The 230,686-nt window shown below is 55.0% G+C and carries 199 protein-coding genes, 7 tRNA genes and 1 pseudogene (1 of these 207 running past the window's edge); 79 read left to right on the forward strand and 128 right to left on the reverse strand.

The features are described from left to right. The 3 genes from L1F30_RS09280 to L1F30_RS09290 form a co-directional block, all read left to right on the forward strand. Positions 1-666, forward strand: the end of a protein-coding gene (locus tag L1F30_RS09280) for a nitrite/sulfite reductase (RefSeq protein ID WP_253355548.1). Its footprint begins 987 nt before the window's first position; only the last 666 of its 1,653 coding nucleotides appear in the window; its start codon lies beyond the left edge, outside the window; its stop codon occupies positions 664-666. Then, complete coding sequence (locus L1F30_RS09285; RefSeq protein WP_253355550.1) at positions 650-1,144, forward strand: DUF934 domain-containing protein; 495 nt, start codon at positions 650-652, stop codon at positions 1,142-1,144. The genes L1F30_RS09280 and L1F30_RS09285 overlap by 17 nt, the downstream gene beginning before the upstream one ends. Before the next feature lie 139 nt (positions 1,145-1,283). After that, on the forward strand, positions 1,284-2,453 hold the full coding sequence (locus tag L1F30_RS09290) for a cation:proton antiporter (RefSeq protein WP_253355551.1): 1,170 nt from the start codon (positions 1,284-1,286) through the stop codon (positions 2,451-2,453). Positions 2,454-2,574: 121 nt separating this feature from the next. Here L1F30_RS09290 and sohB read toward each other — a convergent pair whose 3' ends face one another. The 4 genes from sohB to L1F30_RS09310 all read right to left on the reverse strand — a co-directional run bounded on the left by sohB (position 2,575) and on the right by L1F30_RS09310 (position 6,989). Next, positions 2,575-3,633, reverse strand: a complete 1,059-nt coding sequence (gene sohB, locus L1F30_RS09295) for a protease SohB (protein ID WP_253355553.1) — start codon at positions 3,631-3,633, stop codon at positions 2,575-2,577. A gap of 30 nt (positions 3,634-3,663) precedes the next feature. Next, positions 3,664-4,314 (reverse strand): hypothetical protein, encoded by a 651-nt coding sequence (locus L1F30_RS09300; RefSeq protein WP_253355555.1) that lies wholly within the window; start codon positions 4,312-4,314, stop codon positions 3,664-3,666. Between the two features lie 96 nt (positions 4,315-4,410). Next, complete coding sequence (gene nudC / locus L1F30_RS09305) at positions 4,411-5,208, reverse strand: NAD(+) diphosphatase (RefSeq protein ID WP_253355556.1); 798 nt, start codon at positions 5,206-5,208, stop codon at positions 4,411-4,413. Positions 5,209-5,282: 74 nt separating this feature from the next. Beyond that, on the reverse strand, positions 5,283-6,989 hold the full coding sequence (locus L1F30_RS09310; protein WP_253355558.1) for a pilus assembly protein: 1,707 nt from the start codon (positions 6,987-6,989) through the stop codon (positions 5,283-5,285). A gap of 340 nt (positions 6,990-7,329) precedes the next feature. Between L1F30_RS09310 and nhaB the strand changes: the two genes are divergently transcribed. Both nhaB and L1F30_RS17560 read left to right on the forward strand, forming a co-directional pair. Further along, positions 7,330-8,829 (forward strand): sodium/proton antiporter NhaB, encoded by a 1,500-nt coding sequence (gene nhaB / locus L1F30_RS09315; protein WP_253355560.1) that lies wholly within the window; start codon positions 7,330-7,332, stop codon positions 8,827-8,829. A 9-nt stretch (positions 8,830-8,838) separates the two neighbouring features. Then, on the forward strand, positions 8,839-9,534 hold the full coding sequence (locus L1F30_RS17560; RefSeq protein WP_305879901.1) for a DapH/DapD/GlmU-related protein: 696 nt from the start codon (positions 8,839-8,841) through the stop codon (positions 9,532-9,534). 12 nt (positions 9,535-9,546) lie between these two features. On the opposite strand, the gene L1F30_RS09325 is transcribed toward L1F30_RS17560, so the two are convergent. Both L1F30_RS09325 and L1F30_RS09330 read right to left on the reverse strand, forming a co-directional pair. After that, entirely contained in the window at positions 9,547-9,879 is a 333-nt protein-coding gene (locus L1F30_RS09325) for a hypothetical protein (RefSeq protein WP_253355562.1), read from the reverse strand. Continuing rightward, a complete protein-coding gene (locus L1F30_RS09330; protein WP_253355564.1) occupies positions 9,879-10,865 on the reverse strand; it encodes a nucleoid-associated protein in 987 nt (328 codons plus the stop codon). The genes L1F30_RS09325 and L1F30_RS09330 overlap by 1 nt, the downstream gene beginning before the upstream one ends. A gap of 107 nt (positions 10,866-10,972) precedes the next feature. On the opposite strand from L1F30_RS09330, the gene L1F30_RS09335 reads away from it, so the two are divergent. Next, the gene (locus tag L1F30_RS09335; RefSeq protein WP_253355565.1) at positions 10,973-11,497 is read left to right on the forward strand and encodes a DUF3806 domain-containing protein; all 525 of its coding nucleotides are present in this window, start codon (positions 10,973-10,975) and stop codon (positions 11,495-11,497) included. Between the two features lie 153 nt (positions 11,498-11,650). Here L1F30_RS09335 and L1F30_RS09340 read toward each other — a convergent pair whose 3' ends face one another. After that, on the reverse strand, positions 11,651-12,259 hold the full coding sequence (locus tag L1F30_RS09340) for a hypothetical protein (RefSeq protein ID WP_253355567.1): 609 nt from the start codon (positions 12,257-12,259) through the stop codon (positions 11,651-11,653). A 315-nt stretch (positions 12,260-12,574) separates the two neighbouring features. Next, complete coding sequence (locus tag L1F30_RS09345; protein WP_253355569.1) at positions 12,575-13,387, reverse strand: 4-alpha-glucanotransferase; 813 nt, start codon at positions 13,385-13,387, stop codon at positions 12,575-12,577. A 157-nt stretch (positions 13,388-13,544) separates the two neighbouring features. On the opposite strand from L1F30_RS09345, the gene L1F30_RS09350 reads away from it, so the two are divergent. After that, complete coding sequence (locus L1F30_RS09350) at positions 13,545-15,368, forward strand: DEAD/DEAH box helicase (RefSeq protein WP_253355570.1); 1,824 nt, start codon at positions 13,545-13,547, stop codon at positions 15,366-15,368. 116 nt (positions 15,369-15,484) lie between these two features. Here L1F30_RS09350 and L1F30_RS09355 read toward each other — a convergent pair whose 3' ends face one another. From L1F30_RS09355 to L1F30_RS09375, 5 genes are all read right to left on the reverse strand, one after another. Next, positions 15,485-16,432, reverse strand: a complete 948-nt coding sequence (locus L1F30_RS09355) for a lysophospholipid acyltransferase family protein (RefSeq protein ID WP_253355572.1) — start codon at positions 16,430-16,432, stop codon at positions 15,485-15,487. A 3-nt stretch (positions 16,433-16,435) separates the two neighbouring features. Beyond that, positions 16,436-16,720: a hypothetical protein gene (locus L1F30_RS09360; RefSeq protein WP_253355574.1), complete on the reverse strand. Its 285-nt coding sequence runs from the start codon at positions 16,718-16,720 to the stop codon at positions 16,436-16,438. 7 nt (positions 16,721-16,727) lie between these two features. Continuing rightward, the gene (gene rapA, locus L1F30_RS09365) at positions 16,728-19,613 is read right to left on the reverse strand and encodes an RNA polymerase-associated protein RapA (protein ID WP_371922628.1); all 2,886 of its coding nucleotides are present in this window, start codon (positions 19,611-19,613) and stop codon (positions 16,728-16,730) included. A gap of 138 nt (positions 19,614-19,751) precedes the next feature. Next, positions 19,752-20,681, reverse strand: coding sequence for an FAD-binding protein (locus tag L1F30_RS09370; RefSeq protein WP_253355576.1), 930 nt, complete (start codon positions 20,679-20,681; stop codon positions 19,752-19,754). Then, entirely contained in the window at positions 20,682-21,431 is a 750-nt protein-coding gene (locus L1F30_RS09375; protein ID WP_253355578.1) for an electron transfer flavoprotein subunit beta/FixA family protein, read from the reverse strand. Positions 21,432-21,817: 386 nt separating this feature from the next. On the opposite strand from L1F30_RS09375, the gene L1F30_RS09380 reads away from it, so the two are divergent. Further along, the gene (locus tag L1F30_RS09380; RefSeq protein WP_253361804.1) at positions 21,818-23,443 is read left to right on the forward strand and encodes an electron transfer flavoprotein-ubiquinone oxidoreductase; all 1,626 of its coding nucleotides are present in this window, start codon (positions 21,818-21,820) and stop codon (positions 23,441-23,443) included. A 223-nt stretch (positions 23,444-23,666) separates the two neighbouring features. Here L1F30_RS09380 and L1F30_RS09385 read toward each other — a convergent pair whose 3' ends face one another. The 3 genes from L1F30_RS09385 to L1F30_RS09395 form a co-directional block, all read right to left on the reverse strand. Then, the gene (locus L1F30_RS09385) at positions 23,667-24,248 is read right to left on the reverse strand and encodes a DUF1285 domain-containing protein (protein WP_253355580.1); all 582 of its coding nucleotides are present in this window, start codon (positions 24,246-24,248) and stop codon (positions 23,667-23,669) included. A 46-nt stretch (positions 24,249-24,294) separates the two neighbouring features. Beyond that, a complete protein-coding gene (locus L1F30_RS09390) occupies positions 24,295-24,903 on the reverse strand; it encodes a DUF4823 domain-containing protein (protein WP_253355582.1) in 609 nt (202 codons plus the stop codon). Between the two features lie 170 nt (positions 24,904-25,073). Then, entirely contained in the window at positions 25,074-25,736 is a 663-nt protein-coding gene (locus L1F30_RS09395) for a TetR/AcrR family transcriptional regulator (RefSeq protein WP_253355584.1), read from the reverse strand. 115 nt (positions 25,737-25,851) lie between these two features. On the opposite strand from L1F30_RS09395, the gene L1F30_RS09400 reads away from it, so the two are divergent. Further along, positions 25,852-26,694 carry an acyl-CoA thioesterase II gene (locus L1F30_RS09400; RefSeq protein WP_253355586.1) on the forward strand — a complete coding sequence of 281 codons (843 nt, stop codon included), beginning with the start codon at positions 25,852-25,854 and terminating at the stop codon, positions 26,692-26,694. 62 nt (positions 26,695-26,756) lie between these two features. After that, positions 26,757-27,083 (forward strand): hypothetical protein, encoded by a 327-nt coding sequence (locus L1F30_RS09405; RefSeq protein WP_253355588.1) that lies wholly within the window; start codon positions 26,757-26,759, stop codon positions 27,081-27,083. Between the two features lie 310 nt (positions 27,084-27,393). On the opposite strand, the gene L1F30_RS09410 is transcribed toward L1F30_RS09405, so the two are convergent. Further along, entirely contained in the window at positions 27,394-28,311 is a 918-nt protein-coding gene (locus tag L1F30_RS09410) for a LysR family transcriptional regulator (RefSeq protein WP_253355590.1), read from the reverse strand. Positions 28,312-28,404: 93 nt separating this feature from the next. On the opposite strand from L1F30_RS09410, the gene L1F30_RS09415 reads away from it, so the two are divergent. From L1F30_RS09415 to L1F30_RS09440, 6 genes are all read left to right on the forward strand, one after another. Next, positions 28,405-29,715, forward strand: coding sequence for an aspartate aminotransferase family protein (locus tag L1F30_RS09415; protein ID WP_253355592.1), 1,311 nt, complete (start codon positions 28,405-28,407; stop codon positions 29,713-29,715). Between the two features lie 43 nt (positions 29,716-29,758). Then, complete coding sequence (locus L1F30_RS09420; protein WP_253355594.1) at positions 29,759-31,249, forward strand: CoA-acylating methylmalonate-semialdehyde dehydrogenase; 1,491 nt, start codon at positions 29,759-29,761, stop codon at positions 31,247-31,249. A gap of 141 nt (positions 31,250-31,390) precedes the next feature. After that, complete coding sequence (locus L1F30_RS09425) at positions 31,391-31,987, forward strand: DUF4202 domain-containing protein (protein WP_253355596.1); 597 nt, start codon at positions 31,391-31,393, stop codon at positions 31,985-31,987. Then, positions 31,977-32,348 (forward strand): SirB2 family protein, encoded by a 372-nt coding sequence (locus L1F30_RS09430; protein ID WP_253355597.1) that lies wholly within the window; start codon positions 31,977-31,979, stop codon positions 32,346-32,348. The genes L1F30_RS09425 and L1F30_RS09430 overlap by 11 nt, the downstream gene beginning before the upstream one ends. A 25-nt stretch (positions 32,349-32,373) precedes the next feature. Then, on the forward strand, positions 32,374-33,285 hold the full coding sequence (gene rdgC, locus L1F30_RS09435; RefSeq protein ID WP_253355599.1) for a recombination-associated protein RdgC: 912 nt from the start codon (positions 32,374-32,376) through the stop codon (positions 33,283-33,285). A gap of 368 nt (positions 33,286-33,653) precedes the next feature. Continuing rightward, a complete protein-coding gene (locus tag L1F30_RS09440) occupies positions 33,654-34,022 on the forward strand; it encodes a hypothetical protein (protein WP_253355601.1) in 369 nt (122 codons plus the stop codon). A 31-nt stretch (positions 34,023-34,053) separates the two neighbouring features. On the opposite strand, the gene L1F30_RS09445 is transcribed toward L1F30_RS09440, so the two are convergent. The 4 genes from L1F30_RS09445 to L1F30_RS09460 form a co-directional block, all read right to left on the reverse strand. Then, positions 34,054-34,350: a hypothetical protein gene (locus L1F30_RS09445; protein ID WP_253355603.1), complete on the reverse strand. Its 297-nt coding sequence runs from the start codon at positions 34,348-34,350 to the stop codon at positions 34,054-34,056. Positions 34,351-34,535: 185 nt separating this feature from the next. Beyond that, positions 34,536-35,903, reverse strand: coding sequence for a hypothetical protein (locus L1F30_RS09450; RefSeq protein WP_253355605.1), 1,368 nt, complete (start codon positions 35,901-35,903; stop codon positions 34,536-34,538). A gap of 25 nt (positions 35,904-35,928) precedes the next feature. Next, the gene (locus tag L1F30_RS09455) at positions 35,929-36,885 is read right to left on the reverse strand and encodes a rhodanese-related sulfurtransferase (RefSeq protein ID WP_253355607.1); all 957 of its coding nucleotides are present in this window, start codon (positions 36,883-36,885) and stop codon (positions 35,929-35,931) included. 76 nt (positions 36,886-36,961) lie between these two features. After that, the gene (locus L1F30_RS09460) at positions 36,962-37,306 is read right to left on the reverse strand and encodes a BolA family transcriptional regulator (RefSeq protein WP_253355609.1); all 345 of its coding nucleotides are present in this window, start codon (positions 37,304-37,306) and stop codon (positions 36,962-36,964) included. Between the two features lie 286 nt (positions 37,307-37,592). On the opposite strand from L1F30_RS09460, the gene L1F30_RS09465 reads away from it, so the two are divergent. After that, a complete protein-coding gene (locus tag L1F30_RS09465; RefSeq protein WP_253355611.1) occupies positions 37,593-37,799 on the forward strand; it encodes a hypothetical protein in 207 nt (68 codons plus the stop codon). Here the strand turns inward: L1F30_RS09465 and L1F30_RS09470 are convergent. The 5 genes from L1F30_RS09470 to L1F30_RS09490 all read right to left on the reverse strand — a co-directional run bounded on the left by L1F30_RS09470 (position 37,796) and on the right by L1F30_RS09490 (position 41,510). Next, positions 37,796-38,263: a hypothetical protein gene (locus L1F30_RS09470; protein ID WP_253355613.1), complete on the reverse strand. Its 468-nt coding sequence runs from the start codon at positions 38,261-38,263 to the stop codon at positions 37,796-37,798. The genes L1F30_RS09465 and L1F30_RS09470 overlap by 4 nt on opposite strands. Further along, positions 38,260-38,988, reverse strand: a complete 729-nt coding sequence (locus L1F30_RS09475; protein WP_253355615.1) for an OmpA family protein — start codon at positions 38,986-38,988, stop codon at positions 38,260-38,262. The genes L1F30_RS09470 and L1F30_RS09475 overlap by 4 nt, the downstream gene beginning before the upstream one ends. Beyond that, positions 38,948-40,204 (reverse strand): hypothetical protein, encoded by a 1,257-nt coding sequence (locus tag L1F30_RS09480; RefSeq protein WP_253355617.1) that lies wholly within the window; start codon positions 40,202-40,204, stop codon positions 38,948-38,950. The genes L1F30_RS09475 and L1F30_RS09480 overlap by 41 nt, the downstream gene beginning before the upstream one ends. A gap of 149 nt (positions 40,205-40,353) precedes the next feature. Beyond that, positions 40,354-40,809 (reverse strand): hypothetical protein, encoded by a 456-nt coding sequence (locus L1F30_RS09485; RefSeq protein ID WP_253355619.1) that lies wholly within the window; start codon positions 40,807-40,809, stop codon positions 40,354-40,356. Between the two features lie 92 nt (positions 40,810-40,901). Beyond that, positions 40,902-41,510, reverse strand: a complete 609-nt coding sequence (locus L1F30_RS09490; protein ID WP_253355621.1) for a TetR/AcrR family transcriptional regulator — start codon at positions 41,508-41,510, stop codon at positions 40,902-40,904. Between the two features lie 94 nt (positions 41,511-41,604). Here L1F30_RS09490 and L1F30_RS09495 point away from each other — a divergent pair, with 94 nt between their 5' ends. From L1F30_RS09495 to L1F30_RS09530, 8 genes are all read left to right on the forward strand, one after another. Next, positions 41,605-42,462 (forward strand): 3-keto-5-aminohexanoate cleavage protein, encoded by an 858-nt coding sequence (locus L1F30_RS09495; protein ID WP_253355623.1) that lies wholly within the window; start codon positions 41,605-41,607, stop codon positions 42,460-42,462. Positions 42,463-42,484: 22 nt separating this feature from the next. Beyond that, positions 42,485-43,372: an SDR family oxidoreductase gene (locus L1F30_RS09500; RefSeq protein ID WP_253355625.1), complete on the forward strand. Its 888-nt coding sequence runs from the start codon at positions 42,485-42,487 to the stop codon at positions 43,370-43,372. After that, entirely contained in the window at positions 43,373-44,980 is a 1,608-nt protein-coding gene (locus tag L1F30_RS09505) for an acyl-CoA carboxylase subunit beta (protein WP_253355627.1), read from the forward strand. It abuts the gene before it with no gap. 59 nt (positions 44,981-45,039) lie between these two features. Then, positions 45,040-46,200: an acyl-CoA dehydrogenase family protein gene (locus tag L1F30_RS09510; protein ID WP_253355629.1), complete on the forward strand. Its 1,161-nt coding sequence runs from the start codon at positions 45,040-45,042 to the stop codon at positions 46,198-46,200. A 2-nt stretch (positions 46,201-46,202) separates the two neighbouring features. After that, positions 46,203-47,051 carry an enoyl-CoA hydratase/isomerase family protein gene (locus L1F30_RS09515; RefSeq protein ID WP_253355631.1) on the forward strand — a complete coding sequence of 283 codons (849 nt, stop codon included), beginning with the start codon at positions 46,203-46,205 and terminating at the stop codon, positions 47,049-47,051. Then, on the forward strand, positions 47,048-49,120 hold the full coding sequence (locus L1F30_RS09520) for a biotin carboxylase N-terminal domain-containing protein (RefSeq protein ID WP_253355632.1): 2,073 nt from the start codon (positions 47,048-47,050) through the stop codon (positions 49,118-49,120). The genes L1F30_RS09515 and L1F30_RS09520 overlap by 4 nt, the downstream gene beginning before the upstream one ends. Further along, the gene (locus L1F30_RS09525; protein ID WP_253355634.1) at positions 49,104-50,285 is read left to right on the forward strand and encodes an acyl-CoA dehydrogenase family protein; all 1,182 of its coding nucleotides are present in this window, start codon (positions 49,104-49,106) and stop codon (positions 50,283-50,285) included. The genes L1F30_RS09520 and L1F30_RS09525 overlap by 17 nt, the downstream gene beginning before the upstream one ends. 96 nt (positions 50,286-50,381) lie before the next feature. Continuing rightward, positions 50,382-51,323 carry an ABC transporter substrate-binding protein gene (locus L1F30_RS09530; protein ID WP_253355636.1) on the forward strand — a complete coding sequence of 314 codons (942 nt, stop codon included), beginning with the start codon at positions 50,382-50,384 and terminating at the stop codon, positions 51,321-51,323. Between the two features lie 10 nt (positions 51,324-51,333). Here L1F30_RS09530 and ggt read toward each other — a convergent pair whose 3' ends face one another. Next, a complete protein-coding gene (ggt, locus tag L1F30_RS09535) occupies positions 51,334-53,037 on the reverse strand; it encodes a gamma-glutamyltransferase (RefSeq protein WP_253355638.1) in 1,704 nt (567 codons plus the stop codon). 147 nt (positions 53,038-53,184) lie between these two features. Between ggt and L1F30_RS09540 the strand changes: the two genes are divergently transcribed. Genes L1F30_RS09540 through L1F30_RS09550 form a run of 3 tightly spaced genes read left to right on the forward strand, consistent with a single transcriptional unit; the run spans position 53,185 to position 56,868 of the window. Then, the gene (locus L1F30_RS09540) at positions 53,185-53,691 is read left to right on the forward strand and encodes a 6-carboxytetrahydropterin synthase (protein WP_253355640.1); all 507 of its coding nucleotides are present in this window, start codon (positions 53,185-53,187) and stop codon (positions 53,689-53,691) included. Between the two features lie 6 nt (positions 53,692-53,697). Further along, complete coding sequence (locus L1F30_RS09545; RefSeq protein WP_253355649.1) at positions 53,698-54,465, forward strand: queuosine precursor transporter; 768 nt, start codon at positions 53,698-53,700, stop codon at positions 54,463-54,465. A 33-nt stretch (positions 54,466-54,498) separates the two neighbouring features. Further along, positions 54,499-56,868 (forward strand): tetratricopeptide repeat protein, encoded by a 2,370-nt coding sequence (locus tag L1F30_RS09550; protein WP_253355651.1) that lies wholly within the window; start codon positions 54,499-54,501, stop codon positions 56,866-56,868. A gap of 40 nt (positions 56,869-56,908) precedes the next feature. Here the strand turns inward: L1F30_RS09550 and L1F30_RS09555 are convergent, their stop codons facing one another. The 11 genes from L1F30_RS09555 to L1F30_RS09605 all read right to left on the reverse strand — a co-directional run bounded on the left by L1F30_RS09555 (position 56,909) and on the right by L1F30_RS09605 (position 72,395). After that, positions 56,909-57,631 (reverse strand): SDR family NAD(P)-dependent oxidoreductase, encoded by a 723-nt coding sequence (locus L1F30_RS09555; RefSeq protein WP_253355652.1) that lies wholly within the window; start codon positions 57,629-57,631, stop codon positions 56,909-56,911. Positions 57,632-57,892: 261 nt separating this feature from the next. Continuing rightward, positions 57,893-58,156, reverse strand: coding sequence for a hypothetical protein (locus L1F30_RS09560; protein WP_253355654.1), 264 nt, complete (start codon positions 58,154-58,156; stop codon positions 57,893-57,895). A gap of 242 nt (positions 58,157-58,398) precedes the next feature. After that, a complete protein-coding gene (locus L1F30_RS09565; protein WP_253355656.1) occupies positions 58,399-59,925 on the reverse strand; it encodes a hypothetical protein in 1,527 nt (508 codons plus the stop codon). A gap of 136 nt (positions 59,926-60,061) precedes the next feature. Further along, positions 60,062-60,748 (reverse strand): hypothetical protein, encoded by a 687-nt coding sequence (locus tag L1F30_RS09570; RefSeq protein WP_253355657.1) that lies wholly within the window; start codon positions 60,746-60,748, stop codon positions 60,062-60,064. Positions 60,749-61,234: 486 nt separating this feature from the next. Beyond that, positions 61,235-61,591: a DUF4156 domain-containing protein gene (locus L1F30_RS09575; protein ID WP_253355659.1), complete on the reverse strand. Its 357-nt coding sequence runs from the start codon at positions 61,589-61,591 to the stop codon at positions 61,235-61,237. Positions 61,592-61,729: 138 nt separating this feature from the next. Beyond that, the gene (locus L1F30_RS09580; protein WP_253355661.1) at positions 61,730-62,032 is read right to left on the reverse strand and encodes a hypothetical protein; all 303 of its coding nucleotides are present in this window, start codon (positions 62,030-62,032) and stop codon (positions 61,730-61,732) included. A 505-nt stretch (positions 62,033-62,537) separates the two neighbouring features. Next, positions 62,538-62,993 carry a hypothetical protein gene (locus L1F30_RS09585; protein WP_253355669.1) on the reverse strand — a complete coding sequence of 152 codons (456 nt, stop codon included), beginning with the start codon at positions 62,991-62,993 and terminating at the stop codon, positions 62,538-62,540. 3,431 nt (positions 62,994-66,424) lie between these two features. After that, positions 66,425-66,814, reverse strand: coding sequence for a hypothetical protein (locus L1F30_RS09590; RefSeq protein WP_253355676.1), 390 nt, complete (start codon positions 66,812-66,814; stop codon positions 66,425-66,427). Positions 66,815-66,877: 63 nt separating this feature from the next. Then, entirely contained in the window at positions 66,878-70,012 is a 3,135-nt protein-coding gene (locus tag L1F30_RS09595; RefSeq protein WP_253355678.1) for an error-prone DNA polymerase, read from the reverse strand. Then, on the reverse strand, positions 70,002-71,630 hold the full coding sequence (locus L1F30_RS09600) for a DNA polymerase Y family protein (protein WP_253355680.1): 1,629 nt from the start codon (positions 71,628-71,630) through the stop codon (positions 70,002-70,004). Before L1F30_RS09600 ends, L1F30_RS09595 begins: the two co-directional genes overlap by 11 nt. Before the next feature lie 3 nt (positions 71,631-71,633). After that, positions 71,634-72,395, reverse strand: coding sequence for an SOS cell division inhibitor SulA (locus L1F30_RS09605; RefSeq protein WP_253355682.1), 762 nt, complete (start codon positions 72,393-72,395; stop codon positions 71,634-71,636). Positions 72,396-72,685: 290 nt separating this feature from the next. Between L1F30_RS09605 and L1F30_RS09610 the strand changes: the two genes are divergently transcribed. Beyond that, a complete protein-coding gene (locus tag L1F30_RS09610) occupies positions 72,686-73,615 on the forward strand; it encodes a GGDEF domain-containing protein (protein WP_253355684.1) in 930 nt (309 codons plus the stop codon). Between the two features lie 232 nt (positions 73,616-73,847). Here L1F30_RS09610 and L1F30_RS09615 read toward each other — a convergent pair whose 3' ends face one another. The 6 genes from L1F30_RS09615 to L1F30_RS09640 form a co-directional block, all read right to left on the reverse strand. After that, positions 73,848-74,897, reverse strand: a complete 1,050-nt coding sequence (locus L1F30_RS09615) for a hypothetical protein (protein WP_253355686.1) — start codon at positions 74,895-74,897, stop codon at positions 73,848-73,850. A 72-nt stretch (positions 74,898-74,969) separates the two neighbouring features. After that, entirely contained in the window at positions 74,970-76,577 is a 1,608-nt protein-coding gene (locus L1F30_RS09620; RefSeq protein ID WP_253355688.1) for an alpha/beta fold hydrolase, read from the reverse strand. Further along, positions 76,574-77,269, reverse strand: a complete 696-nt coding sequence (locus L1F30_RS09625; protein WP_253355690.1) for a pseudouridine synthase — start codon at positions 77,267-77,269, stop codon at positions 76,574-76,576. The genes L1F30_RS09620 and L1F30_RS09625 overlap by 4 nt, the downstream gene beginning before the upstream one ends. 13 nt (positions 77,270-77,282) lie before the next feature. Then, entirely contained in the window at positions 77,283-77,996 is a 714-nt protein-coding gene (gene dnaQ / locus L1F30_RS09630) for a DNA polymerase III subunit epsilon (RefSeq protein ID WP_253355691.1), read from the reverse strand. A gap of 41 nt (positions 77,997-78,037) precedes the next feature. After that, positions 78,038-78,475 carry a ribonuclease HI gene (rnhA, locus tag L1F30_RS09635; protein WP_253355693.1) on the reverse strand — a complete coding sequence of 146 codons (438 nt, stop codon included), beginning with the start codon at positions 78,473-78,475 and terminating at the stop codon, positions 78,038-78,040. A gap of 65 nt (positions 78,476-78,540) precedes the next feature. Continuing rightward, entirely contained in the window at positions 78,541-79,443 is a 903-nt protein-coding gene (locus L1F30_RS09640; protein ID WP_253355695.1) for a class I SAM-dependent methyltransferase, read from the reverse strand. Between the two features lie 114 nt (positions 79,444-79,557). Here L1F30_RS09640 and gloB point away from each other — a divergent pair, with 114 nt between their 5' ends. Beyond that, a complete protein-coding gene (gene gloB / locus L1F30_RS09645) occupies positions 79,558-80,337 on the forward strand; it encodes a hydroxyacylglutathione hydrolase (protein ID WP_253355697.1) in 780 nt (259 codons plus the stop codon). Positions 80,338-80,441: 104 nt separating this feature from the next. After that, positions 80,442-82,016 (forward strand): LysM peptidoglycan-binding domain-containing protein, encoded by a 1,575-nt coding sequence (locus L1F30_RS09650; protein ID WP_253355699.1) that lies wholly within the window; start codon positions 80,442-80,444, stop codon positions 82,014-82,016. Positions 82,017-82,408: 392 nt separating this feature from the next. Here the strand turns inward: L1F30_RS09650 and L1F30_RS09655 are convergent, their stop codons facing one another. The 16 genes from L1F30_RS09655 to prmB form a co-directional block, all read right to left on the reverse strand. Then, the gene (locus L1F30_RS09655) at positions 82,409-84,286 is read right to left on the reverse strand and encodes a SurA N-terminal domain-containing protein (RefSeq protein ID WP_253355701.1); all 1,878 of its coding nucleotides are present in this window, start codon (positions 84,284-84,286) and stop codon (positions 82,409-82,411) included. A gap of 162 nt (positions 84,287-84,448) precedes the next feature. Beyond that, entirely contained in the window at positions 84,449-84,724 is a 276-nt protein-coding gene (gene hupB, locus L1F30_RS09660) for a nucleoid-associated protein HU-beta (protein WP_183910085.1), read from the reverse strand. 245 nt (positions 84,725-84,969) lie between these two features. Then, positions 84,970-87,378: an endopeptidase La gene (lon, locus tag L1F30_RS09665; protein WP_253355703.1), complete on the reverse strand. Its 2,409-nt coding sequence runs from the start codon at positions 87,376-87,378 to the stop codon at positions 84,970-84,972. Between the two features lie 203 nt (positions 87,379-87,581). Next, a complete protein-coding gene (gene clpX / locus L1F30_RS09670) occupies positions 87,582-88,880 on the reverse strand; it encodes an ATP-dependent Clp protease ATP-binding subunit ClpX (RefSeq protein WP_253355710.1) in 1,299 nt (432 codons plus the stop codon). A gap of 125 nt (positions 88,881-89,005) precedes the next feature. Continuing rightward, the gene (gene clpP / locus L1F30_RS09675) at positions 89,006-89,647 is read right to left on the reverse strand and encodes an ATP-dependent Clp endopeptidase proteolytic subunit ClpP (protein ID WP_253355712.1); all 642 of its coding nucleotides are present in this window, start codon (positions 89,645-89,647) and stop codon (positions 89,006-89,008) included. Between the two features lie 215 nt (positions 89,648-89,862). Further along, the gene (gene tig, locus L1F30_RS09680) at positions 89,863-91,185 is read right to left on the reverse strand and encodes a trigger factor (RefSeq protein WP_253355714.1); all 1,323 of its coding nucleotides are present in this window, start codon (positions 91,183-91,185) and stop codon (positions 89,863-89,865) included. A 52-nt stretch (positions 91,186-91,237) separates the two neighbouring features. Then, positions 91,238-91,322 (reverse strand) — tRNA-Leu (locus L1F30_RS09685). A 155-nt stretch (positions 91,323-91,477) separates the two neighbouring features. Further along, positions 91,478-92,431, reverse strand: coding sequence for a TraB/GumN family protein (locus L1F30_RS09690; RefSeq protein WP_253355716.1), 954 nt, complete (start codon positions 92,429-92,431; stop codon positions 91,478-91,480). A 50-nt stretch (positions 92,432-92,481) separates the two neighbouring features. Continuing rightward, a complete protein-coding gene (locus tag L1F30_RS09695; protein ID WP_253355718.1) occupies positions 92,482-93,888 on the reverse strand; it encodes a hypothetical protein in 1,407 nt (468 codons plus the stop codon). 120 nt (positions 93,889-94,008) lie between these two features. Then, on the reverse strand, positions 94,009-95,187 hold the full coding sequence (gene fadA / locus L1F30_RS09700; protein ID WP_253355720.1) for an acetyl-CoA C-acyltransferase FadA: 1,179 nt from the start codon (positions 95,185-95,187) through the stop codon (positions 94,009-94,011). A gap of 15 nt (positions 95,188-95,202) precedes the next feature. Beyond that, on the reverse strand, positions 95,203-97,347 hold the full coding sequence (gene fadB / locus L1F30_RS09705) for a fatty acid oxidation complex subunit alpha FadB (protein WP_253355722.1): 2,145 nt from the start codon (positions 97,345-97,347) through the stop codon (positions 95,203-95,205). 146 nt (positions 97,348-97,493) lie between these two features. Next, on the reverse strand, positions 97,494-98,273 hold the full coding sequence (locus L1F30_RS09710; protein WP_253355724.1) for an amidohydrolase: 780 nt from the start codon (positions 98,271-98,273) through the stop codon (positions 97,494-97,496). Positions 98,274-98,303: 30 nt separating this feature from the next. After that, positions 98,304-99,236, reverse strand: coding sequence for a hypothetical protein (locus tag L1F30_RS09715; RefSeq protein ID WP_253355726.1), 933 nt, complete (start codon positions 99,234-99,236; stop codon positions 98,304-98,306). Between the two features lie 108 nt (positions 99,237-99,344). Continuing rightward, a complete protein-coding gene (locus L1F30_RS09720) occupies positions 99,345-100,514 on the reverse strand; it encodes an MFS transporter (RefSeq protein WP_253355728.1) in 1,170 nt (389 codons plus the stop codon). Further along, the gene (aroC, locus tag L1F30_RS09725) at positions 100,514-101,608 is read right to left on the reverse strand and encodes a chorismate synthase (protein ID WP_253355730.1); all 1,095 of its coding nucleotides are present in this window, start codon (positions 101,606-101,608) and stop codon (positions 100,514-100,516) included. The genes L1F30_RS09720 and aroC overlap by 1 nt, the downstream gene beginning before the upstream one ends. A 119-nt stretch (positions 101,609-101,727) precedes the next feature. Continuing rightward, a complete protein-coding gene (prmB, locus tag L1F30_RS09730) occupies positions 101,728-102,645 on the reverse strand; it encodes a 50S ribosomal protein L3 N(5)-glutamine methyltransferase (RefSeq protein ID WP_253355732.1) in 918 nt (305 codons plus the stop codon). 158 nt (positions 102,646-102,803) lie between these two features. On the opposite strand from prmB, the gene folE reads away from it, so the two are divergent. Continuing rightward, positions 102,804-103,343: a GTP cyclohydrolase I FolE gene (gene folE / locus L1F30_RS09735; RefSeq protein ID WP_253355733.1), complete on the forward strand. Its 540-nt coding sequence runs from the start codon at positions 102,804-102,806 to the stop codon at positions 103,341-103,343. Between the two features lie 62 nt (positions 103,344-103,405). Here folE and L1F30_RS09740 read toward each other — a convergent pair whose 3' ends face one another. From L1F30_RS09740 to L1F30_RS09775, 8 genes are all read right to left on the reverse strand, one after another. Beyond that, positions 103,406-104,170, reverse strand: a complete 765-nt coding sequence (locus L1F30_RS09740; RefSeq protein ID WP_253355735.1) for a DUF4892 domain-containing protein — start codon at positions 104,168-104,170, stop codon at positions 103,406-103,408. A 112-nt stretch (positions 104,171-104,282) separates the two neighbouring features. Continuing rightward, complete coding sequence (locus L1F30_RS09745) at positions 104,283-105,203, reverse strand: alpha/beta hydrolase (RefSeq protein WP_253355737.1); 921 nt, start codon at positions 105,201-105,203, stop codon at positions 104,283-104,285. Then, a complete protein-coding gene (gene sixA / locus L1F30_RS09750; RefSeq protein WP_253355739.1) occupies positions 105,200-105,679 on the reverse strand; it encodes a phosphohistidine phosphatase SixA in 480 nt (159 codons plus the stop codon). Before sixA ends, L1F30_RS09745 begins: the two co-directional genes overlap by 4 nt. Position 105,680: 1 nt before the next feature. Next, a complete protein-coding gene (locus L1F30_RS09755; RefSeq protein WP_253355740.1) occupies positions 105,681-106,055 on the reverse strand; it encodes a DUF4389 domain-containing protein in 375 nt (124 codons plus the stop codon). After that, positions 106,048-107,112, reverse strand: coding sequence for an NAD(P)H-dependent glycerol-3-phosphate dehydrogenase (locus L1F30_RS09760; RefSeq protein ID WP_253355742.1), 1,065 nt, complete (start codon positions 107,110-107,112; stop codon positions 106,048-106,050). Before L1F30_RS09760 ends, L1F30_RS09755 begins: the two co-directional genes overlap by 8 nt. Positions 107,113-107,318: 206 nt before the next feature. Further along, the gene (gene htpG / locus L1F30_RS09765) at positions 107,319-109,241 is read right to left on the reverse strand and encodes a molecular chaperone HtpG (protein ID WP_253355743.1); all 1,923 of its coding nucleotides are present in this window, start codon (positions 109,239-109,241) and stop codon (positions 107,319-107,321) included. Positions 109,242-109,429: 188 nt separating this feature from the next. Next, the gene (locus L1F30_RS09770) at positions 109,430-109,876 is read right to left on the reverse strand and encodes a PaaI family thioesterase (RefSeq protein WP_253355745.1); all 447 of its coding nucleotides are present in this window, start codon (positions 109,874-109,876) and stop codon (positions 109,430-109,432) included. Beyond that, positions 109,873-110,415 (reverse strand): PaaI family thioesterase, encoded by a 543-nt coding sequence (locus L1F30_RS09775; protein ID WP_253355747.1) that lies wholly within the window; start codon positions 110,413-110,415, stop codon positions 109,873-109,875. The genes L1F30_RS09770 and L1F30_RS09775 overlap by 4 nt, the downstream gene beginning before the upstream one ends. Positions 110,416-110,622: 207 nt before the next feature. On the opposite strand from L1F30_RS09775, the gene L1F30_RS09780 reads away from it, so the two are divergent. Next, positions 110,623-114,156: a PAS-domain containing protein gene (locus L1F30_RS09780; protein WP_253355749.1), complete on the forward strand. Its 3,534-nt coding sequence runs from the start codon at positions 110,623-110,625 to the stop codon at positions 114,154-114,156. Positions 114,157-114,202: 46 nt separating this feature from the next. Here L1F30_RS09780 and L1F30_RS09785 read toward each other — a convergent pair whose 3' ends face one another. Further along, on the reverse strand, positions 114,203-114,850 hold the full coding sequence (locus L1F30_RS09785) for a response regulator transcription factor (protein WP_253355751.1): 648 nt from the start codon (positions 114,848-114,850) through the stop codon (positions 114,203-114,205). Between the two features lie 187 nt (positions 114,851-115,037). Between L1F30_RS09785 and L1F30_RS09790 the strand changes: the two genes are divergently transcribed. Further along, the gene (locus L1F30_RS09790) at positions 115,038-115,304 is read left to right on the forward strand and encodes a DUF4212 domain-containing protein (RefSeq protein ID WP_253355753.1); all 267 of its coding nucleotides are present in this window, start codon (positions 115,038-115,040) and stop codon (positions 115,302-115,304) included. Positions 115,305-115,309: 5 nt separating this feature from the next. Then, the gene (locus L1F30_RS09795; protein WP_253355755.1) at positions 115,310-117,016 is read left to right on the forward strand and encodes a sodium:solute symporter family protein; all 1,707 of its coding nucleotides are present in this window, start codon (positions 115,310-115,312) and stop codon (positions 117,014-117,016) included. 70 nt (positions 117,017-117,086) lie between these two features. Here the strand turns inward: L1F30_RS09795 and L1F30_RS09800 are convergent, their stop codons facing one another. From L1F30_RS09800 to L1F30_RS09810, 3 genes are all read right to left on the reverse strand, one after another. Continuing rightward, positions 117,087-117,614 (reverse strand): hypothetical protein, encoded by a 528-nt coding sequence (locus L1F30_RS09800; RefSeq protein ID WP_253355757.1) that lies wholly within the window; start codon positions 117,612-117,614, stop codon positions 117,087-117,089. A gap of 24 nt (positions 117,615-117,638) precedes the next feature. Beyond that, positions 117,639-118,397: a TSUP family transporter gene (locus L1F30_RS09805; RefSeq protein WP_253355766.1), complete on the reverse strand. Its 759-nt coding sequence runs from the start codon at positions 118,395-118,397 to the stop codon at positions 117,639-117,641. 137 nt (positions 118,398-118,534) lie between these two features. Beyond that, complete coding sequence (locus L1F30_RS09810; protein ID WP_253355768.1) at positions 118,535-120,268, reverse strand: M28 family metallopeptidase; 1,734 nt, start codon at positions 120,266-120,268, stop codon at positions 118,535-118,537. A gap of 366 nt (positions 120,269-120,634) precedes the next feature. On the opposite strand from L1F30_RS09810, the gene L1F30_RS09815 reads away from it, so the two are divergent. Next, entirely contained in the window at positions 120,635-121,462 is an 828-nt protein-coding gene (locus L1F30_RS09815; protein WP_253355770.1) for a spermidine synthase, read from the forward strand. On the opposite strand, the gene L1F30_RS09820 is transcribed toward L1F30_RS09815, so the two are convergent. Both L1F30_RS09820 and L1F30_RS09825 read right to left on the reverse strand, forming a co-directional pair. Beyond that, complete coding sequence (locus L1F30_RS09820) at positions 121,419-123,062, reverse strand: glycerol-3-phosphate dehydrogenase/oxidase (RefSeq protein WP_253355772.1); 1,644 nt, start codon at positions 123,060-123,062, stop codon at positions 121,419-121,421. The genes L1F30_RS09815 and L1F30_RS09820 overlap by 44 nt on opposite strands. 195 nt (positions 123,063-123,257) lie before the next feature. Next, the gene (locus L1F30_RS09825; protein ID WP_253355774.1) at positions 123,258-123,812 is read right to left on the reverse strand and encodes an ATP-dependent zinc protease; all 555 of its coding nucleotides are present in this window, start codon (positions 123,810-123,812) and stop codon (positions 123,258-123,260) included. A 266-nt stretch (positions 123,813-124,078) separates the two neighbouring features. Here L1F30_RS09825 and L1F30_RS09830 point away from each other — a divergent pair, with 266 nt between their 5' ends. Next, positions 124,079-126,952 carry a DUF748 domain-containing protein gene (locus L1F30_RS09830; RefSeq protein WP_253355776.1) on the forward strand — a complete coding sequence of 958 codons (2,874 nt, stop codon included), beginning with the start codon at positions 124,079-124,081 and terminating at the stop codon, positions 126,950-126,952. A 128-nt stretch (positions 126,953-127,080) separates the two neighbouring features. Here L1F30_RS09830 and L1F30_RS09835 read toward each other — a convergent pair whose 3' ends face one another. Further along, positions 127,081-127,263 (reverse strand): hypothetical protein, encoded by a 183-nt coding sequence (locus tag L1F30_RS09835; RefSeq protein WP_253355778.1) that lies wholly within the window; start codon positions 127,261-127,263, stop codon positions 127,081-127,083. Between the two features lie 13 nt (positions 127,264-127,276). On the opposite strand from L1F30_RS09835, the gene L1F30_RS09840 reads away from it, so the two are divergent. Continuing rightward, a complete protein-coding gene (locus L1F30_RS09840; RefSeq protein ID WP_253355780.1) occupies positions 127,277-128,281 on the forward strand; it encodes a cyanophycinase in 1,005 nt (334 codons plus the stop codon). Positions 128,282-128,508: 227 nt separating this feature from the next. Here the strand turns inward: L1F30_RS09840 and L1F30_RS09845 are convergent, their stop codons facing one another. The 5 genes from L1F30_RS09845 to hutC form a co-directional block, all read right to left on the reverse strand. Then, positions 128,509-128,979 carry a Dps family protein gene (locus L1F30_RS09845; RefSeq protein ID WP_253355781.1) on the reverse strand — a complete coding sequence of 157 codons (471 nt, stop codon included), beginning with the start codon at positions 128,977-128,979 and terminating at the stop codon, positions 128,509-128,511. A gap of 149 nt (positions 128,980-129,128) precedes the next feature. Continuing rightward, the gene (locus L1F30_RS09850; RefSeq protein WP_253355783.1) at positions 129,129-130,478 is read right to left on the reverse strand and encodes a serine hydrolase; all 1,350 of its coding nucleotides are present in this window, start codon (positions 130,476-130,478) and stop codon (positions 129,129-129,131) included. Positions 130,479-130,962: 484 nt separating this feature from the next. Further along, on the reverse strand, positions 130,963-132,498 hold the full coding sequence (gene hutH / locus L1F30_RS09855; RefSeq protein ID WP_253355785.1) for a histidine ammonia-lyase: 1,536 nt from the start codon (positions 132,496-132,498) through the stop codon (positions 130,963-130,965). A gap of 144 nt (positions 132,499-132,642) precedes the next feature. Further along, entirely contained in the window at positions 132,643-134,322 is a 1,680-nt protein-coding gene (hutU, locus tag L1F30_RS09860; RefSeq protein ID WP_253355787.1) for a urocanate hydratase, read from the reverse strand. Positions 134,323-134,473: 151 nt separating this feature from the next. After that, a complete protein-coding gene (gene hutC / locus L1F30_RS09865; protein ID WP_253355789.1) occupies positions 134,474-135,178 on the reverse strand; it encodes a histidine utilization repressor in 705 nt (234 codons plus the stop codon). Between the two features lie 96 nt (positions 135,179-135,274). Here hutC and hutI point away from each other — a divergent pair, with 96 nt between their 5' ends. From hutI to L1F30_RS09885, 4 genes are all read left to right on the forward strand, one after another. After that, the gene (gene hutI / locus L1F30_RS09870; protein ID WP_253355791.1) at positions 135,275-136,474 is read left to right on the forward strand and encodes an imidazolonepropionase; all 1,200 of its coding nucleotides are present in this window, start codon (positions 135,275-135,277) and stop codon (positions 136,472-136,474) included. Beyond that, positions 136,471-137,463, forward strand: coding sequence for a formimidoylglutamase (hutG, locus tag L1F30_RS09875; RefSeq protein ID WP_253355792.1), 993 nt, complete (start codon positions 136,471-136,473; stop codon positions 137,461-137,463). Before hutI ends, hutG begins: the two co-directional genes overlap by 4 nt. 226 nt (positions 137,464-137,689) lie before the next feature. Beyond that, positions 137,690-139,117, forward strand: coding sequence for a sodium:alanine symporter family protein (locus L1F30_RS09880; RefSeq protein ID WP_253355794.1), 1,428 nt, complete (start codon positions 137,690-137,692; stop codon positions 139,115-139,117). Next, positions 139,114-140,613, forward strand: a complete 1,500-nt coding sequence (locus tag L1F30_RS09885; protein WP_253355796.1) for a Ppx/GppA phosphatase family protein — start codon at positions 139,114-139,116, stop codon at positions 140,611-140,613. The genes L1F30_RS09880 and L1F30_RS09885 overlap by 4 nt, the downstream gene beginning before the upstream one ends. On the opposite strand, the gene L1F30_RS09890 is transcribed toward L1F30_RS09885, so the two are convergent. Next, complete coding sequence (locus tag L1F30_RS09890; protein WP_253355798.1) at positions 140,610-141,008, reverse strand: helix-turn-helix domain-containing protein; 399 nt, start codon at positions 141,006-141,008, stop codon at positions 140,610-140,612. The genes L1F30_RS09885 and L1F30_RS09890 overlap by 4 nt on opposite strands. A gap of 63 nt (positions 141,009-141,071) precedes the next feature. On the opposite strand from L1F30_RS09890, the gene L1F30_RS09895 reads away from it, so the two are divergent. Continuing rightward, complete coding sequence (locus L1F30_RS09895; RefSeq protein WP_253355800.1) at positions 141,072-141,776, forward strand: hypothetical protein; 705 nt, start codon at positions 141,072-141,074, stop codon at positions 141,774-141,776. Here L1F30_RS09895 and L1F30_RS09900 read toward each other — a convergent pair. The 8 genes from L1F30_RS09900 to L1F30_RS09935 all read right to left on the reverse strand — a co-directional run bounded on the left by L1F30_RS09900 (position 141,773) and on the right by L1F30_RS09935 (position 147,309). Then, positions 141,773-142,453 carry an HAD family phosphatase gene (locus L1F30_RS09900; RefSeq protein ID WP_253355802.1) on the reverse strand — a complete coding sequence of 227 codons (681 nt, stop codon included), beginning with the start codon at positions 142,451-142,453 and terminating at the stop codon, positions 141,773-141,775. The genes L1F30_RS09895 and L1F30_RS09900 overlap by 4 nt on opposite strands. A 124-nt stretch (positions 142,454-142,577) precedes the next feature. After that, positions 142,578-143,963, reverse strand: a complete 1,386-nt coding sequence (locus tag L1F30_RS09905) for an ATP-binding protein (protein WP_253355804.1) — start codon at positions 143,961-143,963, stop codon at positions 142,578-142,580. Then, complete coding sequence (locus L1F30_RS09910) at positions 143,960-144,658, reverse strand: response regulator transcription factor (protein WP_253355805.1); 699 nt, start codon at positions 144,656-144,658, stop codon at positions 143,960-143,962. Before L1F30_RS09910 ends, L1F30_RS09905 begins: the two co-directional genes overlap by 4 nt. Next, complete coding sequence (locus L1F30_RS09915) at positions 144,659-144,922, reverse strand: PepSY domain-containing protein (RefSeq protein ID WP_253355807.1); 264 nt, start codon at positions 144,920-144,922, stop codon at positions 144,659-144,661. It abuts the gene before it with no gap. Positions 144,923-144,955: 33 nt separating this feature from the next. Next, a complete protein-coding gene (locus tag L1F30_RS09920; RefSeq protein ID WP_253355809.1) occupies positions 144,956-145,438 on the reverse strand; it encodes a hypothetical protein in 483 nt (160 codons plus the stop codon). Positions 145,439-145,447: 9 nt separating this feature from the next. Continuing rightward, complete coding sequence (locus L1F30_RS09925; RefSeq protein WP_253355818.1) at positions 145,448-145,975, reverse strand: glycine zipper 2TM domain-containing protein; 528 nt, start codon at positions 145,973-145,975, stop codon at positions 145,448-145,450. Between the two features lie 103 nt (positions 145,976-146,078). Then, complete coding sequence (locus L1F30_RS09930) at positions 146,079-146,900, reverse strand: methyltransferase domain-containing protein (RefSeq protein ID WP_253355820.1); 822 nt, start codon at positions 146,898-146,900, stop codon at positions 146,079-146,081. Positions 146,901-146,985: 85 nt separating this feature from the next. After that, a complete protein-coding gene (locus tag L1F30_RS09935; RefSeq protein WP_253355822.1) occupies positions 146,986-147,309 on the reverse strand; it encodes a nucleotide pyrophosphohydrolase in 324 nt (107 codons plus the stop codon). Positions 147,310-147,422: 113 nt separating this feature from the next. Between L1F30_RS09935 and L1F30_RS09940 the strand changes: the two genes are divergently transcribed. Beyond that, a complete protein-coding gene (locus L1F30_RS09940) occupies positions 147,423-147,734 on the forward strand; it encodes a GIY-YIG nuclease family protein (RefSeq protein WP_253355828.1) in 312 nt (103 codons plus the stop codon). On the opposite strand, the gene L1F30_RS09945 is transcribed toward L1F30_RS09940, so the two are convergent. Then, the gene (locus L1F30_RS09945; RefSeq protein WP_253355830.1) at positions 147,691-148,431 is read right to left on the reverse strand and encodes a DUF599 domain-containing protein; all 741 of its coding nucleotides are present in this window, start codon (positions 148,429-148,431) and stop codon (positions 147,691-147,693) included. The two genes, L1F30_RS09940 and L1F30_RS09945, sit on opposite strands and share 44 nt — an antisense overlap. 226 nt (positions 148,432-148,657) lie before the next feature. On the opposite strand from L1F30_RS09945, the gene L1F30_RS09950 reads away from it, so the two are divergent. Continuing rightward, complete coding sequence (locus tag L1F30_RS09950; RefSeq protein ID WP_253355832.1) at positions 148,658-151,573, forward strand: insulinase family protein; 2,916 nt, start codon at positions 148,658-148,660, stop codon at positions 151,571-151,573. A 12-nt stretch (positions 151,574-151,585) separates the two neighbouring features. Further along, on the forward strand, positions 151,586-151,993 hold the full coding sequence (locus L1F30_RS09955) for a thioesterase family protein (protein WP_253355833.1): 408 nt from the start codon (positions 151,586-151,588) through the stop codon (positions 151,991-151,993). A 102-nt stretch (positions 151,994-152,095) separates the two neighbouring features. Here L1F30_RS09955 and L1F30_RS09960 read toward each other — a convergent pair whose 3' ends face one another. After that, complete coding sequence (locus L1F30_RS09960; protein ID WP_253355835.1) at positions 152,096-153,106, reverse strand: fibronectin type III domain-containing protein; 1,011 nt, start codon at positions 153,104-153,106, stop codon at positions 152,096-152,098. A gap of 220 nt (positions 153,107-153,326) precedes the next feature. Between L1F30_RS09960 and L1F30_RS09965 the strand changes: the two genes are divergently transcribed. The 4 genes from L1F30_RS09965 to L1F30_RS09980 all read left to right on the forward strand — a co-directional run bounded on the left by L1F30_RS09965 (position 153,327) and on the right by L1F30_RS09980 (position 156,267). Next, positions 153,327-154,169 carry a 23S rRNA (adenine(2030)-N(6))-methyltransferase RlmJ gene (locus L1F30_RS09965; RefSeq protein ID WP_253355837.1) on the forward strand — a complete coding sequence of 281 codons (843 nt, stop codon included), beginning with the start codon at positions 153,327-153,329 and terminating at the stop codon, positions 154,167-154,169. Further along, on the forward strand, positions 154,166-154,813 hold the full coding sequence (locus L1F30_RS09970) for an RluA family pseudouridine synthase (protein WP_253355839.1): 648 nt from the start codon (positions 154,166-154,168) through the stop codon (positions 154,811-154,813). Before L1F30_RS09965 ends, L1F30_RS09970 begins: the two co-directional genes overlap by 4 nt. 76 nt (positions 154,814-154,889) lie before the next feature. Continuing rightward, positions 154,890-155,183, forward strand: a complete 294-nt coding sequence (locus L1F30_RS09975; RefSeq protein WP_253355841.1) for a YebG family protein — start codon at positions 154,890-154,892, stop codon at positions 155,181-155,183. A 589-nt stretch (positions 155,184-155,772) separates the two neighbouring features. Then, positions 155,773-156,267 carry a porin family protein gene (locus tag L1F30_RS09980; protein ID WP_253355843.1) on the forward strand — a complete coding sequence of 165 codons (495 nt, stop codon included), beginning with the start codon at positions 155,773-155,775 and terminating at the stop codon, positions 156,265-156,267. Between the two features lie 64 nt (positions 156,268-156,331). Here the strand turns inward: L1F30_RS09980 and L1F30_RS09985 are convergent, their stop codons facing one another. The 3 genes from L1F30_RS09985 to L1F30_RS09995 form a co-directional block, all read right to left on the reverse strand. Continuing rightward, entirely contained in the window at positions 156,332-156,817 is a 486-nt protein-coding gene (locus L1F30_RS09985; RefSeq protein ID WP_253355845.1) for a DUF6265 family protein, read from the reverse strand. A gap of 138 nt (positions 156,818-156,955) precedes the next feature. Continuing rightward, positions 156,956-157,405, reverse strand: coding sequence for an N-acetyltransferase (locus L1F30_RS09990; RefSeq protein WP_253355847.1), 450 nt, complete (start codon positions 157,403-157,405; stop codon positions 156,956-156,958). A 174-nt stretch (positions 157,406-157,579) separates the two neighbouring features. After that, entirely contained in the window at positions 157,580-159,751 is a 2,172-nt protein-coding gene (locus tag L1F30_RS09995; protein WP_253355849.1) for a TonB-dependent receptor, read from the reverse strand. Positions 159,752-159,959: 208 nt separating this feature from the next. Here L1F30_RS09995 and L1F30_RS10000 point away from each other — a divergent pair, with 208 nt between their 5' ends. The 3 genes from L1F30_RS10000 to L1F30_RS10010 are packed head-to-tail and all read left to right on the forward strand — an operon-like array spanning position 159,960 to position 166,805. Beyond that, positions 159,960-161,261: a GntP family permease gene (locus L1F30_RS10000; protein WP_253355851.1), complete on the forward strand. Its 1,302-nt coding sequence runs from the start codon at positions 159,960-159,962 to the stop codon at positions 161,259-161,261. Positions 161,262-161,270: 9 nt separating this feature from the next. Continuing rightward, on the forward strand, positions 161,271-163,316 hold the full coding sequence (locus L1F30_RS10005) for a D-(-)-3-hydroxybutyrate oligomer hydrolase (RefSeq protein ID WP_253355853.1): 2,046 nt from the start codon (positions 161,271-161,273) through the stop codon (positions 163,314-163,316). Between the two features lie 42 nt (positions 163,317-163,358). Then, positions 163,359-166,805, forward strand: coding sequence for a PAS-domain containing protein (locus tag L1F30_RS10010; protein ID WP_253355855.1), 3,447 nt, complete (start codon positions 163,359-163,361; stop codon positions 166,803-166,805). Positions 166,806-166,887: 82 nt separating this feature from the next. On the opposite strand, the gene L1F30_RS10015 is transcribed toward L1F30_RS10010, so the two are convergent. The 4 genes from L1F30_RS10015 to L1F30_RS10030 all read right to left on the reverse strand — a co-directional run bounded on the left by L1F30_RS10015 (position 166,888) and on the right by L1F30_RS10030 (position 170,788). Beyond that, positions 166,888-167,565, reverse strand: coding sequence for a response regulator transcription factor (locus L1F30_RS10015; protein ID WP_253355857.1), 678 nt, complete (start codon positions 167,563-167,565; stop codon positions 166,888-166,890). Next, the gene (locus L1F30_RS10020; RefSeq protein WP_253355858.1) at positions 167,562-168,368 is read right to left on the reverse strand and encodes a 3-hydroxybutyrate dehydrogenase; all 807 of its coding nucleotides are present in this window, start codon (positions 168,366-168,368) and stop codon (positions 167,562-167,564) included. Before L1F30_RS10020 ends, L1F30_RS10015 begins: the two co-directional genes overlap by 4 nt. An 85-nt stretch (positions 168,369-168,453) precedes the next feature. Then, positions 168,454-169,155: a sensor histidine kinase KdpD gene (locus L1F30_RS10025; protein WP_253355860.1), complete on the reverse strand. Its 702-nt coding sequence runs from the start codon at positions 169,153-169,155 to the stop codon at positions 168,454-168,456. A gap of 13 nt (positions 169,156-169,168) precedes the next feature. Further along, a complete protein-coding gene (locus L1F30_RS10030) occupies positions 169,169-170,788 on the reverse strand; it encodes a tetratricopeptide repeat-containing response regulator (protein ID WP_253355862.1) in 1,620 nt (539 codons plus the stop codon). 136 nt (positions 170,789-170,924) lie between these two features. Between L1F30_RS10030 and cmoA the strand changes: the two genes are divergently transcribed. Further along, on the forward strand, positions 170,925-171,659 hold the full coding sequence (cmoA, locus tag L1F30_RS10035) for a carboxy-S-adenosyl-L-methionine synthase CmoA (protein ID WP_253355864.1): 735 nt from the start codon (positions 170,925-170,927) through the stop codon (positions 171,657-171,659). Continuing rightward, entirely contained in the window at positions 171,656-172,636 is a 981-nt protein-coding gene (cmoB, locus tag L1F30_RS10040; RefSeq protein WP_253355866.1) for a tRNA 5-methoxyuridine(34)/uridine 5-oxyacetic acid(34) synthase CmoB, read from the forward strand. Before cmoA ends, cmoB begins: the two co-directional genes overlap by 4 nt. A gap of 184 nt (positions 172,637-172,820) precedes the next feature. On the opposite strand, the gene L1F30_RS17565 is transcribed toward cmoB, so the two are convergent. From L1F30_RS17565 to L1F30_RS10055, 3 genes are all read right to left on the reverse strand, one after another. Then, positions 172,821-173,345 (reverse strand): methylated-DNA--[protein]-cysteine S-methyltransferase, encoded by a 525-nt coding sequence (locus L1F30_RS17565; protein WP_305879902.1) that lies wholly within the window; start codon positions 173,343-173,345, stop codon positions 172,821-172,823. Next, positions 173,338-174,753 carry a DNA-3-methyladenine glycosylase 2 family protein gene (locus tag L1F30_RS10050; protein ID WP_253355868.1) on the reverse strand — a complete coding sequence of 472 codons (1,416 nt, stop codon included), beginning with the start codon at positions 174,751-174,753 and terminating at the stop codon, positions 173,338-173,340. The genes L1F30_RS17565 and L1F30_RS10050 overlap by 8 nt, the downstream gene beginning before the upstream one ends. Positions 174,754-174,876: 123 nt before the next feature. Further along, a complete protein-coding gene (locus L1F30_RS10055; protein WP_253355870.1) occupies positions 174,877-175,419 on the reverse strand; it encodes a flavodoxin in 543 nt (180 codons plus the stop codon). A gap of 509 nt (positions 175,420-175,928) precedes the next feature. Here L1F30_RS10055 and recQ point away from each other — a divergent pair. Both recQ and L1F30_RS10065 read left to right on the forward strand, forming a co-directional pair. Then, positions 175,929-177,701: pseudogene (gene recQ / locus L1F30_RS10060) on the forward strand (DNA helicase RecQ); the annotation flags it as partial. A gap of 90 nt (positions 177,702-177,791) precedes the next feature. Continuing rightward, positions 177,792-178,094, forward strand: a complete 303-nt coding sequence (locus tag L1F30_RS10065; RefSeq protein ID WP_253361806.1) for a helix-turn-helix domain-containing protein — start codon at positions 177,792-177,794, stop codon at positions 178,092-178,094. Here L1F30_RS10065 and fghA read toward each other — a convergent pair. The 10 genes from fghA to ccmA all read right to left on the reverse strand — a co-directional run bounded on the left by fghA (position 178,048) and on the right by ccmA (position 188,320). Beyond that, on the reverse strand, positions 178,048-178,905 hold the full coding sequence (gene fghA, locus L1F30_RS10070) for an S-formylglutathione hydrolase (protein WP_253355872.1): 858 nt from the start codon (positions 178,903-178,905) through the stop codon (positions 178,048-178,050). The genes L1F30_RS10065 and fghA overlap by 47 nt on opposite strands. A gap of 46 nt (positions 178,906-178,951) precedes the next feature. Continuing rightward, on the reverse strand, positions 178,952-180,058 hold the full coding sequence (locus tag L1F30_RS10075; RefSeq protein WP_253355874.1) for an S-(hydroxymethyl)glutathione dehydrogenase/class III alcohol dehydrogenase: 1,107 nt from the start codon (positions 180,056-180,058) through the stop codon (positions 178,952-178,954). Between the two features lie 305 nt (positions 180,059-180,363). After that, positions 180,364-182,712 (reverse strand): response regulator, encoded by a 2,349-nt coding sequence (locus L1F30_RS10080; protein ID WP_253355876.1) that lies wholly within the window; start codon positions 182,710-182,712, stop codon positions 180,364-180,366. Between the two features lie 284 nt (positions 182,713-182,996). Beyond that, positions 182,997-183,533 carry a DsbE family thiol:disulfide interchange protein gene (locus L1F30_RS10085; RefSeq protein ID WP_253355878.1) on the reverse strand — a complete coding sequence of 179 codons (537 nt, stop codon included), beginning with the start codon at positions 183,531-183,533 and terminating at the stop codon, positions 182,997-182,999. After that, entirely contained in the window at positions 183,520-185,526 is a 2,007-nt protein-coding gene (locus L1F30_RS10090) for a heme lyase CcmF/NrfE family subunit (RefSeq protein WP_253355880.1), read from the reverse strand. Before L1F30_RS10090 ends, L1F30_RS10085 begins: the two co-directional genes overlap by 14 nt. Beyond that, complete coding sequence (ccmE, locus tag L1F30_RS10095) at positions 185,516-185,986, reverse strand: cytochrome c maturation protein CcmE (RefSeq protein WP_253355881.1); 471 nt, start codon at positions 185,984-185,986, stop codon at positions 185,516-185,518. The genes L1F30_RS10090 and ccmE overlap by 11 nt, the downstream gene beginning before the upstream one ends. Positions 185,987-186,018: 32 nt before the next feature. Continuing rightward, on the reverse strand, positions 186,019-186,228 hold the full coding sequence (ccmD, locus tag L1F30_RS10100) for a heme exporter protein CcmD (RefSeq protein ID WP_253355883.1): 210 nt from the start codon (positions 186,226-186,228) through the stop codon (positions 186,019-186,021). Continuing rightward, positions 186,225-186,986, reverse strand: coding sequence for a heme ABC transporter permease CcmC (ccmC, locus tag L1F30_RS10105; RefSeq protein WP_253355885.1), 762 nt, complete (start codon positions 186,984-186,986; stop codon positions 186,225-186,227). The genes ccmD and ccmC overlap by 4 nt, the downstream gene beginning before the upstream one ends. A 36-nt stretch (positions 186,987-187,022) precedes the next feature. Further along, positions 187,023-187,652, reverse strand: a complete 630-nt coding sequence (gene ccmB / locus L1F30_RS10110) for a heme exporter protein CcmB (protein ID WP_253361808.1) — start codon at positions 187,650-187,652, stop codon at positions 187,023-187,025. A gap of 50 nt (positions 187,653-187,702) precedes the next feature. Further along, entirely contained in the window at positions 187,703-188,320 is a 618-nt protein-coding gene (ccmA, locus tag L1F30_RS10115) for a cytochrome c biogenesis heme-transporting ATPase CcmA (protein ID WP_253355887.1), read from the reverse strand. Positions 188,321-188,535: 215 nt separating this feature from the next. On the opposite strand from ccmA, the gene L1F30_RS10120 reads away from it, so the two are divergent. The 3 genes from L1F30_RS10120 to L1F30_RS10130 are packed head-to-tail and all read left to right on the forward strand — an operon-like array spanning position 188,536 to position 191,271. Continuing rightward, positions 188,536-190,104 carry a flagellar hook-length control protein FliK gene (locus L1F30_RS10120; RefSeq protein WP_253355895.1) on the forward strand — a complete coding sequence of 523 codons (1,569 nt, stop codon included), beginning with the start codon at positions 188,536-188,538 and terminating at the stop codon, positions 190,102-190,104. Next, a complete protein-coding gene (locus tag L1F30_RS10125) occupies positions 190,097-190,381 on the forward strand; it encodes an EscU/YscU/HrcU family type III secretion system export apparatus switch protein (protein ID WP_253355897.1) in 285 nt (94 codons plus the stop codon). Before L1F30_RS10120 ends, L1F30_RS10125 begins: the two co-directional genes overlap by 8 nt. A 20-nt stretch (positions 190,382-190,401) precedes the next feature. After that, positions 190,402-191,271, forward strand: a complete 870-nt coding sequence (locus L1F30_RS10130) for a sulfurtransferase (protein WP_253355899.1) — start codon at positions 190,402-190,404, stop codon at positions 191,269-191,271. A 31-nt stretch (positions 191,272-191,302) separates the two neighbouring features. Here L1F30_RS10130 and msrA read toward each other — a convergent pair whose 3' ends face one another. Both msrA and gltA read right to left on the reverse strand, forming a co-directional pair. Further along, a complete protein-coding gene (msrA, locus tag L1F30_RS10135; protein WP_253355901.1) occupies positions 191,303-191,929 on the reverse strand; it encodes a peptide-methionine (S)-S-oxide reductase MsrA in 627 nt (208 codons plus the stop codon). 157 nt (positions 191,930-192,086) lie between these two features. Continuing rightward, entirely contained in the window at positions 192,087-193,373 is a 1,287-nt protein-coding gene (gene gltA, locus L1F30_RS10140) for a citrate synthase (protein ID WP_253355903.1), read from the reverse strand. Between the two features lie 477 nt (positions 193,374-193,850). Between gltA and sdhC the strand changes: the two genes are divergently transcribed. From sdhC to L1F30_RS10190, 10 genes are all read left to right on the forward strand, one after another. Beyond that, positions 193,851-194,225 carry a succinate dehydrogenase, cytochrome b556 subunit gene (gene sdhC, locus L1F30_RS10145; RefSeq protein WP_253355904.1) on the forward strand — a complete coding sequence of 125 codons (375 nt, stop codon included), beginning with the start codon at positions 193,851-193,853 and terminating at the stop codon, positions 194,223-194,225. Then, positions 194,219-194,587 carry a succinate dehydrogenase, hydrophobic membrane anchor protein gene (sdhD, locus tag L1F30_RS10150; protein ID WP_253355906.1) on the forward strand — a complete coding sequence of 123 codons (369 nt, stop codon included), beginning with the start codon at positions 194,219-194,221 and terminating at the stop codon, positions 194,585-194,587. Before sdhC ends, sdhD begins: the two co-directional genes overlap by 7 nt. Before the next feature lie 3 nt (positions 194,588-194,590). Further along, positions 194,591-196,360, forward strand: coding sequence for a succinate dehydrogenase flavoprotein subunit (gene sdhA, locus L1F30_RS10155; protein ID WP_253355908.1), 1,770 nt, complete (start codon positions 194,591-194,593; stop codon positions 196,358-196,360). Between the two features lie 18 nt (positions 196,361-196,378). After that, positions 196,379-197,083 carry a succinate dehydrogenase iron-sulfur subunit gene (locus L1F30_RS10160; protein ID WP_253355910.1) on the forward strand — a complete coding sequence of 235 codons (705 nt, stop codon included), beginning with the start codon at positions 196,379-196,381 and terminating at the stop codon, positions 197,081-197,083. Positions 197,084-197,525: 442 nt separating this feature from the next. Continuing rightward, positions 197,526-200,360 (forward strand): 2-oxoglutarate dehydrogenase E1 component, encoded by a 2,835-nt coding sequence (locus tag L1F30_RS10165; protein ID WP_253355912.1) that lies wholly within the window; start codon positions 197,526-197,528, stop codon positions 200,358-200,360. A gap of 41 nt (positions 200,361-200,401) precedes the next feature. After that, positions 200,402-201,616 (forward strand): 2-oxoglutarate dehydrogenase complex dihydrolipoyllysine-residue succinyltransferase, encoded by a 1,215-nt coding sequence (gene odhB / locus L1F30_RS10170; RefSeq protein WP_253355914.1) that lies wholly within the window; start codon positions 200,402-200,404, stop codon positions 201,614-201,616. A 64-nt stretch (positions 201,617-201,680) separates the two neighbouring features. Further along, entirely contained in the window at positions 201,681-203,135 is a 1,455-nt protein-coding gene (gene lpdA, locus L1F30_RS10175) for a dihydrolipoyl dehydrogenase (RefSeq protein WP_253355915.1), read from the forward strand. Positions 203,136-203,274: 139 nt separating this feature from the next. Then, positions 203,275-204,441: an ADP-forming succinate--CoA ligase subunit beta gene (sucC, locus tag L1F30_RS10180; RefSeq protein ID WP_183910169.1), complete on the forward strand. Its 1,167-nt coding sequence runs from the start codon at positions 203,275-203,277 to the stop codon at positions 204,439-204,441. Continuing rightward, positions 204,441-205,313: a succinate--CoA ligase subunit alpha gene (gene sucD, locus L1F30_RS10185; protein WP_253355917.1), complete on the forward strand. Its 873-nt coding sequence runs from the start codon at positions 204,441-204,443 to the stop codon at positions 205,311-205,313. The genes sucC and sucD overlap by 1 nt, the downstream gene beginning before the upstream one ends. Positions 205,314-205,593: 280 nt before the next feature. Further along, a complete protein-coding gene (locus tag L1F30_RS10190) occupies positions 205,594-207,198 on the forward strand; it encodes a methyl-accepting chemotaxis protein (protein WP_253355919.1) in 1,605 nt (534 codons plus the stop codon). A 219-nt stretch (positions 207,199-207,417) separates the two neighbouring features. On the opposite strand, the gene L1F30_RS10195 is transcribed toward L1F30_RS10190, so the two are convergent. Next, complete coding sequence (locus tag L1F30_RS10195) at positions 207,418-208,092, reverse strand: transglutaminase-like cysteine peptidase (RefSeq protein ID WP_253355921.1); 675 nt, start codon at positions 208,090-208,092, stop codon at positions 207,418-207,420. A gap of 131 nt (positions 208,093-208,223) precedes the next feature. Between L1F30_RS10195 and ylqF the strand changes: the two genes are divergently transcribed. Beyond that, a complete protein-coding gene (ylqF, locus tag L1F30_RS10200; RefSeq protein WP_253355936.1) occupies positions 208,224-209,162 on the forward strand; it encodes a ribosome biogenesis GTPase YlqF in 939 nt (312 codons plus the stop codon). Positions 209,163-209,199: 37 nt separating this feature from the next. Continuing rightward, entirely contained in the window at positions 209,200-209,970 is a 771-nt protein-coding gene (locus L1F30_RS10205) for a sulfite exporter TauE/SafE family protein (RefSeq protein ID WP_253355937.1), read from the forward strand. A gap of 20 nt (positions 209,971-209,990) precedes the next feature. Here the strand turns inward: L1F30_RS10205 and L1F30_RS10210 are convergent, their stop codons facing one another. Beyond that, a complete protein-coding gene (locus tag L1F30_RS10210; RefSeq protein WP_253355939.1) occupies positions 209,991-210,947 on the reverse strand; it encodes a peptidylprolyl isomerase in 957 nt (318 codons plus the stop codon). 176 nt (positions 210,948-211,123) lie between these two features. Between L1F30_RS10210 and L1F30_RS10215 the strand changes: the two genes are divergently transcribed. The 3 genes from L1F30_RS10215 to L1F30_RS10225 all read left to right on the forward strand — a co-directional run bounded on the left by L1F30_RS10215 (position 211,124) and on the right by L1F30_RS10225 (position 214,831). Then, complete coding sequence (locus L1F30_RS10215) at positions 211,124-211,738, forward strand: TetR/AcrR family transcriptional regulator (protein ID WP_253355941.1); 615 nt, start codon at positions 211,124-211,126, stop codon at positions 211,736-211,738. A gap of 33 nt (positions 211,739-211,771) precedes the next feature. Beyond that, positions 211,772-213,439, forward strand: a complete 1,668-nt coding sequence (locus L1F30_RS10220; RefSeq protein ID WP_253355943.1) for an acyl-CoA dehydrogenase family protein — start codon at positions 211,772-211,774, stop codon at positions 213,437-213,439. A 198-nt stretch (positions 213,440-213,637) separates the two neighbouring features. Next, positions 213,638-214,831 carry a PilT/PilU family type 4a pilus ATPase gene (locus L1F30_RS10225; protein ID WP_253355945.1) on the forward strand — a complete coding sequence of 398 codons (1,194 nt, stop codon included), beginning with the start codon at positions 213,638-213,640 and terminating at the stop codon, positions 214,829-214,831. A gap of 97 nt (positions 214,832-214,928) precedes the next feature. Here the strand turns inward: L1F30_RS10225 and L1F30_RS10230 are convergent, their stop codons facing one another. The 6 genes from L1F30_RS10230 to L1F30_RS10255 all read right to left on the reverse strand — a co-directional run bounded on the left by L1F30_RS10230 (position 214,929) and on the right by L1F30_RS10255 (position 222,422). Then, positions 214,929-215,156 (reverse strand): hypothetical protein, encoded by a 228-nt coding sequence (locus L1F30_RS10230; RefSeq protein WP_253355947.1) that lies wholly within the window; start codon positions 215,154-215,156, stop codon positions 214,929-214,931. A gap of 137 nt (positions 215,157-215,293) precedes the next feature. Further along, positions 215,294-216,817: a tryptophan halogenase family protein gene (locus L1F30_RS10235; RefSeq protein WP_253355948.1), complete on the reverse strand. Its 1,524-nt coding sequence runs from the start codon at positions 216,815-216,817 to the stop codon at positions 215,294-215,296. Between the two features lie 859 nt (positions 216,818-217,676). Beyond that, positions 217,677-217,753, reverse strand: a tRNA-Arg gene (locus tag L1F30_RS10240). A gap of 171 nt (positions 217,754-217,924) precedes the next feature. Then, positions 217,925-220,309: a Lon protease family protein gene (locus L1F30_RS10245; protein ID WP_253355950.1), complete on the reverse strand. Its 2,385-nt coding sequence runs from the start codon at positions 220,307-220,309 to the stop codon at positions 217,925-217,927. 928 nt (positions 220,310-221,237) lie between these two features. After that, positions 221,238-221,325 (reverse strand) — tRNA-Ser (locus L1F30_RS10250). A 539-nt stretch (positions 221,326-221,864) separates the two neighbouring features. After that, a complete protein-coding gene (locus tag L1F30_RS10255) occupies positions 221,865-222,422 on the reverse strand; it encodes a nitroreductase family protein (protein ID WP_253355952.1) in 558 nt (185 codons plus the stop codon). A gap of 137 nt (positions 222,423-222,559) precedes the next feature. Between L1F30_RS10255 and L1F30_RS10260 the strand changes: the two genes are divergently transcribed. Both L1F30_RS10260 and L1F30_RS10265 read left to right on the forward strand, forming a co-directional pair. Next, positions 222,560-223,729: a hypothetical protein gene (locus L1F30_RS10260; RefSeq protein WP_253355954.1), complete on the forward strand. Its 1,170-nt coding sequence runs from the start codon at positions 222,560-222,562 to the stop codon at positions 223,727-223,729. A 167-nt stretch (positions 223,730-223,896) separates the two neighbouring features. Continuing rightward, complete coding sequence (locus tag L1F30_RS10265) at positions 223,897-225,258, forward strand: adenylate/guanylate cyclase domain-containing protein (RefSeq protein WP_253355956.1); 1,362 nt, start codon at positions 223,897-223,899, stop codon at positions 225,256-225,258. A gap of 121 nt (positions 225,259-225,379) precedes the next feature. Here the strand turns inward: L1F30_RS10265 and queF are convergent, their stop codons facing one another. From queF to L1F30_RS10280, 3 genes are all read right to left on the reverse strand, one after another. Continuing rightward, positions 225,380-226,219, reverse strand: a complete 840-nt coding sequence (gene queF / locus L1F30_RS10270; RefSeq protein ID WP_253355971.1) for an NADPH-dependent 7-cyano-7-deazaguanine reductase QueF — start codon at positions 226,217-226,219, stop codon at positions 225,380-225,382. Between the two features lie 114 nt (positions 226,220-226,333). Beyond that, positions 226,334-227,107 (reverse strand): ABC transporter permease, encoded by a 774-nt coding sequence (locus L1F30_RS10275; RefSeq protein WP_253355973.1) that lies wholly within the window; start codon positions 227,105-227,107, stop codon positions 226,334-226,336. Position 227,108: 1 nt separating this feature from the next. Then, entirely contained in the window at positions 227,109-228,026 is a 918-nt protein-coding gene (locus L1F30_RS10280) for an ABC transporter ATP-binding protein (protein ID WP_253355975.1), read from the reverse strand. Positions 228,027-228,103: 77 nt separating this feature from the next. Between L1F30_RS10280 and L1F30_RS10285 the strand changes: the two genes are divergently transcribed. Beyond that, entirely contained in the window at positions 228,104-228,499 is a 396-nt protein-coding gene (locus L1F30_RS10285; protein ID WP_253355977.1) for a PA2817 family protein, read from the forward strand. Between the two features lie 94 nt (positions 228,500-228,593). On the opposite strand, the gene L1F30_RS10290 is transcribed toward L1F30_RS10285, so the two are convergent. From L1F30_RS10290 to L1F30_RS10305, 4 genes are all read right to left on the reverse strand, one after another. Further along, positions 228,594-228,669, reverse strand: a tRNA-Gly gene (locus tag L1F30_RS10290). A gap of 5 nt (positions 228,670-228,674) precedes the next feature. Next, positions 228,675-228,750 (reverse strand) — tRNA-Glu (locus L1F30_RS10295). Between the two features lie 108 nt (positions 228,751-228,858). Beyond that, positions 228,859-228,934 (reverse strand) — tRNA-Gly (locus tag L1F30_RS10300). 3 nt (positions 228,935-228,937) lie between these two features. Next, a tRNA-Glu gene (locus L1F30_RS10305) sits at positions 228,938-229,013 on the reverse strand. A gap of 681 nt (positions 229,014-229,694) precedes the next feature. Between L1F30_RS10305 and L1F30_RS10310 the strand changes: the two genes are divergently transcribed. Further along, a complete protein-coding gene (locus L1F30_RS10310; RefSeq protein WP_253355979.1) occupies positions 229,695-230,459 on the forward strand; it encodes a hypothetical protein in 765 nt (254 codons plus the stop codon). Positions 230,460-230,686: the final 227 nt, after the last annotated feature.

Here is a 230,686-nt window from a genome sequence, read left to right on the forward strand (position 1 = left end):
CCCGGCTACAAAGCCGTTAACTTGTCGCTCAAACCCACGGGCGTGGCCCCTGGCGATGTGACCGACCAACAGCTGGAGGCCATTGCCGAGCTTGCCGATACCTACAGCTTCGGTGAAGTGCGCGCCACCCACGAGCAAAACGTGGTACTGGCAGATGTGCGCGAGAAAGATTTGTTCGACGTTTGGCAAAAGGCCAAGGCCAACGGCTTTGCCACGCCGAACATCGGCACCTTAACCGATATGATTTGTTGCCCTGGCGGCGACTTCTGTTCGCTGGCCAATGCCAAATCCATCCCCATTGCCGAGGCCATCCAGCGCCGCTTTGACGACATGGATTACCTCTACGATCTGGGTGACCTCACGCTTAACATCTCTGGCTGCATGAACGCCTGTGGCCACCACCACGTAGGCCACATCGGCATTTTAGGTGTTGATAAAAAAGGCGAGGAGTTCTATCAGGTCCAGCTGGGCGGCTCGGCCAGCAACGATGCCTCTTTAGGCACTGTGCTTGGCCCGTCCTTCGGACGTGATGATGTACCCGATGTTGTACAAAAAATCCTGGATGTCTATGTAGAGAAACGCCAGCCCGAAGAGCTGTTTCTAGACACCTACCGCCGCATTGGTGTGCAACCTTTCAAGGAGCGTATTTATGCCAAAGCTAGTTAAAGATGGCGCCATTGCAGAATGCAGCCGCCAGTTTCTTGCCAAAGACGCCACCCTTGATGCCATCACCGGCAGCACCGATGTAGTGCCGCTGGCACTCTGGCTGGCTCAAAAAGAGGCGCTCACCAGCCGTGGTATTGATGCAGTTTGGGTAGACACAGACGAAACTGTGGATGAGCTGCGCGACAGCCTCAACCAACTCACGCTGGTTGCCGTGCATTTTCCCGCCTTTGCTGATGGTCGTGGCTTTTCGCTGGGCCGGCTCGTGCGCGAGCGCTTTGCCTTTAACGGCGAGATTCGCGCCTTTGGCAATGTGATTCAGGATCAAGCGCATTTCCTGAAGCGCTGCGGCTTTAACGCCATGGACTTCCGTGCAGGCACCAATCTTGAAAGCGCTATTCAATCGCTGATGGACTTCAGCGAGCACTATCAGGCAGCCGTAGATCAGCCCAAGCCGTTGTTTCGGCGCAGAGCCAGCTAATCAACCTACCCAATGCCCGCCATAGCGGGCATTTTTATGCCTGCTAAACAGCAACGCACGCGTGCGGCACCTTAAAACCACCGCCTTATTCGTCAGTGGTACAGTTCTTGATTACACTGTTAGCCAAGAGGAGTGATTTATGGCTGACCCCACCCTGTTTCAATCGTTTTTCATGATTTTCACTGGCGCAGCACTGGTGGCGACCATTGCCCTTTATGGTCGCCAGCCATTGCTCGTTGCCTATATTTTACTGGGCATGGCGCTGGGGCCCTTTGGTTTTCAACTTATTACCAATGTTGAATTAATCAGTGAAATATCGCGGGTGGGCATTGTATTTCTATTATTTTTGCTCGGCTTGGATATGCAGCCCAAGGCGCTATTTTCCGTATTAAAGCAAGCAACGCACATAGGCATTATCAGCTCGGCACTCTTTGCCATTGCAGGCTACGCCATTGGCTGGCTATTTGGCTTCAGCCACCTTGAGAATCTGATTATTGGTATGGCGATGATGTTTTCATCCACCATCATTGGCATTAAATTGCTGCCCACCACAGTACTGCATCACAAACACACTGGCGACTTAATGGTAGGCCTGCTGCTGCTACAGGATTTTCTGGCCATTGTTTGCCTGATGGTGCTGCTCAGTGGTGACCTTGGCAAGGTAGACCTGCCCACCCTTGGCAAAACCTTTTTGGCGCTGCCCCTGGTTGCCGTCGCAGCCTGGCTGTTTGTGAAATGGGTATTGTTAAAGCTCATCCAAACCTTCGACCGCTTTCACGAATATATATTTCTGTTAGCCATCGGCTGGTGCATGGGCATGGCGGAGCTCTCCGAATATTTGGGGCTATCGGCAGAAATTGGTGCCTTTATTGCCGGAATTACCCTGGCCACCAGCCCAATCTCACAATACATTGCCATTAGTTTGAAGCCCTTAAGGGATTTCTTTTTGATTATCTTTTTCTTTTCTATTGGTGCGCGCTTTAATCTAGACCTGCTACCGGATGTGGCTCTGAGCGCTACCGTCATGGCGGCAACTGTACTGATACTAAAACCTGTAACCTACCGTTTTTTATTGCACCGCCAAAGCGAACAAGACCATCTGGCCTGGGATATCGGCTTTCGCTTGGGCCAGATCAGTGAATTCAGCTTATTAATTGCATTCGTCGCAGTCAACGCATCGCTCATTGGCGAAAAAGCCTCAACGCTGATCCAGGCAACGGCCATCATTACCTTTTTGGTATCGAGCTACATTGTGGTATTTAACTACCCCAACCCCATTGCGGTGTCAGACAAACTTCGACGCGATTAAGCAACAAGAATAAAATTAATGGCAGGTAACGCAGCCGGACAATGCGCGCTCAATGAGCGCCCGAAAAATAGCGACAGACTTGCTTTCGAAAGGAAGCGCGCCGGCTGGCGGCGCGCAAGAATTAAGCGGAAAAACGCTGGGTAAGTGTTTGCCAGGCTTTGGTAAACACGCGGTCGAAGGCTGTTTCTGCGGCCAGCCCCAACTTTTGCGGTAAACTTTTGGGCTGCTCGTAACGCAACTCAAACACCTGGGCATCGGCATATTGGGCAGTAATGTATTCATCGCTGGTTTTTATGTCATCCACCAGCAGGTTATCGATTGCCTGCTGGCCAAACCACACTTCACCGGTGGCCACTTTTTCCACATCCACCTTTTCACGGTGCACGCTGATAAAGCGTTTAAACAAGCCGTGTACATCTTCCAGCTCATCCAGAAACTTCTGGCGGCCCTTATCGGTGTTCTCACCGAACATGGTCAGCGTGCGCTTGTACTCACCGGCGGTAAGCAGCTCGAAGTCTATGTCGTTCTTTTTGAGCAGCCGGTGGAAATTTGGCATTTGTGCCACCACCCCGATTGAGCCCACAATGGCAAAGGGTGCCGCCAGTATTTTATTGGCCACACAGGCCATCATGTAGCCGCCGCTGGCAGCCACTTTATCCACACATACCGTAAGGCTAATGCCTGCATCAGTAATGCGCTTGAGCTGGCTGGCCGCCAGGCCGTAGCTATGCACCATTCCCCCACCGCTTTCAAGGCGTACCACCACCTCGTCGCCAGCTTTGGCAACCGACAACAACGCCGTAATTTCCTCGCGCAGCGCCTCTGTAGCCGAGGCGCGGATATCGCCTTCAAAATCCACCACAAACACGCGTTTGGGCGCAGCCTGCTCGGCTTGCTGCTCATCTTTGCGGGCACCCTTCTTGCGTTTGGCTTCAAGCTTTTGTTTCTTCTTTTCTGCCTTTTGCAGCGCCTTGTATTCGGCCTCGTCTAACAGTGCCGATTGCATCATGTCTTTAACGTCGTCGTAGTGATCGTTCAAGCGCCGAACTTCTACCTCGCCGTCCGGGTCTTTTTTACCGCGGGCTCCGGCAGATACCAGCAAGCCGATTACAATACCAAGGGCCACGACTAAGGTGACGGTTTTGGCCAAGAACAGGCCGTATTCCATTAAAAATTCCAAAAAACTTCCTCTAGATTCCAGGTAAAAATTTTACTGCCAGCGCTGCACAGCTTGTTTGGCCGGATCGTTGATTGGCTTGCCCACCAAACCCGAGCTGGTGAGTGCTATTGAATAAATCGCACCATCAGCCATGGGTAAAAACGTGGCGCTGCCATACTGTGCCTGCATGGGCAACCAATCATTGGCGCTTAACATGAGCGGCCACAAATCCACCCAGCCGTTGTCTTTGGCAAGGTTGTAAATAGTGCGATTATTCTGGCGCTCTTTCTCCAGCGAGTAGTAACGGCCGCCGAGCCTGTCTAGCCGGTAAGCGGGCTTGGCACCCAGGCTTGCCAGCATCATAGGCCAGCGCACAATGCGCGCATCAAGCTGCCATTGATCGCCGGCGATATCAAAGCGGCTTTCCCGGCCATCGTTTTCCAACAACACCGCGCGGAATGATTGCTCGCCCAGGCGCTCAAAGCTTAAGGTTGCAATGGGCTTTTCAGACATCACCTGTTTGTAACCCAGCAGATCTACCGCCAGCAATATCAGCAGCACGCCAATGCCAGCCACCATCAAGCCGGATAAACCTTTTATAAAACCCACCAACCAGGATTTCTCACCCAGCAGCCGCGCAGCCACATACAGCAGGCACAGTCCGCCCACAACAATCAAAGCTGCAATGAGGTAGTAAAACATAGCGTTTCCTTTGCTGTTTTCTAAAAAGGCCCACAAGAAAGGCCGGGCAGACGCCCGGCGCCATCAGGCGCACAATACCCGAACTAGCATACCGAGTCATCCATAGCGGTGCCGGCAATCTTCTACAAATTTGGCGATAAGTTGGCCTGAAAGCGACTGCACAGGCGGTGTGATAGCAGGCAACTGGTTATATTTGAACCACCCCGCTTCGGTTATTTCGTCGTCCTGGAGTTGCAACGCCTGAGGGCCGGCTGCCACACTGGCGCAAAACCCCATCATCAGCTGGCCGGGAAACGGCCAGGGTTGGCTGCCCACATACTCAGGGCGCTCAACTGCCAAACCGACTTCTTCAAGCGCCTCACGCGCCACGGCAGTTTCCAGGCTTTCGCCCGGCTCAACAAAACCTGCGAGCGCGGTAAACATTTGCACACTTGAGCGGCGGTGAACCGCCAGCAGGCATTCATCCCCGCGGGTTATCAATACGATGACACAAGGCGATAAACGGGGGTAGTAACGCAGATTGCAGCCTGAACACAGCATTGCGCGATCATCACTTTGCAACTGGTTTACCGCGCCGCACCGCCCACAATAGCGGTGGGTATCCAGCCAGTTGACAAGCTGTACCGCAGCGCCCGCCATCAAAAATAGCGCCTCTTCGTGCGCCATCAGGATTGACCTGAGCCCCACCCACTCGCAACCGGCAGGTGTGCCAGCGTTGTTACCCACAGGCACTGGCTGGCAAAAACAATCCGTAAACTCACCCGCATCCGATAGCTGCCCCACCTTGAGCGAAGCCAGCAACCCATCGGTGGAGGCTTCGGGCTTATCAACCACCGATGACAAAGCAGAAAACGGGCGATCGAACAACACATTGCCATCGGCGCTTTGCAACACCTGATGACCTTTGACTACAAGCCATCGGGTTGCTGTTGCAGCCTGCGGATGGCTAAGCCCCGGGGTGAACGCCCTCATTGCACCGGGTAGCCCAGGGCCTCCAGGCTTTCTTCGGCAATTTGCAGCACGCTATCATCGGTGTGCTTGTCGGCTTTTGCGGCATCCAGGTAGTACTCAAGGCCAATTACCGCATCGGCAAAGGTTTCCAGCATTTGCTGAAGCATCTCGGGGTGATCGTTATTTAACAGCGCCTCTGCCACAAAGGCCTGGCAGGCAGAGGTAACCCTTGATGCACGGGATAATCCAATCACTCCCATACCACCGCGGATGGTGGCCAAGGTGGTTGATACATTTTTAATATGGCCACGATCAAAGCCGGATTCCGAATAGGAACTCAGCGCGCGCTTGATCATGGCAAGCCCGGCCTCAGCCTCCTGGAATACCAAGGCCTCGGCCTCGTGGAGCTGGTTGCCGGCAATAATATCGCTGCGCGAGCCGCTGTTGATACGCGCCAGCTGATCATCCGACAAATTTTGCGTGCCAAGGCCCGATACGGTGCTTTCCACATACAGCAAGGAATCGGCCACCTCCAGCAGCTCTTTGCTATCGGGTGCATCGCCGGTACTTTTCCAGGCGCTGATTTTGGCGATTTCCGTGCGCAGCGTGTTACTGGCGGTCACCAGACCGACCACGGCCAGAATTTCAGCGATTTTGTTGAGATTGGCAACCAGCTCGTCGTTTTCTTCCGGCGCCCATGAGCCTGCCTGTGAGGCGCGCTCCAAAACGTCTTTTACTGCACTCAGCTCATCTTTTATGACGGCCGCCATGGAGCTGATGGTATTGGCGCTTGGCCCCTTAAGGGCGTCGCGCTCGCGGCGCAGCTCGGCATCGGTATAACCGAGCGCTGTTACCTGGCAATCGGTCAGCAACTTCTGCACCTGGGGATCTTCCGAGTCAGACAGGGCCACCACGTAGAGCAAATCTTTAAGCAGTGCCTCAGCTGGCTCGGAATCCAGGTGGCTTGGGCCCTTTTTCTGCAACTGCTTGAGCTCTCTATCAATGGAGCCCAGCAACAGCTTGCGCACTTTGGTGATTTCCATGCCGTTTTTGGCCATCACACCAATGGTCATGGCACCCAACCACCAAAGTTTACCCAGCGGCCGGCCCCGGCTGATGATATCCAGCCGCTCCAGGGCGCGCTGCATCATGCCGAGCGACGGCTTAACCTGCTTGCCCTGCAATACAGACAACAACCCAACCTGGTACATATGACGTAATCGGCGCGCCAAGGCCGCCAGATCCTCGGCCATTACCGAGGTGGCCTGGCCTGCATTGCCGCGATCGATGGCCACTTTGGCATCAAAAAAATGGCTGTCTTTTAACAAGGGAGCCTTGCGGACCTGGCGCATTTCATTAATGGCGGGAATCAGCAATACCGGCATATTACGCTTGGTTTGCAGTACGTATTCAAGATAGCGAGGCAGAATGAAGAAACTGGAAGTGAGCGTTGAAATGAATTCATCGGCCTCTTCATTGTGGCCGGTGGTGATTTCTTGCGCCAACGCCAGTATTTCCTGCGCCAACAAGTCTGCACCTTTGAGCTGTACAACGCTTAAGGTGCCACTGATCTGCTTGATACCGTCTATGCAACCCTGTAACAAGTCACCGTTCTCGCGGTCTGCCACAAACTGTTCTAGCTTGGCCGCACTGGCCTCAATGGTGGCAAGCAGTTCATCGCGCACCAACTTAAGTGAGGACAAATTGATCGATTGAGTAGTCACGCAAAACCTTCCATTTACAGGGGCATCGGCGGCGCCAGACGCCAAATCATTGAAAACCATCGCACACAGCCAGGGCAGTTAATGGAGGTGTAGCGAACCCCTAGTGCCAATAAATATCACTAACTATAGTATGCCGATTCGATAGGTTGACTATAATCAAGCAATTGCTTCCATTTCGCCAGCGATCTTGTTGAAAATATTGATATTTTTAACAATTTCAGTAGGCTCTTGGGGCCGGAATAACGTGGGTGGAAACGCCAGTCGGGCAACTCTTGGCCAACTACCCCATATAACAACCAACATCAGGAGAATTCAGGCTTAGGCTTGATTGGGAACCCCTATGGCACAATCCATTTCTGCAGCGTTGCTTAAGAATTTCCTTGGGCAAGCGCCCCAGTGGTACAAGATCACGATCATCTGTTTTCTGATCATTAATCCGTTTGTGCTTTATTTCATCACCCCCTTTGTTGCCGGCTGGCTGCTGATTGGCGAGTTCATTTTCACCCTGGCCATGGCACTTAAATGCTACCCCCTGCAACCGGGCGGCTTGCTGGCACTGGAAGCGGCCATATTGGGCCTGGCCGGGCCAGATGCCATCTACCAAGAGGTGCTGGCCAACTTTCAGGTAATTTTGCTGCTGATGTTCATGGTGGCGGGCATCTACTTTATGAAGAGCCTGCTGCTCTTTGTGTTTACCAAGATCCTGGTTTCCATTCGATCAAAAATCCTCCTCTCGCTGCTATTTTCATTTGTAGCGGCAATACTTTCGGCCTTCCTGGATGCACTAACGGTGACCGCTGTACTCATCAGCGTGGCGGTAGGCTTTTATGCGGTCTACCACAAGGTGGCCTCCAACAATAATACCGGCAGCCACAACCATGGCGACGACACAGGCGTAGTGGAGTACCACCGCGAAGACCTGGATCAATTCCGCTCCTTCTTGCGCAGCCTGGTGATGCACGGCGCCGTGGGCACGGCCTTGGGTGGCGTGTGTACTTTGGTGGGCGAGCCTCAGAACCTGCTGATTGCCGAAAAAGCCAACTGGGATTTCGTCACCTTCTTTTTGAAAATGGCACCCATCACCATGCCCACCCTAATAGGCGGTTTGATTTGCTGTGCAGTGCTTGAGAAGCTGGGCTGGTTTGGCTATGGCGCAGAAATTCCCGAAAATGTGCGCAAGGTGCTAAAAGAATATTCCGATGAAATGGATAAAAACCGCACTAAAACAGAAAAAGCCGAGCTGATTATTCAAGCCATCGGTGCACTGGTGCTGGTATTCGCCCTGGCCTTCCACATTGCCGAAGTAGGCCTGGTGGGCCTGATGATTATTGTATTGCTCACCTCCTTTAACGGCATTATCGACGAGCATCAAATTGGCCACGCCTTTGAAGAGGCACTGCCTTTCACCTCGCTGCTGGTAGTGTTTTTTGCGGTGGTTGCCGTTATTCACGAGCAACATCTGTTTTCGCCTATTACCAATTGGGTGCTGGCGCTGGAAACCAGCCAACAACCCCCCATGCTGTTTATTGCCAACGGCGTGTTATCGATGATCAGCGATAACGTGTTTGTGGCCACGGTGTACATCAATGAAGTGAAAAGCGCCCTGGACGCCGGCGCCATAGACAGGGCCCACTTTGAAACCCTGGCCATTGCCATTAACACCGGCACCAACCTGCCAAGTGTTGCCACACCAAACGGCCAGGCAGCATTCCTGTTCCTGCTGACCTCAGCCCTGGCTCCGTTAATTCGCCTCTCTTACGGACGCATGGTACTTATGGCGCTGCCCTACACCCTCGTACTGGGCGGCCTTGGATTGTATTTTGTAACCTACGGGCTTTAAGAGCCACCTTTGACTGCAGCCCGCAGGCGGGCTGCAGATCTCATTGCACCCACACGCCCTATGACCGAAACACCCATTCCTAAAACAGCGAAGCCTTGCGCTGAAGATTATCGCCGCCAACACAAACTGCGCCTTGAACACATGCCCTGGCTTTACTTTTCCCTGAAAGCCAAACACCAGCAATGGGCGCACCCCTGGCAAGCAGACCTGCAATGCAAGCTGGCCGCTCTTGAAACCGTACAATTTAGCGAGCATTGCTTCCTGGCACCTTCGGCCACACTTTTTGCGGAACCCGGGCGCGACATTATCGTTGGTGACCGCAGTTCGCTGGCCGCAAACTGCTATTTGCACGGCCCCATCCGCTTGGGCAAAGAAGTCTCGATCAACCCCAACTGCCGGCTTGAAGGCGGGCGTGCCGGTATTGTAATTGGCGACAAAACGCGTATCGCTGCTGGCTGTAATATGTACGCCTTTAATCACGGCTTGCAGGCAGACACCCCAATCAAAGATCAACCGGTAAGCTCAAAGGGCATTCGTATTGGGCAGGATGTTTGGGTGGGCGCCAACACCGCAATTACCGATGGCGTTACCGTGGGGGATCACGCGGTTATTGGCATTAACTCAACGGTTACCCGCGATGTACCGGCATACGCCATAGTGGCCGGCTCGCCGGCGCGCGTGATTGGCGACAGGCGCACTAGCTAAGGTAAACGCGCACTAGGTGCGCTCAAGCTCTGGCGGCTCAGGGGTTTTTTCTGGGTCGGCGGGCAACAGGCCTTTTTCCTCCAGCTTTTTCTTGGATTCCTTCACCCCTTGCTCGAAACTTTTTAGCAGCTGCTGCCAACCCTCTAATATTTCTGAATTGGCCCGCTTAACTTGCGCTTCAAGGGTTTGAGACTCAAGGGTTTCCACTTGCGCCTGCAAGGCCACAACCTGCTGAGTTAAGTGCGCAATGTCTTTTTGTTGCGCCTGGAGCTGATAATACAAACCGCCGGCCAACACCACCAAAACACCTACCGCCAGCTGGTAGAGCAACACACTGCGCGACATTACTCTTCTCCCGCCTGATGCACATATTTTATAAGCCTGGCTTTCAACGCAGGTGGAATTTCTTTTAGCACCAAGGTATCCGAGCCCGGGTCGTAAACCACTGTTTGCCCTAAACACTCTGAAGAAAAGCTTAAGCTGAGCTGGTCTGTACGCCCGCTAATGCGTACAAATTGGCGCATTTGTTTTCGATCTGCATAGAACTGCGCAGGCGCTTCGGGGGCTGCCTCAATCACAAAACGCTCAAAGGCGGCCGGCTCTTCATCACTGATTTGTTGTGAAATTTCTGCAATCTCAATGGCTTTGCCGCTTTTATCTTGCTCTATACAAAAATCCGCGACCTTTTTCTTACAGGCGGCCGCCTGCTCTTCTTGCAAATTCGCGGAATAGCGCTCCACCAGCTGCAAAAACGCTGAGGTTTGTGCGGCTGTATCTACCGGGTCTGTAAAACCTGTTGCCGCCTCAAACGCCTCTGCCAATGGCTTTTCACCGCGCGCGCGCAGCATCGCCAAATAGGGCTCAGGTTCACTCGCTTGCCATTGGGTAAGCGAAATTTTTAGCCCCCCGCGAAGCCCGCGAACGTCAATATTTTTTGCCTCGGCAAGCTGCATGGCCGGATCGATAAAGATGCCGCCCTCATGCTGTACCAGGTAAATATAAATGCAATCTTCATCGGCCAGGGTTTCATGCACCAACAACAAAAAACCGTCATACAGTGCATCTGCTTGCGCCATATGAATTTGCAGGTGCTCGGCAAAACGCTCCGAGAATGCATGAAAGCTTTGCTTGCTTTCCAGATAATCTGCAATCCAGGCGGGCACCGGGCAGGCGCCCGCATCGCGATCAAACTGGCCGAACTGCTTACCCGCCTTGCCGATAAACGCAAGCTTCAGCTCCTGGCTCAAATCCTGCGCCAAGCTATTAATGCTATGAGCGGCAGGCGATTTGGTTAGCTGGGAGTTATCATCATTTACGTAAAAACGATGCATTGAAAGTGCATTTATGGCCATAAATTGATCACTGCAACAAACGGTATAGATTCACAGGTGCGCCCACACAGGTTAAGCTTGCACCCAACACAAAAACGGGAGGTATTATGCCGCAATTAAGACTCATAGGCGCCCTGTTATTTTGCCTGGCAGCCGCTTTGCCGCAGGCCCAGGCCGAGAGCGTCAGCATTACCGAGCTCAGCTGGACAGACAAGCAGTTTATGGCCGCCCAATTAGCGCGGGTAGATGAATTGGTACGCTCGGAGATGGGCGCACAAATTCATGGCAAGCCCCGTGATATCGATGTGCTTCAACGGGTTGTAAACCGAAACCTTGTGGATCGCAATGATGCGCAAACCCAGCAGGCATTGGGCTTGGTGCTAGGTAACGTAATTGCCAATAAAACAGGTATGCAATGGGTGGCCTACAAAGACAGCAATGGCCGCAGCCGGGCCCTGTGTGTAAAAGACACATCAGACTGCCTGTTCCCCATGACCATGCTGGCGCGCCGCATGGCAGTAGGCTTGTACCCGGATGTAAACAAGATTTACCAAGAGGCCATGGAAATGGTTCAGCCGCTAGTCAATAAAAGCCCCTATGACGTGGCCACAGAATCCGAGCCAATTAACTAGCCCCTCAGCACACCAAGCCGCAGCAGCCAACGCAAAGGCCTCTGCCGTTTTCGCAGTGGCCACCTGGCAGCTAGCCTGCAATTACCACAGCCAAACACAAATCAGGCCCACATTAGCGGGCCTGTGACGTTCAAAAAATGAATTGCGTGCGAATTAGCGATCTTGACGGTTGCCGCTGTAGTGACCCAAATCTTTGGACAGTCGCTCGCGGGCAATCGCGCGATAGGAGCGGAAAGATGCCGCCATTACGCCGCTTTGCTTGGCCACCTTCATCTGTTTGATGCGCTCGTCATCCACGTAGCGTGCCAGGCGATGCGCCCGGGCCTTGGCGCTGCCATAGAGAATGGGCACCCATTCATCGATACAGGCAACCGCGTCGTCCGGTGAAAGGCTTAAAAACGGGAAAAATGCGTTATATAAACCCACAAGGTTCTTCTCGCCCGGGGCATGCAGTGCCTGGGGCGTGAACCAGCTAGCCAAGTACTTAAAGGGAAATAGCAGCAAGTTCTGCAGGGTTACCAGCAATTGGTAGAGGAAATTAAACGGCAGGTAAACAACCAAGACCAAGCACTGCACTAAAAAGCGCATACCGTCGTCAGACCAAGACAAACGTTTGAGATTGCGCGGCCACAACATCGCCTTGACGTCGACAAGATCTGCCACCAGCCTGCGCCGGTGATAACGCCGTGCCACGTCAAAGCAGGCAGATTCCGCTTCAGAAAGCAGCCCTACGTGCTTGTTATGTGGGATCAAGAGGGTCATTTCCTTATGCCTTAGCACCTATGTTAGTACTGTTTTGCAGAGCCGGCCCTGCACGGTTGTAACAACCAGTTTACCTACTTACGAGCGAAACACACCTAGCAGATGCCCCTGCTCACCTCTATCACGCAATTCTGGCCCAATATAGACTATCGTACAAGAAAGAAAAAGCCCCGTAACTGCGCTTAAACGGGCTTATGTAGGCAATTTCAGAGCATAAATACAAGTGCGCCACTGACTAAGACACGCAAACCTGCCAGCAGTTCAAAAAACAACCAACAGCAGGCCATAATTGAACCCGCACCCTTGCACCGGGTGTTAATACACCGCCACACCCACATCCAGCAGTAGCGGGGGTAACAATGCATCCAACAGCCCGATATCGCTTAGCTGTGCGGCATCAAGCTCTAGCGCCCGGGCAGATTTTAGCCACTGCTGCTGCTCCAGCTTTAATTTGATGGCCTCGGCGCTATCTGAGGGCGACCACACGGCAATGGCTAGCTGGACCCTTGGCACATAGCAACTCACAGGTACCGGGGAGCCGAGGTCCGCTCGATTGAAGCCATAGGTGAAGCCCTGCAGATACAGCCAATTACCCAGGCGCCCCAAGGCTGCATCCGGCTGTGGCCGCCCGTCCAGCGCGCCGCCATGGCGCAAGCATTCTGCGCGTTCGGTCAGCCGCGCGAGTGAAGTCAGGGTTTCGGGCCAGGTAACATAGGGAACGCCCGAATCTTCTGCCCGCTGCTGCTGCCCGCCCAACCGGCGGCCGCTCTCGGTAAGCACCCACCCCTTGGGCCCCGGCGCTTGCCAGCCCAGGTCTGCCAGCAACAGATTTAACAAGCGCGCCGGCAACCCCAGCTTTTGCCCCAGTTGGCTTGCGGTTAAGGGAGCCTCGGGCAGGTCATCCCAAATACCGTGTTGGAGCACAGCCTCGGGCCAGCCCACATATTCACCATACTTGGGGTGCGTAAGGTAGATACCGCCCTCAAACTTGCCCTTTTCGGTAAGCTGCCAACGATCGTCCACCTTCACCATCCAGTGGGCGCGCGCCAAGAGCACAAACACTTCTTTAGGCTCTTTACCCAACTGCTTTGCCAAAGCCGTTGTTGATACATACTTAGTGTCGGACATATACCAGATTCGCCTAAAAAAAGATCACATTAAAACAGTCTGTAGAATGGGTAAAGAATAACTCGCTATGAGCGGCGGTTTTTTATACAATACGCGCCCTTTAAATTTGGCGACCGCGCGGGAATCAGCGGTAGGCCATACTCTACCGAGATAATTCATGTCTTTACCTGCTAGCTTTGCCGATCTGGCACTAGCTCCTGCTGTATTAAAAGCAGTTGCTGAACTAGGTTACGAACAACCCTCCCCTATTCAAGCCCAAGCCATCCCTCACCTCCTCGCCGGACGTGACATTTTAGGGGTTGCCCAAACCGGTACCGGTAAAACCGCAGCCTTCGCGCTGCCACTGCTTACCCAAATCGATGTAAACAACAACCAGACCCAGGTTCTGGTACTCACCCCAACCCGCGAGCTGGCCATTCAGGTAGCAGAAGCCTTCCAGCGCTATGCCACCCATACGAAAGGCTTCCACGTGCTGCCCATCTATGGCGGCCAAGATATGCGCGCACAATTGCGTCAGCTCCAACGCGGTGCCCAAGTGGTTGTAGGCACACCGGGGCGGGTTATGGATCACCTGCGCCGCGGTAGCTTGCAGCTGGATAAGCTGCAGGCCATCGTACTAGACGAAGCCGACGAAATGCTGCGCATGGGTTTCATCGACGATGTTGAATGGATTCTGGAGCATACACCCGAGCAGCGCCAAACGGCACTCTTCTCTGCCACCATGCCGCCGCCCATCAAGAAAGTGGCCGACCGCTACCTGGTAGAACCTGCAGAAGTGAAAATTTCACCGGAAAGCAGCACCGGCAGCAACATCGAACAGCACTACTGGATGGTGAGCGGTACCAATAAAATGGACGCCCTTACCCGCATTCTGGAAGTGGAAGATTTTGATGCCATGATTATTTTCGTGCGCACCAAAACTGCCACCGTGGAGCTTGCTGAAAAACTTGAAGCGCGGGGTTTTTCTGCCTCTGCCATCAACGGCGACATGAACCAGGCCCTGCGCGAGCGCACCATTGATCGCCTGAAACAAAACAAACTGGATATTCTGGTAGCCACCGATGTGGCAGCGCGCGGTATTGACGTTGAGCGCGTAAGCCACGTCATGAACTACGACATCCCCTACGATAGCGAAGCCTACGTGCACCGCATTGGCCGCACCGGTCGCGCCGGGCGCAGCGGCAAGGCCATCCTGTTTGTGGCACCACGCGAGCGTCGCCTGCTTTACGCCATTGAAAAGGCCACCAACCAGCGCATTGAGCGCATGGAGCTGCCCACCGGTGATGCCGTAACCAAGCAGCGCATTGATCAATTCAATCAACTGCTCACCACCACCCTCACCGAGCAGCGCAATAAGCTCGACTTCTTCTACGAATTACTCGCGGAGTTTAGCCAAACCCACGACGTATCCGCAGAAGAAATTGCCTCGGCACTGGCCTACCTTTGCCAAAAAGAGCGCCCGCTGCAGGTGCAACTGGCAGACGTACATGCCGCCCAAGATCGCCCCCGTCGCGATCGCCCGGAGCGCGGCGAACGCGACCGGAGCGAACGCAGCGAGCGAGGGGATCGCGACCGCGGCGAGAAGCGTGAGCGCCGTGAGCGTGGCCCGAAGCGCGACGACGTACCCATGGATTTGTACCGCCTGGAAGTTGGCCGCGATCACGGCGTCAAGCCAGGTGACATTGTAGGCGCCATTGCCAACGAGGCCGGCATAGACAGCCGCCACATTGGCAACATCCGCCTGCAAGGTGAATTCAGCACCGTTGAATTGCCCACCGGCATGCCAAAAGAAACGCTTTCGCACCTGCGCAAAGTATTTATTCGCAGCCAGCCCATCAACATCAGCCTGGATACCGGCGGCAGTGGCGCGAATCATGAGCGCCCTAAAAAGCGCCACCCCAAAGGCGACCGCGCCGAGCGGCCCGCCCGCCTTGGCGATAAGCCTGCGAAAAAGCCGCGCAAGCCTAAAAAGTACGACTAAATAAAAATCCCCGCACTCGCGGGGATTTTTTTGACGCAACTTATCGCATTACAGCTTATAAAACCCCGCAACGCAGAACAACGCCCAGGCAAGTCAAACACATACAACAAGGTTTGCTACTGGTAAAAACACGCCTCACCTTTTGGGCGGGTTTTAAAACGCTTGTGCATCCACAGATATTGCTCGGGATGCCGGCGAACCGACTCTTCTATACAAAGGTTCATTGTGCGGGTATCGGCAAGCGGATCATTGGAGGGGAAGTTCTGGAGCAGCTTAAGCCTCACCACATAGCGCCCATTGCCGGCACGAAAGGCTTCAGCAAATACCACCTGCGCACAGGCTGCACGGGCGAACTCATGCACACTGGGCACGGTGGCCGCCTCCACGCCAAAAAAAGGCACAAACAGGCTTCGCTTGCGCCCCAGATCTTGGTCTGCAGCAATGAGGCCCGCCTCACCGGCTGACAAACGCGCTATAAATTCAGGCACCTGCTTGCGGGGAATCAAGCGCACTTGATAACGCGAGCGCGAGCGGGTGGCCATGTATTCCCACAGTGGATTGTTATTAACGCGAAACAACACATTGAGCGGGCGTTGCAGGCTCAAGTAAGCGTAAGCCATTTCAACACAGGTATTATGCAACCCGAAAAACAACACGGGCTTACCGGTTAGGGCTTCAAGAATTTCAGCCCCTTGGATGTCAAAAAACGCCTCAAAGCGCTTGCGACTGCCCCACCATACCCAACCACTTTCAAACAGGGTAAAGCCGGCACTGGCAAAGTGCTCACGGGCAAGGTGCCAACGCTCGGTCTCAGAAAGCTCCGGAAAACACAACGCCAGATTGCGAAGTGCAACCCGCCTACGCGCAGGCACCACACGAAACAACACCAAGCCGGCTGCGCGACCAATGGCGCGCACACAACAATAAGGCAGCTGCGAAACCAGCCATAAAACGGCAAACCACAACCACAGTAACCAATAGCGCGGCGTTAAAAATTGCCAGCGGAATCTTTGCGCCGCCAAATGTTCATCGCTGGAACGGCGCTGTAGCTTTGATCCACCCAAGCACTAGGCCTCATCGAACATCTGAATATGGTAGCCGGCTTCAACGGCATCTTTCAGTGCCTTATCGGCCATTAACACGCGTTTATCGCTAATGGCAGACTGGGGTAGGCGCTTGCGGTTTTCAATCACTGCTTCACTGAAACCCGCGCGCATCAGGTAGATTTTGCACAAATTTTCGGCACCAAACAGGTCTTCGAAATTAATGTATACAATAAAGGGCACCTGCTGCCCAACCGCCACACCTTCGCGTGCTTTTACGGCCTTTGCCGTTACAGAAAATACGTACATAACATCCTCACGTTGCCAGAATAACGCGCAGTGCATCCAGCTTTAATGCCGCCGCAGACAAGTACTCAGAGAGCGCCTGTTGATCCTGCTTTAGCTGTTCAATTTCAGCGGGCCTGATGGCCGGATTTACCTTGGCCAGCGCCGTTAAGCGCGCCACTTCATCACCAAGTTTGGCCTCAAGGTTAGCTTGCGCCTGGGCCAAGAGTGCATCCTGGCGCGGCGCCACTGCAAGTTTGGCTTTTTTTACGAGCTCTGCAATGGGGTCGCGCGCTTGTTTGGCAATTTGCTGCGCGGTATTGCGCGGCAGTTTTTGCAACAAGGGCTGCAGCTTTTCTGTGGTGAGCACGTCGGTTAAATCCCGCCCGCTCATATCCACCAATACCCTGAGTGGCGTGAGCGGCAAGTAACGAAACAGCTGCAATGAATTGGGCGCTGCCACGTTAAGCAGAAACACTGCCTCCAGCATCAAGGTGCCGGGCTTGATGGGGCCAAGCTTGATAGTGGCAACCGAGGTATTACCAAAACCACCGCTGAGCACCATATCCATGGCACCGGTGACCATCGGGTGCTCCCAGGTGAGGTACTCTATGTCTTCGCGCGAGAGCGCCATTTCACGCTGGTAGGTTACCGTCACACCATCACCGGGCAGCGCCGGAAAGTGCGCGCACTGCATGTGATCGCCCGGGCGCAACACGGTGCTTACAGAAGAATGCGGCTCCTGCTCAACACCGTAGGCGTCGAATACGCGGCTCATGTAGTCTTCCAACTGGCCACGTTCTTCCTGCTCAAATAGCGACTCAATAACATCGTCGGCCACATCGGCCCGGCAAGAGCTGAGTTCAAGCAGCCGATTGCGGCCTGCTTCAAGCTTGGATTTTAGGTCAGAGGCTTGCTGCTTGGTTGCGGCCAACAACGCCTCCCATTGTTTGCCGTCTGCCGTAGCTTCACCGTGAATGATGGCCTCTATGTCAGCACGCTGTTGATCGTAAACTGCAGCGCCCACATGACACACAGACTCAAAGGCATCCAGCCCCTGGTGATACCAGTCAAACAGCATTTCCTGCGGGCTATCTTCATAGTAAGGCACCCAAATTTGCACATCCTTGCGCTGGCCGATTCGATCGAGCCGGCCGATGCGCTGCTCAAGCAAATCCGGGTGGGCGGGCAAATCGAACATGATCAAGTGGCTGGCAAACTGGAAGTTGCGCCCTTCACTGCCAATTTCAGAACAGATGAGTGCCTGGGCGCCCTCTTCCATATCCGCAAAATACGCCGCAGCGCGATCGCGCGCCACAAGCGACAAGCCCTCGTGAAAGGCGCTCACTGCAAAACCTTCAGATAAACGCAGGTGAGATTCCAAATCCAAGGCTGTTTCGGCGGCGGCGCAAATCACCAACACTTTTTGGCCGCGATGCTCGCGCAACCATTGTGCGAGCCAGGTTACGCGCTCATCCATTTCCGGCCATACATCGCCCATTTCTTCGCGCAGCTGCTGCTCGGGAAACAGCTCTGGTGCAATCAGCATATCGGGCGCGGGCAAGGGAATTGGGTGCACACAGCGGCTTGGGAAGCCCTCTACCCCTTGGCGGGTATTTCGAAACAGCACCCGGCCGGTGCCGTGGCGATCCAATAACTGGTTTACCGCCCGTTGCAGTAAAACCTCACGGGCCTCGGCATCTTCTGCCGCGGCAATGGCCTCTACCAATTGCTCGTCTACAAAATCACGCAGCTGGGCCACAACATTTTTCGGCAAATCCGCTCGGGCGACTTCGGTAACGGGCACCAGCTGCTGCACCAAATCATTCACGGCACTGTATTCGTTTTCTTGCTGCTTGAACGCGTTCAGGTCGTAGTAGCGATCCGGGTCTAACAATCGCAGGCGTGCAAAGTGGCTTTCAACGCCCAGCTGTTCGGGCGTGGCCGTGAGCAGTAACAAACCCAGTGCTTTTTCTGCCAAGGCTTCAACTGCACGGTATTCAGCACTTACAGATTCAGCAGACCACTTCAGGTGATGGGCCTCATCTACCAACAGTAGATCCCAGTGTACGGCCAGTGCCTCTGCCAATCGCGTTTCATTGTTTACAAACACCGACAGCGGGCAGATGACCAATTGCGAAGTTTCAAAAGGATTTTGCGGCTCGCCAATGCCTGCGAATTCGTCGTCTTCCACATGGGTCAGATCGCGCAGGCGCTCTTCGGTAAACAGGCTGAACTGCAGATTAAACCGGCGCAACATTTCCACCAGCCACTGGTGTACCAGTGAGTCTGGCACCAGCACCAACACCCGATTGGCGCGGCCATTAATGAGCTGCTGATGCACCACCAGGCCCGCTTCAATGGTTTTACCCAAGCCCACTTCATCGGCCAGCAATACCCGTGGTGCGTAGCGGTTGCCCACTTCATTGGCAATATAAAGCTGATGCGGCAATAGCTGAACGCGCGCACCCAACAAACCGTAGGAGGCAGACGACTGCTGCTGCTTCAGGTATTCAAGGGTTTCCAGGCGCAGGTTAAAGCGCTTAAGCGAATCAACCTGGCCTGAAAACAAACGATCCATGGGGGCAGAAAACTGTACGAATGAATCGAGATCAATCTCGTCCATTAGCACTTCCTGGCCCTGGGCATCCAAGCCCCGGTAGCTGAGCAGGTTACCGTCTTCAACGACTTCAGAGACCTTGATGCGCAGGCCTTCCGCCGAGCGCACGCTGTCGCCGCGCTGGTAGCGTACGCGGCTGATAGGTGCGTTATTCATAGAGTATGTGCGGCGCTCGCCGGCAGCGGGAAAACTGAGCGTTACCAGCCTGTCTTCCACTTCCAATACCAAGCCTAAACCCAGCTCGGCCTCGGTGTCGCTAATCCAGCGCTGGCCCATCTCGAATGTCTGTTGAGACACGTAATACCTCGTTTGGTTGGATCATCCGGTTGCCCGGAAAAAAGCGCACATTATAACGCGCAAGCGCCCGGCCGGGCACTAAATTGGCAGGCATAAAAAAACCGGCATAACGCCGGTTTTTTAACCAATCAGCAAGGCTTACAGCTTGCTTTCAAGCTCTGGCACAGCATCGAACAAATCCGCCACCAGGCCATAGTCGGCCACTTGGAAAATGGGGGCCTCTTCGTCTTTGTTAATAGCCACAATCACTTTACTGTCTTTCATGCCTGCCAGGTGCTGAATCGCACCGGAGATACCCACAGCCACGTAAAGATCTGGCGCAACGATTTTACCGGTTTGGCCAACCTGCATGTCGTTGGGTACAAAGCCTGCATCCACAGCAGCACGGGAAGCACCCACCGCGGCGCCCAGTTTATCGGCCACTTTGTACAGCAGCTCGAAGTTGTCGCCGTTTTGCATGCCACGGCCACCGGAAATCACCACTTTGGCGCTGGTGAGTTCCGGGCGGTCGCTCTTGGCAAGCTCTTCACCTACAAACGCTGAGATGCCCGCATCGTGTGCTGCATCTACTGCCTCAATAGCGGCGCTGCCACCTTCTGCAGCCACGGCGTCAAAGGCGGTACCGCGCACGGTAATCACCTTGATGGCATCGGTGCTTTGTACTGTGGCGATCACGTTACCGGCATAGATTGGGCGCTGGAAAGTATCGGCACTTTCAACACCGGTGATATCTGAAATGGCCTGCACATCCAGCAAAGCTGCGGCGCGTGGCAATACGTTTTTGCCGCCAGTGGTGGCCGGCGCCAGAATGTGGCTGTAGTTTTTGCCAAGCTCGGCAATCAATTGACCCAGGTTTTCAGCCAAACCGTGGGCGTAGGCTGCGTTATCGGCAACCAGTACTTTGGCAACACCAGCCACCTTGGCAGCCGCTTCAGCCGCCGCGCCGCAACCGTTGCCCGCCACCAGCAGGTCAATATCGCCACCAATGGCCGCAGCCGCGGCTACTGTGTTCAGGGTGGCGCCCTTCAGGCTTGCGTTGTCGTGTTCTGCAATTACTAAAATAGCCATTTAGATCACCTTCGCCTCGTTTTTCAGTTTCTCTACCAGCTCGCTTACATCGGCAACCTTGATGCCCGCCTGACGCTCGGCAGGTGGCGATACTTTAAGCAGCTTCACGCGCGCGGCTGTATCTACGCCCAAATCGGCAGGTGATACGGTATCGAGGGGCTTTTTCTTGGCCTTCATGATATTTGGCAGCGAAGCATAGCGCGGCTCGTTCAAGCGCAAATCGGTGGTCACAATGGCCGGTAAATTCAAGGCTAGGGTTTGCAAGCCGCCATCGATTTCGCGGGTAACGTTAACCTTACCTTCAGCAACGTTAACCTCAGAGGCAAAGGTGCCCTGTGGCATGCCTGCCAAGGCGCCCAACATCTGGCCGGTTTGGTTGTTGTCGCCATCGATGGACTGTTTGCCCAGAATCACAAGGTCGGGTGACTCTTTCTCAACAAGGGCCTTCAGGCACTTGGCAATGGCCAATGGCTCAAGCTCGGCATCGGTTTCAACCAGAATGCCGCGGTCGGCACCCAATGCCAGGGCGGTACGAATTTGCTCCTGGGATTGCTTGGCGCCAATGGAAACCGCCACAATCTCGGTGGCTACGCCCTTCTCTTTCAGGCGCACCGCTTCTTCTACGGCGATTTCACAAAATGGGTTAATAGACATCTTGGCGTTGGCGATATCCGCCCCCGTGCCATCGGCCTTTGCGCGTACTTTCACGTTGTAATCAACAACGCGTTTAACAGCTACAAGAATCTTCATGGATATTCCGTTCGCTCTTCAGATGAGGACAAGAGCATGGGTGATTACATGCCCACCTGGTTTACTGTCTCACGTTTATCCGGTATAAATTCGAACAAGCGTTTGAGAACCCCGCTATACTGACGTTTTTACCCCTCAAAAGCAAGGAGCCCGGAGCGATCTATAGCCTAGACCAGCCCAGCCAACAGCACCAAGAGGAAGTAAAAAGTTACTGAAAACCAAAGGTTTAGCACCAATTTGCCATCAAAACTGCACTGTTGGGACATTGGTGTGAGTTTGGGGCCTGACTTATACTCTGGCCGCCACCACAATTAGCCAGCCGCTGCCCGGCAGCGCCAGCACAACCCTATAAAAGGTAAGAGGAGAGGACTGTGGAAAGAGAATATATGGAGTATGACGTCGTCATTGTCGGCGCAGGCCCTGCCGGGCTGTCGGCCGCCTGCCGCTTGCGTCAACTCAATGAAGAACTCACCGTCTGCGTTGTAGAGAAAGGCTCCGAGGTAGGCGCCCACATCCTTTCCGGTGCGGTGTTTGAACCCACCGCACTCAATGAGCTGTTCCCGGATTGGAAAGAAAAAGGCGCGCCACTGCACACCGAGGTGAGTCGCGACGACATCTACCTGCTTAAAAGCGGCGAAAGTGCCCAGAAAATTCCCGGCCTGTTTGTGCCAAAAACCATGCACAACGAAGGCAACTACATTATTAGCCTTGGCAACCTGTGCCGCTGGCTTGCCGAGCAAGCTGAGGCGCTGGGTGTTGAAATTTTCCCGGGCTTTGCGGCATCCGAAGTGCTCTACCACGAAGATGGCAGCGTAAAAGGCATTGCCACCGGCGACATGGGCATTGGCATGAACGGCGAGCAAAAAGACAGCTACATGCCGGGCATGGAGCTGCACGCGAAATACACATTGTTTACCGAGGGTTGCCGCGGCCATCTGGGCAAGCAGCTGATTGCCAAATACGAGCTGGATAAAGGCAAAGAGCCCCAGCATTACGGTATTGGCATCAAAGAAATCTGGACTATCCCGCCCGAGCAACATCAACAAGGCCTGGTGGTACACACCGCAGGCTGGCCTCTTTCTGAAAGCGGCTCGGCGGGCGGCAGCTTTTTGTATCACATTGAAGACAACCAGGTGGTTGTGGGCCTGATTACCGATCTATCCTACAGCAACCCGCATGTAAGCCCCTTTGATGAATTCCAGCGCTACAAGCACCACCCCGTAATTGCCCAACACCTGAAAGGCGGCACACGCACCGCCTATGGCGCACGCGCCATTGTTAAAGGTGGTTTGCAATCGCAGCCAAAAATGTCTTTCCCCGGTGGTTTATTGCTGGGCGATAACGCAGGCACCTTGAACTTCGCCAAGATCAAAGGTTCTCACACGGCCATGAAGTCCGGCATGATTGGTGCCGAAGTGATTGCCAAAGCACTGGGCGCGGGTCGCGCGAGCGATGATGCGGTGGAATTTGCCGAGGCCTATAAAAAATCCTGGGCCTGGAAAGAGCTGCACCAGCAGCGTAACTTCGGCCCTGCCCAGCACAAGTGGGGCAACCTCTTGGGCTCTGCTTACGCGTTTATTGATATCAATATTTTCAACGGCAAACTACCCTGGACCCTGTCTGACCCAACGCCGGATTATGCCCAGTTAAAGCCTGCCGACCAGTGCGCCAAAATTGCCTACCCCAAGCCCGATGGCAAGCTGAGCTTTGACAAGCTGTCTTCTGTGTTTTTATCCAACACCAACCACGAAGAAGATCAGCCCTGCCACTTGAAGTTAAAAGATGAAAGTGTGCCCATTCAGGTTAACCTGCCAAAGTACGACGAGCCCGCGCAGCGCTACTGCCCGGCCGGCGTTTACGAGGTTGTGGAAAACGCCGAGGGTGAGCAACGCTTCCAGATTAACGCGCAAAACTGTGTGCACTGCAAAACCTGCGACATTAAAGATCCGGCGCAAAACATTACCTGGGTTGCGCCCGAGGGGACCGGCGGCCCTAACTACCCGAACATGTAGATTTGCCACAAAAAAGGGGTTCAAATGAACCCCTTTTTTGTATGCAGTGTTCTGGCGCCCAGCAAAGTTAATGTCATCTAGGCGCTTTTCACAAACACCAATACGGGCTTTAGCACCCGGGCTTGGTTTTCAAGCACGACTTTCAAGTGCACCATTAGCGCGTCTATCGTTAGAACCCCAAGCAAAAGTACCCCAAGCAAAACCCTCAGCGCAAGCGTGACATTCAGGCGCTGCACTCACCCTCTGCAAGCGGAAAAAACTCTCCATTACTCCAAATGCCCATATCACCGCTGGCCGCAGGCTCTGCCCATTCGGCCAGCTGGTAAAACACATTGCGATTAATCAAGGCATTCAGGCTATAGCGCACATTCACCAAGGGCACCGGATTACCTTGCGCATCGGCATGTACTTGCAAGCGGTGATCATCGCCCAGCGCAATTACATCACCGGTGGAGGTGGTGAGCTCAATGCGCGCACTGGCACCTTGCCCTTCACGCTCGGCCGCCACCACCAACAGGGGGGCCACATCCACGCGAATACGCCACTTTTCAACAGGCGTTACCAAATAGTGTTCGCCCTGCTCTTCCCACAACACCGAGGCAAAAAGTTTCACAAGCCGCTCACGCTTGATTTCATCGCCCTCGTGAAACCAACGGCCCTCGCGGTCTATACGAATGTCGATATCGCCAGACACCGGCGGCTTCCATAAATGCACAGGCGGTTGTGTTGCAGATTTTTTTGCACCTTCGGGTGCATCGTCACCCTGAAGTTTTGCCAACTGCGATTGCAGCTCTTTAACAGACATACCGTCACTCCCGCTTGGTACGCAACATCAATTACACCAAACGGAGTTAACGGGGCTGCTCTGTAGGCTGATAACTGAATTGCTGCGCAAAGGATTCAAATGCCGAGGCATAGAGTTGATCTACCCGGGTATTGTAACCGGGCAGCCAACTTTCTTTAACGGTGAGCGTCACAGCATCCAGCAATTGGCCGGTAAACGCATCAAAAACCAAAAGCTGCACCCCTGTTTGATCGCGCCCGAAGGCTTGCTCAGGCTCACCGTTTAACCACTCTTGCACGCTATAGGCGCCATCGCCCTCAAATAGCAGTTGGGGGTAAATCACAAAATTTACACCATTGTAGCGCGCCTGACGCACGGCTTTATCCGGTGCTGTGGCCTTATCACCTACCACCACGGTGGCAAAGTGTTGCCGCATGGCGGCGGCCAAATGCTGGGTTAATGCCTGATCTACTGCCTGCGACGGCCCGCGATTAGGTAGCGCCACAAACCAGGCACTGTTGCGCGGTGCCACCCAATCGCGCCCACTGTGCAGGTGGCGCTGCTCTAGCAGCTGCACATCAGTGAGCACAGCACGGGTGGTGTTCATGGTGTGGTTAAAGGTGCAGCCCATCAATAAAGCAAGGCTGCAAAGAAGTATTAAGCGCGCCAACGCCATAGTGCACTCCGCCATTTCGTGTGAGTTGCACTCATTACTGCATATTGTGTGCCCAAGTGTGTTTTACAGGGCCTGGATGGGCTCCACGCAGCGGGCCCGGCGCCCACAATCGCCAGACAGCCAAAGGCCCGCAAAGATCGACTGAAAGCAGGCCTTAATTGCCAGGGGAACTACTGGGGCTTGCCGCCGGAGCCTGGCTGGTTGGCACGCACCGGGTCCAGGTTACCCATGTGCACACCAATATCTTTTATAAAGTTCATCAGCCCCTCCATGTCTTCCACCAATGGGCGGAAAGAGCGCGAGTGATAGAGCTCAACAGCCCCTTGGGTAAGCGCCCAATAAGCGGCGTAATAAAAATACGGCGGCACGCGCTTTAAACGGCCTTCCTCAATGCGCCGCTCGAACATGTTGTTGAGTGTATCTTTGGTGGAGTTTCGAATTTGGTGCAACTGCTCAATGGCTTCAGGTGCAAGATTAAGGGAGATGATTTTTTCTTCCAGGCGCTGAAACAACCTGTCGCGCTGCGGGTCGGCAATGCGGGATTCGAAATAAACCCGCGCAGTGGCGGCAAAATCGCCACTTTCAGCCAGTTTGAAGCTATCTTTCAATCGATCGGCCAGGGCCTGCTCATAATCGAACAGCAGGCGCATGTAAATTTCCACTTTAGAGGTGAAGTGTTTGTAGATAGTCCCCTTGCCGATATCCACGGCCTCGGCGATTTGCTCCACGGTAACCTTATCTTCACCGTGCTCCAGTAACAGCGCCAGAGCGGCGTCTAAAATCCGCTGTTCACGCTGGCGGAACTTCTGGACTTTCTCGCGGGCTTTATCCATGCTTCACACTCTCGTTAATAGTTGTGACCAATATTAAAGCATAAGTCTCAAACTTTCTAAGCTTGGCTGCAATTCTTACTATTCGCAAAAAACATATCCCAAAGTTGTCAAAAAAATGTCGAATCCGCTGCTAAACATCCTAGATATCGAACAACTGGACTTAAACCTGTTTCGATCCCGTCAGCATCAGGAAAACCATCGGCATCATTTGTTTGGCGGCCAGGTACTGGGCCAATCGTTAATGGCCGCAGCCCGCACTGTAGAGGGGCGCATGCCCCACTCCATGCACGCCTATTTTATGCGCGCAGGCGTGAGCGATATTCCCGTAATTTACGATGTAGACCCAATACGCGATGGCGGCAGCTTTACCACCCGGCGCGTGGTTGCCCGCCAGCGAGGCCGCGCCATTTTTAATATGTCTTGCTCTTTTCATATAGAAGAGCCGGGTTTCGAGCACCAGATGTCGTTGGCAACCATGCCGCCGGGGCCCGATGACCTGCCCAAAACCAGCTTCGTAAAGGCCGATGCCCAAGCCGGCAGCAGCGATGTACACGCCATGTACTTTGACTTGCGCTCCGCCCAACCCGACATGTACACCAGCACTGAAGCCTTTGCCCCAACCAGCGAGTTTTGGATGCGCTCAGTGGCCAAGCTGCCAGACGACCCGCTCCTGCATTGCGCGGCACTTGCCTATGCAAGCGACATAGGGCTGATGGCCACCTCCACCCTGCCGCACGCCACCTCGATCATGTCGCCAGAACTTATGCCCGCCAGTATTGATCACGCCATGTGGTTTCACCGGGATTTCCGCATAGACAACTGGCTGCTCTACAGTACAGATAGCCCCTGGGCGGGCGGCGCCCGGGGCCTGAACAGAGGCCTGGTTTACGACCAGCAAGGCAGGCTTGTGGCCTCTACCATGCAAGAGGGGCTGATTCGGCCTATCAAGCCCCGTTAGAGCGCCAAATTTCGGCAGGGCTTCTATACTGGGTGGGCAAACTCATTTTTGTGGAGCCCACTATGACCCAGACCTGCATTTCAGACGCAATAGAAATACTTGAGGAGTTGAGCGCCTGTCTGGACGATGCCTACTGGGAGGCGGCCACCATCGGGGATAAAGACCGTTTCTACAACCTGATTTACGCCATCAACCGCGAGCTCTCGGAATTGAGCAAGCTAAGCGTACAAGACCACAACCTGGCCTATGAGCGCATTAGCCAGGAATTTACCCAAGCCAAAGAGCGCCTGAGCGACCTTAAAAAATCACCCGAAACCTATGTACGCCGCTCGCGCACAGCGCAAAATCTTTCAGACTGCCTGCACAGGCTTGATCAACTGCTGCGCTAAGGCACACCGGCTGCAATTATGAGGCGTAAATCCGCGCCTCAGTCCTCAGCATTAAAGTTATAGCCAGACCACAAGAAGCCCTTCGCTATCTAGTCCAAAATTGTTTAACGAAAGCCCATTCGGCACTGGCGAAGCGGCAAGTTTGAACAATACTTAATCATACCGGTGCCGCCCACCCCCCAACTCGATTTGCGGTGCCGGTGCTATGTAAATAGCTGGTTTCTAGGATTTTATCCTTTATGTTTCACTCCTAAAATGGTCTTGGCCCGGCATTCCCCCCCAGAAATGCCGGGATTTTTTTGCCCGCGATTTATGCACCCGCGTGCACTTGCGCCAGGCACTCTAAAAATAAATTAAGCAGCCGTGCAGGCCTTGGCGAAAGCCGCCAAATGGCCTCGAACTGGCACTGGTAATTGAAATCTTCATGCTCTATGCGCCGCAGGCGGCCTGCTGCAACCAGCGGTGCCGCGTAGTGATCAGGCAAGTACCCTATGTACATGCCACTTAACAGCAAATGCAAAATACCCTCTTGGTCGTACACGGTGGCTGCGCGTTTTAGCCCCAATTTATGGGCTTCTTCCATGTTGGGCGAGTGATAACCGAGGCCCGCGTAACGGCACGCCAACAGCGCAGAGGCCTTGGGGGCCTTTACCGCAAACAGCGGGTGGCTGGCACCGCAGTAAAGGTGCATAGCCTCCGAAAACAGCGGCGCATAAGACAAACTCGCCGAGGCCCGGTGCCTGGGAATTACCCCACACTGAAAGCGCCCCTCAATAACCCCACGCTCTATTTCATTGAGTGGCTCTACATATATTTCAACGTCTACATCCGGCGCCTGCTCGGTAAAGGCGGCAATGGCCTCCGGCAGATGACAATTGGGGTTGGTGGCGGTTTTATCAAACAGGGCCAGCGTCAGCGTGCCCGAAAGGCGCTGCTTGAGATCGTTTACATCCGCCCGGAATTCATCCAGCGCGCCAAGGGTACGCAGCGCAGATTGATACACCTTGCGGCCCTCCGGCGTTAGCCCGAAGCCACTGCGCCCGCGCCGGCACAGGGTAAGGCCCAGGCGGCTCTCCAAATCTTTGAGGTGGCGGGAAATGGTAGAGCGCCCGATATTGAGCTCAAGCTCGGCGGCCGACACACCACCACTCTCTGCCACCACCCGAAATACCCGCAGCAGGCGGATGTCGGTATCGGCCAACTGCCCCAACAGGGCCTTTTGTTTCATAAGCTTCACACTTTAATTGGATATGTTGCGATTTATACAACTTAACAGGCCCGCTACATTAGCGCCATATTTCTATTGCATTGCGAGCACACCATGACCCAACTAAACCTCGATGCACACTGGATGCCCTTCTCCGGCAACCGCGAGTTCAAGCGCAACCCCCGCATGATCCGAAGTGCCGAAGGCGCCTATTTCACCAGCACCGATGGCCGTAAGATTTTTGATGGCCTGTCTGGCCTATGGACCTGTGGCCTGGGCCACTGCCGCACTGAAATCAGCGATGCCATCGCCAAGCAGGCACGTACCCTCGACTACAGCCCAGCCTTCCAGTTTGGCCACGAGCAGTCTTTTGAGCTGGCCAATAAAGTGGTCTCGCTCATGCCTGAAGGCTTAAACCACGTGTTTTTCACGGGCTCAGGCTCAGAAAGCGCCGACACCGCGCTTAAAATGGCGCGCGCCTACTGGCGCAAAAAGGGCCAGGCAAGCAAAACCCGACTCATTGGCCGCGCCAAGGGCTATCACGGGGTCAACTTTGGCGGCATCAGCGTGGGGGGCATTGGCCCGAACCGGGCGCTCTACGGCGACCTATTGGCCACCGATCACCTGCCCCACACCCAACTTGCCAATCAACCCTTCGTGAAAGGCATGCCTGAACAAGGCGCCGAACTGGCCAACGAGCTGCTAGACATCATCGCCCTGCACGATGCCTCTAACATTGCCGCAGTAATTGTTGAGCCCTTCGCGGGCTCGGCCGGGGTGATCATTCCGCCCAAAGGCTACTTGCAGCGGCTGCGCGAGATTTGCGATCAACACAATATTTTGCTGATTTTTGATGAAGTCATCACCGCCTTCGGGCGCTGCGGCGGCATGACCGGTGCCGAAGTATTCGGGGTGACGCCCGACTTGCTGAACGTGGCCAAGCAGCTCACCAACGGCGCGGTTCCCATGGGCGCGGTGATTGCCAAAAGCGAAATTTATAACGCCTTTATGGAAGCCGGCGGCCCAGACTACATGGTGGAATTCCCCCACGGTTATACCTACTCGGCCCACCCCCTGGCCTGCGCTGCGGGCATTGCCGCGCTCGATGTTTTGCAAAAGGACAAGCTGCCCCAGCGTGTGGCGGAGCTTGCGCCATATTTTGAAAACCAATTGCACCAACTGAGAGATCGCCCGCACGTAGCCGGCATTCGCAACTTCGGTTTCGCCGGCGCGCTGAGCCTCGCCCACTACCCGGGCGAGCCCGCCCGACGCCCCTATGAAATTGCCATGGCCATGTGGGCCAAGGGTTTCTACGTGCGCTACGGCGGCGACACCATCCAGCTTGGCCTGCCATTCATTACCGAAAAAGCAGAGATCGATGCCCTGCTAAACGCCCTGGCAGACACGCTCACTGAAAACACATAATCAGCCCATTTAATTCACACATTTCACGTAACAGGATCACACAATGAGCGTCATCGGACACATCATTAACGGCGAACACATTCAAGGCGAAGGCCGCACCCAGGCGGTGTACAACCCCGCCACCGGCACCGCCGAAGGCACCGTTCAACTGGCAGATACCGCCACTGTAAAGCACGCCATCAGCGTGGCCGAGGCGGCCTTTCCCGCCTGGCGCAACACCCCGCCATTGAAGCGCGCCCGGGTGATGTTCAAGTTCAAGGATCTGCTGGAACAACACGCCGATAAAATCTGTGAACTCATAACCGATGAGCACGGCAAGGTGCTCAACGATGCCATGGGCGAGCTGCAGCGCGGCATTGAAAACGTTGAATACGCCACCGCCGCACCAGAGCTGCTAAAGGGTGAGCACAGCAAAAATGCAGGCCCGGCCATTGATGCCTGGAGTGAATTCCAACCGCTCGGCGTGGTGGCGGCCATCACGCCGTTTAACTTCCCCGCCATGGTGCCCCTGTGGATGTGGCCCATGGCCGTGGTGTGTGGCAACTGCGTGGTGCTAAAGCCCTCCGAGCGCGCCCCGAGCGCGGTTAAATACATCGTAGAGCTCGCCCACGAAGCCGGCCTACCCAAGGGCGTGCTGAACCTGGTTAATGGCGACAAAGAAGCGGTAGACACGCTCCTGCAAGATCGCCGCGTGCAAGCGGTCAGCTTTGTGGGTTCAACCCCCATTGCCGAGTATGTGTACACCGAAGGCAACAAGCACGGCAAGCGCGTGCAGGCCTTGGGCGGCGCTAAAAACCACGCAATTGTGATGCCCGATGCCGACATGGAAAACACCATCAGCGCACTCATTGGCGCAGCCTTTGGCTCTTGCGGCGAGCGCTGCATGGCAATCTCTGTGGCCGTGGCCGTAGGCGATGAAGCTGCCAACAAGCTCGTAAGCGGCCTGCAAGCGGCCATGGCGAGCATCAAAACCGGCACCGGGCGCGACAACAGCAACGACATGGGGCCACTCATTACCGGCGAGCATCGCAACAAGGTGCGCCAATATGTGGACGACGGCGTAGCCGAAGGCGCGACTCTGGTAGTAGACGGGCGCGATCTCTCGGTTAGCGAGCACCCCAACGGCTTCTTTATGGGCCCTTGTCTGTTCGACAATGTGCGCCCGAACATGCGTATTTACCGCGAAGAAATTTTCGGCCCGGTACTGTGCGTAGTAAGGGTGGATACCATGGAGCAGGCCATGCAGCTCATCAACGATCACGAGTTCGGCAATGGCACCTGTATTTTCACCCGCGACGGCGAGGCCGCGCGCTACTTCAGCGACCACATTCAAGTGGGCATGGTAGGCATTAACGTACCGCTACCTGTGCCGATGGCTTTCCACAGCTTTGGCGGTTGGAAGCGCTCGCTGTTTGGCGACCTCAGCGCCTACGGCCCCGATGCCGTGCGCTTTTACACGCGCCGCAAAACCATCACCCAGCGCTGGCCCTCATCGGGCGTGCGTGAAGGCGCCCAGTTTACCTTCCCAAGCTGATTGGCCACCTGCTCACCCCTTAGCCACACCGTGCACACTTTGTGCGCGGTGTGGATTAACGGTTTTACCCGCACTGCCGCCCCGCTATAATCCCCGCCTCTGTTTTTGCGCCCACCGCGCCCCTGCCCGAAGGACAACACCGTGTTTAGCAAGGCCCGCGCCTTTGAAGCCATCGATGCCATTAACGCCCAAGACCCAAAGCAGGAAACCGTTAACGGTGAAAGCCTGCCGGCGGCGCTGCTATACGGCCAGCGCATGTCGGCACGATTGGCCAGCTTTCAGCCCGAGGCAAGCCTGGCGCTGGCCATTGCCTGCCGCGCCCAGCACATAGAGCGCTGGATAATCCCGCGCACCGATTACCCAATGGATCGCGGTGGCTACCACCGCTGGCGCACAGCCCTTGGCCGCCACCACGCCGAGCGCACCCAGGCACTGGTTGCAGAATTAGGCGCAGACACCGCGCTCATAGACACCCTGGGCCAGCTGCTGCGCAAAGAGGCTCTCAAACAAAACCCGCAAACCCAGGCGCTGGAAGATGTTGCCTGCCTCGTTTTTATTGAACATTACCTGCAGCCCTTCAGCGAGCAGCACGACGAAGCCAAGCTCGTCAGCATCATCCAGAAAACCTGGCGCAAAATGTCTGCCGCAGGCCAAGCAGCGGCACTGGCGCTGCCATTACACCCAACCGTTGCGCCAATTATTAAAAAGGCGCTGAACGGAGCTGACGGTGCTGCTTAAACACCTGCACCTAAGTCTGGCGTTGCTTTCGGTTAGCGGCTTTTTTATACGCGGCATCTGGCACTTGCAAGCTGCGCGCTACCTGCACCTCCGGGCCACCCGCATTGCGCCCCACGTGATTGATTTCGCGCTGTTGCTCACAGCCCTGGGCCTGCTTTACCAATACCAGTGGCAGCCCTGGGGCAGCCCGTGGCTTACGGCAAAACTGCTGGCGCTGCTGGCCTATATCGGGCTGGGTGTGCTGGCGTTTCGCTTTGCCAAAACCCGTTCCCTGCAGTTTTCTGCGTGGCTGGGGGCGCTGGCCTGTGCCGCCTACATTGTGGCAGTAGCCATTACCAAGAGCCCGACGCCCTTCCTTTAATTATTCACACTTTGTTGGACACACCATGTGGTTTAAAAACTTACAAATCTATCGCATCAGCGAGGGTTACGACCTCAATCTTGCAACACTCAGTGATGCACTGGCTGAACAAGCCTTTACGCCCTGCTCGCAGCAAGAAATGACCAAATCCGGCTGGGTTTCGCCACTGGGCAAACACGCTACGGAACTTGCCCACGTGGCGCAAAATGCGGCATTGATTACCCTGCGCAAGGAAGAGAAAGTCATTCCCGCAGCCGTGCTGCGCGACATGGTAGAAGACAAAGCCCAGCAAATTGAAGCCGCCGAAGAGCGCCGGGTTTACCGCAAAGAAAAAGAGCAGATGAAAGAAGAGATTCTGTTCGAATGCCTGCCCCGCGCCTTGCGCAAAAGCCGCCGCACCCATGCGCTGATCGACCTGGAGCTTGGGCTGATCATTGTGGATGCCTCAAGCCCCGCGCGCGCCGAAGAGCTGATTACCCTGCTGCGCCAAACCTTGGGTTCGCTACCGCTATCACTTATGCAATACGAATACTCGCCCGCCGTGCAAATGACCGAGTGGGTAGCGGGCAACAACCTGCCAGATGTCTGGGCACTGGAACACGAGTGCGAACTGCGCGAGAGCGGCGAAGACGGCGCCATTATCAAATGCAAACGCCACGATTTGGCCTGTGAAGAGATCCAGCAACACCTGCAGGCGGGCAAGCAGGTGGTTCAGCTGGCGCTTAACTGGCAACAACAGCTCACCTTCCTACTTACCCACGAAGGCCATATCAAGCGGTTGGGCTTTGGCGATGAGCTAAAGCAGGAAGCCCAAGACAGCGGCGGCGACCAACTGGCACTGCTTGACAGCGAATTTGCGCTCATGACCTTAACCCTGCGGCGTTTTCTGCCAGACCTTGCCCAAGCACTCGGCGGCCACAAAGCCGAAGCCGTGTAAGTTTTTGTAAAACCTGGCAATGGCGGCAGTTAGTACCCCATTGCCAGCTAATGCTAAGGTATTAACCGGGTTTTGGATTCGATCACAAGACTAATGGCACAGAGCTCACAAAACAGACTATTGACTTAGTTAAAAACTTGACGTATACCATGCAAGGTGATTCTAAAAATAACGCAAAAGCATAAAAACTACGGCGGCTAATCATGAAAAAGATCATTCTTGCTCTCGGACTCTTGGGGCTTTTTGCAGCTCCTGCGACCCTGGCTTGCGACGAAGCTTGCCAAAGGGAAAAGGCTGCAAAAAACACCGGACAAGACTTCCCCAGTTACTTAACCTGGAAATACTGTGAAGGTATTGCCGGCGAATTCATGACATCTACCATGAAAAGCCTGCAAAGCTACACAGAGGAACACCTTGACGTAACCCGTCGCCGGGGCATGCGCAACACCAAAAGCTACCTCGAACAGCGCAAAGACTGGCTAAACGAGTGCGACAGCTACATGGCTGCCACGGGCAAAGGCCGCATTTTCCGCGATGACAAAACCACTAAGAACATCATGGCCGCCATCGACAGTGTCAATGCCGAGCTGGATTCACTTCTTAAAGGGGTGACCTACGCCAACGAAGGCGGTGACGACACCCAGGTTGCGCAAACCAAGTTTGATGAACTCTTTACCCTGGTAGACAACCACAAGAATCTACTGCTGATGAAGGGTTACATGATTACCTCGCGCTAAGGCAGGTAATCACCCAACGAAAAACGCCAGCTTATGCTGGCGTTTTTGTTTCTGACTTGCGCTTGATCGACAATACCGGCCGATCCACATTGGATTTTGGCATGGCGGGCTTGGGCCTTGGGGCGGCTTTCTGCTTGGCCGCACGGGCAATAGCTTCAACGCCCAATCGCAATAATCGCGCCTGATCGATCACGCTTAAGCCCTGGGGGAACTTTCCGGGGTTCACGCCCTGTGGATCGCGGGGATTACCGTCCACTGTAATCGTGAAGCCGCTGCTGTGCTTGGCCGACTGGCCATCTGGGCCTACTACCCAATCTTCAAAATCCATGAGTACCACTACCTTCCTAAATATCCCTTACTGCCCGACCCTGAACGCTCGCGAGCGCGGCAATCAGTTTGCTCGAACCACCCTACCGGCTTCAATAAAGAGGCGCATTACACCATAAAATTGCCGCAATAGGATACTAAACCTTCGTTCAGGCTGCTGTGCGCGATATCCCATTGCGCGCGGCCTCAGGGCTTGGGCCTTATCAGCTCATCCAGCAGTGTTGGGTCGTCAAAGTGACGCCGGCCGGTAAAGGCCACGGCGTGATGGCCCGGCGCGCGATGACTGCCGGTTGCCGGCACACCCATGGGCCAGAAAAACAGCGCTTCACTACGGCCGGATTCAGGCACAACGCCACGGGCATCAAACACCGCCCAATACTGCCGCACGGCCTCGGAAAAGCGGCTGTAAATGCCGACGCCAGCCCACTGCACAGGCGCAACGCCCAACTGCACGAAGGTACCATTTACAGGCCCATTTCCAACACCCAGCAGCGCATGGTCATTTTCGCTGAGATACACCACCGGCCCCTCGCCCAAGGCAAGCTCGCCACCCACGAAATGCGGCTCCTGCCAGAAATCCTCATTGGGCACGCTCTGGTAACCCTTAGCCGGGTAAAGCTGATACCAGCAACCACAGGTATGCATGGCGTCATAGGCAATGGGGCGCCCATCGGCGGCCAGATGCACACGCCAATGAATGCCATCCAGGGTGCCTGCCAATACATCCAACGGCCCCTTTGCCGGGCGCTCGGCAAACCAGATTTGGTAATTAAGCTGCAGCACGGGCGCGCCCTCAAACCGCCCAAGGCTCGGGTAGACATACATCAATGGCTGCCCGGTATTAAACTCAAGCAGGCCGTTATCAGTGCGCCCAAGGCGGCCCGGCATATTGGCACCGGCCACCGCGGCGGGGCTATCGGCCACAGCAAACACCGGCGCCCAGCGTGAAAACAAGCTGCTCCAAGCGGCCACATCGGCAGGTAAACCCTCGCCTACCAGCGCCCTGGCCGAAAAGAGAGCCGAGAAGTGCGCGGAAGCCGTGAAACTCTCGCGGACGAAATTTGCCTTGAAATAGCGCCACTCAGCAGCTGCAGGGGAAAAGTCCGCTTGCTGCCTGGCCATGTGGTTAAGCTCGCCTTCAACGCCTGCCAGAAACGCCAAGCGCGTGAGTGGGTAGAGCCCAATGGCGCGCAGGCCGGTGCGGTATTCATCGGGTATGGTGGTGGCAGTTTTCAGGGCTGCCCAGCTAGGGGTATCCCCCGCAATTGAAGCGAGCACGGGCGCCATGCATGCCGGCACCTCAAGTTGCAATGCCTCGCTCGCCAAGAGGTTGGCCCACTGCAACCAATGCAGCCGCTCGGCTTGGGTTGCCGCCGAATCAAAACGCGCGGCAAGGTCGCGGTTCACGCGCAAAAAAGGTGCGCCTTTAACCTCAAAATACGGCGTGTATTGGCGCTGTTTTAGCGCCTCTGTAAAGGGGGCAATACAGGTTTGATGATTGGTGGCCACCAGGCGCACAGGCTGTGGCGCACAGGCGCTGAGGAGGCCGGCCAACAGACCGACCAGTGCGAGAATACGGCTACTTTGCCGCCTGTTGGCGCGCTTTGGCACGTTGCTGGCGCTCCGTTGGTGCGCGGCCTATGTGGGCTTCATTGCGTTGCTTGGCCAATTCAATCTGGCGCTGACGCTCCTCAAAACGGCGGCGCTGCTCATCGGTGAGCAGGTGGTGGCAGCGCGGGCAACAAACGCCCTGCTCGAAGGTGCTGGCCTGCTTATCAGCCTCGGTTATGGGGTGGCGGCAACCGTGGCAAAGGTCGTAACTGCCGCGCTCTAGTGCATGATTCACCGCCACGCGGTTGTCGAACACATAACACTCGCCCTGCCACAGCGATTCAGACTCGGGCACCTTTTCAAGGTAATTGAGAATGCCGCCTTTGAGGTGGTACACCTCGTCAAACCCCTGCGATTTCAAAAGCGCCGTGGATTTCTCACAGCGGATACCGCCAGTGCAGAACATGGCCACTTTCTTGTGCTTGGCAGGGTCCAGGGTTTGTTTGATGTACTCGGGAAAGTCGCGAAAGCTCTCGGTTTTCGGATCTATGGCGCCCTTGAAGCTGCCCACTTCATACTCGTAGTAGTTGCGGGTATCTATAACCGTAACCTCCGGATCGCTGATCAGCGCGTTCCAGTCTTCGGGCTCCACGTAGGTGCCCACCACTTCCAGCGGGTCTATGCCGGGCACGCCCATGGTCACAATCTCTTTTTTGAGTTTGACCTTGGTGCGATAAAAAGGCATTTCCTCCTCAAAGGACTCCTTGGAATCGAGTTCCGCGAAGGCGGGCTTAGCCTTGAGGTACAACAGCAAATCATCAATGGCCGCGCGAGTACCGGCAACAGTGCCGTTAATGCCCTCAGAGGCCAGCAACAAGGTGCCTTTTACCCCCAAGCGCGTCATCTCTTCCAGCAAGGGCTCACGCAAATCGCGGTAATTGGGCAGGGTTACGAACTTGTAAAGCGCGCACACAACGTAAGACATGAAATACAACCATCAATAACTATCAAAAAGCAGCCGCGCATTGTAGTGACTGCTCAAATACTGCACAACCGGCAATTCAGCCCGCCTTGCTGCCACCCAGGCACTTGGGTGAATCAGGCGCAGCCGCGCCCTGCCACTGGCCGGGCGACCAGGTATGCAAGGCCAGCGCGTGAATCTCGCCCATTATCTCGCCCAGGGCGCCATACACCAGCTGGTGTTGCTGCACCAGTCGTTTACCCTCGAACGCCGCTGCCACCAACTGCACCTTAAAGTGCGATTCAGAGCCAGGCGGCACATTGTGCATGTGGCTTTCGTTTTCTATACGCAACATTTGCGGGCTAAAGGCCCGGGTAAGCGCTTGTTCAATTCGGGCCTGCATTGGCCCTTGGGGCAATGTTGGCTGGCTTGGGTGATCTGGCATAGGGGTTCTACAACTCTGCTGTTTGCGTGTTTGCCGGGTGCTAGTTGGCGCGTGCAAAAACCTGCGCATGGGGCACCCGCGCGGGCAGTATTATACCCCCTCCCCTTATTAACGCGCAGCGCCCACACAAGACCCGCCCAAGTGTGAACTGGTCGAGGTTTTTTGAGCGCCGTCAAGATTTAAGATAAAAGTACCAATATGGCGCAATAAACACGCTATGATTTCGGGTGCCACGAGCACAAACGCTAAAAATGACCCTAATGGGGCCAGCAGGGGAATACGCAACATGAGCGATCAAAAGCCGGCATTGTTTATTGAGCGCCGCCACGGGCGCGACAGACGCAAAGAGCCAGACAGCTGCAAATCATTGCCCATAGACCTCTACCACCGCAAGCGCCGCAAGAACCCCGATCGCCGCACGCCCGGCCGCACCCTGGCCGAGCACATCAACGCCTTTTACGAAAACCAAAGCCATACCTGCGACACCCACTAGCCCGAAGCTACCGGGTAGTGGGGAAAGCGGGCAAAAAAATCCTTCACATCAAATTGCCGGCGCACCTGGGCATAATAATCCTGGTGACGATGGCGGTGAGAGTTATGACCCTCGTATTGCAAATGATCAAGGCAGGCACTGCACACCGCCCGCTCCGCCAAATTACCGGCCCCAATATGCACCCACTCATCCGGCGGGAATTTATCGCACCAACACAGGTGATAGTCGCTAAAGCCTTCCACCCACACAATCACCCGTGCATTTTTAAAAGCCACTGTGTGATCTAGCAATTTATTCAGTGCAACCCTGGGCACCCTGAGGCCCGCACCTGCCAATTCAACACGCTCTATGCCCGTTAAATGCAGCCGCGGGTCAAAAAACTCAAACTGCCCCAGCCGGCTTGCGCCCATTTTTTCACGCAATAAAGTAAGCGGCGGAAAATCAGCAAAATCCGGCAGTTTCACGGGCTTACATCCTGCAATATGGTGGCAATGCGTCCGTCGGCATCGGTGCGCACGCGAAATTCAACCCGGCGCGAACGGGCATCGTCTTCCACGCCATTGGCATTTAATACGGGCTTTGAAGACGACAAGCCATTGGCCGTAAGGTGCGCCGTCAGCCAGGCCTTTTCAGGCGCCACACTGTTGAGCGCCAACACATAACCCAATGCCGAGCGGGTGCGCGCCTGAGACAGCGCCATATTGCGGATGTAGGCCTCATCGGGCGAGGTATCTAGGCCCCAGTCGCTGGAGGTGTGGCCTTCTATGCGCACCTCCAGAATATCCTGCCGGTATTTGGGCTGGGTAAGAATGGCCACATAACGCGGAAAAAAGTCTGCCAGAATATCTGAAAACGCGGGGTTGAGATCAGCCTCACCACGGTCGAACAACAACTCGGTATTGTAAAAGCGTAAACTCAAATCGCGATTTAATTCCGCGCCCCACTTTGGTAAATCGTCGGCAAACTCGCGGTGTAAATCTTCATAAAGCTGGGTGCGCAGGCGATCGTATAAAATCGCCACGTCTTTAATTTTGCGCGACTCTATTTCAAGTTGCACCATGTAAATAACCGAGATTAACAGGAACACCATCATCAGGCCGCCCATCAAATCACTGACAGACACCCAGTGTTCTTCTTGCTCTAACGTATCACTCGGCGAGGGCTCGAGCCCGCTGTTGAGGTTTGCCATCGCGTTGATTCACCTGATCGGCCATATGAATAAGCTGACGCAGCTTTTCCGTCAGCGGTGCATAATCGTTTACAAACTTTTCAGATAACGAGGTCATCTGATAACCAAAGGTTTTCAACGCCTGCACAAGCTCCTGCTCAAGGCCCTGCTCAATGGCGGCCAGATGGTTTTCCACGCGCGCATCGCTTGCTTGGGCCAGGCCCGCAAGCTGGTTGTGCACGCGCTCGGAGGTTTGGGTGAGTTGCGCAAGCGACTCGGCCAGTGCGGCATCTACTGCGCGCTGGTTTTCACTTACCGCCCGGGTGAGCTGGTCTGTGAGGCCATCAATGCGCTCACCCAGTTGCGGCAAGCCTTGCGCTGCCCGTTCAGACACATCGGCCAGCACTTCAAGCTGCGCAGATAAATTTTGCGATTGTGATTGGGTGCCGGCCAACAAATCCCCCAAAGACGCAGACACCTGCTTGAACACTTCCGCGTGTTGCACCATATCGCGGTAGGCTTCGGCGGCTTTATCAAGCAGCTTGCCGTTGGCATCCTGGCTGGATAACAGCGCCTCCAGTTCGCGCTTGTAGTTTTCCTGCCAGGTAAGCATCTTGCCCACAGCGGCGTTCAGTTCGCGGAAGTTATCGCCATATTGCGCGTTAATTTCCGCATTGAAATCGCGCATCACTTTTTCAATGGCCACCACCAGCGCCCGCGCATTGGCTTCGGCCATTTCCGTTTGGTAGGCCTTCAATTGCGACACTATGGCCTCGGCTGCATGCAGTTGCTCTTGGTGCTGACGCGCAAGCGCGCTGTGCAAACCGCCGGCGCCGGCATCACTTAAGCTTTGCTGGATATCCGTAAGCAGGTTGGCAAGGTCGGTTACCGTGGCGGTGTGGTAGGTTTCCTGTTTCTTTCGCACACCCATCACCGCAAACAAGTGGCGCATTTTTACTGCCAAAGCGCCCAACAGGCCGGCGATAGATGTCCAGAAAGCGGTTTTTAAGCCATCGATCAGTTGGGGAACAGAGGCGCTGATGTTTTCGGTATCAAATTCCAGAAGCCCCAGTGCCACACCCAAAAAGGTGCCAAAAATACCGGTACTGGTAAGAATTGCAGGGGATTGGCCGGCGGAGTGGCTGTTATAGCCCGGGCCCACAAAATACACAGAAAGCACAAAAATCAGTGCCATCAACCCCAGAGTAAGCGGTGGAAACTCAGCCAAAAATGCCATGGCACTCCCTTTGCGCTGTATGGTCTCACCTACGGGCCGCTCGGGCCTACGCAGCTTGATTATTATTTGTGGAGCTTATGCCCACAATATAGACCAATGGGGCTTTGGAACAAGCCCCGTGTGTCACAAAGCGCGCCAGAACTGCCCTGCTAGCTGCGGGCCTTACGCTGTTTGCGCTCGCCGCGCCGATCGGTGCGATGATTGGCCCGCGCGCCCTTGCGATCCAGCCGCTGGTTTATGCGATCGCCTTTGTTGTCTAACCGGCCATTAATGCGATCGCCCTTGTTGTCTAAACGCGTTTCAATGCGGTTGCCCTTGGCATCAAGCCTGGCTGCACGCTGGTCATTGCCTGCGTCTAGGGCCCTGTCGGCCTTGCGATCAAGGCGCTCATCAATGCGCTCGCCTTTGGTGTCCAGGCGCGCGTCAATGCGGTCGCCCTTGTTGTCCAACCGCGCATCCACCCGGTCGCCGCGGGTATCCAGGCGCGCCTCTTTGCGGTCGCCCCGCAGATCGTGGCGCTCGGCAATGGTCTCTTGCGCCGCCGCCATGCCACACCACAAAACCGTGGCCATACCCAGTGCCAAAACAGGAAGTTGAACTTTCATAATGAACCCTTTCATTGGTTGTAAGTGTTGTTTATTCAACCACTACAACGGGGCCCGTTTGATTTGGTTGACACTGGCAGTAAAAAACAGGCTTACGGGTGCACCACCAGCGCCACCAACTGATCCGCCAGCGCATCCACACTCAAAGGCCCACCAGGCTTATACCAATGCCAGGTTTCCATCGCCGCACCGCGAATAAAATGCCGCGCAAGCTGGGGCTCGGCCGCCAGCGCGCCCTGGGCTTTAAGTGTGGCCAGGCAATCCAGCCAGCGCTGCTCATAGTGCTCGCGCAGTGCCAATATTTGCCGCTGGCTTGCAGCACCCAGTGAGCGCCACTCGGTAACCAAAATGCTAAAGCCTGTGCCAATTTCACCGTGAATGGCCTTGAGTTCACAGGCCACCAGCACTTTTAGACGGGCCTTTGGCGTTGTTGCTGTGCAAAGCTGCGCCTCCATGGCATCACCCACCAGCAAAATGAGCTCTTCCATCAGCTGTGCCAAAATGGCCTCTTTATTGGCAAAGTGGTGAAACAAGCTGCCCGACAAAATACCCACTTGCGCGGCGATATCGCGCACGGTGGTGCGCGCAAAGCCACGCTCGCGAAACAGCCCCGCCGCAACCCGTAGCACCCGCCCCTTGGCGGATGCCTGATCTTCCAAAACCCGAGCACTGGCCAACGGGCACTCCTCCTGCTTATGCATTGTCATCAACGGCAATAAATCGGAATTGTGGCCTATTGTCAACCAAGCGCTTGCTTGGTATTGTCGGCAAACAATCACAGTAACGGGAACCACTATGTCTGCGTCACCCGCTGTTATCACCTGCGCCTTAACAGGTGTATTGACTAACCCCGCCCAACATCCGGTACCGGTGACTGCCGCAGAAATGGCCGCTGCCGCCCGCCAAGCCTTTGATGCCGGTGCCACGGTAATGCACGTGCATTTTCGCCGGCAGGAACCAAACCTGGGCCACTTGCCCAGCTGGGAACCGGAAGTGGCCTTTGAAATTGCCGAGGCCATACGCAGTGCCTGCCCGGGCGTGCTGCTGAACTTCTCAACTGGCACCATCGGGCGCGATCAACACGGCCCCATTGCTTGCCTTGAACGTTGCAAGCCTGAAATAGGCGCCTGCAACGCCGGCAGCCTGAATTATTTAAAAGTTAAGCGCGATGGCACCTGGGCCTGGCCGCCCATGCTGTTTGAAAACACCGTTGAAAAGGTTGAGGAGCTGCTGGCCACCATGCAGCGCACGGGCACCCGGCCGGAATTTGAATGTTTCGACCTAGGCATAGTGCGCTCGGTGGGCATGTACCAACAGGTGGGCCTCATTGAGCGTGCAAGCTTTAACTTTGTGATGGGTGTTGCCAGTGGCATGCCCGCAGACCCTGAACTGCTGCCGCTGCTACTGAAATACCTGCCCGGCGACAACCCTTGGCAAACCACTCTAATCGGGCGCGAAGAAATCTGGCCACTACACAGGCTGGCGGCAGAACTTGGGGGCCATTTACGCACAGGCCTAGAAGACACCTTCTACCTCCCCGGCGGCGAGCGCGCTAAACACAACGGCGAGCTGATTGAGGCTCTGGTAACCATTGCCGAGCAATCCGGGCGCAGCATTGCCAACACCCGCGAGGCGCGCGCACTGTTTTTATAAGTTTTTTAAAAGGGCTTACACCATGAGCTACACATCGGTTTTTCAACCCGGGCTGTTTAATGGCCACACCGTTATTGTGACAGGCGGTGGCAGTGGCATTGGCCGCTGCACCGCCCACGAGCTGGCGGCACTGGGTGCACACGTGATTATCACCGGCCGCAAGCAAGAAAAGCTCGATCAGGTTACTGAAGAAATTCAAACAGACGGCGGCCAGGTATCGAGCCTGGCCTTCGATATAAGAGACGAACCCGCAGTTGAACAAGCAGTTGCAGAGCTTGCAAATAAACACGGCCAGATTCACGGCCTAGTGAATAATGCAGGCGGCCAGTTCCCGGCCCCTTTAGAGATGATTTCTGCCAAAGGGTTTGATGCCGTTGTGCGCAGCAATTTATTGGGCGGCTTTTTAATGGCGCGCGAAGTCTACAAACACAGCATGCAAAAGCACGGCGGCGCCATTGTGAATATCACCGCCGACAACCTCAACGGCATGCCCGCCATGGGCCATTCCGGTGCCGCGCGCGCCGGCATGGAAAACCTCACCAAAACCTGTGCCTGGGAATGGGGTTATTTTGGCGTGCGCGTTAATGCCGTGGCACCTGGCTGGGTGGCATCCAGTGGCTTCGACACCTACGACCCACACTTTCAATCACTCATCAAAGGTGTGAAAGACCACGTACCCTTAAAACGCCTTGCCTTTGAGGCCGAAATCAGCGCGGCAATTTGTTTTTTATTAAGCCCCGGCGCCAGCTTTATAAACGGCCACACACTGCGCATAGACGGCGGCTCATCACAGGGCTCGGCACCCGCCATTTGGCCACTGCCCAAAGGCGCTGCGGTAAACACCCACGCATTTAACGGCTTTCATCGCGCCAAGCTGCCCGAGATGTTAAAAGACGACGAGGCAAAATAAATGACCCGCCAGCCCGACGCCCCCAATGAAACAGCCCGCAGCGCTGACAAAAGCAACCGCGATCACCTGCTGGCCCAACTCGCCCACATTCGCGCCATTGAAAAAACCCTGGCAGACGCAGCCCAGGCCAAGCGCGAAAAATACGCGGCCCGCGGCATGCTGTTGCCCCGCGAGCGACTGGCGTGCCTGCTGGATGCCGGCAGCCCGTTTATTGAGGTGGGCGCACTGGCTGGTTACAAAATGTACGACGACAAAGACGGCACAGGCGCCGGCGGCGGCTGTATTGGTGGCATAGGTTTTATTCACCAAACACCCTGTGTTATTCGCGTTGATAACTACGCCATTAAAGGCGGCACAATTTCACCAGTGGGTATGGAAAAAGCCCTCAGGCTGCAGCAAATAGCCATGGAAAACAAACTGCCCTTTGTTACCTTGGCACAAAGCGGTGGCGCGAATTTAATGTACGCCAACGAAATTTTTGCCCCCGGCGGGCGGGGCTTTGCCAATCAGGCGCGGATGTCTGCCATGGGTATTCCACAGGTAACCGTAGTGCACGGCAGCGCCACCGCCGGCGGCGCCTACCAACCGGCGCTCAGTGATTACGTGGTGCTGGTACGCAATCAGGCCACCATGTATTTGGCAGGCCCGCCCCTCTTGAAGGCCGCCACCGGCGAGATAGCAACCGATGAAGCACTCGGCGGCACTGCTGTGCACGGCGAGCAGGCCGGTACCGGCGATTACATTGCCGAGAACGACGAACACGCCATCGCGCTTGCCCGCGAACTGGTGCAAAACCTGAACTGGTTTAAAATCAGCGCCAACACTAAAAACCAACAGCCTGCACTCAAACCCACCCAGCCCAATTGCATACTCGATATTATTCCCAGCAACACCAAAGCGCCCTTTGATGCGCGAGATGTCATCGCCCACCTGACAGACAACAGCCACTGGCTTGAATTTAAAGCCGCCTTCGATCAGCAAACACTGTGCGGCCAGGCACGCATACACGGCCAGCCCATCGGTATTATTACCAATAACGGGCCCATCACCTCACAAGGTGCCAACAAAGCCGCGCAATTTATTCAGCTGTGCGAACAAAACCACACGCCCTTGCTGTTTTTACACAACACCACAGGATTTATGGTGGGCACCCAGGCCGAGCAGTCGGGCATCATCAAGCACGGCGCAAAAATGATTCAGGCGGTAGCCAACGCACAGGTGCCGAAATTCAGCATTGTGATGGGGGGCTCTTACGGCGCCGGCAACTACGCCATGTGCGGGCGCGGTTTCGACCCGCGCTTTATTTTTGCCTGGCCCAATAGCCGCACAGCGGTGATGGGTGGCGCACAGGCAGGCAAGGTGCTGCGCATTGTCACCGAAGCCAAAATGGGCAGCACTGATACCGCCATGCTGGATAAACTCGAACAAGATACCGCGCAATTTGTAGACGCCCAGGCCACAGCCCTGGCCTGCACCGCACGCCTGTGGGATGACGGTATTATAGACCCGCGCCACACCCGCGACCTGCTTGGCCTGCTGCTCGCCATTTGCAGCATGGGCGAAAACTTCACCACACAGCGCAACAGTTTTGGCGTCGCGCGCTTTTAACTTTACGCATGCCCACAGGCCAGTTGTACGCCTTGGCGGCAAAATAAAACGGAGCCCACATGCAATTTAGCGAACAACACCAAGCACTGCGCCAAAACGTTGCCCGCTTTGTAAGCGAGCAATTAAACCCACACATTGAACAATGGGAGCGCGAGGGGCAATTCCCCATGCACGCGCTGCTTAAGTCACTGGCAAACCTTGGCCTGCTGGGCATCAGCAAGCCTGAAACAGCCGGCGGGCTTGGGCTTGATTTCAGCTATGAGCTCATACTTGCAGAAGAATTGGGCGCAGCCCACTGCGGCGGGGTGCCGTTGGCCATTGGCGTTCAAACCTCTATGGCCACACCCGCTTTGGCGCAATACGGTTCTGATGCACTCAAACAACACTTTCTACAACCGGCCATTGCCGGCGACATGGTGGCGGCTATTGCGGTGTCTGAACCGGGGGCTGGCTCAGATGTTGCCAACGTAAAAACCCACGCACGCAAAGACGGTGGCGACTACATAATCAATGGCAGCAAAATGTGGATCACCAACGCTCACCAGGCAGATTTCTTCTGTGTGCTGGCCAACACAGGCGATGGCAAACCTCACGAAAATAAAAGCCTGATCATCGTGCCTGCAACCTTGTCCGGCGTCACCCTGGGCCCGAAGCTTGAAAAAATGGGCATGCGATCCTCCGACACATCGGCCGTTTTTTTCGACGATGTGCGCGTACCCATCCACTACCGTATAGGTGAGGAAGGTGCAGGCTTTCTCTACCAGATGCTGCAATTTCAGGAAGAGCGCCTGTTTGGTGCAGCCCTCACCTTGAAGGGCTTTGAGTTGTGTATTCAAAGTACCATTGAGTACACCCGCGAGCGCGAGGCCTTCGGGCACCCGCTTATCAACAACCAAACCATTCACTTTGCGTTGGCTGAGCTACAAACAGAAGTGGAAGCCCTGCGTTCACTCATTTACCGCGCCACAGAAAATTACGTTACCGGCCAAGATGCCACCCAGCTGGCCTCTATGGCCAAGCTTAAGGCCGGGCGTTTATCGCGCACACTGCCAGATCAATGCCTGCAATTCTGGGGCGGCATGGGCTTTATGGAAGCGTCGCTCATCAACCGGCTGTACCGCGATTTCAGGCTTACCTCCATTGGCGGCGGCGCCGATGAAATTATGCTCGGCATTATCTGCAAACTCATGGGCATTCTGCCCAAGCGTAAAAAGGCATAAGCATGCAGTTACCCACATTCGAACACGTAAAAATTGAAAAAAACCTGTGCGGCATTACGGTAACCTTGAATCGCCCCCACCTACGTAACGCCATCAACCACGCCATGTTGCGCGAGCTAACAGATATCTGTACCTGGCTTGGGGCGCAACCCGATCTGCGCGTGCTGGTAATCAAGGGCGCAGACGGCCACTTTTGTGCAGGCGGCGACATCGCCGACATGCTAAGTGCTGCAGAGGCATTTGAGGCGGGCAACAAAGATGCGTTTTACACGCTAAATCTGAATTACGGCCAACTTTTGCTAAACCTTGCCCGCCTGCCCTGCACGGTAATTTCCGTATTACAAGGTACGGTTATGGGCGGCGGATTGGGTTTGTGTGCAGTGGCCGATATTTGCCTGGCAGACGCCAGCGCTAAACTTGCCATGCCAGAGATAACATTGGGTTTGCCGCCTGCGCAAATTGCCGCCTTTGTGGGCGAAAAAATCGGCCTCGCCCAAGCACGCAGGTTGGCCGTCAGCGCCGGCAGGCTTACCGCCCAACAAGCCAAAGCCATTGGCTTAGTGGATGAAGCCTATGCCGATAGCACTGCACTCACCGAGGCACTCAACGCACACCTTGCGGCCATGAATTTATGCTCGCCCAAAGCGCTGCGTACCACCAAATCGCTACTGCTGGCGCAAGGGCCCTTTAGCCACGCCAACGAAGAACACTGCCAGGCATTGTTAGCGCGCGCAGCCAATGCCTTTAGCGATGCCGTAACCCACGGCGATGGGCCAGAGGGCACCAAAGCCTTTATGGAGAAACGCCGCCCCCACTGGGTGCAAACTATAGAGCCCGAGGTGCGCTCATGAACCCAGAAAATGCAAACGCCACAAATATTCAACGCAAGCCCATCAAGCGCTTGCTGGTTGCCAACCGCGGTGAAATTGCCTGCCGTATTTTTCGCACAGCTGGCAGCCTTGGCATTACCACTATTGCCGTCTACAGCGAGGCAGATGCCAACGCACTGCACACAAAACTTGCCGATGAATGCCACCCCATTGGCCCGGCCGAGGTGCAAGCCTCGTACCTCAATATTGAAGCAATAGTAAGCGCGGCTATTGCCACCGGCGCAGACGCCGTACACCCCGGCTACGGCTTTTTGTCTGAAAATGCAGCCTTCGCCCAGGCATTAGCCGACGCTGGCATTACTTTTGTTGGGCCCTCAGCCAATGCCATAGAAGCCATGGGTGACAAGCGTCAGGCCAAGCGCGTAGCAGAAAACGCAGGCCTGCCCACCCTGCCCGGCATCCACACCAACAACGCAACTGACGATGAACTCATACAGGCAGCCACTGCCATTGGCTTCCCGGTTATGGTTAAAGCCGCACACGGCGGCGGCGGCCGTGGCATGCGGCTTGCGCATGATATAGAAGGCCTCAAAGGCGCACTCACCAGCGCCAGAGCAGAGGCACAAAACGCCTTTGGCCGCGGCGAGCTGTTACTGGAAAAAGCGCTCACCCGCCCTCGCCATATAGAAGTGCAAATATTTGCAGATAAACACGGCAATTGCGTGTACATGGGCGATCGCGATTGCTCTGTGCAAAGGCGCCACCAAAAAGTGGTAGAGGAAGCTCCCGCCGCCAACCTGCCGGATGGGTTGCGCGCCCGCATGGGCGAGGCATCCATAGCATTGGCGAAAAGCTGCCAGTACCTGGGGGCTGGCACCGTTGAGTTTTTGGTAGAAGGCCAAGACTTCTACTTTCTGGAAATGAATACCCGCCTGCAGGTGGAGCACCCGGTAACCGAAGCCGTTTTTCAGGAAGACTTAGTGGCCTGGCAGCTTGCCATAGCCGAGGGCTTGCCCCTGCCCAAACAACAAGCGCAACTTATTCCCTCAGGCCACGCCATTGAAGTGCGCCTGTACGCGGAAGACCCGGCCCAACAGTTTTTTCCCCAAACCGGGAAAATACTGCACTGGCAACCCTGCAACGCTCAGGCAGGTATGCGCACAGATCACATGCTGTATGACGGCGCACAAATCGGCAATTGGTACGACCCGATGCTTGCCAAAATAATTGCCCAAGGCTTCAGCCGGCGTGACGCCATTAACAAATTGCGGGCGCAAATCCGCGGCACCCTGGCACTTGGCATCAACCACAACCTGGGTTTTTTAACGCGCATCCTTGAGCACGACGCATTTCAAGCAGCGCCACCGGGTACAGATTTTCTGGAATGCCACAACCTCACCCAGCCGCGCGCAACAACCCTTGTACACGCACATATTGCCGCCGCCCTTGTGCAATTTTTAGAAGCGCAACCTACAGCAGCCGCGCTAAGCACTGCCTATGGAAACCTGAGCACATTAAGCATTCCCAACACCCGCCAATGGCAACTGGGCAACAACACACAAGATGTACTGTTAGATGCCCGCACCTATTGCGAAGGGCTAATCACCCTGACAATGGAGGGCACAAATTACCCAATCACCCACATAGACCACAGCCCCCCGGCGCTTACCTTTAAGTGCAACGGCGAACGCATCAGCTGCTTCGTGGTGCGCACTGCCACCCATTACTACCTGCAGCTAGGCGGCGAACACTTTACCTTGCAAGAAGTAAGTTCCCACGCAAGCAGTACACACGCGCAAAGCTCTGGTGATATTAAAGCCCCTATGGCCGGCCAGGTACTGGAGGTTTTAATTACATCAGGCGAGCAGGTAAACGCGGGCGACACACTGCTCATTATTGAAGCCATGAAAATGGAAATGCCCCTTAAAGCCACAAGCCCCGGCCGCTACACCATTACCGTTCAAAAAGGCGAGCAGGTAAGCGCAGGCCAAACACTTGCCGAACCGCTAGAGCCCCACGTTGAATCGCCCAGCCCCGGCGATAAAAATAGCGAACACACACAGGAGCACACACATGCTCACGCGCGATGACATACGCCTGCCCTGCCCCCACCAAACAGAAAACCACCAACAATGGCGGGCAAGCCTTAGAAAATTTGTGAGCACCCATGTCACACCGTTTGTAGAGCAATGGGAAGAAGCCTGTGAACTACCGCCCGATCTTTGGGCCAAGGCCTGTGATGTGGGCCTGTTGCAATTGGGCTACCCAGAGCAATACGGCGGCATTTTGCAAGACACCGACCTCTACCACATGACCATTGCCGCCGAAGAGCTGAGCGCTTGTGGTGCCGGCGGGGTTTACGCCACGCTGTTGGTACATGGCATCGCACTGCCGCCCATTGTTCACTATGGCTGTGATCAATTGAAAAATGAGGTGATCGCCCCGGTGCTGGCTGGCCGTCGCCACATCAGCCTTGCCATTACCGAGCCCGGCGGCGGCTCAGACGTCGCTCGCCTTAGCACCACTGCGCAAAGCCGGGGCGATCACTATGTGGTTAACGGCAGTAAAACCTTTATCACCGGCGGCATGCGCGCCGATTGGTTTACCACTGCCGTGCGCACCGGCGGCGAGGGTGTAGGCGGTTTATCTTTACTGTTAATTAATGCAGACGCCGAAGGTGTAAGCCGCACCGCGCTTGATAAAAAGCAAGGCTGGTGGTGTTCAGATACTGCCACCCTGTATTTTGATAACGTAAAAGTACCCAAGCACCAGCTCATTGGTGAAGAAAACGGGGGCTTTTTGCCCATAGTGCACAACTTTAACAATGAGCGCTTGGCGCTCTCGGCCAGCGCCCTGGAGGCTGCGCGCGTGTGCTTTGAAGATGCCTGGGCATGGGCGAATGATCGCAATACCTTCGGCAAGCCGCTAATCAAGCACCAGGTGATTGGCCATAAATTCGCCGAAATGTTGCGCCAAATAAACGCCACCCAGGGCTACCTGGACAGCTGCCTTTGGGCGATCACCCAAGGCCAGTGCCAACCCAGTGACATGGCACTACTCAAGGTGCAAGCCACACAAACCATGGAATTCTGCGCACGCGAAGCCTTGCAAATACTGGGTGGCGCCGGCTTTTTGCGGGGTTGCCGGGCCGAGCGCATCTACCGTGAAGTGCGGGTTAACGCCATTGGTGGCGGCTCTGAGGAAATCATGCGGGATCTGGCCTGGCGACAACTGATGGCACGCAGCGGCAATTAGCCGTAACGGCCCTAAAACTTGCGCTAAGCTTAATCAGATAAACCAAAACCGGATTGGGTCACACACCTACCGCTAGATTTGAGGTTGCCACACGCCATGCATCTTCCGCTTCCGCTGCTCTCCCGCGCCAGCCTGCTGGCGGCACTGCTTGGCTGGGCGCAAAGTGTGGCCACACAAGCGCAACCCCCAAGGGCTGCATCAGACAGCACAACCGGGGCCGCGATACACGCCTCTGAAATTGTGATTCGCATGCCCAAAGAGGAGTTCAGCAACTCCGGGCACACCAATTACATCCGTACCCTGCTGCAACTTGCCCTTATTCGCAGCAAAAGTGCCCACGAGACCATAACACTTGCGCCCATTGAAGAAGATCTAACCCAGGCCCGTTTAATTGCGGAACTGCAGCGCGGGCACATTCTCGACATTATCTGGACCATGACCTCACGCGAACGTGAAGCCACCATGCTGCCTGTGCGCATTCCGTTGCTAAAAGGCCTGTTAGGCCAGCGGGTATTTTTAATTCGCGCAGATCGCCAAGCAGATTTCGAAAAAGTCTCAACCCTCAGTGAGCTCACGGAATTTACTGCAGGCCAAGGGGCACACTGGCCAGACACAGAAATTTTGCGTGCCAACGGCCTGCCGGTACTTACTTCAACGCGCTATGAGTTATTGTTTTCGATGTTGCGTGGCGGGCGCTTTGATTACTTTCCGCGCGGCGTTAATGAAGCCTGGGCCGAACTGGATGCACACCCGAATGAAGGGCTTACAGTAGAGAGCACGCTTTTGCTCTCTTACCCGGCACCCATGTATTTTTTTGTGCGCAAAGGCAACGAGGCATTGGCAAAGCGGTTAGAACAGGGGCTTGAATTAATGATTGCCGATGGCAGCCTGGATGCCCTCATAGAGAGCCACCCAAGCTTGATGCAATTTGTTAAAAAGGCCGACGTAAAATCCAGAAAGGTGTTTAAGCTTAATAACCCGGATCTGCCCGCCGAAACACCTTTGCACCAGCCCAAATACTGGGCCATAGAGCACTAAGCTAAACGCGCTACTCTTTGTTGCGCGCCTCTAAACGCGGCTCTGCTACCGCCACCAGCTTGCCATCAACAAAGCTTATGGCTTGGGTAGAGCCGTAGGGGCCAAGCTCTCTTAACTTATGCCCTTTGTTCACCAATATTTGTCGCGTACCGGCGGGCATATTCGCTTCCACAAATAGCATGTCGGGCCGCCACTGTTGGTGAATACGGCTTTTGGCCAAGGCCTCCTCAAGGGGCAGGTTTAAATCCAGATGATTGATAATTGCCTGCACAACCTGGGTAATGATGGTGGGGCCACCGGCGGCGCCCACTGTCATCACGGGCTTGCCGTCTTTCAACACAATGGTGGGTGCCATAGACGACAGCGGCCGTTTGCCTGGCTGCACGCTGTTGGCCTCTGTACCCACCAGCCCGTAAATATTGGGCACACCCGGCTGCACGGAAAAATCATCCATTTGGTTATTCAACACCACGCCAGTGCCAGGCACCACCACCTTCGCGCCGAAATCCGTATTAACCGTGGTGGTAATCGCCACCCAGTTACCCCATTTATCAGCGGCTGCAATGTGGGTGGTGTGCTTGGCAAAAAGATCTACCTCAACATCCGCCGGCGTACCCGGGCCCGTAACATCCAGCGCGCGCTCCAACTCAATGCGCGCCGCCTGGCGGGCAATATACTCTTTGCCAATTAATCCCTTGGGTACCTTGGTAAAAGCCGGATCACCCAGCCAATAGGCGCGATCGGCAAAGGCCAGCTTCATGGCCTCGCCAATCACATGGTAGCGATTGGCATCATTGAGTGAAGCCAGATCAAAACCTTCCAACATGCCCAAAATTTGCGCCGTATGCACACCGCCAGAGCTTGGCGGAGGAAAACCCACAATCGTAAAATCGCGATAATTTGTACTGACTGGCGCGCGCTCTACCACTTTGTAGTTGGCAAAATCTTGTTCGGTAATCAAGCCACCGTTTTCACGCATCCATTTGCCAACGGCTTTGGCAAATTCACCCTGATAAAAATAGCTGCTGCCTTCTTTTGCGATGGCGCGCAGGGTTTTGGCAAGATCTGGCTGTGTGAGCAGGTGCCCCTTGGGCCAGGCATTGCCTTGGGCGTCTAGCAGCGCAGCCCGGCTGCCCGGAAATTGCGCCAGGCGCTCGGCTGAGCGGGCCAGACGTTTGGCAAAAATGCCATCAATTGCAAACCCGCGCTCGGCAAGCTCAGCGGCCGGCAACAACACCTTGGCGTAATCAAGCGCACCGGCCTTCTGAATGGCCAGCTCGTAAGCTGCCACCGAGCCGGGAACACCCACCGCCAGTGGGCCCATCTGGCTGAGCGCGGTATTGGCCACGCCCTCTTGCACATACATGTCGCGGTGGGCGGCCATGGGTGCGGTTTCACGCCCATCAATGGCCAATAATTCTCCGCTGGCTGTGCGTATCAACACAAAGGCACCGCCGCCTATGCCTGAGTTATGGCTATCAACCACGCCCAGGGTAATTGCAGCGGCGATGGCGGCATCCACCGCGTTACCGCCCTCGGCCAGTGCATTCAGGCCGGCCTTGGTGGCCAATGGGTGCACGGTGGCCACTGCCCCCTGCTCTGCCGCATGCGCATAGGGAGCGGTATCTACCTCTACCTGCGCCTGCACACCGCCAACCCATGCAGCTACCGCAAGGCCTGTGCAAGCAAGCAAACGGCTCATTAGGTGCTTCATCTGATTCACTCCTGTTTACGTACTGCCAGAGAATACTCTGTCAGCCAGCCAGTTCAAAGGAACGGGGTACAAATTTATACGGCCCAACCCTATACTGGGCCGGCCAGCCCCATCAACACTGATCAAATTATAACCAACGGAATGCGGATGAGCAGCCTCACCACGATTGAAGTCAATAAAGAGGACATGAAGTTCTCTGCCGCCCACTTTACGATTTTTTCTGCCACTGAACGCGAACGCGTGCACGGGCACAATTTTCGCGTGTCTATGAGCATCAGCTCACCGGCCAATGGCAACGGCCTGGCCTTTAGCTACAAGCTGCTAAAAGATAAAATGCGTGCGCTGTGTGATGAGCTGGATGAATACACCCTGCTGCCCGCGCAATCGCCTTATCTCACCATTGCCGAACAGGGCCTTTACTACCATGCAGCCTTCAACGGCGAAACGCTGATCTTTTTGCAAAGCGACTGCAAGCTGCTACCCATTCCCAACACCACCGTAGAAGCCTTTGCAGACTACCTGCTGGGCCGCTTTTTACACGACGATGACTTCGTCGCCCGCTACGACATTTTTCAGGTTGAAATGAAAGTTTCTTCCGGCCCAGGCCAATGGGGCTCTTGCCAGTGGCGCGCAAAAGATGAACAAAATCCATAGCCCTATATGAATAACACACCCAGCACCGAAGCACTCAACTGGCGCCGCGAAAAAGTATTTTTATTGCTGGCCGGATTTTTTCTCTGCGCCATGACACTGCTTAACGTGATTGGCATTACCCGGTTTATTCAGCTCGGCCCCATGGCGCTGGCGGTAGGTGTACTGCCCTACCCGTTAACGTTTTTGTGCACAGATTTAGTCAGCGAGCTTTACGGGAAAAAACGCGCCAATTTTATGGTAACCGTTGGGCTCATCATGAACCTGTTTGTAATTGCCATTTTGTGGCTAGGCAGCCTTGCGCCATCGGTTGGTGCAGAGAGCATGCCCCCCTGGCAACAACTCAACCTTTCAAGTGATGTAATTCTGCCAGACGGCACCGTAGTTGCTGGCACCATTGAGCTATACCAATTGATATTCGCCTGCACCTCAGGTGCGGTGGTGGCCTCTATGCTGGCTTACATGGCCGCACAATATTGCGATGTGTACCTGTTCCATTTTTGGAAACGGCTCACCCGCGGTAAACACCTTTGGCTACGCAACAACCTCTCCACACTGGTAAGCCAAGGGGTAGACTCCTTTACCGTAATCACAGTTACCTTTGGTGCAGCATATCTGGCCGGGGGCATATCCTTGAACCAGCTGCTGGTACTCATGGGCAGCAACTACCTGTTTAAAATGGTAGTGGCCCTGGCAGACACCCTGCCTCTGTATGCGGCAGTGCATTACCTGCGGCGCTACCTGCACATTAAAGATGATACGCACATAGCCCTGTAGTATGTGCAGCCCCATCCCCCACAAAGAATTGCTATGCCTTTTCAAGCAGCTATAAATTTTATTAAACATCGCCTTGGTATGGCACTTGGCCTATTGCTTATAATTGCAGGCTGCTCGAACGATACACAACCGATAAACACCCAAGCACCAAAGCCGGCTAATAGCGCGCAAAATGTTCAACGCTCAACTGCAGAAGCCGCCTATGAAGCCGCCTACAAAGACACCAACCAAGCCAGCTTTGTAGGTAACCAACAATGTGCCAGCTGCCACGAAAAGCAGCACCATCAATGGCAGCAAAGCCACCACGCCAAAGCCATGGCAATTGCTAGCGACGCGAGTGTACTCGGCAATTTTAATCAGGCAACTTTTACCTATAACGGTATTACCAGTGTGTTTTACCGCAAAGATGGCAACTTCATGGTGCGCACAGATAACGCTCAAGGCGAGCTGGAAGATTTCAGCATCAGCTATACCTTTGGCACCTACCCGCTGCAGCAATACCTCATAGACATTGGCCGCGGCAAAATTCAGGCGCTCGGCATCGCATGGGATGCCCGCCCAACAGCAGAGGGCGGCCAGCGTTGGTTTCACCTCTACCCAAATGATGCGGTAGACAACCAGCACTTTCTACACTGGACGGCGCGTGATCAAAACTGGAATTACATGTGTGCCGAATGCCACAGCACCAACCTAAAGAAAAACTACAACATAAAAACAGACAGCTACAACACCCACTACGCTGAAATAAATGTCGCCTGTGAAGCCTGCCATGGGCCTGCCAGCAACCATATCCGCTGGGCCGAAACCACACCCACACAGCCCGCAAACAAAGGGTTAACAGTTGAATTTGGCGAGCGTCAAAACGGCTACTGGCAATACCTGCCCGGCAAACACACAGCCCTGCGCACTAAAGAATTGACTAGCCAAACCGAGCTGAATGTATGTGCCCGCTGCCATTCACGGCGCAGCACATTAAACGAAAACTTTATTCATGGCAGCGCGATAGGCAATAGTCACAGGGTAAATGCACTCTCTGAAACCCTCTATCACCCTGATGGCCAACCGAAAGATGAAACTTTTGTACTGGGCAGCTTTTTGCAAAGCAAAATGCACAGCCAAGGCGTAACCTGTAGCGATTGCCATAACCCACACAGTACAACACCGAAACTTGAAGGCAACACCCTCTGTGCCCAATGCCATAACCCGGGTGTGTTCGATACGCCAAGCCATCACCACCACACGCCAACACAAGCCGGAAGCCAATGTGTAGACTGCCACATGCCGGTAAACCGCTATATGGGTGTAGATGATCGCCGCGATCACAGTTTTCGTATTCCGCGCCCGGATCTCTCGGCAGAATTTGGGGTGCCAAACACATGTAATAGCTGCCATAGCACCCAAACACCAGAGTGGGCAAGCAAGGCCATTGCCAGTTGGCACGAACAGGCCCAACAACCCTTCGCCCCCGAAAGCCACCAGCAATTTACCGCAGCGCTGGCCAAAGGCCGCCAAGGCCTACCCGAGGCACTCACACTACTTATTGCGCTTACCCACAATCCGGCACAACCGGCCATTGCGCGCGCCAGCGCCATTGCGCTGCTCGCCGCCTACCCAAGCCCGCGCAGCTTTAGCGCCATTGTTGCGCAAGCTACAGATGCATCACCGCTGGTACGTCGCGCGGTAGCAGACGCCCTCACCCAGCTCAACAACCCGGTTGGAATTACCTACCTTGAAAAATTATTAGCAGACGCGGTAACAGATGTGCAATTTGCAGCGGCCAGTGGGTTGTTAGAGGCTCGCCCCGGCTCCCTCAGCCCGGCCACTCGCAAACGCCTAAGCCAAGTACTAAAGGCCTATGTTGAAAGCCAACAGCACAATGCAGACAGGCCAGAAGCCTGGATAAATCTGGGCAACCTGGCTGCGCGCCAACAAGAATTGCCAGAAGCAGAAAAGGCATTTCAAACAGCCCTAAAACTCAACCCGAAATTCGCACCGGCAATTATTAACCTTGCAGACCTCTACCGCGCCACCGGGCGCGATAAGAAATGTGTAGAACTATTAGCACAAGGCGTAGACGCAAACCCAAATGAAGGAAGCCTGCACTATGCACTGGCACTGGCCCGTGTACGCGAGAAAAACTATAGAGCAGCAGCCACACACTTAAACAAGGCGGTAGAGTTCGCGCCTACCCAGGCACGCTACGCCTATGCATTGGCGGCATTCCAAAATCAAATCGGCAATACCCAAGCGGCAGTAAGCACGTTAAACGCTGCATTGGCCCACAGCCCGTTTGACCCGCAACTGCTTACAAGCCTCAGGGCATTTGCAATGAAAACTGGCAACAAAGATGCCGCGGCACTTGCCAGTGCACGGCTAAAGGAAATGCAGCAAGCGCTGAATTAGCCGCAGCTTGGCAGGAGCAATATCACAAAGCAGTAAAAACCTAACGCTCTACCTGACCAAGATTTGCATGCATGATAGCGCCATTAAATACGGGCTGGGTTGCGGCGGTATAAATAGCCTCAGCCATTTCCGCAGGCGCAATCAACCGATTAAAGGTAACACCGCTGGCAATGCTTGCCAGAATAGATTCATCGCCACCCACGTGAGTACGCAGCATTTCAGTATCGGTAAAGCCCGGGCACACACAATTGGTATGAATACCCTTACCTGCCAAATCCTGGCAAGTAGCCCGCATCAAACCCACCAGCGCATGCTTTGAAGTAACATAACTGCAGGTATTAGCCACCGCCTTTTCACTCAAGGTTGAACCCACATACACAATTGCAGAGCCGCTCGCCATTGCCGGTAAAAGAATTTGGTTCAATTGGCTGGGTGCCACCACATTAAGCTGCAAAACCGCCGCAAAATCATCGGCTGCTATGGCATCTACCCGATCTTTATTCATGCGAGCTGCATTGTGCACCAATGCAATCTGGCCCCTGCCATCAGGCAGAAATTTCGAAACAGCTGCCTGAATGGCGGCCTCCCCGCGGGCCGGCCATTGAATATCACCCATATCAATCGCCAGGTTGACAACCCCATCAACCTCACAGGCATTGCGCGAAATATTCAGCACCCCATAGCCTTCCGCCAAAAAGCGCTCTATCACTGCGCGGCCAATACCTTTGCTGCCGCCGGTTATTACGAGTAATTTTTGAGTCACACCTTGCTCCTGTTATTGCCGGTAAATGCGTTCGGGGTTGGGCCACTGGGCTCGCGCCATTCTACCCAATAGCGTCAAGCAACCCCAGAGCTAGATAAGATGGCAATAAAATAGTTAAAACCCAGCGGTATACCGCCCAACTCTCAAACCAACCAAGATGAACGCCCATAAAGGCTGAAAGGCTGAAAAAAATAAGCAAAATAAACGCTTAAACAGCCAATATTCCCCCAAAGAACTCAGGCATGCTGCATAGCCTGCAAGTTATTCAGAGCGATCATCGCCTATAACAACATACCTACCCGGCGACACTTTAATGGGCTCAGGAAACCCTTTACCCAACACCTTGAAACCGTCGCTATTAACACCCTCTGGGTTTGAAAACCCGCTATTTACAACCTGCTGATAGTGTTCGTACGATTGCCATACAACGGTGTTCACATACTTAATAGCGCCATCGGGCTCAGAATCTATTGACCGGTAGAAAGTTGAACACACAAACCCCTCTTGCCGCTTAAAATATGCCACATATTCGTTCCTAACAGACTCTGCCACCTCCTCCATACCAGAAGGCACCAGTATATGGTTAATAATCGAGACTTCAGCCATGTGTAATATTCTTCGACCTTACGCTTTGTTGGGGGTAATTTGTTAGGTTTGTAGGTAAGACTCGTAACCTGCTTTCGTGTATAGATTTTCTACTGACTCAACGCCCGCATTTGCGGCTGGTTTGGAGCGCAGCGGAAAAGCAGTCCGGCAACATGCGTTTGTTATACGCTAGCCTCGTCAGCCTCTCTTAGCTCCTCTTCAATTGAGGTTGTGGGCGCGTCGCTATTTATGGCATCTCTTGCCCTTTTTAGATCATAGTCTGGCGCTTCTCGCATACCGACCCGCTGTCGATTGCTGTCTATCTTCCAAAACTCCACGTGCTCAATATTCCTCATCCTCGGCTCCATAAACAAGGAGAAGTCCAAAGTATAGGCCTCATATCTACCTTTTCTACCAGAGGCAGCAGATGTATCCGGCTCAATAATATGTATCAACTTAAAATCCATTAACTGCTGAACAAGTTCATGGACATCAGAAAACTCCTGCGCCTGATCCTGCGAGATAAGAAATGCTGTTTTTCTTTTCTCTTTAAGGCAAAACTGAATTATATCCCTATACAATTTCTCTAATGGAGAGGCATCGCTAACTCCTTCCTCTTTAAGGTTGTTTAGTTTCGTACGATAAGAAATCCTACTGGCGCCCTTCCACACATATGTTGGAGTTATCCATTTTTCTCTTCCATCTGACAAAGATGATGAAACAGACTCAACAAAGATGTTTAAAAAATCTCTTGGCACCCCTCCGGATGCCAAAACCAATGCATGGAATGCTTCTGGATTAAATAGCACACTTTTGGCGTCATCTAGGCCAGCGGTGTATGAAACTGAGTCAAGCATTTGGGATAGAAATTCACCTGTAGAATCTATATCTTCCAGCGTTCTATCCAAACTTATTTCTTCAACGTCCTGATGAAGCTCAACTCCAATTGTATTTTCTTCATTTCTAATAATCGTTGTTCTATGCCGCACAGTTCCAATTTTTAAATAAAAGTTAGAACCTCGAACAAGACGATGTAAATAATCAATTACATCTGGCTGCCGGCTTCTTGGTATGAGGTAAAAATCATCAAGTAAAATAAACGAAAATTCATATCTAGAATTTTTCAGCGAAGTGGATAAGGACTCTTTGTAATCACTTAAGTAGCGCTCAAGGTGATCAAGCTTTTGTTCTTTAAACTCACTTTGCTTCTCGTGTTTAGTCGATTGCTTTCCACCTGTTTTTGCCATTCCCTTAGACAGCTCCACATTTATATCCGTGTTTTCGCCATCAGTTTGCCGTATGCTAGCTTCTTCTGCCTGTGATAAAACCTTTCTTAAATCGGCTATATTTTTTTGGATGGCATTAGGCCGCCTTATCCAGCGCCTCCATTTTATGTTTGCCTCAGGCATGCTTTCGAAGATACGGAGCAGCAAACGAACAAGGAGATCTGGATAAGTGAGTCGTTTAAACTCGTCACCTTCGATATAGATTGGTAAGATTCCATTATTGGCACCAGAATCATGGAGAAAGTGGACAAAGAGACACGACTTTCCTGACCCTCGCCTACCGAACACTATTTGATGTTGGCATGATTTAAACCGGGTTAAATGGTTTGAAATATCAATATAGGCAGGATTGTGGTTCGGCCTGATGCGAAATGAGTCTTTTATTAGATCTGTTAATCTTTGTACTTCTGGACTATTTAACACCAATTTCTCCTTGTGTATAACGCTTAGATAAGTTGCCCGTCGGCATACAAAAAAATAGCCTTGAACGCCTCAATAACCGGCGCGCGCTTCTTGCGCGTCCGGCGCCACAGGCGCGTAGTTAATTGACTTGTTAAACCTATACAAACCGCTCTGCAATTTTGTTATATTTTTGAACCGAAAAAAAAGCCTTTGCAGAATTTTGCAAATAGTTTTCCTCAAACCCATTCTTTAACGAGATAAGTTGATCTAGCTCCTGTCGCAGGAGATTAAAATGATCTAGATACGAAATACTTATTGAGCTTGCTAGTGCTAATAGCTCGTCAAGGCGTGTTTTTGAGAATTCTGCATGATCAATAATAGGAAGGTAAATACTCTTCATGTAGTCGAGGGACAACTCTTCTCCTTTTTGGGGTATATCACCATGTAGATAGTAAAGTGTCGTAGTGACAGCATCGTATGCAAAACCCTGCCGCCCATCTATCTCTCTACATAATCCTGACAAATTTTCAGCGTTTAGTAGGCCTTTATCTTTCACTTGAAAAGAAACTCCTTTGGCAAATAGGCCAACAGCATCAGACAATCGAAAATGAACAGCTCTTATCCTGTCTTTTTCCTTCATGCTGTTGTACACAGCTAGGAGCCCCACAAATAGAAGACCCTCCAAGCCAAAGCCAATTAGCTCAGGAAGCAAATTGCCATCAAAGAATTCTTTATCCAGAAGATTCTCATTGTCAGCATAATCGACCAACTTCCAAAGAAAAAATAGGAAAACCAGAAAAACTGAATATGGACTAAAGATAAAGCTCTTAATACGGGTTTCCAAATGAACTCTCCGATAGGTTTAACGCCCGGTTTAGGGGCGGCCGGAGCGTCAGCGTAGGCCGTCCCAGCCGCGTTTTTTGCGGCGACCCTAGAACCGCTTGTTATGCGCGACCTAGTTACGCACCGCCCTTTGTTTATTTAGCCCAACTTACAGGCCAATTATTCTTAAATTAACACTGCCATTGCCTGGCAGCGCAAGAAAAGCCCCTAACAAAGGTGGCCTTACAACAATATTTTTTAAAAAAAGGTCTCATTGACGCCGAACTTATCTTGGCTACGAAGTTACCAGCGTTGGGCGCCACCAATCAATTCTGATTTTATCCGAACTACTTGGAACCACCCTACTTCGACGCCTTTTATTCATGACTACGAAGGAATTTGTGCGCCATCACTCTCAGGATTTCGCTTTTCCGCATAACGCCCCGAGCAGCCGGCCAGAACCGTAGCGAAGCGAAGGTTATGGATCGGCTGACTTGGCTTGTTATATTTAGTTTTTACACCTGTAGGCCTTGCCGATACCAGTAGTATTTGTTGTTCCCATAGATCCATATGCGCTGCTGTTTTTTAGATCTTGAACATGTACAACATTTGCACCAAGCCTGTAGGCTTCATTACGAAGTTCATTCCTAGCTCCAACAACAAGGTTTTCATTTGATGTAACGTCCCCTGTAAACCAATTGCCTTGTGAGCCAACCACCTCACCAAGAAACTCACACTTTGATCTATCAGGAGCCTCATTTACCAGCTCGACCCTATCCGCACCCGGAATAGTTTTGCTAGCGGAACAACCGCATAGAATCAAAGCGAATATAGAAACTGCTGGTGTAAGTGTAACTAACTTCATTTTTTCTCCGATTTTTGGTTTGAAATATAACGCCCGGCTTTGGGGCGGCGAAGCGACAGCGTAGCCGTCCCTGCCGCATGTTTTTTATGCGGCATACAAAAGCCGCTTGTTAGGTGAACTGCTAGATCCATTGCAATGCTAATTCCTAGAATGTTCACTACCATCCATTTTGCTCATCAGTTTTTCGCACTTACTGTCTAGCGTGCCAGCAATTCCAACAAAACTACAAACAGAATTTCCATTGGAATCGTAGATTGCATACCCCTCATCCATGCAACCCATACAGTGGAATACTCGATAATATAGCTCTCCATCAATAAGCATTTTCGACCCCTCCATTTCCGTTATTACAACGGCTTCTGGCTGCAAAACATTCTGATTTATGTCTTCTGATGCAAGCGCCACTGGAACGGTAAAAATGAATAGAACAATGAACTTCAATGACATCACCTAACGCCCGGTTTAGGGGCGGCCGGAGCGTCAGCGTAGGCCGTCCCAGCCGCGTTTTTTGCGGCGACCCTAGAACCGCTTGTTATGCGCGACCTAGCTACGCACCGCCCTTTGTTAATATTAATTTACTTTTGGCCCACTATTTTTCTACCAACATTGCCACTACCTAGCAGCGCAAGAAAATACACTTAGAAAATGTGAGCATACAACACTATTTTCTTAGGCTGATCTTTGGTACCAAGATTTTCTTGACTACGAAGTTACCAACAATGGGCTAGCCTAAACAATTCTATTTGCATTCTTACTACTTTGAGCCACTTCATTTTGATGCCGCGCCAATCATGACTACGGAGTAATTTTTTCGACATCACTCTCAGGATTTCGTCTTTCCGCATAACGCCGCAAGCAACTGCGGCTGGAATGGAGCTTGTTTTTATGCGATGCTTTTCCCGCATAAAAACAAGCGGAGTGTAAGCCGTCGGGTTGACTTGCCTTGTTATGCATACCCACGCTTAATAGCCTCTATTGCTTCCACATTTTTCTTTTGTAGTTTTTCATATGAACGATGCTTGGAAAATACAGGCCCAAGCCAACCATCTTCATGAGTAAAACTCATACACCACGCCATATTCTTTGGAAATACATAATAGTCATACCTGTATTTACTTGCGTAGAATGGCTTTTCTTTAGTAATAGCCACCTCGATAAAGTTTTGCATTGGCTCGGATAAGACATAATAGTATACCGAGGAATTCTGACTGTATAATTCCATAGCATCTTCCAACAAAGCAATCCCTTCCACACTTTCCCAAGCATACCCACGCTGTTGCTTAATATTTAAATTGGGGCAATAGGCTGATTTCCAATTCTCAAATACCGACAATGAATCACCTTTTTCCAGTAATTCATAGTGCGTAACACCTATGTTTTTCCAAAAACTTGACTCTTCCATACTCAATTACGCATAACGCCCGGTTTAGGGGCGGCCGGAGCGTCAGCGTAGACCGTCCCAGCCGCGTTTTTTGCGGCGACCCTAGAACCGCTTGTTATGCGCGACCTAGTTACGCACCGCCCTTTGTTTATTTAGCCCAACTTACAGGCCAATTATTCTTAAATTAACACTGCCATTGCCTGGCAGCGCAAGAAAAGCCCCTAACAAAGGTGGCCTTACAACAATATTTTTTAAAAAAGGTTCTCATTGACGCCGAACTTATCTTGGCTAAGAAGTTACCAGCGATGAACTCCCTTAACCAATTCTTTATCCGCACTTCTTGGAGCCACCCCACTTCGACGCCTTTTTGTTCATGACTACGAAGGAATTTGTGCGCCACCAATCTTAGGATTTCGCTTTTCCGCATAACGCCCGGTTTAGGGGCGGCCGGAGCGTCAGCGTAGGCCGTCCCAGCCGCGTTTTTTGCGGCGACCCTAGAACCGCTTGTTATGCGCGAACTAGTTACGCACCGCCCTTTGTTTATTTAGCCCAACTTACAGGCCAATTATTCTTAAATTAACACTGCCATTGCCTGGCAGCGCAAGAAAAGCCCCTAACAAAGGTGGCCTTACAACAATATTTTTTAAAAAGAGTTCTCTTTGACGCAGAACTTTTCATGACTACGAAGTTACCAGCGATGGGCGCCACCAATCAATTCTGATTTTATTCGAACTACTTGGAACCACCCTACTTCGACGCCTTTTGTTCATGACTACGAAGGAATTTGTGCGCCATCACTCTCAGGATTTCGCTTTTCCGCATAACGCCCGGTTTAGGGGCGGCCGGAGCGTCAGCGTAGGCCGTCCCAGCCGCGTCTTTTGCGGCTACCCTAGAACCGCTTGTTATGCGCGACCTAGTTACGCACCGCCCTTTGTTTATTTTGCCCAACTTACAGGCCGATTACTCTTAAATTAACACTGCCATTGCTTGGCCCAGCAAGAAAAGCCCTTTATTAAAAGTGTGCTTAGAACACTGTTTATTCTAAAGAGTACTCTTTGACCGTAAACCTTTCTTGACTACGAAGCTAAGATCGATGTGCACCACTAACCAATCATATTTTCATCAGATCTTCTTTGATCCACTCCACTTCGATGCCTTGTTGATCATGACTACGAAGTAATTGTGCGCCATCGCTCTCAGGATTTCGCTTTTCCGCATAACGCCCGGTTTAGGGGCGGCCGGAGCGTCAGCGTAGGCCGTCCCAGCCGCGTATTTTGCGGCGACCCTATAACCGCTTGTTATGCGCGACCTAGTTACGCACCGCCCTTTGTTTATTTAGCCCAACTTACAGGCCTCTATTCCTAAATTAACACTGCCATTGCCTGGCAGCGCAAGAAAAGCCCCTAACAAAGGTGGCCTTACAACAATATTTTTTAAAAAGAGTTCTCTTTGACGCCGAACTTATCTTGGCTACGAAGTTACCAGCGATGAACTCCCTTAACCAATTCTTTATCCGCACTTCTTGGAGCCACCCCACTTCGACGCCTTTTTGTTCATGACTACGAAGCAATTTGTGCGCCACCACTCTTAGGATTTCGCTTTTCCGCATAACGCCCGGTTTAGGGGCGGCCGGAGCGTCAGCGTAGGCCGTCCCAGCCGCGTTTTTTGCGGCGACCCTAGAACCGCTTGTTATGCGCGACCTAGTTACGCACCGCCCTTTGTTAATATTGACTTACCTTTGGCCCACTACTTTTGAGCTAACATTGCCACTACATAGCAGTGCGAGAAGAACCCCTTAAGAAAACGGAGTTTACAACAATGTTTGTTTCAAGGAGTTCTCTTTGACGCCAAATTTTTCTTGACTACGAAGTTACCAGCGATAGACGCCACTAATCAATCTTGATTTTATCCGTACTACTTGGAGGCACCCTACTTTGATGCCCTGCCGATCATCGCTACGAAGTGCTTGTTGCGCAACCAAACTCCGGATTTCGCTTTTCCGCATAACGCCCGGTTTAGGGGCGGCCGGAGCGTCAGCGTAGGCCGTCCCAGCCGCGTATTTTGCGGCGACCCTAGAACCGCTTGTTATGCGCGACCTAGTTACGCACCGCCCTTTGTTTATTTAGCGCAACTTACAGGCCAATTATTCTTAAATTAACACTGCCATTTCCTGGCAGCGCTAGAAAAACCCCTTAATAAGACGGAGTTTACAACAATGTTTGTTTCAAGGAGTTCTCTTTGACGCCAAACTTTTCTTGACTACGAAGTTACCAGCGATGGACGCCACTAATCAATCTTGATTTTATCCGTACTACTTGGAGGCACCCTACTTTGATGTCCTGCCAATCATCGCTACGAAGTGCTTGTTGCGCAACCAAACTCCGGATTTCGCTTTTCCGCATAACGCCGGTGGCATGGGCGGCTGCAGCGCAGCGGAGGCCGTCCAGCAGCGATAGCTGCGACATGACCACCCTTGTTAAAACTGCGATCTGCCTAACCACCTACAAGGTGCGTTGTGAAGCGGCAGCGTAACCCACACCTAATTAATTTTACCCGCAAGAATGCCACAAACAGGACAACCTGCGAACCTTAATATTAAACCGAAAGAAGCTACAAACTGTACGCCACTACGGACTTAAACGTGGCACGGGGAGAAACTGCGATATTGACGCTGGCACACTCCCTGATGCCGATTACTAGACTACTGGTGCTTATTTTGATTCTTGAGGCTCTCACAAAAACGCAGAGCATTTTAACGCCGCCAACATGGGTAGCGCTAGCTGGCGGAAAATTTGTTTCAAATTTTATGACAGCTTGCGCTATCCCCTATGCTTGGCCTTGTTATGACTTTGAATTACTACCAGCTTTATCTACATGATAATTGGCATAAAAAAGTAGTACCAAAATTCCAAAGCTTACAAAAGTTGATAGGCATGAGCCTAAATATGTAGGCGCAACACCATCACCAAACATATGATCTCCAGGGTTAACAGAGCCTGACAGCAACATGTAGGAAATCATTGTCGATTGCGTAAAAAATAGCAGAGTCGGTACAGCTATGACGCCTATGAACACCTTCTTCCCACTCATCCAAACTCCTAATGCCAACCTGAGTCATAACAGCTTATTCAACGGCGAGTCTAAATCTAGACCGGCCTTCCATATCTAGACATGCCTGTGTCTACATCTAGGCATGCCATCCATTTAAGCCAAATAATGCCATAAGTTAGCTGGCATGTGTCTATATTTGGCGCCATTGAAAACCTTAGCCAAACGCGATGTGTCTAGATCTAGCTTCGGCTTGTTAATTTTCAGGCTTGGGGCTGTATTTAGACATGTCCAGATTTAGACGTGGCCATATTTAGACATGTCTAAATCTAGGCCTGTGCATATATAGACTCGCCTGCTATTTCTCTGTACCTAAGTACGGTTATTTACGGCGGGTTTGCGGGCTATAAAAAACCCAAATCTACGTCTGTGCAGCGGGCGGCAGCATCGGCAATGATGCTGTCTGCCAGGCCCAGCGCAACTACCTGGTGCCTTGGCAGGTACCATAGCCGTTGAATTCGGCTCCATCGCGCGCCCAGTGCTTTTACTTTTGCACGTAGCTTGTGTTGGCTGTAGTGAAGGCTAAAACCCACAAACTCTCGGTTTTCCGGGTGAGCCATTTTCGGGCCGCCGCTGTCTTGCGGGGCCGGGTATTCATCTACGATGATTTCTATGGTGATAAAGCGCCTGCCGGGCACTTTGCGGTAACGCACGGCTACCAGGCGTTCGCCGTGCACTTGGTAAAATTTACGAGCGCCGGGTTTTGTGGGTGCAATGGTTTTGGTGACTTGCATAATGAATTCCCTTTCTGGTTTGCGAGGTTCAAACTTTTTAAGGCGCGTATAAGGCGTGCAGCACTAGTGGAAATCTCTGGAGCTTAGCAACAGCTCAGGCATGAGCGATGAGCAATCCTCAATGTGCCCGGCAATTAAATGAACCACCCTGCCCTCGCGCTCCACCACGCCTTTCACCAGCAGTAGCCGCCCCTTAAGGATGGCGCGCCGGCAGCGCTCTTGCAGGCTTTGCCATACCACCACATTGGTGTTGCCGGTTTCATCTTCAAGCGTCATAAACAGCACACCCGAAGCGGTGCCCGGGCGCTGGCGCCCCGTCACTAACCCCAGCGCGCGCACAAAGCGGCCGTGGGGTGTTGCCAATAACGCTTGCGCACTTTTACAGCCCTTAAAGCGCGGCTCTTTGCGCAACAAGCTGATGGGGTGCTCGCCCAAGGTGAGCGCGTGGGTTTGGTAATCAAGTACCAAGGTGCTGTAGCTATTGGCGGCGGGTAGCTTGGCGGTTTCGGCCAGCGCCTCGTCTGCCGCAGGCGTTGGGGTGTGGTCTGGCACGTCGAACAGCGGCGGCTGATCCAAATCCAGCACTGCCCACTGGGCCCGGTAGCGATCTGCCTGAAAGGCGCTCAAGGCGCCGCAGGCCGCCAGCTGCTCAAGTTCGGCCGTTGAGAGTTGCGCGCGTTGCTGTAAGTCTTTCAAAGACCGAAACGGTGCGCGCTCACGGGCAGCCACACAACGCGCTACGGTATCTGCCCGCAAGCCTTTCACCAGGCGCAGCCCCAAGCGCAAGGAGGGTTGCGCTTCAAGCGCTGCCCGGGCCTTTAGGTTTTCCAGCGTGTGATCCCAACTGCTTGCGCGCACATCCAGCGGCAGTACCGCCACCTGGTGGCGGCGGGCATCTTGCACCAGTTGTGATGGCGAGTAAAAACCCATGGGCAAACTGTTGAGCAGGCCGCAATAAAATGCCGCCGGATAGTGACATTTTAACCAGGCAGATACATACACCAGCAATGCGAAACTGGCCGCATGGGATTCAGGAAAACCGTATTCGCCAAAACCTTGCATCTGCCTGAATAAACGCTCGACAAATTCAACACTGTGGCCACGGGCCGCCATGCCGTTCATTAATTTATCGCGAAACCCGTATAGATTTCCGTTGCGCCCCCAACTGGCCATGGCCCGGCGCAGTTGATCGGCCTCGCCACCACTGAAGCCTGCAGCCACCATGGCCAGTTTAATTACTTGCTCTTGAAATATCGGCACGCCCAGGGTGCGCGCAAGGACGCCTTTGATGGCATCGCTCGGGTAGGTAACGGCCTCTTCACCATTGCGGCGGCGCAGGTAAGGGTGAACCATGTCGCCCTGAATGGGGCCCGGGCGCACTATGGCTACCTGTATCACCAGGTCGTAAAAAGTGCGCGGTTTCAGGCGCGGCAACATGGCCATTTGCGCGCGCGACTCTACTTGAAACACACCCACGCTGTCGCCACGGCACAGCATGGCGTAGGTTTTAGGATCTTCCTTGGGAATATCACCCATGCCAATGGCCGGCGTTTGGTAGCTATTGATTAACGCAAGCGTTTTGCGGATTGCCGTGAGCATGCCCAATGCCAGCACATCCACCTTCAACAAGCCCAGTGCTTCTATGTCTTCTTTATCCCATTGAATTACTGTGCGCTCGGCCATGGCCGCATTCTCAACGGGCACCAACGTGCTCACCGGGCTTTTGGTAATCAAAAAGCCACCCACATGCTGGGATAAATGGCGGGGAAACCCCAATATGGCGTGCACCAAACTCACAAACTGTTGAATTACCTGCCCCTCTGCGGGCAGGCCTGCCTCTTGTAAGCGCGCAAGTATTTGGGCCGGTTTATCCCACCAGCTAAGGTTGCTGCTGATTTTTTCAAGCAGTAAAACATCTAACCCCAGCGCCCTGCCCACATCGCGCACCGCGCTTTTGGGGCGGTAAGTAATAACGGTGGCCGCAAGTGCGGCGCGTTCGCGGGTGTATTTTTGGTAGATGTATTGAATCACTTCTTCGCGGCGCTCGTGTTCAAAATCCACATCAATATCTGGCGGCTCATTGCGTTCTTTGGAAATGAATCGCTCAAACAATAAATCGCTTTGGGCCGGATCTACCTCGGTAATACCCAGGCAATAGCACACGGCCGAATTGGCCGCAGAGCCGCGCCCCTGGCACAAAATTTTGCGGCTGCGCGCAAAGCGCACCAGATCGTACACAGTGAGAAAATAATATTCGTAGGCAAGCTCCCGTATGAGCGCCAGCTCTTTGGCCAGTTGTTTTTCCATGGCGGGCGTGGTGCCCGCAGGCCACCGGCGCTGTGCGCCCTCGTAGGTAAGCCGCGCCAGGTATTGCGTGGCAGAAAGCCCTGCCGGCACCACCTCGGGCGGGTATTCATAACGCAAATCGGCCATGCTGAAACGGCACAGGCTTGCCAGATGCACACTTTCCTGCAGCAGCGGCGCCGGGTAAATTTCCGCCAAGCGCTCCAGCGGGCGCAGGTAGCGCTCTGCATTCACCTGGCGCCTTTGCCCCAGCGCCACTACCGTGCAATTGTGGCGTGTGGCGCTCAATACATCTTGCAGGGGCTTGCGGGTAGCCGCATGCATGTGCACGCCGTTGCACGCCACCATGCTCACCCCCTGCCGGGCCGCCAGGGTGTAACAACGCTGGTAGTGTTGCTGATCATCGCCCGCCCCCAGCAAGGCAACGCCCAACCACAGGCGCTGTTTAAAGTAGCGCTGCAAACGCGCAAGCTGCGCTTGCTGTTGCGACTCTGAGTGGAGGCGCGCGGGTAAAAAAATGGCCAGGCACTGCTGGGTGCCAAACTGTAAATCGTGTAAAAACAACTGGTATTCGCCCTTGCTGGCGCGGCGGCGCGCACGCGTGATCAGGGCAGAGATTTCACTGTAGGCCGTACGGTTGGGCGCGAGTAACACCAGTTGAATATCCGCCAGATCACAGGCTTGATCTTGCAGGGTAAATTCACTGCCAATAATTAAATGCAAACCCACAGCCTGTGCCGCCACGTGGGCTTTTACTACGCCGGCAAATGAGCATTCATCAGTAATGGCCAAGGCCTGGTAACCCAATTCATGGGCGCGCAAAACAAGCTCTTCCGGGCGCGAGGCTCCGCGTAAAAACGTGAAATTGCTGACGCAATGTAATTCAGCAAACATACACGCCCGCCCCAAACCATGCCTGACGCTGATGACAAAAAAAGACGCGCACATAACCGCAGCCTTTGCGGGCAACGAAATAATCGCGCCGCTGGCGCTGCGCCCACCAGTGGCTATCTATGCGCTCGGCCAAACTCGCCAGCACCAGTGGTTCGCCCTGCCACATTAACCGCCCTGCACGCAGCAACAGTGGCTGCGGCTCGTGGTAGAGCCAGGGGCTCAGCATGCACTGCGGTGCCGCCAATGCAGCCCCGCTCCCGGGTAGTTCGGTGGCAACCGCCGGCCGGGCTTTGGGCTTGGCCAGGCGCCGGGTGCCCGCGCGCACAGCGCGCTGTTGCAGCTCGGGCAGGTGTTCATCGCACAACTCAAAGCCCACCAACTGGGTGTGAGACAAGCGCTGGTAAAGCCTGTCTAGCAGGCGGTTGGCCTGCTCTGCGCCATCGCACAACTCGGGAAACAACCCCGCCGCCGGCGCCTGTTCTGCGGTGAGTTCCGGCACCTGCAAGCCCACCACTTCCACTGGCGCGGCCAGGGTAAATTGCTCAAGCTTGAGTGTGGTAAGGGCTAGAAATTCACCCACATCGGCATGGGCGCGCTGCACGCTGACGGGCAGCTCGCTGCAGGTGCGATCTACATGCACAAAGCGCCAACATATCTGCTTGCACACCAGCTGGCGCTGGCGCAAAAACTGTTTTAACTCAGCCAAGAGCGCATTAACGGGCGTGTGCAAATGGGCCACCTCGGTAAGCCCATACATAAACACCTGGTTGCGATTAAATTCAGGCGGCTCGTTAAAGTGCGGGGCAAGCTCTGGCGCCAGCCCCTGCAACTTGCGCAAAAGTTGCACTAAGGGCTGATCAAAACGGCGGCCAATACTGGCCTTAGGCACCGCCAACAATTGGCCCAAGGTTTGAAAACCCGCGCGGTTGAGCCGCTGCAGGCTGGCCTTTGGCAGCGGCAAATAAGCCAGCGGTTGTGCGGCGACTGCCTGCTGCCACTGGCCGGATTCCAGCGCCTGCAACTGGGCGCTTAAACTCATAGCGCCCTGCGGTTTGGCGCGCGCCTCAAGCTTTGATGGCCCGGCAGCTGCACCCGGGGCCGCAGGCGACAGCCCACCAGGGCTTCGCGCGTGAAAATTGGCCAGCGCCAACAGGCGGGCGCCGGCCGCCGTGGGCGCAAGCCCCACTGCGGCGTCACAACCCCAGGCATGCAACTCGCGCGCAATGCGCCCCAGCAGCGCATGCAAGCCACCGAACAACCGCACACTGGCCGCCAATTCAAGCATTAAACGCCGGGGAGGCTCGGGTATAACCGCCGAGGTAAAGCCGTAGGCCCACTGGGCCAAGGCACGCAAGAGTGCATCGGCATGTTCGGGCTCATGGGGGCGCAACACAATAGAAGGTATTAAAGCCTGCGCGCTGGCCAGGCTCATGCCCGCCTCTACCCCGGCAAGCTGTGCCGCGCCATTACACATCACCAGTTGGCTGCCCTGGTACAGGCCCAGTGGCCGAGCCTCAACCTGCTGGCGTTGCCAGTGATCTATGGCCAAGGCCGGAAAATACAGGCACAGCCAGCGCTGCCCCGTGTCTGCCCAGGCACCTTGCCGAGCGCCACTCATGGGCTAGCCATTAACCAGTGAGGCAAGCGTTGCACTGCGCTGCACAGGCGTGCGCTGTGGCAACTGCGGCAAGGGCTCCAGGTGCACCGGCCACTCGGCCAGCGGCGCCATAGTGCGCGCACGCAACTCGGGCCAGAGGTTGAGTACCAGCTTCTGCCCCGCCCAGCCGCCGCGTTGCTTGAGCACGGTGAGCGCCAGGCCATCGGCTGCGGGTTGGGCCTCCAGGCGCAAGGCGGCAGGCGAGGCTTGGGCGCCGGCGGCCTTGGGCCGTACCAGCAGGTGCCAGCTGCCGCCACGGGCCGCCGCCTGCTGTAGCTGGCGCAGGTCGCGATCGGTGACACCGCGCAGTGGCAACCACTGGCACACCAACGCGCAGCAACCGGCGCGCAGGGCGAGGTCTGCCGCCCACAGGCTGTCGCGCAGGCCGGTGTTGTGAATAACCCATAGCCGCTCAGCCGGCCACCCCAGGCGCGCGAGGTAGCTGGCACTCGGCAACAGCGGCGGGTTTATAAGCAGCAGGTAGCCGGTGCGCTGCTGCAGTGCCGGCCACAACAGCGGCCAGTTCAGCCCCTCGGCCAACAGCTCGGTAGTGGCACCCAGCGGCCAGCCGCCATCGTGCAGCGCGTGATCCAGCTCGGGAAACCCCGTGGCCAATACCTGCCGGCTGCGCACAGCCGAGCGCGCGCGCCAGAGATCCTGGCGCTGGTGCAATAACTGTTCAAGGCGGTGGGCCCGCTCTGGCTGGCTGGATGACACCCGCTGCATAACAAACCTCCAACGGCATGGGAGTGAGCAACCCAGATTACTGTATTTTTATACAGTATATCAAGCGGCAAAAAATCGCCGCTTTGGCAAAAGCCTTGCCGGTGATGCGTCAAAAAAATGTAAGCGCCTGCCAACTGCTTGTGCAGCAAGCATTTAGGCTTTTGATTTTGTTGAAGTTTTTAACGCTTGCCAGAGGTGGCACGAATTTCGCTGAAGCCCCATACCAGCTCGCTACACGCGGGCACGACATTACGCCCACGGGCCAGGCCCGTTTGCCAAGGGGTAGACTTATGCAGGAATCCAATCAGGTTACGCCGCTGCGCAATGGCACGGCCAATAAGCGCAAGCTCACCCGCATTGCCATTCAGGAAGAACCAGACCTGCGCCATAAGCTGGTGCACGCCCTGCAAACCACGCTGGATGTACAAAGCCTGCTGGATATATTCATCAAGTACCTGAATCGCCAGCTGCCCATTGGCGGCCTGAGCTACCGCCACCCAAGCCGCGGCATTCACCTTTCGCTGGGCCAGGATAATCGCCACCATTGCGACTACCGCCTGATTACCCCGCGCGATAATCTGGGCGAGATTCGCTTCAACCGCGCCAAGCGTTTTAGCGAGGCCGAAATGGCGCGCATTGAATCGCTCTTGGGCACACTCATCTACCCGCTGCGCAATTGCCTGCAATACCAGGATGCCCTGAAGGCGGCCCTGCACGATGCCCTCACCGGCACCGGCAACCGCGTTGCCATGGACAACGCCATGCGCCGCGAATTGCAACTGGCAAACCGCAACGAGCAACCGCTGGCGCTGATGATGTTAGACCTGGATCACTTTAAACAAATTAACGACACCTACGGCCACGCCGTGGGCGATGAAGTGCTGCACGAAGTGGCACAAACGGTAATGCAAGTGGCCCGCGCCACCGACATGACCTTCCGCTACGGTGGTGAAGAATTTGCCGTAGTATTGAACAACACAGATTTACGGGGCGCCGAAATTATTGCAGAGCGCGTGCGCACCGCCATTAGCGAGCTGGAAATTCAGCAGGGCAACCACACACTGCAGGTAACTGCCAGCATTGGCATTTGCCAATGGAAGCCCGAGATGCACGTGAAAACATTTTTTGAACAGGCCGATAAAGCCCTGTACCTGGCAAAGCAGCAAGGCCGCAACCGCGTGGTGAGCCAAAGCCCGGAAAGCGCAGCTGTAGGGGCATAGAAGCAAAGCCGAACGGGTGTTTAGGTGCGCAGATGGAAAGGTATTCAGATAGATAGGTGCCCATATGCGTAAATAAATAGCAAAGCAGATGGTTAAGTGGGTAGATCAATAGCAGCCTGCAAGGCCGAACCATTCACTTACATTTTGCGAACAATCCACGAACTAAGCACAAACAACACCCACACACTATAAAACGTGCAGGCAGGCCCACAACTGCCAGGCCCTGCTACAGCTAGCCAAACAAATCTAACTGCTCTTCATCAACGGGCGCACGCCTGCGTTTGGGCGCGCGCAACGCCACCTTGGTGCTGGCGGCAACCGCAACGGATGCATCTTCAAGGGGTAAACTCATCGGCACCGGATTTACCTTCTGGGCGCCCGCCTCTTTAAATTGCGCGCTTTTTTCAGCAGGTATTTTTTTACGGGGTTTGGGCGGCAATGCCTCTTCGCGTTGTGCAGCAGGCAATGGTTGGGCTGCCGCGTTTTCCGTGGCTGGTTGCACGTTTATAGATTGTTCAGCGGCAGATTCTGCATCAGCGGGCGGCGTTTGAGGCCGTTCAATTTTTGGTGTTCTCACTAACCGCTGGCCGCTTTGTATATGGCCAGCGGCTGACTCAGGCTTGCGCTCGCCTTCAGTTACCGGTTGCAGCGCAGGTGTTGCACGCGCTTTTTTTACAATAATCTTCTTGGCGCGCGGCTTGGGGTTAACAGCTACCGGGGCCGGTTCTGCTTGTGGCTCTGTTTGTGGTTCTGTTTGTGATTCTGCTTGAGAGTCTGCTTTTGCGGCAGGCGGTAACGATTCAGGTTGCACGGGCTTTGATGGGTGGGCTTGGCATTGCTCACCATCAGCAGGGCCAACCGGTGCCACTAAAGGCGCGCCGGCCCAACTAATACCCTCGCCCGCTTGCTCCCGCAAGGGCGCGTGGTTTAGCCAGGGTAAAAAATCTGCCCAGGCCGCAGCTGCATCGCAATAGGCCACGCCTTTCAGGTAGCGAATTTGCAGCGCTTGCTGGCGCAACCAGTCGGCCACAAAACACACTTCCACACCCGCTTCCTGCAACCAGCTGGCAGCTGGCCGCCCGGCACTTGCCACCAAAAACCAATGCAAGCCTGCGCCCTCACGCTCTACGGGCAGGCCGCGGGCAAAACAGCCATCCACCAAATTGCGCAGCGCCGGGTCTTGCGACTCGAAGCGGCTCTTGATGACATCGCACTGCGCACCCGCCAGTAATTGGCGCGCTGCCTGTGTGTTTTTTGCTCGAATGGCAAGAATGAATTTCATGCTAACTACAACGGAAAAAAGGCGGCAATTCTAACGATTTTACCCCGCCCACAACAACTGAAAATGCACGTTTCAAAGCACACCCGGCCCATGCTTGAGCTGAACCTGATCAGCCTGGCAGCCTTCGCCCTGGGCGCGCAATTTTTTAAGGGGATTGGCCAAAAAACTGGCCAAAAGCTGCTCGGCGCAGGCGTGGCTAGCCACCACCGCATGGCCCACTTCACTAAATACCGCAGATTGCCATACCGGCAGCTGTTGCTGCAGGGGCGTAAGCCAATGCGCCGGGGTAATTGGGTCTATAGCGCCGTTAAGCAGCAGCACGGGCATGGGCAACCGCCCGGCCAAATCCAGCGGCAGCTGCTCACTGCCACGCACGCGTTCAAACAGATCAACGGCGCATACATCCCACTGCATTTGCCCCTCAAGGTAGCGCCGGTAATGGGGGCTTTGGGCCAGCGCTGCATGAATTTCGTCATCATGCACCGGCCGGTTATCTTTGCACTCGGCGGCGTAAAACACGAGCTCCGAAAAAATGGGGTCGAAGGCGTTATTGATGAAATTTTCCGAAAGCCGGGCGAGCGCCTCGTCATCACCCAAAGGCACCTGCCTTAGGGCCTTCCCCACTTGGGGCCAGAGGTATTGATCGTAAATGGCGCCGAACACAATTTGTAAAAAGCGCTGGCCATTTACCACCAGGGTATAGGGCGCCTCGCCGTACCAACTGGGTAACGACAGGCTCACCGGGTGGCGGTCAAGCCGGGCCAGTACCTGCTGAAACAATTGCTCACTGGGCCAAGTGGCGGCGTGATACTCGGTACAGGCTTGCCTGTCACACCACTGGAAAAAGCGCTGCATGGCCTCGCTCATTAACACCGGCCACTCTTCATCGCTACCGCGCCCGGGCGGGTAAACGGAATCGAGCACGAGCGAGCGCAACACAGGCGAGTCAGCGGGTGTTATTTGCGCGTGTTGTTCAGCAATAGCCAACGCCAAACGGGTACCGTAAGACACCCCCCAAAGGTGCCATTGCTGATAGCCGCGCGCGCCAGACAAAGCCATCATTAACGCTTGCATGTCGCGCGTGTCGGCCTGCGTACCCAGGGCAGAAACCGCAATGCGATCGGCCGCGGGCTCTGCACTCAGGTGTTGCTCAAAGCACAAAGACATGGCGCTGTGAATGGCATCGTTTTCGCGCTCGGCAGAATAATTTTTACTGAGCAAACGGCGGTAGGTGCGCCGGAATGCACGGCACTGCAATGCCGGTGTGGCAAGCCCGGTGCCACGCCTGTCTACCAGCACCAAATCTGCATTCAATGCCAAACGCTGGTATTGCGCTTGCCAATAGGTCATATCCTCTGCAGATAAAAACGCGCTGCCACCCGGCCCGCCGGAAAGGTACAACACCGCCTGCGTTCCCGGAGTTTGCGGCTTGGCTGCTTGCAACACCACCACCGGCAAATTGAATTGCTGGCCGGCCTCTACTACTTCAAACCGGTAACACTGCACGTTGGGCTCGGCTTCAAACCAGCAATCAACAGGCAGCAGTGTGTGGCCATCAACAGCTGCGGGCTGAGGTTCCACCGCCCACTGCATCATCAAGCGCGCCACAAGCAGCGCCACCAACAACAGCGCGATTAGCACACACCCCATGCCCACAAGCGGCCGCAATTTAACGCTCACGATAACAACCTCGCACTCAGTGCAGGCCAAGGCAAGGTATCGGGTGTGGCAAAGGCCGTGGCCAACAGGCCTTGTACGGCGGGTAAATCAAACAACCCACCGGCCGGCGCCGCGCTGAAACTGAAGTGTTCATCAAAGGCTGAAAAATGCAATTGGTAGGCATGCAAATGCCCGCGCACTGGCGCTTGAGTTTCAGCAGCTGGCGCTTGGTCATAAATCGGGTCGCCCACAATGCTCACGCCCTGGCTTTTGAGGGCCACGCGCAGCTGGTGGGTTTTGCCGGTGTGTGGTTTCAGAAGGTACAGGCGCCGTTTTTCACCCAGGCTTTCGCTGAAGAATTGGGTAACGGCAGGCTGCTCCATACTTGCTAACAGCTTCCAGCTTTTGCGCCGGCTACGGGCCATATCGCCGGCAATGAGGCCCTGCTTTTTTTTGGGTTTACCAACGCCGATGGCCAGGTAATATTTTGTAAGGCGGCGCTCGGCAAATAATTTGCCGAACACCTGTGCACTTGCGTGCGAGCGGGCAAACAGGGTCAGGCCCGAGGTCATTTTATCGAGCCTGTGTACCGGCCAGAGGGGCTCACCCAGCGCCTGGCTTACGCGCACAGCCAAGCCGGGCTGCGCGCCTTCGGAATGAAAATCCACGTTGGGGAACTTATTTACCACCACAAAATCGGGTGTTTGAGCCACCCAGGAAAAACCCTCACTCACCGGTTTGTAACCACAGGCACGCGCCCGAAACCTTTTGTAGCTTTTCCAGTTTTTGTTGGTGCGCGGCAAGCTCTGCGGCATCGGCCTGAACCACGGGCAGTGCTGCACGGTTGGCGTTAAGCCTGCGAATACCTTGCTTGCCGCCTGTGTCTTTTTTCTCGCTGGCAGAGGCAAAAGACAGCGCCTCTTGGCCGCCGGTCATGAGCAGGTAAACATCTGCCAGAATTTCGGCATCAAGCAAGGCGCCGTGCAAATCCCGCTGGGAGTTATCTACCCCGTAGCGTTTACACAAGGCATCAAGGTTATTCTTCTGGCCCGGGTGTTTGGCGCGCGCCAGTGCCAGGGTATCTACAATGCCGCAATAGGTTTCAATGTTGCGCTTGCCATCGGCGAGCATGCGAAATTCGTGATTGATAAACCCAACGTCAAAGGGCGCGTTGTGAATAACCAGCTCGGCACCATCCACAAAGGCCAGAAAATCATCGGCCACTGCGCGAAACAGCGGTTTGTCTGCCAGAAACTCATTGGTGATACCGTGCACATCGATGGCACCCTGCTCCACTTCGCGATCGGGGTTGATGTACTGGTGGTAATGGCGCCCGGTGAGCTTGCGGTTTATCAGCTCTACACAACCGATTTCAATAATGCGGTGGCCTTGGTTCGGGTCTATGCCGGTGGTTTCTGTATCGAGTACTATTTGACGCATATCTGCACGCTTTATTCGGTTATCAATGTTTGCAAGAAGGCTTAGCTGCGGGCTTTTTCAATACCGAGATTGGCCAACTCATCGGCAATTTCGTTTTCCCGGTGGCCGGAGTGGCCTTTCACCCAGGCCCATTCAATTTGATGGCGCGCGGCCTGCTCATCGAGGGCGCGCCATAAATCTTCATTTTTCACCGGCTGGCGGCTGGCGGTTTTCCAGCCGTTGCGCTTCCACTTGGCCATCCAGCTGGTGATGCCTTGGCGCACGTATTGGGAATCTGTGGTGAGCAGCACCTCGCAGGGCTTGTTTAACGCCCTGAGCCCTTCAATGGCCGCCATTAATTCCATGCGATTATTGGTGGTGTGGGCCTCGCCGCCGCACAGGGATTTTTCCTGCTCGCCGTAGCGCATTAACACGCCCCAACCGCCGGGCCCGGGGTTCCCCTTACAGGCGCCATCGGTAAACAATTCTACTTTTTTCACACACATCCTTACTGGTTCAGGCGCCCGCCCGCGGCGGGCAAAATCAAACCGCAGAGGATACCAGATCAGGATTCCGAAGGCGGGTTTTTGTAGCCCCGATTGCGACCCATGCCGGGCTTGTTGCCAGGGCCTGGCGCTGCACGGCGCTGGGCCACCTTGTTGGATTTGGGCATGGTGCGTGCACCCAAGCCCTGCAACACCTCCCGGCCCGCCCACACAGGCCGGATGGGCGTGAGCGGTGTGACCTCTTTGCGGGCCACCATCACGTAAAAGCCGCCGCCTTGCCACTGCCAGCGCTCGCACCAGCTATCCCAGGTGTGCATGAGTGCCAGCGCCCGCGCGCCCTGAATGGGCGGGCGATAAAACCCGCGGCTGAGGCTTGTGGCCTCGATATCCAGCAGCCTCAGCCAATCGGTCAAACGCCGTACAGACAACGCCTGATAACGCCAGTGGGGCTCGCGCCCCCAAGCGGCCAGCGCCTTCCACAAGCCCAAAAAGCTCCAGGGGTTAAAGCCCACAATCACCAGATGGCCGCGGGGAATGAGCACCCGGGCTGCCTCACGCAGCACCTGGTGCGGGCGGTTGGAGAACTCCAGAATGTGGTGCAACAGCACCACATCGGTACTCTCTTGCGGCAGGGGTAATTGCTCAGGTAGCGCAAGGGCCGCAGGCCCGTGCGGTGATTGGCTGGCCTCCAGGGGGTTTAAGCTAAAGCGGTGCAATATGCGGCTGGTGGTGGTGAGCTCAAGGTTGCGGCACACGCTCATCTGGCAGAGGTGGTAGCCAAACAGGCACTGGAGCACTTCGTCTACTTGCTGCAGCTCGCGGCTCAGCATTTCGCGCCCCACGGGCGTGCGAAACCAGGCCTCCATGGCCGGTACCGCCTCCGACAGCGGCGGCAGCCCGCGGCCCCAGTGCGTGAGGCCGGGCAGACGTTTAAAGCGTTCGGGCGGGGTGAGATAACTCATACACTCTCCATGGCACCTTGGCTGTTAGGTTAGCTTCTGGTTTTTCACTTCTCTATTATGGACACAGCCACCGGCGCTTTGCCACACTGCGCTGCCAGCCGCCAAGGAGACCCCATGCTCGATTTAACCCCAATCCCCGCCTTTTCAGACAACTACATCTGGGCCCTGAGCGATGGCCGCCAGTGCTGGGTGGTAGACCCGGGGGAAGCCGAGCCCGTGGAGCGCTGGCTGGCGCTGCAGGCACTGCCCCTTGCGGGCATACTCATTACCCATCACCACGCCGACCACATAGGCGGTGTGGCAGCCCTGTGCCAAGCCCGGCCGGGCCTGCCCGTTTACGGCCCCGAGACCCCAAAGATTCGCGCCATTACCCACCCGGTGGATGCAGGGCAAAGGGTAACCATTGGCCCCTGGGTGCTGGAGATACTGGCCGTGCCGGCCCACACCCTGGATCACATTGCCTACTTTTTAGCCCCCGATGATCAGCAACCGGGCGCGCTGTTTTGTGGCGACACCCTCTTTGCGGCAGGCTGCGGGCGCCTGTTTGAGGGCACGCCCGCGCAATTGCACCGGGCGCTTGCGCAATTTAAAGCACTGCCGCCCTCAACACTTGTGTGCTGCGCGCACGAATACACCTTGGCCAACCTCGCCTTCGCCCAGGCCGTAGAGCCAGGCAACAGCGCCATTAGCGAGCGCTGCACCCAAGAACAATGCAAGCGCGCAGCCGGCCTGCCCACCCTGCCCTCCACCCTGGCGCTGGAGCTTGCCACCAATCCGTTCATGCGCACACACATACCAGAGGTGCAGCAAAAGGCCCACTTGCAGGCCGGTACGCCACTGGCAGACGAGGCTGAGGTCATGGGTGCCCTGCGCCGCTGGAAGGACAACTTTTAAGACAAAAAGCTATTAGCATGACGCAGGTTTATGATCGTTTGTTGACCAGCCTGCGCAGCCTCCCTACAATTCACCGCAATTACGCAGATAGTTTCCGGCACCCAATGAAATACACGTTGAAACCCTTGGCCGTGGCGCTTGCTGCGTGCGGCTTGCTGTACGGTTGCAGCCAGACCCCGATTCAAGAGGTGGCCACACCTCAGAAAGCCCCTACCACCCACGCCTTTTGCCCGGTTGATGAAGCCGAGTGGCTGGCCTTTGCGCCGGCCGAGCACCCGGATGTATGGGATCGCATACGCGCAGGCATGCAGATAGAACCCGCACACAACCCGCGGGTAGATACCTACATCAAGTGGTATTCCAAGAACAAACGCTACATGGAGCGGGTGTCTGAGCGGGCCAACCGCTACATGTACCATATTGTGTCTGAGCTGGAAGCCCACGACCTGCCACTGGAACTGGCACTGCTGCCCATTGTAGAAAGCGCCTTCGACCCTTTCGCCTACTCCCACGGCCGCGCCTCGGGCATTTGGCAGTTTATTCCCGGCACCGGTAAGCACTACGGCCTGAAGCAGAACTGGTGGTACGACGGGCGGCGCGACATCGAAGCCTCAACGGGTGCCGCTATTCGCTACCTGAGCAACCTCAACCGCCAGTTTGATGGCGACTGGCTGCTGGCTCTGGCGGCCTACAACACCGGCGGCGGCAACGTACGCAAGGCCATTCGCCGCAACAAAAAACAAGGCAAGCCCACGGATTTCTGGTCGCTCAAGCTGCCCCGCGAAACCCGCGCCTATGTGCCGCAATTGCTGGCGCTGGCCGAGCTTGTGCGCAATCCGGATCAGTACGGCATCAGCCTGCTGACCATACCCGACACCCCCTACTTTGAACGCATTGATGTAGATGCCCAAATGGATCTGGCACAGGCCGCCGAGCTTGCAGAAATGCCACTCGATGACCTCTACCACCTGAACCCGGGCTACAACCGCTGGGCCACAGATCCCGAAGGCCCCTACCACTTCCTGCTGCCGGTGGAAAAAGCCGGGCTGTTTCGCCAGAAGCTGGCCGCACTACCGGCCCGCGAGCGCGTAAGCTGGGCCAACTACACCGTTAAATCCGGCGACAGCCTGAACCTCATTGCCAAGCGCTACCACACAAGCGTGAGTGCATTGAAAACCGCTAACGACCTGCGCTCGAACATGATTCGCAAGGGCCAGACACTGGTGATTCCCGTGGCCAGCCAGCCGGTGGAATCTTACGCCTACAGCCAGGATCAACGCATCAAGAGCAAGCAGGCGCGCTCGCAAGGTAAATCCGGCAGCCAGAAAACCAGCTATGTGGTTAAGCGCGGCGACAGCCTGTGGAAAATTGCCAGCGCACACCGTGTGAGCGTGCGCGACGTCGCCCGCTGGAACGGCATGGCGCCGAAAGACCCGATCAAACCGGGCCAACGGCTGGTGCTTTGGTCTAATGTGCAGGTTGCACAAAACACCAGCAGCAACGGGGTTATTCGCAAGGTGAACTACCGGGTGCGCCGTGGCGATTCACTGGCGCGCATTGCAGGTAAATTTAACCTGCAGGTATCTGACATTTTGAAATGGAATACCATGGATACCAAAAGCTACATTCACCCTGGCCAACGCATCACGCTGTTTGTGGATGTCACACGGGTTAACTAACCCGAACGCTTTAGGGCACTCAAAACACCCAAAGCCCCGGCAGCCACCCGGCTGACCGGGGCTTTTTCTTGCAGCTCAAAACACGGGCACAATCAACAATAGCCAGCAATCGAAAGTGCACCGCTGCATCCGGGCCCCACTTAGGCCTCAGCCCTTTCTCGCTGAAGTAGCCTTACCAAAGCCTTTGCAAGGGCTCGCAGCAGACAAGCCTGTAATACTAGTCACACCATAGATTCACGCCAGAGATTCGCCCCATAGGCGGGATGCCGCTACAAAGGCAACTGAAATGTGAATCGCAACGCGTGGGGTTTAACGCCTCCCATGGCAAAGCCAGCCGCGCACAAAAAAGCCAGCGCGAGGCTGGCTTTTTTGTAGCGGGCAAGATCAGGTTTTTAGTAAACCTTGATCTCGGCCTTGGCCTTCAGGTCTGCCTCAAAGGCTGCCACTTCGGCGGCGGCAATTTCATAGCGCAGGCGATTGGCCAGCGCCGTGCGCTCTTCTGCAGACAAGGCAGTGAGTGAGCCGTCTTCAACTTTTACAAGCTTCACCAATACCAGATCACCCGATTGCACATAGGCCTGGCTGTAGGCTGCCTGCTCGCCCTGCAGGCTCATGTCGAACACATGGGCAAGCAAGGTGGCATCGTACTGGTCGTTGTCACGCTTGATATCACGGCTGATTTGCCACTCTACACCCTGGCTGGCGGCAAGGGTTTCCACATCGGCACCAGTACGCAGCTCAGCCAACAAGGCCTCGCCTTTTGCCGCCAGCGCATCCTGCGCCTTTTGCTGGGCAAGCTGTGCTGAAATCAAATCGGAAACTTCGGCCAATGGCTTTACCTTTGCAGGCAGGTGCTCAGTCACCTTCACCACCGCCACACTGGATTCATCCAATTCCAGCACCGGGCTGATATGGCCATCTTTAAGTACGTCTGCGGCAAAAGCTGCCTCTACCACGCGAGGATCTGCCGCCAAACCCTGACCGCCTGCACGCGAAAACGCAGGCACAGTTTGCACCTGCAAGCCAAGGGTAGCAGCTACATCTTCAATGCTGTCGGTGTTATAGGCTTCTTCTTTCAAACGCTCCAGCACTTCAACAAAACGCTGCTGGGCTTTGGATTCAGCCAGCGCCACGCGAATCATTGGCGCTTCTTCGGCCAGTGTTGGCGGCTCGGCCTGATCAACGGCCACAAGCTTGATGACGTGGTAGCCGGCATCGGTTTGCACGGGCGCGGAGTACTGGCCCACTTCGAGCGCGGCCAGCGCTGTTTCAAACTCCTCGGGGAAAGTATCACCAGAGGTGAAACCCAAATCACCACCGGTTTCACGGGTGCCCAAATCGTCCGACAAGCGCGCAGCCACGGCTGCGAAGTCTTCGCCGGCGGCCAGTGCTGTTTCAATTTCAGCAAGCTTGGCCTGGGCTGCAGCTTCGTCTTCGGCTTCAACCAGAATGTGTGCCGCCTGGCGCACTGGCTCAGTCTCGTAAGACTTCATGTTCTCCTGGTACTGGGCCTCTACCTGCTCATCGGTAATTTCAATGCCGGCGGCAATGTCGGCCACGTTGAGCTCAATGATTTTGGCGCTCACACGCTCAGGCACCTGGAATTTATCCTGGTTTTCCTGATAGTAGGTTTCGATTTCCGCATCAGACACTTCGGTGCCTTCAAGCACCGGCGCCAATGGCAGGGTTACCCAGTAAAAATCGCGCGCCTGCTCAGCGAGGCTCACGTATTGGGCAAGCTGCTGCTCGGTGACAAAACCCGACAGCGCTACTGCTGAGGTGTATTGCGCGGCAATGATTTCCTGGCGAATCATTTCTCGATAACCCGCAAGCGTATAGCCCATAGATTGCACCATGTAGGTGAAACGCTGCGAATCAAATTTTCCATCAACCTGGAAAGCCGGTGCGTTGACGATGAGTTCATCCAGGGCTTTGTCGCTGATGGTCATGCGGCCGGCCTCAGCACCTTGAATGCGAAGCTGGCGATTAATAAGGTTATCCAGTGCGGGCGTACGCAAACGCTCGTCGGATAAAAAGTCTGCGGGCAGTTGATCGCCGAAACGCTGGGTAAGCTGATCACGCTGAACACTAATGGCGCGACGCAGCTGGTTTTCCGTTACGACATCTTCGTTAACTTCGGCAGCTTTGCCAGACTGTGCATCGCCAGTAAACAGGCTGTCTACACCAAAAAAGATAAAGGGTATTGAAATCAACAATACCAAGAACATCGCAACCGTGCCTTTTAGGTTGTCACGAAATGATTGCAGCATGGTCTACCCCAGCAAGTGTGTCACCGCGCAACGCGGCAATAGATCTTGTTAACCCGGCATTTATCTGCGCCGGTGATATGAAAAAGGCGCATCAGGGATGCGCCTTTTTCGCGATTGCCTGGCTAGCCTTTTGGCTTGCCAGCGCTCTGCTAACAGCAGATATTAACCGTTTACAGCATCCTTCAGCGCTTTACCGGCTTTGAAGCCAGGTACTTTTGCTGCAGCGATCTGAATCTCTGCACCCGTTTGCGGGTTACGACCGGTACGCGCTGCACGCTCTTTAACTGCGAAGGTACCAAAACCTACCAATACAACCTGATCACCTTGCTTCAACGCACCAGTGATTGAGTCAACCATTGCATCCAACGCACGGCCGGCAGCAGCCTTTGGGATATCCGCAGAAGCAGCAATCGCTTCGATCAATTCAGATTTATTCACACTAAACCCCTTTTATTATTACAAGTTCCACTGTTTACAACGAAAACTGTAACGACTATTAAAAATTAAACAACGTCTGTTCAAGCCGCGCTCTGCCTGACCATCGCGTAACGAATTGCGATTTATACCAACTGTGCAGAGGCCGGTCAAGGCATGAATCGCAGAATTGGCGCGGCCTGCACGGGTTTTTACGGTTTTTTGCGGAACCGGGCAAAGCCTCGCCACTACGATCAAATAATAACCAGTTAATGCGTGCTGATTCGCTTCTGGCTATCTTGCGCCTGCTGCTCCAACGCCCGGTATTCTTCATCCGAATAGGGCTTTGGCATGTCTTGCAGTGCAATTTCGAGCACCTGATCTACCCATTTCACCGGCAAGATGCGCAAGTCCGCTTTGATATTATCGGGAATATCGCGCAGATCACGCTCGTTATCGGCCGGAATTACCACGGTTTTGATGCCGCCACGGTGTGCCGCCAGCAGTTTTTCTTTTAACCCGCCAATGCGCAGCACCTCACCTCGCAGGGTGATTTCACCGGTCATGGCCACTTCCGAGCGCACGGGGATGTCTGTGAGCACACTTACCAGTGCCGTGCACATGGCAATACCGGCACTAGGGCCGTCTTTGGGTGTGGCACCTTCGGGCACGTGAATATGGATATCCATTTTCTCGTGGTAATCAGGGGCTATGCCCAGCACTTGTGCGCGCGATTTCACAACGGTGAGTGCCGCCTGAATAGATTCCTGCATCACATCACCCAAGGAGCCGGTTTTAACCATGCGCCCCTTGCCTTTAACCGCAGAGGATTCAATGGTTAGCAGCTCGCCACCCACTTGTGTCCACGCAAGGCCTGTTACCTGGCCAATCTGGTTTTCAGCATCGGCGCGACCGAAATCGTATTTCATCACACCCAGGAAATCTTCCAGGTTGGCTTCACTGACGGTGACGCAATTTTTGGTTTTGTTTTTAACGTGCTCGGTCACCACCTTGCGGCACAACTTGGCCATCTCGCGATCCAGGCCACGCACACCGGCTTCACGGGTGTAGTAACGCACCACACCCAAAATGGCGTCGTCGGTCACTTCAATTTCGTGCGCTTTCAAGCCGTTGGCTGTCATTTGCTTGGGCACCAGGTAGCGCTTGGCAATATTGAGCTTTTCATCCTCTGTGTAGCCGGGAATACGAATAACTTCCATGCGATCCAATAGCGGGCCGGGGATATTCATGGAGTTGGATGTACACACAAACATCACGTCTGAAAGATCGTAATCCACTTCGAGGTAGTGATCGTTAAACTTGGCATTTTGCTCTGGGTCTAACACCTCAAGTAAGGCGCTGGCCGGATCACCGCGGTGATCCATGCCCATCTTGTCGATTTCATCCAATAAAAACAGCGGATTTTTAACGCCCACTTTCGACATTTTTTGCACGAGCTTACCGGGCAGCGAACCAATGTAGGTGCGGCGGTGGCCGCGAATCTCGGCCTCATCGCGCACACCACCGAGCGCCATGCGCACAAATTTGCGATTGGTTGCACGGGCGATAGATTCACCCAGTGACGTTTTACCCACACCCGGTGGACCCACTAAACACAAAATAGGCCCTTTAACTTTTTTGACGCGCTTTTGCACGGCCAAGTATTCAAGAATACGCTCTTTCACTTCTTCCAGGCCGTAGTGATCGGCTTCCAGAATATCTTCGGCACGGGCCAGATCGTGGCGCACTTTACTGCGCTTATTCCAAGGCACGTTTACCATCCAGTCGATGTAGCTGCGCAGCACCGAGGCCTCGGCCGACATGGGCGACATCATTTTCAGTTTGGCAAGCTCGGCCTTGGTTTTTTGATCGGCGTCTTCGGGCATTTGAGCATCGGCAATTTTACGCTCGAGCTCATCGAACTCGTTGCCCTCTTCGCCAATATCGCCAAGCTCTTTCTGAATGGCTTTCATTTGCTCATTCAGGTAGTACTCGCGCTGGCTTTTTTCCATCTGCTTTTTAACGCGACCACGAATGCGCTTTTCAACCTGGAACAAATCTATTTCGGCTTCCATCAAGCCCAGCAGATGTTCAAGGCGCTGGCGCACAGAAATCATCTCGAGGATTTCCTGCTTCTGCGCCAATTCCAACGACATATGCGCCGCTACAGTATCGGCCAAACGGCCCAGATCATCGATTCCCGAAAGCGAGGTCATCACCTCGGCGGGCACCTTTTTGCTAAGGGTGACGTATTGCTCGAACTGGGTCATGGCAGAGCGCAACAGCACTTCTGCCTCACGCTCGGGCACATCATCGGAGGCCAAGGTTGCAATACTGGCCTGATAATAGCCGTTCATTTCGATGATATTGTTAAGCTTGGCACGCTCGCCGCCCTCTACCAGCACCTTGACAGTGCCATCGGGCAGTTTCAGCAACTGCAAAATGGTGGAAACTGTGCCGATGTCGTATAAATCATCGCTGGTTGGGTCGTCATCAGCGGCATTCTTTTGTGCCACCAGCAAAACCTGCTTGTCGGCAGCCATGGCCGCTTCCAGTGCCTCAATCGACTTGGCACGCCCCACAAACAACGGAATGACCATGTGGGGGTAAACCACAACATCACGCAGGGGTAGCAAAGGCAGGTCGGCGCTGCTTTCAGTGGGTGCTTGGTAATCCATAGGGTGCCTCTTTATCTATGTTGACCGTTACGCGGGGCTTGAGTGAAGCCTAGCAGCTGTTTCGGACGGCCAACGGTACAGTCATCTGCGTTTTTACGTTACTCACACAGTGGGGGCGCTGTCTACTGTTTACAAGCGCTAAGGGCCTGTGGGCATAAAAAAAGAGCCTCTTAGGCCCTTTTTTTAATCGATCTGGTGACTTTCTAGTCTTGGGGCGCCGCTTTCGCAGGCTGCTCCTGGGTTTCGTACACCAGCAAGGGCTCAGACTCACCCTTGATCACAGACTCGTCTACCACCACCTTGGCCACACCCTCTTCGGAGGGAATGCGGTACATGGTATCAAGCAACACGTTTTCCATGATCGAGCGCAAACCCCGGGCACCGGTTTTGCGGTCCATAGCCTTTTGGGCCACGGCGTCGAGCGCGTCTGGGCGGAAATCAACCTCTACGCCTTCCATCTCGAACAGACGGGCATATTGCTTGGTTAACGCGTTGCGCGGCTCGGTGAGGATGGTAATCAGCGCGTCTTTATCCAGCTCTTCAAGGGTTGCAATCACCGGTAAACGGCCAATGAACTCGGGAATCAGGCCGTAGCGCACCAGATCTTCGGGCTCAACATCGCGTAGCACTTCGCCCACGTTGCGTTTGTCATTTTTGCTTTTGACCTCTGCGCCAAAGCCGATTCCACCCTTCTCGGAGCGATCGCGAATGACTTTATCTAGGCCCGCAAATGCGCCACCACAAATAAACAGGATGTTGGCGGTATCTACCTGCAAAAACTCCTGCTGTGGGTGCTTGCGTCCGCCCTGGGGCGGCACAGAGGCCACGGTGCCTTCAATGAGCTTCAACAGCGCCTGCTGTACACCCTCGCCCGACACATCGCGGGTAATTGAAGGGTTATCAGACTTACGGGAAATCTTGTCGATTTCATCGATGTACACAATGCCCTGCTGGGCCTTTTCCACATCGTAGTCGCACTTTTGCAGCAACTTCTGAATAATGTTCTCAACATCCTCACCCACGTAACCGGCTTCGGTGAGAGTGGTGGCATCGGCGATGGTAAACGGCACATTCAGCATGCGGGCCAGGGTTTCTGCCAGCAGGGTCTTACCGCTACCGGTGGGGCCCACCAACAGAATGTTGCTCTTGCCAAGCTCAACGGGCTCTTTGTCTTTACCGGTCTTTTCACCCGTGCGCAGGCGCTTGTAGTGGTTGTATACCGCCACTGCCAGCACCTTTTTGGCTACTTTTTGACCAATGACGTATTGATCCAGGGTTGCGGCAATTTCTTGCGGCGTAGGCAGCTTGCCACTGTCGCCCTCGGCCACAGCCTCTTGGATTTCTTCGCGAATAATGTCATTACAGAGGTCCACGCATTCATCACAGATGAACACAGAAGGACCGGCAATCAGCTTGCGAACTTCGTGCTGACTCTTGCCACAGAAGGAGCAATACAACAGCTTGCCGTTGTCATCTCCACCTTCTTTTGTGCGATCGGTCATCGATCCACTCCAGTTACCACATGTCTATTCATACAAGATGCAAGCTTTGCCCTGTTTTTTCAAGTGCAAACCACCCTGAAACGGGAGTTTAGCCCCTCCGGGCGCTTAGATCCTGCTATTACGTCTTACTTTTCAGCCTTGGGGCGGCTCGCCAGCACTTTATCGATCAGGCCGTACTTCAGGGACTCTTCGGCACTCATGAAGTTATCGCGCTCGGTATCCTTGGCAATCTCTTCGGCAGTGCGACCGGTATGCTCGGCCATGATGGTGTTCAGGCGCTCGCGAATCTTGAGGATTTCCTGGGCCTGGATGTGAATATCACTTGCCTGCCCCTGCGCACCGCCGCTTGGCTGGTGGATCATGGTGCGGGCATTAGGCAGGCAATAGCGCTTACCCTTGGCGCCAGCGGCCAACAAAAATGCCCCCATACTGCAGGCCTGCCCCAAGCACATGGTGCTCACATCGGGCTTGATGAACTGCATGGTGTCGTAAATCGACATACCTGCGGTTACCGAGCCACCGGGCGAATTAATATAGAGGTGAATGTCTTTATCGGGGTTTTCTGCTTCAAGGAACAGTAGCTGGGCCACCACCAGGTTGGCCATGTGATCTTCCACCTGCCCCACCAAAAAGATGACACGCTCTTTTAACAGGCGCGAGTATATGTCGTAAGAGCGCTCACCGCGGGCGGTTTGCTCAACAACAATGGGCACCAAACTGTTGGTTACTATGCCGGAGGCACCATCAACTGCATCAAAACTTGCCATCTTGATTGTTAATTCCTTGTTTTTCGTTCTGAATTTGTGCGTCTGCGTTTAAAACCCATCGCCAACATCGTGGTTATTTTTTGACCGAAGTTGAGATTTTAGTTTCCAATGCTGGGAGCTTAACCCGAGACTGGCCCTACTGCCAATACAACAAGCATAGCCAAGAAAAGAAAGCCGCGAGTTTTACGTCGCGGCTTTTGGTATCAGATCAGCGATTAGGCGTCTTTTTCCGCCGGTTTAATCACTTCATCGTAGGTGCTTTCCTTTTCAACCACCTTGCCGGCGGCCAACAGGAAGTCTACTACCTGATCTTCCAATACTGCCGATTCTACGCTGGCCAACAGGTCGCGGTTACCGTAGTAGTGGTTGATAACCTCTTCAGGCTCTTGGTAGGTGCTGGCCAATTCTTCAACCATGCTACGCACGCGCTCGGCGTCTACTTTGATTTCGTTAGCCTTGATAATCTCGCCCACAACCAGGCCCAATTTCACACGGCGCTCGGCCTGCTCGTTGAACATGTCGTCTGGCAGCAGAGAGGCAAAGTCGATCTGCTGGTTGTTGGCAGCACCACCAAAGCGCTGAACCATCTGATTGCGCAAGGCGCCAATTTCAGATTTAACCAATGCCTTTGGCAGATCAACGTCGTGCTTTTCAACCAAGGCGTCCATTACCTGGGTTTTCACCTTGGCCTGGGCTGCGTTTTTCAGCTCACGGGCCATGTTGGCTTTAACTTCTTCGCGGAACTTCTCAACGCCGCCTTCGGTTACGCCGTATTTTTCAAAGAAGGCGTCATCCAGCTCTGGCAGCTTTTGGGCAGCAGCACCATTAACAGTGACCTTGAACTGAACTGCGGCGCCGCGCAGCTCTTCGGCCTGGTAATCTTCAGGGAAGGTCAAATCCAGCACATGCTCTTCGCCAGCTTTGCAGCCGATCAGGCCTTTTTCAAAACCGGGGATCATGGAGTCTGAACCCAGCACCAGGAATTGGTTTTCGGCGCTGCCACCTTCAAAGGCTTCGCCATCTTTGGTGCCCACGTAGCTGATGTTTACGCGGTCGCCCTTCTTGGCTTTGCGCTTGATATCTTCCCAAGTGGCTTGCTGCTTTTGCAAAACCTCAATCATCTTGTCGATATCGGCGTCGGTTACGCCTGCAGTCAGGCGGGTAACTTCCAGGCCCGCGAAATCTGCCAGTGCAACTTCAGGGTAAACTTCAAAGGTTGCCACAAACTCGAGGTCTTTACCCTCTTCCATCTGCTTGGGCTCAATGCTTGGCTGGCCAGCCGGCTTCACATCTTCTTTGCTAACAGCGTCGTAGAACGAACGGCTCATTACTTCGCCAACCACTTCCTGGCGAACGCCGGCGCCAAAGCGCTGCTTAACGACTTTCAAAGGCACCTTACCCTTGCGGAAACCGTTGATACGCACGGTTTTAGCGGCCTGCTGCAATCGCTTATTAACTTCGCTGTCAATCTGCTCGGCGGGAACACCCACCGTTAAACGACGCTCTAGACCGGAAGTCGTTTCGATAGAAACCTGCATTTTTATCCTCGTGAAATCTGGGAGGATGCGCACGCATCCCGGTATCTCAATATGGTGCGAAAGGAGAGACTCGAACTCTCACGCCTTGCGGCACTGGAACCTAAATCCAGCGTGTCTACCAATTTCACCACTTTCGCATGGTTAGTTCAGACTGACTGAAGAAGCCCAAACTGGTCAAAACTTGCGCTAACTCTTTGTTTTTACTGGATTAATTATAAAAATAAACCAGTGGTCGCGCTCAAGGGGTGCTGATTGTGCCACAGTCGAATGCGCGGTTCAACACACCGTTAAATTAAAGCGCACTGAGCTTGAAACCCTGTGTGGCCAAGAGCCTTGGCAGCCCGTGGGCACCAATCAGGTGGCCCGCTCCCACCACCACAAATACCTGGCGCCCGGGCGTGCCCAGCGCCAGCAGCTGCTTGGCCATTTGCCGGTTGCGCTTAAGGATTAGCGCTTCGTACAAGGGCAGTGCCGCCTGGCTTGATTGCATAGGCTCAAGTACAGCCTTGGCAAGGCCTGCCGCATCACCGGCCCGCCAGGCACCCACCAACGCCTCTACAGCCTGCATGGATGCATGGGGCGTAAGCAGGGTTTGCTCCAGCAATACCGCCTGTGTGGCCATGGGTAATTGCGCAAAAGATTGTGCCTGATCTTCAAAGGTCTCTAGTGCAACCACCGCTTTTTCACCACGGCGGTTTAGAAAGTATCGATCAACGCCGTACTCGCTGCGGTATTGGCCTGCATTAATTAATTGCTGGGTAATGTGTAAGGACAAAAGCCAAGGCTTCATGCGGGCGCGCACATCAGCTGCTGGGCAAACACCCACAAAACGTTCGCAATAACCGGAAAGTTTTGCGTGAAGATCTGGCGGCAGGCTGCTTGAAATATCGGTTGATCCGGGCGCATACAAACCCAGGGCCGCCACAGTACGCGCCACTGCGGTATGATCCAAATCCACAATGTCCAGCTCAACCACCAAGGTGTCTGCACGCCGAAAGGCTTGCTCTATGGTGCCGCCTAAGGGATAAAAAGCCGGCTGCCCCACGTGCACAGAGCCCAGCAAAAACAATTGCGCACCCTCAGGGCCTTCTGCACGCCAAAACAAGGGGTTTGCCGAGCGCCGAGCGCCGGCGGGCTCATCCGTTACAGCGACAGCGACAGTTGCAGCATGCGCGCTCGATTGCGCCCAGCATCCAACAACACCCAGCAGCACATAAAACCACAGCGCACGGCGGCGGCTTTTCATCTCAATTAATCGCGCAAAGAACCTCAAGCCGGCGCGGGCGTTAGGCTGCATCAGCATGCTACAGATTGGGACGGGCCCGGAATTGAAATCAGGCAGGTCACCTGCTCGGCGGTTGGTGCGTCACAGGCCAAAATAATGTCGTTAAGTGCAGCTGGCACAAGTGCCGCCTGGCCGGGCGCGATGGGCCGCCCCCCCACGGAAACCCCTTCATGCAACGCCATGATTAACACATAGGAATTAGCCGAATTGCCCGCCCGCCCTGAACACGCAACCACCTCGCGCAATTCAACGCGCGCACGCCGTGGCAGTTGCCAGCGCTCAACGGAGAAATCATCGAACGCCACCACTTGCTCGCGGCTACATCCAGCCGGGGCGGGAAGCACAGGCAAGGGGGTATTTTCCGGTGCGTCCAAATTAACCACTTCCAGCGCGGCCTCGGTATCCCAATGGGGTTGGGTTAAGACTTTTTGCGCAAAGGATAATATTTTTCGCTCGTAAACCGGGGTCTGGAATTCTACGGTGGTAACACCGTGCAACAATGAATGGGGCGTAAAACAAGGCACCTTTACCACATCGCCAACCTTAAGCGGCAGCACTGCGGCAAAGCTGTCTAGGGTTTCCCGCAGCCGCAGCTCTTGTTGCTTTAACGCTTCGGGCAATTCGGCTTGCCAGGCCTTGGTTTGGGCAGCCGGCACCGCGGCATCAAGTGCCACGCCATCACGGGCGCGTAAAATATCAATCTTGTGGTCTATCTCATCTCGGCAAGCACGATAGGCGTGCACGGCCGCGAGATAGGCTTTGCGGAAGGCATCGTCTGAGGAAAATTCTGAGCGCTTTTGCTGGTTAAATCCAAACCGAATACCGCCCACGCCCTCGGGCCAGGCACGCTCGTCCACGCGGGTGACAACATACACTTCTTGCTTTTTTTCATGCATCTCGAAGTAGAGATCGCCAAACACCGGCTCAGGCAACGGGTCTAGAATTTTTAACAAGGTGATTGCTTGCGGGTAGCCGGTACCCAACCAATCCGGCAAAAACGCTAACAACCAAGGCAGCGTAAGGGTGCGCCCATGAGCATCTTGCACACCGCATTGCCCACGCTGCTCTATGCCCGTAAACCACACCTCACGCCCCCAAGGTTTGGGAATATCTACAGTGGACAGGGTGAAAGGTGCCTTCAAATCGATGCAAGCGATAGCAGCGTTTTGGCACCAGAGGCCCAGTGGCGAACCGGGAGCACCCAATTTCACTGCGGCAGCTTCTGGCAGCACACACAACGCCACCGCCCGAGCAGCCTCCACTTCAATGTAAGCCTGCAACACAATAGGCGGCTCACCTGCCAAATAGTATTGCCTGTGCCGCATCACAAAACCGTAACAGCCATCTTCAAGCTCTGGCTGGGCCAGTAGCCAGGCAATGGCATCTTGCCCTTCTGTGAGTTCAATGATTTTACGCACGCGTTACTACTCAAGCCCGTGAAAAAGCGCAGTGTACCAGATGCCCTTGCGCCCTTGCAGCGTAAGAGCGGCCATAAAAAAAGGGGCCAAGGCCCCCTTCATACAGCGAGTAAACAACGCCTAGGCTAAGCGCTCCACAACGGTGGTGATGCCCTGCCCTAAACCGATGCACATGGTCGATACGCCAATTGCCGCGTTTTTATTGGCCATGGCCGTGAGCAAGGTGCCGGTGATGCGCGTACCGGAGCAGCCAAAGGGGTGGCCCAGTGCTATAGCGCCGCCGTAGAGATTAACTTTGTCGTCCATGACATCCAGCAGGTTCAGGTCTTTCAGCACGGGCAATGCCTGTGCCGCAAAGGCTTCGTTCAGCTCTACCACTTGCACGTCATCCATGGTGAGGTTGGCCTGCTTGAGCGCCTTCTCCGTTGATGGCACAGGGCCATAACCCATAATGCTTGGGTCTACCCCTGCCAACGCCATGGAGGTAATGCGCGCGATGGGCGTTAAACCCAAGGCCTGCGCACGCTCGGCAGACATTACCAGCATGGCAGAGGCACCATCTGACAACTGCGAGGAGGTGCCCGCCGTTACCGTGCCGTTACGCGGGTCGAATACCGGGCGCAACTGCGCCAGGGTTTCAACTGTGGTTTCCGGACGAATGGTTTCATCTTGCGCCACCATTACCGGGAAGCCATTACTGTCGTGGCCGGCCACCGGAATAATTTCGCGCGCAAAAATACCCTCAGCCGTTGCCTTGGCGGCCAACTGATGAGAGCGTGCGCCGAAGGCATCCATCTGCTCACGCTTGATGCCGTGTAGCAGCGATAAATATTCAGCGGTCATGCCCATATTGCCGGCGGCTTTGGCTACCGAAAGGCCCAGTAGCGGGTTCGGATTTACAGATTCGTACATGGGCAAATGGCCCAAGTGCTCAACACCGCCCACCAGGTAAACGTCGCCTTGGCCTGCGCGAATATTTACCGCCGCCGTGTGCAGCGCACTCATGGAAGAGCCGCACAAACGGTTCACCGTTTGTGCGGGAATAGTGTGCGGCAAGCCCGCACGCAGCACGATGTTGCGCGCAATGTTAAAGCCCTGCTCTTCGCGCTGAAGTACACAACCCCAGATCACATCATCAATTTCAGAAGGATCAAGCTCCGGATTGCGCGCCAGCAAACCCTGAATTACCCCAACGGATAAATCATCAGCGCGCACGTTGCGAAAACAACCATTTTTAGAGCGCCCCATGGCGCTGCGCCCATAGTCAACAATGACCGCATCTTTAGGATGTAAACTCACTCTGAATTCCTCGCGTTAAGCGTAATATTTTTTGCCAGACAAGGCTTGCATGCCAGCGGTAGGCGTATACAGCGCACCCAGATCTGCATGGGACTTTGCCATCTCGATAATTTTGTCGATACCCACACTGTCTACCCAGCGAAACACTCCGCCACGGAAGGGTGGGAAACCCAAGCCATAAATAAGTGCCATATCCGCCTCGGCCACCGAATCCACAATGCCTTCTTCAAGGCAGCGCGCCATCTCAGTCACCATGGGGATCATCATACGCGCGATGATTTCTTCATCGGAAAACTCGCGACGCTCGGCGCAATGGGGCGCAAGTAATGCGTAGGCCTGTTCATCTACCACCTTGGCAGGCTTGCCCTTTTTGTCGGTTTCATAACGGTAAAAACCTTTGCCGTTTTTCTGGCCGTAGCGCTCGGCCTCAAACATCACATCGGTGCAGGCTTTAAAATGCTTACCCATGCGATCGGGGAAGCCTTCAGCCATTACTGTTTCACAATGTGCGGCGGTATCTATACCCACCACATCCAGTAAATAAGCGGGGCCCATGGGCCAACCCCAGGCCTGCATTACCTTATCCACCTGCTGGAAGTCTGCGCCATCACGCAGCAGCATAGAGAAGCCTGCAAAATACGGGAACAATACGCGGTTCACCAAAAACCCCGGGCAATCTTTCACCACAATGGCTTTCTTGCCCATAGCATTGGCATAGGCCACGGTGCGGGCTATGGCGGTATCCGAGGTTTTCTCACCGCGAATAACTTCCACCAACGGCATGGCGTGCACCGGGTTAAAAAAGTGCATACCGCAGAAATTTTCTGGCCGCGTCAACGCCTTGGCCAAATGGGTAATTGAAATAGTTGAGGTGTTTGAGGCAAGCACTGCACCCTCCCCCACGCGCGACTCTACATCGGCGAGCACCGCGTGTTTTACTTTGGGGTTTTCAACTACGGCCTCAACCACCATATCCACTTGGTCAAAACCGTCATAGGAAAGGCAGGGCTCAATGCGCGTAAGTACTTGCGCCATTTCCGCAGGCGTCATGCGCCCACGCTCAACACCTTTGGTTAATAATTTAGAGGCCTCAGACAAACCCAAATCAATACCGGCCTGGGCGATGTCTTTCATTTTGATAGGCGTGCCTTTCAAGGCCGATTGATAGGCAATGCCGCCGCCCATGATGCCGGCGCCTAACACAGCGGCGCGGGCAATTTTTTTGTCGGCCTTTTTCTCCCAGCTTTTGGCTTTTTTGCCAATCAGCTGGTCTGACAAAAACAACCCCACAAGCGCTGCAGCCTCTGGGCCTTGTGCAAGCTTTGCAAAGGCGCGGGCTTCAGCGGCGAGCGCTTCTTGCCGCCCGGCTTTGGCTGAGGCCTGCATGGCTTTTATGGCTGCCACGGGAGCCGGGTAATTTTTGCCCGCCTGCGCGCCAATAAAGGATTTGGCGGTTTCAAAGGCCATGAGCGATTCGGTGTCGTTCAGGGGCATGGGGCCGGTTTTCTGCAGACGGCGGCGCTTGTAATCAAGGCTACCCTCAATGCACTGCTTCACAGTGTGCAAAGCGCAATCACGCAGCTGTTCGGGTGCGACTACGGCATCTATTACACCGGCTTTCAAGGCGGCATCGGCACGCTGGTCTTTACCCGAGGCAATCCATTCAGCGGCGGTATCAACACCTGCAATACGGGGCAAACGCACAGTGCCACCCCAACCGGGAATCAGGCCGAGCTTGGTTTCTGGCAGGCCCACTTTGGCAGCCAGGCTTGCCACGCGGTAATCGCACGCCAGGCAAAACTCCAAACCACCGCCCAGGGCGAAGCCGTTAATGGCTACCACTACGGGCACGGCCAGGTCTTCCAGGCGGTTGTTGTTTTCATTGTTTTTGCTGAGGTGCCCAATCACTGCATCTTCACCGGCGCCGAATACGCTGCCAAACTCGGTGATATCTGCGCCCACAATGAACACGCCCTTACCGGATGTGGCAATTACGCCTTTGAGGTCTGACATTTGCTCAAGCGCGCTAATTGCATCGCTCAACTCCTGCACTGTGCGCAGGTCGAATTTGTTGACCGACTCACCCTCAGCATCAAAACACAGCTCAGCAATACCTGCTTCCAGCTGGCGTACTGATACTGATTTGCCTTGATAGACCATGGAAACTCTCCAATTTCAGTGTTGGTTTTTGATTGTTACTCAGCGCTAGCCACATGCTTTAGGCCTTGCTAGAGATTAATTCAAACGTATGTTTTATTCACTATAAACCTTTCACCCATAAAGGTGAATAGTGTAGACGCTGTGTGTTAAAGCTTGAGGGTGAAGTCGTCTGCGTCTTCCAATACCGGAAATTTATCGCGCAGGCGAGCCAGCTGAAAGGCCGAGAGCTCTGCCCGCAACAGCGTTTCACCGCCTTCGTTGTCGGCCATGGGCTCGCCCAGTGGATCGTATATTTGGCTATCACCTGCGTAGGAGTACCCTTCGCCATCAGTGCCGAAGCAATTCACCCCGGCCACAAATGCCTGGTTTTCAATGGCGCGCGCCGTCAGCAGGCGCGACCACTGGCGGGTGCGGGCCTCTGGCCAATTGGCGACATAAAACAAGAGATCGTAATCCTGGCGCGAACGGCTCCACACGGGGAAACGCAGGTCGTAGCAAATCATCGGGCAGCAACGCCAGCCCTGGCACTCAAACACCTTGCGCTGATTGCCCGCCGTAAACACCTCATGCTCGCCCGCCATGCTGAACAGGTGGCGCTTATCGTAAGTTTGATAATCGCCATTGGGCGGCATCCAAACCAGCCGATTAAAGTAGCGCCCCCCCTCTTCTACCAGATAACTGCCGGCCAGGGTGAGCTGATGACGGGCAGCCTGATCAGCCATCCACTCAAGGGTGGGGCCTTCAAAAGGCTCGGCGAAGGCATCGGCGGCTTGGGTAAAGCCTGTGGTGAAGGTTTCGGGCAGTAGCGCCAGATCAAGCCCCAGCGCGCCCTCCGCCAAGAGATCGCCAAGTAGCGCACGGTTCTCTGCCGGCGCCTGCCATACGAGGTCGGCCTGCACCAAGCCGATGGCCAAACGTTCTTTCACGCACCTACCTCCTCGTGACCCGCTGCAAGCCTAGCGCTGAGCGACTTGTTCTGTACTCCATAACTTGGCCTTTTCGCGTGCCAACTGCGCCTGCTCCGGCTCTTCAATACGCTCCCAATACAAGGCTGCACGGTACCAAGAGGCCACCGTTTGCTGCCGGTAGTAATTGATGTACTGGGCCTTGGATTTCGCCTGCTGGCGCCACAAGAGCATGAGCTCGCCGGTTTGGGCGGCGGTTTCCCAAAGTTTGGCGGCGGCTTCACGCTCTTTGCCGATGGCTGCAAGCTCGGCTGCCTGCTGGTAGGCACTGCCAGCATAGCGCAGTACGTTCATTGCCAAAATCTGGCGCTTGCGCTGCAGTTTTGCATCGCTTTCCGCGCGCGCAGCCCACAAGGAACGCGCCCGTAGATACAGGGCTTCGCCACGCTCAGCCAGTGCTTCATAGGCGTCTGCGGCCACCTCTTCGGCCTCGTCTTTATCATCTAGCGCGCGCCAGCTTTGGTAGGCCTGGCGCTTGACGCCGTACACCCTATCTAGCGATGAAGCCAGGTTTTTATAAACCGCTAACGCATTGCCGTAAGACCCGTTGTTTTCATAATTCAACGAAGTTTTAAGATCTTCATTTACCGACCAATAAAAGGCATCCACTTGTTCAAGGGCCTGCTCTATGGCGTCTTCATCGGCGAGCACGGCCTCGGGCTGTACCAGGTTAAAGGGCATTGGGTTGCCATTAAAACCTGCGATCTGGCAATAGCCGGTGAGGCCTTCGGCCAAGTTGCAATCTTTGATGAGCTGAGCTTCTTGCTTTTCACAGAGTGCGGCATCAACGCTGCTCTCAATGGCACTGCAATCGCAGCTGATAGTGGCGCACTGGTTCGCGGCGGCAGTCATCGGAATAGCCGACACGCAGAGCGCCAAAGGTGCAAACATTTTTATTACGGTCTTGGGTAGTAATGTATTCATGTGGGCCCCTTTTATATCTATAGAGTTGTAATGGGCATCAAGCTTTTGTGCATGTCCACATTAAAACGCCACGCGCTTGAGTGCAATACGTAGTCAAACAAAGGCCTGCTAATTCAAACCGGCCACACCTGGTTTGTTCATTCGATGCAGGCACACACTTAAGGCCAACGCCAGGGTTGCAGCAATTGCCGCCATTAAAAATGTAGCCGCCGGGCTCTGCTCCCAAATAACACCACTTAACCATGCCCCAAGAGCCCCGCCTCCACCAAAGCACAGTGCGGAATAGATTGCCTGGCCCTGGCCATCGGCGCCTTCAAATTGCTGGCGAATCCATTCTATGGCCAGCGCATGGGTAAGGCCGAAGCTTGCCGCGTGCAGCAGCTGGGCTGCAATTAACACCCATAAGTAGCCGGGAAAAACCGCAATACACACCCACCTGAGCGCAGTTAACAGGGCGCCAACAACCAGTAAACCCGAAAGACTAAAACGCGCCAACAGCCGGTGCATGGCTAAAAACAAAGCGATTTCGGCAAGCACACTGATAGCCCAAAGCCAACCGGTAGCGGCGCCACTGTAACCTTCAGCCGCTAAATACATGCTAAAAAACGTGTAGTAAGGGCCATGGCTTACCTGCAAAAGCAACGCCACCAACAGAAACATCCACACCGCAGGGGTAAGCAGCAATGCGCGTACAGGGCGGCTCGCCCGCCCACAGGTGTTGAGTGCCGCCTCTGGCACCTTAAGCGAACTCAACCAAATCACCAGCAAGCAGGCTGCGGCTATCACCGGCAGCGTTAAAATACGCTCGCCTTCAAACCAGTAACCCAGGCACACCACGGCCACGAAAAACCCGAGCGACCCCCACTGGCGCACCAGGCTATAGCGGCCGGTATTGGGGGCCAGATGCGCCAAAGTCACCACCTCAAATTGCGGCAGCACGGCATTCCAGAAAAACGAAAAACTAAACAGCACCCACAGCAACCAATAGAACTCGGTGCTGACAAAAATGCCCAGAAAGCACACAAATGCGAGCAGGTTACCGCGCCTTACCCAGCCCATGCGCTGGCCGTGCCTGTCGGCCAGCCAACCCCAAAAATTGGGCGCCACCATACGGGTAACCATGAGCGTGGCCGTGAGCAGGCCGATATCGTAACCGGAGTAGCCGAGCGCCTGCAGGTAGAGGCTTAAGAACGGAACCAACACCCCAACGAGGGCGAAATAAGAAAAGTAAACGCCCGACATGCGCCAATAGGGCACGCGGGCATCGGTGTTAAACATCACTGCCGGGCGATGTCGGGAATCTGGTGTTCAACGGCGCCATTCTGGCCGCGATGACGCAGGAGATGATCCATCAACACTATGGCCATCATGGCCTCGGCGATTGGCGTTGCGCGAATGCCCACGCAAGGGTCGTGACGACCTTTGGTTACCACTTCCACGGGGTTGCCATGCACATCAATACTGCGCCCAGGCAGGTGCAGGCTGGAGGTGGGCTTGAGCGCCAGGTGCGCCACAATATCCTGCCCGGAAGATATACCCCCTAAAATGCCGCCGGCGTGATTCGACAAAAAGCCCTCCGGGGTCATTTCGTCTCTGTGCTCTGTGCCCTTTTGGGCCACTGCCGCAAAACCTGCACCAATCTCCACGCCCTTAACGGCGTTAATGCTCATCAGGCCGTGGGCCAGATCGGCATCCAGGCGATCGAAAATGGGCTCACCCAAACCCGGCGGCACGCCTTCGGCCACCACGGTAATTTTTGCACCCACCGAGTTGCCCTCTTTATTGAGCGCCTGCATGTAGGCTTCCATTTCCGGCACTTTGCTGGCATCCGGGCAGAAAAACGGGTTTTCACTCACCTGGGCAAAATCGACGCTTTCAATGGCAATGGGGCCCAGCTGCGATAAATAGCCGCGCACCTGCACACCCAGTACCTCGCGCAGGTACTTCTTGGCTATGGCGCCCGCGGCCACGCGCATGGCGGTTTCTCGGGCCGACGAACGGCCGCCGCCGCGGTAATCGCGCACGCCATACTTATGCATGTAGGTGTAATCGGCATGGGCCGGGCGGAACTGGTCTTTGATGTTCGAATAATCTTTCGAGCGCTGATCGGTATTTTCGATGATCATTCCAATGGGGGTGCCTGTGGTTTTACCCTCAAACACACCGGATAAGATCTTTACCTGATCGGCCTCTCTGCGCTGGGTGGTATAGCGCGACTGGCCAGGCTTGCGACGATCAAGATCCGCCTGGATATCCGCCTCGGTAAGCGCAAGGCCCGGCGGGCAACCATCCACAATGCACCCCAGCGCCAGGCCGTGACTTTCGCCAAAGGTGGTAACGGTAAACAGCTTTCCAAAGGTGTTGCCAGACATAGCGCTCTCAATAATTCAGGGTGGTCGCAATAAAGAGCGCGGATTATACGCGAAAGTCTCTAATTATTGCCAAGCACACAGACTTTTAGCCAAGCAGCAGCTTGCACACTAGCCAAGCCTCAAGCTTGGGTTAGGTTCCCGAAATAGCGCCGGATCTCCTCGGCGCTCAAGGTAAACACACCGTGACCGCCGCGCTCGAACTCCACCCAGGTAAAAGGCACTTCAGGAAATGCCGCCTCCAGTGCCACCCAGCTGTTGCCCACTTCCACAAACACCTGGCCCGTGGGGGTTAAGTGCTGCGCCACCTGCTGTAAAAAACGGCGGGTGAAATCCAGGCCATCGTGGCCGGAACCCAAGCCGATGCTGGGCTCACACAAAAACTCCGGTGGCATGGTGGCCAAATCCTGGGCATCTACATAGGGGGGATTGCACACAATAAGGTCGAACTGCTGGCCTGCCAGGCCGCTAAAGCCGTCTGAAAGTGCTGTGTGCACCTGTTCTTCCAGCCCGAAGCGGCTGATATTGGCCTCGGCCACTGCCAGTGCATCGGGCGAGATATCCGAAAGCACCACCTCGGCATCGGCAAAGGCATGGGCACAGGCAATACCGATACAGCCACTGCCGGTGCACATGTCCAAAATGCGCTCTGGGGCCGCCACTAACCAGGGTTCAAACCCGTTTTCAATAAGCTCACCCACCGGCGAGCGCGGCACCAGCACGCGCTCGTCTACCACAAAGGGTAAGCCTGCAAACATGGCCTGACCGGTGAGGTAGGCCGCGGGGATCCGCTCATTAATGCGCCGGGTGATCAGCGTAAAAAGCTGGTCGCGCTCGGCATAGCTCAGGCGGCAATCCAGCAGGGATGGGTCTTCGCTCCAGTGCATGTGCAGCACGTGCAGAGCCAGCTGCAGGCTTTCATCCCAGGCGTTATCGGTGCCGTGGCCAAAAAACACCTCGGCTTTCAGCAATTGGCTTGCCCCCCAGCGCACCCAATCGCGCAGGCTCTGCAACTCTTCTCGTGGATTAACCTGTGACACCTTAACTCCCGCCTCGTAAAACCGGCCGCCATTGTAAGCCCAACGGTGGCCATTTCGTAAAAAAACATCCAGTTGCCGATTGAACCCGTAAAGCACTGGTACTCGTCACTATAATGACGATAATAAGCACCCCGAAACTCAGCAAGGACTCAGGTTGAATGAAAGAACATTTCGCAAGCATTATTTCCGCTATCGGAGAGGACCTGAGCCGTCCTGGCCTTACCGACACCCCTGAGCGTGCTGCCAAGGCCTTTGAGTTCCTTACCCGCGGCTACCACCAAAAGCTGGACGACGTGGTAAACGATGCCCTCTTCCCGTCTGACTCCAACGAGATGATCATCGTTAAAGACATCGAGCTCTACTCCATGTGCGAGCATCACCTGCTGCCGTTTATCGGCCGCGCGCACGTGGCTTACATTCCCACCGGCAAAGTACTGGGGCTTTCAAAAGTTGCACGCATTGTGGATATGTTCGCCCGCCGCCTGCAAATTCAAGAGCAGCTCACCCTGCAAATTGCGGAAACCGTGAAATCGGTCACCGGTGCCGAAGGTGTGGGCGTGATTGTTGAAGCCAAGCACATGTGCATGATGATGCGCGGCGTTGAAAAACAAAACTCGGTAATGAAAACTTCTGCCATGCTGGGGTCATTTCGGGATGACCCGGCCACCCGCACCGAATTTTTAAGCCTGGTGCGCTAATTCCTTAGACCCCATCTACCCAATCGCTGCTGGCCGCCTGGCCAGCGGCGCACATGGCACAACTACTGCCTTACCAAATCTACCCGTACAGGGCTTGCACCACGCCCGGCCGGTGCATTGCGCCCCACACTGAACACAGCCACCGGCTTTTTTAAACCGCGGGATTTAAGCAGCGCCTGCAGCGCCACTGCATGCTCGGTTGCTGCCACCAGATTATCTGTGCCTGGCCTGTAGTCGTGACCCACCAGCGTAAACCGGCCTGTATCTGCCTGAATAAAATCCACCAACTGTTGCAACTGGGCGGCGGCAACCTCAAGGTTTTGCCCATCGGTAAATTGCAACGGAATCGAAAAGTAACCCAGCTCCGCAATGGCATTGCCGATGGATTTTGCTGGCGTCACAAGGCGTGCGCCGCTGCTTGCGGGTGCCACTTCTTCAATCTGGGCCATCACACTACCATTGCCCCGGCGCACCACATAAATCACCACGTAGAGTAACTTGCCCGCCTGTTCCAACTCGTACACACCATAGTGCTGCTGGGCATCTAACCCGTAGAGCACGCGGCTATCAAAGTGGGTATTGGCCCATGCATTGCTGGGCCCGCACAACAGGCCCGAGCAGGAAAACAGCTCGCGCCGGTTTGGCATTTGGCTTTTAAGGGAGGTAAAAAATTCGCGCTCATCGGCGCCGGCAGGTAACTCCAGGGTTTTACGCTGGACACTACCGCTCACCGTTTCACCACCTTGGGTTCGCCATTCATTATTAATTCGCCGGTAAATACCGAGCATTAATAAATAGTTACTTTCCTGGGCCTCTGAGCTATACACAGTGCGAGCCTGCGGTGGCAGCTGCCAGCTCACCGCAGCCGCTAAAGGTGCTGCAAACCCCACCAAAACACACAAACAAACACATCGCGACCACTGCCAAGGTTTGAACACGCTATACCGGCTCCGCTGTAGATTGAAAAATAACATCGCTGACACAACACGCCTTGCCACTTGCAACCTGTGCTGCGATTTTCTGATTGAACAAACGGGCCACATCCGCGGCCTGTGCCTCCATATGCAAATGGTGGCTGCCCTCGAAAAAATGCTGCTCTATATGGGGCAAATTACTTAACACGCGTGCAAAGCCCGGGAATAATTTGGGCATGCCTTCAGAGGCAAGCACTAACGTTGTTGGCGCCTTGATAGCATTGGCGAAAGCATCTGTTTGCTGTGCACTCAGCTTAACCATAGACGGCGCCAATAATTTCGGATCGACGCGCCAACTCACCCCACCTGCGACCGGCCGCGTGCCCCGCCCCGCTATCTCGAGTGCAGCTTCAGGGCTCAGTGGGAACATGCCCTGCAATCGCACGTTAGCGGCGGCCTCTACACTGCTATAAACAGGAAAGCTGCGCGCCGCCTCTTTGCCGAGTGAATCTACCGCCTTGCGCATTTGCGCGGGCGCATCTGCGGCTTGCACGGGCTCGGGGAGCAGGCCATCTATTAACAGCAATTGCTCAACGCATTCAGGGTAGGTTGCAGCAAACAGCGCCGACACAATTGCGCCTCTGGAATGGCCAAGCAAGCCCACCTCGCTCAAGCCCAGTGCGCCAAGAATGTCGCGCACATCGGAAAGGTCATCCCACAAATGGTAGGCGCTGTAGGCCGGGCGGTGGTAACTGTGGCCGTGGCCGGCCAGATCTATGGCAACCACCGTTGCATTAAGTTGCGGAGCCAACTGATTGAAGCTTGCGCAGTTATCCAGCCAACCATGCAGCGCCAACAATACGGGCGCATTGGGCTTTCGCCACACAGTGGCCGCCAACTGGCGATCGCCGGGCAGGGAAAACACCTGCTGCTGTGGCTGGCTCATAACAGGCTCAAATCGGGTGCATGAATACGATGATTGTCTGCCAAGCCGCGAGCCACCAAAGGCAGTTGCAACTCGGCCAAACAGGCAGTACTCATGCCGCACGCCCAGGCAGCCTCACCGGTTAGAAAGCCCACCAGCTCACTCACCAGAGGCTGATGACTGATGAGTAAAACCTCGGCGCTTTCATCTCGCAGGCCCAGCTGATCTACCACCTGCATCACGGGTGTATCGGGTGTTAGCCAATCCACTGTTTCAAACGCAAAAGGCTGGGCGGCGGGTAAGGCTTTCTGCCAGGCCCGCGCTGTTTGCTGGGCGCGCACATAGGGGCTCACCCACACGTGGGCGGGCGCCATTTGCGTGCCAAATCGCAACGCCTGTGCTTGCACCTGTTTCACCCCGTCGGGCGTTAACGGACGCTCGGCATCTGTGGCAGCCTGCATTTGCGCCTCACCGTGGCGCAATACCCATAATTTCACACTAGGCCTCGCGATCGTCTACATCTGGCCAGTCGGCAAAGGGAAATGGCTTGTCTTCACTGTTGTAGGTTAAAAACTTAAGGGTATCAGCAATATACGCGGTAAGGCTGGCACCGAAGCCACGCAAGTTTTCATTGGATGAACCGGTAAGCAGTGCGAACAAAAACTGCAACACCACAACTACGCCCACCACCAAGCTTGCAACCTGTAGCACGAAACCAAACAGCACCATGAAAAACAGGCGTATCCAATGATCCGGCGAGAGTATATTGGTCTTTAACGCGTCGAACTCACCGGCTTTTGCCGCCTGCTCTACCTGTTCAGCAGCCTCAGGCTCTGTGGCGGTTACATCTTTTTTTGCATTTGCATCACTCATCACTGGCTCCCATAAACTCAACGTCATGATTTTGTTCACCCACCATCAACTTGTGCGCGGCATCCTTGATGGGTAACCCCTGAAATATAACAGCGTACAAGCCTTTCACCAGCGGCATATACACATCCATTTCCTTGGCCTTTTGAGCCACCACCTGCAAGGTGTTTACCCCTTCGGCCACCTGCCCCAACTCCTTGACGATATCATCAAGTGCGCGCCCTTGGCCAAGGGCATAGCCCACCCGGTAATTGCGCGACAAATCCGACGTGCAGGTTAAGATCAAATCTCCCACCCCGGCCAACCCCAAAAAGGTCATGGGGTTTGCGCCAAGCTTGTTGGCCAGCCTGCTCATTTCCGCCAGCGAGCGGGTAATCAGCATGGCGTGCGTGTTGCTGCCCGCACCCAGCGCTGTGGCCATACCGCTGATGATGGCGTAAATGTTCTTCAGTGCGCCGGCCAACTCTACACCGCGCCTGTCGCGGTTGGCATACACCCTGAAGGTGCCCGAGCTCAACACCGACTGCACCCGCTTAATGAGCGTGCCATTGTCCGAGGCGATTACCGAGCCCGTCTGCTGTTGTTCGATAATTTCTTTGGCGAAATTCGGCCCGCTCAGCACACCTATCGGATGGCCCGGAATTTCTTCTTCAAGAATCTCGCTCATCAAGGTGAAGCCTGCACCCTCAATGCCCTTGGTGGTGCTTACCAAGAGCGCATCCTCACGTACGAAGGGTTTGATTTTTTGGACTACTTCGCGAAACCCGGAACTGGGTACAGACACAAAAACCAAGGTGGCATCGCCAACGGCTTCCGCCAAATCCGAGGTGGCATTTAACAAATCGGCAAACCGGTAACCCGGCACATAATGGGCATTTTCACGATCGCGTTGGCACAGCAGCGCCCGGTCTTTATGGCGCATCCACAAATAGGTTGGGTGGCCGTTATGGGCACAAATATTGGCTACGGCAGTACCAAAACTGCCACCACCAAGCACCGCCACTTTAATGGGCTTCACCGGCGCCGCGGTTGCATCTTGTTGTAATTTTTCTTCGCTCATGAACTCTGAGTCGCTCTTGTTGTAATGAAGTTGTCTCGCGGATGCCTGCGCTACTTACAGCAATAACCACCGCAATGGCCACGCCGCTAATAACATCACCGCTGGCCCACTGAGTGTAGGGCAAGGCGGTAGCAACCGGTAGCGCTAAAACGATAAAGGCCACAACCCTTGCGGGCAATGGCCTTTGTAGTAAACGCAGTGGTGTATTAGTGGCTCAGTTCAAGTAGCAGCTTGTTCAGGCGCTGCACATAGAGCGCCGGGTCTTGCAGCTGGCCACCCTCTGCCAAATGGGCCTGATCAAACAGCACCTGGGCCAAATCCACAAAGCGCTCTTCATCCGGCTCCTGATCCAGCTTTTGCAATAGCGGGTGCTCGGGGTTCATTTCGAAAATGGGTTTGGCCTCGGGCACCTTCTGGCCCGCCTGCTCAAGCAAACGACGCATCTGTGCACCCATATCCTGCTCACTCACCACCAAACACGCCGGTGAATCAGTCAGGCGGTGGGTTACGCGCACTTCTGATACTTTTTCATCCAATGCCTTCTTCACACGCTCAATCAAATCGGCGTGAGTTTTGGCACTTTCTTCCTGCGCCTTTTTCTCTTCTTCTGAATCCAGCTCACCTAAATCGAGCGCACCTTTACCCACATCCTGGAAGGCTTTGCCGTCAAAATCTACCAAGTGACCCATCAACCACTCGTCGATGCGATCGCTGAGCAACAATACTTCGATGCCCTTCTTGCGGAAGATTTCAAGGTGGGGGCTGCTCTTGGCGGTATTGAAGTTGTCTGCGGCCACATAGAAGATTTTCTTCTGCTCGGGCTTCATGCGGGCCACGTAATCCTCAAGAGACTGATCTTGCGCCGGCTGATTGGTATGGGTTGTGGAGAAACGCAAGAGCTTGGCAATTTTTTCGCGGTTGGCAAAATCTTCAGCTGGCCCCTCTTTTAATACCTGGCCAAACTCTTTCCAGAACTCGGCGTATTTTTCAGCGTCGTTTTTCGCCATTTTAGACAGCATATCCAGCACGCGCTTGGTAAGCGCCGAGCGCATGGCGTCGATATTTGGATCCTGCTGCAAAATTTCACGAGACACGTTCAGCGACAGGTCGTTGGAATCTACCACGCCCTTGATGAAACGCAGGTACAGTGGCAAAAATTGCTCTGCGTCATCCATGATGAAAGTGCGCTGCACATAAAGCTTAAGGCCGCGCGCCGCATCGCGGTTGTACATATCAAAGGGCGCCCGGGCAGGCACATACAGCAGGCTTGTGTAATCGAGCTTACCTTCAACCTTGTTGTGGCTCCAGGTTACCGGGTCTGCATGATCGTGCGAGACATGTTTGTAGAACTCTTTGTACTCATCGTCTGAAACCTCGGTGCGCGAGCGCGTCCACAAGGCGGTGGCGGAGTTAATGGTTTCATACTCGGGCGCTGCGTCTTTGGCAGGCTTGTCAGATTCATCATCGGCCACATCGTAGTTAACCTTTTGCATTACTACGGGAATGGAGATGTGATCTGAGTATTTCTTGATGATAGAGCGCAAACGCCAGTTGTCGGCGAAGTCTTTTTCGTCATCTTTCAGGTGCAGCACAATAGACGTGCCACGGGTTTCACGCGCCACATTTTCAACGGTAAATTCTGCCTCACCGTTACACACCCAGTGCACACCTTCGCTGGCAGGCGCGCCGGCGCGACGGGTAAACACTTCTACTTCCTTTGCCACAATGAACGAGGAATAAAAGCCCACGCCAAACTGGCCAATCAGGTGCGCGTCTTTTTTCTGATCACCGGTTAATTTTTCGAAAAACTGCGAGGTACCGGATTTGGCAATGGTACCCAGGTTTTCAATAACTTCATCGCGCGACATACCGATGCCGTTATCAGAGATGGTTACGGTGCCTGCGTCTTTATCGAATTCTACGGTAACTTTTAAATCTGAATCACCTTCAAACAGGCTGTCGTCAGAAAGTGCTTCAAAACGCAGCTTGTCTACGGCGTCGGAGGCGTTGGAAACCAGCTCGCGCAGAAAAATCTCTTTGTTGGAGTACAAAGAGTGAATCATCAGGTGCAACAGCTGCTTGGCTTCTGTCTGAAATCCGCGGGTTTCTTTTTGGGCGTCAACGCTCATGCGTGCAAACTCCTGTTAACTGTACGTCGATTGCGGCCACGCCGGCAGAGGCTGCGTGGCTAAAATTCAACCAACCCGAAGGCTGGCAGCCGGGAAGCCCGCGTTTAACACACGGGCACATGGCGCATGGCGCCGTAATGGCAACTAAATGGGGGCGCCTCGAAGGATTTCAAGGCGCAAGTTGAGGCTTAATCGCCTAGCAGAAAATGCGCACGGGCGCGCGCGATGGGCTCTTCTTCACGGGTTTGCCAGGCGCTGATGCCGATATTGACAAGCCTGCGGCCCTGGCGCACGACATCGCAGCTTACCCAGGTATCCTTGAGCTTGCCGGCACGCACGTAATCAATGGAGAAATCTACGATCTTGGGCACCTTGAGGGTGTCCATGGTCATCAATAAATGCAGTGCTGCCGCGGTCTCCATGCACCCGCCAATGGCGCCGCCGTGCAAGGCTGGCAGGGTTGGGTTGCCCACATTGCCAGGTGATGCCGGCATAAGGAATCTAAGCCCCTGTGCCGTTTGATGGGCCTGAACGCCAAGCAAGCGGGCATAGGGAATTGCATCGGTTAACAGCGCCGGCCGCGCGCTCGTGCGCGCTTCACGCACCAGGCTTGCGAAATCTCCTTTATTGCTCATTGCTGGGCCTCCAGGCTGTCTATGGCCTGTGCGATTTGGGCGGCCATCTGAGCGGCAATGGCCTTATCCAGGCGCGAAAAATTGGCCACACAGTGGGCCACGGGCTTGGCGCGGTCCTCGTGATAGGCAACCCCGCGGGTAAATATCACCTGATCTGTTACGCGGTACACCTCCCCTTCGGCAAAGAGGGTTTTACCGGGGGTTGCAGGGCGCATGTAATCAATGCGCAAATCCATGGTGGGGCATAGCTCTGGCTGCGCCAGTGCCGTGACCGTGGCAAAGCCACAACAGGTATCGAGCATGGTGGTGAGCACACCGCCGTGTATCACGCCGGTATCAGGGTTGCCTACCAGGTGTTCGCCGTAGGGTAGGCGCACGCGCACACGGCCAGCCCCAACGTGATCGATAGCCAGGCCCAATTGGTGGAAGTGATCGCCCTTGTTCACGCTCACCATCATCTCAAAGAGCTTTCTGGCCTTGGCGGCGGGAAAGCCGGCTATGGCAGGCGCGTTATCATCGGCTGAAGGGTTGCTGGGCATGAGTGAGTAAATCCTGACGCTTAGGTTGAGCCATTATAGCCAAGCAGCTTCCTCAGGCAGTGGCGAAATCGCTCAAGCTGACAGGCAACAGGCGACGCACATGGAGCCATCACACGCTGCGGGCAATATTTAGCCAACCCAACGCCAATTGGGCACAGCCTGCCCTCAAGAATTTGGTAGACTGCGGCGCAAAATAAAGGAATACCCATGAACAGCCAATTGGTGCTGCTAATGGCCTTCGTTTACGCAGGCCTGCTATTTTTAGTGGCCTGGAAAACAGAGCGCCAGTTGCAGCTCTCGCCCACCGCAAAAGCCCTGATGTACGGCCTGTCACTGGCCGTGTACTGCTCATCATGGACATTTTTTGCAGCCGTGGGCCGGGCGGCGTCATTTGGCTGGGATTTTCTGCCCATTTATTTAGGGCCTATTCTGCTCTTTATTTTTGGCTGGCCATTTTTACGCAAGCTCAGCGTAGTCAGCCAGCGCAACCGGGTAACCTCCATTGCCGATTTTATCGGCTCACGCTACGGCAAACACCAAGGGCTTGCGGCACTGGTTACACTGCTTGCACTGGTGGGCACCCTGCCCTACATCGCCCTGCAGCTTAAAGGCGTGAGCCTGGCCTGGCACACGGTACAAATGCAAAGTGAGGTGCACAATACCAGCGCACACTTTAGCCCTAACAGCAGCCTGTTTACCGCGCTTATCATGGCGTGTTTTGCCATTTTATTTGGCACCCGCACCCTCGACGGCCCGCGCCGCCACCAGGGCCTGATTTCCGCCATTGCAGTGGAATCTGTGGTGAAACTGCTGGCCTTTTTGCTGGTGGCCGCGGCTGCCTGGCAACTGCTGAACGCACAGCAGGGCTTTAGCGAGCTGCTTGCCAACTCACCTACCCTTGGCCAGTGGCCGGCTATCAACGCCAACTTCATTACCCAAACCCTGCTGGCAGCCGGCGCCATTATTTGCCTGCCGCGCCAATACCATTTGATGTTTGTGGAACACCACAACCGCCAAAGCCTGCGCACTGCACGCTGGCTGTTACCCGGCTATCTACTGCTGTTTAGTGTGGCGGTGATCCCCATTGCACTGGCAGGCCAAGGCGTGTTCGATGCCGAAACCAGCAACGGCGATACCTGGGTTCTGCAATTACCGCTAGCGCACAATGCACCGCTGATCACAAGCCTTGCGTTTATTGGTGGCCTGTCGGCGGCCACCGGCATGGTAATTGTGGCGGCCATTACCCTTTCCATCATGATTTCCAACGAATGGGTGCTGCCGTTGTGGCTAAAATTTGGCAAGCGCGAGCACAAACAGACGGCCCAGCTAGGCAGCAATTTGCGCCAGGTGCGGCGCCTATCCATTGTGGCGGTGCTGTTAATGGGCTGGCTACTTGAGCAATTACTCTCAGCCGACAATACCCTGCCCGCCATCGGCCTGATTGCCTTCGCCAGTGCAATACAAGTGCTGCCCGCAATAGTGGCCGGCCTCTACTGGCCACGCGCGCATCGCAATGGCGTGCTGGCGGGCCTTGCCGGTGGCGCAATTACCTGGGCCTACTGCCTGCTTTTGCCGGCCCTGTTAAACGCCGAGCACCCCTGGCTGCACGCAGGGCCCGGGGGTATTAGCTGGCTAAACCCCAATGCGCTGTTCGGCCTGCACTTTGCAGACCCGCTCACCCAAGGTGTGGCCTGGAGCCTTGCGGTTAATGTGTGCCTTTTGTTGGGTATTAGCCGGGTCAGCCGCTTTCACGGTATCGACGTGCGCCAGGCGCAGGCGTTTACCCAACTGCACCGCCGCTTTCATTTGGGCGCTGAAGATTTTGAACCCAGCAACATTGAAGTGCGCCAACTGCAGGCAGTGCTTGGCCCATTGATGGGTGAGGCGCGCGCAGCCCAACTGTGGCGCGAGTGCGAGCAAAAAATTGGCCACCGCCTACTGCCTGCAGACCGCATTCCGAAGCTGATGCTGGCGCGCATGGAGACAGCGCTTGCCGCCATTGTGGGTGCGGCATCGGCCCAGCGCACGCTGGATTTACTGCGCAAACAACAACCGCTGCAACTTGAAGATTTGGTACAGCTGGTAGGCGGCAATTCCCAACAGGTACAGTTTAGCCAGGCACTGCTGCAAACCACGCTAGAGACCATAGCGCAGGGGGTGAGCGTGGTGGATGCCCAGCTGCAACTAGCGGCATGGAATAGCCGTTACGAGCAGATGTTCAGCTACCCGCCAAGGCTTTTGTACGTGGGTTGCCCCATTGCCAAGGTGTACGAGTTTAATGCCGGGCGTGGGCTCTTTGCCCAACAGGAAACCGACCTGGATGCCGCCATTCATAAACGCTTGCAGTGGTTAACCCGCGGCAAGGAATACCGCCTGACCCGCGAGCTGCCCGATGGCCGGGTAATTGAAATCCGCGGCATTCCCCTGCCCGATGGCGGCTACGTAACAACCTACACAGACATCACAGAGATGCACACACTGGTTGCAGAACTCACGCAGATCAAAACACAACTTGAAGATCGCGTCAGTGAACGCACCCAGGCTCTGCAAACGGCCAATGAATCGCTGCGCGCAGAAAACACCCGCAGAGCCCAGGCGGAACAACAATTGCAAAACGCGCACGCCAGCAAATCCCGATTCCTGGCCGCCGCCAGCCACGATATGGCCCAACCTATTAACGCCGCCCGTTTATTCGTAGAAGCCCTAAGCCAACAGGCCAAGCAACAAGATTTAAACACTATGCAACAAGGCCTGCACGCCGTGGCTGATGCGCTGGATTCGTGCGAACAATTAATTGAAGCGCTGCGCGAAATGGCGCGCCTTGAAAGCGGCAAGCTCGCACCCAACCCCAACGCATTTTGCATAGCGGAGCTGCTCACGCCCCTCTGCCGTGAATTCACTGCGCTGGCGACGCAAAAAGGCTTAAGTTTTCGCTGGGTGCCCAGCCAATGCTGGGTGCACACAGATGCCTCTCTGGTGCGGCGCATTGTGCAAAACTTTTTATCAAACGCTATTAACTACACCCAAAAAGGCCGCGTACTATTGGGCTGCAGGCGCGCCAAAAATACACTGTGGGTACAAGTGTGGGATACCGGCCGCGGCATTGCGCCTGCAGACCAGCAGCGAATATTTGACGAGTTTGAACGCCTTGCCAGCACCCAGCCAGACCCTACCCAAGGCTTGGGGCTGGGCCTTGCCATCGCCAGCCGCATGGCCCAGCAGCTGGGGCTGCCCATCAAATTACTCTCGGTGCCCGGCAAGGGTTCTGTATTTTCCATTGGCCTGCCATTAGTGCGCCCTGGTGCGACCATCAAAACAGAAGAGCCTGCCGCCAGTGAACTGCAAGGGCTTCGCGTTTTGTGTATTGATAACGATCCACGCATTCTCGCAGGCCTCGATGCCCTGCTTACCCAATGGGGCTGTGAGACGTTTTGTGCACAAGATGCATCGGGTGCGCAGGCGGCACTTGACGCAACCGCTGTGCACGCAGGTTTACCGGCAACATCTGCATTGCCCGATATTATTCTGGCAGATTTCCATTTGGATCATGGCGCCAACGGCGTATGGGCAATTGAACAATTACAAAACAACTGGGAGGCGCCCGTAAAGGCCATTGTGATAAGCGCAGACACCAGCGATGCCGTGCGCAATCAGGTACGTGCAAGCGGCCACAGTTTTTTAAGTAAACCCGTACAACCTGCGGCCTTACGCAACAGCCTGCGTAGCCTCTCTCGCCGTTAAACGCCGCTGTTTTGCACTGCCTTAGCGAAACTTCACCCAAGGTGCGCTATTTAACAGCAAGCGCCTGTAAACTCAGCACCGCCTGGGTGCGTGAGTTCACGCCCAGCTTGCGGTAAATCTCTGTGGCGTGGGCTTTTACGGTTGCCTCGGTAACTTGCATTTGCGAGGCAATCTGTTTGTTTAGCAGCCCCTGTGACAATAACGAGGCCACGCGAAACTGCTGCGGCGTGAGCGTGGCCAGCACGCCGGCCACGGCCTCCTCCTCGCGGGTATCAAGGGCTGCCGGGCTAAACCCTGCCGGCAACCATCGCCCGCCTGCCAATACCGCATCAATGGCCGTTTGAATAGTGGCCATTGAACTGCTCTTTGGTAGAAATCCTGCCGCTCCGTGGCGCAATGCGCGGGTCATCACCTCGGTTGTGGCATCGGCAGACACCATCATCACCGGGATTTCCGGGAAGTGGGCGTTCATGTGAATCAACGCCGAAAAGCCACTGGCGCCGGGCATGTGTAGATCCAGTAACAATAATGCAATGGTACGCTGGCCCTCGACCACAGGTGCAATGGCATCCACACACTCGGCCTCAAGCACTTTGGCCTGTGGGTGGCCGGCCTCAATCGCCTGGCGCAAGGCAAGGCGAAATAACGGGTGATCATCGGCTACCACAAAGGTCTTTTGTTGGGTGCTTGGCATTGCTCCACCTTGGCACTTGTGCAGTTTTTATTGGTTATTGTAAATAAGTGGCCATTGTAAACCCAATTGCCGCGCCTCTCACCCGGCACGGTGCCTGTATTGACGCCCGGCTTCGACCAATGTCCAATGGTGCCATATACCGCTTGGCTTCACACTGGCCACACAATAACAATAGAGGTAATAGCTCATGGCATTTCAATCCAAGGCCGACCAGGTTGCCTACTGGAAGGCGAATCTCAAACTCATGTTGGCACTGCTGCTGATTTGGTTCAGCGTCTCCTTCGGATGCGGCATTTTACTGGCCGACACCTTAAATCAATTTCAATTTTTTGGATTCAAACTGGGTTTCTGGTTTGCCCAGCAAGGGGCCATTTACACCTTCGTGGTGCTGATTTTTGTGTACGTTCGCGCCATGAACGCGCTCGATAAAAAATTTAACGTACAGGAAGACTGACGCCCATGGACATTCAAAGCTGGACATTTTTATTGGTGGGCCTGTCGTTTGCGCTGTATATCGGCATTGCAGTGTGGGCCCGTGCAGGTTCCACCAACGATTTTTACGTAGCCGGTGGCGGCGTACACCCGGTGGCCAACGGCATGGCCACCGCGGCAGACTGGATGAGCGCCGCATCGTTTATTTCAATGGCCGGGCTTATTTCCTTCATGGGCTATGACGGCGGTGTGTACCTCATGGGTTGGACCGGCGGCTATGTGCTGCTGGCACTGTGCCTTGCCCCTTACCTACGAAAATTCGGCAAATTTACCGTGCCGGATTTTATTGGTGATCGCTACTACTCACAAACCGCACGCACCGTGGCAGTTTTTTGCGCGATTTTTGTATCGTTTACTTATGTTGCCGGCCAAATGCGCGGCGTGGGTGTGGTGTTTTCCCGTTTTTTGGAAGTAGAAATTTTTTGGGGTGTGATCATCGGCATGGGCATTGTATTTTTCTACGCTGTGCTCGGCGGGATGAAAGGCATCACCTACACCCAAGTTGCCCAGTACTGCGTGATGATTTTCGCCTACATGGTGCCGGCGGTTTTTATCTCCATCATGATGACCGGCCACGTGTTCCCGCAATTGGGTTTTGGCGCTGAACTGCTCACCGAGCCCGGCGTTTACATGCTTGAAAAGCTCGATGGCCTTAGCCAAGAGCTGGGCTTTGCCGCCTACACAGATGGCAGCAAAAGTACTGCGGATGTCTTTTTTATTACCGCAGCGCTGATGGTGGGTACCGCCGGCCTGCCCCATGTGATTGTGCGTTTTTTTACGGTACCCAAAGTGCGCGACGCCCGAAAATCTGCCGGCTGGGCATTGCTGTTTATTGCCGTGCTCTACACCACGGCGCCCGCCGTGGCAGGCTTTGCACGGGTCAACATGATTGAAACCATCAACGGTGTAGATGGCCAGGGCACCCCGCACGCCGAGGCACCCAGCTGGATCACCAACTGGGAGCAAACCGGCCTGATTAGCTGGACCGACAAAAACGACGACGGGCGCATGTTTTACGCCGCCGACGAGCGCAACGAAATGGCGGTAGATCGCGATATTATGGTGCTTGCCAACCCTGAAATCGCAAACCTGCCCGCCTGGGTCATTGCCTTGGTGGCGGCAGGCGGGGTGGCGGCTGCGCTATCAACGTCTGCAGGCCTGTTGCTGGTAATTTCCACCTCGGTTTCGCACGATTTGTTAAAGCGCAACCTGATGCCTGATATTACCGATAAACAGGAGTTGTTTTACGCGCGGCTGGCGGCGGGCATCGGCGTATGTATTGCAGGATACTTAGGCATAAATCCGCCAGGTTTTGTGGCGCAGGTGGTGGCATTTGCCTTCGGGCTTGCGGCTTCGAGCTTCTTCCCGGCCATTATTCTGGGCATTTTTTACAAACCCATGAACAGCCAAGGCGCCATTGCCGGCATGGTGACCGGCATTACCTTTACGGCGGCGTACATCATTTACTTTAAGTTCATTGCACCGCAATACAATGCCCCGCAACATTGGTGGTTTGGTATCTCGCCCGAGGGCATAGGCACACTGGGCATGCTCTTGAACTTCACCGTGGCGCTGGCAGTTAACCGCATAACGCCACCTGCACCTGCTCACATCCAGGAGCTGGTAGAGACCATTCGCTACCCGCAAGGTGCCGGGGATGCAACGCACCAATGACGTGACTTAAAAAAACCGGCGCGAGGCGCCGGTTTTTTATTTTCCAATAGCATTCACCGCAAACCCCAGCTCACTCTCCCGCCAGCTCGCACTTTCGAAAGATATCCAGCCCCACATTCATGTGCGATTCCAGCAAGGTATTGAGCGCACGGTAAAACATGGCATCTGAGCGGGCTTCAAAGCGCTGGCGGGGGTCTGCGGTGTTAAAAAAGCTTACATGCTCTTGATCGCGCTTTAGGGTTAACGCCCAGGTGGTGGCGGTGTTATCTTCATTAACAACCAGATACAAGCGATGATTTTTACTTTGCACAAGTTTCTCTGTGGCCACCACCTCATCCATATAAAACGCGCCTTGCAAAAGTGCAAGCTTCGTTTCATCACGGGTTTCCCAGTATTCGTGCGCGCTGGTTTCAGTACAAAAATCTACCCGGAATGCCTGCCATTGGGCATCGGCCAAATCGGGCGCAGTTTGCTGCTCACAGCCCACAAGCCACCCACTCAATACGAGGGCTGCAAATGTTACATAGAATCTGTTATTGCGAATTTTGGGGCCAAACATAGTGCGCACACCCTGATTGAAATCAACGTTGGCCAACATCTTAACAAATTCGCCACCCTCAGGTTAGGCCCACAAATCCCACAACAACTTGGCTGATAAGGTGAGCGAAAGCGTGACTAACAAGGGTTTCACCAGCGCCGCACCTTTTGCAAACACAAGTTTTGCACCAAGCCGCCCACCCACAAACTGGCCCACGGCCATCACGAGCCCCACCAGCCAAACCACCTGCCCGCCCAAGGCAAAAAATACGAGTGAGGCCAGATTAGAGGTGAAATTTAACAATTTGGTATGGGCCGTGGCCCGGCGCAAGCTCATGCCCGCTAGGCTAATAAAAGCCAACGCATAAAATGAACCCACACCGGGGCCAAAAAAGCCATCGTAAAAACCACAGCCAGTGCCAATTAACAACGCGAATGCCATAGAGGATAACCGGGGCGCGCCATCGGTATCACTCATGCGTGGTGAAAACAAAAAGTAGCCCGACATGGCAATGAGCATGATGGGCAATAGCCACTGCATCATGCGGGTATCTACCTGCTGTACCAACAGGGTACCGATTGCACTGCCAGCAAAAGTGCACAGCAAGGTAAATACCATGGGCCCGAGGCGAATGAGGCCACGGCGCCAGAAGAACACGGTAGCGGAAAACGAACCGAAGCTTGCCTGCAGTTTATTGGTGGCCAGCGCCTGGGCAGGTGTCATACCGCAGGCCAAGAGCGCGGGTACCGTAAGTAAACCGCCACCTCCGGCAATGGCATCCACTGTGCCTGCCACCAGCGCCACACACAGCAATAACAGCAAAGTGGTGATTTCTATTTCCATGCACAGCACCCATAAGAAAGGGGCGCAAGGCCCCTTAATTTGATTACATTTGCGAGTGACTTTCGGTGTTTACATCAGTAACCGGTACCTCTGGGCAACAGCTGCCGATGCACCAACGCCATCGCGCTCGGTGTAAATCACTTTGCCGCTTTCGGCGGGCAGCGACGCTCGCCGGCCGCCAAGCATGCCTCAACCGAGGCTTGGCGAACACCCTGGAACTCGTTCATGGGTGCCCAGCGGGGGTAGATATCGCTGGTGGCCAAGGCCAGGCCTACGTCAAAATAAAGCTGGGTGTCTTCGGCGGCACCGCGCAGGTCCCAGTTGGCGTCGTACTCGTCTGCGGGCTTGTGATAGCGGTGCTTGCCGTAATCAGCCGATTGCTCCACGCCGTACTCGCGCCCGTGTTCGCGGTGCTCTTGGCCACCCTCGGCATAGATTACAGGCACACCCACTTTGGAAAGATTAAAGTGGTCCGAGCGGTAGAAGTAGCCCTTCTCGGGTGTGGGTTCGCGCACCAGTTTACGGTTCTGTTTAGCGGCGGCCTCGGCAAGTAGATCCTGCATTTGGCTGGCGCCATAGCCAATCACTACTACGTCGTCCATTGGGCCATTGACGTTCATGGCATCCATGTTGATACCGCCCACAGTTTTGTAGGGTTTGAACACGGGATTCTGGCTGTAGTAGGCCGAGCCCAGCAGGCCGGATTCTTCGGCGGTAACCGCCACAAACAATATGCTGCGCTCAAGGCTTGCTTCCACCGCCATGAAGCTGCGCGCCAAGGCCAGCAATGCACTGGTGCCGGTGGCGTTATCTACTGCGCCGTTGAAAATCACATCTTGCCCGTCGGCACCCGGCTTTTTGCCCAGGTGATCCCAGTGCGCCATGTATACCACTACCTCATCCGAGCGCTTGTGGCCGGGAATCATGGCCAGCACATTGCGGCTTTGTGAATACTTGTGGGTAAGCTCAAGGCTGGTTGACGCTTGGGCATCAAGCGCTACCGGGGCGAAATCAGCGCGGCCAGCGGCTGCTTTGAGCGCCTCAAAATCCTGGCCTGCGGCTTCAAACAAGGCACTGGCGGCATCGCTGCTTATCCAGCCTTCTACCGCTACACGGGCAGCACCTTTATTTTCTGTGGCCAGGCTGATCTGATCGCCAGACCAGCTGCCGGTAACCACTTCCCAGGGGTAACCGGCGGCACCTGTTTCATGCACAATCAACACGCCGGCGGCACCTTGGCGCGCGGCCTCTTCGTATTTGTAGGTCCAACGGCCGTAGTAGGTCATGGCATTGCCGTTGAACAGCTCGGCATTCTGGGTGGCATAACCCGGGTCGTTAACCAACACCACCACGGTTTTGCCCTTTACATCCAGGCCCTGATAATCGTTCCACTCATACTCCGGTGCCACTATGCCGTAGCCTGCAAATACCAGCTGGCTGCTCTCAAGCGACACAGTGGGCGTTTCGCGCTTGCTCCAAACCATCAGATCTTCGCCCTGGGTAAATCGCAGCGGGCTCTCAAGGCCTGTTATCTCAAGGCTTGGTTTGTTGGTAAGGGTGGCACTGACCACAGGCACTTCCTGAAACCAGCTGTCGTTATTACCGGGCACCAGCCCCAACTTGGCAAATTCATCAGCCAGGTAGCTAACGGTTTTCTCTTCACCCAGGGTGGCCGGCGCCCTGCCCTCAAATTCATCTGAGGCCAATACCGCCACGTGCTTGTGCAGATCTTCGTTAAACTGGGTGAGTTGCGCCTGGCGATCAATACTGGCCGGCGCCGCTTCAGGCGCCTTGCGCTCGTCCGTGGCCTGGCCACAGGCCGCAAGCAGTATGGCTGCAGTGGCCAAGACCAAACCTTTACAAATAGTCATCTGAGACTCCTGATAAATCCATGGATTTACTGAAAAATACCGGCCGAACCGTGAACGGTGACGCCCGGGCAGGCCCTGCAGGCCGCACACATGTGCTGTGTGGCCGCCAAAGGGCTTATTGCTGTTGTGTGAAGGAGACGGCTAAAGCGGGCAAAGCCTCAAGGGCGTGGATTCTTAAACGCTTAGGGCGTCACATTTTCAGCCCGGGTTTGGGCGCCGCACGGCCTTTGAAACCACGGCCTCTGGCATGCGTTCGCCATCTTGCGCCACTAACCGGCAAAACCCTATAAATTGCGCGGTTTTTTTTGACGCAAAAATTCACTAGGCTAGGCACGCCCTGCTATTGCTTAGCCCAAGGATGTACCCGTGCCTGATCGCACTTTCCCCAATCACCTACTCAAGGCACTTGCCCACCGCAAACAACGGGCGCTTCTGCAAACCCGCGATGAGCACGGCGATATTTTCGTGTATGAACAATACGGCAAGCGGGTGCTCACCTTTGATGAGCGCTTTGAACAAAGCGCCATGGATTTACAGCACCCGCAGCTGCCAAGCCATCGCTACATTCGCGCCATGTTGCTGGCACTGGCACTGTGTGAGCCGCCTGGCCGGGCGCTGCATCTGGGCCTGGGCGGCGGCGCGCTCATCAGAGCCATGGCGGCCATATGCCCCGCGTGCGAGCACACGGCGGTAGAGCTGCGCTCAAGCGTGAAATTAATTGCAGAACAATACTTTCTTGCCCCGCCACTGCTGCCAGCCGGCACACAGCTGCGCATTCATTGCGACGACGCCCGGCGGTTTGTCAAAACCCAGGCCGCCCGTGGCATTGCCTACGATATGATTTTTTCAGATATTTACTTAGCCGGCGGCATGGATGTTCACCAACGTTCAGAACGCTACCTGGCCGATTGCGCTCAATCACTGTCACCCAGGGGCTGGCTGGTATTGAACTACACACAACTGCCGCGCTTTGACGACCCGAGCTTCAAGGCCTTGGGCATGCACTTCAACGAGGTGCTTATTGCCGGCGTGGAGGCGGCAAACTATGTGGTTTTTGCAGGCAAGCAAGCCCTGGCCCGGCCGCTCGCGGCGCTGGCCCCGCAGGCTGCCACGCTGGGCAGTCAGGTTGGCATTGATTTAATGCGCCAGTTTAAGCACTTGCAGCAGCTGAAGGACTTTTTTGAGCCTGTATAGCCACAGGCAGGCTGTAGTAGCGGCGGTAGATTTCAGTATAACGCGCATACTCGGTATGCCACTGGCTGTCGCTCCAGCCCAACTCTTCAATACACAACTCCCGCACCGGTTCCATAATGGCTTCGCCCCCATTTGGCAGCAGTAGCCCCAGGGTGGTACGGCGCAACATTAAATCGTCCAGGTGTTGTACCTGCTCATGGCGTAGCGCCCAGCGGCAATCGGCGAAACTGTAGCGTGTATCGGAGATGGGAATCAGTTCATCGGCACGACCTTGTGCATGGCTTTGCTGCACGATGTCTGATGCTGCATCGCCATAGCGTGCAAGGTATTCGCAGGCCAGCTCGCAGCCTTGCTCCAGCAACGTCATAGGCGTAACACTGGTGGCGCGCACAAAAGGCACCTCGGGCTTGCGGGTAAATCGGCCTGATTGCGTGCCCGGCAGGGATTCGGCCACAGCGTTCAGCACATCTTCGGCAATCACGCGGAAGGTGGTTAACTTGCCGCCACTGACGGTAATCAACCCCTGATCAGACCATACCGCATGATCGCGACGCTCTTTAGACGGATCTTTGGATTTTTCTGACCCGATGATCGGGCGCACGCCAGACCAGGTTGAAATAATGTCTTCACGCATCAAGCGCGCACCGGGGAAGGCCGTATTGGCCGCCATGAGCAGGTAATCCACTTCCTGCTCGGTAATGTGCGCTTCTATATCAAGATCTTCTGAGTGATCCAGGTCGGTTGTGCCGATCACGGTTTTACCGGCCCAGGGGTAGATAAAGTGGTAGCGACCATCTAGCGGATGCATCAATGTGAGCGCGCCGGTAACCCGCAAACGTTTTTGACTCACCAGAATATGACTGCCGCGCTGCGGGCGCACGCGGCGCTCCAAATTCACTTCATTGCGCAGCCTGTCTGCCCAGGCGCCGGTGGCGTTTACAACGGCCAAGGCGTGTACTTCTGCGGTTTGCAAGCTGACCTTATTAACCAGTTGCACGCCGCACACCCGGCCATCGTGCTTTAACAGTTGCTCGGCCTTGCAGTAATTAATACACACAGCGCCCAGGTGCTGCGCCTCGGCAATCATGCGCTGTACCAAGCGGCTGTCGTCAGTAATGGCATCAGTATAATGGTAGGCACCGCTATGAATTAAACGGTTAAAACCGGGCATTTCGAGGCCGAGCTGATTAGCGGGCACATGCCAGTGGTTGGTAATGCCGGCCAGCCAATCGTATAGACGTAGCAACAATTTAACGGCAAAACGCGGTGGCGCTTTCGGACCCAGTACGTAGTAATAACTCATCCGTTCGATGAGGCCCGGTAATGCGCCCAGTAAAAACTCACGCTCGGTTAAGGATTCACGGGTTAAGCTGAAATCGCCTTGGGCCAAATACCTGAGCCCACCATGCACCATTTTCGATGAACGGCTTGAGGTACCCCAGGCAAAATCGCGCTGCTCAACCAGCAGCACCTTCAGGCCCCGGCGTGCAGCAGTCTGCGCAATACCGGCACCGGTAATGCCACCGCCCACCACAACCAAGTCCCACTGCTGGCCCGGCTGGCAAATGTTTGCCCAGTTATCGTTGCGATTTTGCAACATTCATCCCCTACCCAGAGCGCTTTAAATACACGTGCAATGTGTATCTTTACTGCATACGTTATAGCAGCAAATACCCCATGTTGATACGCAACCCCGGCTCATACTTACGCCAATAGATCTGGCTTTGTTGAGCATGGGAAAATGAAAATGGCGCCAAGCAATCTTGGGCGCCATTGATAGAAATGCGAGCTCGCTTTATTCAAGTGCATCCTGAATAAAATTATTACCCTCGCACGCCGGGCGGCTCAAAAAGATTTCCGAGGAATCAACCAATGCAACTTTGGAAAGGAACGAGCGCCCAAGCAGTACTGAGTAATTGAATTTGCTGCGATTGGCAAGGCTAAACTCCGTGCGGTACACCTGGTGGTATAGGCAAAAGTTCATGGCAACCACTGGCCGGGTGATATTTTTGGCTCCGTGGCGTTTAATCACCACTTCACGCGTCAACGGCCCTTCAAGGCGGTGAGTCTCTTTCTTTTTGGTATCCAGGTTGGTGTCGGTAAAATCAAAACGTACCCAGGTTTTGCCATCTTTTTTAAAGTACTCGATGTTCTTCGCATGTAAAGACGACGTTTTGGCACCTGTGTCCAGTTTGGCTTTAATGCGCATGTCAGCAGGCAGCAACTGCACAGATTCCAGCCAACCCACCACCATTTTGGGCGCACGGGTGGGTGCCTCCGCTAATAGCTGGGTTGCCCCGAGTGTGCACACCAAGCCCAAACACAGCTGCCTTACACCTTTAAACATCATCAATACCCCAACATTCTCACTGAATTTATTGCCGCATGACGGCCAACCTTAAGGCAAAGACTCCACATCCTCACCGAAGTTCCGGTCTTTGCCGAAAGCCGCCAACCAAGTCACACTGGCCACACCACAAGGCCCGCAGCATATATCACTCGGCAGGCCTTGTGCCACGGGCTCTCACAGCAATTGCACCGGCCAAGGAAAAGCTGGCCAGGCCCAAAATCAACCCCTACCATACTACCTAACGCCAACATCCAGGACGCCCGCCCATGCCCGCCCCACGCCGTTACAGGCTTAGCCGCCTGATCCTGAAAATTTACGGCCTGTATCTGTTGATAACTATTGGCGTGGTGATGCCGCTGTTAAATGCCGCACTAAAACCCTTATACCTTGGTCAAACCGGCAGGGAGTTAACTTATCAACTGGTGGGTTTTAACCCTTTTACGTTGGGGCTTTTCGGCTATGGCCTGGCTGATCACAACCCAGACGGGAGCCTGCTGTGGGGAGTGCAAAACCTGCAGCTCAATCCGTCGCTGGTAGCCAGCGCCCGCTACGGCGCCATAGGTATCGATGAAGTAAGGCTTATGGGCCTTGAGGTGCACCTGGAGCAAACCCACGCCCATGGGTTTAACTTTTCAGACATACTCACCCACCGTAAAACCCTGGCACCGGAAACGCCACCGCAAGCTGAGGATGCGCAAGCCCCCTTCACCTTGCCGCGCCTGTGGATTGGTGAATTTGAGCTAGATGCCCGGCAACTCGCCTTTACCGACAGTGCCCGCAACAAGCCGTTTACCACAGGCCTTAAGGATTTCCATTTTATACTGAACGACTTCTCAACCCTTAACCCCGAGGGCGATGGCTATAAGCTCAAGGCCACCAGCGCCCAGGGCGGCCAAATTGAATGGCGTGGTGATATTGCCACCACGCAGGCAAAAACCTGGGGCGAGTTTTCGCTGAGCCACTTCTCGCTCATCCCCCTGTGGCAATTTATGGAGCCGCAATTGAACTTTGCCTTGCACCAAGGTGAACTCAATTTACGCGGCCACTACGAATTCGACTGGTCTGACGGCGTGCAATGGCGCATTAAAAATACGCAAATCGCAGTAGATCACCTAAACCTGACCCAGCAACAAAACATCGCCCGTGGGCTGCCGCCCAGCACCTTACGTTGGGATTCACTTAACATCCAAATCGTGGGTATCAACAGCAAAGACCGGCAAGCCGATGTCGCAACCGTTGCGCTGTCTGGCTTGAATATACGCAGCGGCCACAGTGGCGCGCGCGTTGGGCTCGCGGATACGTTTGCGCTTAAAAACCAAAAAGCGGCGCAAGATGAGCCGCAATATTCAGGCACACCGGCACAGCCAATCAACCCTTGGCAGCTTAATATTGGCGAGGCGCAACTACGGGCGGCTAGCACACTCTGGCGCGTGCCTGAGCTAGATGATCGCGATGTTAAACTAAGCCCCATCAACCTGACGCTCAAGGGCTTTAATCTGGGCAAGGCGCCGGCCAATTTCACTGCAAGCCTGAGCATTGATGACACAGCGACACTTACAAGCGCTGGCCAGCTGACACTGCAAGATCAATCACTCACGGTAAACTCAAGCCTTGAAAACCTGCCGCTGGCATGGGCCAACCCACTAGTAGACAACCAATTGCTGGCAAAAATATCAACTGGCCATCTTGCGCTTAGCAATCAACTGGTTATTGCACAAGGCACACTTACCCAAGCCCGGGCGGGTTTTACAATTAGCGACCTGTTAATTACAGACCACAAGCAGCTACCACTGGCCAGCGCTGAATCTATTGCGCTGGATGAATTAGTGTTTAATGCCAAAGAAAATCATCTTGCCGCCAATCGATTAAGCGTTAATAAACTGTCAGGCGCTCTGCAAATCAATGCCGATGGCACTACCAACATCCAAGCGCTGCTAAAAGCTCAGCCTCGGCAACCAACGCAAGCGCAGCCGCAACCAACGCTGCCAGCCCATAAGCCGCTGCAGTGGCAACTCAATGAAGTGCTTGTGCAGCAGGCACAGGTTGATTTTACCGACCAAACGCCCCTTTCAACCTTTAGCACCCGCATACAATCTTTGGATGGCAAAATTACCCACATCAGCAGTGAGGCCAATACACCTTGGGTGGTTGATCTAAAAGGCAATGTGGATGGCTATGCGCCGGTAGATTTGCGCGGCAGTGCACGCCCGCTGCTAAGGGAACCGGCCATGGACATGGCGCTCAATTTTACCGCCATGGATTTAGCCGTGTTTAACCCCTACTCCACTACCTTTACCGGCTGGCACATTGAAAAGGGGTTGCTGTCTGTGCACTTACAATACCAGCTACAAGACGCGCGCATAGTGGGTGCCAATCAGGTAATACTTGATCAACTTACTTTGGGCGAGCGGGTAGATTCGCACAGGCTCCTGGACATTCCCTTGCGGTTGGCGCTTGCACTTTTAACCGATGAACAAGGTGTGGCGGATTTGTCTGTACCGGTGAAAGGCACAACCGACGACCCAAATTTCAGCCTGGCGGAAGTGATTTGGTCGGCGCTGCGCAACAGCATCATGAAGCTTGTAACCGCACCCTTTAACTTGCTTGCATCACTCGTGGGTAGCGAGGAAGACCTGGGTGAAATCTCCTTTGCACCCTTAAGCAGCGAACTGTCGCCTGCGGCCAAGGCCAAGCTCCATACACTCTCTAAAGCGCTGGAGCTGCGGCCACAATTGCAACTGGAGATCAGTGGCGACATCAATCACCGCCTGGAGAGCAACGCACTCAAGCAACAACAACTCAATGAGCATCTGCTGGCCGCGGGGCTTACCCAAGCCGACATAGACAAGCACACCGCGCAATGGCGCAGGGCTGCCTACGCGCGTTTAAAGCTGTCACCTTCAGGCACTGAGCCAGACGCCCCTGCCCTTCAGGCACAACTGCTGGCACAAATACCCGAGCCCACCGCCGCGCTGCAGGCACTTAAACAGGCACGGGCCTTAAACACCAAGCAATATCTTGTACAGGCGCTGGCAATGGATCCCACCCAGCTGTTTACCAAGTCTGACGCGGGCAAGTGCCCGCGCAATGATCGCTGCAACAAGGCGCGGGCGGTGTTTGGTGTTGCGCCCGGGCGCTAGCTTTAGCCCAAAAGTGCCTAGCCATTGCACCCCGTTACCGGCAGCCCCAAAGGGTAATGTTGGATATACGACAGGTTCGTATATCCACGCGCCGCTGAAATTGAACCTTTGCACAAGCCGCGCCACCATCAAGCCACACCCATTGACGTTCCTGCCGCTTCAACAAAACAGGCAAGATAATCGGTGCTTCTGCAGAAGCGGTAACTCTGCAACCCAAACATAAACATAAACACATTCGGGTTGTTGGTATTTTGGTTGTCTGAAAATACTTGGCGATGCCAAAAGGCATAGCCTACAGCCTGATCGCTCACACAGGGCCATCAGATGAACGCACTTACACGTGGATTAACCACACTCCTTGCAGCCAGCAGCCTTAGCCTGGCCACCCATGCATATCAAACCAATATCGTAGGCAATAGTGCCGATGTCAGCCGCTCGGTGGCGCGCGGCACCTGTTTAATGGGCGGCGGCACAGACGTAGACGATGCGTTTCGCTGGCTGAACAGCCGATCGGGCGGCGGCGATGTGGTGGTGCTGCGAACCTCCGGCTCTACCACCAGCTACAACAGCTACATTTACAACCTGGGCGGCGTGGATTCGGTTCGCACAATTTTTATTGAATCGCGCACCGATGCCAATAACAGTACCGTTGAACAATGGATTAAAGAAGCCGAGATGGTGTTCATCACCGGTGGCGATCAGTGGAGCTATTACGACCTCTGGGACGGCACCAAAATTGAATCTGCTGTGAACTACGTAATGAACACCAAAAAGGCACCTGTGGGCGGCACCTCTGCAGGCATGCACGTTTTGGGCGGGATAGACTACACCGCCCAAAACGGTGGCGTTATTTCTTCCGAAGCGCTGTATAACCCTTACGACAACCGGGTAACACTCAGGCGTAACAGCTTTTGGGAGCCACAGTATCTTGCCAACACCGTGACCGACACCCATTTCAGCCAGCGAGACCGCGAGGGGCGCTTCATGACCTTTATGGCGCGCGCAATTGCAGACTGGGGCATCAGTTACAACAACGTCAAAGGCATTGCCGTAGACGAAGCCACCGCGGCCTGCATCGACAGCGCCGGTAAAGCGCAGGTGTTCGGCAGCAACTATGCATTTTTTGCCAAAGGGTATAACGGTTCGCCGGAAGAAATCAGCAACAACCGTTCGCTGGATTGGTACCGCAACCGCCTGGCCGTGAAGGTGTATGTGGTGCGCGGCAACGCCACGGGCAGCCGCTACTTCAACGTTAGCAACTGGAGCAGTGCCAGCGGCGGCAGCTATGAATACTGGTATGTTGATCGCGGAACTTTCCGCATTCGTTAAGCGACTCTATTCACCAGGTAACAGGCACCGCACACAATGCTTGACTGCATTGTGTGCGGGCTTTTAGAACACCTACCACTAGGCGATTTTTCAAGATTCCCTTAAGGCCTTCGCGGTTCTTTCTCGAAATCGCGCTCACAATCGCGTTTGAATTAGCGCAGGAATAAGCCTCGAACTCGCGGCACTCTTTGTCTATCTTTCGATTTCGAAATTTTTTGCAAGGTGAATTACTTGCGAGTGGCGCGCAGCATCCACGCGGTTTTTTCATGCACGCGCATGCGATCAGACACCAGTGCTGCGGTAGATTCGTCATCGGCACCTTGGGCCTTGCTCAGCACCTGCCGCGCCGTGCGCACCACTTGCTCATGACCCTTGGTGAGTATGTCTACCATGGCATGGGCTGTGGGCACTTCATCCACCTCTTTAATAGAGCTTAGCTCGGCAAAGGCTTTATAGGTGCCGGGTGCGACTACATCCAAGGTGCGAATGCGCTCGGCAATATCATCCACCGCTACTGCAAGCTCTGCGTATTGCTCTTCAAACATCAAGTGCAATTCGCGAAATTGCAGGCCCGTCACATTCCAGTGAAAAAAATGTGTTTGAAGGTAGAGGGTGTAAGAATCTGCCAAAAGGTGTTTTAAACCCTCGGCTATCTCTAACCGGTCTGCCTGGGGAATACCAATATCGATACCTGTCATCTCTGCCTCCTTTAATCGCGCAAATTTAATAACGCAAGATTTAACCCTGATTACTCAGGGATTAGGTTTAACAGGGGCCAGTGTAGAACAGGCAATTAATAGCTAAAAGCAATTAGAATCTATACTGCTGATTTACCTAGACTATAACTTCAACGACTAACGGCTTGCAGGATTTGGCTGACACGCCTGCTTGTGGGGTATTCGCCGGCTGTCCAACCCAGCCTGACCACAACCGCCTCTTGGCTTGGCACAATCATCACCATCTGGGCACGATTACCCATAGCCCCGTAGGCATCTATAGGTAAATCTGGCCAGCGTAAACCCTCTGAGGCATTGTTGAGCCAAAACTGGAAACCATAACCGGTTTCATTAAGGGAGCCATTGGGTTCGCGGGCCGCACGTACGTAGTCGGCATCGAGCAGCCGCTCGCCGTTAATCTCACCTTCGTTCAGCATCAAAAGCCCCATGCGCGCCCAATCGCGCCCGCTGGCATACAAATAAGAACTGCCCACAAGGCTGCCGCCTGTGTCTGCTTCAAATACCAGGTGTTGCATGCCCATGGGGCGATACAGCGCTTCGGCCATGTAATCAACCTGGGCCTGCAGGCTATTATCGAGTTTGCGTTTCACCAAAAGCGCCAACAAATTGCTGGTGCCTGATGAATAATTAAAGTGCTGCCCGGGCGGATGCTGCAATGGTTTCTCCAGTGCGAAGCCCGCGCTGCTGGGCTGTAAAAACAGCATGTTGGTGGCGTCTTGGCCAGGCTCATATACTTCGTTAAAACCCAGGCCGTCGGTCATGGTAAGCAGGTGTTTTACGCTGAGCGAGGCGCGCTCATCCTTGGCCCACTCGGGGAACAACCGGGTCTCCTCAAGGGTGAGCTTGCCGTCTTTGATCAACCGGCCAATGGCGATGGCAGTCATGCTTTTGGCCATAGACCAACCCAACAACGGTGTTTCAGGGGTGACGCCCGGCCCGTAGGCTTCGGCAATTAACTGCCCCTTGTGCACCAGCAGTAGCGCACGGGTTTGCAGGCCCTGTGCGTTGTCTTCGTCCACAAGCGTTTCCAGCAAGGCTTGTAATTTTTCATCACCGGCTGTGAGCTGATTACCGGCAGGCCAAGGTGCCTGCACCTTGGGTAGCAGTGGCATGCGCACTGCAACCTGGGTGTGATCTTTAAATTCAATGGCGCAACCCAAGCCCTCCCGAAACTGGGCACGGCTCTGCCACCCCAGCAAGCCTGCCGAGACACTTTTGGTTTTATCGTCAAAGGTAAGTGACAGCTCATCGAGAATGGGGGAATAACTGCTGAGATCTTGCCGCGCGAGCGCCTGGTCAAAACCGGATACATAGCGCGCCGAGCACGCAAGCTTGGCGCCCATGCTGGTGGCAACCTTGGGCGCCTGGGTAAGGTAGTCTGTGCCAATCCAATATACGCTGCCCGCACCAATAGAAATCAGCGCCAACAGGCCGTAGGCAATTGCACGAAAGCTCTTCATTGTGTGTCCATCGTTCTCGAAAACCTAGGCGCGAGGCTATCAGCCGCCGATTACAAAAACAATAAAGCCCGCACAAGCCACTGCTGTCCCACAAATCTACAGGCATGGAATGTGGGGCGGAGTTTGTAACCGTCACCCGCATGGGTTTAAGCGCCCGCTGGCAAAGCATTGCTTTGCGGGAACTTAAACGCTTGCAAACTAGGTTTGCAAGCAGGCCCCGAAGGGCGGGTGTCGAGGCTAGATGGGTATGACAAACGTTTGCAAAGCGCAGCTTTGCGTGCCGCCATACGCCAAGAGCTTTGCTCGCAGGCCGGTCCCGCAGGGTATTTACGTCGTGTCACAAACTGCGCCCCAGATTTCATGTCCAGACATCGCTTAGAAACTCTGCGATATACGTAGTTTCAACGCCTGCCTTCCGTGGAGACTTGAACTATGGGACAGCAGTGCGCTCAAGCGGGCTTTATTAAACACCGGGCGAGCGCTGTTACAGCCTGATGGTTTTATCCACCAAGGCTTTCAAAACACCCAGGCCAATGAGCTCGGCAGCGCGCTCGATATCGGGAGCGAAATAGCGATCTTTATCGTAAAACGGCACATGGGTGCGCAGTTCCGCACGGGCTTGCTCCAGCGGGCCGGATGTGGATAAACCCTCAAGAAAGTCCAAACCCTGGCACACCGCCAACCACTCCACCGCCAAAATACCTACGGTGTTTTCGTACATGTCTTTTAACCGGCGCGCGGCAAAGGTGGCCATAGACACATGGTCTTCCTGATTGGCCGAGGTGGGTAGCGAATCAACGCAGGCCGGGTGCGCCATGGATTTGTTTTCACTGGCCAGTGCCGCCGAGGTTACCTGGGCGATCATAAAGCCTGAGTTTACCCCGCCGTTATTCACCAAAAATGGCGGCAAGCCAGAGAGCTTGCTGTCTATCAACAATGCCATGCGCCGCTCAGAGAGCGAACCGATTTCTGCAATGGCCAGCGCCAGGTTATCGGCCGCCATGGCAATGGGTTCCGCGTGAAAATTTCCGCCGGAAATAATATCGCTGGCGGCCAAATCTTCCTCCACAAATACCAAGGGGTTATCAGACACAGCATTGGCTTCGGTCACGATAATGTCGCGGGCATTGCGCATTTGCTGCAGGCAGGCACCCATAACCTGCGGCTGGCAGCGCAGGGAGTATGGATCTTGCACTTTTTCACAATCTATGTGGCTGTGTTCAATTTGCGAATGATCCAGCAGCTTGCGGTAGGCCAACGCCATGTCGATTTGCGACTGGTGGCCACGCGCCAGATGAATGCGTTCATCAAAGGGCTTGCGCGAACCCTTGGCCGCTTCAACACACAAGGCGCCAATTACCGTGGCCGCTGCCAGCGCATTTTCTGCGTAAAAAAGGCCTTCTAATGCGAGGGCAGTAGACGCTTGCGTGCCGTTTAATAATGCAAGCCCTTCTTTTGGTGCCAATACCAAAGGCTTCAAGCCCGCTAACCGCAACGCAGTTTTTGCAGAAATGCGCTCTTTTTTATAAAACGCCTCACCTTCGCCCAAGAGTATCGCACTCATGTGCGCCAGGGGCGCCAAGTCGCCGGAGGCGCCCACAGACCCTTTTAAGGGAATACAGGGGTAGATTTCATGGTTCAGCAGAGTCATCAAGGCTTCAATGACTTCCAAACGAATACCCGAAAAACCACGGGCCAGGGCATTTATTTTTAACACCATTAACAGGCGCACGGTTGCAGGCTTCATGAATTTGCCAATACCGGCTGCGTGGCTCAATACGATTGAGCGCTGTAACTCTTCCAGCTCTTCTGGCTTGATGCGCGTATTGGCAAGCAATCCGAAACCCGTGTTTATGCCATACACCACACGGTTATCATCTATTACTTTTTTTACAACCGCCGCCGATGCATTAATGCCTTCAATGCAAGCGGGATTCAAGCTCAACTGGTGTGCGCGGCCATGCAGGCGCTGAAGGTCTGAATAGGTTAAGGCACCGGGGTTAATTTCAAAGTTATCCATGTTTCTTTCTCAAAATTCTGTAGGCGGAATATGTTTTGCGAAAAAGTTTTAGAGCTAACAGTTAACAGGAAAAGCAAAAGCGCAACGGTGCACGCCTGGGCGGCGTCGTATTTGCTGCGGGCTGTACGCTGTAGCTGTCATGCTTTATTGCTCCAACATGGGCAAATCCAGGCCCTGCGCTTTGGCGCAGTTGATGGCGATGTCGTAACCGGCATCGGCGTGGCGCATAACGCCTGTGGCCGGGTCGTTTCGCAGTACACGGCCTACACGCTCGTGGGCCGCTTGGGTGCCATCGCACACAATCACCACGCCACTGTGCTGGCTAAACCCCATGCCAACGCCACCCCCGTGGTGCAGGCTCACCCAAGTGGCGCCGCCTGCGGTATTGAGCAATGCGTTTAAGAGCGGCCAATCAGAGACGGCGTCGCTGCCATCAGCCATGGCTTCGGTTTCACGGTTAGGGGATGCCACCGAGCCGCTATCGAGATGATCACGGCCAATTACAACCGGCGCTTTCAGCTCACCCTTGGCCACCATGTCGTTAAAGGCCTGCCCCAGGCGTGCACGATCTTTCAGGCCAACCCAGCAAATGCGCGCAGGCAAACCCTGAAACTGAATGCGCTCGCGCGCCATGTCCAGCCAGTTGTGCAGGTGCGGGTCATCTGGAATCAGCTCTTTCACTTTCTGATCGGTTTTATAGATGTCTTCCGGATCACCCGACAGGGCCACCCAGCGGAACGGGCCAATGCCTTCGCAAAACAGCGGGCGAATATAGGCGGGTACAAACCCCGGGAAATCAAAGGCGTTTGCCACGCCCTCTTCCAACGCCATTTGGCGAATGTTGTTGCCGTAATCAAGGGTGGCGGCGCCCCGCGCTTGCAGCGCGAGCATGGCAGCCACCTGCACGGCCATGGATTTTTTAGCAGCCTTCACCACGTGTGCTTCATCGCGGGCGCGCTCTGCTGCCGCTTGTGCCATTGTCCAACCCAACGGCAGATAACCGTTTAGCGGATCGTGTGCGGAGGTTTGATCGGTCACCACGTCTGGCGTGATATTGCGCTCTACCAATTGCGGGAAAACTTCGGCGGCATTGCCGAGCAGCCCTACGGAAATGGCCTTACCCTCGGCGCGAGCCGCTCCCAGCATGGCAAGCGCTTCATCTAGGCTCGTGGCTTTTTTATCCACGTAGCCGGTTTTCAAACGAAAATCGATACGCGATTCATCCACTTCAACGGCCAACATTGAAAAGCCCGCCATGGTCGCGGCCAGAGGTTGCGCGCCGCCCATGCCACCCAAACCGCCGGTCAAAATCCACCGGCCGCGGGCCTCGCCGTTAAAATGCTTTTTGGCCACGCTCACAAAAGTTTCGTAAGTGCCCTGCACAATGCCCTGCGAGCCAATGTAGATCCAGGAACCTGCAGTCATCTGGCCGTACATCATCAGGCCTTTTTTATCCAATTCGTTAAAGTGCTCCCAATTGGCCCAGTGGGGTACTAGGTTGGAATTGGCCAACAAAACCCGCGGTGCATTGGCGTGGGTTTTGAACACACCCACGGGTTTGCCGCTTTGAATCAGCAAGGTTTCGTCATCTTCCAGGCGCGTAAGGGTTTCTACAATTTTGTCGAAACATGCCCAGTTGCGCGCGGCGCGACCAATACCGCCGTACACCACCAGTGCCTGCGGGTGTTCGGCCACTTCCGGATCCAGATTGTTCATCAACATGCGCAGCGGCGCTTCAGTGAGCCAGCTTTTGGCCGTGAGTTGATTGCCGCGCGCTGCGCGGACAATGCGGCTTGCGTCTGTGCGTGGGTCTAGCTTTGTCATGGGGGTTACCTCTCAGCGTCTGCTTTCGTCTGGCGCGAACATGGCCGCGAAAACTATTTTTAATACTGGGTTTTTGAATACCGGGTTATTGAATACTGCGCTGTTAAACAAGTGCGTTACTTTCACAGCAGCAAAGCGTTGGGCGGCTGAATCAGTAATTCACGTGGCCGCCCAGGCGGAATCGGCTACCGGGGTGATACAGCTGTGCGTAGCTCACAATGCCCGCGGGGCCGAAGGTACGCCGGCTCACTTTCAAACAGGGCTCACCGTCGGATAATTGCAATTGTTGTTGCAGACTAGACGATGCCGCCACCGCTTCAATTAGATGATCTGCCTCGGTTAACGGCGCCACCTGGTTTAAATAGCGGCTCGGGGTTAAATCCCCGGCACCAAATTGTTGCTCGCCGTAGGCAGGCGCAAACCGTGGATTTACCCAGCGCTCTTCAAGCTGAATGGGCAGGCCGTTTTCAAAGTGCAGCAAGCGCGAGAAAAACACCGCCTCGCCCTCGTCAAGCCCCAGCCTGCGTGCGTACTTTGCATCGGCTGTTTGGCTTGCCAGTGCCAACACCTCACAGGCGTAAGCATGGCCACGGGCGTGGATTTCTTCGGCAATGTTGCGGATTTCAACCAAATTGCTACTCGGGCGCTCGTCGGCCACGAAGGTGCCCAGGCCCTGGGTGCGGATCAGCACCCCTTCATCTGCCAGCGCATCGAGTGCGCGCCGGGCCGTCATACGCGATACGCCAAACTCGCCCGCCAGTTCATTTTCACTGGCAACGCGGGCGCCCGCAGCCAGCACGCCCGACTCAATGCGCGCCAGCAGTGTGTGCTTGATGGTGAGGTATCTGGGTTCCATAGGTAGAAATCCTACTTGTATATACTTGTATATACAAGCTGTTTGCGTACACTAACGCCTACACTACTGAATGCTGTAACTAGCCAGGGAGCCCCCATGACCGTTGATCTGGTGATCACCAACGTCAACCTCGCCACCGCCACCGAAAACGGCCAGCCCTACGGCGCCATTGAGGATGCAGCGCTGGCCGTGCATAAAGGCAAAATTCACTGGCTGGGCCCCAAGGCGCAAGCACCCACTGCCACCCTCTTGCTGGATGCCAAAAACGCATGGCTCACCCCGGGCCTGATTGACTGCCACACCCACCTGATTTTTGGCGGCAACCGGGCACACGAATTCGAATGGCGCCAGCAAGGCGTGAGCTACACCGAAATCGCCAATCGCGGCGGCGGCATTAAAAGTACTGTAACAGCCACCCGCGCCGCCAGTGATGAAGCACTGCTGGCCGCGGCCCAAACACGGCTGGATGCCCTCATGGCCGAAGGCGTCACCAGCATTGAAATAAAATCCGGCTACGGGCTCAGCCTTGAACAAGAGCTGCGCCTGTTGCGCCTGGCCCGGGAACTTGCCCAGGCCAATGGCGTTACCCTCTGCACCACTTTGTTGGCTGCCCACGCATTGCCGCCAGAGTTCCACTGCAAAGATGCCTACATCGATCACATAGTGGCAGACATCCTGCCCGCCGCGGCCCACGCGGGCCTTGCCGATGCGGTAGATGTGTTTTGCGAAGGCGTGGGTTTTACACCGGCGCAATGTGAGCGGGTATTTGCCGCCGCCAAAGCCCTGGGCCTGCCGGTAAAAGGCCATGTGGAGCAGCTCAGTAATTTGCACGGCAGCGCACTGGTGGCGGCGTTTGATGGCTTGTCTGTTGATCATATTGAATACCTTGTAGAGGCCGACATAGCGCGCCTTAAAACCGCCGGCACCACAGCGGTGCTGCTGCCTGCGGCCTTTTATTTTCTGCGTGAAACCCAGCGCCCGCCCATTCAGGCATTGCGAGAGGCGGGCGTGCCCATGGCCGTGGCCACCGACTGCAACCCGGGCACCGCGCCACAGGCCTCTTTGCTAACGGCTATGAATCAGGCCTGCGTGTTGTTTGGCCTGACCCCCGAAGAGAGCTTTCTAGGGGCCACCACCCACGCCGCCCGGGCGCTGGGCCTTAGCCAGAAAGGCACGCTGGCACCCGGGCAAGATGCCGACCTGCTGCTTTGGCACATTCAATCGCCGGCCGAACTCAGTTACGGCATCAACCTTGTTAAGCCCGCCCGGCGCTGGGTGGCAGGAGCCGAGCAATGAGCAACCCTCTTTACCGCCCGGCCAACCCCTTACTTTGGACTGGCCGCATTGATGATGAAGAAGCCACGCCCGCCCTGCGTTGGCACCAGCAAATGCAATGCCTTGATATGCACCAACCACTGCCCTGCATGGCAAACCGGCTGGCACTGCTGGGGTTTGCCTGTGATGCCGGGGTAAAACGCAACAAGGGCCGCCCCGGCGCGGCCGCAGGCCCAGAGGCTTTGCGCAAAGGCCTTGCCAATGCCGCCTGTTCAGATACCCCGCTCTTTGATGCAGGCGATGTGCACTGCGACGGCGACAGGCTAGAAAGCGCACAGCAAGCGCTGGCCGAACAATTGCACAGCCTGCTTGCCGCCGATGCGCGGCCAGTGGTGCTGGGCGGCGGCCATGAAGTGGCCTGGGCGAGCTTTCAAGGTTTGATACCACGCCTGCAACACAGCCAAAAACGGCTTGGCATCATCAACTTTGATGCCCACCTGGACTTGCGCAACCCGGTAAAAGAAGGCTCCTCCGGCACACCGTTTCGGCAAATTGCCCAGTGGTGTGAAGCCAACCGGCAGCCGTTTAATTATTTTGTACTCGGGGTAAACCCCAGCGCCAATACCGATGCGCTATTTGACTATGCCCGTGCAAAGCAGGTGCAGTGGCTGGAAGACACCTACATAGAAGCCGAGCCTTTGGGCGCGCTTGCCGCCCATTGTGATGAATTTTTGGCGCGCGTAGACGCTCTCTACCTCACTGTATGCCTGGATGTATTCAACGCAGCCTTCGCCCCCGGTGTAAGTGCGCCGGCCGCGCTGGGGGTCAGCCCCGCGCGCATGCTGTGGCTGTTTGGCTACCTGCTTCGGCAAGCAAAAACACACAATAAGCCCGTGTGGCTGCTGGACATCGCAGAGCTGAACCCGGCGTATGATCCCGACAACCAAACTGCGCGCCTCGGCGCACGGATTATCTGGCAGTACCAAAAAGCCATTGTGCAACCCGAATAGCAGCCAATGCACGGCGCCGCAAAGGCCCGCGGGTGCAATTGCCCGATTCCCGTTTACTTGCGGGCTTGCCTCTTCACCCACCACCTGCGCGTGAGTGGACAATTTCCTTTCAAATCAGCACACTTGCCACAGCGCGGCCCTATGGGCACACACTGCCTGCACGCGGGCCAACAACAATAACCGGGCCTCACAAGGGTCTGCATAATCAATAAGACACCTCACCGCTATGGATACCTTTAACCAATTTTTAGCCTCCACCGTCGGCAGTATTAACGGCGTGCTCTGGGATTCCATTCTGATTTACATGCTGGTGCTGGCCGGCCTCTGGTTTACCGTACGCCTGGGCGCGGTGCAGTTTCGCCTGTTCGGCCACATGTTCACCATGATGCGAGGCGCTGGCCGCTCGAACGCCGAAGGTATTTCACCCTTTCAGGCACTGGCTACGAGCCTTGCCGCGCGCGTGGGCACCGGCAACCTGGCCGGTGTGGCGGTGGCCATTACCCTGGGCGGGCCGGGTGCGGTGTTCTGGATGTGGGTAATTGCGCTGTTGGGTATGGCCACAGGCTTTGTGGAATCGACCTTGGGCCAGTTCTATAAGGTGAAAGATGCCAAGGGCGAGTTTCGTGGCGGCCCGGCTTACTACATTCAAATGGGCTTGAAGCAGCGCTGGCTAGCCATCGCCTTTTCTCTGTGTTTGCTATTTGGCTACGGCTTTGTTTTTTCCGCCGTGCAGGCTAATACCATTGGTGATGCGCTAAATAACGCCTATGGCATTGCCCCGCTCTACAGCGGCCTGGTGATGACCATTGTGGCAGGCATAATTGTGCTGGGCGGGCTGCGCGCCATCGCGCGCTTTGCCGAAATTACCGTGCCTTTTATGGGCCTTGCCTATGTGGCCACAGCTCTGTTTATTGTGGCGATGAATTTACCGGCCGTACCCGGCATTTTGAAATTGATTGTAAGCTCGGCCTTTGGCTTTGAAGAAGCCGCCGGAGGCTTTTTAGGGGCGGCCATTAACGGCATCAAGCGCGGGCTTTACTCCAATGAGGCAGGCTCCGGTAGCGTGCCGCACGCCGCTGCCGCCGCCGCCCCCTACCCCAACCACCCGGTGTCACAGGGGCTTGTGCAAATGCTGGGCGTATTCGTAGACACCATTTTAATTTGCTCGTGCACCGCCATTATTATTTTGCTGGCAGGCGGCGTGGGCGATGAAGGTTTTGGCGGTATTCGCATTACCCAAGAGGCCATGGTTACCCACGTTGGCAGCTGGGGCATGGATTTCATTGCCATTGCCATTGTGTTTTTCTCGTTCACCTCGGTGGTGGCCAACTTCGCCTATGCTGAATCTAATTTGCATGTGTTCAAGCTCGACCACAAAGCCGGCCAGCTGGCGCTCACCGTCGGTTACCTGATGATGGTGATGTGGGGCACCATGGCGCCGCTGCCCACCGTGTGGAGCATGGCTGATATGGCGCTCGGCCTGATGACGGTAATCAACATTATTGCCATTGCCTGGCTAACGCCCACAGTGGTGACACTGCTTAATGATTACCTGCAACAGCGCGCGGCAGGCAAATTACCCGAGCTTGAATTGAACGACACGCACAGTTTCCAGGGCCAGCCAGAGCCCGGAGTTTGGAGCAAAAAAGATTGAGTGAAACCACAACCAACGCCGCAAGCGATTACTACGCCGCCGTAGATTTGGGCTCAAACAGCTTTCATTTGCTGGTGGCCAAGGTAGCGGGCAACCGGCTGGAAGTGGTCGATAGATACAAAGAAATGGTGCAAATCGCGCGCGGTTTAGACGCGCGTGGCGTGCTCAACAAAGATGTACAGGCCAATGCACTTGCAGTCCTCGAACGCATTAGCCAGCGCCTGCGCGATATCAACCCGCAACACATCCGCGCCGCCGGCACCAAAACCCTGCGGGCGGCGCGCAACGCCGATAAATTTCTAAAAAAAGCCGAGGCAGCGCTAGGCCACCCCATTCACATTATTTCAGGCTATGAAGAAGCGCGTCTTGTGTACCAGGGCGTGGTATCGAGCCTTGAAAACAACAACCAGCGCCGCCTGGTAATAGATATTGGCGGCGGCTCCACGGAGTTTATTATTGGTGAGGGTTCACGCCCACGGCTTCTTGAAAGCTTGAGCCTGGGCTGTGTTGTGCTGGCCGAACAACATTTCAAGTTCGGCCCGGTTACCCGCGAGCGCATGCGCGCCGCCTATTTAAGTGCCTGCGCCACCATTGAACCCATCGCCCACGCCTACCGCAGCTACGGCTGGGACATGGCCATGGGCTCCTCGGGCACCATGCGCGCAGCCGCAGAGCTTATGGCCGCCAAAGACAACGGCCTGATTACCCGCGAAAACCTGCACCGCGTAATTGAACAGACCATTGCCGACGGCGAAGTTACCCAAACAAGCGTGCCCAAATTGCGACGCGATGTATTACCTGCAGGGCTTGCCATTATCCAGGCCATTTTTGATCAGCTACAGCTCGAACAATTGCACATTGCCGATGCCGCATTAAAAGAAGGTTTAATTTACGAAATACTCGGGCGCGCCGCCGACAGCGACAGCCGCGATGAAAGTGTGCGTCGCCTGGGCGACATCTACCAGTGTGATACTGCACAAGGTGAGCGGGTTGCTGCAATGGCCGTGTGCCTTGCCAAACAACTGAAGCTGCCGGATATCAATGGCACCCGGCCACTGCACTTGATGCGCTGGGCGGGCCAACTACACGAAATTGGTTTGCACATCAGCCACAGCAGCTTTCACAAACACAGCTACTACCTGCTAAAACACCACGATCTGGGTGGCTTTGCCCGCTTTGAACAGCACTGGCTGGCGAGCCTGGTTCGATTGCAGCGCAATGAAATCAAACAAAAACTGCTGGATGAACTTGCAGACGCAGACAGGCCCGTGTTTCTGCACATGGCGGCCTGCTTGCGGCTGGCGGTGATTTTATGCCGCGGGCGCGAAGATGAGCCGCTGCCCCGGGCACCGGTTGTGCAACCACAAAGCGATTGCCCGGGCTTGCAACTCACCCTGCCGGACAACTGGCTAAACGAACATCCACTTACCGCCATCAACCTCTACAACGAAGCCCAAATGCTCAGCGATGTGGGCTACGCATTCAGCTACCGCTAAGCGAGCAGCTCATCGGGCTTGACGCCCAACGCCTGCGCCAAGCCGCGAATGATTGCAGGGCTTGGTGCGCGCTCGCCACTGACAATCTGATTGAGATACGCAGGCGAAATGCCGGCATCGCGGGCCAGCTGTGCGGCATTTTTGGTGCTGCTGGCCATTAATGCCCCAAGGCTTGCCCCGCTAAATGAACCACCACCCACTTTTGCGCCGCTGGCAGCTGCAGCGGCACTGGCGCCTTGTATCGCAGGGTGAGGGGCTGTTGCAGCCGCGTTTTGGGGCCCAGCACCTTTTGACCCTGGGGCCTCACCGGCGGCGGCCAACAGCGCTTCGTATTGCTCGTAGGGGATTACCGCCCATTCAGGCCGGCCGTCCTTCATGATAACCTGCACACTCATGGAATCTGCCTCATGTGAAAAGCGCAGATTGTACGCAAACGCCGCCCGAGACCCAACAACACTATGATTTTACGACTATTGCCGTTACTGCTGCTGGGCCTGGCGCTCTATTGGGTTTACCGGCGCCTGGGCGCGTTGCCTGCGCCCGAGCGTAAAACCTGGATACTGCGTATTCTCGCCGGCGGCTTTTTGCTGTTGGTGCTGGTTGCCCTGTTAACGGGCAGATTGAATTGGGTGGGCGCATTGATCATGGGCATAGTGCCCTTCGTTAGCGGCCTTTGGCGCTGGGTTAGCCGTGCCATGACGTTGTCTCAGTACTGGCGCTCTTTTAAAAACCAAAGCCAGGCCCACCCGCTAAAAACAAACAGCCTGCACTTAAACGACGATGCCACCGATGGCAAAATTTTAGCGGGCCAGTTTGCTGGCCAAAGCCTGGGCAATCTCGATGCAGAGGCCTTAGCGCAATGCCTGAACGACTTCGAACATTCAGACCCGAAAGCTGCAAAACTTTTGCGCTTACATTTGCTCAAGCGTTTTGGCGGCCAATGGCAAGGCGCGCCGTTACATGGCGATAACGAGGCACTCGGCATAACAGAAGCGCGTGCGCTCTTGGGCGTGGGTAGCGATGCAGACAAAGCCACAATTATTGCAGCGCACCGCAAACTCATTCAGAAATTCCACCCCGATCGCGGTGGCAACGATTACCTGGCCGCGCGCATCAACCAGGCCAAAGATTTACTTATCAAACAATTAGACGAGCCCCACTAAACCCGCGCTTCAAACCAGGCCAACCAATCGCTCATAGTGCTAAAGCGGTTATCGGCCAGTGAAAGATCATGGTGCGCGGAGTAGCTGTTGGGAATCACGCAGGTAAACACGCCCGCCGCTTTCGCCGCCTGTAAGCCTGAGGCCGTATCTTCAATGGCCATGCATTGTTCTGGAGCAAGGTTCAGGCGTTGCATGGCGAGTTGATACACATCCGGCGCGGGTTTGTTGTGCGGTACATTTTCACCACTGGCCACACAGGCAAACAAGTCGCGCAAACCCAGGGCTGTAAGGCTTGCCTCTAAGGCAAAGGCCGCCGAGCCGGAAACCACCGCAAGGGTTAAAGGCGTGGCCGCCAGCCGGCCAAGCGTTGCGGCCACACCTGGCATCAGCGGGTAGTGTTGATCGCGATGAAACGCCTCTGCCACGCGGCGCTTTTGCTCCACCAGCGTTACCACAGATGCATTTAAATTAAATTGCGCTTTAAAGATTTCTGCTGTGCGGATTTCCGATACACCCACGCACTGGTTGATGTAATCCTCCGCACTAAGCTCGCAGCCGTGGCCATGTAACACCTGCGCCCAGAATTCATAATGCACCCGCTCTGAATCCACCAGCGTGCCATCGTGATCAAATAAAATGGCTTTTATGTTAGCGGGAAACGGGGTTGGGCTTGCCATGAATCACACTCTTTAGTTGATAAAACACACACTTATTACTGCGGCGTAGGGAGCACGAGATGCCACTGAACTCATTCTACGCCCTTGGGTCAATTTATGTTGCACCCGCCTGAAGTACTGTGAATTACGCGGATTTCTCCGGCAGCCAAAACACCACACCCAGGCCGCCTAAGTGCGCGGCCTCCAGTTGCAACTCACCACCATAGGCCACCAGAATATCTTGCACCAGCGCCAGGCCCAGGCCTTGGCCTGCGCGCTGTTCATCCAGCCGCTGGCCCCGGCGCACTAGCTGCTCACGGGCATCCGGTGCCACACCCGGGCCATTATCAGCAATCACCAGCTTGTGAAAAGGCAGGCCTTTGTAGGTAAGATTTTCCAAACCCACCTGCACTTTTGTTGCGCCGTACTTGCAGGCGTTTTCTATCACGTTGCCCAAAATTTCGAAGGCGTCTTTTTCATCTATGCGCAACTTCATGGGTGTGTCTGGCACCACAAAGGTAACTGCCGGATAAAGTTTTTGCAGTGAGCGGGTAATGCGCTGCACGATGGGCTGAACATCCAGCGCCAGCTGGAAACCACCTTCGCTCATACGTGCGCGCTGCAGCTGGTGATTGATGATATCGTGCATGCGCGCCAGCTGCTCGCCAATTAATTGCTGATCTGGCGCTTGTGTGTGCAACTCGTTACGCGCAACCGATAGAGGCGTTTTCAGGCTGTGGGCCAAATCTGCCAGGGTATTGCGGTAGCGCTCGCGCGCGGTTTGTTCGCTCGCCAGTAATTGATTGAGGTTTTCAGTAAGGCCCTGCAACTCCTGGGGGAACTGCCCTTCCACTCTGGCCTGCTCACCGCGATTTAGCTGGCTAAGGGCTTGGGTCAGCACCTTCAAGGGCCGTAAACCCCACATCAAAAGCGCGCCCTGCAGCAATAAACTGCCCACACCAATTACCGCCAGCCAACGCCACAAGGTTGTGCGAAACGATGCCAATTGTTGATTAAAGGGCTCGGTAGTCTGGTAAACACTGAACACCAAGGGCAGCTCCCGGTCGTCGCCAAATTCCCAGCGAATGCGGTAGCGCAGGTAAAAATAACTGCCCTGCCAACGGCCAAATTCGGTGACGGCATTGCGCAATGGCTGCGATTGATTCAGGCCCAGCTCTTGGGTGGCCAGCCATTGGGCCGAGGCCGAACGCCAAAGTTCGCGCTCGTTATCCAGGTGGTTGTCTTTATCGGCGTGTACAAATCCATAGAGCCCGCTGTTGGCCTGTGAAAGCAGCGGCTCGGTGAAAGCCTTGGGCAGCACCAGCTCGCCTTCATCCACTTCGGCCGCCGCCAGCAGCAGGTATACCTGCGAGCGCAGCCGCGCCTGCTCTGCCGCCAGCAGGCTTTGCTTAAAGGCGGTATCCAGCCCGAAGCCTGTAAGGGCAACCAACAGCGGTAACAGCAACAGGCTTGCGCACAGCAGCCGCCCCTTGATGGATTGGGTAAACCAGCGCGACGCACTTTCGGTCATGCATTGGCCTTAGCACTGGCGGCATCAGTCATGACAAATTGATAGCCTTGCCCGCGCACGGTACGCAGCGGTTTTAGCTCACCGCTTGGATCCATTTTTTTACGCAGGCGTGTCATAAGCACTTCAATCACATTGCTGTCGCGATCGTAATCCTGAGCGTAGATGTGCTCGGTTAATTCCGTTTTCGACACCACTTTGCCGGCATGCAACATCAGGTATTCAATGAGCCGGTATTCAAAACTTGTGAGCGTGACCGGCTGCCCGTTATTGCTGAGGCTTTGAGCACCCAAATTCAGCGTGTAGGGCCCGGCAATAATTTCAGACGAGGTTTGGCCGGCAGCGCGGCGCGCCAGGGCATTGACGCGGGCCAATAGTTCTTCCGGGTGAAAAGGCTTGGTGAGGTAGTCGTCGGCTCCGGCTTCCAGGCCTTCCACTTTTTGCTGCCAGTGATCGCGGGCGGTGAGAATTAATATGGGTATGCTGATACCCGACTTGCGCCAACGGCTGATCACCTCCATGCCACTGAGTTCGGGCAAGCCCAGATCCACAACAGCCACATCATAGGCGTATTCACGCCCAAGGTATTCGCCCTCGCGGCCATCGCCTGCCACATCCACACTCCAGTGGCGCTGATTAAACAGCGCGCTGATTTGCGATTGCAGGGCGGTATCATCTTCAATAATGAGCAGTCGCATTTAATCTCCCTTTACCACCACGTCTTTCACGCGGCCGTCGTCTAACAACAAGCGCACCTTGTAGCGCCGGCCATCCTGTTCGCGCTTCACTTTCAATACCTTGCCACCGTAACGGGCCTGCGCAATGCGTGCGGCCTCTGCAGAAGAACTTGCCGAGTTGCTGGCCTGGGCATAGAGCGGGTAGCCCTTGGTTGGGCTCGCACTTTGGCCTGCAAGAGGCGCAAAACACAAAAGAGCGGCAATGATCATCGGCAGGTGGCGCATATGTACTCCTGTGGGCGCCGGGCGCCCTTGTGGTTAATCGTGTCGTCTACGGTGATCCCGGTCGTCGCGTCGATCCCGGCGATCGTGGCGGTCGTCGCGGCGGCGATCTCTGTGATCATGCCGGTCATCACCGCGCCGGTCGTGCCAGTCGCCCCGGTGCTCATCGCGGTGCCCGTGGCGATGGTGGCGCTTGTGATGCTTGCGCCAGTGCTTTTTCCAATAGTGGTTTTTCCAATGGTATTTCTGGTGCCCATAATACCCATAGTCGCGATAGTATGGCACCGGTTTGGCCCAAACCCGGCCATCCCAATAGTGCCCGCAACCGTGGCCATGGCGATGGCCGTAGCGACTGTAGCTGCCATGGTTGCGATAGTCGCGATCTGTGTAATGCACACCCAACGTGGGCGAATGCAAGCTGATGCTCACCGAGCTGTCGTGCCGGCGATGATCGGCCAGGGCCTGGGTTGAAAGCGCGAGCAAGCCCGCGCACAGCAGCCATTTCATTGAGTTTTTCATGCTGCCCTCCTAGTAAATTGGGGTCACAGAAACCGCCACGGGCAATCGTTTGCCGGGCTTGTGATCCATGCGCGTGGTATAGGTTTCACCGTGGTAGCGGTAGGTTACGTCGTAACCCATCAAGCGCTCTTCGTATTCGCGCACCTGGCGGGTTTCACAACGCTCTTCATCGCGGTATTCAACAGAGCTATGACGGCGCGACTTGCCCATATCGTTACCGATGCTGCCACCCAGCACCGCGCCAATGGCCGTACCGGAGCGGCGATCGTTTTTACCCACAGCGTGACCAATGGCACCGCCGATCACCGCACCTAACAGCATGGGCGTGGCAGATTTCGATTTGCCACCGTGTTCACGCTCGTAGGCCACGGTTTCAACCCAGCACTCACGGCTTGGGCGCGTGTAGGCAACCTGTTCGTAGATTGGGGTGGCCGAAACAACCTTGGCGAAGTCTTGGCGCTCGTAGGGGCCCGCCACCGCAGGCTGGAACGCTAATGCAGACATACACCCCAGAGTAAGTAAAAGACGGTTGTTCATGGTGCTTCTCCTGTTCGGTTCAAAGGCCTTGTTCGACCTTGAAGCCAGAATACGCAGGTGAAGCTGAACCATGCCTTAACCCGGTTAAGGCATGGCAAACAACCTATTCGGGGCGTTGCAGTAGCAAATGCTGGTAGCGCCCAAGGCTCCGGTAGGGCTCTTCGCGCGAGAGCTTAAGCTCCAGCGCCTTAAGCGCCTCAGGCGCCATATGCTGGCTTTCGGGGGTGAGCTGGTAGTCGTGAAACACGCGAATGCCGGAGTGGCATAAACACTGCCAGCCCGCATCCAAAAGCCACGCCATAACCTCGGCAGGCTCCAGTGGGCGCGTGGGCGTGAGGCTGCCGCGGTGGGGCCTGAACTCCTGCGGCTTTAACAGCGTGGGCTCTACCCCGCGCAGCAGGTTTTTCATAATCAAGCCGTGGCGGTTGTAAAAGGTAAGCGATAAAACCCCACCCGGGCGCACCAGGGTTTTCAGGTGTGCAAGTAAGCCCTGTTGATCGGCCACCCACTCAAGCACCGCGTGGCACAGCACCAGATGGTAGCGCCCGCGGTGGGCGGCATCTTCTGCCAGGGCCTGCACGGGTTTATGCAAAAACTCTACACCTTTAACCCCTTGCTGCTCGGCACCCGCCTTGGCCAAGGCCAACATTTGTTCGGAAATATCGCACAGCACAAGCTTGTGACGGCGGGCAAATTGCAGGCTGAATTGCCCTTGCCCGCCCCCGGCATCCAGCACTTCCAATGGTTCGGCTGTAAGCTTTGGGGCAATACATTCTTCAAAATCCCGCTCAAGTACCGCCAGACGCAACTGCCCCTTTAGGCCCCCATAAACGTTGCGGGCAAAGCGTGGCGCCAGGTCGTCAAAGTTGCGATCGCTGTTGCCAATGGGCGGGCGCTTGCTGCCGGCGGGGTTTTGCTTGGTCATGAGAGAGATCCTGGGTACTGGCTTTGGCGCTGCGTGCACGGGGGAAAAAGCGCGATGGTAGCGGGATGCGGGCGGCTTGTCAGGGCTAATTGCCGGGCGACTTACAGACTAAGCGCGCACGCACCTCGGCTTGCTTGGCTTCAATGGCGGCATCTAAATCCAGCCCCAGCGCTTCACACAGGGCGAACAGGTACAACGCCACATCGGCTAGCTCACCGGCCACCCGGGCTTTGGCCTCGGGCCCTAGTGCGCGCGATTGCGCATCGCTTTGCCACTGGAATTCCCGATTCAGCTCGGCGGCTTCTTGCAACACAGCGGCGGCCAAATTGCGGGGGCTGTGCAAAGGTTGCCAGTTATTTTCCTTGGCAATCGCGGTAAACTCGCGGTAATAGTTTTGATAATCCAGCACAAGCGCTCCTTTTCAGGGGGTTTTTTACACAGTGTTTTACACGCAGCCTTATTTATAAAACGGGCGCTTCTGCACCTTACACCCTACACAACGCCACTAAAAAACAGCCCTGTATGACCAACAGTAACGCCCCGAACGCACAAGCCCAATCCAAGCTCTGGTTTGTGTACATTATTGAAACCAGCGACCAGCGTTTGTACACCGGCATTACCACCGATGTGCAACGCAGGTTCGAGCAACACGCCATGGGTAGGGGCGCCAAGTTTTTCCGGGGCCGCAGGCCTGTTCGGGTGTGCTACCGGGAGTCACACCCGGATCGCAGCAGTGCCTCAAAGCGCGAATGGCACATCAAGCAATTAAGCCGCCGGCAAAAGCAGCAGCTTATTGATCAGCCTGTACCTTCAATGCCGACATACCCTGAGTAATTTCTACCAATGTTTTAAGGGCTTTTGAGTGAAATTCACGGTGATAGAGCACAGCCACCACCAGCCACACCGCCAATAAAAATAACCAGGGGCTGATCAGCCAGGCCAAAAAAGACAGTGCAAAATAATAGCAACGCAAGCCCGCATTATAACTGTGGCCGGCCTGATCAATAATGCGTGCCGTATTAATGGCAAACACATCCCGCTCTGCCTGGCTTACCTGTTCGTCATGCAGCGGAAAGGCCCCCACCAACACCGCACAGAAGCCGAATTTCCGCATGGCCCAAGTAAAGCTGAAAAAGGCATAGGCGAAAATCACAAACAGCAGCATCAACTTGATTTCGGTTTCAACCGCCGTGGTGCCGGCGCTAAAGGGCAATTCGTTTAACAGGCTGTTGGCCTGGCTGGCACTGCCAAGCGCTGTCACAATACCGGCCATGACCAGCACGGTGATATTGGCAAAAAAACTGGCGTTGCGCTCAACACTTGCCAACAGCGAGGAATCGGTAATGCGGTTGTCGCGCCGGATAACCCGCTTCATCCAGAGAATACGAAAAGCATGCAGTTGTGAAGCAAGGCAGTGGGTTTTTTTAGCCCGGTAGTGGGCAAAACGCGCGTAGCTTACCCAACTGACCAGCAACCAGCTGCTACACAGCAACACCATGCCGTAGGTTTCTATCCACAAAGGTACATTCACGCTTGAACTCCACAACAGTCATCCCAATGTAAGGTGTATGTGTGCCATAAGGCCTTTACACACACTGCCCTCACGCATTTTCCGGCACCAGGCTAGCTTAGCCCGGGCAGTGCGCCGAACCCGCACCCCTTGGCCGCCAGCTCAACTGGCCACAAAATGAGCAATTAGCGCCTCTGGCCACCGAGGTTTACAATAAACCCACATTCAACAGGTAAAGCAGTTATCCATGAGCGCCCATCCCGCATTCGAATTTATCCGTCGCCAGGCTGTCCCATCGCTGAACATTGAACTTCAGGAGTACCGGCACCGCAAGACCGGCGCCCAGCACATTCACATCAGCGCCGACAACAACGAAAACGTGTTTCTGGTGGCTCTGCGTACCGTGCCCACCGACTCCCGCGGCGTGGCGCACATTCTGGAGCATACCGCGCTCTGTGGCTCGGAAAAATACCCTGTGCGCGACCCCTTCTTCATGATGATTCGCCGCAGCCTCAATACCTTCATGAACGCCTTTACCAGTTCAGACTGGACGGCCTACCCCTTCGCCAGCCAAAACAAGAAGGATTTTAAGAATCTGCTGGATGTCTACCTGGATGCCACCTTTTTCGCCCGGTTGGATCCGCTGGATTTTGCCCAGGAAGGCCACCGTGTTGAGTTCGAAAACCCGGAAGATACCGAGTCGCCACTGGTCTACAAGGGCGTTGTATTCAATGAAATGAAAGGCGCCATGAGCTCTGTGCCCTCACAGCTTTGGCACACACTGTGCGAGCATTTGTTCACTGAAACCACCTACCACTACAACAGTGGTGGCGAGCCCAAGCATATTCCCGAGCTTACCTACGAGCAGCTAGTGGATTTTTACAAGAGCCACTACCACCCCAGCAACGCCATTTTCATGACCTATGGCGATATTCCAGCCGAGGAGCACCAAGCGCAATTCGAGCAGCAGGCCCTGTCGCGCTTTGACGCACTTAACACCCAAATCGCCGTGGGCGATGAGCCACGCCTGAGCGCGCCCAAGCAGGCCACAGCCACCTACCCGCTGCCCGAAGACGAATCCCTGGAGGCCAAAACCCACATAGTACTAGGCTGGCTGTTGGGCAACAGCACCCAATTAGACGACGTACTAGAGGCGCAGCTGTTATCAAGCTTGCTGTTCGACAACAGCGCAAGCCCCCTGCAGCACCTGCTGGAAACCACACCCCTTGGCAAATCGCCCTCACCCATGTGCGGCCTGGATGACTCCCAAAAAGCGCTCACCTTTGTGTGTGGCATTGCCGGTAGCGAAGCCCATCACGCTGATGCATTTGAACAACAAGTGCTGGGAGTATTCGAAAAACTGGCAACCGAAGGCCTGCCCAAAGATCAGCTGGAAGCAAGCCTGCACCAGCTCGAATTACAGCAGCGTGAAATTGGCGGCGATGGCTACCCCTATGGCCTGCAACTGATTTTGACCTCGCTCACCAGTGCCACCCACCGCGGCGATCCGATGACGCTGCTAAACCTTGAGCCTGCCCTGGCGGCACTGCGCGAAAAAATACAAGTACCGGGCTATGTGCAATCGCTCGTTAAAAAGTGGCTGCTGGATAACACCCACCGCGTGCGCCTGGTCATGACGCCCGATCACAAACAAGCCGAGCGCGAAGCGGCCGAAGAGCGCGCACGTCTTGATGCCCTTAAAGCGCGTTTATCCGAGACAGAAAAGCAAAACATTGTGAACCAAACCCAAGCGCTGCTGGCGCGCCAATCACAGGAAGATGACCCTGGCACACTGCCCAAGGTTGGCCTGGAAGACGTGCCCACCACCTTGCACTATGTGGCGGCCGAATCTGTGGATCACCAAGGTGCACCACTCACCCGCTACAGCGCCGGCACCAACGGCCTGGTTTACCAGCAAGCCGTTATTGAAATGCCGGCACTTACGCAAGAAGAGTTTGACCTGCTACCCATTTACACTTACTGCGTAACCGAACTGGGCGTGGGCGATAAAGACTATATGGCCACCCAGCAGTGGCAATCGCAAGTGGTGGGCAGTTTAAGCATGTTTTCAAGCCTGCGCGCAGCACCCGATTCCGTTGAAGGCGTGAGCGGGTATTTAACGCTTTCTGCCAAGGCGCTGGCCCGCAACCATGCAGGCGCCACAGAATTGATGCAGGCAACGCTGGATGACGTGCGCTTTGATGAAGCCAGCCGGGTGCGCGAACTGGTTGCGCAAATTCGCGCGCGGCGCGAACAAGCCGTTACCGGCCAAGGCCATTCACTGGCGATGGCTGCAGCCAGTGCCGGCCACTGCGCCTCGGCGGAAATCACCCATAAATTGTCGGGCCTTGAGCGCATAGTGTTTATCAAAGCGCTCGATGATTCGCTGAGTGAGGCAGCCGCACTGAACCGCTTGCTTGAAGGCTTGAAAGCGCTGCATGAAAAAGTAAAGCGTGCACCGCGCCAATTTTTGTTGGTGGCAGATGAGCCGCATTTGAACGAACTCACAAGCCAATTGGCTAACTGGCGCGCGGCCACGCCTGTGGCCGAGCAGCAGCAAGGCTTTAGCTGGCCGCAAGTGAACAGCCAGGTTGCCGAAGCCTGGATTGCCAACAGCCAGGTAAACTTTTGCGCGCGCGCCTACCCCACGGTGCCAATGACGCACGCCGACGCACCGGCGCTGACGGTGCTCGCGGGTTACTTGCGCAATAACTTTTTACACCGTGCCATTCGCGAGCAAGGCGGCGCCTATGGTGGCGGCGCAAGCCAAGACAGCAATATTGCCTCTTTCCGGTTTTACTCATACCGCGACCCGCGCTTGTCTGAAACGCTGGCAGATTTTGATCAATCGCTCACCTGGCTTGCCGAACAAAAAGCCGACCCACGGCTGGTTGAAGAGGCCGTTCTGGGAGTGATCAGCGCCATCGACAAACCCGGCTCACCGGCGGGCGAAGCCAAGCAAACCTTTCACGCGGAATTATTCGGGCGCACTAAAGCATTGCGCGAAGATTTCCGCGCACGGGTGCTGGATGTGACCTTTGAGGATTTGCAGCGCGTAGCGGCAACTTACCTCAAACCTGAACGCGCAAGCACCGCGGTGCTTTCCCATGCGGCCAAGAAAGACGAACTGAAAAACCTGGGCCTCGCACTCAAGAGCCTTTAAGAGAGTTAATTCATGAGTAAAATTTTTGAAAAAACGCTCTCGCCCCGGTTTTCTGAAACCGATGCGCTGGGCCATGTGAGTAATACCACCCTGCCCGTGTGGTTTGAAGATGCGCGCCAGCCGGTATTTGAGCTGTTTACCCCCTCCCTGGATGTACACAACTGGCCATTAATTCTGGCGCGTCTGGATGTGGATTTCACAGCCCAGATTTTTTATGGCAAAGAGGTGCTGATTAAAACCGGGCTATCAAGGCTGGGTAATAGCTCCCTGGAGGTGTATCAGGAGGCTTGGCAAAATAATCAGTTAGCGGCCAAAGGTCGCACCACCCTCGTACACTTTGACTACCAAACCCAAAAGGCCAAACCCATAGAGGGCGCCTTGCGCGACCAATTGGCGCAATACATTGTTGAAGCCAACTAATGTTTAAAGCACAGGGCAGCCGCGCTGCCCCGTGTTTTACCGACATCTACTTTCTGCACGTCTAGTTGCAAATCTTTACCGCTAAGTGCCTTAACAATCACTTTACGGCTCGTTTACACGGCCCGGTACAAATTGGCTATAAAGGCCATTGTTATCGTATGCAGCCACCTCAAATTCATAGCTACCAAACAAATCGCCAATGTATTTGTTGGTTTCATAACCGCCTTCCACCACCACATAGGTGTAATCGGTAGCGCCCTCTTCACGATAACGCACCTCAAAGCCACCCAGCTCCGACATATCCAAATCCTCACCATTTTCGCGTTTGGTGGGCGTATTCCAGTTAACCGTTACCGGCCCAGACACAGATACGGGGCCTGCTGGTGTGGGCTCAGGTGTTGGTTCGGGTGTTGGTTCGGGTGTGGGCTCCGGTGTTGGTTCGGGCGTGGGCTCAGGCGTAGGCTCCGGTGTGGGCTCCGGTGTGGGCTCCGGTGTGGGCTCTGGTGTTGGCTCCGGTGTTGGTTCGGGAGTGGGCGCAGGTGTTGGCTCCGGTGTTGGTTCGGGCGTGGGCGCAGGTGTTGGCGCGGGCTCAGGCACAATCACCGGGCCCGGCGTGGGCTCGGGCGTGGGAGTAGGCGCTGGTGTGGGTGACGGTGCAGGCTCTGGTGGAATCACCGGGCTGGGCGTGGGTTCAGGCGTGGGCTCCGGTGCAGGCGTGGGTGTTGGTGTGGGTGTGGGTGTTGGTGTGGGTGATGCCGATGGCGAAGCCACGGGCTGCTCAATGGCAGACTTGCCCGATTCACCACCGCCACTGCCCCCGCCGCAGGCTGTATTCATCATTGGCGATGCCAGCACCATCACCATGGCGGCCTTGCGCATTACCAGTTGCCAATTGAGGTTACGGCGCAGCTGCCAGCGGCTGACATGCCCCAGCTCTATTAGAATTTGACCCAGTGCATGGCGTTTTGGATCTGGGTTGATGCCCATTTGCACATCGCGTTCACGACGGGCGCGCTGCAGCGCTATGGCCTGCTTTAACTGGGCATGGGTAATAACGCCACGCTCTAGCAGCAAATCGCCAATACGTGCGCTCTTGGGGCCGGTAAATTGCACTTCGCCACCTCTCTAACTCTGCAATATCTAGAGTCTAGAGGGTATGGGCTAGTTTTGGTGATCAGTTGTTTATTTGAAAAAGCCATGTATAGCGCAACTGGGTATAAGCAGAAAACCGCCATCACAGATCTTGCAAAATTATGCCAGAGCGCCCGGGCGACGCGCCTTGGCATCTTCACCAAATCGGTTACACTGCGCACCCAACGAAGGTGAACCCCCAATGCTCAGCTACCGCCACGCCTACCACGCCGGCAACTTTGCCGACCTGCTCAAGCACATCACCCTTATTGCCATTGCCCAGCACCTGGGTAAAAAAGCTGGCGCCGTTCAATATATCGATACCCACGCCGGTGCGGGCTGCTACAACCTTACCGATGAAAAAGCCCTTAAAACCGGCGAATTTGCAGAGGGCATTGCCAAGCTGTGGGCGCTACCCCAGCTGCCGCCGCTATTGGCCGACTACCGGGCACAGGTGGCAACCCTAAACCCCAAGGGCAGCCTTACCCGCTACCCCGGCTCGCCCTGGTTTGCCGCTAATAACTTGCGCGAACAAGACACACTGGCCCTGTGCGAGCTGCACAACACAGACTTCCCCCTGCTAAAGGCGCAATTTAAAGGCGACAGGCGCGTACGCTGCTTTCACGCAGACGGCTACCAGCAAAGCCTGGCCATGGTGCCACCTGCCTCCAAACGGGGCCTGATAGTGATAGACCCTTCCTACGAAGTAAAAACCGAGTACCAGAAGGTAGTTAACCACCTGCAGGCGCTGTATAAGCGTTTTGCCACTGGCATCTACGCCTTGTGGTACCCGGTGGTGGATGCCGGGCGCCTGCAGCAGCTGGAGTACAACCTCAAGCAAACCGGCATCAAACGCATCCAGCTGTTTGAATTTGGCCTGCACCGCAACCACGAAATGCCCGGCATGCACGGTGCCGGCATGATTGTGATCAACCCGCCCTGGACACTAAAGCAACAACTGGGCGAGAACATTAACTGGCTGATCGAGCACGCCTATGCGGGCACCGGAGCCTATTGGCGCACTGTGGACATTGCCGGCGAATGATCCGTTTTCACTACCAGCCACCCGCAGGCGTACCTGCAACCGTTTTTGAAGATGCCGAACTTTTAGTGGTTAACAAACCCAGCGGCTTGCTTTCAAACCCGGGCATCAGTGAACAAACCCACGATTGCGCCCTCTCGCGGCTGCAGGCTGAGCACGGCGAGCTATTTCTGGTGCACCGCCTCGATTGCGACACCTCAGGCCTGTTGGTGCTGGCCAAAACCAAGGCCGCAGAGCGCTGCCTGAAAATACAATGGCAACAGCGCGAGGCCAAAAAGCGCTACCAGGCCCTGGTGTGGGGAGAGGTTGGCTGCGAGCACGGCCACATTCACACCCCCCTGGCACCCAACCCCGAACAGCGCCCGCTCTGGCGGCCAGACCCGGCGGGCAAAACTGCCCACACCGAATACCGGCGCTTAGCAGTGGCCAAAAACCAAACCCGGCTGGCGCTCTACCCGACCACCGGGCGCACCCACCAGCTGCGCGTGCACCTGCTGAGTATTGGCCACCCCATACTGGGCGATACCTTTTACGGCACGCCGGCCGTTCAAAATGCTGCACAGCGCTTGTGTTTACATGCAGACGAGCTGAGCTTTAGCCACCCCAGTGGCCACCCGCTGCAGCTTCATTGCCCGGCAGAATTCTAAAAATCAAGATACTGTTTATTTATACAGATAAATACAGTAAAGTGGCCCCACCATTCACCATGGAGATAAAAAAGACATGGCCATTGAAGTTGTGTACCGCGTATTAAAACGCAACGGCGAACAAGCAGGAGAGTATATGGATAAGAAACTGGCAGACGCACATGACCAGCGACTCGACTGCGTATACACCATCGTGGATTTGATCAGCGAAGAAGACACAGGCTTAACAGAAGCCGCCATAGAAGCCATTGCCGAGCGCTTGATTGATAACCGCCAGGACCTTATGGCCGCGCTCAAAAAAGTGAAAGACCTGCCACAATCGGAACCGGAAGCCGAGAACAATGTGGCAAGCCTAGCGCAAGTAGGCTAACGGCCCAAAGAGGCGCCCAAGGCCACTGCTATTCTACAAACCTACAGGCATGGAATTTGGGGCAGTGCTTGTGACCGTCACCCGCATGGGTTTAAGTGCCCGCCGGCAAAGCAAGGCTTCGCCGACGGGCACTTAAACGCTTTTGCAAACTAGATTTGTAAATCAGGCCTCGAAAGGTATTTACGTGGCGCCACAAACTTCGTCCCGCATTTCATGTCCAGACAACGCGTAGACTCCCTGCAATATTGGCAGCTTTAACGTCTGGCTTCCAAGGAGAATTACACTATGGGACAGCAATAACCCCCGGTGCCTCTTTTAACTTTTGTTTACCCCTTCATCCCCAAACGCCTTGATTACCTGCCACCACATGCCCAACAGCTACGGCCTATTTAACTATTGGGCCTTGCGCTACACCCATCAATTGCAACCATTAAACACACCCGAACAGTCGTGGGCGGATATCCCTGAGCACTTTACAGTGGGCTATTGCATCGCAATTTTAATGGGATATTATGCGTCACCTGCGAGCTGCTAAGCGCCAGATGTGCGCCTGTAAGCTCTGCAGGTTTGACTAAAAAAAGGACTTAACATGAAACACATTTCTCTGTTCGCACTGCTTTTAACCTTCTCTTTAAACGTACTGGCACAAGCTGAGCGCGAAGGCGTTTACGGCGGTATTGGCTTGGGCGTTATGTCTATTAACTACGGCAATGCAGACAACCCCACCAATGCCTCTTTGCAACTGGGTTACCATTTTAACGATCACTGGGCAGCTGAACTGCAATACACAGATTCACTTTCGGATGGCAAAGTGACTGTTCAAAGCGGCTATTATTCCAGCTCTGTTGATGTGTCTATTCAAACAATGGCGGCCTACGCTGTATACCGCAGCCCCGGCCAGGTTTATTTTAAGGGCCGCGCGGGCGTTTTGCAGGAGAAAGTATTGGGCGCTTCAGACAGCGGTTTATCTGTTGGATTGGGCCTAGGCTTTAAAATAGCAGACTCGGCAGCTATTGAATTAGACGCCACCCTAATCGAGCAAGATGTTAACTACTTCTCTGCCAGCCTGAACTTCGGCTTCTGATTAAAAGCCCGCGTAAGCGATAAAATAAAGCTCTCCTTGTGAGGGCTTTATTGTTGACCAAGGCTTACTGCGCTTTGCTAAACGTAAGGCTAAACCCCTTGCCATCAAGCCCGGAAACCCTTACATCCAATGCCTCTGTGCCGTTAAAGGTGTAGCTAATCTGTTTTGGAAAGTCGTGACCGGTGTTGGTAAACACCCAGCGATTAGCCTTGCACTCGGTTAGCATGAAAGCCACCGGAAGCGGATTGTGGCGCACCTTCGCCAAATAAAAAATTTCACCACCCATTGCCAAAATACGCATACTTTCCTGTTCGCCAGATTGCCCTTTTGCGTTCACGCCATACATGGCGCCTTCAAGGGTAACGGGGCTGACCCGCTGCCAGCGCTCTGCCTGCTTGCCGCCTTCTGTTTGCCAAAGCCCCATCCACACACTGAAACCACTTAAAAAATTACAGCCATCAGCGGCAAAAGCGGGCAGTGCAATGGCCAGTAAAACGCCACATAACATAGGCTTAAAAACCCGCCGAGTTAACTTGAATTCCTGTTGCATATGTCACCCCTCATGCGGCAAAGGCAGCTGCTGATTCTTTACCGACTATTCATAGGCTATTCAGTTTATGTGGCATTAAACACTTCGCCAACATATTAGCTTGCCACACGCAGCACTCTGGCTGCACGCAATTTATGGCTAACACTTTGGCTTGTAATAACAGTACACATCACGCACCACTTGCTCACCTTCGGACCTAAAATAGTCGCTTTCACGCCCATGCAAGGTAAAACCTGCCGAGCGATAGAGTGCTACTGCTTGATGATTATCGGGCGCAACAGTCAGCAGCACCTGTTTAAAATCCCGGGTAGCACTGAGCACGGCATCCACAAGCTTACGCCCTATGCCTTTACCCTGCGCTTTGGGATCAACCGCAAGCGATAGAATCCAGGCGCTGCCCTCCTCTGACGCCGCCCACAAAATATAGCCTGCCACCTTGCCCTGAAGTTTTGCCACCAACAGTTTTTCAGGCCAGCAATCGAGTACCTGACGAAAGAAAAACCCGGGGTAACCCTGCTCACCAAAGGCTAGCGCCTCCAACTTACAAAGGTGCGAAAGGTCTGAGCGGGAAATACTGGAAATTGTCACGCTAGCTATTTTACCTGAAACCATAAAACGGGCCTTCAATACACAAGCACGAGTAACGATTCATTCTGGCATAAAAAAGGCCCGCCAGGCGGGCCAATACTCTGTAGAGAGCAGTTGTAGGATTAGAGAAAGATCAGCGTGTTTGCTGATCTTGCAAAGTTGATGGCTAGCAATTTAGAAATGGTAGTTACCGGCAAGCGCAACGGTACGTGGTGCACCGTAGAAACCGGTCACGAAAGCGCCGCCGAAGTTATAACCCGCAACGCGGTATTCTTCGTTGGTCAGGTTCTTGCCCACCAGGCTTAACTGCCACTTGTCGTCGCTGCTGTAGAAGGTGGCACTCATGTCAAACAGGGTGTAGGCCTCTTGATCAAGCTGGCTTGGGGTTTCAAAAATTTGTGTATCCGCGCGGTAAGACAAGGTGGGGTTAATCACAAGCTCGGCACCGTTGGCCATTGGCCAAGTGTAGTTGAGCTGTAACATGGCTGTGGTATCCGGTGTGTTTTGCATGTCGCGCTCATCAGCCACATCAACACCGCCGGACATAAATTCGATGAACTCGGCATCGGCATAACCAAGCGTCATGTTGGCCAAAAGATTTTCGGTAATGGCAAGTGAAGCCTCAAGTTCCAGGCCCTGAATACGCGCTTCACCGGCATTTAATACCGCGCTTGAGAAGCCGCCACCGGGGTTAAAGGCCTGCACGGTAACTTGCATGTCTGTGTAGCCCGCGTAGAAAGCGGCGGCGTTTAATCGCAGACGGTTATCGAACAAATCGCTCTTTACGCCCATTTCAAAGGTGTCCACGGTTTCAGGGTCGAAACCGTCAACGGTAGAGGGCAAGGTGCTGGCATCGCCACGCATGTCAAAGCCGCCACTTTTGAAGCCTGAACTGTAGGTGGCATACACCATCAGATCGCCGTTGATTTTGTAGTCCAACCCAAGGTGCGGGGTAAAGCGGCTCCAGGTGTCGTCATTGGTGTAATCGGTGAGTGTATTTAAGTACACAGCAGGCGGCTGGCCGGGGTTGTATTTCTCGGCAAACAGCGGGCTGTAAGTACCGATGAAATTTGCCTTGAATACTTCGGCTTCTTTGGTGTCTTGGGTGTAGCGGCCGCCCAAGCTCAGGTTCCAGTCTGGCGCGAACTGCCAGTTGTAGTGGGCGTAAGCAGAGAGGCTTTTGGTATCAACGGTGCCCGCCACTTGCTGGGTAAGGTTAATGAAACCTAACACGGCATCAAAAGCGCCGGTAGCGGTGCCATCATAGTAATAAAGCCCGCTCACGAGGTTGGCGTTGTCGCCCTCCCAGTTTAGCTGGAATTCCTGGGTAAGCTGATCGTCTTCATAGAAGGCCGGCACGTCAAAATCCGGACGGTTTACACTATCAAAATCGATGGCGGTTTCGGTTTCGCCTTCGCGGTAAGCGGTAATGGATTTCACTACAACGCTGTCGCTCACTTGCCATTCTGCTGTCAGTGATGCACCGCGGGTTTCCACGCTGTTTTCATGCAGCATGTTAGATTCGGTATCGTAAATATTGCTTAAAGGTTCGGCAGCGGTCAGATCGGCATTCATCCGGTAGCCGTGTTTAGGCGAGGAGTTGTCGGTGGTTTGATCGGCCGCTACGCGAATCCATACGGTGTCTGAGGGTGAAAACTCCACGGCCAGGCGCGCACTTAATACGTCCTTGTCGTACTGATCTTTACCGGTGCGTACATTTTCGCCATAGCCATCGCGCTGAAAGCTCGCCACGGCACCGCCAATGTACACGCCATTGCCAACTTCTTTGGAGCCGGCCACTTTAATATCGCGCTGGTTGTAGCTGCCCAGTGCGCCGCTTAAGGTCATGCGATCTTCATCCATGCGCTTGGTGACATATTTCACGGCACCGCCAATGGTGTTTTTACCGTAGAGCGTACCCTGGGGGCCGCGCAGCACTTCAATGCGCTCGATATCCAGCACATCCATCACTGCACCCTGGGGGCGTGCGATGTATACGTCGTCTACGTAAATACCTACACCCGGCTCAAAGCCCCATAAAGGATCTTGCTGGCCGATGCCGCGAATAAAGGCAGTTAAGGTAGAGTTGGTACCGCGGCCCACTTGCAAGGTGGTGTTGGGCGATAATTTTTGTACATCGGTAATGTCTGTTACGCCGTTTTGCAGCAGCGCATCTTCACCTATGGCTGTCACTGCCACGGGCACCTCTTGCAAAGACTGTTCGCGTTTTTGCGCGGTGACTACCACCTCTTCCAGAGCGATATCAGCGGCTGCGGGCAATGCAACGCCGCCGGCGAGTGCAACAGCCAGCGCCAAGGGTTGGGCGTGAAATTTGTAGCTAGTCATGTGATCTACCTTATCTATTGTTATGGATCTAAATCATTGCTCAGAGACACAGGGTTAACCCGATGTTTCACCACAGTCTACTCAGACTCACCGCATTTGAATGCACGACCTTGGTATGAGGCAGCGCCATACCAAGGTCTAGTTTCACCTGCGTGACAGTTGGCCATAATGGGCGCCCACTAACAATAAAAGTCGCGTTGGATTTCTTATGCTTAGCCTGCTGGGTTTGCTGTTTGCCTTAGGTCTTTTAATTTACCTGACAATTAAAGGCATGAACCTGCTCATTGCCGCCCCTCTCACCGCCATGATTGTGGCTCTGTGTGCGGGGCTGCCGCTATTGCCGGCGGCAACGGGTGATAATTTTCTGCACGCGTATATGAATGGCTTTACCAATTTCATTGCCGCGTGGTTTTTTATGTTCTTGCTGGGCAGCCTGTTTGGCAAGCTGATGGAGGCCTCTGGCGCTGCCGATCGCATTGCCTCAGACATAGTGCAGTGGCTGGGGCTAAAGCACGCAACCGCAGCCGTTGTGCTGGCCTGCGCGCTGCTCACCTACGGCGGCGTGAGTGTGTTTGTGGTGGCGTTTTCTGCATACCCCATGGCGGTTAGCCTGTTTCGCCAGGCCAATTTACCACGCCGGTTTATCCCGGCAGTAATGGCATTCGGCTCTGTCACCTTTACTATGACCTCCGCCGGTAGCCCTGAAATCCAGAACTGGATACCCATCAAATACCTGGGCACCTCGCCCTATGCGGGCTGGGAAGTCAGCCTGGTGGTAGCGGTGGCCATGGCGGCCATGGGCTTTGTGTGGCTCAACGCCATGATGCGCAAAGCGCTAGCGCGCGGTGAGTGCTTCATTGCCCGCGCAGACGACCCTAAACTGCAAGATAAACCCCTGCCCTCACGCTTTGCCGCGGCAACACCCATTTTGGCCGTGCTGGGCGTGACTTTTTTCACCCACGAATACTTCGCGCAGTACGCGCTGATTCTGGCATTGCTGGCGGGCTGTATTGCTGCCTGGGGGTTGGCGCTGAAGAGTTTTTCAGGCCTGGATGCCATCATTACCGCAGGCACAACCGGCGCACTGCTGGCCATTGCCAACACCGCAGCCGTGGTGGGTTTTGGCTCAGTGGCCAAGGCCTCGCCGGCGTTTGCACTGGCAGTAGACAGCATCACCTCACTGCCCGGCAATGAGCTGATTGGCGCGGCCATTGCCGTAACTGTTATTGCCGCCATGACAGGCTCCGCCTCCGGCGGCCAAAGCATTGCACTGCCTGAGCTTGCGCCACATTATCTGGATGCCGGCGTAAACCCCGAAGCGCTGCACCGGGTGGTGGCCATCTCCTCAGGCGCACTGGATTCCCTGCCCCACAACGGCTATGTGGTTACCACTATTCGGGCCATCTGTGGTGAAACCCATAAGGCCGCCTACGGGCCCATGGGTGCACTTACGGTGGTGGTGCCTGTACTTGGCACAATACTGGCCCTGTTTTTGTTTATTGTTTTCTAAGGATGCCCCATGCAGTTACGCACGCTTTTATCGCTAATCACCCTGGCTGGCTGGCTGCCGGCCTGTACAGAGAGCACACCGCAAGCGGCAAGCCTGCCCGAGGAAGCGCGCAAACCGGCATTTGCCATAGACGACATCCGTATGAGGCACCTGGATGGCGCATCTGACGACCTGGCCACAGCAGGCCTGGGGCTTGCTGGCCTGCGCGGGCCCGCGCCGGGGTTTGCAGATCCCCTTGCCCCTACGCAGGCCGAGCTGCGCCGGCGCGCCTACTACGAAAACTACCGCGCACTCCTGGCCATCAACGATGCCGATGGCCTTGGGCGCTTGTACGCCAAACATTTGAACACCCCGGTACCTGGCCACGAATACCTGATGCCCGTGCGCTATAACGACCACACGGTGGCAAGCATGCTGATGGTCCAGGTGCCTTCAAGCTTCAACCCGGCCAAGCCTTGCATGGTGGTAACGGCAAGCTCGGGCTCGCGGGGAATCTATGGTGCCGTGGGCGTGGTGGGCAGCTGGGCCCTGCATCAGGGTTGTGCGGTAGCCACGACCGATAAGGGCACAGGCACGGGCTTTCACTATTTAACCGACAACCTTGCCCACGCCCTCGATGGCACGCTAGTCACCACCAATACCACCGCACCCGGCGCCCAGGCGAGCGTGCATTTCAGTGCGCAGGCGAGTAGCACATTGCGCGAATTCTCCCGCACTCACCCGCACCGGGTGGCCGTTAAACACGCACACAGCGGCAAGTTTATCGAGCGCGACTGGGGCCAGTTCACCCTGCAGGCGGCGCAGCTTGGGTTTTATGTGCTGAACACCTTTCACCCATCGGCAGACATGCCCGGTAAACACTTTACCCGTGACAACACCCTCGTATTGGGCGCAGGCATTTCCAACGGCGGCGGCGCCATCTTGAAAGCGGCCGAGCAAGATAGCGAAGGCTGGCTGGACGCCGTTGCCGTATCAGAACCCAATGTGTTTTTGCCAAAAGAGTTCAGCTATGAGAATGCAGGCGCTCAACAAGCCGCCCTGTCACTGCCAGAAATGGCAACACACATGGCGCTTTTCGGCCCCTGTGCAGCACTTGCCGAAGGCCTGCCCTCACCGCTGGCAAGCTATCAACTGCCCCTGTTCAAACAACACTTCAGCAACCGCTGTGCCCAACTCGCAGCAGACAATCTGCTGAGCACCAGCGATACACAAGCCCAAGCCCAGGAGGCACTGGCCAAGATTCAGGCACTTGGCAGCACCCACACCGCACTGCCCATGCTGGCCACTGGCGCCGCCATCAGCCTGTGGGAGGCCATTGCGGTAAATTACTTCAACAGCTACCTGGGCAAACGCGTAGAAGATAATCTTTGCAATATCAGCTATGGCGCCACCACCGCAACCGGCGAGCCTGCGCCACTGGCGCCGGCAGCCCAGGCCGCGATGTTTGGCGTTGGCAGTGGTGTAGTGCCTACCGGTGGCGTGAGCTTGATCAACAACACCTCAAAGGCTGGCGCCAAATCACTGTACTTCTCACAAAACGCACAGGGCCAATTCGATTTGGGCTACCAAAACCTCCGCTGCCTGCAGGCGATTGCACAATCACCGGAAATGGCGGCGGCCATCAACAACCTGGCCATGACCGGCGATCTGCGCGCTAAGCCCACACTCATTGTGCAAGGCGCCGGCGACAGCCTGATTCAAGTGAATCACCTTGGCCGCGCCTACGCCACGCTATCCCGGCGCGCAGGGCAGCAACAGTTGCGCTATGTGGAAATCAGCCACGGCCAACACTTCGATAGCCTGTTGAACTTCGCCCCCATGCGCGCGCACTATGTGCCCATGCACGCCTACTACGAGCAAGCGCTGGGGCTAATGCTGGCGCATCTGCAAAAGGGCAGCCCCCTGCCGCCCAGCCAGTACATTCAGGCGGCACCGGTTGCCAACTTGAGTGCGCCCCTTGCCAGTTTGCCGCCAATTGCTTTAAATGCAGAGGCTGTTGCACGCTCAAACCAATACGCACCGTTGGCAATCAGCGAAGAAGGTATTCGCCAATGAACTAACGCAAATACTCCGGCGCACAAAAGAAAATAAAAATATATGCTGAGTTACCTTGAACTACTGCTGTTGTCGCTGGGTTATTTGCTGTCGCTTTTTGCGATTGCCTGGTGGGGCGATCGCATTGCCGAAGCTACCGTCCGGAAATTCAAGCCCTACATCGTAGCCCTGGCCACTACAATTTACTGCAGCGCCTGGAGCTTCTATGGCACCACTGCACAAGCGGCCTACAACGGCTGGTATTTTCCGCCCACGTTTTTAGGGGCCATTGTGCTGTTGGTATTTCTGGCAGCGCCGCTCAAAAAATTGCTCATTGCCGCAAAAAAAGGCAACGCCACCTCACTGGCCGACTACCTTGCCATGCACTTTGGCCGCTCGCGGAGCCTGGCGGTCATTGTGACTGCCATTTGCCTTGTGTTACTCATCCCCTATATTGCGCTGCAACTGAAAGCCATCACCGAAAGCTTTCACGTACTCACCGACAACATGGTGCATTCACACTACCTGCTGGATGTGCCCGTTTTCCAGGATACCGCCTTTTACATCGCCATTATTTTGGGCGTATTTACCATTGCCTTTGGCACTCGCCACCTGGATGCCCGCGAGCATCACAACGGCTTGATGATTGCCATTGCCTTTGAAGCACTCATAAAAATTACCGCCTTTGTGGCCATCGCCTGGTTTGTAACCTACTCACTGTTTGATGGCGCAGCCGATCTCACCTTGCAGGCCATCAGCAACGAAAAAGTGCGCGCACTTATGGCCACTCACGAGGCAGACCAGGGTTTTATTGCCGCCACCGTACTGGGGCTGATTGCCATTGTGTGCCTGCCCCGGCAATTTCATGTATTGGTGGTTGAAAGTGAATCCGAGCGCGACCTGCACACGGTGCGCTGGGTAGTACCGCTGTATTTAATCCTGTTTGGGGTTTGCATTTTACCCATCGCCTACGGCGGCCTGCTGAGCTTTGAAAACCTGGACATATCGGCCGAACACTTTGTGCTGCGCCTGCCCCTTGCCAACGACCGGCCAGACCTGGCGCTGCTGGCCTATTTAGGCGGTTTGTCTGCCGGTTCGTCTATGGTGATCGTCGCCTGCGTTGCCATGGCCACCATGATCAGCAATGAACTGGTGGTGCCGGTGCTGCTGAAACAGCGCTGGTTAAGGCGCGAAGGCAATGCAGACATAAGCCAGCAACTGCGCATCATTCGGCGCGTGGTGATATTGGTGTTGATGTTATTTGCCTACGGCTACTACCATCTGTTTGCCAACAATAACGCTCTGGGCGCGATTGGCTTAACCTCTTTTGCTTTGGTGGCACAGTTTGCGCCAGCACTTTGGCTCACACTCGCGCGCCGGCCACGGCACGTTACCTCTGTGCTGGCAGGCATTGGCGCAGGCTTTTTACTGTGGAGTTATACGCTGCTGCTGCCCATGCTTGTGCGCGCAGGCTGGCTGGATACCGCGCTGCTGGAATTTGGCCCGGCAGGCCTTGGCTGGCTGCGCCCAACGGCCCTGTTTGGCCTTGAAGGGTTATCGGGTATCAGCCACGGCGTGCTCTGGAGCTTAAGCGCCAATGTGCTCACTGTGATTTTGCTTAACCGCAAGCTCGCCCAACCCGCCAGCGCATCGCAAGACACACCCGATGCCCTGCCCGTGCACCAGTTGCAGGCACTTGCCAGTAAGTTTTTAGGTGCAAAACAAGCGCGCCTTGCACTCGCCCAATACCCCGATGCCGTATTACCCCAGGCACCGGCAGATTCCGCGTACGTTGAATTTGTTGAGAACATGCTTGCCGGCGTGATCGGCTCTGTATCTGCCCGCCATGTGGTGGAACACGCACGTGGCGCAGCGCCTGCACCGCTGTTAGATGAAACCTCTGAAATCTACCACTTCTCGCGCGAGCTGCTGCAGGCCAGTATCGACAACATCAGCCAGGGCATCAGTGTGGTTGACAAAAACCTGCGCTTGGTTGCCTGGAACCGGCGCTACTTGGAGCTGTTCGATTACCCGCAAGACCTGGTGCACGTGGGCCGGCACGTGGCAGATTTAATTCGCTTCAATGCCATACATTTAAATATCACCGAGCCCAGCGAAGTTGAAAGTTTTGTGCAAAAGCGCCTGACCTACATGGGCGAAGGCAGCGCCTATGTGGTAAAACGCGCACACCAGGATGGTCGGGTACTGGAGCTGCGTGGCAGCCCCATGCCGGGCGGCGGTTTTGTAACTACCTTTACCGACATCACCGATTACCAAAACACCCTCGATGCACTGGAAGACCACCGCCTATTGCTCGAGCAACGGGTGAGCGCGCGCACCGCCGAACTGCAAAACACCAACGCACAATTAGAGCAAGCCAACGCCAGCAAAACCCGATTTTTAGCCGCTGCCGGCCACGATTTGGTGCAGCCTTTAAATGCGGCCAAGCTATTTACTAACGCGCTGCTGCAACAATTTGCACCCAACTCGCCACTTATGCCCGCCAAGCAGCTGCAAAAAACTCTGGAACACCTGAATGCCTCGCTGCACTCGGCAGACAGCATCATCAGCGAACTACTGGCTATAGCAAAGCTCGACGCCGGCGCAATTACACCTACACCAGAGGCGTTTTACATTGGCGATTTATTAAATGCCCTGCAACAAGATTTCCAGCTGCAAGCGGCGGCCAAAGGCTTGCAGCTTGATGTAAAAAGCCAGCCACTCACCACCTATACCGATTACAAACTGCTCCGGCGGGTGCTGCAAAACCTGCTTGCCAATGCCATTCGCTACACAGAGCAGGGGCGCGTATTGTTGAGCGCGAGACGCCATCAAGGCCAGCTGTGTGTGCAGGTGTGGGATACCGGCGTAGGTATAGACGCCGCCCATCAGTCGGATATTTTTGTAGAGTTCAAACGCCTGAACGATAGCCGTAAAGACGGCGGCCTGGGCCTGGGCCTTGCTACGGTTGAGAGATTGTGCAAATTACTGGGCATTGAAATTTCGCTGCGCTCGGTACCCGGGCGCGGCAGCTGTTTCGGTTTAACCTTGCCGCTCTCGAAAGCTAGCCCCAGGCGCATGGCACCCAGCCAACGGGGCCCAGCCCAAACTGCTCAATTTGAAGGTTTGCAGGTGCTGTGCCTTGATAACGAGCCGGCCATTGTTGAAGCCATGACTGCCCTGCTCACCCCTTGGGGCTGTATTGTCAAAGGTGTTCATACAGCGGATGCTGCAATACAGGCACTGGCAAGCTTCACACCAGATGTATTGCTGGCAGACTACCATCTGGCAGAGGATGTTGTTGGCGTAGAAGTGGCGCAGCAGCTTCATGAAGCACTCGGCAGATGCATTCCCACCATTATTATTTCTGCAGACTACGATGATCAGGTAAAAGCGCAAGCGCGCGCGCAAGGCTTTTACTTTTTGAAAAAGCCTGTAAAAGTGCCGGCGTTGCGCGCGCTTATCTCGCGGGTATTAAAGCAACAAGGGCAAGCCCGGCAAGCAGATTAGATCGTGATGAGAGCGGATGGCGGTTCAGGCAGCCAAGTGCTGCCAGAAAAGAAGAAGCTAACAGGATAAAGGGGGCCGCGTGTTAACTCGCAAGCTTTTGCGCAAGCAAAATGACCTCGGTGCGCTTTCTTACACCAAGTTTTCGCATAATGGCCGTTACGTGTGATTTTACCGTGGGCTCGGCTATAGACATCTCAAATGCAATTTGCTTGTTTAGCATGCCCTCGCAAATAAGTGAAAAGACGCGAAATTGGTGGGGCGTTAAGCTCGCAATGCGCTCAGCCACCTCGTCCACTTCATCTTCGTGTTTGGCATCACCTTTTTCAAACCACACATCACCGGCGAGCAATCGGCTGATGGCCAACTCAAGCTCTGCCGGCGCCAAAGACTTGGAAATAAAACCCGAAGCGCCCAATTGCTCTGCGCGCACAACCCGCTGGTAGCTGTCATCGCCAGACACAATGGCCACCGGAATTTCCGGGTAGCAACCGCGCAGGCTTGCAAGCCCTGCAAACCCCAGCGTGCCCGGCATGTGTAAATCCAATAAAATCAAATCCGGCTCAAGCCCGCCCTCAAGCTGCGCTTGCACCGCAGCCAGGTTTTCGCACTCCACACACTTGGGCGACTCAACCAATGCCGAGTGGGTAAGCGTTTGTTTGAGCGCCGTGCGAAACAGCGGATGGTCATCGGCAAGAAGCAATAGCGGCATAGTGGTTGCGTATAGTTGTTGAATGGCACAAGCCGCCATCATAACGCTCATTGCGCTGTCCAACCACCATCCACAGGCAGTGCGGTTCCCGTGAGGGTCTGACCGCTATCTGTGCATAAAAAGCGCACCAGGTCACCAATGGCCGAGGGGGCTGTCATCCGGATCATTGGCTGTTTATCTTGCACCAGTGCCCGCTGCGCGCACGCCTCGGTAATATTTTCACGGGAGGCTCTCGCCGCCACCTGCTTGGCAACTATGGCGGTATCTACCCAACCCGGGCAAATGGCGTTGCAGGTAATTCCCGCATTGGCGTTTTCCAGTGCGACCACCTTGGTTAACCCCACCAGACCATGCTTAGCTGCAACGTAGGCCGCCTTTTCTATTGAGGCCACAAGCCCGTGTACGGATGCAATGTTCACAATGCGCCCAAATCCCTGCGCCTGCATGGCGGGCAAAGCTGCCCGTATGGCAATAAAACAGGCGCTGAGGTTGATATCCAGCACCGATTGCCAACGATCAAGGGGGAAATTTTCAGTGCGGGCAGTAAACTGTACGCCGGCATTGTTTACCAGAATGTCTAAGCCGCCGAGGGCGATTTGCGCATTCTGCACCAGCTGTTCAATGGCTGTGGCATCACTCATATCACCGGGCAAAAAGTGGCAGTCAACCTTGTACTTTTCCGCCAATGATTGAGCCAGCGCCTGCCCTTCTTCGGCATCTACCAGGCCATGCACCACAAGATTGGCACCGGCCTGCGCCAGGCTTTCGGCAATGGCCAGGCCAATGCCCGAAGTACTGCCCGTTACCAGCGCGCGGCGCCCTGTGAGGCACGAAGTTTGAAGACCTTGTTGCATGTAGCCACCTATCAAGATTTTGATGGCTCAGATTACCAACAAGTAAGATTTGCGGCTGTACGACCTTGGTAGGAGGCTTTAACGGTTAGGGTAAAAAGAGCGTAAATATACCGCCACCCAGCGCGCCGCCATTGGCAAGGCTGATGCGCCCGGTGGCCGCTTTGGTTTTATGCAACCGGGCCACGGTTTGTGCAAAATACAGCCCCAGGTTGGTAGAGCCTGATTCAAAAGACACACCCGCGTTCAAATCTATAGGCTGAGACAGCATGGCTTGAGGGTAACCCTGGCCGTCGTCGGCCACTTCAATATACAGGCCCTCATCAACCCAGGCTTTTACACACAATTTGCTACGGGTATAGCGCGCGCAATTTACCAGCACATTGTGCACCACACCGCTCACCAATTCGCTGTCGAAATACCAGAGCAGGTTTTCGTCGCACGCAAGCTCCACATTCAGGTGGCGGCTGACAAACAGCATGTCATTGCGGGCCAACTGCTCATCTAGTACATCGCGCACATAATTTTCTTCCACATGCACAGGCATGGCCTGCAAATTCATGCGGTAAAGTGACAGCAGCTGTATCAGCTCACCATTAATGCGCGATGCCTCATACTGCAAGGTGGCATAACGGCTTTGCTGTACCGGCGTTTTGGGGGGCATTTCACGCATGGTTTCATCGAGCGTATTGAGCAGCATGCCGAGCGAGTTTTTCATGTCGTGCACGCTTGAGGCCAGCATGAAGGAAAAATCTGCCACAGAATCCTGTCGGTCTTTCGGGCTGTTCATAATTGCTATCCGGTTAAGATTTCAGGCCCTGCTGCTTACGTTCCATTTCAACCTGGCGCACCATCTGAAGCAGCTGGCGATAGCGCTGGAATTGCGGGTGTGTTGCCGTGAGCATGGCCTCTACAGACTTTAAACAATGCAAGGCCAAATCCATCCACTCGGGGTTTGGATCACCCGAGCGCATCTGCCCTGCCAGAGCTTGCACCAAATTAAGCTGCACGCCTGTGTGCATGGGGAACATGCGCTTGGCACGCTGAAAACACTCAATGGCAGCCAAATAGGATTTTTCTTCGTACAAGTGAATGCCTTCCTTGTTGATTTTGGCCACCTGACGGCGGTTTTCCTCGCTCACAGGCTCCTCCAGCAAGCGATCGATTTTTTGCAATGCAGCTTGGTCTTCGGCAAATGCAGCAACCAGATCTTTGAGCTTAAGCTGGGCTTTATCGGGCTGGCCTAACGCCTGCATTGCCATAACGCGATCCAGTTCTGTGTCTATATCTTGCAAGCCAAGATCATCCATTTGGGTGTTGGCTTCAAGGAAGAGTTCATTGGCGCGCTTGGCGTTGCCCTGGTGCACCTGCAGCTGGCATTCAATTAACTGCAATTGCCGGCGCCGGCCGTCGTCTTTGCCAAATTTTTTTTCAACCTTGTCAATGACGGCCACGGCATCTCGCAACATCTCGCGGCCAACGGCCTCATCTTCGGTAAACACCGCAGCCGCCGCCCGGGTAAATGCCAGGTAATTTTCTACGTTGTCGTGAATGGAGTTATCAGAAAGTTTCACCACCTTGCGATAGGTTTTAGCCGCGGCGATCTTGTCGTTATTTTCTGTGGCCACCTGCGCCAGCGTTTGCTGGCGCACCAAGGCCACCGGTGATACCTCAACGGCACGCTCTAACACAGCCTGGCGCTGGTCGTTATTGCCAAGCGCCTGATGGCAGTCGGCCAGTTCATCATAGGCTTGCAGGCACAAGGGGTGCTGTTCTACGATTTTTTCAAGCCAGCCAACGGCCGTTGCGGTATCGCCCCCGGCGCGCTTCACTTTGGCCATGCCCACTTGCGCCCAGTCCATGTCGCGCACTTCCAGCACCTGGCGATACACCTGCTCGGCCAGCTCCAGCTTGCCTGTTTGCAAATACAATTTGCCCAAGAGTTTCTGGCACAAAATGCTGTAGCGGCTGCCGTCATCTATGTGTTGCAGGCACAACACAATGGCAGCATCTATGTGATCTTCATCGATGGCACGGTAAATCGGCTTCATGGCGTTGCGCTGGTGCAACGCGCGATCAAGCCGCTGGCGCAGGGCTTTACCGTTAAGGGGTTTGGTGAGGTAGCCGTCTGGCTCGTAATCGGAGGCGGCCAGTACAATTTCGCGGCTGGATTCAGCGCTCACCAGCAAAAACAAGGTACTTTTGCGCAACAGGCTCTTGTGGCGCATTTCCTCCAGCACCTGCAAACCGTTGCGGCCGCGCCCGAGGTTGAAATCGCACAAAATGAGGTCGTAGGCGGTATCTTCGCAGAGCCTTAGCGCCTCTTGCCCGTTTACCGCTGTATCTACCCGTGCGCAGCCGAATTCCAACAGCATCCGGCTGACCGTCATGCGGAAGCTGTCGAAGTCGTCAACCACCAGCACTTTGATGGACTTATAGCTAACCAGAATCCACTCCTGTCCTTTACCCGCCCCAGTTCCTATGGCTTCAGCTTAGTTCAGATTCATTGATTGCGCGGTCGGGCGCCAGTAGAATTGGCGGTTTTTCGAGCAAGCTGGCATGACAACCCCGAAAGACGACATTTACGCCACTCCCCTACCGGAGCTTGCGCGTTTTCGCTTTGATCAAACCGTGGTGAATGTATTCCCAGACATGATCAAACGCTCTGTGCCGGGCTACACCACCATCATCAGCATGATTGGCGATCTGGCCGAACGCTACGCCCAGGCCCATTCCACCTGCTACGACCTGGGCTGCTCACTGGGGGCCGCCACCCTGGCCATGCGCCATCGTATTCGCGCCGCCCATTGCGATATTGTGGCCGTTGACAACTCCCAGGCCATGATAGAGCGCGCCCAACAGGTAATGCAGGCAGATAGCGGCGAAGTGCCGGTAACGCTGCTGTGCAACAACCTGCAAGATGTCGCCATTGAGAACGCCTCGGTGGTGGTGTTGAACTTCACCCTGCAATTTATTGCACCGGCCGAACGCGAAGCCATTCTGGCAAAAATTTACGCAGGCTTAAGGCCCGGTGGCGTGCTGATTCTGTCTGAAAAAGTGGCCTTTGAAGACGCGCCCCACCACGAGCTGATGATTGAGCTGCACCACAATTTCAAGCGCACCAATGGCTACAGCGATCTGGAAATTGCCCAAAAGCGCACAGCCCTTGAAAACGTGCTGATACCCGACACCCTAGAAGCCCACCGGCGCCGGCTAAAAGCCGCAGGCTTTGCCAGCAGCGATGTGTGGTTCCAGTGTTTTAATTTCGCCTCACTTATTGCCATAAAAGCATGAATTATTTGGATTTTTACCAGCCGCTGCTCACCGAGATGGCGGCCGATGCACGCTTTGCCCAATGGGCCGAGCGCCTGCCTGCAGACATTACAGACGGGCTTTCAGAAACTCGCTTTGGCGACTTGCCCCAGTGGCGCAACAGTTATTTAAAACTGCCCGATGTCACAGCCAGCCTGCAGGAATTTAAAGACCGCGTGCAACTGGATGCCGATATACCTGAGCGCACGCGCAATCAAATTGAACAAACCCTGCGCGAGCTTATCCCCTGGCGCAAAGGCCCCTATGAGCTGTTTGGCTTTCACCTTAACACCGAGTGGCGCTCGGATTGGAAGTGGGACAGAGTGGCACCGCACCTGGCAGACCTAACCGGCCGCAACATCCTGGATGTGGGCTGCGGGAACGGTTATCACTGCTGGCGCATGTACGGCGCCGGGGCCCGGCGAGTGATAGGCATAGACCCGTCGCCGCGCTTTGTGATGCAGTTTTACAGCCTCAAGCACTTCATAGGTAACGCACCCGTTGATGTATTGCCCATTGGCATAGAGCAGCTGCCAGAGAAGCTCGGCTGCTTTGACACCACCTTTTCAATGGGTGTGCTCTACCACCGCCGCTCGCCCATGGATCACCTGCGCGAGCTGCGCGAAACACTGCGCGCCGGCGGCCAGTTAGTGCTGGAAACACTGGTTATTGAAGGCAAGTTAGGTGAGGTGCTGGTGCCCGAGGGGCGCTACGCCAAAATGAACAACGTCTGGTTTTTACCCTCGCCAGACACCCTGCTTTCCTGGCTGAAAAAATGCGGCTTTCAAAATCCGCGCATGGTGGAAATGAACACCACAAGCCTTGAGGAACAGCGCACTACCGATTGGATGCTGTACCACTCGCTTAACGAGTTTCTAGACCCGGACGACAAAACCAAAACCGCCGAAGGCCACCCGGCCCCCATTCGCGCAACCTTTATTGCGGAAGCCCCCGGTTAGCCGTGCCCGGCCAGGGGTGCCCGACCAGGGGCGCCCGGCGAGGGGTGCCCGGCGAGGGGCGCCCGGCGAGGGGTGCCCGACTAGGGGCGCCCGGCGAGTGGTGCGCAGCGAGCGGCGCCCGACCAAGCGCTCTCGGTAAAGCACGCCCTCACAAACACCCCAATCAGTATCTCCAAACCATCCACTAAAACTCCAGCGCGCCCTGCAAGGCTACGCCTTCATGGCGCAACAGCCACTGCTTGCGTGCCAGGCCGCCAGCATAACCCGTTAAGGTGCCATTGGCGCCAATCACCCGATGACAAGGTACAACAATGGCGATGGGGTTGCGGCCATTGGCGGCGCCCACGGCGCGCACAGCTTTTGGCTTGCCAATGCCTGCGGCAATATCGCCATAGCTTGCCGTCGCCCCCAAAGGCACTGCAGTGAGCGCAGCCCAAACCTGCTGCTGAAACGCCGTGCCACGGGCTGCCAGCGGCAAATCAAACTCCTGCCGGCGGCCGGCAAAATATTCCGCCAGCTGCACACAGGCCTCACTCGCCCAGTGCAATGCTTCGGGCACACGGGCATCAGGTATACCTGCAAAGTTGCTTGCGGCTTTATCAAAGGCCACTTCCGTGACGCCCAGAGCGCTTGCGCTCACCCACAAATCGCCAATAGGCGTGGTCATCACCTGGCGGGCCACCGCGCCACTCTCATGTTTGTTATTCATCTGCCAGTTGGCTCCACATCTGCAAGGTTAAATAGCTGCGCCAGGGGCGTGCGCGGCCATCAACCACCTCGCCCACTTTGGCCACGCCATGGCGCACGCCCAGATCTCCCGCCAGCCAGATATCAAGATTCGCCTCGCCACGCATACGGGCGTAATCCACGGTCCAAGGCCCTATACCTTTCAGCGTTAGCCATTGTTCAACGGGCGCATCTGGGTGCGCGGCGCAAAAGGCCGCGAGCCGCTTTAGGGTATCGCGCCGCATGCCCGGCATTTTAAGAAAGGCCAAATCATGGCCGGCCACCGCCTCAGGCGTGGGGAAGCACAGCGCAGTGCCTGCGTCAGTCACCGCCAGGGCCATAGGTTCGCCCAAAGCCGCTACCACTTGTGCCACCAGCCTGCGCGCGGCAGCCACCGACACCTGCTGGCCAAGCACCGCGCGCACGCCTGCCTCAAATGCGCTGGGAAATTGCGGCAACCGCAGGCCCGGGTTGATGGGCGCACGCCCTATGGCTGCCTGCACTGCGGCATCTACCGCCCGGGCGTTGGCATCCAAATCGAGAATTTGCCGTATTTTGGCAACGGCTTGCGTGAGCTTGTGCCAGTCAGAGAGCCAAAGATTTACCGTGAAGCCGCAACGATCACCGCAGTGCTCGGCCACAAACCATGCGTGGGTATCGCCCAGCTGAAAACAGCGCCCGTAGTGAGTTGGGCTTGCCTGTTCCAGCCCTTCAATGGCGCGTGCCTGTAAAAACTGCGCAACCCACGGCCAGTTATACGGGGGGCGGTAGGCCAATGTTAACGTGAGGGTGCCGGCCCTTGCGCTCTCTGGGGCACCCCTTCTCACCTGTGACGGGGTTAGGCTGAGCTGTGTTTTAAAGCAGTCGTTAAACCGCCGCAGGCTGCCAAAGCCGCTGGCAAAGGCGATATCTGTAATAGGCCAGGTGGTTTGATGCAGTAATTGCTTGGCCAGCAAGCAGCGCTGGTAAAGCTGGTATTGCTTGGGGGCCACACCTAACACGTCGTTAAAACATTGGCGCAGGTAGCGGCTGGAAACACCGGCCGCCCGGCTTACCTCACCCACACCTGCCCCGGCATCTAACCGGCCAAGTGCCCCGGCCACCAGCGGGCTGGCGGGCCGCGTGCCCGGTGCGGCATCGGGCCGGCAACGCAAACAGGGCCGAAACCCGGCCTGTGCGCAAGCAGCGGCAGAGGGGAAGTAGCGCACGTTGTCTTCCCGCGGGGCTCTGGCCGGGCAAATGGGCCGGCAATAGATACCCGTGCTCAGTACGGCGGTGTAGAAAAGGCCATCAAAGCGGGCATCACGGGCGAGCCTTGCGGCCCTACAAGCCAGAGGCGAGAGCTTGGTGGCCTCGTCTTCGCGCGCTGGATGTGTGTGATTGTCTGCCATGGATGCCCCTTGTGAGAGCAGCCATTATTGCCCGCCGCCCACAGCGGAGCTAGCTGGAATCGGAACTGACTTAAAAAACCGTTAAGGCAAAGGGGCTGCCGGTTGCGCAGTCAGCGCAGGCAACTAGTCGCTGAGGGTATTGAGCGGTGTGCTGAGGCCAAATTCACTGTGAATCTGCGCGCACCAGCTGTTCAGGCGATCGCTGGTTAAATCTTCCTGTTGATCCTGATCAATGGCCAGCCCCATGAATAAAGGCTCGCCCGGCACCTGCGCCTTGGAGGCATCGAACTCGTACCCCTCGGTGGGCCAGTAACCCACGATGCGAGCGCCATTGCCAACCACCAGATCGTGCAACATGCCCATGGCATCCAGGAAGTAATCGCCATAGCCAAACTGGTCGCCAAGGCCAAACAGCGCCACGGTTTTACCGGTGAAATCCACGCTTTCGATATCGCCCCAGAAATCTTCCCAGTCTGACTGGATCTGGCCGAAATCCCAGGTGGGAATACCCAGGATGATGTGTTCGTAATCGTCAAAATCGAGCACGGTAACGTCTGCCACATCGTGGACATCCACAACCTCGGTACCCAGCCGAGCCTGTATCCGATAGGCTACAGCCTCGGTGTTGCCTTCATCGCTACCAAAAAACAGGCCGATCTTTGCCACGCTCACCTCGATTAATTAACGGTTCAGTACTGCACACAGGGCGCAATATTAAAACCAATAACCGCCATTGCGATAGCCTTCTACCGACATGCGCGCGCCCAATTTGCCGCGGCTGACCACACGGTGACTTCTTAATACCCAGCGTACTGCTAACTTCACGGGAAACCTCGACCAATCAGACTCGAAAACAGGGTGTTTTTACCCATATCGTAGCGGTTTTGTTACTCATGGTAACAACCGCAGGCATTATACTGATTTTGGCGCGAAAATTAAGGCTTTAGGCCCAACAGGCAGAATTTCGTGTGCAAAGCCCTTTTATTGGCGCAGCCCGCAATAAATGCCTGTAATCGGAACACCTACTTGGGCCAGCGGACGGCCGGCCACCGCTGTGGGGTTTGGCGTCTAGCACATCGCATTGCACAGGGTCGCCAGGCAGCACCTGCAAAATCACCTAGATTCCCATGCCTTGTGCGGCGCATTTAGTGCGCCCAGTCCGTATAATGCCGCCCATGAATCAAGATCCCCTGCACATCCTCAAGCACACCTTCGGCTACGACCAGTTTCGGCCGCCGCAAGACGACATTATCAACACCCTGGTAAGCGGCCAGGATGCGCTGGTGATCATGCCCACCGGCGGCGGCAAATCCCTTTGTTACCAAATTCCGGCCATTGCCCGGCACGGCTGCGGCGTTGTGATCTCGCCATTGATTGCCCTCATGCAAGATCAGGTGAGCGCGCTGGAGCAGCTGGGTGTGCGGGCCGGCTTTTTAAACTCGACCCTCACACCAGACGCCGCCTTCGCCATTGAACAACAACTGGTGGCAGGCGAACTTGATCTGCTTTACATCGCACCTGAGCGGCTTAATCAGGCACGCACCGTAAACCTGTTGCGCCAGGCACCGCTGGCCCTGTTCGCCATTGATGAAGCCCATTGTGTGTCGCAGTGGGGCCACGATTTTCGCGCCGATTATTTACAGCTGGGCATACTGGCCGATGAATTCCCCGCGGTGCCGCGCATTGCCCTTACGGCAACCGCCGATGCCCGCACGCGCGCGGAAATTTCCGAGCGCCTGCACTTAACCCAGGCCCGTGAATTTATTGTGGGCTTTGACAGGCCCAACATTCAGTACCGCATTACCGCCAAAGATAACCCCCGCAAGCAATTGCTGAGCTTTATTCAGAGCGAGCACCAGGGCGACAGCGGCATTGTGTACTGCCTGTCGCGCAAAAAAACCGAAGAAGTAGCCGCATTTTTGCGCCAGCAAGGCCTCACTGCCCTGCCCTATCACGCAGGCTTGCCCGCCGAAACCCGCGCCCACAACCAACAGCGGTTTTTACGTGAAGACAACATCATCATGGTGGCCACGGTGGCCTTTGGCATGGGCATAGATAAACCCGATGTACGCTTTGTAGCGCACCTGGATTTACCGAAAAGCGTTGAGGCCTACTACCAGGAAACCGGCCGCGCCGGGCGCGACGGTGCGCCCGCCACCGCCTGGATGACCTACGGCTATCAGGATGTGATTTTACTGAGCCAGATGATGAGCCAATCGGAAGGCTCGGCCGCCCACAAGCAAGCCGAGCGCCAAAAGCTCGATGCCATGCTGGGCCTGTGCGAAATTACCAGCTGCCGGCGACAAACCCTATTGCGCTATTTTGGCGAAGCCGATCACGCGCCCTGTAACAACTGCGACACCTGCCTGAACCCGGTTGCCACCTGGGATGGCACTAACGCTGCGCGCAAGGCATTGAGTTGCGTTTACCGCTCAGGCCAACGCTTCGGGGTTTCACACCTGGTGGATATTTTATTGGGCAAAGACAACCAGAAAATCCGCCAGTTCGACCACCAACAACTCAGCACCTTCGGCATTGGCAAAGAGCTGGATGCAAACCAGTGGCGCTCGGTGTTTCGCCAGCTGGTTGCCCGCGGTTACCTCGCGGTTGATACCGAGGGCTATGGTGGGCTCAAACTGCAAGAGAGCTGCAGGCCACTACTCAAAGGCGAGGCGCAAATTGAGTTGCGCAAAGACACCAAAGACATCAAAAGCCGGCGCACCAACCACAACCAACAACTGGCCGATGCAGACCAAGCCCTTTGGGATACCCTTCGCCGCTGCCGCAAAGAACTTGCCGAAGAACATGGCGTGCCGCCCTACGTGGTATTTCACGATGCCACGCTCATGGAGATGGTGCGCTACCAACCCACCACAGAGCAGGCCATGCTGGCCATCAGCGGTGTAGGCGAATCAAAACTTGCCCGTTTCGGCGCCCCCTTTATTGAGGCAATAAGCGCACACCTGAATGCACAACCCGAGCAGGAAGATTCGCAAAGCGCCACCCGGGAAGAAACTTTGTCACTGCTGCAAGCGCGCATGAGTGTTGAACAAATTGCCGCACACAGAAATCTTTCAGAAGATACGGTGTACAGCCACTTAGCCAATTTATTGCAAGATCAGCGCATCGCCTTCGAAGACGCCATTGAACTGCCCGCCGCTGAACTGGGTAAAATTCAAGATGAAATTTTGGCCTACGACGGGGGCGAACAGGGATTCAGATTCAAGCCTGTGTTTGAAGCCTTGGGCGAGGCCTACCCTTACGGCTTACTGAAATGCGTAAGGGTTGCCATGCTCAGGGGTTCAAATACATCCCGTGAAAACGCAGATGCTGCTCAATGAAGCTCGCGATAAAAAAGTAGCTGTGATCGTAGTCGCTGTGGCGGTGGAATGTGAGCGGGTAACCCGGTGGCATGGCCGCTAGCAGATGCTCCGGCAACAATTGGGCTGCCAAAAAATTGTCTGCCTCACCCTGGTCAACCCGCATAGGCAGATGCACTTTGGCTTTTGCCAACAACGCGCAGCTGTCGTACTCCTCCCAGGTTGATTTATCGTCACCTAAATAGTTACTAAAAGCTTTTTCACCCCAAGGGCATTGGCTGGGCGCGCAAATTGGCGCAAAGGCCGAAGCAGAGGTAAATCGCCTGGGGTTTCTTAGCCCAATCATCAGCGCGCCATGGCCACCCATGGAGTGCCCCATAATGGCGGCGCGCGCGGTATCCAGTTCGGGCATATGCTCGCCCAACACCACCGGCAACTCTTCTACCACATAATCGTACATGCGGTAATGCTGTGCCCAAGGGGGCTGGGTTGCATTCACATAAAAGCCCGCGCCCAAACCAAAATCGTAGGCACCGGCGGGATCATCTGGCACGCTCTCGCCTCGCGGGCTGGTATCGGGTGCCACCAGTGCAAGGCCTAGCTCTGCGGCCACCCTTTGGGCGCCTGCTTTAGTCACAAAATTTTCATCGGTACAGGTTAGGCCTGAAAGCCAATACACCACCGGCACCTTGCCCTCTTTCGCTTGCGGCGGCAGATACACAGAAAAGTGCATACTGCAGTTGAGGCTCTTGGCCGCGTGTTCAAAACGCAACTGCCGGCCACCAAAGCACAAAGCCTCAGACACCTGCGTAGGCGCTACTGAATTTGCCATAGTCGCTTCCCCCTTGCGCTGTTTTCTAGTTTGCTTGCACTCGGCATTAATACACTACCACCGAGCGAATGCTTTCACCGCTATGCATTAAATCAAAAGCCTTGTTGATATCAGCAAGGGGCATGGTGTGCGTAATTAAATCATCAATATCAATTCGCCCATCCATGTACCAATCTACAATTTTCGGCACATCGGTTCGCCCACGTGCGCCACCAAAAGCAGAGCCCCGCCAAGAGCGGCCGGTAACTAACTGGAATGGGCGTGTGGAAATTTCCTGCCCGGCACCGGCCACACCAATAATACAGCTCTGGCCCCAACCCTTATGGGCACATTCCAGCGCATCACGCATAACCTTAACATTGCCAATACATTCGAAACTGAAATCAACACCGCCGCCGGTCATTTGCACAATGGTGTCTACCAGATTTTCGTGGTCACGGGGATTTACAAAATCCGTCATACCAAATTGGCGCGCGAGTTTTTCTTTTTCAGGATTGGTATCTATGCCGATGATGCGGCTAGCGCCCACCATGCGCGCACCCTGAATCACATTCAAACCAATACCGCCCAAGCCAAATACCGCCACGGTGCTGCCTGCTTCCACTTTCATGGTAAACGCGACTGCACCAATACCTGTGGTTACGCCGCAACCGATATAACAGACCTTATCAAAGGGGGCATCTGAACGGATTTTGGCCAAGGCAATTTCCGGCAATACGGTGTAGTTGGAAAAAGTAGAGCAGCCCATGTAATGCAAAATCGGCTTGCCATCGAGTGAAAACCGGCTGGTGCCATCAGGCATGACGCCTTGGCCTTGGGTGCTGCGAATGGCTTGGCATAAATTGGTACGCGGATGCAAACAGTAATCACACTCACGACACTCGGGCGTATAGAGCGGAATAACGTGATCACCGGGGCGCAAACCTTTCACTCCTGGGCCCACATCAACCACAACACCGGCACCTTCGTGGCCTAAAATGGCGGGAAAGGCGCCCTCCGGGTCATCGCCAGATAGCGTAAAGGCATCGGTATGACACACGCCAGTAGCCTTGATTTCCACTAACACTTCGCCTGCCTTGGGGCCAGCCAAGTCTACGTCTAGCACTTCCAAAGGTTTACCGGCGGCAAACGCCACCGCAGCACGGGTTTTCATGTTGGAATTCCTTTTACACGGGAGCTATACAAAAGTGAAACTACCTTAGCGCCAATGGCCGCGAAAATAAACCATGCAGGCTCGTTCATCCGGGCCATAGGCAATATTGTGCTCGCGCAAGCTGGAAATTTAGAAAAGATTATTGCGCAATAATTTGCGGGCGAGCGCCCTCTGCGTGCATTACCAAGCACAAAGCCTGTAAGGCACTGCCTGAATCCGCCCAGAGCTTGCGTTTACAAAGGCGTGCAGGCCACACTCATCACCCACACAATACCTGCCGGCAGGCGCCAAGGCCGGTGCAACAATTAGGGAATATGGCTGTTAATTTCCACAATGCGCTCAAGCTCTGCCAAGGTGGCATCGAATACATCACTTAAGGCATCAAAATGGGGCTGATCTACCTCGCGCCCCATACGTAGGCCAACATTTATTTTCTTCACGCGTTCATACAAGGGGTTCATGCCAAGATTGGCGCTGATACCTTTCATGTTATGCATAATGGCACGCTGGGTATCGTGATCTTCATCGTTGATGGCGCGCTCCAACAGCTCCACAAAATTGCGATTATTCAATATGAAAGAGCGGAACATACTCATCATACGGCTAGGGTTCTTCCTGGCCGAGACGGGCATTTTTTCAACCATGATATAGCGTAAACCTTCAGGAAACTTGAGCGCTTCACTGGGCTCATCCGCCGTACTTGCACCGTCGCCTGCCTCCGCCAAACGCCCAAGCTTTTGAGCGTAAAGTTCAATCAGTGCGTGCATTTTGCGCATATCTACCGGTTTAGACAAATACTCATCCATACCGGCTTCCAAGCAGCGCTCGCGATCACCCTCCATGGCGTTTGCGGTCATGGCGATAATTGGAATGGTTATGTAGCTATCACCCGCGCGCCCTGCGCGTATCGCACGCGTGGCTTCATAACCATCCATTACCGGCATTTGGCAATCCATCAACACCAAATCTACCCGCACACTTTTCATCACCTCAATAGCCACTTCGCCATTTTCGGCAAATACCAGGTGTGACACCTTTGTTTCAAGTATGCCCTCTACTACTGAGCGGTTGATGTCGTTATCTTCTACCACCAAAACCCTGAGTGGCAGCATGCCAGAGACGGCAGGTGCTGCGGGTTTGGAAGTGGTTAGGCTTTCCCCCCTATCCAGGCACGCCAACAAATCCAATGGCGCCACGGGCTTATTGATGTACCCGGTTAGCGGCAAATTCGGGGCATCGTAGCGGTTTTCGTTATCGTAATCCAAAATCCACACACGCTTCACGCAGGGGTGATCGTACACAAACTCTTCCAGCACTTTGGCGGGCATACAGCTTGCAGTTTTACCATCCACCAACAGCACATCTATGTTGGCGGCCACACTGCCATCAAGGCGCGCTATATCATCTTCATTAGCGCAGCGAATCACATTGTATTTGGCTTGACGCAAATAGTTATACACAATGTTTTGTGTTTCTTTATTTGCATCTACCAATAGTACATTTTCATCTGCGTGATTGGCGGCCAGTACCTTTGAGCGGCTGGCCGCCACAATACCTACAGGCACGCGAAACCCGAATTCAGAGCCCTTACCCTTTTCACTTTTCACCCACACATCACCACCCATCAAGCGGCACAACTGCTGGCAAATAGCCAGCCCAAGGCCCGTACCACCGTATTTTCGGGTAGTGGAGGAATCTTCCTGCGTAAAGGGTGAGAAAATATTGCCTAGCTGGCTTTTTTCAATTCCGATGCCCGTGTCTATCACTTTGCAACTTAAGGTACCCAGCTCACCTTCCACTTCCACAAGCTCGGCCACAAGTTTTACGGTTCCTTGAGAGGTAAACTTGACGGCGTTACCCATAAGGTTACTCACCACCTGACGAATACGACCAGGATCACCCAGCACCGTTTCATGGGTTACGGCGGTCGCATCCAACACCAGTTCAATATCTTTGCGCCCACGATTGAACGCAAAAGACCTGGCTGTATCGCCCAGCAATTCATGCAAATTAAACGCAACGTGTTCTACGTCTAGCTTGCCGGCCTCAACTTTTGAGATATCGATAATGTCGTTGATCACCGACAATAAGGCATTTGCGCTTTTTTTTGCCGTTTCCAGTCGCTTGCTCTGCTCGGGGTCCGACTCATTGCGCAGCGCCAAATCCAGCATACCCACCACGCCATTTATGGGCGTGCGCACCTCGTGGCTCATGCAGGCAAGAAAGTTACGCTTGGCATTGTTGGCATCTTCGGCATCCTGCAGCGCAAGCTCCAACTTATAGGTTGATGGAATACTTAAAATGGCCTCACGGTTGGCAAATAGTGCGGCGGCAGTAAAAACCGACACCACTGCCGTTACAAGTTTCATGATGCCATGCCAGCCATAGGCGCCATGCCAAATGGTGTAGATGGCAAATAAATGGGTGGCACCACACAGCAAAATGAATGCGGCAAAAAGCAGAAAGATGCCCTTGAATTTCACATCCTTGCGCTGGCGAATGATGGAAATCAAAATCACCGGGATAGAAAAGTAAGACAGCGCAATTAGAAGGTCAGCAACAACATTCATCCAGAGAATACTGGGTAACCACAGGTAGCAGTGCCCGTGGGGCATGTATTCACTACTAAAGAACTGAACGAGTTGCTCGGTCATATCATCCCCTGAAATTGTTCACGCTGACGGCTTATTTTTACACCACGGTTGTTCAGCTAACGCAAGGCACAAGGTTGCGCAGCCTATGAACGGCGCGGGAACACCTCCCAGTAAGGATAGCCAAGTCTTGGTAATTTGCTCGCAGGCTCTACAACGGCACGGGCAGTGATCAGGAAACCCGCGCAAGGCACAGCGGGCACTGGCTGAAAAGCTGAACAGGCGGGTGCTGCTTGAGGGGATAGGTCACCGCGGGGGACCTACGGTGACCATACAGATTGCTGGATTTAAGGCGCCTCTGCCTCCAGGGCTTGCACCACGGGCAGTAAATCCCGCGCCCAAACGGTATCGTTCACCACGCCCACATGCTTGAAGCGGATGACACCGCGCTTATCAACCACATAGGTTTCAGGTGCGCCGAACACGCCCAAATCAAGCCCCAGTCGGCCGTCGGCATCGACCACCGAGAGTTCATAGGGATTGTGGAACTCTTCCAGCCACTTGCGGGCCTGAGTGGTATCGTCTTTATAGTTCAGGCCGATAATACGCACCCCCTGCCCTGCCAAGGCATTGAGGTAGGGGTGCTCAACCCGGCAGGAAATACACCAGGTGGCCCACACATTGAACAGCGTAACCTGGCCGTTAAAGAGGGTGCGATCCACCTTTTGCTCGGCGTCTTCAAGGGTTGGCAAATAGAACGCCGGCACCGGCCTGTTGATGAGTGCAGACGGCATGGCATTCGGATCAAGGCTCAAGCCACGCCAAAACAGCAACGCAAGCGCTGCAAACACAAACAGGGGAATAAACAGCTTAAGGCGTTGCACCGCTTACCTCCTGCACAGGTTTTTGGGCGTTATTGTTAACAGGGGCTTGTGCCACTGCGGCTTTGGCAAAGCGGTAGCGCTTGTCCCACACCGTTAGCAAACCTGCCAGGCCCATAAACAAAGAGCCCAGCCAAATCCATCGCACAAAGGGCTTCACCTGCACCCGCACTGCCCAATCGCCGTTATCAAGCGGCTCACCCAGTGCTACAAACACATCCCGAAACAGGCCTGCATCAATGCCCGCCTCCGTCATCAGGTTGCCACCTGAAAGGTAGCGCCGTTTTTGTGGGCGCAGCTCGGCTACTTCTTTGCCGTTTTGTGTGACGATCACCACGCCCTCATCGGCCACGTAATTCGGGCCGCGGAGTTTACGCAACTCCACCATCTCAAAGTGATAGCCGGCCACATCCACAGATTTACCTGCCGCCATACGCACATCGCGCTCTTCGTTGTATAGCGATACAAAGCTCACGCCAATGAGGGTAATCGCCATGCCAAGGTGCGCCAGGTGCATACTGAAAAAGCTGAGAGGCAACTTGCGCAAGCCGCTTATCGGGCTTGCCTGATTGCGCAATTTATTGCGGAAATCCTGCACTGCCAGTAATGCAATCCAGCTGGCAATAAACACCGCAAGCGCCGCCTGCCATTGGTAGGGCCCATCGCCAAGCAGCGGCGCGCAAGCCCCAAGTGCGACGGCAATAACCAGTGGCCAACGAAGCCAGGTGATTAATTTATTGGCTGGCGTGCGCTTGTATTGGGTGAGCGGCCCCACCGCCAGCAACACGCACAATACCCCCATTAACGGGATAAAAAAGCGATTAAAATACGGCGGGCCTACGGAGATTTTGCCCCAACCCAAGGCGTCGGCAATGAGCGGGTACAAGGTGCCCAACAGCACGGTAAACAGCACCACCACCAGCAACACATTGTTAGATAACAAAAACCACTCGCGCGACAAGCCCAGGAACGACACTGAGCTGCGCACTGCCGGCACGCGCAGGGCATAGAGCGTGAGCGAACCGCCTACCACCAGCAGTAAAAACGCCAGAATAAACAAGCCCCGCTCCGGGTCTGTGGCGAAGGCATGCACCGAGGTCAACACGCCAGAGCGCACCAGAAAAGTACCCAGCAGGCTTAACGAAAACGCAAATATTGCCAGCAGCAGCGTCCAACTTTTAAATACGCCGCGCTTTTCTGTTACCGCCAACGAGTGCATCAATGCCGTGCCCGCAAGCCAGGGCATGAAGGAGGCGTTTTCTACCGGATCCCAAAACCACCAGCCGCCCCACCCCAGCTCGTAGTAGGCCCACCAGCTGCCCAAGGCGATGCCCACCGTCAAAAATGCCCAGGCGAGATTAGTCCAGGGGCGAGACCAGCGCGCCCAGGCGCTATCTAAACGGCCTGAAATTAGCGTGGCAATGGCAAATGCAAAACTCACAGAAAAGCCCACATAGCCCATGTAGAGCATGGGTGGGTGAATGATCAAGCCAAAGTCTTGCAATAAGGGGTTCAGGTCGCTGCCCTCGGCGGGCGCGCCCGGCAACAACCGGTCAAAGGGGTTGGAAGTCAGCAAGGTAAAACTAATAAAGCCCACCGCCACCATACCCATCACCGCCAGCACCCGTGCGCGCATCTCCACCGGCATATGGGAGGATTTCACCGCCACGGCCCAGGTCCACACGGTGAGAATCAGCACCCACAAAAGCAGCGAACCTTCATGCCCGCCCCAAACGGCGCTCAGCTTGTAATACCAGGGCAACAAACTGTTGGAGTTGTTGGCAACATAGGCCACGGAAAAATCATCTACCGCAAAGGCGTAGCTCAAACATACAAACGCGAGCGCCACAAACACGAACATGCCAGTGGCCATGGAGGGTGCCGTGCGCATCCACAGGCCGTTGCCGTTAAAGCTGCCCCACAGGGGAATCACCGACAATAAAATAGACAGCCCAAAGGCCAACACTAGGGCAAAGTGCCCTACCTCAGGAATCATAGGACATCACTCCGCAGGTTTTCTGGTGCTCGGCGCCTTCGCCCTGGGCGATAGACTCTGCCACTTCGGGCGGCATATAGTTTTCATCGTGTTTGGCCAGCACTTCTTTCGCCTCGAAAATACCTTCACGGGTTAACATGCCGTTTACTACCACGGCTTCACCCTCGGCGAATAAATCGGGCAATATGCCTTGGTAGCGCACACCCACCTCGGCCAGGCCATCGGTTATCAAAAAGTTAACTTTTAAAGACTCCTGATCGCGGCTCACACTGCCGGGCACCACACAACCGCCACCACGAATCGTGGTTTCCACGGGCGCTGTACCATCCACCAGTTTTGCAGGCGGGTAAAACAAATTCAGATTATCGCGCAGGGCAAAAACAATTAACCCTATGGCCAGCGAGCTGAACACCAAGATAAAGGTGAGTAATAACAAGCGCTGCTTTCGAACCGGATGCATGAAAAACCTCTATATTTTCAATCTTGCTATGTTCAAATTTTAGGGTCAGCGGGCGGCTGGCGGCGCGCCTCATCTATACGCGCAAGGCGTTGCTGCTCCGCCAATGCCTGCCGATGCGCACGCAACGGCCAAATCACAAGCCCTGCAAACACCACCAGCGAAATAGCCATTACCGACCACACGAACACACCGTGGCCCTGCATGTAGAAAAACGCCTGCAATGAGTCAAACTGAAAAGTCATGGCTTGGCCTCCGCGTTCACATCGCTTTCGCTTAAGGCTTTTACCCAACGGGCCTGGCGTTCGCGGTTTACGATTTCAGCGCGGGTAAACAAAATCAGCACCAACGCGTAAAAACAATACATAGCCACAATCATTAACAGCAGCGGGTAAAACATATCAAGGTGCATGCTGGGCGCAGACGTAAATTTAATGGTGGCAGGCTGGTGCAAGGAGTGCCACCAGTCTACGGATTTGTAAATAATGGGAATATTCAAGCTGCCAAACAGTACCAGCACCGTGCTCGCACTGGCCGCTTGCTGCTGGTTGGTAAACGATGCCTGCAGTGCAATCACACCAAGGTACAAAAAGAACAGTACCAGCATCGATGTAATGCGCGCATCCCACACCCAATAAGTACCCCAGGTGGGCTTACCCCAAATGGCGCCCGACACCAGCGCAAGAAAGGTGAGTGCAGCGCCCAAGGGGGCTGCAGATTTCATTACCATATCGGCAAGTTTCATCTTCCAGATGTAACCCACGGCACCACTGATGGCCATGATGTAATAACCGGCGAGGGCCAAAAATGACACCGGCACATGAATGTAAATAATGCGAAAGCTGTTGCCCTGCTTGAAATCCACAGGCGCAAACGCCAGCCCCCAAACCAGGCCCGTTGCCATAAGCAAAAACGTAAGCCCCGCAAGCCACGGCAGCCAACGGCCTGTTTTTTCATAAAACCACCGGGGCGAGCCCAGGCGGTGAAACCATTGCCAATTCAACCTAACTCATCCTCTGTAATGGATTAACCCTGAATGTTAACCCTCACTCGAAATACGTAACGCCGCGGCTACCGCAAAAGGTGCCACAGCAATGGCCATCGCCAGAAATGCACCCAGCACCGCCATCTGGCCGTGATACCCAAAACCTTCCACCGCGCGCGCCACAGCGCTGGCACCGAAAATCAATACCGGCACATAAAACGGCATAATCACCAGTGAAATAAGCAGCCCGCCAGACCTTAGGCCAACAGTTAACGCCGCCCCCACCGCACCGATAAAACTCAGGCACACAGTGCCGATGCTCAAACTCAGCACCAAAGGCAAAAAGCCTGCCTCAGGCAATCCCAACATCAAGCCTAGCAGCGGCGACAACAGCGTAAGCGGCAAACCGGTAGACACCCAATGCACCACGATTTTGCTAACCACCAACATCCACAAAGGGTGCGGCGAAATCAGTAGCTGCTCCAGGCTGCCATCGTCCATATCAGAGCGGAACATGGCATCGAGGGAGAGCAAGGTGGCAAGCAAGGCCACCACCCAGATCATGCCCGGCGCAATGTGCGCCAGCTGTTCGGCATCAGGCCCTATACCTAAGGGCAGCAGCGTAATAACCAATATGAAAAATATCATCGGATTGGCCCAATCGCTGCGCGCACGCAAGGCCATGGCGAAATCTTTGCGCAGCTGTAACCCCAGCGCCTGCCCCAGAGTCACACTCACAGTGTACCCCCTTGTGCGTACCGGCCGAGCGCCAATGTGTTAACGGGCACACTTAAGCGCTGGTGCGAGGTAAGCACCACACAGCCACCTTTGGCGGCATGCCCCTGCAGCCGCTGCTCCAATGCGCTTACAGCGTTTACGTCCAACGCCGTAAAAGGTTCATCCAATACCCAAAAGGCGGCATCGGAGAGTGCCAACCTTGCCAGCGCCACCCGCCGCAACTGACCCGCCGAAAGCCGGTAACAGGGCACCTCTTCAAAACCGTATAACCCGAGCTCTGCCAAGGCCTTACCAATGGCCCCGCCAGTAGCACCCGGGCAGAGGCTTTGCAGGTTTTCTTCGGCGGTGAGGGCTTTTTTAATGGCGGGCAAATGGCCGATATACAACAGCGACTGGGCAAAATCATACCGCTGCTGCGCCATTGGCTGACCACGCCAGAACAGGCCGCCCCCATGCTGGCGCGACACCCCGGTAATGATCCGCAGCAGTGACGTTTTCCCCACGCCGTTTGGCCCCTCTATATGCCATACCTCGCCTGCGCCAAATTCAGCGCTAAGCCCGGTAAACAACATGCGGTTGTCGCGTTCGCAAGAGAGATCTTTAAGCGCTAGCAAAGGGTCTTTCCATCAGAGTGGGCCAATAGCACTGGGGTTGCCCCTGGGAGCTATAGTTAAACAGGCCAAGGATTATAACCAGCAACCTGAGCACATTCACCTGTTAACCCGCGCAATCGCCTCGACGAGCGCACAGCCTGAAAAATCAATCACTTATGGCTATTGGCCGGAGCGCACCGGCCGATAGCCTGAATACTCCAATTGGGAAGCAGTGCATGACAACAACCACAGGCCCTGGCGCACCCAACCCGCAGCCTGCGCCCACACAGAGCAGCAAGCCCCTGAGCCTTGCCCCGGGCACACAGGTTTGGGCGCTGGTGGCAAGCACTACACCGCTGGCCGGCAAGCCCGAGCTTGAAGCCGCTGCCCGCCAAAGGCTCGCCCAGCTGGCCAACCAGTTAACAACACCTAAAAACCAAACACCTGCAGCAAGCCAAGTGCAGGCAGATAGCCGCCAGCCGTCGCTATTGAGCGCCCCGCTCTACGCCATTCAGGCAAAGGTTGGCCAGCGCCTCATCACCCTGCTGGCCAACCAGCCATTGAGCAACGGCCAAGCTGTATTACTACGCGCCACCGCCCGCGGATTCAGCCTGGCCGAGGCGGGCGCAAAACCGCCCAACCCAACATTTAACGGAAACCCTGCCGGCACCGGCGCAAGTGAAAAAACAGCATTCAATAGCGCACACTTATCATCCACAGGTGCACCTACGCCCCTGGGCGCACACGGCAACTTAGGCTACGGCAATAACGCAACCGGCACTCAGCCTGCGCAAAACCAGGCGTTGAACCTGCTCACCCAAGTGCTGCGCCAAACATTGCCGCACCAAACACCCATCAGCCCGGTGTTGGCAAAACTTGCGCTCCAGTTGCTCGCAGCCAAGGCAGCGGCCACGCACCCAAGCGCCCACAGCCCTTTGCAGCCAAAACCACACACACCCGGCGCCGGTAACGCCAACCCGGCCCACACAACAGGCGCTGCGCCAAACAGCCAAGCCAACAACACCCTCAATCAAACGCTGCAACAGCTGGTTGGCAAACTGTTACAGCTTGGCAGCCTGCCCCTGCCGCCCGATGCCAAAAGCCTCAAGCAGGCTATAGATCGCAGCGGCCTGTTTGCCGAAGCAAAATTACATACCGCACCCCACCAGGCCGGTACCGATGTGAAGCTGCTGCTGTGGCAGCTGGCAGGCCTCACCAGCAGCAAATCGCAACCGCAGGATTTACTCTCGCAACTTTTGCAGCTGTTGCAGCAACCGGCACAACCCTTGACGGCAAGCGCACAACAACCCAACGAAAGTTTAAAAACGCTGGCGCAACTGTGGCTCAACAAAATTGTCAGCCAGCAAGCCCAAAGCCTGACGGAAGAAGTGAGGCCCGGCGAATGGCGGGCAAACCTCGAGATCCCTCTGCGCGCCGAACAGCAGTGGCTGCCTTTACACTTGCAACTGCAAAAGTACTGGCACAACCCGCAAGACCCAGATCAACACGCCAAACACACAGCCCAAGGCACAAAAGCCCTGCCCGTTTGGCAGGTTACACTCAGCGTTGAAATTCCCACACTCGGCAATCTGGATGCGCGCATTCGCTATGTTAACGAACGGCTGCACTTCAGCCTTTGGGCCGAGCAGCCACGCACACTGAAACTGCTGCAGGCGCACAGCCACTCACTGGGCAGTGCATTACAAACACAGGGGCTTGCCGTACAAATAATTGAATGCCACCCAGGTCGGCTGCCGCAAACACCCAACACCATCAACAGCCCGCTACTCGACACCCATGCCTGAACTTACCGAACAACATATTCAAAAAGCCGTTGCGCTATTTTACGATGGCAACCACGCACCCAAAGTGGTGGCCAAAGGCGAACGCGCGCTGGCCGAAGAAATTGTGGCGCTCGCACAGGCCCACGATGTGCCCCTGTGCGATAACAGCGGGCTGGTAGAATTATTGATGCAACTGGAAATCAACGATGAAATTCCAGAGGCGCTCTATATTGCCGTTGCCCATGTATTGGCGTTTGCCTACGAACTTCAAGGTAAAGCACCCCCTGCGAGCGAATAAATCCGACCACCGAGGCTCTCATGACAGACCCACTGATTTCAGCCCAACAACTTCACACCCAACTGGCGGAAAGCCAGCCCGTGATTTTACTGGACTGCCGCTTCAACCTTGCAGACAAGCGCGCAGGCCAAAAGGCATACAATGAGGCGCACATTCCCGGCGCCTTTTACCTGGACCTCAATAACGATCTCTCATCACCCGTGCAACGCCATGGCGGGCGCCACCCACTGCCCGACTTCAACCAGCTTGCCAATACACTGGCGAGTTTTGGCGCAAAGCCGGATTCACACTTTGTGGTGTATGACGATGGCATGGGCGCCTTTGCCTGCAGAGCCTGGTGGCTACTGCGTCACGGTGGCATCAGCCAGGTGAGCCTGCTCAACGGCGGTTGGCGCGCCTGGCAAGAGCACAAGTTCGATACCCAATCGCAAACGCCGAGCGCACCCAAACCCGGGCACCTCACCCTTTCCCCCGGCCACATGCCCGTAGCCAATCAGCAAGAAATTCTGGAACACCAGGGCGCCTGGCAACTGGTAGACAGCCGCGAACACCAACGCTACCTGGGCCAACTGGAACCTATAGACCCGATAGCAGGCCACATTCCGGGCGCCCAGAACCTGCCCTGGCAAAGTGCGATTGGCGATAACGGAGAATTCAAAAGCCCGGAACTGTTAGCGCAACGCTGGCAACAGGCGAACCTTACGCCCGCAGACGACAACACGGTGGTATATTGCGGCTCAGGCGTTACGGCGTGTGTAAACATTTTTGCACAGGCACTGTGCGGGCAAACTGCCCGGCTCTACCCCGGCAGCTGGAGCGACTGGTGCTCCTACGTAGACCGCGATCACAGCGAAAGCAGCAATCGCTCGGCGCGCGTGGCCACGGGTTGAGCGGCCGGCGCGCCGGGGCTTACTAGTTACGCTATTCGGGCATCAAACACACACCGGTGCCCGCCAAGCCACAGTAACCTGCGGGATTTTTGGCCAGGTACTGCTGGTGATACTCTTCGGCGTAATAAAATGTGGGGGCGGCTGCAATTTCAGTGGTAATTTCACCCTTGCCCGCCGCCTTAAGGCCGGCCTGAAAAGCACTGAAGGTTGCCTTGGCGCGGGCTAATTGCGCGTCACTGTAGGTGTAGATCACCGAGCGATACTGGGTGCCCAAATCATTGCCCTGCTGCATGCCCTGAGTGGGGTCATGCACCTCCCAAAACACCTTCAAAAGTGCATCGTAGCTTGTGACTTTCGGATCAAAAACCACCAACACCACTTCGGCGTGACCGGTATCACCGCTGCACACCTCTTCGTAGGTGGGGTTGGGCGTATAGCCACCGGCATAACCCACAGCCGTTGTGTACACCCCCGGCTGCTGCCAAAAACGACGCTCTGCACCCCAAAAGCAACCCAGGCCAAACATTGCCTGCTGCAAGCCCTCGGGAAATGGCGGCTTGATGCTCACACCATTCACGAAATGCTTGCCCGTAATCTCAAGGGGCGCTGCACGCCCTGTTAACGCCTGTTCAGGCGTTGGCATTTGCATTTTGCCCATAATTTCCTCACTTGTTTGCGCACCGCGCGACCTATGGCTTTAGACGAGCAGCCCGCGTATTTACCCAGTGTAGATGGGTACAAAGGCTGTAAGTTACAAGATTTATTTTCTGGCACCCACAAAAAAGCCCCGCTTGGCGGGGCTTTTGAACCGGCGCTTAGCGCTTGTCTAGCGGCACAAAGTCGCGCGGATTGTAACCAGTGTACAACTGGCGTGGACGGCCAATCTTGTAGGGGTTGGAAATCATTTCGTTCCAGTGTGCAATCCAGCCCACGGTGCGGCCGGTGGCGAAGATCACGGTGAACATTTCCGTTGGAATGCCAATGGCCTTCATGATGATGCCGGAGTAGAAATCCACGTTCGGGTAGAGTTTCTTCTCGATGAAGTACTCATCTTCCAGCGCAATCTGCTCAAGGCGCTTGGCAATGGCCAGCAGTGGGTCATTTTCCAGGCCCAATTCCGCCAACACTTCATCACAGGTTTCTTTCATTACTTTGGCGCGTGGGTCAAAGTTTTTGTAAACGCGGTGACCGAAGCCCATCAAACGGAATGGGTCACTCTTGTCTTTGGCTTTGGCAATGTACTTGTCGATGTTATCAACAGTGCCAATTTCCTCAAGCATTTCCAGAACCGCTTCGTTGGCACCACCGTGTGCAGGGCCCCACAGGGTTGCAATGCCGGCGGCCACACACGCGAAGGGGTTGGCGCCGGAGGAGCCTGCCAAACGCACGGTAGAGGTAGACGCATTCTGCTCGTGATCGGCATGCAGCAGGAAGATTTTATCCATCGCACGTGCCAGCACCGGGTTTACATCGGGGTCGTCACAGGGGGTGCCGAACATCATGTGCAGGAAGTTTTCCGAGTAACCCAGATCGTTATCGGGGTACATGAAGGGCTGGCCGATGTGATGCTTGTAGCACATGGCGGCAAGCGTTGGCATTTTCGCAATCAGGCGGTGCGCCGAAATCAACCGGTGCTCTGGGTTATTGATGTCCAGGGAGTCGTGGTAAAAAGACGACAAGGCACCAACCACACCCACCATGATGGCCATTGGGTGCGCATCGTAGCGGAAGCCACGGAAGAAATTGGTGATTGATTCATGCACCATGGTGTGACGCATGATGGTATCCACAAACTCTGCCTTTTGCTCGGCATTGGGCAACTCGCCGTTAAGCAATAAGTAGCAAGTTTCCAGGTAATCGGACTTGTCGGCCAGCTGCTCAATGGGGTAGCCGCCATGCAACAGCACGCCTTTGGCGCCGTCGATGTAAGTCAGCTTGGACTCACAAGAAGCCGTAGACATAAAGCCGGGATCATAGGTGAAGTACCCGTTGGCCGTTAAGCTGCTGACGTCGATCACGTCCGGGCCGGTTGAACCGGAGTGTATCGGCAGTTCTATGGGGTCGCGCCCCTCTACTACCAGTTGTGCTTTCTTCTCAGCCATCTTGGGACTCCTATATCTGCAAGTTGTAATCGTCTCTTCTTCCGGGGCTTGCATACCCTCTTATATAGCACTAATGGCCGTGAGCGGACTTTAGAGCGGGCACAACTATAAAGTTAAGTTTGTTTTTGTCAAATAGATAGTCGATTATAGATGGCCGCACCAAAAACGACCTTCTAGCTGTAACTTGCACCCTTGGCGGTGCATCGCGCGCACAAAACAACCAATCCGCACAGCAAACCAACGATTGGCCATTTTGCAGCTGGGCAGGGTGCCACCGGTGCCGGTGAAAGCCCCGTAAAATGCGGACATAAGTACCGGATTTCATTTGTAATTTAAATGTCGCATCCTTATAATTTCGCGCGTCTTGCAGGGGGGGTAGCTGGTGAATTATCACTTTGCTACCTATGCTAGAGAGATTGTGTGCTATGCAAACTATCTCGAACCGCCCGATCTATGGGCAAAAAGGTGTGACTTAACGTGAACAAAAACAGACCTGTTAATCTCGACATCTCCACTATTCAACTTCCCATCACTGCTTACGTCTCTATCCTTCACCGTATTTCTGGCGTCGCCCTGTTCGCAGGTGTGGCCGTATTGCTGTGGATGCTGGAAGCGAGCCTGAGTTCAGAGTCCAGCTTTGAAGAGCTTAAAGAGCTGACTTCAAGCCCTCTGTGCAAGTTGATCTTGTGGGCCACCCTGGCTGGCCTTGCGTATCACATGATTGCGGGCATTCGCCACCTGATCATGGATGCCGGTATAGGTGAAAGCCTGGAAGGCGGCCAGAACGGTGCCAAAATCGCACTGGCGCTCGCCATCATTACAATTGCAGCACTGGGGGTTTGGATATGGTAACTGCCGTAACAAGTTTTGGCCGTAGCGGCCTGTACGACTGGCTGGTCCAGCGCGTGAGCGCGGTGGTCATGGCTGCCTATACCTTCTTTATTGTAGGTTTTATTTTCACCACGCCCGATCTCACCTTTGATGTCTGGCAAGGTCTGTTCAATCAGCTGTGGGTACGCATCTTCACGCTGGCTACCCTGCTGTCTATTGCCGCACACGCCTGGATTGGCCTGTGGGCCGTATTGACCGACTACCTCACCAACCGCCTGATGGGCGCCAAGGCCACTGCGTTGCGCCTGTTTGCCCAGATTGTACTGGGCGCGGTAACCCTGACCTACGTGGTCTGGGGTGTTGAAATTCTGTGGGGAGCTTAATCAATGTCTAATATGCGTACTATTTCATTCGACGGCATCGTCATCGGTGGCGGTGGCGCGGGCATGCGTGCAGCCCTGCAGCTGGCGCAATCTGGCTACAAAACAGCCGTAATTACCAAAGTATTCCCAACGCGCTCGCACACTGTATCCGCCCAGGGCGGCATCACCTGTGCCATCGCAAGCTCTGATCCACAAGACGATTGGCGCTGGCACATGTACGACACCGTTAAAGGTTCCGACTACATCGGTGACCAAGACGCCATCGAATACATGTGCTCCGTAGGCCCTGAGGCCGTATTCGAACTCGAGCACATGGGCCTGCCCTTCTCTCGTACCGAAGAAGGCCGCATTTACCAGCGTCCGTTCGGTGGCCAGTCTAAGGATTTCGGCAAGGGCGGCCAGGCGGCGCGCACCTGTGCGGCAGCAGACCGCACCGGTCACGCCCTGCTACACACCCTCTACCAGAACAACGTAAAGAACAACACTGTGTTCCTGAACGAATGGTTCGCGGTAGATCTGGTTAAAAACGCCGACGGCGCTGTGGTGGGCGTAATTGCCATCAACATCGAAGACGGTGAAGTGGTTTACGTTAAATCCAAAGCCACGGTATTTGCCACCGGCGGTGCCGGCCGTATCTACGCCTCTACCACCAACGCCCACATCAACACCGGCGATGGTATCGGCATGGCGCTGCGCGCGGGATTCCCGGTACAAGATATCGAAATGTGGCAATTCCACCCAACAGGTATTGCCGGTGCCGGTGTACTGGTAACCGAGGGTTGTCGTGGTGAAGGTGGCTACCTGATCAACAAAAACGGCGAACGCTTCATGGAGCGCTACGCGCCTAACGCCAAAGATCTGGCATCGCGGGACGTGGTTGCACGCTCCATGGTGCTCGAAATCCTGGCCGGCAACGGCTGCGGTGAAGAAGGCGATCACGTATTCCTGAAGCTCGATCACCTGGGTGAAGAAGTACTGGAAAGCCGCCTGCCTGGCATCTGCGAACTGTCGCGCACCTTCGCACACGCAGACCCGGTAAAAGAGCCGATTCCGGTTGTTCCTACCTGCCACTACATGATGGGCGGCATTCCCACCAACGTAAACGGCCAGGTGTTGACGCAAATTGACGGCAAAGACACAGTGGTTGAAGGCTTCTACGCCTGTGGTGAAGTGGCTTGTGTATCCGTGCACGGCGCCAACCGCTTGGGCGGCAACTCATTGCTTGACCTGGTGGTATTTGGTCGCGCATCTGGCCTGTACATTGAAAAGGCCCTGCGCGAAGGCATAGAGCACAAAGCCGCAACCGATAGCGATATCGAGCGCGCCATGGCTCGCCTGAACAAGATCAACACCTCCGAAAGCGGCGAATCGGCCCCTGCCCTGCGCAAGGAACTGCAGACCATTATGCAGAACCACTTTGGCGTATTCCGCAACGGCGAGTTCATGAAAGAAGGCATTAAAAAGCTGGCTGAGTTGCGCCCACGCATTGAAAGTGTGTCTATTACCGATAAGAGCAACGCCTTCAATACCGCCCGCATCGAAGCGCTTGAGCTGCAAAACCTGCTGGAAGTGGCCGAAGCCACAGCCATTACTGCAGAAGAGCGTAAAGAATCGCGCGGCGCTCACGCCCGTGAAGATTTCCAGGAACGCGACGATGCCAACTGGCTGTGCCACTCCATGTTCTTCCCTCTGGAAAAACGCGTAGGCAAGCGCGACGTGAACTTCACGCCGAAAACCATGGAAGCCTTCGAGCCTAAAGCTCGTACTTACTAAGTTCTGGGGAATGGTGACATGTTAAAAGTAGAAATTTATCGCTATAACCCTGAGGCAGACAAAGCCCCTCATATGCAAACCTATGAGGTGGATACCCAGGGTAAAGACCTGATGGTGCTCGACGTATTGGAGATCATCAAATCTCAGGATGCGTCGCTTGCCTACCGCCGCTCATGCCGTGAAGGCGTTTGTGGCTCAGACGGCATGAACATCAACGGCAAAAACGGCTTGGCGTGTATCATGCCACTGTCTGAGTGCGTGAAAAACAACAAGCTGGTGCTGCGTCCGCTGCCGGGCCTGCCGGTTATTCGCGACCTGGTTATCGACATGACGCAATTCTACGACCAGTACAAAAAAGTACAGCCGTATTTGCAAAACGATACCCCGGCACCGGCTATTGAGCGTTTGCAGTCGCCCGAAGAGCGTGAAAAGCTCGACGGCCTCTACGAGTGCATTCTGTGTGCCTGTTGCTCAACCAGCTGCCCGTCTTTCTGGTGGAACCCCGACAAGTTTATCGGCCCGGCCGGTTTACTTCAGGCATACCGTTTCCTGGCAGACAGCCGCGACAACGCCACCGAAGACCGTTTGGCAAAACTGGATGACCCCTTCAGCGTATTCCGCTGCCACGGCATCCAAAACTGTGTTGCCGTGTGCCCGAAGGGTTTGAACCCGACGCGCGCCATCGGCCACATTCGCAATATGTTGTTACAAAGAGCTGTATAAACAGCCGCGGGCTCTGCCCGTGTAAGCGTAGTGCCGCACTAACCCCTTGGGCCGGGGGTTAGTCATAAAAAAATACACGCGGCATACCCACCATTCGTTGAATGGTCTGAAAAGGTGCGGAACCCAGGTGCAGGAAACGGCGTTAGCTCGGCTAGGCTTTTTCTTTCGCCCTACTAAACATTGTTTGCGTGGTTGTTGCACGCAAGTGAACGAACTTTGCGACTCCAAAAGAGTCTGCATATGAAATAACTAGTTTGACGCTAGTAAGTAGCAGGGGTATGTCGGGTAAGACCCGATCTATCTGTGAGAGCGACGATCATCAGTCACTGCTTTCATGGGGTAACCGCTCGATCGGCGCGGCCGATCCGGAACGCATGACAGCACAGGCTGTTTTGCTCACGCCCTCACAGCTAGACAATGCCCCATCGACCAGGTGGGTAAAATGCAAGAAAGCATGTTGGAGCTGCTCAGGAAGTCTTCCCATATTTCCGATGGGAACACGGCCTATGTAGAAGATCTTTACGATACCTATTTACACGATCCGAATGCCGTGGCGGAAGAGTGGCGACGCTACTTTGATCAGCTGCCGCGCGTAGACGGCGTGATGGTGCAAGATACACCGCACTCTGTTATTCGCGAACATTTTGAACTGCTCGGCAAAAACCGCGCGCGCCCTATTGCCGCACCCGGTTCTGGCGGAGCCAATATCGAGCACGAGCGCAAGCAGGTTAAAGTAGTTCAGCTGATCAGCTCCTACCGTTTCCGTGGCCACCAACGCGCCAAACTCGACCCGCTGGGCCTGATGGAACGCGAGCACATTCCCGATTTGGAGTTGAGCTTTCACGGCTTAACGCCAGCAGATCTCGACACAGTGTTCCAAACCGGCAACCTGTTCATGGGCAAAGACGAAGCCCCGCTGCGTGAAATTATCGGTGTGCTCGAAAGCACCTACTGCGGCCACATAGGCCCGGAAATCATGCACATCACCAACTTCGCAGAGAAGCAGTGGTTGCAGCAGCGCCTGGAATCTACCCGCGCCAAGCCCGCCTACAACAACGACATCAAACTCAACATTCTTGAGCGCCTCACCGCAGCCGAAGGCCTTGAACGCCACCTGGATTCAAAGTACCCGGGCACCAAGCGCTTTGGCCTTGAGGGTGGTGAATCCATGATTCCCCTGCTCGATGGTCTGGTGAAAAGTGCAGGAGCCCACGGCGCCAAGGAAATCGTGCTCGGCATGGCCCACCGCGGCCGCCTGAACACCCTGGTGAATGTATTCGGTAAAAAGCCCTCTGAGCTGTTTGAAGAATTCGAAGGCAAGAAGCTCGTCACCACCTCCGGTGACGTGAAATACCACCAGGGCTTTTCGTCCAACATCATGACCCCCGGCGGCGAAGTTCACATCGCCATGGCTTTTAACCCGTCGCACCTGGAAATTGTGTCGCCGGTGGTTGAAGGCTCTGTGCGCGCACGCCAGGATCGCCGTGCAGACCCGGTTGGCAATAAGGTGGTGCCCATTGTTATTCACGGCGACGCCGCCTTTGCCGGCCAGGGCGTGGTGATGGAAACCTTCCAGATGTCGCAAACCCGCGCCTACAAAACCGGCGGCACCATTCACGTGGTGCTCAACAACCAGGTGGGTTTCACAACCAGCTTCCGCGAAGATGCGCGCTCAACCGAGTACTGCACCGACGTAGCCAAGATGATCGAAACACCGATTTTCCACGTCAACGCCGACGATCCGGAAGCGGTTATGTTCGTCACACTCCTGGCCATGGACTACCGCTACGAATTCAAAAAAGACGTAGTGATAGACTTGGTGAGCTACCGTCGTCGCGGCCACAACGAAACCGACGAGCCCTCAGCCACCCAGCCGCTGATGTACAAAAAAATTCGCAGCCACAAATCCAGCCGCACCCTTTATGCCGAGCAACTGGTGAAAGAAGGTGCGCTGTCTGAGGCCGAAGCGCAAGCCATGACCGACAACTACCGCGCCGCACTCGACCGCGGCGAGCACGTAGCCAGCGGCCTGGTAAGCGAGCCCGATAAATCGCTGTTTGTAGACTGGTCACCCTACATTGGCCACGACTGGACCGCCGAGGGCGACACACGCGTTGAAATCAAAAAGCTGCAGCAACTCGCACACAAGTGCTGCGACATCCCGGACGGCGTTGTGGTGCAGCGGCAGGTTTCAAAAATCTACGAAGATCGCAAAAAGATGGCCGGCGGCGCCCTGCCCATCAACTGGGGCATGGCCGAAACCTTGGCCTACGCCACCATTCTTGATGACGGCATTCGCGTGCGCCTCACAGGTCAGGATGTGGGCCGTGGCACCTTCTCGCACCGCCACGCAGTGGTGCACAGCCAGAAAGATGCCAGCCGTTTCATTCCGCTGCAAAACCTGAAAGAAGACCAGCCCCCCTTCGATATCTACGATTCGTTGTTATCCGAAGAGGCGGTACTGGCGTTTGAATACGGCTATGCCACCACCACGCCTAACGCGTTGGTGATCTGGGAAGCGCAGTTCGGCGATTTTGCCAACGGCGCCCAGGTGGTGATAGACCAGTTCATTACCTCTGGCGAACACAAGTGGGGCCGTTTATGTGGCCTGACCATGTTGTTGCCACACGGCTACGAAGGCCAGGGGCCAGAGCACTCCAGTGCCCGCCTTGAACGCTTCATGCAGTTGTGTGCTGAACACAATATCCAGGTGTGTATTCCTACAACGCCGGCGCAGGTGTTCCACATGTTGCGCCGCCAGGCAGTGCGCCCCATGCGCCGTCCATTGGTGGTGATGAGCCCCAAGTGGATTTTGCGCCACAAGCTTGCCACCTCAACGCTGGAAGAACTGGCCAACGGCCACTTCCACAATGTGTTGGCCGATACCACCGTAAACCCCAAGAAGGTCAAACGCGTGGTGCTGTGCTCCGGCAAGGTTTACTACCACCTGCTGGAAGCGCGCATGGAACGTGGCCAGGAAGATGTCGCCCTGGTGCGTCTGGAGCAGCTCTACCCCTTCCCGGAAGAAGAGCTGATGGCCGCCCTGAAGCCCTACGGAAAACTTACCGATTTCGTATGGTGTCAGGAAGAGCCCATGAACCAGGGTGCCTGGTACTCCAGCCAGCACCACATGCGCCGCGTGATTGGCAACATTTCTAGCAAGGCATACCTCAACTTTGCTGGCCGCGAAGCATCAGCAGCGCCAGCCGCGGGCTATATGTCTACGCACCTGGAAGAACAAAACCGTTTCATCGACGAAGCACTGACCATCAAGTAGCCGTCGTTTACAGATTTGGCTAAGGCTAAGGAATAAAGACAATGAGTATCGAAATCAAAGCACCGCAGTTCCCTGAATCCGTACCAGACGGCACCATCGCAACCTGGCACAAAAAGGCTGGCGATGCCGTTAGCCGTGATGAGCTGATTGTAGATATTGAAACCGACAAAGTGGTGCTTGAAGTAGTAGCACCGGCCGATGGCGTATTGGCAGAAATTGTTAAAGATGAAGGCGAAACCATTCTCAGCAATGAGCTGATCGCCCGCCTGGAAGAAGGTGCAGCCCCCGCGGCAAGCAACAGCGCACCCAAAGCGGAAGAAACACCAGCCGCTGCAGCGCCAGCAGCTGCCAGCGATGAAAAGCTGGTGAATCCTTCGGCGCGCAAAATGGCGAGCGAAAACAACGTCAACGTGGGTTCGGTTGAAGGCTCAGGCAAAGGCGGACGCGTTACCAAAGGCGATGTGATTGATCACCTTAAAGGCGGCAGCGCACCTGCAGCAGCGGCACCCGCGCCTGCTGCAACGGCCAACCTTGCCGACATGCCCGCCGGTGAACGCACCGAGAAGCGTGTGCCTATGTCACGCATGCGCGCCCGTATTGCCGAGCGCCTGCTGGAAGCCAGCCAATCAACCGCCATGCTCACCACCTTTAACGAGGTTGACATGGGCCCGGTGATGGAGCTGCGCAAAAAGTACAAAGACCAGTTCGAAAAATCCCACAACGGCACACGCCTGGGCTTCATGGGCTTTTTTGTAAAAGCCGCCGCCGAAGCACTGCGCCGCTTCCCTGCGGTAAACGCCTCTATTGATGGCAACGATGTGGTTTACCACGGCTATCAGGATATTGGTGTTGCAGTGTCTACCGAAAAAGGCCTGGTAGTACCGGTGCTGCGCAATGCTGAAAACATGGGCCTGGCCGATGTGGAAAACACCATTCGCGATTTCGGCCTGCGCGCGCGCGACGGCAAGCTGGGCATGAACGACATGATGGGTGGCACCTTCACCATCACCAATGGTGGCGTGTTTGGCTCACTGATGTCTACGCCGATCCTGAACCCCCCGCAAACCGCTATTTTGGGTATGCACAAAATCCAGGAACGCCCCATGGCCGTTAACGGCAAAGTTGAAATTCGCCCCATGATGTACCTGGCACTGTCATACGATCATCGCCTGATCGATGGTAAAGATGCGGTACAGTTCCTGGTTGCGATCAAAGACATGATTGAAGACCCGGCCCGTATCCTGCTGGAAATTTAATCGCGCGCTGCACATAAATTCACGGGGGCCAGGCCCCCAACACTTTTAGAATTGAGGACAAAACATGTCTGATAAATTTGACGTTATCGTGATCGGTTCAGGCCCTGCAGGTTATGTTGCCGCCATTCGCGCAGCGCAACTGGGTTTGAAAACTGCCTGTATTGAAAAGTGGCAGAATGCCGAGGGCAAAGGCGTAAACGGTGGTACCTGCCTGAACGTAGGCTGCATTCCCTCCAAGGCACTGCTCGATAGCTCCTACAAGTATCACGAAGCCAAAGAAGACCTGGATGTACACGGCATCAGCACCAAAGACGTAAAAATTGACGTGCCCTCCATGATTGCCCGCAAAGCGGCCATCGTGAAGCAGCTCACCGGTGGCATTGCCGGCCTGTTCAAGGCCAACGGCGTGACCTCTTTCTACGGCACCGGCAAACTGCTGGCCAACCGCACTGTGGAAGTCACCGATTTTGAAGGTAAAACCCAAACCCTCACCGCAGAGAACGTGATTTTGGCCTCGGGTTCAGTGCCGGTAAATATTCCGGTAGCCCCCGTTGATAACGACGTGATTCTGGATTCCACCGGCGCACTTGAGATCGACAAAGTGCCAGAGCGCCTGGGCGTAATTGGTGCAGGCGTTATCGGCCTGGAGCTGGGTTCTGTGTGGAACCGCCTGGGCTCTAAAGTGGTACTGCTGGAAGCCATGCCCGACTTCCTGGCCATGATGGATCAGCAAATTGCCAAAGAAACCAAAAAGATCCTCACCAAACAAGGTTTGGATATTCGCCTGAACTGCCGCGTAACCGGCAGTGAAGTAAGCGGCAAAGGCAAGAAGAAAACCGTAACTGTTACCTACACAGACGCCGATGGCAACGAGCAAAAAGAAGTATTCGACAAGCTCATCGTATGTGTGGGCCGCCGCCCCTTCACCCAGAACCTGCTGTCACAGGATTCCGGCGTGAACCTGGACGAGCGCGGTTTCATCTACGTAAACGACCTCTGCTCCACCTCAGCACCTGGCGTTTGGGCAATTGGCGACGTAGTGCGCGGCCCGATGCTGGCACATAAAGGCAGCGAGGAAGGCGTAGTGGTTGCCGAGCGCATTGCTGGCCAAAAGAGCATTGTGAACTACGATATTATCCCCAACGTGATTTACACCCACCCCGAAGTGGCCGCTGTGGGTAAAACCGAAGAGCAGCTTAAATCCGAGGGCGAGCCCTACAACGTGGGCGTATTCCCGTTTGCGGCCAGTGGCCGTGCCATGGCCGCCAACGAGACCGGCGGCATGGTGAAGATTCTGGCGCATGCCGACACAGATCGCGTATTGGGCGCTCACATTGTGGGCCCATCTGCAGCAGATCTGGTGCAGCAGGTTGCCATCGCCATGGAATTCGGCGCCTCTGCCGAAGACATTGGCATGACTATTTTTGGTCACCCGACTCTGTCAGAGGCGGTTAAAGAAGCGGCCCTGGCGGCGAATGGCCACGCCATTCACATCGCCAACCGCAAAAAGCGCAAATAATAACAATACGGCGTAAACGCCTCACACGAGGCACATCAGGGGGTCAGCCAGACGTAGCGGCTGACCATCACAGGTACAGCGTATTGTGGTAATGACGGGGCCAGCCCCATCCAACAAACGCACAAAGTGGAACGACATCATGAATTTGCATGAGTATCAGGCAAAGCAGTTGTTTGCCGAGTACGGTCTCCCGGTATCCAAGGGCGTAGCAGCTGCTACACCTGCCGAGGCTGTTGCCGCAGCCGCCGAGATCGGTGGTGACAAATGGGTAGTTAAAGCACAGGTTCACGCCGGTGGCCGCGGTAAAGCGGGCGGCGTAAAACTGGTAAGCACCAAGCAGGAAATTGAAGATTTCGCCAAAAAATGGCTGGGCAACAACCTGGTAACCTACCAGACAGATGAAAACGGCCAGCCCGTTTCACGCATTCTGGTTGAATCTTGCACCGACATCGCCCAAGAGCTGTACCTGGGCGCCGTGGTAGATCGCGCAACCCGTCGCATCGTATTCATGGCCTCTACCGAAGGTGGCGTAGAGATTGAAAAAGTTGCCGAAGAAACGCCAGAGAAAATTCTGAAAGCTGTGATTGATCCACTGGTAGGCGCACAGCCTTACCAGGCGCGCGACCTGGCCTTTCAACTGGGCCTGAACGCCGCTCAGGTGAAGCAGTTCACCAAAATCTTCCTGGGCCTGGCCAAAATGTTCCAGGACTTCGATTTCGCCCTGCTGGAAATCAACCCGCTGGTGATCACCGAAGAAGGCAACCTGCACTGCCTGGACGGCAAGATCAACATCGACGGCAACGCCCTGTACCGTCAGCCCAAAATCAAGGAAATGCACGATCCTTCCCAAGAAGACGAGCGTGAGGCCAATGCTGCCAAGTGGGAGCTCAACTACGTGGCCCTCGATGGCAACATCGGCTGCATGGTGAACGGCGCAGGTCTGGCCATGGGCACCATGGACATCGTAAAACTGCACGGCGGCCAGCCAGCCAACTTCCTGGACGTAGGCGGCGGTGCTACCAAAGAGCGCGTGATCGAAGCGTTCAAGATCATTTTGTCTGACGACGCAGTAGAAGCTGTTTTGATCAACATCTTCGGCGGCATCGTGCGCTGTGACATGATCGCCGAAGGCGTGATTGGTGCAGTAAAAGAAGTGGGCGTTAAAGTGCCCGTGGTTGTTCGCCTTGAAGGTAACAACGCAGACTTGGGTGCCAAGGTACTGAGCGAAAGCGGTTTGAACATCATCGCCGCTACCAGCCTGACCGATGCTGCACAGCAAGTAGTTAAAGCGGCGGGAGGCAAGTAATGAGCGTTTTAATCAATAAAGACACCAAGGTAATCTGCCAGGGTTTCACCGGCGCACAGGGTACTTTCCACTCTGAGCAAGCCATTGCCTACGGCACCAAAATGGTTGGCGGTGTGACGCCAGGCAAAGGCGGTCAAACGCACCTGGGCCTGCCCGTATTCAACACCGTGCGTGAAGCCGTAGCAGCCACAGGCGCAGAAGCCTCTGTAATTTACGTACCCGCAGCCTTCTGTAAGGATTCTATCCTGGAAGCGGCCAACGCCGGCATCAAGCTGATTGTATGCATCACCGAAGGCATCCCTACCCTGGACATGCTGGAAGCGAAAGTTGTGGTAGATCAGCTGGGCGTTACCTTAATTGGCCCTAACTGCCCGGGTGTTATCACCCCCGGTGAATGCAAGATCGGCATCATGCCCGGTCACATCCACCTGCCGGGCAAAGTGGGTATTGTGTCGCGTTCAGGCACCCTCACCTATGAAGCCGTTAAGCAAACCACCGATTACGGTTTTGGCCAGTCTACCTGTGTGGGCATTGGTGGCGACCCTATTCCCGGTTCTAACTTCATCGATATCCTGAAGTTGTTCCAGGAAGATCCAGCCACAGAAGCCATCGTTATGATTGGTGAAATTGGTGGTAGCGCCGAAGAAGAAGCGGCAGCCTACATCAAGGCCAACGTAACCAAGCCTGTTGTGTCTTACATTGCCGGTGTTACCGCACCTGCCGGTAAGCGCATGGGCCACGCCGGTGCCATCATCGCCGGTGGTAAAGGCACTGCTGACGAAAAGTTTGCCGCACTGGAAGATGCCGGTGTTAAAACTGTTCGCAGCCTGGCCGACATTGGCGCTGCATTGAAAGAGCTAACCGGCTGGTAATTGCCGCTGCACTTTCTTAAAAAGGCCGCAATTGCGGCCTTTTTTATTGCCATTCAAAGACTTAGCTCCCAGCTTATTAAGTGCCCCCGCCCCGCGCACGCAACCGATCCTCTTACCAAGCCCCTTTTTTGGCACGTAATTAAACATCAAGTTTTCCTGCAGCAGCCGATATCTTGCATATACTTCATTGAGCCCAATGGATTTTTATAGGGCTTTTTGGCATTTACAGCGTATCTTTTAGAACTTGAGTGGGGTCACGATGAATTGGCTTAGAGGTAGTATGCAAACTCGCCTGATGATGATTGTAGGCACGGGCCTGCTCGTCATGTTCATGGCCGCGCTCTATGCGGTATCACAACTCAACAACACCGTTGATCAATACCAAAACCTGTTGAAAGAACAAATCAGTTACGAGCGCGCCATCAACCAAATGAACTACGACTTCAAAGTACAGGTTCAAGAGTGGAAAAATGTTTTATTGCGTGGCGCCAATGAATCTGACCGTGAAAAATACTGGAGCCGTTTTAACGATATCGCTGACACCATTCAGGCAGAGGCACGGGCGCTGGAAGCACGCATGGCGGGTAGCCCGCACCAGGTTGCCGTGGAGCGCTTCAGAGATTCACACAAAGCCATGCAGCTGGCCTACAACAAAGGCTATGAAGATTTTGTGTTCGCCCAGTTCGATCCGGTAGTGGGCGATCAAGCGGTGCGCGGCATAGACCGCGAACCAGCCAAATTATTAGACCAGGCCGCAGCCGACATCGCCACCAATGTGCAAAAATTATCGCGCGATTTACAAGAGCATGCCGGCAGCCTGGCCACTACTGCCACCGTTACCCTGGTGCTTTCAGCCGCAGTGATTCTCACCATTTTATTGATCACCCTCAAAGGCAGCATAATCAAGCCCATCCACGACATGATGGCCGACATTCGCCGCTTCAGTGGCGGTGATTTCAGCCAGCCGCTGAGCAGTAATCGCGTGGATGAACTCGGCAAGCTCACCCGCAATCTGGAATCCATGCGCAGCGAGATTGTATCCATTATTGCCGCCGTGCAAGACACTTCAAAGGCGCTGACTAAAGCGTCGGCGAACATCAATGAAACCGCCTCTGAAATAGCCCAGCACACGGGCCAAACCGAGCACTATACCGATCAGGTATCTACCGCCATCAATGAGATGAGCGCAACGGTGCAGGAAGTGGCAGGCAATGCCGCCGGCGCCGCCGAAGCTGCGCAAGCCGCCGACAGCAATGCGAAATCCGGTTTGACGGTAATGCAGCAAACCATTGCCGCCATTAACAGCCTTTCGGCGGAAGTAGACAATATTGCCCAGGCCATGGATAAGCTTGAAAACGATACCTCAAGCGTGGGCACGGTCTTGGGCGTGATTAAAGGCATTGCCGAACAAACCAACCTGCTGGCCCTGAACGCGGCCATTGAAGCCGCCCGCGCGGGCGAACAGGGCCGGGGCTTTGCCGTAGTGGCCGATGAAGTGCGTGGCCTCGCGCAGCGCACCCAGGAATCCACTGCAGAAATTCAGCAAATCATTGAAACCGTTCAAAGTGGTGCGGCGTCTGCGGTAAAAGCCATGCGCGACGGCCAGGATAAAACCAACGCCACAGTAGATTTGGCAGGCCAGGCAGGCGATTCAATCCGCGCCATTACCGATGCAGTATCTCGCATACGCGACATGAACACACAAATCGCCACCGCTGCTGAAGAGCAGAGTTACGCCTCTGATGAAATAGCCCGCAACGTATCCGGCATGGCCGAGCTCGCGCAAAATGCCCACGCCAGCGCTCGCCGATCGACAGAAATTGCCAACAATCTCGACACTACAAGCTCCGAGTTATCGCACCTGATTGCGAAGTTCCGGGTGTAGCAACACCCGGCGTACAAGCCATGGATGGCCGCCCTACCGGCTGCAGACTTTCTCAATACGCACGTCACATACCTCACCAAACATGCTTTATGTCACTAGCAACTAGCAACTAGCAACTAGCAACTAGCATTCTCAGCCCCCAATTCACCCTGCGCTGTAGCTAGCTGCGCAGAGAAACTGGCAGAAAATTTATCGCGAAATTCAATGGCGGCTTGGCGCTTAGAAAACCTCGCCCTCGGCTTTCATGCGCTCGTTCACCTCGCGCCATTGGGGCAGGCTTTTTTCGGTATCTGTTGTGAGCTTTTTATCCCGCGATTTCGCAAGCCACAGGCCACTGCCGTTAAAGCTGTAAATGGGGAACAGATCCGGGCGCTCGGAGGCCGGTAAAATGGTTTTATTGATGTTGTCCAGAATTAATGGTTCAGCACTGGGTGAGGGGTAATAGGCCAACACCATGTGAGCCTGATTGTAATCCAGCGCTTTAACGTAGGTGATGCGGAGCTTTTCCGGATCCAGGCGCGTGTGGTGCAAGGTAACGTACTTGCCGATTGAAAAATCTTCACAATCGCCGCCATTGCTGGCCAGGGTTTCGATGGGCGTGGCCCAGTAATCCTCTTTGCCCCAATGCTCGATATCTTGCACCCAGGCCACCTGATTAAAAAAATCGTTGGCGCGCTGTAACTTGGCCAGCTCATCTGGGTGGTCTTTAAGGGTGCTGCGCATGTGTGGCGGCCACTCGGCCACGCGCGCACGCGCCTGTGCATCCCAGCGGCTTTCCACCCAATCGAGCACCGACTGGGTAACCCCGAAATCCTGCAATTGCGCCATCACAGAAGAGCAACACACGCCCCCCGCCAACACCACTGCTTGCCAGCGTTTGAATCCTCTTTGCACACAGCCCTCCTTCACGGCTGCCTCAAGTATAGTCAGCCCGGCATCGCCACGGCAGAGATTAATCGGTAAAATCACCACCAGTTTCAATATGCCGGCCAAAAGGCCTGGCTCTCCAGCAAAGGCGCAGCACAATGAGTATTCAGTGGTACCCGGGACACATGCACAAAGCACGCAAGCAAATGCTGGAGCTGCTGCCCCGTATTGACCTACTCGTAGAGATTTTGGACGCCCGCCTGCCCCACTCAAGCCAGAACCCCGTGATTAGCGAGGCCCGTGGCCAAATTCCGGTCATCAAGCTGTTAAGTAAAGACGACCTGGCAGACGCCCAGCGCACCAAAGCCTGGCAAACCCATTTCGAGCAAGACGCCCACATCCGCACGTTAGCGGTGGATTTACGCAAACCCGGTAAGCTCAAAAGCCTGATTCCAGAGCTTTGCCGCAAACTTGCACCACAAAAAGCCGAGCAAAACCGCACCATTCATGTGATGGTGGCGGGCATCCCCAATGTGGGTAAATCCACCTTCATCAATACCATGGCTGGCCGCCCGGCCACCAAAACCGGCAACGAGCCCGCCGTTACCAAGGCCCAGCAACAGATTAACCTGGAAGGCGGCGTGATTTTGTACGACACGCCCGGCATGCTCTGGCCGAGGCTCGAACACGACAACACGGGCTTCAGGCTGGCTGCCACCAGCGCCATTAAGAACACGGTGATTGATTTTGAAGACCTTGGGCTTTACCTGGCAGATTATTTGATGGTGCACTACCCCGAAGGCTTAAAACAACGCTACGGCCTACAAAGCCTCCCCAAAGACAGCCACGGCCTGCTCTCAGCCATTTGCACCCGCCGCGGCGGTATGAAGGCCAATCAGGTGGATTTCTACAAAGGGGGGGAAATTCTCATTTCCGATTTCCGCGCCAGCAGGCTCGGCTGCATAACCCTGGAGACACCCGAAGAAATCGCCAATGAGCTGCTGGAAATTGAAGCAGAGCGCGAGCGCAAGGCCGCCATTGCCGCAGAAAAAGAGGCCCAGAAGGCCCTTAAAAAAGCGGGCAAGCGCCATACCTGATTTGCGCCTCAAGCGTCATTAAAAACCAAGGATTCCCGTGTTTCTAGCCGAGCTCAGCCTGTGGGCACACATCGCCATTGGCGTTATTTTCATCTGGAGCGGCTTCGTGCGCTCAGGGCTTGGTTTTGGTGGTGCGGTATTGTCGCTGCCATTTTTACTACTGATAGATGACCGCCCGCTCGTTTATCTGCCCATCATCGCCGTGCATTTGCTGGTATTCAGCAGCCTCACCATCTGGCAAAGCCGCAACAACCAAAGCGAAACCGACCAACGGGTAGACTGGCGCTACTTAGGCTACGCCCTGCTGATTATGATCATCCCGAAACTGGTGGGTGTATTCGGTTTATTGGCACTGCCTAACGATCTTATGACGGCAATTATCTTTGCCATAGTGGTGTGCTATTCCATCAGCTACATATTGGATAAACCCTTCATCAGCAAACACCCGTTTATGGATAAAGTGCTACTGATGACCGGCGGCTATGTGAGTGGTACATCACTCATTGGTGCGCCTTTGATTGTGGCAGTGTTTGCCTCGCACGTGGCGCGCGCACGGCTGCGCAATACACTCTTTGCCCTGTGGTTTATTTTGGTCACCATCAAAATGGCAGCCTTTGTGTGGGCGGGCGTTGATTTACAATGGCTGCAACATATATGGCTGTTGCCCTGCGCCGCCCTCGGCCACTACCTTGGGTTAATTGCCCACCAAAAATTGCTACAAGCAAACAGCCGCACCTTTTACAAAGTACTGGGTTGGGTATTGTTGCTGGTGAGTAGCCTTGGCCTTGGCAGCTACCTGTTTAACTAATAAACAAAAGCTAACTGCTTTTACCCTTCACCCATTGTGCTTGCCACTGGCACTTGGCAGGCATCCAGCACGGCGGGCGGGCGCTTAAAGAAAAACGGGTGCTCGCGATCTTTACGGGCACGTAATTTTTCTTTAAAGGCTTGGGTTTCTGTAGCTTCTACCCGCAGTTTACGCTGTGCTTCGGCCGGCAAATCGCTTCCGATTGCCGCGCTTAATATGCGCGTTTGAGGCTCGCCCTCGGGTATAACTCCCGGCCCCATCGGGTCTGCTCTTAGTACAGCCTGCACCTTATCCATACCCCACACCACGCGCCCGAACAACGTCATAATGCCATCAAGGTAGCGCGGCGCCTGGCCAATCACAATATAGAAATCGCTGGTGGCACTGTCTGGCGCATTGCCACGGGCAATGCCCACAACGCCCGGGCAATGCAGCAACCACGCCTTGTTGAGCGCATCGTTAAAGCCTGCAGCAAAACCTTTCACAAAGGCCGTGTGGGCCGCAAACATATCCGGTGATTGCACGGCCATATAGGGCCGCGTGGCGGCCCATGTTTGAACGGCCTCCATGGGCAAGCCGGGCACCTGCTCACTGCCAAGGCGCGCTTGAATTTCAGGTGCGAGCGGCCGGCCCCCGGGGCCTGCCTGTGCCACAAAGCCGTCGATTACCCGGTAAAAACTTACGCCATCATAAACGCCTGCGCGCGTCAGCCGCTTTATTTGCGCCACAGTTTTTGGGGCGAATGCGTCATTGAGCTCAATGACCACCTGCCCCGTTTCCAGCTCCAGGTACCAAAGGTTTGCCTGTTCAAGGGTGCGAAATGATTGCGCGAATGTCGCCATAGGTAAAAACCACAGGCACAGCGCAATCACCATTACCCGACGCCCCGCTATTTCCGAACAATTGCGCCAACAACACACAAGCGTTCGGCCGACTATCGCCGCACGGGCTACCGTTGCAGTTAACCTTGTTGTCATGTAAAACCCCTAGGCCTTGTAGTTATTCTGGCTTGGCCAGCGTAGCTTAAACACCCATCCTGAGAAAGCGCTGCACGGCCACAGTTTGTGCTGCCACCGGCGGCTCTACCCCAGGCCTTGACCGAAATACACAAGGCTGTTCTACTGAGGTTTGAAAATGAATCAGGATTCACTCCATGATCAGCACCGCCCAGAAAGATGGCCCTGTACCCGTCTCGCCTAGAGATGCCCACAAACAGGATATGTGCGAAGCGCTGTTGCGCTCTGGCCATAGTATTGTGGCCAAGGCGGGTTTTAGCGCGCTTTCAATGGCGGCCATCGCCGGGCAAGCCAATATGGCCACCGGTAATCTGTATCGTTATTTCAAAGATAAAGCCGCGCTTTCGGTGGCCATTTTTGAACGGGCGACCGAGCACGAAATGCATGCCGTGTTTGAGTGTGTCAACCACCGGGCCCCACCGGTCTTGCAACTGGAAATGCTGCTAACGGCTTTTTTACAGCGGTCTCTTGCCAACCCGCAGCTTGCCTATGCGCTGATTGCAGAACCTGTAGCGCCGGAAGTTGAACAGGCTCGAGGCAACTATCGCCGACGCTGGGCCAAGCGCTTTGCCGCAGTCATCGCTGATGGTATTGCCCAAGGTCAACTTGCGCAGCAACCCGTGATGCTGGCCGCCACCGCCTTAGTGGGTGCAGTAGCCGAACCTTTGAGTGTGGCTCCCGAGCAACAAACGTTTGATGCCATACAGGTAGATGAACTCGTTGCTTTTTGCCTAAGGGCGCTCAGGCTTTAACAAGCACCACTCCCACATTCGAAGGGGTACACCATGTTCGAGCCAGATCGCTATCTCGCCAACACCCACCAGGTAGAAAATCAAGCGGGCGCCCTTGAGAACTACAACCTCTTCACTAGCGATCAAGCCCTGAGCCAGGCCTGCAAGCCATTCACCCGCGAACAACAGTCACTGCTTGCCCATAAAGGCAAGCACTGGGGCACGAGCTTGCACTTACAGCTGGGGCATTTGGCCAATCAACACAAGCCCACATTCAGCAGCCACAATCGCTTTGGCGAGCGGGTAGATCTCGTTGAATTTCACCCAAGCTATCACCAGTTGATGGCAGAATCTGTTGCCACGGGCCTGCACGCATTGCCCTGGCAGAAAAGTGCACCCACCAACGGCCACCAGCTGCGCACCGCACTCTACTATTGCCACGCGCAGGTAGAGGCCGGCCACGGCTGCCCCATCACTATGACTTTTGCCGCCTACCCCACACTTGGCAAGCAGCCCGATGTAGCCGCCCGCTGGCTGCCGCTGCTCACCAGCAACCACTACGATGGCAGCAATCACCACTGGGCGCGTAAAGCCGGGGTGACCCTCGGCATGGCCATGACAGAAAAACAAGGCGGCTCAGACGTGCGCGCAAATACCACCACCGCGCAACCCTTAGGCCAGCGCGGCGGTGGCGAACTCTACGCGCTGGTGGGCCACAAATACTTTGTGTCTGCCCCCATGAGCGATGCCTTTCTTACCCTGGCGCAAACAGCGGAGGGCCTGTCGTGCTTTCTGGTGCCTCGCTGGCGTGAAGACGGCACCAAGAACCCGCTACAAATTCAGCAGCTCAAACAAAAAATGGGCAATGCCTCCAACGCCTCGTGTGAAACCGAGTTGCGCGGTGCCCACGGCTGGCTGATTGGCGATGAAGGCCGCGGCATAGCCAATATTCTGGAGATGGTGGCGCTCACCCGGTTCGACTGTATGGTGGGCTCAGCCGCCGGCCAACGCGCAGCCACAGCCCTTGCCATACACCACTGCCAACACCGCAGCGCCTTTGGCGCACAGCTTGTAGACCACCCCCTGATGACCCGCGTGCTGGCAGATTTAGCGCTAGAGAGCGAGGCCTCGCTCGCGCTCACCTGGCGCATGTCACAGGCGCTCGATAAGCCCCACTGTGAGCACTCACAGGCATTGCTGCGCATTGGCACCGCCGTGGGCAAATACTGGATTTGCAAACGCACACCGGGCCACGCCTACGAGGCCATGGAGTGCATTGGCGGTATGGGCGTAATGGAAACAGGCCCCATGGCGCGCCTCTACCGGGAGGCACCCATCAACGCCATTTGGGAGGGCTCAGGCAATGTGCAATGCCTGGACTTACTGCGCGTGCTGCAGAAACACCCCGAATGCCTGGAGGCACTGCACATGGAGCTGACCGAGGCCGCCAGCCGCCTGCCTGCGCTCGCACCCCATATCACACAGCTCACCAAAGCAATGGCCAACGAGCCTGCGCAAAACGCCCGCCACATCATGGCGCTACTTGCGCTCTGCCTGCAAACCGCCGCGCTGGTAGCGCTCGGCTCGCCCTGCGCCGAGGTCTTCTATAAAGCCCGCCTGAGCCCCGATGCCAGCACCCTGGCCCATCAAGGCCTATACGGCGCCCTGCCCCAAGGCCTGGATGCCAAGGCCGTGGTAGCGCGGGCGGCCCCACTGCGTTAACACCACCGAACATCTCACGCTCCAACAATACCCGCAGCACCAGTAGCAAGTGCACTATTGGCAAAGGCACCACTGGCTAGAGCCCCAAGCCAAGCGGGATGTGCGCCCAATCACGCCATTGGCGCGAAGATGGGCGCCAGCACACGCAGGTTCGGAAATCCTTTTCTATACTCACGGCTCACCCTAGGGAGCCGGACTATGGCCACGCCGATCGACAATTTACTGAACATTCTCGCCAAAAAAGACGGGTCAGACCTCTACCTGAGCACCGGCGCACCACCCTGCGCGAAGTTTCAGGGCGCACTTAAGCCGCTGTCGCAAACGCCCTACAGCTCTGGTGAGATAGAGGGCATCGCCAACGAAATAATGGATAATGAGCAGCGCTCTATTTTTAATGAAGAGCTGGAAATGAATCTGGCCATATCCATCGCAGGCGTCGGCCGGTTTCGCATTAACATTTTCAAGCAGCGCAACGAAGTCTCGATTGTGGCGCGCAACATCAAAGCCGAAATTCCAAAATTTGCAGACCTCAAACTGCCTGAAGTATTAAAAGAGCTGATTCTCACCAAACGCGGGCTCATTTTGTTTGTGGGCGCCACAGGCTCCGGCAAGTCCACCTCCCTTGCAGCCTTGATTGATCACCGCAACAGCACCTCTGGCGGGCACATCATCACCATTGAAGACCCGGTTGAATATGTGCACAAACACAAGAAGAGCATCATCAACCAACGCGAAGTGGGGGTAGATACCCGCAGTTTCAGAAACGCCCTGAAAAACACGCTGCGCCAGGCGCCCGATGTGATTTTAATTGGCGAGATTCGCGACCGCGAAACCATGGAGCACGCACTGGAATTTGCCGACACCGGCCATTTGGCAATTTCTACGCTGCATGCCAATAACGCCAATCAGGCCTTAGAAAGAATTATCAACTTCTTCCCGGAAGAGCGGCGCCCTCAACTGTTACTTTCGCTTTCGCAAAACTTGCGTGCCTTTGTGTCTCAACGCCTAATTCCCACCATAGACGGCAAGCGCTGCGCGGCGGTAGAGATTTTAATAGGCACCAAAACCATTCAGGAAATGATTCTAAAAGCGCGCCTGGAAGAAATTAAAGAGATTATGGAGAAATCCGAAAACCTCGGCATGCAAACCTTCGATGGCGCCCTCTTTCACCTCTATAAAGAAGGCCGCATCAGCCAGGAAGAAGCCCTCGCCAATGCCGACTCCCCCAACAACTTGCGCCTGCGCATTAAACTCGACAGCCGCAAGGCAGGCACACCTGAGCCCGCAACACCCGCCCCCACGCCGCAAGCAGAAGCGCCCGCGCAGGCCATGTCTTTCGGTGAGCTATCGCTGGAAAAAATGGATGATGAAGAAGGTGAAGAGGCACCCTAGCAAGGGGTCAAAATGCAAGATGACGTGTTAGATTACTGCCAATAGAATATCACTGTGCCCGGCATTGTGCCGGGCACAGTGAACACTGAGGAAACCGCTATTCTTTCGCAGCGCCCTCTTCCTCTTCGGTAAGATCCTTCACGACTTTTTTGGTATTTTTACCCACGGCTTTCACAGTATCGCGCGAGGCGTGGCCAATGGCTGTAGCCACATCTTTGGTGCCGTGGCCAATGGTTCTGCCGGTATCTTTTAGCTCTGCGCAGGCAGGCAGGAGTGCAACCGCCAACAAGGCTGCCATCCATGGTCCGAATGTGTGGGTTTTCATAGGTGTTCTCCAAACGTTAAAACGGGCAAAGGCCCACCACGCCTCTAGCAAGCAGGCAATTCGGTATTTTTTAGCTGGCAATATATTACACGATTAAGCCGTTGGTACCGAAATTCTGACAGCCGTACATCGGCCGCCTAGCACCCTGCGGCGAACTGTTGAACAAGCGCGCGATGATCTGGCAGCAAGCCCCGTGCCTGCTGCACCTGCTTGGGTATGGCAGCCTTTGCCTGCTGGCGCTGGGCCTCTGTGAGATTGATGCGAGGGCGGCGCGCCGGCAGGTATTCCATGCCGTACAGGATGTATTGGTAGCTGGCCAATGAAAACATTTCGTTGCGGTTGTAGAAGTCGCCCTCGGATGTAGGAAAGTGGCGCCAGTACTCAAGATTTTCCTTTAGCGAATCGGGAATGGAGGCCGGGTTGCGGTTGTCGTGCCAGAAGGCGGAATCGGTGCGCTTACTCAGGCAGTAGTGCAGCTTGATGAAATCCACGATCTTTTCCCAGCGGTAGCGAAAACGCGCATTGTACTTTTTAGCGCGCGCGTCCATGGCCTCGCGGTTTTCCGGGAAATCGATGGCCACCGAGCGGGCACCGGCTTCCACCATGGAAATCGCCGTGGCCTCCAAAGGTTCTACAAAACCACCAGCAAAGCCGATGGCAATGCAGTTTTTCTCCCAGCTGCGGGCGCGAAAGCCCACCTCAAGCCCCAGTTGGCGCGCGCTCAAATCACTGCAATCAACGCCTCCTGTGGTTTCTGCATAGCGTCGCAATACCGCCTCGGCCTCGGTGGGATCCGTGTGTGCGTCACTATATACATAGCCCAACCCTCGCCGGGTTTGCAGGCCAATATCCCAAATCCAGCCGGCGGCTTGCGCCGTGGAAAGCGTGCTGGACGCCATAGGTGCATCCGGCCGGTTATAAGGCACTTGCAGGGCCACGGCCTTGTTCACCGGCAGTACGTGGCGGTAATCCAAAAATGGCACACCCAGCGCCTGGCCCAACAAGCGCGAGCGAAAGCCCGTGCAATCAATAAACACATCACCTTCAAAAACACGGCCGTCATTACTGTTCACACTGGCGATATAACCGGCCTCATCCAGGCTCACATCAACAATTTCCGCTGCTATATGCTGAACATCCAAGGCCTTCTGGCAATGGGCTTTCAACAGCGCCACAAAGGCACCGGCATCAAGGTGATAGGCATATTTCGCCATCCAGCTGTAGGGCGCAGTATTGGCAGCCTTTGGGCCAAGCCCTTGCTGGATAATGCCGGCCTGCGGGGCCACAGCCTCGGCAAAAGGCGTATCGGCCGCCTCGGAAAGCCAGAGGCTTACCATATCCAGATTTGAAAACTGTGCCGGATTGTCGAACAGATGCAGGTAGGAATGGGGGCGCTCGGCGGGGTTGTGCAGCCAGTTATTGAAGGTGATGCCCTGCTTGAACCCCACATTAGCGTGCGCCACAAACTCGCGCTCACTGATGCCCAGCTCGCTTAAGGTGTTCAGCATGGTGGGAAATGTGCCTTCGCCCACGCCAATGGTGGGAATATTTGGCGCTTCAATAAGGGTGACCGACACGCCTCGGCCGCCAAGATGCCTAGCCAGTATGCCCGCCGATAACCAACCGGCGGTTCCCCCGCCCACAACCACAATCTTCTGCATATGCGCCTATTGAATCCTTCCACTTTCAAAGCTTGCGACAACGTTGTCACAATTTGCTTTTTACCGCAAGTATTCACCCTCGCGGTACAGCTAAAGGGCAATGAATCTTTGTACCTATCAACGATGGCAAGCCATGCTATCAGTTTGCATAAATACCTAACACGCAAGAGCACTTGAAACCAATAAGTGTATTTAGCAATGTCCCAGACTTAGGGGCCTATTGTGCAAAAATTTAATGCCCGATAGGCCAAAACGGAAAAAGGCCCACGCTTTCACGCATCAATAGCTCCTGCTGGCGCGAGGACCAAACTGCATAGGCCAGATGGACTGCCAGCGGCCTGAGGGCCGCTGACGCCCTGCGGGCTCGCGGATGCTCGGTCTAAAATGCTGGACGCATTTTTCGAACCGAGGGGTACTCATCCCCATCCGCGCACCCAAAACAAAAAGGCCCCCACGCTTTCACGCATCAATATCACCTGCTGGCGGGAGGGCCGAACTGCATAGGCCAGATGGACTGCCAGCGGCCTGAGGGCCGCTGACGCCCTGCGGGCTCGCAGATGCTCGGTCTAAAATGCTGGACGCATTTTTCGAACCGAGGGGTACTCATCCCCATCCGCGCACCCAAAACAAAAAGGCCCCCACGCTTTCACGCATCAATATCTCCCGCTGGCGGGAGGGCCGAACTGCATAGGCGGGATGGACCGCCAGCGGCCTGAGGGCCGCTCACGCCCTGCGGGCTCGCGGATGCTCGGTCTAAAATGCTGGACGCATTTTTCGAACCGAGGGGTACTCATCCCCATCCGCGCACCCAAAACAAAAAGGCCCCCACGCTTTCACGTGGGGGCCTTTTTGTTTTGTATGGCGCGCTTGAAGGGATTCGAACCCCTGACCGCCTGGTTCGTAGCCAGGTACTCTATCCAGCTGAGCTACAAGCGCGTGTTCCTGACGTCTCGTCTGGAGGCGCGTATATTAGGGATACCCCCCTATTGCGTCAACCCCTTTTTACAGAAAAATTATAATTTTATTCAACAGCTTAGCGCTGCCTGCCCAGTTGCTGATTTGATCGACAAATCGTTGATATTTTGACACCCAGGCCCGCCCAACCCGTTAGGCCGTGGCCAGTGCCGAGAGCGCCTTTAACCGCGCCATGGCTTTGCCGTGCACGGAACCCTGCGGGTAGCTGCCATCGCCATCGGGTTCACCCGCTTCAACACCCAAGAGCAGCGCCAATGCCTGATCGACGCTTTCAACGGCATAGATAGCAAATTGCCCCGCGTCAACGGCTTGTAGCACGTCGTCATCAAGCATGAGGTTCACCTGATTGGTGCGGGGAATGATGACTCCTTGGGTACCGGTCAGGCCGCGCTCTTTACACAGGCGAAAAAAGCCCTCGATTTTTTCATTTGCCCCGCCAATAGATTGCACCTCGCCATGCTGATTAATGGAGCCCGTAACCGCCAGCGACTGATCAATGGCAAGGCCAGTCACCGCCGAGATTAACGCACACAGCTCGGCCAACGAGGCGCTGTCGCCATCCACCTGCCCGTAGGATTGTTCAATGGCGATATTGGCGGAAATAGACAACTGGAAATGCTGCCCGTAGGTGTGGCCCAAAAAGCCTGTGAGCAACATCACCCCCTTGGAATGTATGGCGCGCCCAAGCTCCGCCTCGCGCTCGATGTCGGTAACGCCCTGCTTGCCCGCATACACTGTGGCAGTAATGCGCGCCGGCGTACCGAAACTGTTATCGCCCACTGAAAACACGGTAAGGCCATTCACCTTGCCCACCGCCTCACCCTGGGTGCTAATCAGCACCTGCCGTTCTTTGATTTCCTCCAGCATCACCTCGCTGATGCGCCCGGTGCGGTATTTTTTCTGGGCGCGGGCGCGGGCCACATGCACGGGGGTAATGTCACCTTCAGCGCCCGCTTCACGCCAAATGTAGTGAGCCTCATCCAGCAGTTCATTCCACTGTTGGATATTGGCCGAAAGTTTGCGCTGATGCTCGGCATTGCGCATGGCCAACTGTGCCAGCAGGGCCACCGCCTCATCGCTTATGGGCGGGTAATCCAGGCGCCGCCCGCGCTCGCGCACCAGTGCACTAAAGGCGTAAAGGTTATCTTCACTGGGTAAAAGGTGGCGATCAAAATCTGCCAACACGCGAAAGAGTTCTGCAAACTCTTCATCCAATTGCTGCAAGGCGTAATACACCTCGGGCGAGCCCAGCAACACCACTTTCACATTTAATGGAATTTTTTCAGGCTGAATTTGGTAGGTACCCGTTGGCCCCAAATCACCGTAAGGTGGCTCGATTTGAATCAATTGCGTCTTCAATACCAGCTTAAATTGCTGCCAGACAGCCGCCTGGGCTAAAAGCTTTTCCGCATCAAGCAAAAGGAAGCCACCATTAGCGCGATGAAACGCACCGGCACGCACCATACGGTAGTTGGTTTGCAGCACCCCTTGGGCCATGTTGTAGTCAACCACACCAAACAAATTCTGGAAGGTAGGGTTTTGCTCGTACACAACCGGCGCGCCTTGGGTTGGATCACGCGCCTCTAATAAATTGGGCAGAAATTTACGCTCTAACTGGTGGCGAAACTTTCTATCATCGGGATTTTCTTCATCTTCGTTGGCGAGAATATCCAATAAGGTATCGGCAATATGGGATTTCACTTCGCGCAGGTACTTTTGCACTCCCAGGTGGCTTGCATATTCACGCCCTAAATCTTTTAACAAAGGGCGCACCACCTGATCGATGGTGTCGTACTTGAGTTTGCGCAATTGTGCCACCGCTTCGCGCTTCCACACTGGCAGCTCTAACAAGCGCTCGGATAACCGCTCCTCTAGCGTCGCCAATAACTGATAAAAATGATTGCGCTCAGCTTCGCTTAAGGCCGCAAATTGGGCATCCTCCACCACTTGGCCGTCGATGAGCGGCGCAAAGGTAACAGAGCCATCCTCTTCATATAAACCCACGCTGTTTGCCAGGGCTTCTTGCTCTACACTGGCAATGGCCTCTTCATAGCGCTGGTTAAACTGGCGATCTATCTGCTTTTTTTTGCGCTGGTAGTTGGGGTTTTCAAACACCTCGGGAAACAGCACCAAAAGCTCGTCTATAAAACGCTCAATGCGCGCTAAAAACGCCTTGCCATCTCCGGGGTTTAACCACAGCGCAATGGGCGCGTGGGGGTTGTCGAAATTGTTGATGTAACACCACTCACTGCCAGCGGGAAGCGTTGCGGCATGGGCAGAAAGCGCTTGGCTAATCAACGTGCGCCGGCCAGTGCCTGTATCCCCTACAGCGAAAATATTAAAGCCAGGTATGGCCATGGAAAGCCCGAACTCCAGTGCCGTGCGCGCGCGCTCGTGGCCAATTACCCGCAGGTCTACAGGTGCATCCGCCTCTGGACGGGCACTACACAACTCAGGCCTTACGGCCACGTGCAATTGGGCTGGCGTGAGTGCGCATTGTTGCTTCGCTGACGGCATGGGATTTCCTTATTGTTGAAAGCGTCACCCCTTGAGCATACACCCAAGCACAGGGCCGACTAAAGGCATCGTGAAGGCAAAAGCGCAACTGAATAATGTTTGTGCGATACGCTCAAAAAGCCGCCAGAAAGTACGGGCTTAAGCGGCCAAATGAAGGGCAAAAGGATAGCGAAGCGCCAAGAGCATTAGATGCACGCAAGCGCGATTCTCAGGCACTCTAAACTCAATGGATATGGCGGTGAGGGGCAGTCCGGGGTTCCGGCGAGCACCGCTCGACGCCGGACTTGCGGCTTGAGCTTTGCTCAAGACCGGCCCTCACGAAGCGCAGCTTTATTGGTGAGAGAGGGATTGATTCGCGCTTCGCGCTCACCCCTTCGGGGCGCAGGCATTGCCTGCGTCTTAGCCCGCGAACGCGGGCTGATCGAACCGGGCTTACTTTTGTATGGCGGTGAGGGGCAAGTCCGGGGTTGCGGCGAGCACTGCTCGACGCTGGACTTGCGGCTTGAGCTTCGCTCAAGACCGGCCCTCACGAACCGGGCTTACTTTTGTATGGCGGTGAGGGGCAAGTCCGGGGTTGCGGCGAGCACCGCTCGACGCCGGACTTGCGGCTTGAGCTTCGCTCAAGACCGGCCCTCACGAACCGGGCTCACTTTTGTATGGCGGTGAGGGAGGGATTGATTCGCGCTTCGCGCTCACCCCTTCGGGGCGCAGGCTTTACCTGCGTCTTAGCCCGCGAACGCGGGCTGATCGAACCGGGGGTTCTCATCCAAATCTCCCTCTCCACATACAAAAAAGCCCGGCATGAGCCGGGCTGTTTTGTATGGCGGTGAGGGGCAAGTCCGGGGTTACGGCGAGCACTGCTCGACGCCGGACTTGCGGCTTGAGCTTCGCTCAAGACCGGCCCTCACGAACCGGGCTTACTTTTGTATGGCGGTGAGGGAGGGATTCGAACCCTCGATACCTTTCGATATACACACTTTCCAGGCGTGCTCCTTCGACCACTCGGACACCTCACCAAAAACCTAGGCAGAATATTTAGATGGTTTAGCGAGCGTCAGGTCTGCACCCTGCTTGCTCGTGGTCGAAGCGAGTTCGACATTGATTCGGCGCGTCCTGCGCCTCACCCCTTCGGGGCAGCGGTCTTTGGCCCGCTGTCCCAATCTGATCCTGTCAGATTGGTCGGACACCTCACCAAAAACCTGGGCAGAGTATTTAGATGGTTTAGCGAGCGTCAGGTCTGCACCCTGCTTGCTCGTGGTCGAAGCGAGTTCGACATTGATTCGGCGCGTCCTGCGCCTCACCCCTTCGGGGCAGCGGTCTTTGGCCCGCTGTCCCAATCTGATCCTGTCAGATTGGTCGGACACCTCACCAAAAACCTAGGCAGAGTATTTAGATGGTTTAGCGAGCGTCAGGTCTGCACCCTGCTTGCTCGTGGTCGAAGCGAGTTCGACATTGATTCGGCCTTGCCTTCGCCTCATCCCTTCGGGGCACACCCCAAATTTCGAGGGCGCAACTCTACACAAAGCACCCCGTAAACACAAGGCCAATCAAGCAGTTAAGGCCAAACTTTAAAATAATCCTGCGCATCCAGCTCCGGGCAGGCTTTTGCCTCTCCTGCTACTTGGCCTAAGTACAAAAAGCCCACAATTGCCTCGCTCTCACTAAGGCCCAGCCCTTTACACACATAGGGGTTTTCCGCCAGGGCACCGGTGCGCCAGTAGGCGCCCAAACCCATAGCAAAAGCGGCATTGAGCATGTTTTGCACGGCGCAGCCGGCGGCAATGCGCTGCTCATCCATTGGCACCTTGGGGTGCTCGGTAAGGCGCGCAATAGCCACAATCACCATGGGCGCGCGCATTGGCAGCCCCTGTAGCCGCTTTGCCTGGGGCTCGGAAACAGCCTCAACCTGCTGGCTGGCCGCCACATAGAGTGCCCCCAAGCGATTAAGCCCATCACCTGTGACTTCCAGAAAGCGCCACGGCCTCAAATTGCCATGATCCGCCGCGCGCAGTGCCGCCTGCCGAATCAGGGTGAGTTGCGCCTCAGTGGGTGCAGGCTCTGTAAGCCGGGCCTCAGACACCCGGGTAGTTAGCGCAGTAATCGCATCCATCATGGCCTTTTAACCTCCAATTAATACATTTCAACGCACTTAGATATAACTTAAATGCCCTTTACATTCGCCTAGCCACAAGAGTTGAACCATACTAACAATGGTTCAAACCCGCCGCGGGCGGTAAAGCAAGGAGCTTCATGGAACTCGCTTCATGGGCTGTGTACACCGCAGCCGAAGTTATCTTCATTTTGGTGGTGGCTTGTGTGTTGCTGTTGCTACACACCAAAAACCTAAAAGGTGCCCTTTCAGCGCTTCAGAGGCGTTTGAGCTCGGCACTGGCCGACCTGAGAGCCTTGAAAGAGTCCCAGCAAGAAACCCAAGCCGCCCTTGAGGCACAAACACCCGGATTTGAAGAACAAATCTCTGCCAAACTCACTGAGACGCAGGATTATTACACAAGCCTTGAGGGCAGCACCAAGATTGAAGAAGACTTGCTCGCAGACACCCCGCAAGACCGGCGCACAGCAGCGCTCAGGCACCTCTTTTTAAAATCTGAACAGTGTTACGGCCAAACCTCGCCGCCCAACTGGGAAGGCATACAAAAACAGTTGCGTACCCTCTCTGCCGTACCCGAGCTCCCAACGCCGCCTAGCGAGCCTGGGGCACTGTCTTACAATGAACAGCGCGACGAAATTGAGCGCTTCAAGCGCCTGTTCACCACTATGGAAACCCAATGGCAACAAGCCAAAAACCGGGCTGAAGAATACTACCAGCAACTGGTGGGCATGATTGGCGACTCCAGCGACCCTAAATTTCAGGCACTGAAAGACCTCGCCCAGTCCCAACTGAAAGACTTCGACGAGGCAGCCCCACCGGCACTGCCGCCAAGCGAAGACATCAACGCCATTAAATCCCAAATGGCGCAGCAACAGGCCGAAATTACACGCCTGCAAGAGCAAATTGCCAAGGCCAAGTCTGATGCAGAGCGCGCCAAGCTCGTGACAGAACTTGAAGCACAGCTTACCCAGCAAATGCGGTTTTTAAAGGAGTCTGAAACCTGCATTAGCCAATTAGAACAAGAGCTAAAAGACGTGAACGCCAAGCTCACCAAGCAAGACCGCAAGCTCAAAGCCATGGCCGTAGCACCAGACGACCCGCAGATCGCCGAAGACAAGCTCAAGCTCCTACGCAAAATACAGCAACTCGAAAGCGAGAACGAGCAACTGGTACACCTGGCTGAGCATGCCGATGCCGAGCTCAAAAGCCAACTTAAGGTGAAAGATGATGAAATAAGCGCCATTAGCAAAAAGCTCAAAGATATAGCACAACGCTACAAAGCACTCTCCAACGGCCAACCCGCGCCGTAATTCCCCATTGCAATTAAAAAAGCAACGATTTATCGCCCCTTACAATAGACAAAGCGGCCTGAAACCCATTTAATAGTGGCTTTCAAAGGCTAGGGACCGGCGACAATTACAGGGAATGCCAACAAGGCACCGAAGACACACTCACGGGAATAACAATAAACCTGTCCATGACCAGCTCAGACTCCACACCACTCTTTCAGTATTACTTTCGCGCACTGATTTGCTTTGCCGCCGCAGGCACACTGGCAGCCGACATTGAATGGAACAACATCAATGTAGTGCAGCCAATCTTTATTGTTGTACTGCTGAGCTACACCTACATTGCCTTTTACCTCACCAAACGCATTGGCGGCGACCAACTACTCACCCTAAGTAAAATACTGGCCTGGACAGACGCAGGCCTGATAGGCGCATCACTAAGCCTCATTGACTTCAGTATTTTGCCGTGCATCATGTTTTTAACCATGATCCAGTTCAATGCGCTGCTTAATGGCGGGCTGCGCAAGTGGGGGGAAGACAACGCAGCGTTTTTAGTGGGCATTCTTGCAAGCTTTATTATTTATGAACCCCGGTGGGTACTTTCTGGCCGCCTTGAAATCAGCGCGGCAAGCCTGATTGGCGTTATTACCTACTTTTGCGCTTATGCACTCTTTACCCACGCGCGCATGAACAAACTAAGTCTTGAAACCAAGCGCCTGGAACAAGAGCAGCAACTGCACAAAATGCGCACCTATAAGCTTTCCCGCTACCTGCCGCCACCGGTGTGGAAGGCCATCAACGAAGGGCGCGACAAATCCCTGCAAACCGAGCGCAAACGCTTAACCGTATTTTTCTCGGATATTAAAGATTTCAGCGAGCTGGCTGAAGAGATGGAAGCAGAGGCACTCACCGAGCTGCTGAACACCTACCTCACCGAAATGACAAAAATCGTGCACCAGTACGGCGGCACCATCGATAAATTTATGGGTGACGGCATCATGGTGCTGTTTGGCGACAGCAATTCCAAAGGGGTAAAGCACGACGCCCTGCGCTGCCTGTCCATGAGCCTGGCCATGCGCAAACGCATGAAAGCCCTGCAGCAACACTGGCATCACCAAGGCATTAAACGGCCACTGCAAATCCGCATGGGTATCAACACGGGCTACTGCACTGTAGGCACCTTTGGTACCTCTAACCACCTTGACTATACGGCCCTTGGCGCTCACGTAAACCTTGCCAGCCGCTTGGAATCTGCCGCAGAACCGGGTGAAATTTTGGTATCCCATGAAACCTGGGGGCTGGTGAAAGACACCATTATGTGCCGCGACAAAGGCAACGTCACGGTGAAAGGCTTCAGCCACCCCATCAAGGTGTATCAGGTAGTCGATTTACGTAAAAATCTGGGCGCCAATCAAACCTATTTCGAGAAAAACTTCGACGGCTTCACCATGTACCTGGATATCGAAAAAATCCGCAATTACGACAAAGAACAGGTACTGCAAACACTGGCTGAAATATCCGAAAAGCTGCGCGATAAAATCATTCCTTAACAAACACCTGGCCGGGCACTTATACCCGGCCAGATGCCCTTTAAAGGCCGCGCTAAAGCGCGAGCCTTCCAGGCCCGCATCAGCTAACGCATGATACCCCTAGGGCCATACAGGCACCCGGCTACTGGCGCACCAATCTCAGCGCCTCAGGCAGCGCCTCGCAGTTGGTTCGATATGGATTAATGTCCAACCCACCCCGACGGGTATAGCGCGCGTAAACCGTCAACTCCCGAGGCGCTAACCGCTTGGATATATCCAGAAAAATCCGCTCCACACAATGCTCGTGAAAATCGCGGTGATTGCGAAACGACACGATATATTGCAACAAGCCCGCGCGATCAATGGCGGGGCCTGCGTACTCCACCACAATACTTGCCCAATCGGGCTGGCCGGTAACCGGGCAGTTGGATTTTAATAAATCCGAGTAAAGGGTTTCATGTACTTCCGCCCCACCCTCGGCCAATGCAAGCAGTTCAGGCGCGGGCGTATAGGCGCTACAGGAAACATCTTGATCATCCAGGCATACGCCTGTGAAATGGCCCACTCCCTGCTGCACGGCCTGGCGCAAGTCCATAAGCTGAACCAACACGGGGGCACCGGCTGCCGCCGATAAATCCTCCTCAAGCCTGCCCACAACCTCTTGCACACTGCCAAACGCAGTTTGATTAAAGGAGTTTAAGTACAGCTTGAAAGATTTAGATTCAACAATGTTCGGGCTGGTACAAGGGAACTCGAACTCGGCTACAGCTACCTGCGGCAAGCCCTTGCGGTTGAGCCAGGACACCTCGTAACCCGTCCAGCGATCCACGCCGGTAAAGGGCAGCGCACCATCCAGAGCCAGCGCCTCTCGGGCCAGGCTGCGAGGAATTGGGTCAAGCAGCCCGGGCTCGTATTGATCCACATAGTCAGTGGTTTTGCCCAAATAGCTGGGGCCATGCTTCTCTACGGGGTTATCGCTCACGCGGCCACCTCTCTGAAATCCTATTTTGCAGCAGTTACACTTTAATCAATATAGCCAAACCCAGCATCTACCCTGCCTGCGCCCAGCACAACGGGGGCAGGATCAGCGGCCAGATTACGAGCGCAAACGTTTGCCGTTATTCAATAACCACAGGCTCGCGGCAAACAGCACCACAATAAATGCCATAACCCCAATGAAAGCGGTGACTACATCTACATCACTCACCCCTAAAATGCCGTAGCGGAAAGTATTTACCACATACAAAATGGGGTTGAGCTGCGAGACGCCTTGCCAAAATTCAGGCAATAAATCTATAGAGTAAAACACACCGCCCAAATAGGTCAGTGGGGTCAACACGAAAGTGGGAATAATGGAAATATCATCAAAGCTGTTGGCAAATACCGCATTGATCAAACCCATTAAACTAAACAGCACGCTGGTTAGCACCACAATGGATACAGTAATTGCCACACTGTGAATCTGCAGGTCGGTAAAAAACTGCGACAGCAGCGTGACAATCAACCCAACGCCCAGGCCCCGGCACACACCGCCAACAATATAGCCTGCCAGAATTACATAGTTCGGTGTTGGCGACACCAACAGCTCTTCAATACTGTGTTGAAATTTCGCACTGTAAAAAGAAGACACCACATTGGAATAAGAGTTGGTAAGCACCGACATCATAATCAGGCCCGGCACCACAAACTCCATGTAACTGAAGCCGCCCATCTCGCCGATTCGCTCGCCAATAAGCGCGCCAAAAATAACAAAATACAAGGCCATGGTAATAGCCGGCGGCAAAAGCGTTTGCACCCAGATACGCATAAACCGGCGAATTTCTTTGCGAACAATCGTGCTAAATGACACCCACTGTGCAGCTAATTGCATATCAGGCCTCCTGCTGCTTAATCAGTGAAACAAACATCTCTTCCAGCCGATTGGCCTTATTGCGCATGCTCACCACTTCAATATTTTCAAGCTCCAACGCCTTAAATACGTCATTTAAAGATTGCCCACGCTCTACCTCAACCTCCAGGGAGTGCTCATCGAGCTTACGCACCAAGTAGCCATCTATAGCAGGCGGCTCAGAAATAGCGGCCTGGGTATCAATAATAAACACCTCTTTATTAAGCTGCTTGAGCAATGCCTTTACGCTGCTTTTTTGAATAATTTCGCCGTGATTGATTATGGCAATATTCCGGCACAGGCTTTCGGCCTCTTCCAGATAATGGGTTGTGAGAATAATTGTGGTGCCGGCTGCATTGATTTCTTTCAGGAAATCCCACATTGAACGGCGCAACTCGATATCAACCCCTGCGGTTGGCTCATCCAATATCAGCAGCCGCGGCTCATGCACCAGTGCGCGTGCAATCATCAAGCGGCGCTTCATTCCGCCAGAGAGGTTGCGCGATGGCTGGTTGCGCTTATCCCAAAGCCCCAACTGGGTGAGGTATTTTTCTGCACGCTTGTAGGCCAAAGCCCGATTGAGCCCATAGTAACCAGCTTGATTGACAACAATATCGATCACATTCTCAAATTGATTGAAGTTGAACTCCTGCGGCACCACACCTATCTCACGCTTGGCCGCAGAAAAATCCTCATCAATATCAATACCAAAAATTTTAACGGTTCCGCCGGTTTTTCGCACCAACGAGCATAAAATACCAATGGTGGTAGATTTACCCGCACCGTTGGGGCCCAGCAAAGCAAAGAAATCCCCGGGCTCTACGGCTAAACTGATGCCCTTCAAGGCTTGGAAGCCACCGCTGTAGGTTTTCTCCAGGTTTGAAATAGTTAATGCACTCATGGGGCCCCTACTGTTGTTAGCGCACAAAAACCCAATGAACGGGTTACAATGTTAAAAATTTATTTGAAGGTTCACGCATGACGCAAACACTAACCTACCTTCAGCACCACCAACAGCTGCTGAAAGAACTCACCTCACATGCCGATGAGCTGCTTGCCATAGATCCAATACAAGATGCGCAACTCAAGGCCTTGCATGAGGAACTCACAACACTTGCAAGCGCACCGGTTGATGAAGCATTTTATGCCCTTGGCCAGCGCGTGCTGGTTAAAATCGTTGCCGGCTGGCCACAATTAACACCAAGCGTCTCGCGTGATCTGTTTTGGTTCTTTGGCGGCGACTGCCTACAGTACATGCCCGATGAGGAAATCGCGAATTATCAAAAGCTGGATGAGGCGCGTTTTCAGGCCGAAAGTACCGGCGAGCCCTTCGATATCGCCGCGGCTAAAGCCAAAATATTTGGCCTGCATTAGAAATTTCAAGGGCCTGCGGGCCCAAGCAGGCCGGCGCCAACGCTCGAATCAAGCCCATAAAAAAAGCCAGTGCAATGCACTGGCTTTTTCGTTTTGGAGCGGATAACGAGGCTCGAACTCGTGACCTGTACCTTGGCAAGGTACCGCTCTACCAACTGAGCTATATCCGCAAAAATGGCGTCCCCTAGGGGAGTCGAACCCCTGTTACCGCCGTGAAAGGGCGGTGTCCTAGGCCTCTAGACGAAGGGGACGGAAACTCTGTTTCCTATCCTAGGATAGTAAAAAGCGCAGCCATTGAGCCGCTGCGCTTGATATCTTACTCGGTAACCTACCTGTTGGCAGGTAAGCACCTTAAAATTTGGAGCGGATAACGAGGCTCGAACTCGTGACCTGTACCTTGGCAAGGTACCGCTCTACCAACTGAGCTATATCCGCAAATGGCGTCCCCTAGGGGAGTCGAACCCCTGTTACCGCCGTGAAAGGGCGGTGTCCTAGGCCTCTAGACGAAGGGGACCCGGACCCTCAGCAACAGATGCTCTGCCGTTGAAGTGGGGCGCATTCTAAGTAGCCGGGGTACCCCTGTCAACACCTTTGTGTTCTTTTTTACACTTGCTGAAACAATGACTTAGCGGCCCCTCGCCCGTAAACAGCCACCACCGCCTTACCGGCATTTAAAGGCTTTGGCAGGCGTCAGTTGCGATATTCTGTGCCAATAGCGCACAGCAGCTATACTCTGGGCAGGAGTTTGGCTAAAAGGCGCTATTTAGGCACTGCTGTCCATAGTTTGAGTCTACACAGAAGAAAGGCGTTGAAACTATCTATATCGCAGAGCACTAAGCGATGTGTAAACATGAAATCTGGGGCGGAGTTTGTGACACGACGTAAATACCCTTCGGGGCCGGCCTGCGAGCAAAGCTCTTGGCGTACGACGGCTGGCATTGCTGCGCGTTGCAAACGTTTGTCATACCCATGTAGTCTCCGACACCCGCCCTTCGGGGCCTGCCTACAAGCACAGCATGTAGGCGTTCAAGCACCCGCAAAGCCTTGTTTTGCCAGCGGGCGCTTAAACCCATGCGGGTGACGGTCACAAACTCTGCCCCAAATTCCATGTTTGTAGATTTGCAGGGCAGCAGAGGCTATTTGGGGCTATTTTCGGACAGGCACATAAACTTATAAGAGGCCGCGAACAAACGCTATGTCTGCCATCTATATCGTAGCAACCATCATTGGCATCATTGGTGCGGTTATCTGCTACCTGTTCATTACCCAAAGCATTGAAAAAAAGCAAAAGCAGCGCCAGCGCCTGATAGTGGCGCTGCGCAATCGCGCCAAAATATTCCGCTATATACTAAGCGGCTTTCCGCCCAACTTTCTCACCCGCGAACTCACTATGCTGGTGCAGCGCTGCCTTACCGATGTGCTCAAGCAGCTGGCAAGCCTTGAACCCAAAGAAAAGGGCCACGTTGAGGAGCTGGCCATGGTTGCCCAGCAAATGCAGGCCACTCAACAGCGCAGCAACGAAGGCAAGCGCCCCGCCCTGCAAAGCCCGCAACAAGTTAAAGATGTAAAACAACACCTACAAGAGCTGTACAAATTCCTGATGAGCCTGCAAAAGCGAGGCACCATAAAACGCGCAGAAGCAGACGACTTCGGTGATCAAATCAAGCAGCTGGTGCTTAAAATTTCCGTAGACTCCTACGTTCTACAAGCCAAACAAGCACGCCAGGCCAGCAAACCCAAGCTTGCCATTCACTATTTCACGCTGGCTAAAAAGCTTATTGAACGCGATGAATCCGGGCAGTTTACCGGGCAGCTGAAAAAGCTCACCCAAATCATCGAGCAACTTGAAGTAGAGACTGGTGACCAGCCTGCAGAAAAGCCGGTAGAGCCAGAAAGTGAAGAGTGGCAGGAAGTGGAAACCCAAGACAGCTGGAAAAAGAAGAACGTCTACGATGAGTAAGCCACACATCGTAGACTAAGCCTCTACACGGCACTGCTGTCCCACAGTTTAAGTGCCACTAAAGAAGACAGTCGTTGAAACTACCTATATCGTAGAGTTTCTAAGCGATGTATGAACATGAAATCTGCGGCGCAGTTTGTAACACGACGTATATACATCCATGTAGTCTCGACACCCGCCCTTCGGGGCCTGCCTACAAGCACAGCATGTAGGCGTTCAAGCACCCG

The organism is Simiduia sp. 21SJ11W-1 (assembly GCF_024138675.1).
Lineage (GTDB): Bacteria > Pseudomonadota > Gammaproteobacteria > Pseudomonadales > Cellvibrionaceae > Simiduia.

What these genes read in the sequence shown, in the direction of transcription:
- L1F30_RS09285 (WP_253355550.1), top strand. Translation starts at nt 650, where the DNA reads ATGCCAAAGCTAGTTAAAGATGGCGCCATTGCAGAATGCAGCCGCCAG.
- L1F30_RS09290 (WP_253355551.1), top strand. Translation starts at nt 1,284, where the DNA reads ATGGCTGACCCCACCCTGTTTCAATCGTTTTTCATGATTTTCACTGGC.
- L1F30_RS09300 (WP_253355555.1), bottom strand. Translation starts at nt 4,314, where the DNA reads ATGTTTTACTACCTCATTGCAGCTTTGATTGTTGTGGGCGGACTGTGC.
- nhaB (WP_253355560.1), top strand. Translation starts at nt 7,330, where the DNA reads ATGGCACAATCCATTTCTGCAGCGTTGCTTAAGAATTTCCTTGGGCAA.
- L1F30_RS09325 (WP_253355562.1), bottom strand. Translation starts at nt 9,879, where the DNA reads ATGTCGCGCAGTGTGTTGCTCTACCAGCTGGCGGTAGGTGTTTTGGTG.
- L1F30_RS09330 (WP_253355564.1), bottom strand. Translation starts at nt 10,865, where the DNA reads ATGCATCGTTTTTACGTAAATGATGATAACTCCCAGCTAACCAAATCG.
- L1F30_RS09335 (WP_253355565.1), top strand. Translation starts at nt 10,973, where the DNA reads ATGCCGCAATTAAGACTCATAGGCGCCCTGTTATTTTGCCTGGCAGCC.
- L1F30_RS09340 (WP_253355567.1), bottom strand. Translation starts at nt 12,259, where the DNA reads ATGACCCTCTTGATCCCACATAACAAGCACGTAGGGCTGCTTTCTGAA.
- L1F30_RS09345 (WP_253355569.1), bottom strand. Translation starts at nt 13,387, where the DNA reads ATGTCCGACACTAAGTATGTATCAACAACGGCTTTGGCAAAGCAGTTG.
- L1F30_RS09350 (WP_253355570.1), top strand. Translation starts at nt 13,545, where the DNA reads ATGTCTTTACCTGCTAGCTTTGCCGATCTGGCACTAGCTCCTGCTGTA.
- L1F30_RS09360 (WP_253355574.1), bottom strand. Translation starts at nt 16,720, where the DNA reads ATGTACGTATTTTCTGTAACGGCAAAGGCCGTAAAAGCACGCGAAGGT.
- L1F30_RS09370 (WP_253355576.1), bottom strand. Translation starts at nt 20,681, where the DNA reads ATGGCTATTTTAGTAATTGCAGAACACGACAACGCAAGCCTGAAGGGC.
- L1F30_RS09375 (WP_253355578.1), bottom strand. Translation starts at nt 21,431, where the DNA reads ATGAAGATTCTTGTAGCTGTTAAACGCGTTGTTGATTACAACGTGAAA.
- L1F30_RS09380 (WP_253361804.1), top strand. Translation starts at nt 21,818, where the DNA reads ATGGAGTATGACGTCGTCATTGTCGGCGCAGGCCCTGCCGGGCTGTCG.
- L1F30_RS09385 (WP_253355580.1), bottom strand. Translation starts at nt 24,248, where the DNA reads ATGTCTGTTAAAGAGCTGCAATCGCAGTTGGCAAAACTTCAGGGTGAC.
- L1F30_RS09390 (WP_253355582.1), bottom strand. Translation starts at nt 24,903, where the DNA reads ATGGCGTTGGCGCGCTTAATACTTCTTTGCAGCCTTGCTTTATTGATG.
- L1F30_RS09395 (WP_253355584.1), bottom strand. Translation starts at nt 25,736, where the DNA reads ATGGATAAAGCCCGCGAGAAAGTCCAGAAGTTCCGCCAGCGTGAACAG.
- L1F30_RS09400 (WP_253355586.1), top strand. Translation starts at nt 25,852, where the DNA reads ATGTCGAATCCGCTGCTAAACATCCTAGATATCGAACAACTGGACTTA.
- L1F30_RS09405 (WP_253355588.1), top strand. Translation starts at nt 26,757, where the DNA reads ATGACCCAGACCTGCATTTCAGACGCAATAGAAATACTTGAGGAGTTG.
- L1F30_RS09410 (WP_253355590.1), bottom strand. Translation starts at nt 28,311, where the DNA reads ATGAAACAAAAGGCCCTGTTGGGGCAGTTGGCCGATACCGACATCCGC.
- L1F30_RS09415 (WP_253355592.1), top strand. Translation starts at nt 28,405, where the DNA reads ATGACCCAACTAAACCTCGATGCACACTGGATGCCCTTCTCCGGCAAC.
- L1F30_RS09420 (WP_253355594.1), top strand. Translation starts at nt 29,759, where the DNA reads ATGAGCGTCATCGGACACATCATTAACGGCGAACACATTCAAGGCGAA.
- rdgC (WP_253355599.1), top strand. Translation starts at nt 32,374, where the DNA reads ATGTGGTTTAAAAACTTACAAATCTATCGCATCAGCGAGGGTTACGAC.
- L1F30_RS09440 (WP_253355601.1), top strand. Translation starts at nt 33,654, where the DNA reads ATGACATCTACCATGAAAAGCCTGCAAAGCTACACAGAGGAACACCTT.
- L1F30_RS09445 (WP_253355603.1), bottom strand. Translation starts at nt 34,350, where the DNA reads ATGGATTTTGAAGATTGGGTAGTAGGCCCAGATGGCCAGTCGGCCAAG.
- L1F30_RS09455 (WP_253355607.1), bottom strand. Translation starts at nt 36,885, where the DNA reads ATGTCTTACGTTGTGTGCGCGCTTTACAAGTTCGTAACCCTGCCCAAT.
- L1F30_RS09460 (WP_253355609.1), bottom strand. Translation starts at nt 37,306, where the DNA reads ATGCCAGATCACCCAAGCCAGCCAACATTGCCCCAAGGGCCAATGCAG.
- L1F30_RS09465 (WP_253355611.1), top strand. Translation starts at nt 37,593, where the DNA reads ATGAGCGATCAAAAGCCGGCATTGTTTATTGAGCGCCGCCACGGGCGC.
- L1F30_RS09475 (WP_253355615.1), bottom strand. Translation starts at nt 38,988, where the DNA reads ATGGCAAACCTCAACAGCGGGCTCGAGCCCTCGCCGAGTGATACGTTA.
- L1F30_RS09480 (WP_253355617.1), bottom strand. Translation starts at nt 40,204, where the DNA reads ATGGCATTTTTGGCTGAGTTTCCACCGCTTACTCTGGGGTTGATGGCA.
- L1F30_RS09485 (WP_253355619.1), bottom strand. Translation starts at nt 40,809, where the DNA reads ATGAAAGTTCAACTTCCTGTTTTGGCACTGGGTATGGCCACGGTTTTG.
- L1F30_RS09490 (WP_253355621.1), bottom strand. Translation starts at nt 41,510, where the DNA reads ATGCATAAGCAGGAGGAGTGCCCGTTGGCCAGTGCTCGGGTTTTGGAA.
- L1F30_RS09495 (WP_253355623.1), top strand. Translation starts at nt 41,605, where the DNA reads ATGTCTGCGTCACCCGCTGTTATCACCTGCGCCTTAACAGGTGTATTG.
- L1F30_RS09500 (WP_253355625.1), top strand. Translation starts at nt 42,485, where the DNA reads ATGAGCTACACATCGGTTTTTCAACCCGGGCTGTTTAATGGCCACACC.
- L1F30_RS09505 (WP_253355627.1), top strand. Translation starts at nt 43,373, where the DNA reads ATGACCCGCCAGCCCGACGCCCCCAATGAAACAGCCCGCAGCGCTGAC.
- L1F30_RS09510 (WP_253355629.1), top strand. Translation starts at nt 45,040, where the DNA reads ATGCAATTTAGCGAACAACACCAAGCACTGCGCCAAAACGTTGCCCGC.
- L1F30_RS09515 (WP_253355631.1), top strand. Translation starts at nt 46,203, where the DNA reads ATGCAGTTACCCACATTCGAACACGTAAAAATTGAAAAAAACCTGTGC.
- L1F30_RS09520 (WP_253355632.1), top strand. Translation starts at nt 47,048, where the DNA reads ATGAACCCAGAAAATGCAAACGCCACAAATATTCAACGCAAGCCCATC.
- L1F30_RS09525 (WP_253355634.1), top strand. Translation starts at nt 49,104, where the DNA reads ATGCTCACGCGCGATGACATACGCCTGCCCTGCCCCCACCAAACAGAA.
- L1F30_RS09530 (WP_253355636.1), top strand. Translation starts at nt 50,382, where the DNA reads ATGCATCTTCCGCTTCCGCTGCTCTCCCGCGCCAGCCTGCTGGCGGCA.
- ggt (WP_253355638.1), bottom strand. Translation starts at nt 53,037, where the DNA reads ATGAAGCACCTAATGAGCCGTTTGCTTGCTTGCACAGGCCTTGCGGTA.
- L1F30_RS09540 (WP_253355640.1), top strand. Translation starts at nt 53,185, where the DNA reads ATGAGCAGCCTCACCACGATTGAAGTCAATAAAGAGGACATGAAGTTC.
- L1F30_RS09545 (WP_253355649.1), top strand. Translation starts at nt 53,698, where the DNA reads ATGAATAACACACCCAGCACCGAAGCACTCAACTGGCGCCGCGAAAAA.
- L1F30_RS09550 (WP_253355651.1), top strand. Translation starts at nt 54,499, where the DNA reads ATGCCTTTTCAAGCAGCTATAAATTTTATTAAACATCGCCTTGGTATG.
- L1F30_RS09575 (WP_253355659.1), bottom strand. Translation starts at nt 61,591, where the DNA reads ATGAAGTTAGTTACACTTACACCAGCAGTTTCTATATTCGCTTTGATT.
- L1F30_RS09585 (WP_253355669.1), bottom strand. Translation starts at nt 62,993, where the DNA reads ATGGAAGAGTCAAGTTTTTGGAAAAACATAGGTGTTACGCACTATGAA.
- L1F30_RS09590 (WP_253355676.1), bottom strand. Translation starts at nt 66,814, where the DNA reads ATGCAAGTCACCAAAACCATTGCACCCACAAAACCCGGCGCTCGTAAA.
- L1F30_RS09595 (WP_253355678.1), bottom strand. Translation starts at nt 70,012, where the DNA reads ATGTTTGCTGAATTACATTGCGTCAGCAATTTCACGTTTTTACGCGGA.
- L1F30_RS09600 (WP_253355680.1), bottom strand. Translation starts at nt 71,630, where the DNA reads ATGAGTGGCGCTCGGCAAGGTGCCTGGGCAGACACGGGGCAGCGCTGG.
- L1F30_RS09605 (WP_253355682.1), bottom strand. Translation starts at nt 72,395, where the DNA reads ATGCAGCGGGTGTCATCCAGCCAGCCAGAGCGGGCCCACCGCCTTGAA.
- L1F30_RS09610 (WP_253355684.1), top strand. Translation starts at nt 72,686, where the DNA reads ATGCAGGAATCCAATCAGGTTACGCCGCTGCGCAATGGCACGGCCAAT.
- L1F30_RS09615 (WP_253355686.1), bottom strand. Translation starts at nt 74,897, where the DNA reads ATGAAATTCATTCTTGCCATTCGAGCAAAAAACACACAGGCAGCGCGC.
- dnaQ (WP_253355691.1), bottom strand. Translation starts at nt 77,996, where the DNA reads ATGCGTCAAATAGTACTCGATACAGAAACCACCGGCATAGACCCGAAC.
- L1F30_RS09640 (WP_253355695.1), bottom strand. Translation starts at nt 79,443, where the DNA reads ATGAGTTATCTCACCCCGCCCGAACGCTTTAAACGTCTGCCCGGCCTC.
- gloB (WP_253355697.1), top strand. Translation starts at nt 79,558, where the DNA reads ATGCTCGATTTAACCCCAATCCCCGCCTTTTCAGACAACTACATCTGG.
- L1F30_RS09650 (WP_253355699.1), top strand. Translation starts at nt 80,442, where the DNA reads ATGAAATACACGTTGAAACCCTTGGCCGTGGCGCTTGCTGCGTGCGGC.
- L1F30_RS09655 (WP_253355701.1), bottom strand. Translation starts at nt 84,286, where the DNA reads ATGCTGCAATCATTTCGTGACAACCTAAAAGGCACGGTTGCGATGTTC.
- lon (WP_253355703.1), bottom strand. Translation starts at nt 87,378, where the DNA reads ATGGATTACCAAGCACCCACTGAAAGCAGCGCCGACCTGCCTTTGCTA.
- clpX (WP_253355710.1), bottom strand. Translation starts at nt 88,880, where the DNA reads ATGACCGATCGCACAAAAGAAGGTGGAGATGACAACGGCAAGCTGTTG.
- clpP (WP_253355712.1), bottom strand. Translation starts at nt 89,647, where the DNA reads ATGGCAAGTTTTGATGCAGTTGATGGTGCCTCCGGCATAGTAACCAAC.
- tig (WP_253355714.1), bottom strand. Translation starts at nt 91,185, where the DNA reads ATGCAGGTTTCTATCGAAACGACTTCCGGTCTAGAGCGTCGTTTAACG.
- L1F30_RS09690 (WP_253355716.1), bottom strand. Translation starts at nt 92,431, where the DNA reads ATGAAAAGCCGCCGCCGTGCGCTGTGGTTTTATGTGCTGCTGGGTGTT.
- fadB (WP_253355722.1), bottom strand. Translation starts at nt 97,347, where the DNA reads ATGGTCTATCAAGGCAAATCAGTATCAGTACGCCAGCTGGAAGCAGGT.
- L1F30_RS09715 (WP_253355726.1), bottom strand. Translation starts at nt 99,236, where the DNA reads ATGAATACATTACTACCCAAGACCGTAATAAAAATGTTTGCACCTTTG.
- L1F30_RS09720 (WP_253355728.1), bottom strand. Translation starts at nt 100,514, where the DNA reads ATGTTTAACACCGATGCCCGCGTGCCCTATTGGCGCATGTCGGGCGTT.
- aroC (WP_253355730.1), bottom strand. Translation starts at nt 101,608, where the DNA reads ATGTCTGGCAACACCTTTGGAAAGCTGTTTACCGTTACCACCTTTGGC.
- folE (WP_253355733.1), top strand. Translation starts at nt 102,804, where the DNA reads ATGAAAGAACATTTCGCAAGCATTATTTCCGCTATCGGAGAGGACCTG.
- L1F30_RS09745 (WP_253355737.1), bottom strand. Translation starts at nt 105,203, where the DNA reads ATGAGCCAGCCACAGCAGCAGGTGTTTTCCCTGCCCGGCGATCGCCAG.
- L1F30_RS09755 (WP_253355740.1), bottom strand. Translation starts at nt 106,055, where the DNA reads ATGAGTGATGCAAATGCAAAAAAAGATGTAACCGCCACAGAGCCTGAG.
- L1F30_RS09760 (WP_253355742.1), bottom strand. Translation starts at nt 107,112, where the DNA reads ATGAGCGAAGAAAAATTACAACAAGATGCAACCGCGGCGCCGGTGAAG.
- htpG (WP_253355743.1), bottom strand. Translation starts at nt 109,241, where the DNA reads ATGAGCGTTGACGCCCAAAAAGAAACCCGCGGATTTCAGACAGAAGCC.
- L1F30_RS09770 (WP_253355745.1), bottom strand. Translation starts at nt 109,876, where the DNA reads ATGAGCAATAAAGGAGATTTCGCAAGCCTGGTGCGTGAAGCGCGCACG.
- L1F30_RS09775 (WP_253355747.1), bottom strand. Translation starts at nt 110,415, where the DNA reads ATGCCCAGCAACCCTTCAGCCGATGATAACGCGCCTGCCATAGCCGGC.
- L1F30_RS09780 (WP_253355749.1), top strand. Translation starts at nt 110,623, where the DNA reads ATGAACAGCCAATTGGTGCTGCTAATGGCCTTCGTTTACGCAGGCCTG.
- L1F30_RS09785 (WP_253355751.1), bottom strand. Translation starts at nt 114,850, where the DNA reads ATGCCAAGCACCCAACAAAAGACCTTTGTGGTAGCCGATGATCACCCG.
- L1F30_RS09790 (WP_253355753.1), top strand. Translation starts at nt 115,038, where the DNA reads ATGGCATTTCAATCCAAGGCCGACCAGGTTGCCTACTGGAAGGCGAAT.
- L1F30_RS09795 (WP_253355755.1), top strand. Translation starts at nt 115,310, where the DNA reads ATGGACATTCAAAGCTGGACATTTTTATTGGTGGGCCTGTCGTTTGCG.
- L1F30_RS09800 (WP_253355757.1), bottom strand. Translation starts at nt 117,614, where the DNA reads ATGTTGGCCAACGTTGATTTCAATCAGGGTGTGCGCACTATGTTTGGC.
- L1F30_RS09805 (WP_253355766.1), bottom strand. Translation starts at nt 118,397, where the DNA reads ATGGAAATAGAAATCACCACTTTGCTGTTATTGCTGTGTGTGGCGCTG.
- L1F30_RS09810 (WP_253355768.1), bottom strand. Translation starts at nt 120,268, where the DNA reads ATGACTATTTGTAAAGGTTTGGTCTTGGCCACTGCAGCCATACTGCTT.
- L1F30_RS09820 (WP_253355772.1), bottom strand. Translation starts at nt 123,062, where the DNA reads ATGTTGCAAAATCGCAACGATAACTGGGCAAACATTTGCCAGCCGGGC.
- L1F30_RS09825 (WP_253355774.1), bottom strand. Translation starts at nt 123,812, where the DNA reads ATGATGTTTAAAGGTGTAAGGCAGCTGTGTTTGGGCTTGGTGTGCACA.
- L1F30_RS09830 (WP_253355776.1), top strand. Translation starts at nt 124,079, where the DNA reads ATGCCCGCCCCACGCCGTTACAGGCTTAGCCGCCTGATCCTGAAAATT.
- L1F30_RS09840 (WP_253355780.1), top strand. Translation starts at nt 127,277, where the DNA reads ATGAACGCACTTACACGTGGATTAACCACACTCCTTGCAGCCAGCAGC.
- L1F30_RS09845 (WP_253355781.1), bottom strand. Translation starts at nt 128,979, where the DNA reads ATGACAGGTATCGATATTGGTATTCCCCAGGCAGACCGGTTAGAGATA.
- L1F30_RS09850 (WP_253355783.1), bottom strand. Translation starts at nt 130,478, where the DNA reads ATGAAGAGCTTTCGTGCAATTGCCTACGGCCTGTTGGCGCTGATTTCT.
- hutH (WP_253355785.1), bottom strand. Translation starts at nt 132,498, where the DNA reads ATGGATAACTTTGAAATTAACCCCGGTGCCTTAACCTATTCAGACCTT.
- hutU (WP_253355787.1), bottom strand. Translation starts at nt 134,322, where the DNA reads ATGACAAAGCTAGACCCACGCACAGACGCAAGCCGCATTGTCCGCGCA.
- hutC (WP_253355789.1), bottom strand. Translation starts at nt 135,178, where the DNA reads ATGGAACCCAGATACCTCACCATCAAGCACACACTGCTGGCGCGCATT.
- hutI (WP_253355791.1), top strand. Translation starts at nt 135,275, where the DNA reads ATGACCGTTGATCTGGTGATCACCAACGTCAACCTCGCCACCGCCACC.
- hutG (WP_253355792.1), top strand. Translation starts at nt 136,471, where the DNA reads ATGAGCAACCCTCTTTACCGCCCGGCCAACCCCTTACTTTGGACTGGC.
- L1F30_RS09880 (WP_253355794.1), top strand. Translation starts at nt 137,690, where the DNA reads ATGGATACCTTTAACCAATTTTTAGCCTCCACCGTCGGCAGTATTAAC.
- L1F30_RS09890 (WP_253355798.1), bottom strand. Translation starts at nt 141,008, where the DNA reads ATGAGTGTGCAGGTTATCATGAAGGACGGCCGGCCTGAATGGGCGGTA.
- L1F30_RS09895 (WP_253355800.1), top strand. Translation starts at nt 141,072, where the DNA reads ATGATTTTACGACTATTGCCGTTACTGCTGCTGGGCCTGGCGCTCTAT.
- L1F30_RS09900 (WP_253355802.1), bottom strand. Translation starts at nt 142,453, where the DNA reads ATGGCAAGCCCAACCCCGTTTCCCGCTAACATAAAAGCCATTTTATTT.
- L1F30_RS09905 (WP_253355804.1), bottom strand. Translation starts at nt 143,963, where the DNA reads ATGACCGAAAGTGCGTCGCGCTGGTTTACCCAATCCATCAAGGGGCGG.
- L1F30_RS09910 (WP_253355805.1), bottom strand. Translation starts at nt 144,658, where the DNA reads ATGCGACTGCTCATTATTGAAGATGATACCGCCCTGCAATCGCAAATC.
- L1F30_RS09915 (WP_253355807.1), bottom strand. Translation starts at nt 144,922, where the DNA reads ATGCGCCACCTGCCGATGATCATTGCCGCTCTTTTGTGTTTTGCGCCT.
- L1F30_RS09920 (WP_253355809.1), bottom strand. Translation starts at nt 145,438, where the DNA reads ATGAAAAACTCAATGAAATGGCTGCTGTGCGCGGGCTTGCTCGCGCTT.
- L1F30_RS09925 (WP_253355818.1), bottom strand. Translation starts at nt 145,975, where the DNA reads ATGAACAACCGTCTTTTACTTACTCTGGGGTGTATGTCTGCATTAGCG.
- L1F30_RS09930 (WP_253355820.1), bottom strand. Translation starts at nt 146,900, where the DNA reads ATGACCAAGCAAAACCCCGCCGGCAGCAAGCGCCCGCCCATTGGCAAC.
- L1F30_RS09940 (WP_253355828.1), top strand. Translation starts at nt 147,423, where the DNA reads ATGACCAACAGTAACGCCCCGAACGCACAAGCCCAATCCAAGCTCTGG.
- L1F30_RS09950 (WP_253355832.1), top strand. Translation starts at nt 148,658, where the DNA reads ATGAGCGCCCATCCCGCATTCGAATTTATCCGTCGCCAGGCTGTCCCA.
- L1F30_RS09955 (WP_253355833.1), top strand. Translation starts at nt 151,586, where the DNA reads ATGAGTAAAATTTTTGAAAAAACGCTCTCGCCCCGGTTTTCTGAAACC.
- L1F30_RS09965 (WP_253355837.1), top strand. Translation starts at nt 153,327, where the DNA reads ATGCTCAGCTACCGCCACGCCTACCACGCCGGCAACTTTGCCGACCTG.
- L1F30_RS09970 (WP_253355839.1), top strand. Translation starts at nt 154,166, where the DNA reads ATGATCCGTTTTCACTACCAGCCACCCGCAGGCGTACCTGCAACCGTT.
- L1F30_RS09975 (WP_253355841.1), top strand. Translation starts at nt 154,890, where the DNA reads ATGGCCATTGAAGTTGTGTACCGCGTATTAAAACGCAACGGCGAACAA.
- L1F30_RS09980 (WP_253355843.1), top strand. Translation starts at nt 155,773, where the DNA reads ATGAAACACATTTCTCTGTTCGCACTGCTTTTAACCTTCTCTTTAAAC.
- L1F30_RS09985 (WP_253355845.1), bottom strand. Translation starts at nt 156,817, where the DNA reads ATGCAACAGGAATTCAAGTTAACTCGGCGGGTTTTTAAGCCTATGTTA.
- L1F30_RS09995 (WP_253355849.1), bottom strand. Translation starts at nt 159,751, where the DNA reads ATGACTAGCTACAAATTTCACGCCCAACCCTTGGCGCTGGCTGTTGCA.
- L1F30_RS10000 (WP_253355851.1), top strand. Translation starts at nt 159,960, where the DNA reads ATGCTTAGCCTGCTGGGTTTGCTGTTTGCCTTAGGTCTTTTAATTTAC.
- L1F30_RS10005 (WP_253355853.1), top strand. Translation starts at nt 161,271, where the DNA reads ATGCAGTTACGCACGCTTTTATCGCTAATCACCCTGGCTGGCTGGCTG.
- L1F30_RS10010 (WP_253355855.1), top strand. Translation starts at nt 163,359, where the DNA reads ATGCTGAGTTACCTTGAACTACTGCTGTTGTCGCTGGGTTATTTGCTG.
- L1F30_RS10015 (WP_253355857.1), bottom strand. Translation starts at nt 167,565, where the DNA reads ATGAGCGTTATGATGGCGGCTTGTGCCATTCAACAACTATACGCAACC.
- L1F30_RS10020 (WP_253355858.1), bottom strand. Translation starts at nt 168,368, where the DNA reads ATGCAACAAGGTCTTCAAACTTCGTGCCTCACAGGGCGCCGCGCGCTG.
- L1F30_RS10025 (WP_253355860.1), bottom strand. Translation starts at nt 169,155, where the DNA reads ATGAACAGCCCGAAAGACCGACAGGATTCTGTGGCAGATTTTTCCTTC.
- cmoA (WP_253355864.1), top strand. Translation starts at nt 170,925, where the DNA reads ATGACAACCCCGAAAGACGACATTTACGCCACTCCCCTACCGGAGCTT.
- cmoB (WP_253355866.1), top strand. Translation starts at nt 171,656, where the DNA reads ATGAATTATTTGGATTTTTACCAGCCGCTGCTCACCGAGATGGCGGCC.
- L1F30_RS17565 (WP_305879902.1), bottom strand. Translation starts at nt 173,345, where the DNA reads ATGAATAACAAACATGAGAGTGGCGCGGTGGCCCGCCAGGTGATGACC.
- L1F30_RS10050 (WP_253355868.1), bottom strand. Translation starts at nt 174,753, where the DNA reads ATGGCAGACAATCACACACATCCAGCGCGCGAAGACGAGGCCACCAAG.
- L1F30_RS10065 (WP_253361806.1), top strand. Translation starts at nt 177,792, where the DNA reads ATGAGTGTTGAACAAATTGCCGCACACAGAAATCTTTCAGAAGATACG.
- fghA (WP_253355872.1), bottom strand. Translation starts at nt 178,905, where the DNA reads ATGGCAAATTCAGTAGCGCCTACGCAGGTGTCTGAGGCTTTGTGCTTT.
- L1F30_RS10075 (WP_253355874.1), bottom strand. Translation starts at nt 180,058, where the DNA reads ATGAAAACCCGTGCTGCGGTGGCGTTTGCCGCCGGTAAACCTTTGGAA.
- L1F30_RS10080 (WP_253355876.1), bottom strand. Translation starts at nt 182,712, where the DNA reads ATGACCGAGCAACTCGTTCAGTTCTTTAGTAGTGAATACATGCCCCAC.
- L1F30_RS10090 (WP_253355880.1), bottom strand. Translation starts at nt 185,526, where the DNA reads ATGATTCCTGAGGTAGGGCACTTTGCCCTAGTGTTGGCCTTTGGGCTG.
- ccmE (WP_253355881.1), bottom strand. Translation starts at nt 185,986, where the DNA reads ATGCATCCGGTTCGAAAGCAGCGCTTGTTATTACTCACCTTTATCTTG.
- ccmD (WP_253355883.1), bottom strand. Translation starts at nt 186,228, where the DNA reads ATGACTTTTCAGTTTGACTCATTGCAGGCGTTTTTCTACATGCAGGGC.
- ccmB (WP_253361808.1), bottom strand. Translation starts at nt 187,652, where the DNA reads ATGGCCTTGCGTGCGCGCAGCGATTGGGCCAATCCGATGATATTTTTC.
- L1F30_RS10120 (WP_253355895.1), top strand. Translation starts at nt 188,536, where the DNA reads ATGACAACAACCACAGGCCCTGGCGCACCCAACCCGCAGCCTGCGCCC.
- L1F30_RS10125 (WP_253355897.1), top strand. Translation starts at nt 190,097, where the DNA reads ATGCCTGAACTTACCGAACAACATATTCAAAAAGCCGTTGCGCTATTT.
- L1F30_RS10130 (WP_253355899.1), top strand. Translation starts at nt 190,402, where the DNA reads ATGACAGACCCACTGATTTCAGCCCAACAACTTCACACCCAACTGGCG.
- msrA (WP_253355901.1), bottom strand. Translation starts at nt 191,929, where the DNA reads ATGGGCAAAATGCAAATGCCAACGCCTGAACAGGCGTTAACAGGGCGT.
- gltA (WP_253355903.1), bottom strand. Translation starts at nt 193,373, where the DNA reads ATGGCTGAGAAGAAAGCACAACTGGTAGTAGAGGGGCGCGACCCCATA.
- sdhD (WP_253355906.1), top strand. Translation starts at nt 194,219, where the DNA reads ATGGTAACTGCCGTAACAAGTTTTGGCCGTAGCGGCCTGTACGACTGG.
- sdhA (WP_253355908.1), top strand. Translation starts at nt 194,591, where the DNA reads ATGTCTAATATGCGTACTATTTCATTCGACGGCATCGTCATCGGTGGC.
- L1F30_RS10160 (WP_253355910.1), top strand. Translation starts at nt 196,379, where the DNA reads ATGTTAAAAGTAGAAATTTATCGCTATAACCCTGAGGCAGACAAAGCC.
- L1F30_RS10165 (WP_253355912.1), top strand. Translation starts at nt 197,526, where the DNA reads ATGCAAGAAAGCATGTTGGAGCTGCTCAGGAAGTCTTCCCATATTTCC.
- odhB (WP_253355914.1), top strand. Translation starts at nt 200,402, where the DNA reads ATGAGTATCGAAATCAAAGCACCGCAGTTCCCTGAATCCGTACCAGAC.
- lpdA (WP_253355915.1), top strand. Translation starts at nt 201,681, where the DNA reads ATGTCTGATAAATTTGACGTTATCGTGATCGGTTCAGGCCCTGCAGGT.
- sucC (WP_183910169.1), top strand. Translation starts at nt 203,275, where the DNA reads ATGAATTTGCATGAGTATCAGGCAAAGCAGTTGTTTGCCGAGTACGGT.
- sucD (WP_253355917.1), top strand. Translation starts at nt 204,441, where the DNA reads ATGAGCGTTTTAATCAATAAAGACACCAAGGTAATCTGCCAGGGTTTC.
- L1F30_RS10190 (WP_253355919.1), top strand. Translation starts at nt 205,594, where the DNA reads ATGCAAACTCGCCTGATGATGATTGTAGGCACGGGCCTGCTCGTCATG.
- ylqF (WP_253355936.1), top strand. Translation starts at nt 208,224, where the DNA reads ATGAGTATTCAGTGGTACCCGGGACACATGCACAAAGCACGCAAGCAA.
- L1F30_RS10210 (WP_253355939.1), bottom strand. Translation starts at nt 210,947, where the DNA reads ATGACAACAAGGTTAACTGCAACGGTAGCCCGTGCGGCGATAGTCGGC.
- L1F30_RS10215 (WP_253355941.1), top strand. Translation starts at nt 211,124, where the DNA reads ATGATCAGCACCGCCCAGAAAGATGGCCCTGTACCCGTCTCGCCTAGA.
- L1F30_RS10220 (WP_253355943.1), top strand. Translation starts at nt 211,772, where the DNA reads ATGTTCGAGCCAGATCGCTATCTCGCCAACACCCACCAGGTAGAAAAT.
- L1F30_RS10225 (WP_253355945.1), top strand. Translation starts at nt 213,638, where the DNA reads ATGGCCACGCCGATCGACAATTTACTGAACATTCTCGCCAAAAAAGAC.
- L1F30_RS10230 (WP_253355947.1), bottom strand. Translation starts at nt 215,156, where the DNA reads ATGAAAACCCACACATTCGGACCATGGATGGCAGCCTTGTTGGCGGTT.
- L1F30_RS10235 (WP_253355948.1), bottom strand. Translation starts at nt 216,817, where the DNA reads ATGCAGAAGATTGTGGTTGTGGGCGGGGGAACCGCCGGTTGGTTATCG.
- L1F30_RS10245 (WP_253355950.1), bottom strand. Translation starts at nt 220,309, where the DNA reads ATGCCGTCAGCGAAGCAACAATGCGCACTCACGCCAGCCCAATTGCAC.
- L1F30_RS10255 (WP_253355952.1), bottom strand. Translation starts at nt 222,422, where the DNA reads ATGATGGATGCGATTACTGCGCTAACTACCCGGGTGTCTGAGGCCCGG.
- L1F30_RS10260 (WP_253355954.1), top strand. Translation starts at nt 222,560, where the DNA reads ATGGAACTCGCTTCATGGGCTGTGTACACCGCAGCCGAAGTTATCTTC.
- L1F30_RS10265 (WP_253355956.1), top strand. Translation starts at nt 223,897, where the DNA reads ATGACCAGCTCAGACTCCACACCACTCTTTCAGTATTACTTTCGCGCA.
- L1F30_RS10275 (WP_253355973.1), bottom strand. Translation starts at nt 227,107, where the DNA reads ATGCAATTAGCTGCACAGTGGGTGTCATTTAGCACGATTGTTCGCAAA.
- L1F30_RS10280 (WP_253355975.1), bottom strand. Translation starts at nt 228,026, where the DNA reads ATGAGTGCATTAACTATTTCAAACCTGGAGAAAACCTACAGCGGTGGC.
- L1F30_RS10285 (WP_253355977.1), top strand. Translation starts at nt 228,104, where the DNA reads ATGACGCAAACACTAACCTACCTTCAGCACCACCAACAGCTGCTGAAA.
- L1F30_RS10310 (WP_253355979.1), top strand. Translation starts at nt 229,695, where the DNA reads ATGTCTGCCATCTATATCGTAGCAACCATCATTGGCATCATTGGTGCG.